Annotated in this window: 182 protein-coding genes, 1 tRNA gene, 1 riboswitch and 1 other annotated feature; of the genes, 49 read left to right on the forward strand and 134 right to left on the reverse strand. The window is 37.3% G+C overall.

Annotated elements, in window-relative coordinates:
- Nucleotides 1–315: 315 nt before the first annotated feature.
- The 4 genes from VXN63_RS07400 to VXN63_RS07415 form a co-directional block, all read right to left on the reverse strand.
- Entirely contained in the window at nucleotides 316–840 is a 525-nt protein-coding gene (locus VXN63_RS07400) for a GNAT family N-acetyltransferase (RefSeq protein WP_327757391.1), read from the reverse strand.
- A gap of 96 nt (nucleotides 841–936) precedes the next feature.
- On the reverse strand, nucleotides 937–2,286 hold the full coding sequence (locus VXN63_RS07405; RefSeq protein WP_327757392.1) for a glucose-6-phosphate isomerase: 1,350 nt from the start codon (nucleotides 2,284–2,286) through the stop codon (nucleotides 937–939).
- 108 nt (nucleotides 2,287–2,394) lie between these two features.
- Nucleotides 2,395–2,787 carry an NUDIX domain-containing protein gene (locus VXN63_RS07410; RefSeq protein WP_327757393.1) on the reverse strand — a complete coding sequence of 131 codons (393 nt, stop codon included), beginning with the start codon at nucleotides 2,785–2,787 and terminating at the stop codon, nucleotides 2,395–2,397.
- A 99-nt stretch (nucleotides 2,788–2,886) separates the two neighbouring features.
- The gene (locus tag VXN63_RS07415) at nucleotides 2,887–3,270 is read right to left on the reverse strand and encodes a CvfD/Ygs/GSP13 family RNA-binding post-transcriptional regulator (RefSeq protein ID WP_327757394.1); all 384 of its coding nucleotides are present in this window, start codon (nucleotides 3,268–3,270) and stop codon (nucleotides 2,887–2,889) included.
- Between the two features lie 190 nt (nucleotides 3,271–3,460).
- Here VXN63_RS07415 and VXN63_RS07420 point away from each other — a divergent pair, with 190 nt between their 5' ends.
- A complete protein-coding gene (locus tag VXN63_RS07420; protein WP_327757395.1) occupies nucleotides 3,461–4,639 on the forward strand; it encodes a MalY/PatB family protein in 1,179 nt (392 codons plus the stop codon).
- 82 nt (nucleotides 4,640–4,721) lie between these two features.
- Here the strand turns inward: VXN63_RS07420 and VXN63_RS07425 are convergent, their stop codons facing one another.
- Nucleotides 4,722–5,582 carry an ROK family protein gene (locus VXN63_RS07425; protein WP_327757396.1) on the reverse strand — a complete coding sequence of 287 codons (861 nt, stop codon included), beginning with the start codon at nucleotides 5,580–5,582 and terminating at the stop codon, nucleotides 4,722–4,724.
- Nucleotides 5,583–5,660: 78 nt separating this feature from the next.
- Complete coding sequence (locus VXN63_RS07430; RefSeq protein ID WP_327757397.1) at nucleotides 5,661–6,251, reverse strand: peptidylprolyl isomerase; 591 nt, start codon at nucleotides 6,249–6,251, stop codon at nucleotides 5,661–5,663.
- A gap of 280 nt (nucleotides 6,252–6,531) precedes the next feature.
- Between VXN63_RS07430 and VXN63_RS07435 the strand changes: the two genes are divergently transcribed.
- From VXN63_RS07435 to VXN63_RS07445, 3 genes are read left to right on the forward strand one after another with little or no spacing between them, the layout of a single operon-like run.
- Entirely contained in the window at nucleotides 6,532–7,023 is a 492-nt protein-coding gene (locus VXN63_RS07435; RefSeq protein WP_327757398.1) for a divergent PAP2 family protein, read from the forward strand.
- A 54-nt stretch (nucleotides 7,024–7,077) separates the two neighbouring features.
- A complete protein-coding gene (locus VXN63_RS07440; RefSeq protein WP_327757399.1) occupies nucleotides 7,078–8,079 on the forward strand; it encodes an NAD(P)/FAD-dependent oxidoreductase in 1,002 nt (333 codons plus the stop codon).
- A gap of 32 nt (nucleotides 8,080–8,111) precedes the next feature.
- On the forward strand, nucleotides 8,112–8,621 hold the full coding sequence (locus tag VXN63_RS07445) for a phosphatidylglycerophosphatase A family protein (RefSeq protein ID WP_327757400.1): 510 nt from the start codon (nucleotides 8,112–8,114) through the stop codon (nucleotides 8,619–8,621).
- A 38-nt stretch (nucleotides 8,622–8,659) separates the two neighbouring features.
- Here VXN63_RS07445 and VXN63_RS07450 read toward each other — a convergent pair whose 3' ends face one another.
- From VXN63_RS07450 to cls, 5 genes are all read right to left on the reverse strand, one after another.
- The gene (locus VXN63_RS07450) at nucleotides 8,660–9,289 is read right to left on the reverse strand and encodes a TIGR01906 family membrane protein (RefSeq protein WP_327757401.1); all 630 of its coding nucleotides are present in this window, start codon (nucleotides 9,287–9,289) and stop codon (nucleotides 8,660–8,662) included.
- A complete protein-coding gene (locus VXN63_RS07455) occupies nucleotides 9,286–10,068 on the reverse strand; it encodes a TIGR01457 family HAD-type hydrolase (RefSeq protein ID WP_327757402.1) in 783 nt (260 codons plus the stop codon). Before VXN63_RS07455 ends, VXN63_RS07450 begins: the two co-directional genes overlap by 4 nt.
- Before the next feature lie 43 nt (nucleotides 10,069–10,111).
- A complete protein-coding gene (locus VXN63_RS07460) occupies nucleotides 10,112–10,828 on the reverse strand; it encodes a YutD family protein (protein ID WP_327757403.1) in 717 nt (238 codons plus the stop codon).
- Nucleotides 10,825–12,225 carry a bifunctional metallophosphatase/5'-nucleotidase gene (locus tag VXN63_RS07465; RefSeq protein ID WP_327757404.1) on the reverse strand — a complete coding sequence of 467 codons (1,401 nt, stop codon included), beginning with the start codon at nucleotides 12,223–12,225 and terminating at the stop codon, nucleotides 10,825–10,827. The genes VXN63_RS07460 and VXN63_RS07465 overlap by 4 nt, the downstream gene beginning before the upstream one ends.
- 129 nt (nucleotides 12,226–12,354) lie before the next feature.
- On the reverse strand, nucleotides 12,355–13,896 hold the full coding sequence (gene cls / locus VXN63_RS07470) for a cardiolipin synthase (protein WP_327757405.1): 1,542 nt from the start codon (nucleotides 13,894–13,896) through the stop codon (nucleotides 12,355–12,357).
- A gap of 129 nt (nucleotides 13,897–14,025) precedes the next feature.
- Here cls and VXN63_RS07475 point away from each other — a divergent pair, with 129 nt between their 5' ends.
- A complete protein-coding gene (locus tag VXN63_RS07475; protein ID WP_327757406.1) occupies nucleotides 14,026–14,166 on the forward strand; it encodes a hypothetical protein in 141 nt (46 codons plus the stop codon).
- Between the two features lie 198 nt (nucleotides 14,167–14,364).
- On the opposite strand, the gene VXN63_RS07480 is transcribed toward VXN63_RS07475, so the two are convergent.
- Nucleotides 14,365–14,997, reverse strand: a complete 633-nt coding sequence (locus VXN63_RS07480) for a copper homeostasis protein CutC (protein WP_327757407.1) — start codon at nucleotides 14,995–14,997, stop codon at nucleotides 14,365–14,367.
- A gap of 41 nt (nucleotides 14,998–15,038) precedes the next feature.
- A complete protein-coding gene (locus VXN63_RS07485; RefSeq protein WP_327757408.1) occupies nucleotides 15,039–16,166 on the reverse strand; it encodes a 5-methyltetrahydropteroyltriglutamate--homocysteine S-methyltransferase in 1,128 nt (375 codons plus the stop codon).
- Between the two features lie 62 nt (nucleotides 16,167–16,228).
- Nucleotides 16,229–16,496 (reverse strand) — a binding site (T-box leader).
- Nucleotides 16,497–16,640: 144 nt separating this feature from the next.
- On the opposite strand from VXN63_RS07485, the gene VXN63_RS07490 reads away from it, so the two are divergent.
- From VXN63_RS07490 to VXN63_RS07500, 3 genes are all read left to right on the forward strand, one after another.
- Nucleotides 16,641–17,234: a ribonuclease H family protein gene (locus VXN63_RS07490; RefSeq protein ID WP_327757409.1), complete on the forward strand. Its 594-nt coding sequence runs from the start codon at nucleotides 16,641–16,643 to the stop codon at nucleotides 17,232–17,234.
- 139 nt (nucleotides 17,235–17,373) lie between these two features.
- Nucleotides 17,374–18,051, forward strand: coding sequence for a GNAT family N-acetyltransferase (locus VXN63_RS07495; RefSeq protein ID WP_327757410.1), 678 nt, complete (start codon nucleotides 17,374–17,376; stop codon nucleotides 18,049–18,051).
- 31 nt (nucleotides 18,052–18,082) lie between these two features.
- Complete coding sequence (locus VXN63_RS07500; protein WP_327757412.1) at nucleotides 18,083–18,838, forward strand: GNAT family N-acetyltransferase; 756 nt, start codon at nucleotides 18,083–18,085, stop codon at nucleotides 18,836–18,838.
- 51 nt (nucleotides 18,839–18,889) lie between these two features.
- Here VXN63_RS07500 and VXN63_RS07505 read toward each other — a convergent pair whose 3' ends face one another.
- The 3 genes from VXN63_RS07505 to hisJ all read right to left on the reverse strand — a co-directional run bounded on the left by VXN63_RS07505 (nucleotide 18,890) and on the right by hisJ (nucleotide 20,636).
- Complete coding sequence (locus VXN63_RS07505; protein ID WP_225743504.1) at nucleotides 18,890–19,486, reverse strand: nitroreductase family protein; 597 nt, start codon at nucleotides 19,484–19,486, stop codon at nucleotides 18,890–18,892.
- A 147-nt stretch (nucleotides 19,487–19,633) separates the two neighbouring features.
- Nucleotides 19,634–19,855: a YdbC family protein gene (locus tag VXN63_RS07510; protein ID WP_225743503.1), complete on the reverse strand. Its 222-nt coding sequence runs from the start codon at nucleotides 19,853–19,855 to the stop codon at nucleotides 19,634–19,636.
- Nucleotides 19,842–20,636 (reverse strand): histidinol-phosphatase HisJ, encoded by a 795-nt coding sequence (gene hisJ, locus VXN63_RS07515; protein WP_327757413.1) that lies wholly within the window; start codon nucleotides 20,634–20,636, stop codon nucleotides 19,842–19,844. The genes VXN63_RS07510 and hisJ overlap by 14 nt, the downstream gene beginning before the upstream one ends.
- Nucleotides 20,637–20,817: 181 nt before the next feature.
- Between hisJ and VXN63_RS07520 the strand changes: the two genes are divergently transcribed.
- The 13 genes from VXN63_RS07520 (at nucleotide 20,818) to VXN63_RS07580 (ending at nucleotide 32,556) form a co-directional block, all read left to right on the forward strand.
- Nucleotides 20,818–21,648: an ATP phosphoribosyltransferase regulatory subunit gene (locus VXN63_RS07520; RefSeq protein ID WP_327757414.1), complete on the forward strand. Its 831-nt coding sequence runs from the start codon at nucleotides 20,818–20,820 to the stop codon at nucleotides 21,646–21,648.
- 38 nt (nucleotides 21,649–21,686) lie between these two features.
- Nucleotides 21,687–22,289 (forward strand): ATP phosphoribosyltransferase, encoded by a 603-nt coding sequence (gene hisG / locus VXN63_RS07525; protein WP_327757415.1) that lies wholly within the window; start codon nucleotides 21,687–21,689, stop codon nucleotides 22,287–22,289.
- Nucleotide 22,290: 1 nt separating this feature from the next.
- A complete protein-coding gene (gene hisD / locus VXN63_RS07530; RefSeq protein WP_327757416.1) occupies nucleotides 22,291–23,553 on the forward strand; it encodes a histidinol dehydrogenase in 1,263 nt (420 codons plus the stop codon).
- The gene (locus tag VXN63_RS07535) at nucleotides 23,540–24,559 is read left to right on the forward strand and encodes a pyridoxal phosphate-dependent aminotransferase (protein WP_327757417.1); all 1,020 of its coding nucleotides are present in this window, start codon (nucleotides 23,540–23,542) and stop codon (nucleotides 24,557–24,559) included. Before hisD ends, VXN63_RS07535 begins: the two co-directional genes overlap by 14 nt.
- Nucleotides 24,535–25,116 carry an imidazoleglycerol-phosphate dehydratase HisB gene (gene hisB, locus VXN63_RS07540; protein WP_327757418.1) on the forward strand — a complete coding sequence of 194 codons (582 nt, stop codon included), beginning with the start codon at nucleotides 24,535–24,537 and terminating at the stop codon, nucleotides 25,114–25,116. The genes VXN63_RS07535 and hisB overlap by 25 nt, the downstream gene beginning before the upstream one ends.
- Nucleotides 25,113–25,691, forward strand: coding sequence for an imidazole glycerol phosphate synthase subunit HisH (gene hisH / locus VXN63_RS07545; RefSeq protein ID WP_327757419.1), 579 nt, complete (start codon nucleotides 25,113–25,115; stop codon nucleotides 25,689–25,691). Before hisB ends, hisH begins: the two co-directional genes overlap by 4 nt.
- Nucleotides 25,688–26,395 carry a 1-(5-phosphoribosyl)-5-((5-phosphoribosylamino)methylideneamino)imidazole-4-carboxamide isomerase gene (hisA, locus tag VXN63_RS07550; protein WP_327757420.1) on the forward strand — a complete coding sequence of 236 codons (708 nt, stop codon included), beginning with the start codon at nucleotides 25,688–25,690 and terminating at the stop codon, nucleotides 26,393–26,395. Before hisH ends, hisA begins: the two co-directional genes overlap by 4 nt.
- The gene (gene hisF, locus VXN63_RS07555) at nucleotides 26,392–27,156 is read left to right on the forward strand and encodes an imidazole glycerol phosphate synthase subunit HisF (RefSeq protein WP_327757421.1); all 765 of its coding nucleotides are present in this window, start codon (nucleotides 26,392–26,394) and stop codon (nucleotides 27,154–27,156) included. Before hisA ends, hisF begins: the two co-directional genes overlap by 4 nt.
- The gene (hisIE, locus tag VXN63_RS07560) at nucleotides 27,149–27,790 is read left to right on the forward strand and encodes a bifunctional phosphoribosyl-AMP cyclohydrolase/phosphoribosyl-ATP diphosphatase HisIE (protein ID WP_327757422.1); all 642 of its coding nucleotides are present in this window, start codon (nucleotides 27,149–27,151) and stop codon (nucleotides 27,788–27,790) included. The genes hisF and hisIE overlap by 8 nt, the downstream gene beginning before the upstream one ends.
- 446 nt (nucleotides 27,791–28,236) lie before the next feature.
- Complete coding sequence (locus VXN63_RS07565) at nucleotides 28,237–29,214, forward strand: bile acid:sodium symporter family protein (protein ID WP_327757423.1); 978 nt, start codon at nucleotides 28,237–28,239, stop codon at nucleotides 29,212–29,214.
- A 24-nt stretch (nucleotides 29,215–29,238) separates the two neighbouring features.
- Nucleotides 29,239–30,324: an iron-containing alcohol dehydrogenase family protein gene (locus VXN63_RS07570; RefSeq protein ID WP_327757424.1), complete on the forward strand. Its 1,086-nt coding sequence runs from the start codon at nucleotides 29,239–29,241 to the stop codon at nucleotides 30,322–30,324.
- A gap of 149 nt (nucleotides 30,325–30,473) precedes the next feature.
- Entirely contained in the window at nucleotides 30,474–30,698 is a 225-nt protein-coding gene (locus VXN63_RS07575) for a DUF378 domain-containing protein (protein WP_327757426.1), read from the forward strand.
- A 961-nt stretch (nucleotides 30,699–31,659) separates the two neighbouring features.
- Nucleotides 31,660–32,556: a cation diffusion facilitator family transporter gene (locus VXN63_RS07580; RefSeq protein WP_327757427.1), complete on the forward strand. Its 897-nt coding sequence runs from the start codon at nucleotides 31,660–31,662 to the stop codon at nucleotides 32,554–32,556.
- Nucleotides 32,557–32,646: 90 nt separating this feature from the next.
- Here the strand turns inward: VXN63_RS07580 and VXN63_RS07585 are convergent, their stop codons facing one another.
- The 7 genes from VXN63_RS07585 to VXN63_RS07615 all read right to left on the reverse strand — a co-directional run bounded on the left by VXN63_RS07585 (nucleotide 32,647) and on the right by VXN63_RS07615 (nucleotide 41,426).
- A complete protein-coding gene (locus tag VXN63_RS07585) occupies nucleotides 32,647–34,008 on the reverse strand; it encodes a DUF6612 family protein (RefSeq protein WP_327757428.1) in 1,362 nt (453 codons plus the stop codon).
- A 180-nt stretch (nucleotides 34,009–34,188) separates the two neighbouring features.
- The gene (locus VXN63_RS07590; RefSeq protein WP_327757429.1) at nucleotides 34,189–35,745 is read right to left on the reverse strand and encodes a bifunctional metallophosphatase/5'-nucleotidase; all 1,557 of its coding nucleotides are present in this window, start codon (nucleotides 35,743–35,745) and stop codon (nucleotides 34,189–34,191) included.
- Nucleotides 35,746–35,792: 47 nt separating this feature from the next.
- Nucleotides 35,793–37,094, reverse strand: a complete 1,302-nt coding sequence (locus VXN63_RS07595) for an MBL fold metallo-hydrolase (protein WP_327757430.1) — start codon at nucleotides 37,092–37,094, stop codon at nucleotides 35,793–35,795.
- Between the two features lie 37 nt (nucleotides 37,095–37,131).
- On the reverse strand, nucleotides 37,132–38,475 hold the full coding sequence (locus VXN63_RS07600) for an ABC transporter substrate-binding protein (protein WP_327757431.1): 1,344 nt from the start codon (nucleotides 38,473–38,475) through the stop codon (nucleotides 37,132–37,134).
- A gap of 85 nt (nucleotides 38,476–38,560) precedes the next feature.
- Nucleotides 38,561–39,430, reverse strand: coding sequence for a carbohydrate ABC transporter permease (locus VXN63_RS07605; protein ID WP_442915303.1), 870 nt, complete (start codon nucleotides 39,428–39,430; stop codon nucleotides 38,561–38,563).
- A gap of 53 nt (nucleotides 39,431–39,483) precedes the next feature.
- Nucleotides 39,484–40,374: a carbohydrate ABC transporter permease gene (locus VXN63_RS07610; protein WP_327757432.1), complete on the reverse strand. Its 891-nt coding sequence runs from the start codon at nucleotides 40,372–40,374 to the stop codon at nucleotides 39,484–39,486.
- On the reverse strand, nucleotides 40,371–41,426 hold the full coding sequence (locus VXN63_RS07615) for an ABC transporter ATP-binding protein (RefSeq protein WP_327757433.1): 1,056 nt from the start codon (nucleotides 41,424–41,426) through the stop codon (nucleotides 40,371–40,373). The genes VXN63_RS07610 and VXN63_RS07615 overlap by 4 nt, the downstream gene beginning before the upstream one ends.
- Before the next feature lie 265 nt (nucleotides 41,427–41,691).
- Here VXN63_RS07615 and VXN63_RS07620 point away from each other — a divergent pair, with 265 nt between their 5' ends.
- On the forward strand, nucleotides 41,692–42,873 hold the full coding sequence (locus tag VXN63_RS07620; protein ID WP_327757434.1) for an amidohydrolase: 1,182 nt from the start codon (nucleotides 41,692–41,694) through the stop codon (nucleotides 42,871–42,873).
- Between the two features lie 48 nt (nucleotides 42,874–42,921).
- Here the strand turns inward: VXN63_RS07620 and VXN63_RS07625 are convergent, their stop codons facing one another.
- The 5 genes from VXN63_RS07625 to VXN63_RS07645 all read right to left on the reverse strand — a co-directional run bounded on the left by VXN63_RS07625 (nucleotide 42,922) and on the right by VXN63_RS07645 (nucleotide 47,958).
- Entirely contained in the window at nucleotides 42,922–43,848 is a 927-nt protein-coding gene (locus VXN63_RS07625; RefSeq protein WP_327757435.1) for a 2-dehydropantoate 2-reductase, read from the reverse strand.
- A 121-nt stretch (nucleotides 43,849–43,969) separates the two neighbouring features.
- Nucleotides 43,970–44,968, reverse strand: coding sequence for a YeiH family protein (locus VXN63_RS07630; RefSeq protein WP_327757436.1), 999 nt, complete (start codon nucleotides 44,966–44,968; stop codon nucleotides 43,970–43,972).
- 157 nt (nucleotides 44,969–45,125) lie between these two features.
- Entirely contained in the window at nucleotides 45,126–45,860 is a 735-nt protein-coding gene (locus VXN63_RS07635; RefSeq protein WP_327757437.1) for a TspO/MBR family protein, read from the reverse strand.
- Nucleotides 45,861–45,891: 31 nt separating this feature from the next.
- Nucleotides 45,892–47,151 carry a UV DNA damage repair endonuclease UvsE gene (uvsE, locus tag VXN63_RS07640; RefSeq protein ID WP_327757438.1) on the reverse strand — a complete coding sequence of 420 codons (1,260 nt, stop codon included), beginning with the start codon at nucleotides 47,149–47,151 and terminating at the stop codon, nucleotides 45,892–45,894.
- 198 nt (nucleotides 47,152–47,349) lie between these two features.
- Nucleotides 47,350–47,958 (reverse strand): hypothetical protein, encoded by a 609-nt coding sequence (locus tag VXN63_RS07645; protein ID WP_327757439.1) that lies wholly within the window; start codon nucleotides 47,956–47,958, stop codon nucleotides 47,350–47,352.
- A gap of 159 nt (nucleotides 47,959–48,117) precedes the next feature.
- Here VXN63_RS07645 and VXN63_RS07650 point away from each other — a divergent pair, with 159 nt between their 5' ends.
- Both VXN63_RS07650 and VXN63_RS07655 read left to right on the forward strand, forming a co-directional pair.
- On the forward strand, nucleotides 48,118–49,116 hold the full coding sequence (locus VXN63_RS07650) for an EAL domain-containing protein (RefSeq protein ID WP_327757440.1): 999 nt from the start codon (nucleotides 48,118–48,120) through the stop codon (nucleotides 49,114–49,116).
- A 92-nt stretch (nucleotides 49,117–49,208) separates the two neighbouring features.
- Nucleotides 49,209–49,361 carry a lmo0937 family membrane protein gene (locus VXN63_RS07655; RefSeq protein WP_225743480.1) on the forward strand — a complete coding sequence of 51 codons (153 nt, stop codon included), beginning with the start codon at nucleotides 49,209–49,211 and terminating at the stop codon, nucleotides 49,359–49,361.
- A 63-nt stretch (nucleotides 49,362–49,424) separates the two neighbouring features.
- Here the strand turns inward: VXN63_RS07655 and VXN63_RS07660 are convergent, their stop codons facing one another.
- The 23 genes from VXN63_RS07660 to VXN63_RS07770 all read right to left on the reverse strand — a co-directional run bounded on the left by VXN63_RS07660 (nucleotide 49,425) and on the right by VXN63_RS07770 (nucleotide 77,546).
- Nucleotides 49,425–50,159, reverse strand: coding sequence for an alpha/beta hydrolase (locus tag VXN63_RS07660; protein ID WP_327757441.1), 735 nt, complete (start codon nucleotides 50,157–50,159; stop codon nucleotides 49,425–49,427).
- Between the two features lie 147 nt (nucleotides 50,160–50,306).
- Nucleotides 50,307–50,966: a potassium channel family protein gene (locus VXN63_RS07665; protein WP_327757442.1), complete on the reverse strand. Its 660-nt coding sequence runs from the start codon at nucleotides 50,964–50,966 to the stop codon at nucleotides 50,307–50,309.
- Between the two features lie 15 nt (nucleotides 50,967–50,981).
- On the reverse strand, nucleotides 50,982–51,632 hold the full coding sequence (locus VXN63_RS07670) for a potassium channel family protein (RefSeq protein WP_225743477.1): 651 nt from the start codon (nucleotides 51,630–51,632) through the stop codon (nucleotides 50,982–50,984).
- Between the two features lies 1 nt (nucleotide 51,633).
- Nucleotides 51,634–54,444, reverse strand: coding sequence for a cation-translocating P-type ATPase (locus VXN63_RS07675; protein WP_327757443.1), 2,811 nt, complete (start codon nucleotides 54,442–54,444; stop codon nucleotides 51,634–51,636).
- Between the two features lie 339 nt (nucleotides 54,445–54,783).
- Nucleotides 54,784–55,458, reverse strand: coding sequence for a TIGR00266 family protein (locus VXN63_RS07680; RefSeq protein WP_327757444.1), 675 nt, complete (start codon nucleotides 55,456–55,458; stop codon nucleotides 54,784–54,786).
- A 254-nt stretch (nucleotides 55,459–55,712) separates the two neighbouring features.
- Nucleotides 55,713–56,543: an exodeoxyribonuclease III gene (locus tag VXN63_RS07685; RefSeq protein WP_327757445.1), complete on the reverse strand. Its 831-nt coding sequence runs from the start codon at nucleotides 56,541–56,543 to the stop codon at nucleotides 55,713–55,715.
- Between the two features lie 46 nt (nucleotides 56,544–56,589).
- Nucleotides 56,590–57,333, reverse strand: coding sequence for a hypothetical protein (locus tag VXN63_RS07690; RefSeq protein ID WP_327757446.1), 744 nt, complete (start codon nucleotides 57,331–57,333; stop codon nucleotides 56,590–56,592).
- 260 nt (nucleotides 57,334–57,593) lie between these two features.
- Nucleotides 57,594–58,973 carry a 23S rRNA (uracil(1939)-C(5))-methyltransferase RlmD gene (rlmD, locus tag VXN63_RS07695; protein WP_327757447.1) on the reverse strand — a complete coding sequence of 460 codons (1,380 nt, stop codon included), beginning with the start codon at nucleotides 58,971–58,973 and terminating at the stop codon, nucleotides 57,594–57,596.
- A gap of 79 nt (nucleotides 58,974–59,052) precedes the next feature.
- Nucleotides 59,053–60,066 carry a diacylglycerol kinase family lipid kinase gene (locus tag VXN63_RS07700; protein WP_327757448.1) on the reverse strand — a complete coding sequence of 338 codons (1,014 nt, stop codon included), beginning with the start codon at nucleotides 60,064–60,066 and terminating at the stop codon, nucleotides 59,053–59,055.
- 41 nt (nucleotides 60,067–60,107) lie between these two features.
- A complete protein-coding gene (gene gatB / locus VXN63_RS07705; RefSeq protein ID WP_327757449.1) occupies nucleotides 60,108–61,541 on the reverse strand; it encodes an Asp-tRNA(Asn)/Glu-tRNA(Gln) amidotransferase subunit GatB in 1,434 nt (477 codons plus the stop codon).
- A 2-nt stretch (nucleotides 61,542–61,543) separates the two neighbouring features.
- Nucleotides 61,544–63,013: an Asp-tRNA(Asn)/Glu-tRNA(Gln) amidotransferase subunit GatA gene (gene gatA / locus VXN63_RS07710; RefSeq protein ID WP_327757564.1), complete on the reverse strand. Its 1,470-nt coding sequence runs from the start codon at nucleotides 63,011–63,013 to the stop codon at nucleotides 61,544–61,546.
- Entirely contained in the window at nucleotides 63,010–63,315 is a 306-nt protein-coding gene (gatC, locus tag VXN63_RS07715; RefSeq protein ID WP_327757450.1) for an Asp-tRNA(Asn)/Glu-tRNA(Gln) amidotransferase subunit GatC, read from the reverse strand. The genes gatA and gatC overlap by 4 nt, the downstream gene beginning before the upstream one ends.
- A gap of 43 nt (nucleotides 63,316–63,358) precedes the next feature.
- Nucleotides 63,359–64,540 (reverse strand): CamS family sex pheromone protein, encoded by a 1,182-nt coding sequence (locus tag VXN63_RS07720; protein ID WP_327757451.1) that lies wholly within the window; start codon nucleotides 64,538–64,540, stop codon nucleotides 63,359–63,361.
- Between the two features lie 22 nt (nucleotides 64,541–64,562).
- Nucleotides 64,563–66,581: an NAD-dependent DNA ligase LigA gene (ligA, locus tag VXN63_RS07725; RefSeq protein ID WP_327757452.1), complete on the reverse strand. Its 2,019-nt coding sequence runs from the start codon at nucleotides 66,579–66,581 to the stop codon at nucleotides 64,563–64,565.
- 30 nt (nucleotides 66,582–66,611) lie between these two features.
- The gene (pcrA, locus tag VXN63_RS07730; RefSeq protein ID WP_327757453.1) at nucleotides 66,612–68,849 is read right to left on the reverse strand and encodes a DNA helicase PcrA; all 2,238 of its coding nucleotides are present in this window, start codon (nucleotides 68,847–68,849) and stop codon (nucleotides 66,612–66,614) included.
- A 304-nt stretch (nucleotides 68,850–69,153) separates the two neighbouring features.
- Nucleotides 69,154–69,801 carry a GntR family transcriptional regulator gene (locus VXN63_RS07735; protein WP_327757454.1) on the reverse strand — a complete coding sequence of 216 codons (648 nt, stop codon included), beginning with the start codon at nucleotides 69,799–69,801 and terminating at the stop codon, nucleotides 69,154–69,156.
- An 86-nt stretch (nucleotides 69,802–69,887) separates the two neighbouring features.
- Nucleotides 69,888–71,006: a 5-(carboxyamino)imidazole ribonucleotide synthase gene (locus VXN63_RS07740; protein WP_327757455.1), complete on the reverse strand. Its 1,119-nt coding sequence runs from the start codon at nucleotides 71,004–71,006 to the stop codon at nucleotides 69,888–69,890.
- 33 nt (nucleotides 71,007–71,039) lie between these two features.
- Nucleotides 71,040–71,591 (reverse strand): DUF2179 domain-containing protein, encoded by a 552-nt coding sequence (locus VXN63_RS07745; protein WP_327757565.1) that lies wholly within the window; start codon nucleotides 71,589–71,591, stop codon nucleotides 71,040–71,042.
- A gap of 167 nt (nucleotides 71,592–71,758) precedes the next feature.
- Nucleotides 71,759–73,108 (reverse strand): hemolysin family protein, encoded by a 1,350-nt coding sequence (locus VXN63_RS07750; RefSeq protein ID WP_327757456.1) that lies wholly within the window; start codon nucleotides 73,106–73,108, stop codon nucleotides 71,759–71,761.
- 119 nt (nucleotides 73,109–73,227) lie between these two features.
- Nucleotides 73,228–75,291, reverse strand: a complete 2,064-nt coding sequence (gene pbp4 / locus VXN63_RS07755; RefSeq protein ID WP_327757457.1) for a penicillin-binding protein PBP4(5) — start codon at nucleotides 75,289–75,291, stop codon at nucleotides 73,228–73,230.
- Nucleotides 75,292–75,362: 71 nt separating this feature from the next.
- The gene (locus tag VXN63_RS07760; protein ID WP_327757458.1) at nucleotides 75,363–76,052 is read right to left on the reverse strand and encodes a hydrolase; all 690 of its coding nucleotides are present in this window, start codon (nucleotides 76,050–76,052) and stop codon (nucleotides 75,363–75,365) included.
- The gene (locus VXN63_RS07765) at nucleotides 76,042–76,695 is read right to left on the reverse strand and encodes a glycoside hydrolase family 73 protein (protein WP_327757459.1); all 654 of its coding nucleotides are present in this window, start codon (nucleotides 76,693–76,695) and stop codon (nucleotides 76,042–76,044) included. The genes VXN63_RS07760 and VXN63_RS07765 overlap by 11 nt, the downstream gene beginning before the upstream one ends.
- A 41-nt stretch (nucleotides 76,696–76,736) precedes the next feature.
- Nucleotides 76,737–77,546 (reverse strand): M15 family metallopeptidase, encoded by an 810-nt coding sequence (locus tag VXN63_RS07770; RefSeq protein WP_327757460.1) that lies wholly within the window; start codon nucleotides 77,544–77,546, stop codon nucleotides 76,737–76,739.
- 223 nt (nucleotides 77,547–77,769) lie between these two features.
- On the opposite strand from VXN63_RS07770, the gene VXN63_RS07775 reads away from it, so the two are divergent.
- Nucleotides 77,770–78,735: a Gfo/Idh/MocA family protein gene (locus VXN63_RS07775; protein ID WP_327757461.1), complete on the forward strand. Its 966-nt coding sequence runs from the start codon at nucleotides 77,770–77,772 to the stop codon at nucleotides 78,733–78,735.
- A gap of 64 nt (nucleotides 78,736–78,799) precedes the next feature.
- Here VXN63_RS07775 and VXN63_RS07780 read toward each other — a convergent pair whose 3' ends face one another.
- From VXN63_RS07780 to VXN63_RS07855, 16 genes are all read right to left on the reverse strand, one after another.
- On the reverse strand, nucleotides 78,800–82,108 hold the full coding sequence (locus VXN63_RS07780) for an FtsX-like permease family protein (RefSeq protein WP_327757462.1): 3,309 nt from the start codon (nucleotides 82,106–82,108) through the stop codon (nucleotides 78,800–78,802).
- Between the two features lie 53 nt (nucleotides 82,109–82,161).
- Complete coding sequence (locus VXN63_RS07785; protein ID WP_327757463.1) at nucleotides 82,162–82,866, reverse strand: ABC transporter ATP-binding protein; 705 nt, start codon at nucleotides 82,864–82,866, stop codon at nucleotides 82,162–82,164.
- A gap of 233 nt (nucleotides 82,867–83,099) precedes the next feature.
- The gene (locus VXN63_RS07790) at nucleotides 83,100–84,278 is read right to left on the reverse strand and encodes a class I SAM-dependent rRNA methyltransferase (RefSeq protein WP_327757464.1); all 1,179 of its coding nucleotides are present in this window, start codon (nucleotides 84,276–84,278) and stop codon (nucleotides 83,100–83,102) included.
- A 171-nt stretch (nucleotides 84,279–84,449) separates the two neighbouring features.
- Nucleotides 84,450–86,627 carry an LTA synthase family protein gene (locus tag VXN63_RS07795; RefSeq protein ID WP_327757465.1) on the reverse strand — a complete coding sequence of 726 codons (2,178 nt, stop codon included), beginning with the start codon at nucleotides 86,625–86,627 and terminating at the stop codon, nucleotides 84,450–84,452.
- 235 nt (nucleotides 86,628–86,862) lie between these two features.
- Nucleotides 86,863–88,278 (reverse strand): HAMP domain-containing sensor histidine kinase, encoded by a 1,416-nt coding sequence (locus VXN63_RS07800; protein ID WP_327757466.1) that lies wholly within the window; start codon nucleotides 88,276–88,278, stop codon nucleotides 86,863–86,865.
- A complete protein-coding gene (locus VXN63_RS07805) occupies nucleotides 88,278–88,994 on the reverse strand; it encodes a response regulator transcription factor (protein WP_327757467.1) in 717 nt (238 codons plus the stop codon). Before VXN63_RS07805 ends, VXN63_RS07800 begins: the two co-directional genes overlap by 1 nt.
- Before the next feature lie 194 nt (nucleotides 88,995–89,188).
- Complete coding sequence (locus VXN63_RS07810) at nucleotides 89,189–89,527, reverse strand: single-stranded DNA-binding protein (RefSeq protein ID WP_327757468.1); 339 nt, start codon at nucleotides 89,525–89,527, stop codon at nucleotides 89,189–89,191.
- Nucleotides 89,528–89,663: 136 nt separating this feature from the next.
- Nucleotides 89,664–89,852, reverse strand: coding sequence for a DNA-directed RNA polymerase subunit beta (locus tag VXN63_RS07815; protein ID WP_225743450.1), 189 nt, complete (start codon nucleotides 89,850–89,852; stop codon nucleotides 89,664–89,666).
- Between the two features lie 59 nt (nucleotides 89,853–89,911).
- The gene (gene mreB / locus VXN63_RS07820) at nucleotides 89,912–90,895 is read right to left on the reverse strand and encodes a rod shape-determining protein MreB (protein WP_225743449.1); all 984 of its coding nucleotides are present in this window, start codon (nucleotides 90,893–90,895) and stop codon (nucleotides 89,912–89,914) included.
- 261 nt (nucleotides 90,896–91,156) lie between these two features.
- Nucleotides 91,157–92,461, reverse strand: coding sequence for a UDP-N-acetylglucosamine 1-carboxyvinyltransferase (murA, locus tag VXN63_RS07825; RefSeq protein WP_327757469.1), 1,305 nt, complete (start codon nucleotides 92,459–92,461; stop codon nucleotides 91,157–91,159).
- 321 nt (nucleotides 92,462–92,782) lie between these two features.
- Nucleotides 92,783–93,019, reverse strand: coding sequence for a DUF1146 family protein (locus tag VXN63_RS07830; protein ID WP_327757470.1), 237 nt, complete (start codon nucleotides 93,017–93,019; stop codon nucleotides 92,783–92,785).
- 134 nt (nucleotides 93,020–93,153) lie between these two features.
- Entirely contained in the window at nucleotides 93,154–93,783 is a 630-nt protein-coding gene (upp, locus tag VXN63_RS07835) for a uracil phosphoribosyltransferase (RefSeq protein ID WP_225743447.1), read from the reverse strand.
- Between the two features lie 201 nt (nucleotides 93,784–93,984).
- Nucleotides 93,985–94,998, reverse strand: a complete 1,014-nt coding sequence (locus VXN63_RS07840) for an L-threonylcarbamoyladenylate synthase (protein ID WP_327757471.1) — start codon at nucleotides 94,996–94,998, stop codon at nucleotides 93,985–93,987.
- 22 nt (nucleotides 94,999–95,020) lie between these two features.
- Nucleotides 95,021–95,878 (reverse strand): peptide chain release factor N(5)-glutamine methyltransferase, encoded by an 858-nt coding sequence (gene prmC / locus VXN63_RS07845; RefSeq protein WP_327757472.1) that lies wholly within the window; start codon nucleotides 95,876–95,878, stop codon nucleotides 95,021–95,023.
- Nucleotides 95,868–96,944, reverse strand: coding sequence for a peptide chain release factor 1 (gene prfA, locus VXN63_RS07850; protein WP_327757566.1), 1,077 nt, complete (start codon nucleotides 96,942–96,944; stop codon nucleotides 95,868–95,870). Before prfA ends, prmC begins: the two co-directional genes overlap by 11 nt.
- Before the next feature lie 2 nt (nucleotides 96,945–96,946).
- Nucleotides 96,947–97,543 carry a thymidine kinase gene (locus VXN63_RS07855; RefSeq protein WP_327757473.1) on the reverse strand — a complete coding sequence of 199 codons (597 nt, stop codon included), beginning with the start codon at nucleotides 97,541–97,543 and terminating at the stop codon, nucleotides 96,947–96,949.
- Nucleotides 97,544–97,770: 227 nt separating this feature from the next.
- On the opposite strand from VXN63_RS07855, the gene manA reads away from it, so the two are divergent.
- On the forward strand, nucleotides 97,771–98,727 hold the full coding sequence (gene manA / locus VXN63_RS07860) for a mannose-6-phosphate isomerase, class I (protein ID WP_327757474.1): 957 nt from the start codon (nucleotides 97,771–97,773) through the stop codon (nucleotides 98,725–98,727).
- Nucleotides 98,728–98,790: 63 nt separating this feature from the next.
- On the opposite strand, the gene VXN63_RS07865 is transcribed toward manA, so the two are convergent.
- From VXN63_RS07865 to VXN63_RS07885, 5 genes are all read right to left on the reverse strand, one after another.
- Nucleotides 98,791–100,041: an ammonium transporter gene (locus VXN63_RS07865; RefSeq protein WP_327757475.1), complete on the reverse strand. Its 1,251-nt coding sequence runs from the start codon at nucleotides 100,039–100,041 to the stop codon at nucleotides 98,791–98,793.
- Nucleotides 100,042–100,288: 247 nt separating this feature from the next.
- Complete coding sequence (locus tag VXN63_RS07870) at nucleotides 100,289–102,163, reverse strand: ABC transporter ATP-binding protein (RefSeq protein ID WP_327757476.1); 1,875 nt, start codon at nucleotides 102,161–102,163, stop codon at nucleotides 100,289–100,291.
- Nucleotides 102,163–103,881: an ABC transporter ATP-binding protein gene (locus tag VXN63_RS07875; protein ID WP_327757477.1), complete on the reverse strand. Its 1,719-nt coding sequence runs from the start codon at nucleotides 103,879–103,881 to the stop codon at nucleotides 102,163–102,165. The genes VXN63_RS07870 and VXN63_RS07875 overlap by 1 nt, the downstream gene beginning before the upstream one ends.
- A complete protein-coding gene (locus VXN63_RS07880; protein ID WP_327757478.1) occupies nucleotides 103,878–104,537 on the reverse strand; it encodes a TetR/AcrR family transcriptional regulator in 660 nt (219 codons plus the stop codon). The genes VXN63_RS07875 and VXN63_RS07880 overlap by 4 nt, the downstream gene beginning before the upstream one ends.
- A gap of 180 nt (nucleotides 104,538–104,717) precedes the next feature.
- On the reverse strand, nucleotides 104,718–105,908 hold the full coding sequence (locus VXN63_RS07885; RefSeq protein WP_327757479.1) for an AI-2E family transporter: 1,191 nt from the start codon (nucleotides 105,906–105,908) through the stop codon (nucleotides 104,718–104,720).
- 211 nt (nucleotides 105,909–106,119) lie between these two features.
- Here VXN63_RS07885 and VXN63_RS07890 point away from each other — a divergent pair, with 211 nt between their 5' ends.
- From VXN63_RS07890 to VXN63_RS07905, 4 genes are all read left to right on the forward strand, one after another.
- Nucleotides 106,120–107,154 (forward strand): lactonase family protein, encoded by a 1,035-nt coding sequence (locus VXN63_RS07890; protein WP_327757480.1) that lies wholly within the window; start codon nucleotides 106,120–106,122, stop codon nucleotides 107,152–107,154.
- A gap of 153 nt (nucleotides 107,155–107,307) precedes the next feature.
- Nucleotides 107,308–108,168 (forward strand): VOC family protein, encoded by an 861-nt coding sequence (locus VXN63_RS07895; RefSeq protein ID WP_327757481.1) that lies wholly within the window; start codon nucleotides 107,308–107,310, stop codon nucleotides 108,166–108,168.
- 2 nt (nucleotides 108,169–108,170) lie between these two features.
- A complete protein-coding gene (locus VXN63_RS07900) occupies nucleotides 108,171–109,178 on the forward strand; it encodes a ring-cleaving dioxygenase (RefSeq protein ID WP_327757482.1) in 1,008 nt (335 codons plus the stop codon).
- Nucleotides 109,179–109,181: 3 nt separating this feature from the next.
- Nucleotides 109,182–109,805: a flavin reductase family protein gene (locus tag VXN63_RS07905; protein ID WP_327757483.1), complete on the forward strand. Its 624-nt coding sequence runs from the start codon at nucleotides 109,182–109,184 to the stop codon at nucleotides 109,803–109,805.
- A gap of 57 nt (nucleotides 109,806–109,862) precedes the next feature.
- Here VXN63_RS07905 and VXN63_RS07910 read toward each other — a convergent pair whose 3' ends face one another.
- Nucleotides 109,863–110,369 (reverse strand): PTS sugar transporter subunit IIA, encoded by a 507-nt coding sequence (locus VXN63_RS07910; protein WP_327757484.1) that lies wholly within the window; start codon nucleotides 110,367–110,369, stop codon nucleotides 109,863–109,865.
- Between the two features lie 245 nt (nucleotides 110,370–110,614).
- Here VXN63_RS07910 and VXN63_RS07915 point away from each other — a divergent pair, with 245 nt between their 5' ends.
- Nucleotides 110,615–111,436 (forward strand): undecaprenyl-diphosphate phosphatase, encoded by an 822-nt coding sequence (locus tag VXN63_RS07915; protein WP_327757485.1) that lies wholly within the window; start codon nucleotides 110,615–110,617, stop codon nucleotides 111,434–111,436.
- Nucleotides 111,437–111,769: 333 nt separating this feature from the next.
- On the forward strand, nucleotides 111,770–112,111 hold the full coding sequence (locus VXN63_RS07920; protein WP_327757486.1) for a DUF4828 domain-containing protein: 342 nt from the start codon (nucleotides 111,770–111,772) through the stop codon (nucleotides 112,109–112,111).
- Nucleotides 112,112–112,187: 76 nt separating this feature from the next.
- On the opposite strand, the gene VXN63_RS07925 is transcribed toward VXN63_RS07920, so the two are convergent.
- From VXN63_RS07925 to glgB, 6 genes are all read right to left on the reverse strand, one after another.
- Nucleotides 112,188–113,438 (reverse strand): NCS2 family permease, encoded by a 1,251-nt coding sequence (locus tag VXN63_RS07925; RefSeq protein WP_327757487.1) that lies wholly within the window; start codon nucleotides 113,436–113,438, stop codon nucleotides 112,188–112,190.
- 132 nt (nucleotides 113,439–113,570) lie between these two features.
- Nucleotides 113,571–116,009: a glycogen/starch/alpha-glucan phosphorylase gene (locus tag VXN63_RS07930; protein ID WP_327757488.1), complete on the reverse strand. Its 2,439-nt coding sequence runs from the start codon at nucleotides 116,007–116,009 to the stop codon at nucleotides 113,571–113,573.
- A 102-nt stretch (nucleotides 116,010–116,111) separates the two neighbouring features.
- Nucleotides 116,112–117,551, reverse strand: coding sequence for a glycogen synthase GlgA (glgA, locus tag VXN63_RS07935; RefSeq protein WP_327757489.1), 1,440 nt, complete (start codon nucleotides 117,549–117,551; stop codon nucleotides 116,112–116,114).
- Nucleotides 117,552–117,569: 18 nt separating this feature from the next.
- Nucleotides 117,570–118,730 carry a glucose-1-phosphate adenylyltransferase subunit GlgD gene (gene glgD / locus VXN63_RS07940; protein ID WP_327757490.1) on the reverse strand — a complete coding sequence of 387 codons (1,161 nt, stop codon included), beginning with the start codon at nucleotides 118,728–118,730 and terminating at the stop codon, nucleotides 117,570–117,572.
- Nucleotides 118,720–119,865, reverse strand: a complete 1,146-nt coding sequence (locus tag VXN63_RS07945; protein WP_327757491.1) for a glucose-1-phosphate adenylyltransferase — start codon at nucleotides 119,863–119,865, stop codon at nucleotides 118,720–118,722. Before VXN63_RS07945 ends, glgD begins: the two co-directional genes overlap by 11 nt.
- An 85-nt stretch (nucleotides 119,866–119,950) precedes the next feature.
- On the reverse strand, nucleotides 119,951–121,867 hold the full coding sequence (glgB, locus tag VXN63_RS07950) for a 1,4-alpha-glucan branching protein GlgB (protein ID WP_327757492.1): 1,917 nt from the start codon (nucleotides 121,865–121,867) through the stop codon (nucleotides 119,951–119,953).
- Nucleotides 121,868–122,463: 596 nt separating this feature from the next.
- Between glgB and VXN63_RS07955 the strand changes: the two genes are divergently transcribed.
- From VXN63_RS07955 to VXN63_RS07965, 3 genes are read left to right on the forward strand one after another with little or no spacing between them, the layout of a single operon-like run.
- Entirely contained in the window at nucleotides 122,464–123,072 is a 609-nt protein-coding gene (locus tag VXN63_RS07955; protein ID WP_327757494.1) for an NfeD family protein, read from the forward strand.
- 17 nt (nucleotides 123,073–123,089) lie between these two features.
- Nucleotides 123,090–124,088 (forward strand): flotillin-like protein FloA, encoded by a 999-nt coding sequence (floA, locus tag VXN63_RS07960; RefSeq protein ID WP_327757495.1) that lies wholly within the window; start codon nucleotides 123,090–123,092, stop codon nucleotides 124,086–124,088.
- A 6-nt stretch (nucleotides 124,089–124,094) separates the two neighbouring features.
- Complete coding sequence (locus VXN63_RS07965) at nucleotides 124,095–124,628, forward strand: hypothetical protein (RefSeq protein WP_327757496.1); 534 nt, start codon at nucleotides 124,095–124,097, stop codon at nucleotides 124,626–124,628.
- Between the two features lie 41 nt (nucleotides 124,629–124,669).
- Here the strand turns inward: VXN63_RS07965 and VXN63_RS07970 are convergent, their stop codons facing one another.
- The 6 genes from VXN63_RS07970 to VXN63_RS07995 all read right to left on the reverse strand — a co-directional run bounded on the left by VXN63_RS07970 (nucleotide 124,670) and on the right by VXN63_RS07995 (nucleotide 129,699).
- The gene (locus tag VXN63_RS07970; protein WP_327757497.1) at nucleotides 124,670–125,218 is read right to left on the reverse strand and encodes an ECF transporter S component; all 549 of its coding nucleotides are present in this window, start codon (nucleotides 125,216–125,218) and stop codon (nucleotides 124,670–124,672) included.
- Nucleotides 125,208–125,630 carry a DUF4430 domain-containing protein gene (locus VXN63_RS07975; protein WP_327757498.1) on the reverse strand — a complete coding sequence of 141 codons (423 nt, stop codon included), beginning with the start codon at nucleotides 125,628–125,630 and terminating at the stop codon, nucleotides 125,208–125,210. The genes VXN63_RS07970 and VXN63_RS07975 overlap by 11 nt, the downstream gene beginning before the upstream one ends.
- An 18-nt stretch (nucleotides 125,631–125,648) precedes the next feature.
- A complete protein-coding gene (locus VXN63_RS07980) occupies nucleotides 125,649–126,626 on the reverse strand; it encodes an aromatic acid exporter family protein (protein ID WP_327757499.1) in 978 nt (325 codons plus the stop codon).
- Between the two features lie 70 nt (nucleotides 126,627–126,696).
- On the reverse strand, nucleotides 126,697–128,295 hold the full coding sequence (locus VXN63_RS07985) for an ABC1 kinase family protein (RefSeq protein ID WP_327757500.1): 1,599 nt from the start codon (nucleotides 128,293–128,295) through the stop codon (nucleotides 126,697–126,699).
- 61 nt (nucleotides 128,296–128,356) lie between these two features.
- A complete protein-coding gene (locus tag VXN63_RS07990) occupies nucleotides 128,357–128,665 on the reverse strand; it encodes a phasin family protein (RefSeq protein WP_327757501.1) in 309 nt (102 codons plus the stop codon).
- Nucleotides 128,666–128,787: 122 nt separating this feature from the next.
- The gene (locus VXN63_RS07995) at nucleotides 128,788–129,699 is read right to left on the reverse strand and encodes an aldo/keto reductase (protein ID WP_327757502.1); all 912 of its coding nucleotides are present in this window, start codon (nucleotides 129,697–129,699) and stop codon (nucleotides 128,788–128,790) included.
- A gap of 308 nt (nucleotides 129,700–130,007) precedes the next feature.
- Between VXN63_RS07995 and spx the strand changes: the two genes are divergently transcribed.
- On the forward strand, nucleotides 130,008–130,427 hold the full coding sequence (gene spx, locus VXN63_RS08000) for a transcriptional regulator Spx (protein WP_327757503.1): 420 nt from the start codon (nucleotides 130,008–130,010) through the stop codon (nucleotides 130,425–130,427).
- A 52-nt stretch (nucleotides 130,428–130,479) separates the two neighbouring features.
- Here the strand turns inward: spx and VXN63_RS08005 are convergent, their stop codons facing one another.
- Nucleotides 130,480–131,013, reverse strand: coding sequence for a YrhK family protein (locus VXN63_RS08005; protein ID WP_327757504.1), 534 nt, complete (start codon nucleotides 131,011–131,013; stop codon nucleotides 130,480–130,482).
- Nucleotides 131,014–131,579: 566 nt separating this feature from the next.
- Between VXN63_RS08005 and VXN63_RS08010 the strand changes: the two genes are divergently transcribed.
- Complete coding sequence (locus VXN63_RS08010; protein WP_327757505.1) at nucleotides 131,580–132,731, forward strand: NAD(P)-dependent malic enzyme; 1,152 nt, start codon at nucleotides 131,580–131,582, stop codon at nucleotides 132,729–132,731.
- A 312-nt stretch (nucleotides 132,732–133,043) separates the two neighbouring features.
- On the opposite strand, the gene VXN63_RS08015 is transcribed toward VXN63_RS08010, so the two are convergent.
- The 5 genes from VXN63_RS08015 to gloA2 all read right to left on the reverse strand — a co-directional run bounded on the left by VXN63_RS08015 (nucleotide 133,044) and on the right by gloA2 (nucleotide 137,327).
- Nucleotides 133,044–133,679, reverse strand: coding sequence for an SGNH/GDSL hydrolase family protein (locus tag VXN63_RS08015; RefSeq protein ID WP_327757506.1), 636 nt, complete (start codon nucleotides 133,677–133,679; stop codon nucleotides 133,044–133,046).
- Nucleotides 133,680–133,761: 82 nt separating this feature from the next.
- Nucleotides 133,762–134,655, reverse strand: coding sequence for an ROK family protein (locus tag VXN63_RS08020; RefSeq protein WP_327757507.1), 894 nt, complete (start codon nucleotides 134,653–134,655; stop codon nucleotides 133,762–133,764).
- 102 nt (nucleotides 134,656–134,757) lie between these two features.
- Nucleotides 134,758–136,377 carry a gamma-glutamyltransferase gene (ggt, locus tag VXN63_RS08025; RefSeq protein WP_327757508.1) on the reverse strand — a complete coding sequence of 540 codons (1,620 nt, stop codon included), beginning with the start codon at nucleotides 136,375–136,377 and terminating at the stop codon, nucleotides 134,758–134,760.
- 81 nt (nucleotides 136,378–136,458) lie between these two features.
- Nucleotides 136,459–136,842 (reverse strand): lactoylglutathione lyase, encoded by a 384-nt coding sequence (gene gloA / locus VXN63_RS08030; protein ID WP_327757509.1) that lies wholly within the window; start codon nucleotides 136,840–136,842, stop codon nucleotides 136,459–136,461.
- Between the two features lie 104 nt (nucleotides 136,843–136,946).
- Entirely contained in the window at nucleotides 136,947–137,327 is a 381-nt protein-coding gene (gene gloA2, locus VXN63_RS08035; protein ID WP_327757510.1) for an SMU1112c/YaeR family gloxylase I-like metalloprotein, read from the reverse strand.
- 121 nt (nucleotides 137,328–137,448) lie between these two features.
- On the opposite strand from gloA2, the gene VXN63_RS08040 reads away from it, so the two are divergent.
- From VXN63_RS08040 to VXN63_RS08050, 3 genes are read left to right on the forward strand one after another with little or no spacing between them, the layout of a single operon-like run.
- The gene (locus VXN63_RS08040) at nucleotides 137,449–137,610 is read left to right on the forward strand and encodes a hypothetical protein (protein WP_327757511.1); all 162 of its coding nucleotides are present in this window, start codon (nucleotides 137,449–137,451) and stop codon (nucleotides 137,608–137,610) included.
- Between the two features lie 35 nt (nucleotides 137,611–137,645).
- On the forward strand, nucleotides 137,646–138,623 hold the full coding sequence (locus tag VXN63_RS08045; RefSeq protein ID WP_327757512.1) for an AEC family transporter: 978 nt from the start codon (nucleotides 137,646–137,648) through the stop codon (nucleotides 138,621–138,623).
- A 42-nt stretch (nucleotides 138,624–138,665) separates the two neighbouring features.
- Nucleotides 138,666–139,037 carry an iron chaperone gene (locus VXN63_RS08050; protein WP_327757513.1) on the forward strand — a complete coding sequence of 124 codons (372 nt, stop codon included), beginning with the start codon at nucleotides 138,666–138,668 and terminating at the stop codon, nucleotides 139,035–139,037.
- A gap of 58 nt (nucleotides 139,038–139,095) precedes the next feature.
- Here VXN63_RS08050 and VXN63_RS08055 read toward each other — a convergent pair.
- From VXN63_RS08055 to VXN63_RS08075, 5 genes are all read right to left on the reverse strand, one after another.
- Nucleotides 139,096–139,179, reverse strand: a tRNA-Leu gene (locus VXN63_RS08055).
- A 60-nt stretch (nucleotides 139,180–139,239) separates the two neighbouring features.
- Nucleotides 139,240–139,713, reverse strand: a complete 474-nt coding sequence (locus VXN63_RS08060; RefSeq protein ID WP_327757514.1) for a SprT family protein — start codon at nucleotides 139,711–139,713, stop codon at nucleotides 139,240–139,242.
- Between the two features lie 66 nt (nucleotides 139,714–139,779).
- Nucleotides 139,780–141,957: a Tex family protein gene (locus tag VXN63_RS08065; RefSeq protein WP_327757515.1), complete on the reverse strand. Its 2,178-nt coding sequence runs from the start codon at nucleotides 141,955–141,957 to the stop codon at nucleotides 139,780–139,782.
- A 152-nt stretch (nucleotides 141,958–142,109) separates the two neighbouring features.
- On the reverse strand, nucleotides 142,110–142,934 hold the full coding sequence (locus VXN63_RS08070; RefSeq protein ID WP_327757516.1) for a metallophosphoesterase: 825 nt from the start codon (nucleotides 142,932–142,934) through the stop codon (nucleotides 142,110–142,112).
- Nucleotides 142,935–142,942: 8 nt separating this feature from the next.
- A complete protein-coding gene (locus tag VXN63_RS08075) occupies nucleotides 142,943–143,686 on the reverse strand; it encodes a metallophosphoesterase family protein (RefSeq protein WP_327757517.1) in 744 nt (247 codons plus the stop codon).
- A 251-nt stretch (nucleotides 143,687–143,937) separates the two neighbouring features.
- Here VXN63_RS08075 and VXN63_RS08080 point away from each other — a divergent pair, with 251 nt between their 5' ends.
- Genes VXN63_RS08080 through VXN63_RS08090 form a run of 3 tightly spaced genes read left to right on the forward strand, consistent with a single transcriptional unit; the run spans nucleotide 143,938 to nucleotide 146,745 of the window.
- Nucleotides 143,938–144,801, forward strand: coding sequence for an efflux RND transporter periplasmic adaptor subunit (locus tag VXN63_RS08080; RefSeq protein WP_327757518.1), 864 nt, complete (start codon nucleotides 143,938–143,940; stop codon nucleotides 144,799–144,801).
- A gap of 14 nt (nucleotides 144,802–144,815) precedes the next feature.
- On the forward strand, nucleotides 144,816–145,535 hold the full coding sequence (locus tag VXN63_RS08085; protein ID WP_327757519.1) for an ABC transporter ATP-binding protein: 720 nt from the start codon (nucleotides 144,816–144,818) through the stop codon (nucleotides 145,533–145,535).
- Entirely contained in the window at nucleotides 145,525–146,745 is a 1,221-nt protein-coding gene (locus tag VXN63_RS08090) for an ABC transporter permease (protein WP_327757520.1), read from the forward strand. Before VXN63_RS08085 ends, VXN63_RS08090 begins: the two co-directional genes overlap by 11 nt.
- Before the next feature lie 66 nt (nucleotides 146,746–146,811).
- Here the strand turns inward: VXN63_RS08090 and VXN63_RS08095 are convergent, their stop codons facing one another.
- The 4 genes from VXN63_RS08095 to rsxC form a co-directional block, all read right to left on the reverse strand.
- Nucleotides 146,812–148,278 (reverse strand): NCS2 family permease, encoded by a 1,467-nt coding sequence (locus tag VXN63_RS08095; RefSeq protein ID WP_327757521.1) that lies wholly within the window; start codon nucleotides 148,276–148,278, stop codon nucleotides 146,812–146,814.
- Nucleotides 148,279–148,465: 187 nt separating this feature from the next.
- Nucleotides 148,466–148,563: riboswitch (purine riboswitch) on the reverse strand.
- Nucleotides 148,564–148,756: 193 nt separating this feature from the next.
- Nucleotides 148,757–150,127 carry a glutathione-disulfide reductase gene (gene gor, locus VXN63_RS08100; protein WP_327757522.1) on the reverse strand — a complete coding sequence of 457 codons (1,371 nt, stop codon included), beginning with the start codon at nucleotides 150,125–150,127 and terminating at the stop codon, nucleotides 148,757–148,759.
- Nucleotides 150,128–150,326: 199 nt separating this feature from the next.
- Nucleotides 150,327–151,343 carry an RnfABCDGE type electron transport complex subunit D gene (locus VXN63_RS08105; RefSeq protein ID WP_327757523.1) on the reverse strand — a complete coding sequence of 339 codons (1,017 nt, stop codon included), beginning with the start codon at nucleotides 151,341–151,343 and terminating at the stop codon, nucleotides 150,327–150,329.
- A 6-nt stretch (nucleotides 151,344–151,349) separates the two neighbouring features.
- Entirely contained in the window at nucleotides 151,350–152,675 is a 1,326-nt protein-coding gene (rsxC, locus tag VXN63_RS08110; RefSeq protein WP_327757524.1) for an electron transport complex subunit RsxC, read from the reverse strand.
- A gap of 276 nt (nucleotides 152,676–152,951) precedes the next feature.
- Here rsxC and VXN63_RS08115 point away from each other — a divergent pair, with 276 nt between their 5' ends.
- Nucleotides 152,952–153,665 carry an MgtC/SapB family protein gene (locus tag VXN63_RS08115; protein ID WP_327757525.1) on the forward strand — a complete coding sequence of 238 codons (714 nt, stop codon included), beginning with the start codon at nucleotides 152,952–152,954 and terminating at the stop codon, nucleotides 153,663–153,665.
- Nucleotides 153,666–153,739: 74 nt separating this feature from the next.
- Here VXN63_RS08115 and VXN63_RS08120 read toward each other — a convergent pair whose 3' ends face one another.
- The 3 genes from VXN63_RS08120 to VXN63_RS08130 form a co-directional block, all read right to left on the reverse strand.
- Nucleotides 153,740–155,491 carry an ABC transporter ATP-binding protein gene (locus VXN63_RS08120; RefSeq protein WP_327757526.1) on the reverse strand — a complete coding sequence of 584 codons (1,752 nt, stop codon included), beginning with the start codon at nucleotides 155,489–155,491 and terminating at the stop codon, nucleotides 153,740–153,742.
- Nucleotides 155,488–157,245, reverse strand: a complete 1,758-nt coding sequence (locus VXN63_RS08125) for an ABC transporter ATP-binding protein (RefSeq protein ID WP_327757527.1) — start codon at nucleotides 157,243–157,245, stop codon at nucleotides 155,488–155,490. The genes VXN63_RS08120 and VXN63_RS08125 overlap by 4 nt, the downstream gene beginning before the upstream one ends.
- Nucleotides 157,246–157,379: 134 nt before the next feature.
- On the reverse strand, nucleotides 157,380–158,261 hold the full coding sequence (locus VXN63_RS08130; RefSeq protein ID WP_327757528.1) for a LysR family transcriptional regulator: 882 nt from the start codon (nucleotides 158,259–158,261) through the stop codon (nucleotides 157,380–157,382).
- Nucleotides 158,262–158,468: 207 nt separating this feature from the next.
- Here VXN63_RS08130 and VXN63_RS08135 point away from each other — a divergent pair, with 207 nt between their 5' ends.
- Complete coding sequence (locus tag VXN63_RS08135) at nucleotides 158,469–158,723, forward strand: hypothetical protein (protein WP_327757529.1); 255 nt, start codon at nucleotides 158,469–158,471, stop codon at nucleotides 158,721–158,723.
- 170 nt (nucleotides 158,724–158,893) lie between these two features.
- Complete coding sequence (locus VXN63_RS08140; RefSeq protein WP_327757530.1) at nucleotides 158,894–159,619, forward strand: potassium channel family protein; 726 nt, start codon at nucleotides 158,894–158,896, stop codon at nucleotides 159,617–159,619.
- Between the two features lie 112 nt (nucleotides 159,620–159,731).
- On the opposite strand, the gene VXN63_RS08145 is transcribed toward VXN63_RS08140, so the two are convergent.
- From VXN63_RS08145 to VXN63_RS08170, 6 genes are all read right to left on the reverse strand, one after another.
- Nucleotides 159,732–160,706, reverse strand: coding sequence for a Gfo/Idh/MocA family protein (locus tag VXN63_RS08145; RefSeq protein ID WP_327757531.1), 975 nt, complete (start codon nucleotides 160,704–160,706; stop codon nucleotides 159,732–159,734).
- A gap of 443 nt (nucleotides 160,707–161,149) precedes the next feature.
- A complete protein-coding gene (whiA, locus tag VXN63_RS08150) occupies nucleotides 161,150–162,085 on the reverse strand; it encodes a DNA-binding protein WhiA (protein ID WP_225743329.1) in 936 nt (311 codons plus the stop codon).
- Between the two features lie 38 nt (nucleotides 162,086–162,123).
- Nucleotides 162,124–163,134, reverse strand: a complete 1,011-nt coding sequence (locus VXN63_RS08155) for a gluconeogenesis factor YvcK family protein (protein ID WP_327757567.1) — start codon at nucleotides 163,132–163,134, stop codon at nucleotides 162,124–162,126.
- A complete protein-coding gene (gene rapZ / locus VXN63_RS08160) occupies nucleotides 163,134–164,021 on the reverse strand; it encodes an RNase adapter RapZ (RefSeq protein WP_327757532.1) in 888 nt (295 codons plus the stop codon). The genes VXN63_RS08155 and rapZ overlap by 1 nt, the downstream gene beginning before the upstream one ends.
- Before the next feature lie 176 nt (nucleotides 164,022–164,197).
- Nucleotides 164,198–165,031, reverse strand: coding sequence for an S-formylglutathione hydrolase (gene fghA, locus VXN63_RS08165; protein WP_327757533.1), 834 nt, complete (start codon nucleotides 165,029–165,031; stop codon nucleotides 164,198–164,200).
- Between the two features lie 4 nt (nucleotides 165,032–165,035).
- A complete protein-coding gene (locus VXN63_RS08170; RefSeq protein WP_327757534.1) occupies nucleotides 165,036–166,151 on the reverse strand; it encodes an S-(hydroxymethyl)glutathione dehydrogenase/class III alcohol dehydrogenase in 1,116 nt (371 codons plus the stop codon).
- Nucleotides 166,152–166,275: 124 nt separating this feature from the next.
- Here VXN63_RS08170 and VXN63_RS08175 point away from each other — a divergent pair, with 124 nt between their 5' ends.
- Nucleotides 166,276–166,644, forward strand: coding sequence for a winged helix-turn-helix transcriptional regulator (locus tag VXN63_RS08175; RefSeq protein WP_327757535.1), 369 nt, complete (start codon nucleotides 166,276–166,278; stop codon nucleotides 166,642–166,644).
- 65 nt (nucleotides 166,645–166,709) lie between these two features.
- Here VXN63_RS08175 and VXN63_RS08180 read toward each other — a convergent pair whose 3' ends face one another.
- The 17 genes from VXN63_RS08180 to VXN63_RS08260 form a co-directional block, all read right to left on the reverse strand.
- A complete protein-coding gene (locus VXN63_RS08180) occupies nucleotides 166,710–166,904 on the reverse strand; it encodes a YgaP family membrane protein (RefSeq protein WP_327757536.1) in 195 nt (64 codons plus the stop codon).
- 197 nt (nucleotides 166,905–167,101) lie between these two features.
- Nucleotides 167,102–168,835 (reverse strand): phospho-sugar mutase, encoded by a 1,734-nt coding sequence (locus VXN63_RS08185; RefSeq protein WP_327757537.1) that lies wholly within the window; start codon nucleotides 168,833–168,835, stop codon nucleotides 167,102–167,104.
- A gap of 234 nt (nucleotides 168,836–169,069) precedes the next feature.
- A complete protein-coding gene (trxB, locus tag VXN63_RS08190) occupies nucleotides 169,070–170,023 on the reverse strand; it encodes a thioredoxin-disulfide reductase (RefSeq protein ID WP_327757538.1) in 954 nt (317 codons plus the stop codon).
- Nucleotides 170,024–170,111: 88 nt separating this feature from the next.
- Entirely contained in the window at nucleotides 170,112–170,549 is a 438-nt protein-coding gene (locus VXN63_RS08195) for a hypothetical protein (protein WP_327757539.1), read from the reverse strand.
- Between the two features lie 210 nt (nucleotides 170,550–170,759).
- Nucleotides 170,760–171,698 (reverse strand): UTP--glucose-1-phosphate uridylyltransferase GalU, encoded by a 939-nt coding sequence (gene galU / locus VXN63_RS08200; protein ID WP_327757541.1) that lies wholly within the window; start codon nucleotides 171,696–171,698, stop codon nucleotides 170,760–170,762.
- 151 nt (nucleotides 171,699–171,849) lie between these two features.
- Nucleotides 171,850–172,851: an NAD(P)H-dependent glycerol-3-phosphate dehydrogenase gene (locus VXN63_RS08205; RefSeq protein WP_327757542.1), complete on the reverse strand. Its 1,002-nt coding sequence runs from the start codon at nucleotides 172,849–172,851 to the stop codon at nucleotides 171,850–171,852.
- Nucleotides 172,848–173,540, reverse strand: coding sequence for an HAD-IA family hydrolase (locus VXN63_RS08210; protein WP_327757543.1), 693 nt, complete (start codon nucleotides 173,538–173,540; stop codon nucleotides 172,848–172,850). Before VXN63_RS08210 ends, VXN63_RS08205 begins: the two co-directional genes overlap by 4 nt.
- Nucleotides 173,541–173,569: 29 nt before the next feature.
- Nucleotides 173,570–174,442, reverse strand: coding sequence for a prolipoprotein diacylglyceryl transferase (gene lgt / locus VXN63_RS08215; RefSeq protein WP_327757544.1), 873 nt, complete (start codon nucleotides 174,440–174,442; stop codon nucleotides 173,570–173,572).
- A gap of 18 nt (nucleotides 174,443–174,460) precedes the next feature.
- Nucleotides 174,461–175,399, reverse strand: a complete 939-nt coding sequence (gene hprK / locus VXN63_RS08220) for an HPr(Ser) kinase/phosphatase (RefSeq protein WP_327757545.1) — start codon at nucleotides 175,397–175,399, stop codon at nucleotides 174,461–174,463.
- Nucleotides 175,400–175,668: 269 nt separating this feature from the next.
- The gene (locus VXN63_RS08225) at nucleotides 175,669–176,004 is read right to left on the reverse strand and encodes a phage holin family protein (protein WP_327757546.1); all 336 of its coding nucleotides are present in this window, start codon (nucleotides 176,002–176,004) and stop codon (nucleotides 175,669–175,671) included.
- A gap of 2 nt (nucleotides 176,005–176,006) precedes the next feature.
- Complete coding sequence (locus tag VXN63_RS08230; protein ID WP_327757547.1) at nucleotides 176,007–176,312, reverse strand: PspC domain-containing protein; 306 nt, start codon at nucleotides 176,310–176,312, stop codon at nucleotides 176,007–176,009.
- Nucleotides 176,313–176,342: 30 nt separating this feature from the next.
- Nucleotides 176,343–178,091 (reverse strand): daptomycin-sensing surface protein LiaX, encoded by a 1,749-nt coding sequence (gene liaX / locus VXN63_RS08235; protein ID WP_327757548.1) that lies wholly within the window; start codon nucleotides 178,089–178,091, stop codon nucleotides 176,343–176,345.
- 242 nt (nucleotides 178,092–178,333) lie between these two features.
- A complete protein-coding gene (uvrA, locus tag VXN63_RS08240; protein ID WP_327757549.1) occupies nucleotides 178,334–181,192 on the reverse strand; it encodes an excinuclease ABC subunit UvrA in 2,859 nt (952 codons plus the stop codon).
- 156 nt (nucleotides 181,193–181,348) lie between these two features.
- Nucleotides 181,349–182,008, reverse strand: coding sequence for an HD domain-containing protein (locus VXN63_RS08245; RefSeq protein WP_327757550.1), 660 nt, complete (start codon nucleotides 182,006–182,008; stop codon nucleotides 181,349–181,351).
- 171 nt (nucleotides 182,009–182,179) lie between these two features.
- Nucleotides 182,180–183,976 (reverse strand): two-component system histidine kinase PnpS, encoded by a 1,797-nt coding sequence (gene pnpS, locus VXN63_RS08250; protein WP_327757551.1) that lies wholly within the window; start codon nucleotides 183,974–183,976, stop codon nucleotides 182,180–182,182.
- Complete coding sequence (locus VXN63_RS08255; RefSeq protein WP_327757552.1) at nucleotides 183,973–184,683, reverse strand: response regulator transcription factor; 711 nt, start codon at nucleotides 184,681–184,683, stop codon at nucleotides 183,973–183,975. Before VXN63_RS08255 ends, pnpS begins: the two co-directional genes overlap by 4 nt.
- Nucleotides 184,684–184,755: 72 nt before the next feature.
- Nucleotides 184,756–185,958, reverse strand: a complete 1,203-nt coding sequence (locus VXN63_RS08260; RefSeq protein ID WP_327757553.1) for a PDZ domain-containing protein — start codon at nucleotides 185,956–185,958, stop codon at nucleotides 184,756–184,758.
- A 187-nt stretch (nucleotides 185,959–186,145) separates the two neighbouring features.
- On the opposite strand from VXN63_RS08260, the gene VXN63_RS08265 reads away from it, so the two are divergent.
- Both VXN63_RS08265 and VXN63_RS08270 read left to right on the forward strand, forming a co-directional pair.
- Nucleotides 186,146–186,523 (forward strand): CidA/LrgA family protein, encoded by a 378-nt coding sequence (locus tag VXN63_RS08265; RefSeq protein WP_327757554.1) that lies wholly within the window; start codon nucleotides 186,146–186,148, stop codon nucleotides 186,521–186,523.
- The gene (locus tag VXN63_RS08270) at nucleotides 186,523–187,227 is read left to right on the forward strand and encodes an LrgB family protein (protein WP_327757555.1); all 705 of its coding nucleotides are present in this window, start codon (nucleotides 186,523–186,525) and stop codon (nucleotides 187,225–187,227) included. Before VXN63_RS08265 ends, VXN63_RS08270 begins: the two co-directional genes overlap by 1 nt.
- Before the next feature lie 130 nt (nucleotides 187,228–187,357).
- Here VXN63_RS08270 and VXN63_RS08275 read toward each other — a convergent pair whose 3' ends face one another.
- The 8 genes from VXN63_RS08275 to VXN63_RS08310 all read right to left on the reverse strand — a co-directional run bounded on the left by VXN63_RS08275 (nucleotide 187,358) and on the right by VXN63_RS08310 (nucleotide 197,451).
- Entirely contained in the window at nucleotides 187,358–188,593 is a 1,236-nt protein-coding gene (locus tag VXN63_RS08275; protein WP_327757556.1) for a C40 family peptidase, read from the reverse strand.
- Between the two features lie 86 nt (nucleotides 188,594–188,679).
- On the reverse strand, nucleotides 188,680–189,567 hold the full coding sequence (gene ftsX / locus VXN63_RS08280) for a permease-like cell division protein FtsX (protein WP_327757557.1): 888 nt from the start codon (nucleotides 189,565–189,567) through the stop codon (nucleotides 188,680–188,682).
- Nucleotides 189,557–190,243, reverse strand: coding sequence for a cell division ATP-binding protein FtsE (gene ftsE, locus VXN63_RS08285; RefSeq protein WP_225743303.1), 687 nt, complete (start codon nucleotides 190,241–190,243; stop codon nucleotides 189,557–189,559). Before ftsE ends, ftsX begins: the two co-directional genes overlap by 11 nt.
- 432 nt (nucleotides 190,244–190,675) lie before the next feature.
- A protein-coding gene (gene prfB / locus VXN63_RS08290) for a peptide chain release factor 2 (protein WP_327757558.1) occupies nucleotides 190,676–191,786 on the reverse strand; the annotation gives its coding sequence in 2 pieces (ribosomal slippage) (nucleotides 190,676–191,713 and nucleotides 191,715–191,786; 1,110 coding nt in all).
- 176 nt (nucleotides 191,787–191,962) lie between these two features.
- The gene (gene secA, locus VXN63_RS08295; RefSeq protein ID WP_327757559.1) at nucleotides 191,963–194,419 is read right to left on the reverse strand and encodes a preprotein translocase subunit SecA; all 2,457 of its coding nucleotides are present in this window, start codon (nucleotides 194,417–194,419) and stop codon (nucleotides 191,963–191,965) included.
- Nucleotides 194,420–194,668: 249 nt separating this feature from the next.
- Nucleotides 194,669–195,244, reverse strand: coding sequence for a ribosome hibernation-promoting factor, HPF/YfiA family (gene hpf / locus VXN63_RS08300; RefSeq protein WP_327757560.1), 576 nt, complete (start codon nucleotides 195,242–195,244; stop codon nucleotides 194,669–194,671).
- 162 nt (nucleotides 195,245–195,406) lie between these two features.
- Entirely contained in the window at nucleotides 195,407–196,102 is a 696-nt protein-coding gene (locus tag VXN63_RS08305) for a ComF family protein (protein WP_327757561.1), read from the reverse strand.
- Nucleotides 196,099–197,451, reverse strand: coding sequence for a DEAD/DEAH box helicase (locus VXN63_RS08310; RefSeq protein ID WP_327757562.1), 1,353 nt, complete (start codon nucleotides 197,449–197,451; stop codon nucleotides 196,099–196,101). The genes VXN63_RS08305 and VXN63_RS08310 overlap by 4 nt, the downstream gene beginning before the upstream one ends.
- Nucleotides 197,452–197,570 lie beyond the last annotated feature (119 nt).

The following is a 197,570-nucleotide window of genomic DNA, read 5'->3' on the forward strand; positions in this document are numbered from 1 at the left end:
GTCGTTGTTGTTTTAACAGCAACTCATATATCATACCATGTTGTCGTTACGATGTCAACAACTTTTAAAAATTGTTTTTTTCGTTAACCCTTGATAACATTACGTTGGAAGCGTTAACTCGCTCGACTTATAGTAGTATATCATCTTGTGACATTCGGTGTCAAGAACAAATTTGAATTTGTTTTTTCGACTCGATCGTCTCTCACAAGCGACAAGATATACTTTATCATGATATGGAATTCTGGTCAATAGAAAAGTATCATAAACTTCTATTTATATTTTTGATAGTGCTCCTTTTCGCTCGATAAGCTTTATTTAAAAGGCTTTTTCATATAAATTAAATTTCGACTGACTATTGGATCTAACTTCCTTGTCAGTTTCGACTAAAACGAATCCTGCATTTTTATAAAATTGATTCAAATAGTGGTTGTCCGCTATGCAGTCAAGTCTGATTACTCGGTTATCGTTTTTAACAGCTCTATTCATCGCTACTCTTAATAGTAATTCTCCGTTTCCACTTCCATGAGCTTCCTCTGCTAAGGCTACTCTATGTAAGTAAGTTATATGGATTCCAGAGTCTTTTCCCCATAACTCAGCGTCCCAGGAACTTTGAGTTTCAAGTAATATGAAAACACCTAAGTAGTTTTCTTTTGAATATGCCATATAGACGTTTTGATTTTGAATAGCTCTATCTGTTCTATGGACGTCCTTTCCTAAGAGTAAATCTCCCCACTGGTCTGAACCTTTTTTATTCAGCCATTTTGCTGTATCCAAAAGTGTGTTGAATACTTTTTCATAATCTGAACTAGTTGCTACTACACTTTTTAACTGTTTCTCCATACCCGTTCTCCTCCAGTTTATCTATTTGAATAGATAAAAACCCCCTGCAGATATGAATCCGCAGGAGATTTCTCTAAATGATTTTGTGAATCACTCTTATAGACGGTTATTCAATTCATTTGCTAAATCTTCAAAACCAGGTTTACCTAAAAGAGCAAACATGTTTTTCTTATACGCTTCTACACCTGGCTGATCAAATGGATTGACGCTATTTAGATAGCCCGAAATCGCAACAGCTATTTCAAAGTAATAGAATAGATACCCTAAAGTATACGCACTATTGTCTGGAATGGTTACTACAAAGTTCGGTACATCTCCATCTGTATGTGCTAATAGTGTTCCCTGGAAAGCTTTAGTGTTAACAAAGTCAACATCTTTTCCTTCTAGGTACCCTAATCCGTCAAGGTCTTCTGACTCTGATGGAATATCGATCGTTTTGGCAGGGTTATCCACTTTGATGACTGTTTCAAACAAATTACGTCTACCTTCTTGAATATACTGTCCAAGAGAGTGTAAATCAGTTGAGAAGTTTGCGCTTGAAGGATAAATACCACGTTGGTCTTTCCCTTCAGATTCTCCAAATAACTGTTTCCACCACTCTGAGAAGTACTGTAAGTTTGGCTCATAATTGATCAACAATTCTGTAGAGTACCCTTTGCGGTAAAGAACGTTTCTTAACGCAGCGTATTGGTAAGCTTCATTATTGGATAAGTCCGTATCTGTATACAAGCTCGCAGCGTCTGCAGCACCATTCATTAGTTCATCTAGGTTACCACCGCTTACAGCAATAGGTAATAGACCAACCGCAGTCAACACTGAGAAACGTCCACCAACATCGTCAGGAATAACAAAAGTTTCGTAACCTTCGGTATCCGCAAGTGATTTAAGTGCACCTTTTTCTTTGTCCGTTGTTGCAAAAATACGAGATTTAGCTTCTTCCTTACCGTATTTTTCGATAAGTAAATTCTTGAATACTCTAAATGCTAATGCAGGTTCAGTTGTCGTCCCTGATTTAGAGATAACATTAACTGAAAAGTCTTTATCTCCAATTAATTCAATTAAGTCAGAAAGATAGGTTGAACTGATACTGTTCCCAGCAAAAAAGATTTGTGGAGTATCTCTTTTATCTGCACTTAATTCATTGTAAAAAGAATGACTTAAGAAATCAATCGCAGCTTTAGCGCCTAAATACGAGCCGCCAATCCCAATTACAATCAAGATTTCTGAATTAGATTTGATTTTTTCAGCTGCTTTTTGAATACGAGCAAATTCGTCTTTGTCATATTCAGTAGGTAAATTAACCCAGCCTAGAAAGTCGCTTCCTGCTCCTGTACCGTTTCTTACTGTATCGTGAGCTGTTGTTACTTGTGCTTGCATATTATCTAATTCTTCTTTACCTATGAAACGATTTAATACTTTTGAATAATCAAATGAAATATGACCCATTCGAGTTCCAACCTCCATATTTATGATATCGTTCAGTTTATATTTTAAAGGATTTACCATACAAAAAACAAGAGGAACGTGAAAGAACCTCTTGTTGGTTTAATCTGATCAAATTAGTAGAAATTGTGGAACACCTGAAATTTCCCAATCTTCGAGTGTCTTCGTTATTTTCTCTGAATGTTCCCAGGTTAATTCATTATCGTCTGTTAGTAGTTCTAGCGGACTCTTCACTGATTCATCTTCATACGTGAATACAAATAAGGGTACACGGTTATCTTGAACGATCGCATTCGTCAATTCGTTCAATTCTAATTTTTCTACATCAATAGAAAGTACTTCTTTCATTCTTTCTATAATACAAGCAAGCGCCGTTTTCTTAGGCTTGACTTCTGTTGCTGGAAACGAAAAACCTTCCGATTCCTTTTTAACCAAGAATACATACCTATCATCTTCATCTTTAACCAAAACCGTACATGCTACATAATGATTTTTTGCTATCAATTTTACACCTCACGTGATCTGACCAGATATCCTGGTTCAACTTCTTATAACCGATTCACTCAACCACTTAACTCTATTGATACAATTTATTTACTTAGATTAGTCTAGGTGTTCGCCTTCTTCAATTTCTCGAAGTGCTTCATCAATCCAGTTGGGGAATTTTCTTCGAATAGACTCAAACTCTGTCCCTGATCGCCGCCCATATCTTGGGTTCTTTTTTTTGTTCGAAAAAGGATGATATTTTGGTGTATTCAGTCCCCGCATGGATAAACTGATTTTTTTACTGTATTCGTCAATGTCCATTACGACAACCTCTACAGCATCTCCGATCGTCACGATATCTTCGATTTCTTTTATAAAACCATGCTTAAGTTCGGAAATATGCACGAGTCCTTGTGTTTCATCATCTAATGCAACAAATACTCCATACGGTTGTATACCTGTGACATTCCCTCGCACACGGTCTCCAATTTTGTATCCCATGAATTCACCTCTCAATCTTTCATGGAGTATTTTCTAATTTATCTTAAATAGTATATCATGAATGAATTAGTTAGGGAAACTATGGTGTTATCTGTTATTCCTATTACATTTAAGAGACCGTATCAATCGTCAGTAGAATTCACTAGTAAACCACGTTATACTATAAAAAAGGCGTAAAAGATGATTAAAAATGGAAAACGATTTCGACAAAATAATCAATAGAGAAGGAACCAACAGTGTGAAATGGGATGCTCGCAAAGCGTTCTTTGGATCGGAAACAGCTTTACCAATGTGGGTAGCGGATATGGACTTTGATCATCCTAATTCAATCAAGCAAGCTTTGCACGAACTCATTGACCACTCAATATTAGGTTATTCACTTCCTTCTAAACACTTAGTAAAATCGATTGCTGAGTGGCAGAAAAGTAGACATCAGATGAAGATTTCAGAAGAAAATCTATTGTTCGCTCCAGGAGTTGTCGGTGCTTTAGGGGTTTGTGTTCAAGCATTGACTTTTCCTAAAGAAGGTGTGATGATCCACGATCCTGTTTATACGCCTTTTTCATCTATCGTTGAACATAATGGTAGAACACTCTATCGTTCTCCCCTTCTCATTGAAGACGGACAATACAAGATGGATTTACAAAATATAGAAGAAACATTTAAAGCGCACTCTATAAAATTGTTTTTATTAAGTAATCCCCATAACCCTGGCGGTAGAGTTTGGTCAAAAGAAGAACTTCTTGAATTAACGGCATTATGCGTAAAATATCAAGTAGTCTTAGTTAGTGACGAGATACACAGCGATTTGGTGTATTCTGACTCAACCGTATATTCTCCGGTTACCTTAGATGATCAGTACAAAGAGTGGGTCGTTACGCTTCATTCTGCTACAAAGACATTTAATCTTGCCGGTACTAAATTGGCTTTTTATATTGTATATAATGAAGAAATAAAAAATAAATTACAATTTGTTCAGTCCCAGACAGAGCAAGGTGGCGTTTCTACCTTTGGTATGACGGCTACGGATGCTGCGTTTTCAAAAAGCGAAGACTGGCAAAAAGCTCTACTAACTTATCTTGAAGAAAATCGACAAATCGTGATGGACTTTTTTGACAAAGAACTTCCAGATGTATTTTATATGAAACCCGAATCTACTTATTTATTTTGGTTTGATGCTTCTATTTTAAATATCGATAGCATGCGACTGAAACAAACTTTTGTAGATATTGGAGATATTGCTTTAAACGATGGACAAGCTTACGGAGAATCTAGCGGACAATTTATGCGCCTGAATTTTGCCTGTCCAAAATCCGTTCTCTTGGATGGACTGAATAGAATTAAAGCTGTTTTTGAATCGGTTCGTTAATTGTAAATCATTTCAAAAAAGTGCCGCTGGTCGTATGTATACTACATACTAGGCCAGCGGCACTTTCATCAAGATTGTTTTCTTATTTTTCTAGTTCTTTAAGCGCTAATAGTAGACTTCCTGTTATCCCGGCATCATCCCCTAATTCTGGAGAGATAATGTACGTGTCTAAGTCAGGGGTTTCAACATAACCATTTAGTAACGTCTGAAATTCATTTCGAATAAGAGGAAAGAGCTGCTTCTGCTTCATAACCCCTCCGCCTAGAATAATTTTTTCAGGACTCAAAATCAATGTGTAATTCATAAGTGCTTGAGCAAGATAAAAGGCTTCGATTTCCCAAACCTCTTTACGATCCGTTAACTCTTGCGCTTTTTTTCCATAACGCTTTTCAATAGCTGGTCCTGCTGCCAATCCTTCAAGACAGTTTTTATGATAAGGGCATACCCCTTCGAATGTATCATCGGGATGCATTTTAACAAGTACGTGGCCCATCTCTGGATGACCAAACCCTTCTAGAGGCTTACCATCAACTACAGCTCCTCCGCCAATACCTGTGCCCACCGTCAAATAAATACAAGATGACTTTCCTTTTGCTGCGCCTCTTTCTAGCTCACCTAATGCTGCAGCATTAACGTCCGTCGTCCAGCCCACTGGAATATTGTACCGTTCTTTAACTTTCCCCAGAAAATCTGTATGTTTCCAGGCCGTTTTTGGGGTCGTTGTAACGTAACCGTATGACTCAGTATCTTTGTTTACACCTATAGGACCAAAAGAACCAATCCCCATCGAGTCTAATTCGAATTGATCGAAAAACTCAAAGACTTTTCCCAATGTTTCCTCTGGCGTAGTTGTTGGAATCGTTATACGTTCTTTAATCGTCAACGCTTCATCACTGATAGCGCATACAAATTTAGTTCCTCCAGCTTCGATAGCTCCTAACATTTCTAACACTCCTATGCTTTAATATGTAAAATTAGAGGCAAAGCACTTTGGCTCTACCTCCGATTTTTCATCTGTTTATTATCTATTAATTTCGATAGATTGAATCGTTACATCTTGAGTAGGTTTGTCCATAGCATTACGATCTACACTTTGAATCTCTTCTGCTACATCTAATCCTTTAACAACGTGTCCAAAAACAGTGTGTTTTTGATCAAGCCATGGTGTTCCACCCTTTTCTTTATAAGCTTCGATCACTTCTTCAGGGAATCCAGCTTGCTCAAGTTGAGGTATCATTTGTTCTGGTAAATCAGACATCGTTACAATAAAGAATTGACTCGAATTCGTTCCAGGTCCAGCGTTTGCCATAGACAAAGCACCTTTAAGGTTGAAGAGATCCGATGAAAACTCATCTTCAAAATTACCGCCCCATAGACTTTCTCCGCCCATACCGCTTCCTGTTGGGTCTCCGCCTTGAATCATAAAATTCGGGATAACTCTGTGGAAAATAACACCATCGTAATATCCTTTTTCAGCTAATCCAGTAAAATTCTCTACTGTTTTAGGTGCATGTTCAGGAAATAATTGTACAACAATGTCTCCTTTGTTCGTTTTCAAAGTTGCTGTTACCGCATCTTCTTTAAGTTCTGATAATTGTGGATATTGGCTCATGTTTAAATTCCTCCTTCATAAGATCATTATTAGTTTACAATAGATCAAAGATTTTTCCAATACCTTTTACTTTATTACGCTTTTTTAAAGACAGATATCCTTAAAAACTTCGGCTGCTTTTAAGGATTTTATAGAGTTTAATGGTGAACCCGGTATATAGATGACACTTTTTCCCTCTTAATAATTATGCTTTTCAAAAGGTAAACTTTTCTACAAATAAGTACATTATTCATGTTATGATAAATACTAGATTTGTATCTATAGTAAAGGAAGATTTCTTATGACACTGTTTGACAACTACCCATTGATTGCTGCTTTATGTGCAATCTTTATTACTCAAATCATTAAAATCCCAGTAGCTTTTTTACTAGGACGTCCTACATCTTTTGCACTTGCAACGTCTACAGGAGGTATGCCTAGCTCACATTCTGCTGGAGTTACCGCATTGATTACAGGATTAATCATTGAACAGGGTTATGGATCTCCACTAGTTGCGATTGCTGCCACTTTTGGTGTTATCGTTATTTTTGATTCGATGGGCGTTCGTAGACAAAGCGGAGAACACGGTATATTAATAAACGAATTGATTGCTGACTTTGAGAATCTTAGAAAGACAATTATTGCCATCAGTCAAGATGGTACTAAGAGCGTCAAGGAAATGATCGATGAAAATAGACAGTCAAAAGAATTTTTGGGACATAAACCTATTGAAGTGTTTTTTGGTATTCTGTCTGGTATTCTTATTGCAATACTAATCAGCTTTCTTTATTGATTGAATACGCGCAAAATAAATGAATGAATTGTTTACTTTATTGGAGGATTTTAAGTGGCAAGTGAAAATGAATTATATGATGTTACAATCATAGGTGGTGGTCCCATCGGTATGTTCTCGGCATTCTATGCTGGAATGAGAAATGTGAAAACAAAAGTCATTGAGACATTACCAGTGCTCGGGGGACAAGTTTCCTTACTTTACCCCGACAAAACGATATATGATATTGGTGGTTACGCAGCTGTTACAGGTAAAGAACTAATCAAGCAACTAACCGCTCAAATGCAGTTGTTTGATCAGGCTCTATGTATGGAAGAACAAGTACAAACCATTCAAAAAAATGATGAAGGCGTGTTTGAGCTTACAACAAATAAAGGCGTTCATTACTCTCGAACTATTATTATCACAACTGGACAAGGTGCTTTCAAACCTAGAAAGTTGATGCTTGAAAACGCAGAGAGCTTTGAAGACAAGTCATTACACTATATTGTAAATCATCTTGAGCAGTATAAAGATAAAACTGTCGCGATATGTGGTGGTGGCGACTCAGCAGTAGACTGGGCATTAACGCTTGAGCCTATAGCTAAGAAAGTTTACCTTATTCACAGAAGAAACAAGTTCAGAGCACATGAAGCAACTGTAGAACAAGTGAAACAATCTTCAATAGAATTATTAACGCCCTATGTTCCGCACAAATTAATTGGACAAGACGGAAACCTTTCATCTGTTGTATTTAAAGAAGCTAAAGGTGAAGGATTAACAGAAATTAATTTAGATTATTTCGTGGTGAATTACGGATTCAGCTCTTCTATTGGTCCTTTGAAAAACTGGAATATAGCCTTAGATAAAAATGAAATTATCGTGAACCCGAAAATGGAAACTTCTATCGAAGGCATTTATGCTGCGGGCGATATCAGTACGTATGACGGTAAAATCAAACTGATTGCTACAGGTTTTGGAGAAGCACCCACTGCAGTAAACCACGCTGTCCACTTTCTTCATCCAAAAGAACATGCTCAACCTTATCAAAGTACGAACTTATCATTTGACGAATAACTAATTTATTCATTCTGAGGAGGATATTTATTATGGTACAACCCAGTTCAAAATTACACAAAGTCGCTTTACAGCGTTTAGAAGAACGAGGCGTTACATTAGAGGAAATTGCTGAACTCGTTTATGACTTACAAAAGCCTTATATCTCAGATATTTCAATGGAACTATGTGAGGAGAATGTACGATCCGTCATCAAGAAACGAGAAGTCCAAAATACTATTCTAACTGGAATCGAATTAGACGTTTTATGCGAGCAAGGTAAACTGTCTAGTCCTCTTCAAGAAATCATTCAAGAAGATGAAGGACTTTACGGGATTGATGAAATTCTAGCTCTTTCTATCGTCAATGTCTATGGGTCGATTGGTTTCACAAACTATGGTTATTTAGATAAAACAAAACCAAATCTGATTGGTAAATTAGATGATCATGAAAATTCAGGAGAAACGCATACTTTCTTAGACGATATTGTTGGAGCGATTGCTGCTGCTGCAGCCAGTCGTTTAGCACATGCAAATCCTGGCATTTCAGATATCATGAAATAAGCAAAATCCCCGATGACTATAGTCATCAGGGATTTTTTTTAATCTTTGAACGCTTTTCTTTTACTCATTTGATATCCTATAATGAAGGATCCTTCAATCAATAAGAAAAATAAAATAAAACAATACATAAAAAATGCTTCAGGTAAAGCGTTAATAATCGGATCCGTTACCGGATTGAACAGCCAGGCATCATTATCGAAAAAGAGTTGATGGAATAATACAAACATTTGATCAAATGCAACTACTAAGAACATCAACAATACAGGGGGTAACAAACTCGCTATAAAAAACGGTTTAATTAATACCCAGTAACGTTTCGTCTTTCTTAAGAAGCGAACATAAAAATAGGTTGCAATCCCTGAAATGAAAAGAACGCCATAATTGACATAAAACAGTCGTTTGACCTCGTAAAAGTGGAATAGCCCATCTTCTGAACTGATAAAATCTGGAAAGTTCAATTCAGTGATCCATGGAAAATGCAAGTATCTCAACAATACATAATAGTTGTTCATCAATTGGTCATAAGTTAGTCCTAAACGTTCCGGCAAATCATAATTATGAATGGCAAGCTGATATAACGGAATAAACCATATTGTGATCGCAATGGCTGTTGATACAATCAGTAATATCAAACTCATTATGCCGATACTCTCTTTAAATCGACTCATTTAGTGATGTCCCATTCATCCAATGTTTGAACGGTATAGGTTGGTTGTTTTTTCACATTCGCTAGATCTGCCTCTTTTGTAAAACCTGTATAGACTAGCAACGTATCGATAGCATTATTGATGCCCGCTAAGATATCTGTTTCGTAATTATCCCCTACCATAAGCACTTCACTTTTCGTTAAACCGATTCTTTTCAGTGCTTCGTCCATAATGATTGATTCTGGTTTACCAACAAATGTAGGCGTTACTCTAGTGGCCTTTTCAATCAAAGCTACAAGTGAACCAGCACCTGGAACCATCCCTCTTTCAGTGGGAAGATTTGTATCTTTATTTGTAGCTACAAAATTGGCACCTTTTTGAATCGCTAGTGTTGCTTTCTCACATTTTTCGTAAGTCAATGCTCGATCTAATCCAACAACGACATGGTCAGGTTTATCTTCATCCACCACAAAGCCTGCTTGTTCTAGTGCTTGTTGCAGTCCTTTTTCACCGACTACATACACTGAGTTTCCTCCAAGCGTCTTCAAGTAATCAGCTGTTGCAAGAGAACTTGTATAAATTTCGTTTTCGTACGCTTCTATATCAAACCGATTCTTAAGCTTGATCGCTACGTCTTCAGGGCTACTTGTAGAATTATTCGTTACAAAAAGAAACTGTTTCCCAGCTGATCTTAGACGTTCAATAAATGCCGGGGCTTCAACAATTGGTTCATCCCCCTTATACATTGTGCCATCCAAATCAATCAAATAGCCTTTATATTCTTTTACAGTTTCATCCATTATATAATCGTACCTCTTTTTTTAAATTTTCGTATATTGAATACTACTGAGCATCTATTTTATTCTTTTGGCGTATTTTAAATTTAGTTTCGCCTTTTTGATTTTTAACTGTTTTCACTTTGTTTTCTTCCGTTTTCGGTTGTGCATTTGTGGTGTTACTTGTTTGTTGTCTATCCTTTTTGGTAAAAGCTTTTTTATTCTGATCTTTTTTGAATGGCTCTCGTTTTTTCGGATTTGCTTTTCCTTCTTGTTTTTTAGCTTGATCGACTTTCTTAGGGTGTGTCTGTTTAGTACTCTGATTTATTTTTTTACTTGTACTTGGTTTACCTTTGCGTTTAGGTTGAGATTTTTGTTTCCTTTTCGGTTCCATTCTTTCAAGAACAAAGTACGCACAACCAAAGTTACAATACTCTGTTAGATAGTCCTTTAAACTAGAAATTCTCATATCAATTGGAACTTTCTTGTTCTTGGAATAATAAAACCCTCTTAATCTGAGTTTTTCATAAGAAATATCACCGACGATATAGTCATACTTTTCTAAAAAATCACTATACCTCGCTTCTAGCATTTCAAGATCTAGACCCTCTCGGTAATTCTCTACAATTTTATAGGCATCTCCATTAAGTGATAATGTTTCGTGATCAACTTTCTTCACAAGTTTATCGTCTTCTTTTAGGTAGAGCTCTACACTGTTTTCAACTTCAGGTTGTTCTTCAATCACATCTTTGATTTCTTCTTCATTGCTTATCGTATCTTTCATATGACCCCTTCTTGTTCTTTGTTTATCGGATAACGTTTTTTTAAATAATTCCCTATTATTTTACGTAGAAAGTGCGGGAAAAGGACTTCGTATTCTGACTCTTTGGAAATTTCTGGAAAAAAAGGGACAAATAAATAATGATCAACGGACGCGACTGTATACCTTTTTTCTTCATCTACTTCTTTTCCGTTGATTAGGATTTTAGATCCTTCAATTATATCAATTCCTTTGTAACATAATTGACCAAAAACTTCTCCTCTGAAACCGAGTCCTTTGATTGGAAGTGTCTGTAATCTTTCTTTCTCACTTTCCATAGATAAGAGAAGCTTTTTGAATACTTTCCCACTCATCTTGTATTTTAGCACACGCATAGGATGCGGCAAGGCGCGATGTAAATCATCATTGGTAACACTACCTTCAATGAGTGGCTGCAAGAAAAGACCCGCGTTTAATATAGCGGTCTCTGTCTCTGCATAATCACTAATTGCATCCATTCCTATTTTCACAAAATTTGTGCATGATTTCCAGTCTACCAGAAAATTTTCCGGAATTTCTGCAATTTTCTGTTCCTGCAATAGTTCATGACCGAATTGAATGTATTCTTTAACTAAGCCTTTTTCGTTTTTAACAGGTTCTATATCAGTCAGAAGATTGATAACCTTTGCCTCTGCTAGTTTAACGGTATGGTGTTCAAAGTACAAATCGATTTGGCCAATATGTTCTCCAAATTTTCCTGCTCCAGTCAACAGAGTATGATTGATCCGTTCTCCATTTGGTAATAGATGATGGGTATGCGCTCCTATTATAACATCTAATGAAGGAAATGTTTCTGCAATTTTTCGGTCGTAATCTATCCCCAAGTGACTGAGCAAGATCCAATTATCAATCATATCATCATATTGAGTCAACTTTTCTCTAATGCTATCAAATGGATCTTCTACATCCCATCCAAGTGGCCCATAACTGACCCTTAATGGAATCGTACAGGCAATGACACCGATGCGTGTCTGTTCCTTTGTACGATAAATTTTAATTGGCTTTGCCCATTCTGGTGCTTTTCCAGTTACTTTGTCTTTTAAGTTCGATAATAAGATTTGAAAATTAGCTTGATCATATAAATGATCTAATTGATCTTTCGTACTACCGATCCCTTCGTTGTTTCCAATTGTAACAGCATCATATTCAGCTTCATTTAACAATCTGGTCATAGAACGACCTTCTGTTGCTTCAGTTAACGGGTGAACTCTGTCACAGGCATCTCCAATATCAAAGATAAAGCAATCTTCAGAGCGACCCATATGCAAAGAACGCTGGCTTCTAAGAAACTCTGCAGTTCTTGGCCACGTATCTAAATGAGAGTGTATATCATTCGTATGGTATATCGTGATTTTTTCCAAGTTCGTACCCTCCATCAATCCTTTAGATTCGTTGAAAATGTTAATAATACCTTCAACATTGATCGACTTTTCACTCTGTTTTAAAAGTAACATTTGTTCATTTAATCTACTATCCCTATTTTAATGAAATCACATGAGCGGAGCAAATAATCTTAAAGTTCTTTGAGCAAGTCTTGTAGCTAAAGATTGAGAAAGTTCACTCAATAAGATTTTTTCGCTGAACGTTATTGTTTGTTCAAAATCTTTTAGCATTGCATCGATTTCTGGAACACCATATAAAACCACAGCGTTTTCGAAGTGCAAGTAGAGACTTCTATAATCAAAATTGATTGTACCAATAACTGCCGTTTCATCATCTACAATAATTGATTTGGCGTGCATAAAGCCTTTTGTGTATTCGTAAACTTCCACACCGGCTTCTATAAGATCTCTGTAATAAGATCGACTCGTCATGTGAACAAGATACTTATCCCACTTTTTAGGCATGATGATTTGAACTTTCAGACCGCTTTGGGCAGCTAATGTAAGAGCCATTTCCAAGTTTTCATCTAAAATGAGATATGGTGTATAAATCAAAATACTTTTTTTAGCTTGATGGATCATCTTAACGAAAACATGCTCCCCCACATTTTGTGTGTCAGTTGGACTATCTGCGTAAGGTTGTACAAATCCAAGCTTTGGTAAAGTTGCAGCAGTTTCAAATTCTGGTAGAAGGTGCTTCATATCTTTTGCGGATAACTCCTGATCCATCGTCTGCCAGAGTTGTAAGAAAATCAACGTCTGGCCCCACGCAGCTGGTCCGGTCATTTTAATACCAGTATCTTTCCAGTGTCCGAATCTTTCGATTTCATTAATATACTCATCCGCAATATTCACTCCACCAGTAAAAGCAATCGTTCCATCTATAGAGAGGATTTTCCTATGATCTCTATTGTTCTGCGCTGAGGTAATCACAGGGTGAAAAGGGTTGTACACTCTACACTGAATTCCATAATTTTCAAGTTCTGCTTTAGTATCTCTAGGTAAAGTGACAAAGCTACCAATATCGTCAAACATCACTCTAACTTCAACACCCTCTGCAGCTTTTTGAATCAGAATCCCCTTTATTTCTCTCCACATTTTCCCTTCAGAGACGATAAAAAACTCAAAGAAGATATACTTTTTCGCCTCTGAAAGGGTTTGGAGTATAGCTTGGAAATAGTCTTCCCCAATAGAATAATACTCAACGTTTGTCTGAGTATACACGGGGAACCCCATCGTTTCTTGTAGATAATACATTTGAGCCGCATATTCAGGGTATATTTTTGAAGCTTGAGCTAGATTATCTGGTTCGGTCAATAAATATGGTCTATGAAATTGATACACTTGTTTGAGTTTTTTTTGAAGTTTCTTTGTTTTTGTCTGTCGATTGAACATAAGGTAAAAAAGTGCTCCAAATACAGGGAAAATCAACACTTGCAAGATCCAAGTGATTTTATACGCTTCTTTTCCTTTTTTTCCAACTACATGTAAGGCAATGATAATAGATAAAAGTGTAAACAAAGACTCTATGACAATGGAATAGGCAACTGATTGATTGACCATATAGGCAAATATGCTAAACTGTACAATAATTAAAATCGCTAATAGAACTCTTCTTCTAAAAATTTGAACCATCCATTTATGTATCATAGCTGTCATTCCTTTGTGTGATCTTTACCTATCAGTATGCTCTTTTCAAGCTCTTTTGTCACGAATGTTTTTAAACTCTATTATTCGATGAATCCTCATAAACATAGTAAATTATTAGCGCTCTTATCCATGATTAGTGTTTTGGATTATACCGCTTTAATGATGTTTGGTCTTTTATTTTCTATGAAACTGATCAGCAAATTCAATCATAAACCGTTAGCCATGTTCTTTTTCAATGGACCAGTGACTGTAGGGACTGTACTTGTTTAATGGCATATTGCTTCAATAGATATTGTAAGAGAATCTATTTTATTCTTTGTACCTTTTTCTCTTCTACGTTTAGTAACGATCGGTCAATTTTTGTTCCGTGCCGCAACACTTAAGCCATTGTGGTCAGACCATTTTGCATAACAGATTCAAAAAAGTCATCTTCCTTCTATTTTTCAGAAGGAAGATGACTTTTTATAGTCAATAATCAACGATTTTTGTACCATGAAATTGATCTGTGTTAATTTTTTGTGCAAGTTCGGTCACATTCTCATGCGTCACTCCACCACCGGGAAGAATTTCTATTCTACCTTTCGCGTGGCTAATCAGTTCGTTTAACCTGTCCTGATTATGGAAGATATCTCCTGCCGATCCCCCATGTGTTAAAATACGTGTCACATGATGATGAATCAACCACTCCATTTCATCAAACTGATCTTCTTTTGCAATTTCATCAAAGGCCATATGAAAGGTTACCTCTACATGCTTACATTTTTTCAATAACGTTTCCATTAATACACGATCGATTTTGTTCTCAGATGTTAGACATCCTAAAACGACTCCATCTGTTCCGAGTTCAATCGCTTGTTCAATATCATTTTCCATAATAATGCCTTCTTGTATCGAATACTCAAAGTCGCCTCCTCTTGGGCGGATCATTGTCATGATTGGAACAGAATAGTCCTTGCAATACTCTATTGTATTTTTAATTACACCATAAGAAGGCGTTGTTCCCCCAACTGATAAGTTATCACAAAGTTCGATTCGATTAGCCCCATTCTCAATCGCTAATGGAATTTGAGTGAAGTTTTCTGCACAGAATTCTTTTATCATATTAATCTCCTTAATCTTGCTCGCTAGAATGCATGAAATGATTATACAAGTTTATTCGAGAATATCTCATCGATATGATTGATCAAGTGTGATAACTTTGCCCATTGCTGTTCTTCTGTAAGTAGATTTCCTTCTTCAGTAGAAGCAAAACCACACTGCGGGCTAATACAAATTTTTTCTTTAGGTACATACTGAGCGGCTTCATTAATTCGATTTTTCAGTACCTCAATATCTTCTAGTTCTGGAAACTTAGAGGTCATTAATCCCAATACAACTTTACCTTCTCCTGAGAAATGTTCAAGTGGACCAAAATCGCCGGAACGGTCATCGTCGTATTCTAAAAAGTAACCATCATAAGAAATGTCATCGAAGAGTTCCTTAGCCACTGGATAATAAGGACCTGCAGCAGCATATGAGGATTTGTAGTTTCCACGACAAACATGTGTCGTTAGTATAAGATCTTTTGGTTTATGCTCAATAATGGCTTGAATCATTTCTTTAGATAGTCGTTTCAGCTGAAGCCATTCTTCTTCTGGAACAACTCCCCCTCTAATGCCATCAGCCGCTAAAAACCCCCAAAATACATCGTCTAGTTGAAGGTATCGACACCCAAGATCATAAAAAGCTTGTACTGCATCGATATAGACTTTTTTGAGATCCTCTGCAAATAACTCTGCGCTTTCGTAATGCTCTTCTCTTCTAATGCCCTCATGTAAAAATTGATTTGGACTTGGGATTGATAATTTAGCGATAGCATCGGCTCCTACTACTTGTTCCAAAAACTTATAATGTTTCAGAAAATCATGATTTGTATTCCAACTGATTTTGCCAGTCGTTCGAACATCAAGTGGTTCACTTTCGATACCATCAGCGAATTGATACCCGTGGTCTTTTTTATATTGCTCTATTCCATTTAACCCCCACATGAAATCAAGGTGCCACCAACCTCTACGGAATTCTCCGTCCGTTACAGCTTTTAATCCAATGTCTATTTGTTTTTTGACAATTCTACTGATTTCCTGGTCTTCTACTTCTTTTAACTGATCTTTACTAACTTCCCCTTTTTCGTAAGCTAATCTTGCTTTCTTCAATCTTTCCGGTCTCAATAAACTCCCTACATGATCAACTTTAAATGGTCCTTTTTGATTCCAAATGTTTGCTTCTTGCACCTACTTCATCCTCCTATTTGTTTAGCTATAAAAAAAGTCCTTGAATAAGAATCTTCTTCTTACTCAAGGACGTTAATTGATATTAGCGTGGTACCACCTTTATTTATCTATATCACTATAGATCTTACTCAGTATGAGTCCATACTTTAAAAGCTAGACTCTCTCACTGATGCATCAATAACGGGTGCTCCCGGAAAAGTCTGATGGCATTGAACCATTCGACTGTTCTGCTCAAAGGTCATTTTTCTATCAATTTCTTGGCTCCTTTTCAGCTTCACAGAGCTCTCTTTGCAAGATAACTGATCATACTATCCTTTTCAATGCAGATAGACTATTCAATTCTAAGATAGTTTTAATGTACTGAACTCTATTGGGCTTGTCAATAGTAATAACCGAATTCACCTGCACTTTCAATATTGACTTTTAACCTGTTCTTCCATAAAGTATAAAGTGCTTGAAAAAATGGAGGTACCTATGGCTCAAAAATATTATGCAGTTAAAAAAGGTAGAAAACCTGGAATTTATATGACATGGCCTGAAGCTCAGAAACAGATTTCTGGATTTTCTGGGGCAGAATTTAAATCATTTACAACAAAAACTGAAGCAGAACAATTTATTAATCCCGCAACGGTCATTTCAACTGTTTCTGATGATGATACTGTCTTTGCTTATGTGGACGGTTCTTTTGATAAAATCAGCAATCGTTACAGTTATGGTGTTGTGATGCTTAAAGACGACAAAGTCATTGCCACTATGAGTAACGCAGATAACGATCCTAGATATGTGGAAAGCTTTCAAATTGCGGGTGAATGTTTTGGTAGCTTGAACGCTATCAAGTGGGCAAAAGAAAATGGCTTCAAAAAGGTCATTGTTCATTACGATTATTTAGGAATAGAAATGTGGGCGACTGGCCGTTGGCGCGCAAACAAACAAGTATCAAAAGACTATATCACCTTTTACCAACAAGTCTCTCAAGGAATAGAAGTTGTATTCAAAAAAGTTAAAGCGCACTCTGGTGTTGAGTTCAACGAACTAGTGGACCAACTTGCAAAAGACGCATTGAAATAACGTTTACCGAATAGAGGCTTCTGATCATTCAGAATTCCTATTCGGGTTTTTTATATCTACCTTAAAATTTACATACAACTGGACACTTTCCTGTGCTAAGATAAAAAGAACAGATTCAAAAAGAAAGGAGTTTTCTGTATTGCAGCAGAATTCAGAGTTCACCATTCTACCTTACCAGCCAATTTTTGAAACTAGCTGGGTCAGGTGTAAAGCACTTGCTTATTTACATAGTCAATTCATAGATCAAATGTCTCAAGAAAAAGATGTCTATTCCGAAGAAAACGATGGATATAAAGAAACCATCGAACTAGTCGCAGTACTTGGAGATAAAGTTGTTGGTCTAATGGATATCGGTATATATTCACAAGCGAGAACCAGAAATGATATATATGTAAAAGACGCTTACCAAGGTTCTTATATGGACGCTGTTGCTATACATCCAGATTATCAAAAACTGGGTATTGCACAATCTCTATTGGACCAAAGCATTCAGATTCTAAAAAGTAAAGATGTACACTATTTAACGATTTTTACTAGAGATGATTTTGCAGCCAATCAATTCTATAAGAAAAATGGCGCGAAATTACTGACAAAGCACTACCGTGTAAACGGACAATTAAAGAAATCCCCCTACCCATCTGGTAAATTTATGGTCGATCCTTTTACTCAAAGTATTGGCGAAGTAGATCCGCAAGGAAATCTACTTCCATATTCTCCAGATTATCCCCATACTTTCTGGGTTTATAAAAAAGAAGATTTAAAATTATTTGACTCAGTTTCTTCTTATACTGAACGTTCTTATGTCTTATATTTGTGAGTATCTACTAAAAAGTAAAGGAAGTACCCTCATGGAAAAATTAACAATTGATCAGTTGATACTAAAACAGTTTTCAATTGATCTGAATTGTACGCAAGAAGAGCTAGAAGGCTCTGAACATATTTTCAAAACATCCCCTCCTTCAGAGACTAGCCGTTACTGGGCTCGTAACGATGGAGATTTAATTTTTTACAAAGATCGAATCTTTTGTAGAACAGGGAATCATGCTCTTACTCAAAAACTTCAAGAAACTTACAAAAATCGTGCAGGAGAATGGTTCGGTGAAATTGATAGCCTTATCGAACTAAACGAATTATTAAAACCGTTTAAGTATAAACTGAATCACTACTCTCCCTTTTTTGTTCCCAAAAACTGGACTTTACCCGAAGTAGATCCATTAAATCTTAGAATATACGAAGAAAAAGAAATCGTATCGTTCAAAGAAGATGAACGGTTTGAAGAGTCTTTCTTATATGATAAAACAGATCCTGATAAGTTGGGAATTGCTCACGTAATTAAAGACGAGATCGTTGCCATGATTGGAACTAATCATAATGGTAAATATACTTGGGAGATCGGCGTGGAAATTGTAGAAGACCATCACTCAAAAGGCATCGCAACAAATTTAGTCAAAGCGATGACTCGTGAAATCATATTACGAAACAAGCAAGCGGTTCTTCCTGTATACAGTACACAATTTACTCATACAAAATCAATAAACTTAGCAATCAGAGCTGGATTTAAACTCGGTTGGACTGAGCTGGTGCTTGAAAAAATAGAAGATTAAAAAAACGATCTCTCCGTTTTCAGGAGAGATCGTTTTTTTTAGATTATTGTATTAGTTACCGAATACTTTGAAACGATCTTCGTCGTTCATGTATTCTTTGTCTCCAGCTGGAGCTTTTGGTGAACCAAATACTAATTGTCCTCTTAGTTTCCAGTTTTCTGGAGTACCCCATTCTTGAGCAACTCTTTCATCGATTACTGGGTTATAGTGTTGTAGGTTAGCGCCAATGTTTAATTGTGCTAATGCAGTCCACACGTTTACTTGAGCAATTCCGCTTGCTTGGTCAGACCAGATTGGGAAGTTTTCAGCGTAAAGTGCAAATTGTTCTTGCAAGTTTTTAACAACGTCTTGATCTTCGAAGAATAATACAGTTCCCTTAGCTTGAGCAAAACCTTGTAGTTTAGCTTGAGTATTTGGGAATGCTGCTTCTGGAGTTAATGGTTTAAGTAACTCTTCAGTAATTGACCATAATTTTTTATGTTCATCATTAAAAAGAATAACTGCTCTAGATGTTTGAGAGTTAAATGATGTTGGTGATTCTTTTACAACATCTTTAATCAAAGTGATTAGTTCTTCTTCTGATGTTGAAACATCACTTCCTAAGCTATAGATCGAACGACGTGTTTTTAATTCATCTAAAAATTGCATGTTTAATTCTCTCCCTCTCTTAAATCTTACTTTTTGTAACTAAACTTATTATACTCTTTATCTTATCAAATGCAATAAAAAACTACAAATTCGTAATAAATATCCTCGTAGTAATCTATTTTGATCAAAATCTTATTCATTCAGTTCTTATAGCTCCATTTTATCTAGAACTTTTTTCAAAGAGGTCAAATCTTCAGCAGATAACGTTAGACCTTTCCCCATCTTAGAATAATCAGGACTCCAATCTCTAATATCAAATTTTGGATCATTTCCATTCCAACTAACCAAGTTGAGTTCTTTTTTCCACCCACTTTTGCCTTCACTGATGGTGCCAATATGTTCCATAATTTCAAATTCAATTCCTGCCATGTCCATTCTCTCCTTCCGTAAAGTATCGACCCACTTCTTCTGGTCGGTGTGCATCAGACCCTGTTTCAAGAACAAGCTCAAGTTGTTTAGCCTCTTTTAAAATATCCCCATCTGGATAAGTTCTGCCGTAATAGACTTTATCCATACCAGCAAAATTATAATCTAACTTATATTGATTTTTTTTGGCCAGTGTTAGTAATTTTTTCCAATTAATTGGATCCGTATAATCATATCCTTTACTAAATTTATGAATCAGATTGATATGACCGATTTTTTTAGGTGTCAATTCTCCGTATGGATTTGATAAAGCCTTGCGGACTGTGCTTTCGTAAAGTTTATATAATGTATCAAATCCTACTTCTTCAGCTTTTTCAATAAATGATTCTTTACTGTAATCAATGCAGTAATAAGAACCGTCTGGCAATTTTAAAAAATGTACGCTTAATATAGAATGAGGAATGGCTTCAGGATATTGCTCAAGAAATAGCTGCGTTTCTTGTTCTTTTCCTTCAATATAATCAATCTCAAATCCTGCATTGATGTGAATTTTATGACCATATTTTGCTTGGAGTCCTTTTGCTTCTTTCAAATATTCATAGACTGTATTTTTGGCCATTGCGCTGTCTTTTGTAGGCACCGTATCTTCTATTGGCAAAGGTGCGTGTTCCGTGAAGGTAATCGCATGGATTCCTTTATCAATGGCGACCTTCACATAAGCTTCCATTTTATGATCGGATCCATGAGGACAATATTGCGTATGTACGTGTCCATCTATCATCATTATCCTACCTGCTTTCTAAATAGTATTATCTGGTACTCAACTAGTGTACCGCATTAATTTCATTGAATCTATTCATATAAATCCAAGTTTATGGTACTATTTTTGTTATTGGTAAAACTTACTAATAACAAGTCTGATTGTATCAGAACTTGAAAAAAATAGAAACGAGGAAGGAATTATTATGAACTCTATTAGCCTTAACAAATCCATACTCCATCAAAAAAGACAAGAACTGGACTTCCTCCATCATTTCCATGGATTGGGCTACGATTTGATCGATTTATCCGCTATCGAACAATTCGATTGGACAAAATTGTCAGATGACGATTTAGGATTAATGAATAACCGCCATAAATGGCAACACGAGGGCTCTTTGTATGCTCTTAGAAGTGACTGGACAAACGCAATTGTACGTTATCGTCAAAAATATCAATTGCATTCTGAGACCATCGCTTATTCTGGACCAGTTTACACTCAGACTTCTGAAAAACACCAATATGGACTTGAGACCTTTACGGGAGATATTCAAAAACAGATGGCCGTTTTGAAACAAATGGTTGCTTATATCAAGGAATCGTTAGCTTTACCTTTATCTGTAGCCGTTATCAGCCATAATACATTATTAAAAAACCTATTATCTGAAGAAGATTTATCTGATGAACTCACTCGCAAATATATTAAAGAACGCAATAGAGATGCACTAAAAGCAAAATTGGGCGCAGAGCATCCAATCATCGCCTTAATGGCTCAACCGGCTGCCAAACAATCAAGCTATGTCAAAGAACATATGCCGCATCTAAAACGTCATATTGAAGAAATGACTCAATGGGAAGCCATACTGAATGAAGAACAGGTTACTTATGTATACGGAGACATGCTAGCTTTGCCTTCGCAGTCTTACTATAAAGGTATTTCGATTCAATTGTATGCAGAAGATACCGTTGAGCCAATCGCATCAGGCGGACAATACTCAAGTCCTTCAAAAGCTTTTGGAATCGGTTTAAATATCTAATTAATTTCTTTAAAACTAGAGACGGAGGAATAAGATCTATGATTACAATTGCGTTATCTAAAGGAAGACAATTAAAAGATTTTATACAGTATCTTGATGAAAAAAAATTAACAAGCTGGAGTACAGCCTTAAAGTCCATTTCAAGAGAACTCGTTATTGAATTGGAAGACGTGAGATTTTTACTGGTTAAAGGTGAAGATGTTCCAGTTTATGTAGAAGAAGGCGTTGCAGACCTTGGGATCACCGGTAGTGACGTTTTATATGAACAAGACCGTCAGATTAATAACTTGATGGACTTGCCTTTTGGATATTGTCATTTTGCAGTAGCTGCAAAAGAACCGAAAGACACGTATCCAGTAGTTGCTACAAAATATGTCAATTTTACAAAGAAATATTTTGATTCTATCATGCAACCCGTCAAAATCATTCAATTAAAAGGTTCTGTGGAACTTGCTGCTACGATTGATATGGCTGATGCGATCATGGATATTGTACAAACAGGAACAACGCTTAAAGAAAATGGTCTTTACGAACAGATTCAACTAGATGAGATTAATGCTCGTCTGATTTCAAATAAACATGCGTATTTTGCTAAAAATGATGAGATTCAGACTGTAATGAATCAATTAAGGATGAACTGATATGTATACGACAAATACCTTTAAAGACATTTATGCAACAAAAAATGATATTGATTGGACTTTACTAGAAAGTGTACAGTCTATCATCAAGACTGTACAACAAGAAGGCGATCAGGCCTTATTTGACTATTCAAAACAGTTTGACTCTGTTGAATTGACTGATCTAGTAGTTCCTTCTTCCACTTTAAAAGAAGCTTATGAATCAATCGATGCGGATCTGAGAAAGGCGCTCGAAGAGGCTAAGACGAATATCGAAACGTATCAGAATTCTATTAAATGGAAACAAGGACCTTCTTCTGAGCTATATCAAAAAATTCACCCTTTAAATCGTGTAGGTATTTACGTACCCGGCGGTACAGCTCCACTCGTCTCTACTGTCTTAATGACGACTGTGTTGGCTAATGTTGCTGGCGTCAAGGAAACGATTATTGTAACGCCACCGCAAGCAGATGGCATTCAAAAAGCCATACTAGCAGCATGCCATATCGTAGAAGCAGACCATGTTTATCAAGTTGGTGGTGCTCAAGCAGTGGCTGCACTTGCTTATGGAACTGAAACGATTCAAAAAGTAGATAAAATCGTAGGTCCTGGGAATCAGTTTGTCGCAATGGCTAAAAAACTGGTTTACGGAGACGTCGGAATTGATTCCATAGCAGGTCCTAGTGAAATTGTTGTGGTCGTGGATGAATCGACTAGAGCAGATTGGGTTGCTTATGACATACTTGCTCAGGCTGAACACGACATTCAAGCACGCACATTCTTGATCAGTGAATCCCAAGAGAAGATAGAAGAAATCTTAGCTGAAGTTGAGAAAAAAGCACCCCTTCAATCACGTGCTGCGATTATTGCAGAAAGTCTGAAACAACATCACTATTCTGTTCACACAGCATCAAAAGAAGAAACGATTGAAGTTGTAAACCTAATTGCAGGTGAACATATCTCCATCCAAACCAACGATGCTGAAAGTTACGTTGACTTGATCACAACTGCCGGTGCTATTTTTATTGGAGACCGTTCTCCTGAAGCAATTGGTGATTATGTTGCGGGTCCTAGCCATGTGCTTCCTACTGGAGGAAATGCCCGTTTTTCAAATGGGCTATCTGTGAATGACTTTTTAAGAACAAATTCTGTTATTCATTTATCTCAAGCAACATTTGAAGAAATGGCGCCTTCTGGGGTACGCCTTGCAGAAGAAGAAGCTTTACAGGCACACCGTGATTCCCTTTATTATCGACTGGAGGATAACTTGAATGATCAGAATTGATAAAAATGAAAGTCCTTATAGAGCATTAACTGAAGAAGAAATTGCAAAAATAGCGATTGATACTCAGTTCAATCAGTACTCGGAAAATGAATACCAAGATCTACAAGAAAGCTATGCTGCATTCAATCAATTAGATCCGGAACTCGTTTCATTTGCCAACGGTTCAGATGAATGGATTCAAAAAGCCGTTATCGTATTAGGCGAAGGTCCTATACTGACTTTTGATCCTGACTTTGTTATGTATGATGTCTATGCAAAACAATTTGGACGTGAAATCATCAAACTTCCTGCAAATAAAGATTTTACATTTGACTACGAAGAAGTTTACAAGCAGATCAAAGCTTTGCGCCCTTCTGTATTTATTTTTTCACAACCGAATAATCCATTCGGTACGCTGCACCCTCAAGACTTCATTATAAAAGCCGCTGAGTTGATGAAAGAAGTTGACGGGTACTTTATTTTAGACGAAGCTTATGGAGAATTTGTAGAAAACACTGTGGCACCTCCTGAAGGAGATCACATCATCCGTTTACGTACACTTTCTAAAGTCTACGGTCTAGCAGGATTAAGAATAGGCGTTGCTACGTCTACACGTAAAACAATGGATCTTCTAGATTCCATTGCACATCCCTATCCATTAAACACATTTTCACTAAATGTAGCGGTCCACTTATTGAACCAACCAGAAAGACTAGAGAAATTTATTGAACTAAATCGTTCTCTTTCCAAACAGTTACACAGTGTGTTCAAGGAAGAAGTCGGAGATATCATTTTAATGCTAGACAGTAGCACAAATTTCTTATTCACTTATGGTGAAGAGGCTATGGATTTAGGTCGTTATATCGTTGAAAATGGCTTTCTTCCCCGGATGTATCCTGAAGAAACTTCTCCTTCTCTTAAGAATGCTGTACGTTACTCCATTGCAAAGGAAGATCAATTAGAAGAAATCAGAAAAATCATTCAAAATTGGAGAGATGAAAAATGGCCATCAAGAAAGAACGGATAACAAAAGAAACGACTATTCACTTGTCAGTCGAACGCGGCTTATCGGCTTCTACAATTGATACTGGTGTAGGTTTTTTGAATCATATGTTAGACTTGCTGGCATTTCATGGTCATTTTGTCTTTGATATTAAAGTAGATGGTGACTTGGATGTCGATGATCACCACACAACGGAAGATGTTGGGATTTTATTAGGTCAAGCAATTGCTGAACTGAATGTTGATAAATCTAGTATCCAGCGTTACGGAACAGCTTATGTCCCAATGGATGAAACGCTCGCTCGTTCTGTTGTCGATGTCAGTGGACGTCCTTTCCTTCACTTTGAACCACAATTTTCTGCTCAAACAGTTGGAACATTCGATGTTGAACTTGTGAAAGAATTTTTCTATGCATTGTCAATCAATGCTCGTTTAACAACTCATTTAGACTTGATTCGAGGCGGCAATACGCATCATGAAATCGAAGCTTTATTCAAAGCTTTTGCTCAAAGTCTGAGAATCGCTTTAAGCAACTCAGAAATCGATAGAATTCCTTCCTCTAAAGGAGTGATTGAAGAATGATCGCCATAGTAGACTATGGGCTAGGTAACATTGCGAATCTTACCAATGCTCTAGAATATTTAGGATATGAAGTAGAAATCACACACGACGAAGAACGACTCAAGCAAGCTGACCGCATCATTTTACCAGGTGTAGGACATTTTAAAGATGCTATGAATAGAATTCAGCAACTTGGTCTTCTACCTGTTCTAGAAGAATTAAAAGAAACCAAACCTTTTGTGGGGATTTGCTTAGGGATGCAGTTGCTTTTTGACTCTTCTGAAGAAGGCAATGTCAATGGACTTGGTTACCTTCCTGGTGATGTTAAAAAAATCACTGGAAACGTAACAGTTCCTCACTTAGGCTGGAATAAACTGTCTTCTGAAGTGCCTTCATTAAACGATGACGTTTATTTTATCCACTCTTTCAAAGTACACACAAATGAAAATGTCGTTGCTACTGCAGAATACGAAGAAGACGTTGTCGCAATCGTACAAAAAGATCACATCATTGGGATTCAGTTCCATCCAGAAAAAAGTGGTGAAAAAGGTCTTAAAATTCTAGATCAAGCATTAAAAGGTGGGTTTATATTATGATAGAATTATGGCCGGCAATCGACTTGATTGATCAGCAAAGCGTACGGTTAACTGAAGGAAAATATGAATCAAAAGAAGTAATGCGTCGAACGGCTGAAGAAGCCATTGCCTTTTATAACCAGTTTGAGCAAGTTGCTCGTATTCATATCGTTGACTTGATGGGTGCTCTTCACCAAAAGCCCGCTGAAAAAGCCTTTATTACTAAATTAATGCAAACCAGCCGTGTGCCTATTGAAATTGGTGGCGGCATCCGTTCTGAAGAATCTATTCAATATTACCTTGATAATGGTGCTTCTTATATTATCGTTGGTACACGTGGCTTGAAAGATTTACCTTGGCTTAAAGAAATGACTGTTAAATATCCAGGTAAAATTTACCTAGGACTGGATGCGATGAAAGATCAAGTTGCTGTAAATGGTTGGACTGAAACTGAAGAACGTACAATTTACGATATCGCTAAAGAAACGGCTACTTACGATTTAGGTGGTATTATCTATACAGATATCTCTAAAGACGGTAAAATGGGTGGTCCAAATGTTGAATTAACGGCTCGACTCGTTGAATTATCCCCTCATCCGATTACAGCTTCAGGTGGCATTCGCAGTCTTCAAGATATGAAAGAATTAGAAGCTGTTGGTGTTAAGGCAGCAATTGTCGGTAAAGCTGCGAATACATCTGAATTCTGGGAGGGCATTAACGAATGATCAAGAAACGTATTATTCCCTGTCTAGATGTTAAAGATGGTTCGGTAGTCAAAGGGATTCAATTCAAAGGACTAAGAAAAATCGGAAATCCTGTTGATCTTGCTAAACGCTATAATGCCTTAGGTGCAGATGAGTTAGTCTTTCTAGATATTTCCGCAACAGAAACGGGACATGCTTTAATGCTTGACGTTATTAGACAGACCGCTAGAGAACTGTTTATACCTATGACGATAGGTGGCGGTATTCAATCAGTAGAAGACATTTCGACTCTACTTGGTGCCGGTGCAGATAAAGTCAGTCTGAACTCTTCAGCACTCAGGAATCCTCAGCTTATAAAAGAAGCAAGTGAAAAATTCGGTTCCCAATGTATCTGTATCGCACTTGATGCCAAATGGGATGAAGAACAGCAAGACTGGTTTTGTTATACGCACGGTGGAAAAAAGGCAACCGATATTAGAGCTCTCGACTGGGTCAAACAAGTTGAAGCACTTGGAGCTGGAGAATTGCTTGTGACGAGTATGGACTTTGACGGTATGCAACAAGGCTTTGATCACAAGCTTTTGCGTCTAATTCAAGAATCTGTGAATATACCCGTGATTGCATCTGGTGGAGCTGGAACAGCTGCACACTTCTCTGAATTGTTCTCTGAAACAGATGTATCTGCTGGATTAGCGGCTTCTATCTTCCATGACGAAGACGTGTCGATCCAAGAAGTAAAAGATCTTTGCATAAAAAAAGGAGTGCCAATGAGAAATGTCTAAATATGATGATTTAAAACCTGACTTTTCTAAGGGTCTACTGACAGTAGTTTTGCAGCATTATACGAATAAAGAAGTTCGTATGGTTGGATACATGAACGAAGAAGCTTTTGAACTGACTAAGAATGAAGAAGTTGCGTGGTTTTACTCTAGATCCAAAGAAAGACTTTGGAAAAAAGGAGAATCTAGTGGTAACGTTCAATATGTGAAAGATATGTATCTGGATTGTGATCAGGATGCTCTACTTTTAATGATTGATCCAGTTGGCCCAACTTGTCACACTGGTACAGACAGCTGCTTTAATTTGGACTCTACTTTTACATTAAAAGACATTGAAGCAACCATTCAAAATCGAGCAGAAGCAACTGACGATGACTCTTATACAAATTATTTACTTTCAAAAGGAATAGATAAAATTGCCAAGAAATTTGGAGAAGAAGCTTTTGAGGTTGTCATCGGTGCTAAAAACGAGGATAAAAAGGAAGTTATAGACGAAGCTGCAGATGTTTTGTATCACTTAGGGGTTTTACTGCATAAATCTGATGTAAAGATTTCAGACGTAGAAGCAGTTCTAGCTGAACGTCATCACAAAAAGAATAATTTCAAAGGTGAACGCCAAGATATCGAAAAATGGTGATGATTCATTTTAAGACTGAGATCTTCTATTTAGAAGGTCTCTTTTTTATTTGCTTAATTTAATAAATGAATTTATAGCATAAAACGCTATCAGCAGTTCTGTTTCCTTATTATTTTTTTAAAAAATCTGATTTCTTTCTAAAGGTTGCATCCTCTACTTCAAATCTGTATTCTAATAAATAACTAATAAAAAGTGATAACTTATCTGAAAAAGGAAGTAGGCATCCTCATGAATACTCAACCATTGAATTTAGTCATTTTAATTATTATGCTCAGGGCTTAACACTGTAGAAAAATTTACAGTTGTTTAGTCCTATTCATGGTTTAGTGTGAATGGGACTTAGACCTCTCATTCTATCAAAGAGTGAGAGGTCTTTTCTGTTTCCACAGATCCTTTTAAAGATAGATAACGATTCACTAAAAAATAGATCAGTGGAGGAACATTTTATGCTCATATTTTTAAAACAACTAAATCAATCTTTTACTAAGTATTTATCATGGATTGTTATTGCAACAGCGGTATTGGCGTTACTATTACCTAATCTATTTCTATGGGCAGCAGGGATTACGACGTACACCTTACAATTCATTATGTTCACAATGGGACTGACAATGAAACCAGCGGATTTCAGCGAAGTTCTGAGACGGCCTTGGCAAGTCTTTTTAGTCGTCATCGCCCAATATGTCTTTATGCCGCTATCTGCCCTAGCACTCTCAACTTTGTTCGATTTACCCACTGAAATTGCCTTAGGCCTTTTATTGGTCGGCTCTGTACCCGGAGGAACATCTTCAAACGTGATTGCTTATCTAGCCAACGGAAACTTGCCATTGTCTATTGGCTCAACGTCTGTTTCTACGCTGTTGTCTCCACTACTAACGCCACTCATTCTTTCACTTTATGGCGGAGCTTATCTGGATATTAACTTCTGGACGATGTTCCAATCCATTATTCAAGTTGTCCTATTACCTGTCCTACTTGGTCTAGTCATCAGTCACTTCCTTGGCAGACACACTGAAAAAGCTGAAAGAATTTTACCTTCTTTCTCTTCTATCGCTGTACTTTTAGTACTCGCTGGTACTGTATCCGTTAATCAACAAAACTTACTCAGCACTGGCTTAGTGATTTTCTTTGTTGTTTGGCTTCACAACTTGAGCGGATACGGAATCAGTTATCTAATCTGCAAATTATTAAAGCGAGACATTCCGACCACTCGCACCATTGCCATAGAAGTGGGTCTCCAAAACACAGGCTTGGCTGCAAATCTTGGTTTAGCACACTTCACACCAGCAACGGCACTCGCTGCCGCAGCTGGAACAATCGTGCATACATTATTTGGAACAGTCTACGCTAACCTATGCCGAAGACGCGATCAAAAAGATTCCTCCCAACACTCTACTGTTCGTCCTGTAAAAGTCCAATCATAATCTAGAAGAAGGTAGTGAATTTATATGAAACTGAGTCAAACCGTAAGAAGTGGTCCCGATCAATATATTTGCCAAGAAGCTGCTTTAGTCTACTTTGATGAAAAAATGAAACGGTATACGTCTCCTGTAATCATCACTGGAGAGCTATCGTTTAAAGCTTTCGAAAAACATTATCCTGGTCATAATGTTTTCCCTGTTTTGAGGTATAACCATACTGCATCAATTGAAGATATGAACAGACTAGCCAAAGAATGCTCAGGAGCCGATTGCATCGTTGGAATCGGTGGCGGAAAAGTACTCGATACCGCTAAAGGAACTGCTGATCTGTTAGGAATTGAATACGTAACGATTCCAACTGTTTTAGGAACTTGCGCTGCCTATACCCCTCTCTCTGCTGTATATCACCCAGATGGTACGTTTAGAAGCGTTGACTACTATAATCGATCTGCTTCCTTTTGTTTTATGGATCTCTCTTTACTAGTAGAGTCCCCAAAAAAATACTTTGCCGGCGGTATTGGAGACACACTAGCTAAATGGTATGAAGCTGAAGGTATCACGAATCATATTCAAGGTGCTTTACCAGCTATGGTTTCTGTCGGACTTCAAACTGCAAAAGTTACCCAAGAGATTTTACTTCAGGATAGCGAAGAAGCCTTAAAAAGTATGGAGGCACATGAAGTCACACCAGCGTTTCAAAAAGTTGCAGAAGCTGTTGTAGCTATAGCCGGAACAGTCGGAGGTTTCGCTGGTGAATATGGTAGAATGGCCGGCGCGCATGCTGTGCACAACGGTATGTCATTGATTCCAGAAACACATAATTACGAGCATGGCGTAAAGGTCGCTTATGGGGTTTTAGTTCAACTTGCTGCTTGTAAAAGATATGATGAAGTCGATAGATTGCAGAGCTTTTACAAAGAAAATGCCTTCCCGCATTCTCTGAAAGATTTCGGCATAACAGAAGACATTGAACAGGCAATGGAACAAATCGCTATCTTTTCTGCTTCAGATAAAGAAACCTTTAACCTAGTCATTCCGGATATTACGCCTAATGATGTTTATCAAGCTATGCAGTACCTTGAAGTTCTTGTACCTTCAAAAATCAGTGTATAATGAAGGTTTTTACCTATAAATCACTAAATCAATAGTCTATTACTGATCATTGAAAGGACCTTCTAGGATTCTTTCAGTAAAGGCTTTAAATTAGACTTTTTTCTTTTTATCTTTATACTTTAAATTATATTAAAGAAGGAGGTGTTCGTATGAAAACATTAGACAATATTGCTTTAGCTCTTTTAATTGTTGGCGGTTTGAACTGGCTCTTAGTAGGTCTGTTTGAATTTGATTTAGTAGCTACAATATTTGGTGGAGAAACAGCACTCTTATCTAAAATAGTTTACATTGTTGTTGGGCTATGTGCTCTTTATTCATTAAAGTTCTTCCCTCTAATCAATTCTCAAACAACTTCTTCACATAAAGATCATTAATTTTCTAAACAAAAAAAAAAGAGTAGAATAATGCTCTTTTTTTTGTGTTTTTTTATATTTCAAGAGCCAATGATCATAATCAGATAAACAGATGGTTTGGTTTTTACCCGTCGGTAAAAACCAAACCTTTACTTAGTACTCGTATAAAGTTATTTCTAATGATTTTTTCTAATTTCATCTTGATACAATTCTAAAAATTGATTTCCATAGTCAGCATTTGAAATAGATATACTTGTCATAGTTGAATTTGTTGATAGATTAAATTCGAATACGTCCGAATATTCTTTTTTTCCTGATAGATAAGTTATTTCAAATTTAGAAGCATAATCATAGTCATGCTCGCTTTTCTGTGCCTAAACGAGACAGGTAATTGACTGACCAGGTACCGCATGATTTATTTATCCTACTAAATTAGTCTTTATCTCCCAGTTTTATTATTTTTTTGTTTTATCATCAACTGTAATCTTTTGTACAACAGCATTAGTATTTCCAAAGTTTTTTGCAATAATATAGAAACGATTTTTATTAGCAATCAAAGTTTCAGTATAAGTACTAATATAAGCCCTAGAATTTTCTTCTAAAATTCTATTAATGTCTCTAGACGTTTTAACCTCTGCAATTACACTAACGGTAATTGCTGATACTGATAAAAATTTGAAAAGCATATGTAAAAAAGAGTGAACTCAATATACTCACTCTTTTTTACTCGGTTAAAACTCTAGATAGTAAAAGTTGCTATTTATTTTACTTGATTCATTTTGTTTTAGTGGCGCATCTTTTTGTTGCTCCTAAACTTGATTTTTCGAATTGTTATAAACTAAAGATATTCTTAGACTAAGGCACTTTTTATTGAAATCTTTCATCATTAACAGTACGATGATAGTCATGCTAAAAACATTGGCTTTACTTAACTAAGACCATTATCTTAAATAAAACAAATTGAAAACGAAGAGGGATTTGTATGGAAAATCGTTTTGAGCGCATCCGTTCTGCCGAACGTGGTGCTAGAGTCAGTATTGTAGTTTATATTTTTATGGCTACTTTAAAATTATTTATTGGATTCACATTCAGGTCTTCTGCTTTGAGCGCAGATGGGTTCAATAATTTAACCGACGTCATTTCTTCTGTCACGATTTTAATCGGGCTAAAAGCAGCTAGGAAGCCAGCCGACTCTAATCATCCTTACGGTCATTGGAAAGCTGAACCCATTGCAAGCCTTATCACCTCCTTTGCAATGTTGTTTGTCGGCTTTCAAGTACTTCAATCTACGGTTACTCGCTTGCTATCGGGTGAAGTGGTTCCACCAAATGGACTAGCAGCTATTGCCTCTGTGATTGGTACAGTTGTCATGTTTTTTGTATACAAGTATAATCTGAACTTGTCAAAGAAAGTGAGATCAAGTGGACTTGCTGCTGTGGCTAAAGATAATCTCGCTGATTCGTTAACCAGTTTGGCTACAGCCGTCGCTATTCTTGCCTCTGCTTTAGGATTGGTTTGGATCGATGGTATAATGGCATTGATTGTATCCCTGATCATTCTTAAAACAGGTGTAGAGGTTTTCAGAGAAAGCACCTTTTCACTATCAGATGGTTTTCATGAAGATGAACTAGACAATTACGAAAAAGCTGTTAAACAACTTCCTGAAATTCATAGTATTGAATCGCTGAAGGCCCGTAATTATGGTACGAACATCTATGTAGACATCACGATTCTTGTCGATGCCAATATGTCTGTTCAAGAAGGACATGATGTAACGGAAAAAATAGAAGAACTATTATTTAATGACTTCGATGTTATGCATGTAGACGTTCATGTTGAGCCGGATACAATCAAATATATGGATCAGTTAAATCAATAACACTATAAAAAGCGTCTCTCTAAAGGAAACCTCCAATAGAGAGACGCTTTTTTACTATAAGACTACTAATCTTAATTCTTCTAAACGAATTTATTCCATGACCTCATACTCAAACGTATCAACAACTGGCCATGCATGAATATAAGTGAGTACATCCATAAAGTCTTCTTGAGATTCTTGAGGGATTATGACTTGAAATGGAACGATCGCGCCATTTTCTATAACCCCGTACTCTTCTTCGGATAACCGAATAGAATAATCTTCAACAAGTACTTCACCCATTTCGTTTTCAAATGAGAACGTAGTGTCAATGTTCTTGATGTCCATACCTAAACGGTTCACAACGACAAACCAAGCAATCCATTGTTCCTCTTCTTGAGTTGCCAAAGCTGACCAGATCATCATAGCTGATCCATCGGGTGTCATCGTATTAAATCCTGGTATACTATTTTCTAGACTGGACAGTGTGCCGGCATAAGGAGTATCTTGATAAATTGGCGGGATAGAAACATATAAGTCTTCCGCGCCTTCTTCAGATCCTTCCCCCGAAGCTAAAACTCCTGGTTGAGATGATAGATCTGCTTCAGTCCCCTCTTCCCCCAAATCAACAAATTCTTCGTCCTCTTCCGTCGCATCAGAGGTTGTCTCACCAGTTAATTCAGATAACTCAATAGCGTCTTGAGGAACTTCAATCGCTGTAACTTCATTGTATTGATCATAAGTCATTCGAATATCTTGAGTGAAGCCCATGACCATATCTGTAGACCCTTCAATATCACCTTGCATTTTTATGTTCTGATTTGAAAGGTACTTAGTTTCTTTGTTCATTTGTAACTCGATTTCTATACTTTGCGTTGTAAGTGTTAAATTTTCATCGGAGAAGAGTGTTTCAAGATCAACATTATTCTTCATAACTACGGAAGCTACCAAGTTGTTTGCATCCTCGCCTTCTAGTATCAAAGTCATATTATAGTGATCTGTTTCTTCTTCAAATTCAATATCATCTTCATATTCTTTCATTGTTTCCAGAAATGCTGTATCGAAAAAGATTTCTTCTGAGTCCTCTTGAACAATGCCTTCAATCAAATCGAATAACAGTTCTTCTCCTTCATCTCCCAATTCAATCCATCCACTTACCGGATCTTCTAGATAAAAAACATCGTTGACATATCTAATCGTCGTGTTTCCTTCTGTTGCCCCATCACTAATAACTTGTTCTAGTGCATATGGATTGGTTGTAAATGCTGAATTCATCTTAATGTTCATTTCTTCTGAATTTTCTTGGTTTTCGATTGCAACGGTTTGGTCAACAGACTGTGAATAGCTGTCTAGATTATTATAAGCGTCTATACTTTCATCCAAAACCTGACTTGCACTAGGCTCTCCACAGCCTCCAACAAATAAAGCGCCTACAAAAGACAAAATCATTACCCCTATCTTTTTACTTTTCAAACGGCTCACCCTCTTTCCTAAAGTAATGATACTACTTTGAGACCTATTATAACGTCTTTATCATACCGTTTCTTTTAAAGAATAAGCAATTGATAGACATTTGACTCTGTGTTTCAATTAACCTCTATCTTTAACATGCTAAAAAAAGCAGAGCTCTTTGAAGAGATCTGCTTTTTATCCTTATTTTATAATTTTAAAGTTGTGATTTGCAGTTGCTTCTACTGTACCCATTTCCTTGAAGTAGTTACCAATCAGTTCGTTCATTGGAATGGTTACTTCGCTAATAATTTTAGAAGCATCAAACATGGTATAATCTCCACCGCCTACTGCTCGGTATTGATTGATCACAACCCGAAGTTTATCTTCAGGTTGAATAGCGCGCCCTTTATACTTAAACTCTGTGACTCTTTCTCCAAAAGGTTTCGACACGTTCACCGTATACTCTATTCCTTCGTACATATCGTAATTGTACATTTGCGGCTTAGGTTCTACAAAGTCTGGATTCACATCGATTTCTCCCTGATCATTCAATACAAAATACTCTGCGGATTGCTCGATAGCTCTCTTCAAGTCATCTCCTGTTACTTCTAATACAGCTAATGTGTTAGGAAAGATATAATTCGTAACAACGTCTCTCATAGTTACTTGAGGATTAAAGCCACTACTTTCATTGTTAAATAAAGCTGTTCCAGAAATATCGCAATCTGCATAGTACATCTGTACTTTTTGGATGAATTCAACATAAGGGTGTTCTTCTCTACGTGCTTTCTCTACGTCCTTGATTGTCATATCTCCTTGAACCTTGCCAATTGGCTGATCTAGCCAATCTTCTACTTCTTGGTTCAATTCCTCGTGCTTACGCGCAAGCGTGCATTCAACGGGTGTTTCTTCAGTAACTTTAATCAGTTCTGGAAGGGAATCTTTTATGATCCACTTTCCATTTTCCTGGGCAAGATCCAATGTAACTTTTCCAAGAAAACTGCCTTTATGACCCGGCATCACAGTCGGTATACCGTTTTTCTTTTGAGCGATTACTCTATGCTGGTGTCCAGTAAGCAAGACGTCGATGCCTTCTACTTCAGTTAGTAGTCTGTACCCTTCATTTTCCCCCGTCTGAATTTCGGTTTCTGTTCCAGAATCAATATTTTTTTCAAAACCACCGTGATAACTCACGATAACGATATCCGCTAGTTTTCTAAGTTCTGGGACATATTCTTTTGCAGTTTCCAGTGCCGAGTGGAATGTTAACCCTGCATAATTTTCTGGATGCTCCCAGTGTGGGATATACTGAGTGGTCAACCCTAAAATGGCAATTTTCACGCCTTCTTTTTCTATCAGGATATACGGTTCTCCAAAAGCAGCTTTCTTGTCTTCATTTAATATATTGGCCGCTAAGACCGGGTGTTTTGCTGCTTTGACCGCCGAGTAAAGATAATCTAGGCCGTAATTAAATTCATGATTTCCTATGACACCAGCATCATATGGTAAGTCGTTAATCGACTCCATTAAAGAATTGGCATCTCCTTTTTCTTTAAGTACAAAAAAGCTAAGTGGAGATCCTTGAATAAAATCACCATTTTCTATCAAAACAGAAGGCCCTTCTGTAGATTCCATTTGCTGTTTCAAGACATTTGCTAATTTGAACAGCCCAAATCCTAATTCTTGCCCTCTTTTTTGATAATCTGTCGGGAACAAGTACCCGTGAATATCACTTGTTTCAAAAATGGTTAACTTCATCATACTGTCTCCAATCTATGTATAAAAAGCTCGTATTGAGCTTTCCTTTATTCTCTTTGGTAAATCGTTTCGTATTCTGGAACGATGGCATTCAACTCTTTTGACCTTAAGTCTTGGCAAAACAATTCAGGATTAAAAGTATGCCAAGGAATAGTCAAACGAGCATTGACGATTTTAGCTACTCTAAGCAAATCTTCTCTTGATGCATGACCACTGGCTCCTAAAGACAGAAACTCGAATTCTTTAATTTCTAGAAAGTTTTTAAGTTGCGAAAATCTCTCGTCATATTCTCCAAGAGGTTCTCCATTACTGTGGAGGTAGACAACTTTACTTACTAGTTCAAGTAAATGAATATTCTTGAAGCTGTTCTGTAATACATATAATCCAGGCTGCTGCGCAATAGTCTTGAGTGAAATTGCCGCTTGAATAGATTCAGTAGAGCTCGTTGTGTCTACTTCTTCAAGAATTGTCCATCGGTCTTGTGGATAGAACACATGTAAGATGTTAGCATAGGCCTGTTCCCAAACCATCGTTCGACCTTGTTCTTTAACGAGGTCATCAAATGTTTTTAATCTTTCCACATTTCTGATGTATGGATTGATCACAAACAAAGCTTCTGTATTCATCGCAATTAGATCTTCGAGTTCTTGCTTTAAAGTAAGCTCGTTTAAAAGCTTACGATCTTGTTTTTCACTATTTTCATCAAAGCTGTATGATGTTCCCTCAATTAATAAGACATCAGGCTGCCATTCTCTAGCATCTTCTGCCCATTTCAAAACTCTTTCAGGATTTATTCCAGAAAGTCTGAAATCTCCTGAGTGAATGATCTTCAGTTCTGGTGTTTCTATAAAGAAAGCACTACAGCCTACTGTATCATGGTCGCTATGTTTAGGCAATACAGTGATATCTCCTACTTCAACTTCTTGATCAAAGTCAAAAGGAATCAATTCACAGTCAACAGCTCGGTCTTCATTTATATTTATAAGTTCATTATATAGTTTATACGATTCATGTGAAAGATAAACTTTGGTTTGAGAAGGCAAAAAACGCAGTCCCCCCATATGGTCAAGATGTAAATGAGAGATAAAAATAGCCGTTTCAAGCGTTTCTTCAGTATACGATTTTAATGCAACTTCTTTAAATAATTCTGTATTATACAGTCCCTCAACAGCAGGCAAGCTGCCTGATTCTACGAACTGTTCTAATTCAGATTTTTCTCCATCTTTTTCAGGTGTCTGTCCGGCAACAGTTAAGCCAAAGTCACAAAGGACTCTGGCTTTATCTGTGCGGATTTCGACAATGTTTCCTCCAATGGTTTTTAGACCATTCCAAAACTGGTATGCTGTCATAATGAAATCCTTCCTATTCTGTTTTTAAGATTCTTTATTAATTGTTAGATTCGATAATGGATTCTGTTTCTGATTGTAAATGATCTAATACAGATTGCGGATCTTCATTACTGATCGAAATTGCTTCCATAGCGTCTGTTAATGCATTTCTGTATTCTCCGTAACCGGCAAATGTTGGAGAAGTGATTCCATAGCTCAACATACTTGCTGCTGCTTCATTACGCGGATCTTCTTCTAAAAATGAAGCATATTCCGGTACTTCTAATGCCGACTCAACAATTGGTACATAACCTGTTTCCATTGCCCACTGAGCAGTATTTTCTGGTTGTAATAAGAAGTTGATATAAGCGACATATCCAGCTTGTTCTTCGTCACTTGCAGAACTGTATAATCCAATATCGTTTCCTGCAAACATTGTTAAATTCTTATCATTGAAAGTCGGTACTTCCGCAGTGCCCCATTGAATACCATTTTCATCTGCTACAGGTGCTACGTGTGCTAGACCTGCTGAGGATCCAATGTAAAGAGCTGATTCTCCGCGTCCAAATGGTCCAGAGAAGTAACCATCTTCGCCAGCAGTGCGGGCATATCCTTCTTCAAGCATTTCACTCAAGAACGTTAAGGCTTCAACACTTTCAGTAGAATTGATTTCCACCTCAAGTGTATCCCCGTTGATAAAGTCTGTTCCATTTTGACGAGCCATTGTTTCGAACTCCATGTCAAAGCCATTTTCTAGCCCCATCGCTACACGGTCGTCTCCAGCATCTACCATCATTTCGCCTAAAGCACGGATGTCTTCCCAAGATTCAGGAACATCTACACCGAACTCTTCTAGAATATCTTCATTTATAAACATCAAACGCGTTGATTTAGAGAATGGCATTGCATATCTCTGTTCGTTGAAGATAGAAGAATCTTTGAAGCCTTCGTAAATATCACTTAACGTTTCTTCTTGAAATCCATTTTCAATTAGAAACTCATCGGATAATGGAAGTAATAATTCATTTGTTGCTAGTTCAGGAACATCTGTTGATGTAAGTTGAGACATTGTCGGTAGATTCCCTGCTACTCCAGCTCCAGTAATGGCTTGATTCAAGTCATCATATCCACCTTGGTTCTGCTCCACTACTCTATACTGATCTTGAGAATCGTTGAAAGCTTCTGTCAATGCAGTAACTGCCTCTTGGTGAGGACCGTTCATTGCATGCCAGAAAGTGATTTCTATAGTTTCTCCATTACTTGTTTCGCTAGTCGCATCGTCTGTAGTATCATTCGTCCCTGTGTTTTCACTTGCAGAATCAGTGCCGCAGGCTGTCATAAGTAATGTACTTGCTGCTAAAATTCCTGTACCTAATTTTAATAATTGCTTAGTGTTCGTCATCATTTGAATCTCCTTTTTTTCTTTTTTAAAATTTCTTGAACCTGTGATGGATACTTCTGTTTTCTTTGTAGAGTTGCAGAATATGCTACCCTTTGAGACCACTTTTGGATACACCCATAATGATGTATCGCTGTAAGAACAGATAAATAATAACCATAGGTGCTACCACTATCGCTGACGCTGCCATAAGTAACTCATATTGCGTTCCTGCTTCAGTTGTAAAAGCCTGTAATCCTACCGGTAACGGTCTGAGTAATCGATCATTGGTTACAATCAACGGCCACATAAAGGAATTCCAGCTACCAATAATTTTCAAAATCATTACAGCGACAATAGCAGACTTCGATAGCGGAACTAAAATCGTCCATAGAAACTTGAAGTCACTACTGCCATCTACTTTTGCTGCATAATAAAGTTCATTGGGTACAGATTCAAAATTCTGTTTCAGCATAAAGACAGAGAATACGCTTGCTACATAAGGTAGAATCATCGCTGCATAGGTGTTCATCAAGCCCAATCTTGAGATTGTTAGATAATTAGGAATAATCATTAGTTCACCAGGAACCATCATCGTTGCGATTAATATTGTAAATAAAATATTTTTCCCGTAAAAATTCATTTTGGAAAAAGCAAAGGCAGCTAAAATAGTTGTCAACAACTCTCCTAGAGTAGATATAGATGTAATCAAGACACTATTGAGGAAATATCTACCGAACGGTGCTACTTCAAAAGCTCTTCTGAAATTTTCTATACGAAAAACTTGAGGAATCCATACCGGTGGCATGGAAACTGCTTCTGCGGGAGATTTCAAGGAAGTGGATATCATCCATAAAAAAGGAATCAACATCGTAAAAGCTCCAATAGACAGTAAAATATACGCAACTATTCTACTTCCTTTTTCTCCGCTTGTAACGAATTCCGTTTCTTTTACATGTTTAGTTTTAGCCCACTTCATAAAAAAAAGACTATCTTTTTCTTTTAATTCTTCCATTAACTTTTCTCCTCTCTCTAGTAGTGTACAAATTTCTTATTGAAAGCCATTTGTAACAATGTGAATACTAGAATAATTAAGAATAGTACGATACCAGCTGCGGCTGCAATCCCATACTGACTTTCCTGATAAAACTTTTGGAAAATGTAATAGACTACTGTCAAAGCTGAGCCAGCTGGACCTGGTCTACTTTGAAATAGGGCGAACACTTCATCAAAGACTTTGAAGCTATTGATCACACCCATTACAGAGACCAAGAACATTGTTGGTCCTAAAAGCGGAAGAGTAATGTTCGTAAACCTCTGCCAACCTTTCGCTCCATCTATTTTAGCTGCAGAATAGTAGTTTTCATTGATAGCATTCAGTCCAACTAGAAACAAGATAATATTGAATCCTAAGCCTTTCCAAATTGCTAATATCACTAAAGCCAACATAGAGTAGTTTGGATCTGTGATAAAAGCTATTGGATCGACTCCTAAGAAGCTGAGTCCATAATTCATTAGTCCAAATCGACTATGATAAATCCAGTTCCATACAATTGAAATAGCTACCGTACTTGTTACAAAAGGCAAAAAATAAATAGATCGGAAAAAGCCTGATAAAAAGCTAACTTTTTTAAGTAAAATTGCAATGGTCAAAGAAAGAACAATCGACGTTGGAACGACTCCAAGTACAAAGATAAACGTATTTCTTATAGCCAGCCAGAAACTGGTATCATTGAAAATCGTAAAGAAATTATCCAAACCATATCCATTAACTGCTTGAGTAAAAATATTGAAATCCGTATAGAAACTCATTAAAAAAGAGCGCACAATCGGATATAAATTGAATGTAGCAATAACCAGCATCATCGGAAACAAATAAAGAATCGCTTTAAAGGAACTTTTAAAAGTCGGTTTGTCGATCATATCCTAGCGACCTCCTCTACAGGAACGATTCCTCCTTTTGAATCAAAGAAATGAACCTTGTTTATGTTAGCTGTTAGATAAAGAAGTTCCCCTTCTTCCGGAATGATATCCAAGTCTGTTGCGACCACTTCATCTTCCCCTTGTTTAACATGAACGGTTGTGTCTTTTCCGACTCGGGCAACATGGCGAACAATACCCGAAAACAGCATTTTGCGTTCATCACTTGTTGTTAAAATATCTTCTGCACGAATACCAATTCTTTTAGTTTGGTTGATTGCTTCATCAGAAATTGGCATCCATTCTAAAATCGACTTATCCTGTTCTACATCAATCATATTAATAATCGGTGTTCCAAGAAATTGAGCTACAAACTGATTGTTTGGTTTGTTGTAAAGGGTAATTGGATCACTATTTTGCTGAATGGCACCCTCATTCAATACCATAACTTCGTCTGAGATACTTAAAGCTTCTTCTTGATCATGGGTTACAAAGATAGTCGTAACGCCTGTCTCTTGCTGAATCCTGCGAATTTCTTCTCTCATCTCTATACGTAATCTTGCGTCCAAGTTGGATAAGGGTTCATCCATAAGCAAAATAGACGGTTCTTTAGCCAATGCTCTGGCAATCGCTACACGTTGCTGCTGACCACCTGAAAGTTGTTTTGGTTTTTTATGTACATGATCTTTTATTTGAACCAATTCTGCTAGTTCTAATGCTCTCTTTTCTCTTTTCTTTCTAGGCATTTTCTCCATTTTTAAAGGAAACATAATATTTTCTAATACGGTCAGATGCGGATACAAAGCATAATTCTGAAAAACCATTCCAACTTTTCTTTTTACTGCGTCTTGCTTTGTAACCTCTTTGTCTCCAAACATAATTTTCCCGCTGGAAGGAAAAGTTAAGCCGGATATCAGCATCAAGGTAGTCGATTTTCCACAACCGCTGGGACCTAATATAGAGACTAGTTTACCTTCAGGTATGGTGAAATTAATATTATTAAGTACATCTTTATCTCCGTAAGACATTTTAATGTTCTCAAAACTCACTTGCACGTTTTGTTCACTCCTATTCTAAAATTGACTATGTTAGGCTCCATAGCAATTAACCGTATCATTTTGACACAAATGCAGTCTATCACACGCTTGTAAATGACTCGTAAATAGAATGTATACATCTCGTCAATTTTAGGTTTTTGCTTTCCTCCTTAAAATATGCTATAAACGTTCCTGATCAACTCGTCTAACGATACTTGATTTTAAAAGAGGTTTATAAGACAATAGGCGGTAAGCTTTACTGAAAAGGAGAGAAATAGTCGTTATGAATCAGCTGATCAAAGAATATATTACGAGTCATGAACAAGAATTGATTGATTTCCGCAGAGAGCTACATATGTATCCGGAAATTGCTTTCGAAGAATTTGAAACGACGAAACGAGTAGCTGCTCGTTTGGATACACTTGGGATTCCTTACAAAAAAATGGATCCTACAGGTATTCTTGCAGAGATTAAAGGAGATTTACCTGGTAAAACGATTCTGCTAAGAGCAGATATGGATGCTCTACCGGTTGAAGAATTGAATACTCATCTGCCTTATACTTCAACTATTGAGTCGAAAATGCATGCTTGCGGCCACGATGCTCATACTGCAATGCTTTTGTCCGCTGCCTCAGCGTTAAACGAAATCAAAGAGAATATTCAAGGAACGATTCGTTTATTATTTCAACCAGCGGAAGAAATCGCTGAAGGGGCTCGCAAGATGGTTGAACAAGGGGTAACAGATGGCATTGATAATGTTTTTGGTATTCATATCTGGTCTGAGCTAGAATCAGGTAAAGTTTCTTGCCCTCCTGGCCCCTCTTTTGCTGCGGCTGATTTATTAACCGTTCATTTTAAAGGTAAAGGTGGTCATGCAGCAATGCCACACCAAACGGTAGATGCGGCTGTTATGGCGTCACAATTTGTATCAACCATCCAGTCGATTGTTTCAAGAGAAATCGACCCTCTGCATCCAGCTGTTGTGACCATTGGAAAAATGGAAGTTGGTAGTCGTTTCAATGTTATTGCAGAAAATGCTTTACTTGAAGGAACGGTACGCACTTTCGATTATGCTACTAGAAATAAAATTGAATCGGCATTGAAACAATACGCTGAACAGATTGCTCAATTATTTGGAGGAAGCGTAGAAGTAGCATACGATCGGAAAACGGAACCCGTCGTTAATGAAAGTCGTTCAGCAACCTTAGTTCAATCTACTGCTGCTGAAGCTTTCGGGAAAGACGTTATAAGGGAACAACCACCTACCATGGGTGCAGAAGATTTTGGTTACTACATGACGGATAGACCTGGAGCCTTTGCCTTAGTGGGTGCTGCAAATGAAGCTAAAGATACTTGCTGGGCACATCACCACGGTCGTTTCAATGTAGATGAAGAAGCTATGAAAGTTGGCGCAGAACTTTATGCCCAATATGCATTAGCTTACTTGAATCAATCTGACTTTTAATCATAAAAAGAACGTAGAGAATTTTTCTCTACGTTCTTTTTGTGGTTATTAATTTACGTTCAATACTTTTTCTTTTATATGAATGAAATCTGTAATCAAGGCATTGACAGGTGCATCTAAACCATATTCATTAGCTAATCTTGCAACTGCTCCGTTAATGAAGTCAATCTCTGTTCGTCTATTATGTTGAATCAAATCTTGATGCATGGATGGATAGTGGTGTCCCAATTCTTCTGCAGTTTTAACAATATAAGCGACTGTTTCATCAAAGTCTAAATGAACATCTTGTTTCTTAGCTACTTCAACAAATTCTTTCACAATTTTATTGGTGACTGAAAGAGCTTCTTCTGTCTCGAACATTTCACCAAGTGTTGTATCTAGAAGAGAGCAAGTCGCATTCAGTACGCCATTTACACAAGCTTTTCTCCATATTGAGAATTTAACATTTTCACTGTAGATACCATTCAACCCTGCTTCTTTTAAAACAGCCACAATTTCTTTTGCTTTTTCTTCTCCACCCGGCACGAAGTTCTGAATTTCAGTTGAACCCGTTCCTTCTAATTCGATTTTTCCTGGTCCCGTAAGCCCTGCAGTCCATATTGTTACACCAATCAGAATATTTTTTAGAGCAACATATTCTTTCATGACCATTTCGTGTCCGATACCATTCAATAAACAAACGACTTTTGTATCTTCTCCAATAATAGGCTGGATATCTTCAAGCATTTCTCCTAAAAACATCGCTTTTGTAAATAAGAAAACTACATCTACTTGATTGGTAACTTGGTCTGGATAGTAAATGGGTATATCAACGACTTCTTCTGTTCCATTGTAATTTACGGTCAATCCATTTTCTCTAATGGTTTCAATATGTTCTTTCCATTTGTCGATCAGTATAACGTCATTTCCCGCTTTGTGTAACATAAATCCAAAACGACTACCCATAGCGCCACTTCCGGCTATTGCCATTTTCATGATCATTCACTCCTAAACTTTCTAAAAAAACTACTTAACTATTATAGCACACACGAGAATAGGTATTCGTTGTACTGAAATAGGTTAAGTAGATTTTATAAATACTTTTTTATTGAATGTTTTACATTGTGCTTTGGATTAAAATCACTGTAATAGAAACCACTACTACAAGTAGAGATAAAACATTGGCGAAAATAAAAGGTTTAACACCTGTCTGTCTGATTGCTTTAATATCTGTTTTCAAACCAATTGCTGCTAATGATGCCACCATCAAGAAACGGCTAACGCCTTTTAATAAGTCTACTTGAGAAGGAGAAATCAGTCCCAAACTATTTAATGTAGCCATCCCTACAAAGAATATGATGAACCAAGGAAATAGCTGCGTCAGCTTAACCTTTTTTTTGACTGTTGAAGAAGACTGATTTTTTTTGAAATAAATATACGAAAATATGAGTACAGTAGGAATAATGGCCAGTGTTCTAGTCAATTTAACCATAGTCGCGATTTCTCCAGCTGCTTCTGAAAAGGCAAAACTCGTCGCCACTACACTAGAAGTATCATTTACAGAAGTCCCACTCCAGTAACCAAAAACCGTATCACTTAATGAAAGTACTCGCCCCATGATTGGATATAGAACAATCATGACCATATCGAATAAAAAGGTCGCAGAGATTGCGTAAGAAACATCCTTATCTTCTGCTTCAATGACTGGTGACATCGCTGCTATAGCTGAACCACCACAAATACCTGTCCCGGCTGCAATCATATTAGACAATTTCGAGTTGATTCCCATCCATTTTGCGAGTAAGGCACCCCCACCAAAAGCTGTTAATAGAGTGAAAAACAAAATAATTAGCGTCTGTCCTCCAACTTCTAAGACAATGTTTAAATTCAGTGAAGCACCTAGAAGTACAATCGCAAATTTCAGAATTTTCTTAGCTGTAAACTGAATACCCGGTTGGATTACTGCTGACTTTTGAGCATACGGTCTAATTAGAACACCTAAAAACATAGCTAGTACCGCTGAGCCAATAATATGCACAGGTAAAATGGCTTCCACCCACGTGGCTACTAGTGCAATGAGTAACGTTAATGCAAATCCTGGTAAAACTTTTTTCATTTTCTACACCTGATCCTATAAAATTTTCACTTATTCATTTTAACATATTTTTTTAAACTATATTTAAAAAGGATATTCAGTTCGTTTGTACTCTACTCTATTTAGCGATTCCGTAAAAAAAGACCTAAATCGGTCTTTTTTTTATGACTATTCTGATTTAGGCATGAACCCTTTCTGTTTTGTACGCTTTATAGGCTGTGTAGACTGCACTAAGGGCTTGAACAGCAATACAAACACTTGCAAGCAAGATAATCGTGGATTGCGTATTCTCAATAATGATGCCGGTAAATGACCAGACAAAGACTAATGGATACAACCAATCTGTATATTTTAGCGAAATGTATACACATAGTATCGTTGCAACAACTAGTAAAATCAACGTCCAATTCAATTCGCTTAAACCTAAGAATTCTTGAACATCAGATGATACTGCCCATGTAAAAATATTGACAATTGTTGCGACAGTGACCCATCCAAAATAAATAGAAAACGGGAATCGATCAAAAAAGTTATATCTAATTTTTGAAATCGCACGGTAAATCATCACTAGTGTTAAGAGTAATCCTACTATAACAACTGTAGATAATCCGATTTGATCTCCCGTAAACATAATGATCCATGCACCATTCAAAGCAAAGTTCAGCAACAACCAGACTTTAACTTTATCGTAGATCGTTCCTTCAAATTGCTTGATGAAAAATAATCTAACAATCCAAATCAATACACTCAAATAAATTAATCCCCAGATAGAAAAGGCAAATCCTGCTGGCTGAATTAGCGCTTGTTGATCGTCAGCGGTAGAACCTACATCGGTGGCTGACCAATAATTTAGAAATATCATTACTCCAAAGACAACTAGATAGAGTATTCCAAACTTTTTACTTTTTGACATAAAATCTCTCCTTTAATCATTTTTTATAAGATCAGAATTCAAAATAAAGAGAATCAAGAATATCCTGTTGATCGTATTTTTTGATCAATTGTTTTAGATAGGTTTTTAATTTTTTCAATGTATTCTCTTCATTCTTCACTTCTTGAAGCAGTTTCTGATATTTATCTTGTTCTTTTTCCGTTGCACTATTTTTTATATAATCCCACACCTGATCTGTAGCATTTACCCCTGTTGTATTTGACGGCTCCTCTTCAAGAGCGGCTTCTATCAATCGATAAAAAGGAATGACTGGGTAGGATGACTGATCTTGCAGTAAAGACTGTATACTTTCATATATTTCTTGAGAACGTTCAAGCACGACGTATTTGTATCGACTCCACTCATTTTCTAAATCTTTGATTTCACCGTTTTCGGTGGTAGCAAGAATACATTTGATGGCAGAGAGGTTTTTATCTTTTACTTCCAACATGATATCGATATCTAACTTTTCCACTTCATTGTAATACTTCATAAATTCATCTATTCCAATGGATTTAGAATGAGAACCTGTTCGATTATTCATTTGCTGTTGTGAATAATGGGTTTTCTGCCTACCATCCTTAGTCTTCCATGTTTCTTTAGCTTTTTTTATCCAATAAGTGTCTGATTTAGAATCATCACTCGAGTTGATAGCATTGTGTAAATTATCGTAAACAGCCGGTGCGCCTGTTCTTTCACAGATCTTTAAGACTTCTTCGATGGTGTATGAACGGTCATCATTTTCGATTACTAATCGATCTTTTACGTTCTCACTTAAAGTATTATAAACATCGACAAATCGGTCCATCGCAGAATCTTTATCTCCGTATACTCCTCCAACATGCAGAATCAACTTACTACTTGAATCTACTCCAAGGCTATTTAAAAATAACGTATGATATTCAAGATCAGCAATCGCTCTTTTGACAACATCTTCATCCGGCGAATTCAGCACAGTATACTGGCCAGGATGCATGGAAACTCTCATACTGTATTTTCTAATCAATTTTCCTAATTCCTGAAATTGTTCTGAAAACTGTTCTGACCAGTTCAATGTATTTACTTCTTTGTCAGAAGCAAACGGTATAATATCAGAGCTAATTCTAAAAAGACGAATCTGATGTTGTCCATTGAATTCGATAATGTGCTTAAGTGCTGTAAGGTTGTGCTCTATGAGAGAACTTAAGTGTTCTTCAGTAGCACTCGCTTTTCTACAAGTCTTTTGTTTAGTGTCTGCTACTCCGACTGCAATACAGGGGTATCCAATACTCAATTGAGGCTCTCTCCTTTGCTCGTTGATTGTATAAAAAAATAGTATCATCCAGACCTAGTGTCCTTCTAATACTATCCTACATTATTTTATTATTTTTCTAAACTTATTCGGTTTGAACTTTTTTCTGAGCGCCAATTAGGTTAAAAAGCCATTTATATTATATTCTGTTCATCGATTCTAACTTATACAGTTATTGATTTATACTCCACGTTCTAGTTCATCTGGATACTTTCTCAAAAATAGTCCGTTTTTTTCTACTATATTCTTAAAGCTTTCAATAGCTTTTTCTGATTCAAAAAAAACTTCCATGCTTCTATCAAAATGTCCGCGTAGCGAGAATCCAAGTTCCATGAAATGAATATTACAGAAGAAAACTTCTCTGGAGTTAATTTGATACATGAGTTTCAAATCTTCAAACGATTCAACTACGAAGAAATCAGAAGCTGTTTTTTCGTCCGTTTGTTTTAGTAATTTTATCCATTGAAACTGTTCAAAGCGGTCTACTTGGTTCAAAACGGCTAGATGCGTCTGCTCGCTAATTTCATTGTAGGGCATTTCAATAACTATCGATTGATTTGTAGATTGATTATATAGTTCTTCAAATAGTGAAAGATAATTGCCTTCATATTTTAAATACAGATCCTCAAAGGCAAATGAGAAACTACTCGCTTCATCAATGTCTAAGGTATGAGAAAAAGGATCTAAAAGTCTATGCAGCGTTTTATAATAGAAGTCATCGGAATCTGTTTGTATGTTTATCAACTGTTCTTTTAAAGATTCTACTTCCTCGTAATTGATCATTCGCAAAATTACTTCTCCTTTTATCATTAAACTGAGATAAATTCTTATGCTGTATGCTATTATACCAGTAAGATATAACGGTTGCTACTTAATTTATACTCTATTTTTAATATCATACATGTGATATGATAATTAAATCAATTAACTCGGTTTCGGAGGAAAAAAATGGTCTGTAAAAACTGCGCTACTTTTGGTCAAAAAATCACTTTTCATTTAGATGATTCACTTCTGGCTCTTGCGGACGAACACTTCTATCGGTCTGGTTACGACTACGAAGTTCAAAAATCGAATTTGATTACAGATGAAGCTGGTGCGATTGATTTATACGATTTTTTACATGAAATGGGACTCACAGAAGGCATCCAGTTTCAAATAAATCAGTTGAATTGGAAACCTATTGAACAGTTTCACGAATATGTGGATGCTGCATGGATCGATTCCATCATTAATGAACGTCATTTAAATATGCACTTCCAACCTATTATAAAAGGCAATGGAACGATTTATGGTTATGAGATGCTGGCTAGGTTTAAAGATGATGAAGGTCAGGCAATATATCCGAATCAAATCTTCCCTGCTGCTAAAGCTCGCGGACGAACATTTGCTTTAGATCGAATTTGTCGAATCAATGCGGTTAAACAAATCAATCGCCTTGATGATCATCTTAAAGTCTTTATCAATTTCATTCCTACGGCTATTTATGCACCTGAGCATTGCTTGAGAACGACTACGCTTATTACTAAACGTTTAAATGTGGATCCAAAGAGAATCGTATTTGAAGTTGTCGAAACTGAGAAAGTAGAAGATTTAGCGCATTTGAAGTCTATTTTAACTTATTACAGTAACCATGGATTTTCTTATGCACTCGATGATGTGGGTGCTGGATATAATACATTAGATGTTCTAGAAGAACTTTCTCCTCCTTACATGAAACTCGATATGGTTTATGCTCAAGGCGTAGCAACTGACATAGAGAAGCAGACGATTGCACGTTTATTTCTTGAAAAAGCGAATAAAATCGGCTCTATACCTCTAGCTGAAGGAATTGAAACATACGAGGATTTTGAGTGGTTGAAAACTCAAGGATATCAATTATTCCAAGGATATCTATTCGGAAAACCAGAACCCGAGCCTCTATTGGTAGACAAAATACCGATTATTTAAGCCATACAATTTTGAATACTATTCGTATCACTATTGATTTCACTTCTAACCTGTTATACTTAATATAATAAATCACAAAGGAGTTGTTATTCATGATTTGGACTTTAATTGGTTTGCTATTATTATTCTGGGTATTAGGTCTAGTATTTGAAATAGCCGGCGGACTCGTACATATTTTATTAGTCGTCGCACTACTTGTTTTCATCTACAATATGATTACTGGTCGTAAAAATAAAACCAGGTAGATTAACTATCTGAACAATATAAAAAGACATAGGTCCTAGGATCTATGTCTTTTTATATTGTTCTTATTCTGCTACTTCTTGAAAATAATCTACAACTTGATCCAACTGTTGTTCACGAGTATTCGTGCTTTCTCCATCTCCTTTTTGAAAACCATAATATCCAAAATTAGAGTGGTTTCCGCCTTCTATAACCTCGTACTCCGTTTGTTCTGGAAGAAGAGCTTTAGACTCTTCATATCGTTCCTGATTAATGACTTCATCATTCGTTGCGAAGAACGACACGACCGGTATATCAGCTTGTGACAAATCCGCTCCATCGCTAGGATAAGAAGCTAGTAGAAATGCGCCATCTATCTCATTTAGGTGATCAACCGCGTAAAGTAAAGCGCTAGTTCCTCCCAAAGAATGTCCGCCAATCCACCAAGGCAATTCAGAAGGATATGCTTCTACAATGTCTTCAAAACGATTAACGCCTAATATGGCAAGATTCAAAGGCATTTGCGGTATAAAAACACGGTATCCTTTTTCACTTAATGCTTTAGCTAATGGCAAGTAAGCTTCTTTCTCAACAAAACCTCCTTGATATAATACAACATTTCCGAGTGCTTCATCAGGTTCTATCACAATCGTATTTCCATCAGTCTGAACGGCTTCGTCTTCAAGTATAGCTACTGCTTCAGGCATGGCAGAATAAGTGGCGCTTTGAACATAAGTGAGGATTCCACCAATAATGAGTAAGATAATCAGTAGAAAAGAAACAATGATCTTCTTCCAATGATCTTTTATCCAATTTTTCATATAACGACTTCTTTCTATAGTAAATTCAACTCTTATATCATAACACCTATTTTTATTTTTGTCTTTTTAGATTTCACAAAAAAAAATGAACAAGCAGTAGGACTCTGCACTGTTCATTTTACGATTTATTTTTTTGATTTTCACTTGTTATCTCGTTAAATTATAAAGCGTCTGATCTTCTTCTGCATCTGTATAAGCAAAGATATGGTCTCCAGCTTGGAATACCGTTTCTCCTCGCACAATCATATTCTCATTGCCCCTTTGTACAGCAATCAGTACAATATTATCGGAAATAACAATATCTTTCACTGTGGCACCATCGGCTTTTGAACCCGTGTTTACTGTAACTTCAACAATAGAAGCATTTTTATCATTCAGCTTCATGAGTGTAATCATATTGTTCATATCAATTTGGTTTGAAATCACACGTGCAAGCAGATTAGCCTGACTAATAGGAATATCAACCCCCATATCTCGAGTGAATAGCCACTCATTTTTAGGATTGTTCACTCGTGCAATAACCTTTTCTATTCCGAATTCAAACTTTGCGATTGTAGAGGCTACTAAATTAATTTCATCTGCTCCTGTTACTGCCGCTACAACATCTGCTTCATAAATCCCAGCTCTTTCAAGAATTTTTGGATCAGCGCCATCGCCATAGATAATTTGTTCCTCTTTGAATTCTTGCTGATTGTATTGAATGACTTTTTCTCTATTATCAATAATGCAGACATCATTTTGTGCTTCAACCATAATTCTCGCTACGTAAGCACCCACTTGTCCGCCACCTATTACGATTACTTTCATATTCTCTGCACCCCCTTAATGTATGTCAAGTATTCTACTGACTTCTCCAAGTGATTTTGATAGTACCGAAAAATAAATAATATCTCCTTGTTCAATAACTGTATGATTTGAAGGTACAAACGATTCGTTATTTCGACTAATTGCAAATACTTTCAGTTCATTGATAGGAAAAGCATCTCTTAATGTTTTTCCATTTAAGAGCGCTGGTGCAGCAACTTTCACAATATCTACTGGTGTATTTCCTATACTCATTATGGTATCTATTTTGTTGAAAGTCAGTAGTTCTTTTGTTCGTGAAATCCCCCATTCTGTTGTTGCTATGACCTGTATTCCTAGGGCATTGTAAATGGCAACTTTCCGCTTATCATATAGTCGCGCAATAACTTTTGGAACCTTATAATGTATACGTGCAATTCTGGCAACTAATGCATTCGTCTCATCACTTTCAGTACAGGAAATCAAACTATCGGCTGTTTCAATTCCAGCCTCTTCTAAAATATCTTTATCAAATTCTTTCCCAAAAATAATCTTCCCAGAGAAGTCTCTATCGAATTTACTGATTTTTTCTTGTGAATCACTAATAACTGTTACATCTTCTCCATCATTCAATAACTCTAATGCTAAATTAGATCCTAACCTTCCTGCACCTACTATAATAATTTTCATTTTATGCCGCCTCCTTTTTATTTTTATGTCTTATATAATATTTACGCGCTTCTTCTAGGCCAACTACTGGAATTGGGCATAAAATCAAAAATATCCAGTCAAGCATAGCTAATGGTGCTGTATTAAATAGACCGTGGAATAAAGGAACATAAGCCAAGATAATCAGTAAAAAGACTTCAAAAATAATCCCGTTATTGATTAACTTATTGCTGAACAATCCTATGGAAAACACAGATTGCGTTTCAGTTCTACTATTAAATGCTGCGCCTATTTGACAAAAAATAATCGCTCCAAGCGTCATCGTAGTTGCTTGACGGTAGATCAATCCTGAATCTGCTAAGTTAGCAAAGGCATTTCCGTGAATAAGGTTTACATAGAAATATGCACCCATCGCAATAGCAGAAGCGATAATGCCATACCATAAAAATGCTTTGATTAAAATTTTACGATTTAATAGTGTTGCATGTTTTGGACGAGGTGGTCTTTGCATAACTGTTGGTTCTGGCAATTCTGTTCCTAATCCTAAAGCAGGGATTAAATCCGTTCCTAAATCGATCGCAAGAATTTGCATGATCGTTAACGGTAAAGGAATCATTCCTCTAGATAGTAGAAACGCTGCTGATGGAACAGCTTCAGACATATTACTATTGAAGATATAAAGTAAAAATTTTTGAATATTGTCGTAGACCGCTCTACCCTCTTCTACTGCTCGCACGATTGATGAAAAATTATCATCTGTTAAAATCATATCCGCAGATTCTTTCGCTACATCTGTTCCAGTAATTCCCATGGCCACACCAATATCTGCTTTTTTAAGTGCAGGTGCATCGTTTACACCATCTCCTGTAACAGCTACAACGTTTCCTAACTCTTGAAGATTGACTACGACACGATATTTCTGATCCGGTGCAACACGCGCAAAAATCACTTCATCGGATAATGCTTCCTTCAATGATTCATCTGTCATTTTCTCAAGTTCAGTTCCTGTAATGACCCGTGGATGTTCTCCTTTTACAATACCAATACGTTTTGCAATACTTTCAGCAGTCAGGCCATAATCCCCTGTGATCATGATGATTCGAATATCGGCTTCACGACATTTTTCTACCGCAGCCGCTACTTCTTCTCTGGGAGGGTCTGCCATGACGACAAGCCCGATAAATACCATATCTTGTTCAATAAGTTCTGGTGTATATTCACTCATTGCTCTAGGAAGATTTTCAGCTTTGGATAGATCGCGATAAGCAATAGCTAATACCCGCAAACCTTGTCTAGCATATTGGTCATTTGCTTCCATAATACTGATTCTCTGTTCTTCATCAAGTGGAATAACTTTCCCATCAACACGAATAGTTGTACACAAATCAACTGTTTCTTTAGGCGCACCTTTAGCATAAGCGATTTTTTTAGCCCCATCTAATGGTTTTGTCAATTGGTGAATCGTTGACATTCTTTTTCTTGTTGAATCAAATGGCAACTCTCGCAATCTCATTGCTTGGCTTTCAATTGCTTCAGGGACTAATCCAGCTTTTTCTGCCGCTACCCCTAAGCATGCCTCTGTAGGATCTCCTAATACTGTATATCTCGGATTTTCTTCATTTGGAGGTAAGATTCTAGCATTACTACATAACGCAGCAGCGGACAGAATCAACTTCAGATCTGCATGGTTATTAGCATCAATGCTTGTTCCATCTGCCTGGATTTCGCCTTCGGGAGCATATCCTAGTCCAGTCACTTCGAATTCTTGAGTAGGCAACCATACATGATTGACTGTCATTTCATTTTGAGTCAACGTACCTGTTTTGTCTGAACAAATGACAGATGTAGAGCCTAGTGCTTCAACGGAAGAAAGTTTTTTAACCAATGCATGTTCCTTCGCCATTCGCTGTACCGCCATAGCTAAAGATAGCGTAACTGTTGGAAGTAATCCTTCTGGTATGAAGGCTACGATCATCCCTAGCGAGAAAACAAATGCTTGAGCAACCGGTTGTTCAACGAATAAAATAGCTGCTAGGAAAAATAAAACTCCAACTGAAATGGCAATAATAGAAATCTGTTTGGTTAATTTATCTAAATCTTTTTGTAAAGGACTTTTTTCATCTCCAAGACTTTGTGTTAATTTGGCAATTTTACCAAATTCTGTATTCATAGCTGTTTTGGTAACCACTGCTGTACCACTACCACTGGAGACAGTCGTTCCTGCAAAAATCATATTTTTGTATTCGAAACTAGATAAATCTTCCGGACTAATAGGCAGTTCGTTTCGCCTAACGGGGTTAGACTCTCCCGTAAGTGCGGACTGGTTGACTTGCAAGTCGTTGGAAGAAATCAATCTAGCGTCTGCAGCTATTTTGTCTCCTTCTTCTACCATCAAGACATCTCCAGGAACTAATTCTTCAGTTAGAATTTGCTGTTCACTATTGTTTCTAACGACTCGTGCATAAGAAGATAACATTTTTTTGAGGGCATCTGTTGCTTTACTAGCTTTACTTTCTTGGAAAAAACTGAATAACCCATTAATGACATTGACTAACCAAATAGCGATTCCAAGTTGCGGAGTATCAGTGAAAAAGAAGGCTACTGTACCACCTACCCATAGTAAAACAGCCATTAAACTAATAAAATGTCTGATGAATTGAATGAAGACGGATTCTCCTTCTGGTTCGTCTATCTTGTTGAATCCAAACATTTCTCGTTTTTCTTGAATCTCTTCTGCACTCAATCCTCCTTTTCGGGTATCTAAAGCTTCAAAAACATCATCCGATTGTAATGACGCTAATGTACTTTGCTCACTATTTTTAGCATTATTCATGTTTATTTTCCTCTCTTGAATCAATTTAATATAAAATTAAATTAAGACCTTTAAATTCTATCATTATTATAGTCCTAAAAATGGTAAAAGCAACTTAATCTTACTATCCATAACAATTATAACAGCAACGTTGGTATCGCTATCAGAATCAATCCCCCTTCTTTTTAATCGCAATAATCTCTATCGTTCACTTTCTGGGTTTAAGCATCTTATTATGATGATCTTTTTGCATATTTAACGACAAAAAAATTTCTCCACTCCAATAATTTTTGGGATAGAGAAACTCATTGATTCATTCAATTTTTCACATTAAAATTATTATCTTCTTAAGTAAATCATTTAATTACTAGAAGGAACGTAAGGAATGATTTGTGAAGCAAGCGTACTAATGGGCATCGTCTGTAAGGTCACTTTACCGGGTCCAACAAGCTTGACCAGAAAGGCTCCTTCTCCTCCGAACATCAAGTTTTTTAAGCCTTTCACCGTTTCAATAGAATATGTAATACTTTCATCGAACATGAATACATGTCCCTGATCAACTAACAAAACTTCCCCATGCTTTAACTGATAGTCAATCAGAGAACCATCCGCTTCTAAAAATAAATCTCCTTTACCTGAGAATTTTTGCAAAACAAACCCTTCTCCGCCCATCAAACCAGCTGAAAACTTTTTAGTTAGTGCTACTTCAAAATTCACGTATTCAGTAGACGCCAAAAAGGCACTTTTCTGAGCCATAATAATCTGTCCGTTCATTTCAATATGAACAATTTCTCCCGGTAATGATGCCGAAAAAACAATTTCTTGTTGATCATTTACCGCTCTATAAATGTTTTGAAACATACCTTCTCCCGTTATTGCTCGAGTAAATCCTTTAAAAAGTCCTCCTCGGCTTGAAGTTTCGAGTTCAAATCCTTGTGTCATCCAAGACATATTGCCTGAACTCGTTATCATTGTCTCTCCACGATCTAGCGTACATCTGAGCGCTGGATAGTTCCCTTCAATCTTAAATTTCATTATTCTATTCTCCTTCTTTTAGTCGATTGAGGTCATTATAGCCTTTAGACTAACCCTTTACAATCTATATTTAAACGAATACAAATCTACGCTCATAAATATAATTTAACTATTGTTCGAGGAATAAAAAAATACAACAATCATAAGTTAACCAACCTACGACTGTTGTATTTAATAAACAGTATCTTTAACCCAATCTCTTTACTTAAATAGATTTCAAAGTAAACTTAGTCGTTCTAACCTTGTGTAGTTGATCAGTCTAACTCTATTTCAAGTAACAGTGGTGTGTGATCTTGACGTATTCCAGAATCAATAATATCAGATTTCTGAACTTTTTCAGCTAATCTATTACTAACTAACCAGTAGTCAATTCTCCAGCCTGAGTTGTTCACTTTACTTGTCTTTACACGCTGATTCCACCATGAGTACTGACCGATTACATCTCCATGTAAATAGCGGAAGGTGTCTGTGAATCCTTTATCTAAAAGCCTTGTAAAGCCCTCTCGCTCCTCATCTGTGAATCCAGCTGATCGACGGTTGTTGTTTGGATTTGCCAAATCGATTTCTTTATGTGCCACATTGAAGTCTCCTGTAGCGAGAACTGGTTTCTTTTCATCCAAACCAGCTAAGTATGCTGCGTATTGTTCGTCCCACATTTGACGCTCTTTCAGACGAACAAGTTCTGAGCCAGAATTTGGAGTGTAAACTTGAGTAACATAAAATGTATCAAATTCTAAAGTAATCATACGACCTTCTACATCCATTGTATCCGGTGCATCAATTTTGGGATACGTCACTATAGGATTTAAATAATCTTTATATAAAAACATAGTTCCAGCGTAACTTTTTCTCGCAGGTTCTTCTGAAATGCGCCAGACATAGTCGTAATTCGGGAAAAAACCCTTTAATATTTCTGCATGTTTTTTAGATGGTCCTGTTCTCGGTAATTTTGTTTCCTGTATCGCAATAACATCTGGTTCCTGTTCTATTATTGTATTTAAAACGACTCTTGATAATACGGCTCTTGCTGAATCACTCGTCAACGTCGCATTTAATGAATCCATATTCCATGTAATTAATTTCACTGTTATTCTCCTTTAAATCTTTTTATTCGTAACTTTTTACAGATATTCATTGCTGATAAATCGCCCACTTCTTATTCTTATGCTCAATATACCCTTTTATTTCTGCTATCTGCTTGTTTCGTTCAAGATCATGATACATATCATCCATATTCTGATAGTGACCAACCACATAATAGTGAAGACTGATTTCTTTATTATCCCTGTAAATGTTAGAAAAATCTATTAATAGTCCTTGATTCGTTAAGTCTAGAAGCTGACTTTTTATACTGTCATTCATTGGATAGATTTTTCTTCTCTTATTGGTAGAAAATTCAGCGACCATTTTATTAGCGATTATTTCTTTAAAGACCGCCATTTCTTTACAGTACAATTTGCAGAACCACCCGTCATCGTGGGCAAGATAAACGAATTGATTATTTAAACGGTCAAAAAATGGAGAATGCATCGGCTGTCCGAAATGAGATAAGTAAAGTATTTCTGCTTTTTCTTGAGGTGTACAATGATCTAGACGACCTTCACTATCATAATCAATCCAATGGAAATTTCCTAAACCATAAATATCCTCTTTTGAAAGCTCATCTATTCCTTTTTTACCCTTAGCTGTTTCTAAAAGCATATTCCTATTATAGTCATTTGTTGTGTATTTTCCATCTGTTACTAATATATTATCAAGCTCACTAGGGACGTGTCTAATAAATTCATGAAATTCCATGCCGTAATAGATATAATATTGCTTAATACTATTTGCACTAATATAAAAAATATCTCTCGTTCTTCTCGTTACTTCCACTCTCCTTACTTAATTCAGTACAAGCTTTTGAATGAATGAACTCGTAGTTACTCTATTTTAAAAACTGAAGCCATTATACCGTATCTATGGGTCTCTACACAATTTTGCTTTAACCTTTAATAAGAAAATTTGTCACTAAACAATTGGTTTTAATCTTTTAAAATGAATGGTTTCAACAAAAGGCTATTTACTTATTGAATACTAAAAAAACTACTGTGATTCGCTTAGTTACCGAATCACAGTAGTTTGACTTACTGAGTTTATTTTCTGCGCAATTGAACAACTGTCTCTATATGATGCGTTTGTGGGAATAAATCTACTGGTTGAGCTTGTACGATTTCGTATCCACCTTCATGCAGTAGTTTTAAGTCTCTTGCTAAGGTTGCAGGGTTACAACTGACATAAACCATTTTCTTAGGTTTCATAACAAGTACTGCATCCACAAATTCTTTAGCTAGACCTTTTCTTGGCGGATCTACAACAAGAACATCTACGCTGTCATTACGGTTATTCCATTCTACCATCAACTCTTCAGCAGCACCGACTTTGAAGGAAACATTCTCTACATCGTTTACTTGAACATTACGGTTGGCATTTTTGATAGCTGTATTAACGATTTCAAGTCCATAAACATGTTTCGCTTTTTTAGCTAAACCTAAAGTTAATGTTCCAATACCACAATAAGCATCGATTACCGTTTCTTCTCCAGTCAGTTCAGCGAAATCAATGGCTGTTTGGTAAAGAATCTGAGTTTGAACAGGATTAATTTGATAGAAAGATTCATGAGAAATAAAGTACGTATCTCCTAGCAATGTATCGTGATAACCATCTTCTCCATATAATACACGGTGATCTCTTCCCAAAATTACATTTGTTTTATCAGGATTAATATTTTGAATTAAACTAACTAGTTCTGGTAATTTTTCTTTGATTGCTTCAATAATTTCATTTTCTCTAGAAAGATCACTTGTACGAGTAACTAATACAACCATTACTTCTCCAGTATAGTGTCCTCTTCTTACAAGAATATGACGGATATCACCTTTATGGTTAATTTCATCATAAGGTTTAATATGGAATCTCTTCAAAATGTCGCGCACAATAACAACAGCTTCATCGATTTTAGGATCTTGAATCACAAAATCTTCTAATGGAATTAGATCGTGACTATTTTTTCTGAAAAATCCTGTTTCCATCTTCCCATCAATTTTACGAACTGGAATCTGCGCTTTATTTCTATAACCATAAGGTTCATCCATACCGATAACGTCTGCTATTGGAACTTCTGGTAATTTAGCAATTCGTTCAAATACGCGAACGACTTGATCTTTTTTGAATCTAAGTTGTGCATCATAAGATAAGTGTTGTAGTGGCATAGTGCCTGTCTGAGCATAAACTTTGTCCAAAATTTCAACGCGGTCTGGGCTAGAAGTCAAGACTTCCATTAATTTACCAAAGGCAAATTTCTTACCAATTTTTACGACTTTGAATGTCACTTCTTCTTCCGGCAAAGCGCCTTCTACAAACACAGGGAAATTATCGATTTTAACTACGCCAAATCCCTCGTGTGTCAGATCTTCAACCGTTGCTGTGTAATCTTTGTTCTTTAATACAGGTGCTGTAAATTTCTTTTTATTCAAAATGAATACTCCTTTTTAATTCTTACATATAGTATAAAAGCGTACAGATCTAAGATACTGTACGCTTCACATCATCATTTTACTGACTTTGCTCTTCCAGTTCAGACACTTGTTTGATAAAGTCAGTTTCCTTCTCTTCCATTGTAGCATCTCGTGTATCAATGTCCAGTTTCATTCCATCAATATCTCCAACCATTTCAATATGTTGTCGATAATTGATAAATGTAGCTGGCGCATCTCCACCATACTCACCATCAATATTGATCATAAGTTTACGGTCACCGATTGTTTCAGTAACCACTTTACTTGTTTTAGTATACACGATATTTGGACTATTAATATGTTTTCCATCATTCATCAGCAATGTAACCAATCTCATGATTTCAACAAGGTTTGTTGCTTTCACAATAATCAGTGTAAATTTGCCGTCTCCTAACGTTTTATCAGGAGCGATTTCTTCAAATCCACCTACAGAGTTCGTCAAAGCAACAAATACCATAGACGCTTGTCCTTCGTAAACTCCATCATCATATTCTACCCGAACAGGGACTTTACCTATTCTAGGAAGTAATTCTGCCCCTTTTGCAAAGTAAGCCAGTGAACCAAATAAAGATTTCATATTAGCAGGAACTTCATAAGATACTTCAGAAAGAAAGCCAGCTGCACCAATATTCATGAAAAAGCGTTCTTCTGAAGCTGTACTTACTTTACCAATATCCATAAATACAGACTGATCTTTTTCAATCACTTTTGCAGCAGCTACCAGATTACCTCTAGGAACGTGCAGCGCTCTCGCATAGTCGTTCGTCGTTCCAGCTGGAATGATGGCAACTTTAGGGCGTTTTTCAGCTACGGCAATCCCGTTAATGACTTCGTTGATTGTTCCATCTCCACCAGCGGCAATTACAAGATCGAATTGTTCGTCAGCGCATCGTTTGGCCTCTTTCTGAGCAGATAAAGGTTCAGTAGTTGTACAGTAAGCACTTGTGTCATAACCAAAATCTTCATAAACTTTGAGAATATCGGGAAGAGACCTTTTCACTTGTTCTCTTCCTGATGTTGGATTGTAGATAATCCTTGCTCTTTTTCTCATATCTAAGAGTTCCCCCTATAAACATTTTTAATACTCAATGTTTATCGTTTTTCAATTTCTTCTTTTAGCAGTTGGTTCACGACACCCGGATTAGCTTGACCACGTGTTTGTTTCATAATCTGTCCTACAAGGAATCCGATAGCACGATCTCTACCATTCTTATAATCTTCAATCGATTGTTCATTTTGATCTAAAATCTCATTGATAACTGGTAGTAGTTTACTTGGATCACTTAACTGCGCCCAACCTTTTTCTTCTACCAATGACTCTACGTTATCACTTCCGTTAACAATCAGCTCACGGAAGACTTTTTTAGCGATTTTCGAAGAGATTGTTCCATCTGCTATTAAATGGATCATTTCAGCCAACGCTTTTGGTGTTAAAGCAGTTTCATCGATTCCCAGTTTTTCACTATTCAAGTATGCAGAAACTTCTCCCATTAACCAGTTAGAAGCTTGCTTAGCATCTGCCTCAAAAGATAATGTCTGATCAAAGAAATCAGATAACTCTCTTGAAGAAGTCAGAACTTCCGCATCGTATTCTGGAATACTTAATTCACTTACGTAACGAGCTCTTCTTTCTTTTGGCATTTCTGGCAGAGCATTACGCACCGATTCCACCCATTCATCTTCAATGATTAATCTTGGAATATCTGGTTCTGGGAAATAACGATAATCACTTGAACCTTCTTTGACACGCATCAAAAGCGTGTTTCCAGTAGACTCATCATATCTTCTTGTCTCTTGTTGTAATTCACCGCCGGCCATCAAAACTTTTTCTTGACGTTCAACTTCGTAAACTAATCCTTTGCGAACATAGTTAAATGAGTTCAAGTTTTTCAGTTCCGCTTTTGTGCCAAACGCTTCTTGTCCAAATGGTCTTAAAGAAATATTTGCATCACAACGCATAGATCCTTCTTCCATTTTAACATCTGAAACACCAGTGAATTGTACAATTTGCTTCAAAGCTTCTAGATAAGCGTAAGCCTCTTCTGGAGAACGCATATCAGCTTCTGAAACAATCTCGATCAATGGAGTTCCTTGACGATTCAAATCAACGTATGAGTACCCATCTGTTCCATGCGTGTTTTTTCCGGCATCTTCTTCCAAGTGTACACGTTCGATTCGAATTCTTTTTGTTTTTCCGTTCACTTCAATATCAATCCAGCCATCGTGTCCAATAGGACGATCGAATTGAGAGATTTGGTAAGCTTTTGGATTATCTGGATAAAAGTAATTTTTACGGTCGAACTTCGTATCTTGCGTAATCGTACAATTCAATGCTAATGCTGCACGCATCCCAAATTCAATCGCTCGTTCATTTACTACTGGAAGTACTCCAGGGTAACCCCAGTCAATGACATTCGTATTTGTATTCGGTTCAGCACCAAAGTGCGCTGGTGAGGGAGAAAACATTTTAGAATCTGTTTTTAACTCTACATGTACTTCCAGTCCAATGATTGTTTCTAAATTCATAGTTATTTTCCTCCCTTGAAAAGTGGTTTTTGCTTATGAAAATCAGTTGATTGTTCAAAAGCATAAGCCGCTCTATAAAGTGTTTGTTCATCAAAATGTTTTCCGATCAGTTGCATTCCAACTGGCATTTCATTAGAAAAACCACAAGGGATCGAAACGGATGGCACGCCTGCTAAGTTAACTGGGACAGTCAGTATATCAGCCATATACATTGCTAAAGGATCTTCGATTTGACCACCAATATTGAAGGCAGTTGTTGTAGTCGTCGGTGCTACAAGGAAATCAACTTCTTCAAAGACTTTCTCAAAATCTTGACGGATCAGCGTTCTAGCTTGCGCTGCTTTTTTGAAATGGGCATCGTAGAAACCGGCACTTAATGAGAATGTGCCCAACATGATTCTTCTTTTAACTTCTAATCCGAAACCTTCTGAACGAGATTTCACATAAAGTTCTTCAAGATTTTGAACGTTTTCTGCACGATATCCATATCGAATACCATCAAATCGTTGTAAGTTACTTGATGCTTCTGAAGAAGCAATAATGTAATAAGCTGGTATTCCGTATTTTGAATGCGGCAAGCTGACTTCAACAATTTCAGCACCGAGTTCTTCATAGGTTTTCAGCGCAGCACGAACAGATTCAATCACGCCTTTTTCTTTTGCATCTTCGTTAAAGTATTCTTTAGGAACACCAATACGCATACCTTTGACACCCTGATCGATTCCTTGAGTGAAATCAGGTGTTTCTCCATCATAAGAAGTAGAATCACGCTGATCGTATCCACTAATGGCATTCAACACAAGTGCGTTGTCTTTAACTGTTCTAGTAAAAGGTCCAATTTGGTCAAGACTTGATCCAAAAGCAATCAAACCGTAACGTGAAACGCGTCCGTATGTAGGTTTCATTCCTACTATTCCTGTAAATGCAGCTGGTTCTCTGATAGAACCCCCAGTATCTGAACCTAGTGAAACAGGCACTTGGCCGGCTGCAACTGCTGCAGCTGAACCACCAGAAGATCCACCTGGCACTTTTGAAAGATCCCATGGATTAGCAGTAACTTTGAATGCAGAATTTTCTGTAGATCCACCCATGGCAAACTCATCCATGTTCAACTTACCAACTGAAATCATACCGATATCGTTTAACTTCTCAACAACTGTTGCATCGTATACAGGCACGAAGTCTTCTAACATTTTAGAAGCGGCTGTTGTGGTTACACCTTTTGTTACGATGTTGTCTTTGATTCCAATAGGCAAACCACTTAAGATATTATTCGGATCGATTCCGGCTTCATCCATAGCTCGTGCTTTAGCTAAAGCCTCTGTTTTACTTAACGCAAGAAAAGCACCTACGTTTGCTTCTGTTTCTTCAATTCTATCGTATACAGACTCCATGATCTGGAGCGATGTTAGCTCACCTTTGACGAGCAGTTCATGTAATTCTTCTAACGTATGATCTAGTATCGTCATTATGCTCCACTCTCCCCATTGTCCATAATTGCGGGTACTTTGATAAACCCATCTTGTTTGGTTTTAACATTTGTAAATAAGTCTTCTCTTGAGACTTCAAGCTTCGCTTTATCCTCACGCAAGACACTGTGATGAGTGATGCCGTGATACGTACCTTCTACACCTGTCGTATCCAGATCTTCTAATTGTTCTACCAAGTTGATTATTTTGTCCATGCCTTCAGTAAAGTCATGGATCTCTTCTTCTTTAAATTCAAGCTTTGCCAGTTTGGCAACGTGCTTAACTGTTTCTTCGTTTATAGACATATGGGTAATTCCCTCCAGATTGATAAAATACCGTTCAAGTTGATTAATTAAAGACGTGTGTGGTGAATTCGGTTTCTTCAGCATCTCGCTTCAGGAATGATTCGATACCGTTCAATGATTCTACTTTAATTTCAATTGGTAGATTTTCAGATAGGTATGAATTTGCAGCTTCGTTCAGATACTGAGTGAAAGCAATGATCTCACCTTTTCCGTAAAATTGCGTAACAATTTCGATTTGAAGACTAACCAAATTATCGTCAACGTAATGCGCGACTCCAGTGATACCACTTAAGTTAGGGAAGAAGTTTTCTACCTTGGATTTAAAATTGGCAAAACTGTTTCCTTCCGCACTTTGCATGCCTTCTACCGGAAATACGAGTCTACTTTCATTGACTTGGTTCCAGTTAGAGATAGAATCTGCTCCGTTCTCACTAAGACCTTCAGAAATATAAACCCCTCCGGCAAAATTATCTCTAGTCGATTGTTCATAAAGTCCAACCATAATCGGAACAGTTCCTACGCCTTCTAGTTGACGCATTCTCGAAACAATCTCACTTCCAATTCTTTGTCCTTCCCGTAATAGATCTTCTTTACTGATTTCTTGCTGTTGTTCTTGCTGCTGATCGTTACGGTAATAATCTACTGAATTTAGAGATAACCCTATACTGATTCCAGCAAGCTGTATCCCATCATCTGTTTGTATATAGAAATCTTGCTCTAAAATTGAACTTAGATAATTCGGTACTCTAGATTCAGGATCTTGATTCCCATTATCTTCTGGATTCAATCCGAGAATTGTTTCTCCCTCTTCTATCTGCTCTTCAGTAAGTGGTTCAGCACGGCGTAACCAGCTAGTAGCTAAATTCGCGGGAAGCAGTTGTCCTTCTTGAAAATAGTGATTATCTGTTGAAAAATACTTATGTGATAGTCTCATTAAGTCCTCTTCAAACGTTTTAATGTTCACATTTGAATTTAGAGATCTAGTTATTCCGCGATTTTGGCTTGGTTCATAAGTGCCTTCTTCAGTAATTAGCGGGCGATAATAATTATCATCGATTCTAGTTTCAACGACAACTGAATCATTATTTTCCGCTACTTCCCCATCAGTTTCATCAGTTTGTTCAACTGGCTGCTCCTCTGTCCCTGCCGGGTCAGGGAGCATATTGCAGGAAGCTAGAAATAAAGTTAGTCCAGATAGGCTTGCCAGTATCCATTTTTTATTCATAGATGTTACCTCGCTTTCAAAATCACTGACCGATCTCATTTATTAACGCTTCTTCGTCCCAGACAGGCACTTCTAATTCTTGGGCTTTAATCAATTTGCTACCCGCATCCGCACCTGCAATCAGTATATCTGTTTTTTTAGAAATACTGCCTGTAACATTTGCACCTAATCTTGTCAGTGTTTCTTTTAACTCATTTCGATTAAAGTGCTCTAATTTACCTGTTATGACAATTGTCTTATCATAGAAAACGGATGTCTTATCAGCCGTTTCTACTTTTTTTGGTCCAGTATAAGTCATATTGACACCATGTGCTTTAAGGTTATTGAGTAAATCAATGGCCGCTTCTAGTTCAAAAAAGGCCACGACACTTTCTGCAATGATTTCCCCAATACCTTCTATCACTTGTATATCTTCTTGACTGGCTTGTTTCAAAGCTTCAATCGTTTCATATTTTTCAGATAGTAGTCGTGCTGCCTTGGCTCCAACATGCTTAATGCCAAGCCCAAATAATAATCTTTCCATCGAATTCTTTTTAGATCCTTCTATGGCTTTCAACAAGTTGTCAGCAGACTTCTCGGCAATTTTATCTAACGTCATTAATTGATCTAAGTCTAAATCATACAAGTTTGACACATCTTCAACAAGATGACGTTCAAAGAGTTGAATCACAATTTTTTCGCCTAATCCATCAATATTCATGGCATTGCGAGAAACAAAATGAATCAATCTTTCTTTAGCCTGAGCAGGACACTTGGGATTCACGCATCTCAAAGCGACTTCGTCTTCCAAATGAACGAGTTCACTCTCACAAGCTGGACAGTTTACTGGTATCTCGCAAGGAACACTATTTTCAGGTCGCGAATCAAAGTCGACTCGTATAACTTCTGGAATAATATCGCCAGCTTTACGTACAAATACCAAATCATCCAAACGGATATCTCTTTCTTTGATCAAATCAACATTATGCAAACTCGCTCTTTTCACAGTCGTACCAGCCAACTGGACAGCATCCATGATCGCTGTAGGTGTTACCACACCTGTTCTTCCAACAGACCATTCGATTTCATTAATCCGCGTCTTCGCTTCCTCAGCTGGGAACTTATAAGCAATGGCCCATCTGGGTGCTTTAACTGTGTAGCCCGCTTGTTCCTGTTCATCAAAACGATTCACTTTAATTACGATACCGTCAATTTCATAAGGCAACTGAGATCTTTTCTCTTGGTACTCTTCGATATATGACCAGACACCTTCAATAGATTGAAAGACAGCGCGATCCTGATTTGTTCTTAAACCAAGTTCTTCAAGAGTTTCTAAAGCTTCACTTTGTGTCTCTATTTCCAATTCTCCATATTGTACCATGGAATATAAAAAGAGGTTTAAGTTTCTAGAGGCTGTTACTTTTGGGTCGAGATTTCTTAATGTTCCAGCTGCGGCATTTCTAGGATTGGCAAAAACAGCTTCTCCTTGTTCTTCTCTATCTGTATTTAACTTGATAAAAGAAGCTTTCGGCATATAGATTTCACCACGTGCTTCAATGGTAACCGGACGTCTCAACTTAAGCGGGACTGCTTTAATTGTTTTCACGTTACCTGTCACGTTTTCTCCAACACGTCCGTCTCCTCTAGTAACAGCCTGTGTCAGTTTGCCTTCTTCGTATTTAAGCGATACAGCTAATCCATCTATTTTCAGCTCACACTCGTATTCCATTTCTCCACCGACTAGTTGCTGAACGCGTTTATCAAATACTTGCAATCCTTCAAGATCAAATGCATTATCTAGACTTAACATCGGTAGATCATGCTCTACTTTCTCAAATCCCGGTAACAACGTCCCGCCGACTCTTTGAGTAGGTGAATCCTGCTGAACAAGAGCAGGATAGGTTTCTTCCAGATGTAAGAGTTCGTGATACAGTTTATCGTATTCGCTATCCTCGATTGACGGTCGGTCCAGAACATAATATTCATGACTATAACGATCTAAAAGAGTGATCAGTTCATCAACTCTTTCTTGAGCTTGTTTAAAATCATTATCTAGTACCATATTCCTGCTCCTTTCGGTCTTTTTCAATCCTTATACTTTTTCAATCGGTGCAAAAGTAGCTAATAGTGGTTTGATTCCAATTCCTGGAAAGGCGATATCCAATTGAAGATCTTGTCCAGAACCACTGATTTTGACAACCGTTCCAATCCCCCAAGCCTTATGGTTGGCTTTGTCGCCTACCGTCCATTCAAGACTTTCCGCACCACTATTACCTGTAGGATGTGTGTAGACAGTTTTAACTTTTTTATTTGTAGGGGTATGATCATTTGATCTGTTTCCAAAGCCTTTATTGATTCCGTTAGAAAATGGTCGTAAACTATTGGACTCTAGTCGTTCCAGCAAGTCTTCTTCAATCTCATCTAGGAACCTAGAAGGTCGATTCATCTGAGTTTTTCCGTAAAGGGTTCTATTCATAGCATTTGACAGATACAGTTTTTGTTCCGCTCGTGTAATTCCAACATATGCTAGACGTCTTTCTTCTTCCATCTCTTTCTCGTCCAGTTCTGCTCGTGATAACGGGAACAGTCCGTCTTCCATACCAATCAAGAAAACAACTGGAAACTCTAAACCTTTTGCAGCATGCAACGTCATTAAAGTGATTTCACTTGCTGGTTCATCTGATTCATCTCTATCTAAATCAGACAATAAGGCAAGATCAGTCAAGAAAGAAATCAAACTTTTGTCTTCTTGAGGATCTTCGTCAAATTGCTGTGTAACAGAAAGAAACTCATTAATATTTTCAATTCGTGCTTCTGATTCAAGAGTACGCTCTTTTTTTAACGTCGGTAGATAGTCACTCTTATCTAGGATTTCTTCTGTCAATTCTGTAACCGTCAAATACTCAGCCATTTTTCTGAAGTCATTCAACATAGTCGCAAAGACTTCCAGTTTGTTGGCTGCACGACCAGTCAGATTGGAGACTTGAGCGTTCAAAGCAGCTTCATATAAAGACCAGCCCATCTCTTCTGCTGATAGTCTTAATTTATCTACTGAACTTGCCCCAATACCTCTTTTAGGCACATTCACAACTCTACTGAAACTCAAGTTATCTGATGGATTCGCAATCAATGTAAGATAAGCGAGAATATCTTTGATTTCTTTTCTATCATAGAATTTGTGTCCCCCTACCATTCGGTAAGGAATATTGGTTTTGATCAGAGTTTCTTCCATGACCCTTGATTGAGCGTTTGTTCTATAAAGAACAGCAAAATCATCGTATTTCTTCTTGGAATCATTTTCCATCTCTTCTTTGATTTGCTGAATGATGTATCTTGATTCTTCATGCTCATTTCCAGCACGATAATAAACAATCTTATGACCATCATGGTTATCAGTCCATAATTTTTTATCTTTTCGATTGATATTATTAGAGATTACATGGTTGGCAGCTGCAAGAATATTTTTTGTTGAACGATAATTTTGTTCGAGGAAAATCACTTTAGCTTCCGGATAATCTTTTTCAAAGTTCATAATATTTTCCATATCAGCTCCACGCCAACCATAGATACTTTGATCCGCATCTCCAACGACACAGATGTTACGCAAACGGTCTGCAAGTAGTTGTACCAATCGGTATTGAGCATGGTTTGTATCCTGATACTCATCTACGTGAATATATTGAAACTTTGTCTGATACACTTTCAATGTCTCAGGATGTTCTTCAAATAATCGTACAGTCAGCATAATCAAATCATCAAAATCAACTGCTTGAGCTGTTCTAAGCTCTCGCTGATAATCATCGTAACAATCCGCAACGATTTTTCCGAAATAATCACTCGCTTGCGCACGAAATTCAGCTTCATTTTGCAACTTGTTTTTAGCGTTACTAATTTCAGACAAAATAGCTCTTGGATTGTATTTTTTAGGATCTATGTTTTGTCTTTTTAGTATTCTTTTCATTAACGTTTGTTGTTCGCCAGGATCACTAATTGTAAAAGAACGATTATAGCCAATTTGATCAGCTTCTCTTCTTAAAATACGTACACACATCGAGTGAAAAGTAGAAACCCATACGTCGCTTCCACCATCTTTAACAAGCTTTGAGACACGCGCTTTCATTTCTGACGCGGCTTTATTTGTGAAGGTTATGGCTAATATATTCCAGGGATTTACGTCTTTTTCTTCAATCAAGTAAGAAATACGGTGAGTCAGTACCCTTGTTTTACCTGAACCGGCTCCTGCCATAATCAAAAGTGGCCCTTCAGTATATGCGGCTGCTTCTTTTTGCTTAGGATTCATTCCATTTAAAATATCTTTACGCAGTACCAATATTGTCATCCTCTCGGGTAGTCATACATTCCTATATTATACAGAAAACGAGTGCTTCTTTCCATAGAACAAAGCATTCCATCATTTAAATCTTAGATTGTTTCTGATCCTTGTCATCGGATTAAACTTCGTAGAGTCTTACAGCTATTTTATTGGTTATTCAATGAAAATGGCATACAAAAAGCATATTGTTTTATAGCTTCAACATCCTATATGAAGAGCACTTACTTTTCATATAGGTTAAATCGGCTATACTCCAATATGCTTTCTTAAACTCAACTTAGTTTATTTCTTCCAGTATCTTTTAATCTATACCCTGAATAACATTCAATCTGATTTGATTCAATAATATTCTTATCTCTCTTCTAGCATAAGGATAGTTAGCTTCTGATAAAAAAGCCACTAATTGCTGATACTGTTTTATTTTAGTCTGGCGACTTCGATACAGCACTTTATTTATACTACCTTCTTCTGGAAACAATTCTTTGAAACACGTCATGATCAACGAATAATGGTATTGATTGTGTTCCATGGTTAAAATGTACTGCCAGAACTCCAACTCCAACTTCTCAAATTCTGGCTGAGCTGATTGACTACAACGCTGCATACTTTGTAATTTCTCAGCTGGTGCTTTTGTATCGATACTTTTTTCTTCTTTTTCAAGCTTTAGAAAATAGTGTATGATCATTAGTTCAATAAATTTTATTCTATCTTGAAAAGCTTTGATATCAACTTCTTTTGAAAGAACCTTTGCCCCTTTATAGGGTTCAATCACAATGAGTCCATCTTTCTCCAGTTGAAGAAACGCATTGCGTACTGGTGTGCGACTCATTTTTAGTTCTGAAGTCAATTCCTGCTCCTTAAGCTGCTTTTGTGGCAACCATTCTCTATTATCAATTTTGGCTTTCATATATTGATAAGCTTCTATCTCTCTTCTTTTCTGCTTTGACATATCTTCAGTCCTTGAATTCTAATCAATCTTCTAATCTATCTATTGACTATATTTTCTCAATTAGAATCTCCTCGATTTTAATCTAGTTACATACCGATATCTGATAATAAGGTCACTGTTTGATTGATATTATTTGTCTGAACGGTCAAATGCCCTTTTTCAGTATAAATATCTTCTGGATCACCTTGATAAAAAGTGAATTTCCAGTCTTGTTGTATTCTAGCTTGCGTATAAGCTTCTTCTAACTGATTTTGATTAAACAGTCTCATAACACTCGTTGAGGGTGTCTTGATTTCTTCAGGTAAAGCCCATCCACAAACCGCTCTTATATGAGCTTCGTACTGTGAAAGCTCAGCCCAATCCGTTGTGTAATGATAGGCTTGATGAGGATGTCCTACAATCTCATTAACATAAAGAGATCCTGTAGATGTGGTCAGTATTTCTAAAGCAATGACCCCTTGAAAATCGATATTCTCAGCAACAATACGAGCAATACGCGTAACTTCTTGCTGCACCTCATAGTCAATTCTTGCAGGAACAATACTCTGAAAAAATTTGTCTTGACGATACATCATTTCTGCGACCGGATATGTCAATATTTTTCCAGACGAGTCTTTTACGATTGCAATACAAAGTTCTCTTTCAAATGGTATCCATGCTTCTAACACGCTTGCTCCTGAATTCAATAAGTCTTCTGTTTTCTTAATATCGCTATCGTCATACAATACGGTATGTTGACGGTAACGTTCATCCGTGCGGTTAGCTTTTAGCACACAAGGATATCCTATACTTCCTACAGATTCGTGGACATCATCCATCGAGACTATCGTCGCGAACGGAGCAATGTTGATACTGTGTGATTCGAGAAAAGCTTTCTGTAAAACTCTATCTTGAGAAATCGCCAGTAAATCTTCTCCTTGTGGTACCGGAAGTGAGCGTTTCATCATTCTTAAATAATCTGTATGAAAGGCTTCAGTTTCATAAATGACCATATCACTTTTAAGGGCTAAATCTCTGAAAGCTTTCTCGTTTGTAAGATCTGCTCTAAGATGCCAATCAGCAATGTTGCTCGCAGAACAGATAGGGTCAGGATCTAATAGTCCAATCTTATAGCCCATTTTTTTTGCAGAAAATGCAAGCAGTCTAGCTACGCTCCCTCCCCCTACAATTCCAATGGTCTTTCCAGGTTGAATCCACTCATTCATCATATTCGCTCCTTATTCCTGTTAACTCTTTTTTCAGCTTTTTGGACTATTTCCAGCTTTTTTAGATTTTGCTAATTTGTTTTTCTTGATTTTTTTTGTCCAAAAACCGCCATTTATATACCTTGGTTCATACGAGATGATGAAAGCCTTTGATTCGATTTGATGAATCATTTTATAAAGATCACGTTCATTTGACCTAGGTGTCAATATTTCAAGTACGTATCGATTACCTTCTCTACCATATGCTTGAGTAGTAGTAACCCCATATCCTTGATCTCTGAGCTTTTCCGCAATTTCCCATCCATCTTCCGGAACAATTGTTGTAACTAATATATGACCTAACGCCAAGTAGTTCTCAATCTTCATACCTGCAAAAATCCCTACTCCAAATCCTAGAGCATACACGAAGATATTAATCACATTATCCAAATTATCTAGTACCAATCCTAATCCGACAACGTAAATAGAGATTTCAACCATTGCGATAAAAGGTGCAATCGATTGATATCCCTTCATGGTCAACATCATTCTAAGGGTGTTTAACGTAACGTAAACGACGTTTATTAAGAAAATCGTTAATAACATTGTCCAATCTAAATCCACAAAATTCTCCTATCTTTTTTTTACCTACTTTAAGTTTTACATACTATAATAGCTGAGACAAGTATGACCTATCCCAGCCTTTTTGTTATATGACTATTTCCCTTATTAAAAAGCGTATTTATTTCTTCTAAATCAGCAATAGATCTTGTTTAGCCTTGATCTTCCACTAATTCTCCCAAAGTGTCTTCAAACTGAATTTTTTCAACGCGTAAAGTTAATATTCGAGAGCCTTCAAGTGAATCTACTTTCATCAACAAATCTTCTAACTTCAAAAATGCATCGTCGTTTTTGCTTGGAACACTACCAAACTCTGTTATGAAGTATCCGGCAATCGTATCAACATCTTCAGATTCTATCTTGGTACCAAAATAATCATTAAACTTCTCTATCGGGGCTGATCCATCCACGACATATTTCTGATCAGTAACTTCTTCAAATAGACTATTTGTTTGATCATATTCGTCATCGATTTCTCCAACGATTTCTTCAAGAAGATCTTCTAGTGTAACAATACCAACCACTCCACCGTATTCATCATTCAAGACAGCCATTTGGTTTTGAGTTCGTTTCATTTGAAAAATCAAATCATCAATGTAGATGGTTTCTGGTACAAATAATGCTTCATTACTGATTTCTTTTAAATCAATATCATAGAGAGCTTGATCTTTCGAAGCTTTCAACAAGTTCTTTACGTGAACGATCCCTAATATATTATCTTTATCTTCGAAATATAGCGGCACTCTAGAGTGCGGGGTGTTCAGCATAGCATCAATATTTTCTTTATTAGAATCTTCGTAGTCCAGCATAAATGAATCGGTTCTTGGAACCATCACTTCTCTGGCAATTTTATTGTCCAGAGATAAGACCCCTTTTAACATTGAGAATTCTTCCAGATCGATGACTTCATGATGATGACTCTGCTCTATAAACGTACGGAATTCATCTCTTGTCATCGTGTCCTCGTGAGCATCAAAATTAATCGGAATAATTTTTTTCATCAGTTTTGTGATCATTTTCAATGTCCAAACAATCGGGATAAATAGTTTGCGAACAATAAGAACGATCCCTACGAGCAACATTGCAGTTTGGTCGGGGTCTTGAGCAGCAATCGCTTTAGGCAGCTGCTCTCCAAATACAAGAAACACAGATGAGACAATCAGTGTAATGATGATCATACTCAGAATTCTGGCAGAAGCAAATTCTCCCATCATACCAGCCAGGTAGTCAGTATAGTAAAACGATGCTAGCGCACTACTGAAGAGCGCAGCGAGTGTCAGAATAATACGAACTGCAATCAGATAATCATCCGACTTTTCCAACAACAGTAACACCTTTTTGGCTTTCTTGTTTCCTTCAATTGATAACTCGATAATTTTGGTTTGATTCAGTGAAATCAATGACATTTCGACTGCTGCAAAAATGCCATAGACAACCGTCAGCAAAACAATAAGTGCTACATGCCCAATTAAGGGCTGCAGACTCCCGGGATCAGAATTCATTATATATTTTCTCCTTTTTTTACGTTCACTTTAATTCATTTATCAAAATCAAAGTCACTATATCACATATCGAGCACTGGAACAATAGCATTCAGTGCAGGCTTCTTAGCTTTTATTTATTATTCAGTATCTTTCAATTCTGGAAGAATGGGTAAGAACCGTTCAACTACATCCCCACTACTCTTTCCTTCAAGGAAACCAATAAACGTGAAATCATTATCCTCCGCATCCAGTGCGTAAACAAATCCATTCGTGACATTTTCGCCATCTTTTTCAATTTCAGCCGTTCCGGTTTTAGCACCTACTTGGAAAGGCAAAGATGCAAAAGGATGCGCTGTACCATTTGTATCTTCTACAGCTCTAATCAAATCTTCTCTGACAATTTCTGCAGACTCTAAAGATACTGGAGTGAGTTGGTTTGCACCTGATTCTTCATCCATGACGAGTGTAGGAAATGTCATCATACCATCATTTGCTACAGCAGAATAAAATGAAATCTGGTGAATCGGGCTCATCAATAATTCACCTTGACCATATGCAGTATCTGCCAGTAATGTTGGTCTACTCAATGCGCCATCATTAGATATTTGAGCTGGTTGCATACTGAACGGAAGATTCATGCTGGCACCGAACGGGAATTGACTCAGTTCTTTAACGAATGTATCTCCACCCATTTCGAGTGCTTCCATTGCGAAATAAATATTATCTGAATACGTAATGGCTGCTTGTAAGTCAACTTCTGTAACCGCGTCACTTACACGAGTAATTTGATGTCCTCCAAACGAATCATCATTTGGACTCCATTGTAGTCCCTCAATCGTATGGGTTTTCTCAGGTGTTGTGACCCCAGTATCCAAACCAATCATAGAAGTTAATATCTTGAAAGTAGAGCCGGGAGCATACCGCGCTGCATATCGAGCAACAAATGGCGTATTAGGATCATTGTTGTAATTCTGGTAATCCTCACTTGATATACCTCTTACAAAAAGTTGCGGATCATAAGAAGGTGAGCTTGCTGCTACTAGTAGCTCTCCTGTATCCGGATCCATAACCACCGCTGTTCCTGGTTCACCTTGTAACTGGTCGTAGAATGACTGTTGTAAATCGATGTCAATTGTAAGACGAATATTTTCTCCATCTTTAATTTCTGATTCAATCAATACGGATTTTTGCTCGCCTTCTTCTGATTCAATGAAAATTCTACCACCTTTCGTGCCACGAAGTCTCTGATCAAAAGCTGCTTCTAGACCTGATTTCCCTAATATGTCTCCAGTTTGCAAGGTAGGGTTAGCTTCTATATCTTCAGCAGTCGCTTGCCCAACATATCCTGTTAGATGAGCTGCTGCTTCAGACAGCGGGTAGACACGAGAAGCAGTCTGTTGATAGCGAACGCCTGAAAGTTCAGGTCTATTCCCTTCTTCTACCACTGTAAAAGGTACGAAGCTATCTTCATTAACCCATGATTGTTCGAGCAACCCTTCCAGTGTCGAAACCTCCTGATTCAAAGTTTCCGCAATTCGGTTAAAGTTCTCTGCTCTCGCACTTCCCTCCCCTAAAGATGAAGGAAAAAGCCCTGCTTGCCAAGCGTCACCGTTGCCAGCAAGTAGATTGCCATTGCGATCATTCAAACTTCCGCGATCCCCCTCTTCATAACTGATTCTAACAAGGTCTCCCTGTTCCAATTCTGGAAATATCAGTGTTGTATCCCAGTTGACTGACATCGTTTCCTCATCTTCGTAAAGAGTTGTTTTATATTCTAGGTCATTTATCGTCCCTAAAGAAGTGTCCATAGACAATGTATAGTCAAAGTGATAAGTATCTGTTTCTTCGTCTAATCTTAGCTCGGACATCGTTTCATTCAAGTTTGTTGCGCCAATAACTGAAAAAACATTTTGATATCTTTCAGTTATTTCTTCTTTTGAATAAGAGGACGTTGCAATTGAATCTTCTGATAGAAGATCAACCAAATCTACCATTTCTTCTGATCTAAGTGCTTCTAAGTACTGATCGGTAAGAGTCTCTGCTCTAGTCTGTCTCAGTTGAGCTTCTCGACTTTCTTGCCATCTAGTGTATCCAATATACCCCCCAACACATACCAAAACAATCAGAATGACAGCCGTGGGTATTAACCAAATTTTCTTACTTTTATCATTTTTTGTAAATCCTTTTGAAGATCGCTTCATATTCCTACCTGCTTTCTATTAATTCAACTATGGGTTGTCGATTCTCTGTTTAGTCTAGTCTGCGTTCTTGTTTATTGATCGAATATGTCTTTTTCTTTTTTTCTATATCTATCCATTTTTTTACTGAACAATTTTCCGTTAGAAGGTGGTGTATAAGTAATGGCGTTAGCACCTGCTTCAATGGTCTCTTTGATACTTTCCTCTGTCGGACCGCCAGTCGCAATGATGGGTAGTTTAGGATATTTACTTCTAATTTCTCTGACAAGTTCCGCAGTATTCGCAGCATTTGAAATATTCAAAATATCAATTCCCGCAGCCAGTCTATCATCTATATCTGTATATTCAGATACAATGGTCATAATAATTGGAATATCGATGACTTCATTAATCGCTTCAATGGTCTCAATAGGTGTTGGTGCATTCACTACGACCGCCAAGCAACCGTGTGCTTCGGCAAACAGTGCCATATTTGCTGATCTTGGACCTTGAGTCGTTCCACCACCTACTCCAGCAAGAACAGGAATTGTCGACACAGATGTAATTGCTTGAATGATTGCGGGATGTGGTGTGAACGGATAAACGGCCATAATGGCATCAGCATTATTGTTCATAATAATTGAAATATCTGTCGTAAACATCATGGCTTTAAACCTTTTTCCATTTATGTTGATACCACTAGCATTTCTTATGACATCTGGCACTGCAATATAATCTTTTCTTAAATTAGTCTCAACGACTGGCACTTCTTTTTTATTGGTCATTCGCTTGTCCCTCATTTTCATTAGTGTCATGATCAAACCTTTGAAGATCATAGGTTTCAATTAATGAGATCACTTTGTCAGGATAGTCGGGGTCAGTAGCATAGCCCGCTGTTTTAAGCGCTTTTGCAGCATCCCGATAGTTCGAAGATTCAATAACATCCGCATATAGACTATCATCCCACTCTGTTCCGTTCTTCAAAAGCTTCGCGTAATCCTCCATGGACTCTAGCAATGTATTATAACTTCTGAATTCGGCTCTGATCTCTACCCATTCGTCCTCTTCAAATTCCTTTGTAGTATAGTCTGTTTCATTTGTTCCTTTAATACCATAATAATTATTTTCACGTTGCGCTAGCTCACTTCTTCCCCAGTTTGACTCAAGGATTGCCTGAGCAATCGCGACGCTTGGACGAATGCCATAGGTTGCGTTCAAAATCACTGCATTCTCACCAACTTCATCAATAAACTCTTCCTCACGGGAAGAAGAAATGCCAACTGGATCGTCTAGTAATCTTTTACCGACAAAAGCGATGGAGAACACAAAAAACAGTAAAAAAACTAGCCCGATTTTAAATAGTAACATAAAAGGGCTCTGCTTGTTTCTTTTGCCCCTCTTACGTGCTTTCGTTTTTCTTTTAGCCAAAACCAACGACTCCTTTAAACTGATTCCACTACAGCTTATTCTTATAGATTTTCTCTTTCTTCAAGCAATTCTATAAATTCTTCCAATACAAGCTCGTGTTCCTCGATAAACTGGGCATTTTCTTTACCGACATATCTAAAGTGCCATGATTCATAATTAATATCTGTTAGTGCTTCTGCCCCTTCGGGATATCTTAGGATAAAGCCGTAGTCCGTCATTGTTTCCAGTAGCCAATGTTGCGATTCTTGAGTATCGTAATCTGGTGTCAGACTATTTCCATCAGCAATCCACTGTTGATCCACGATGTCTACCGCTAAACCGGTATGATGCTCACTTCTTTTCGGTATAGCGATATATTCTTCTGTTTTAGCGATGGCTTCTTCTTCAGTATAGCCTTCTTGTTTGAATTTACTGATACTATTATCATAGTTATTTTGCTGTCTTTCGACAGAACGGTAACCTGAAGCAAAAAACAGACGATGATCAGCTTCAAGACCAGCTGATATCCATTCTTCAAACGGTTCTACAATTCTTGCATCAATTTCCTTATCTGGCTCTACTTCAACAAGGTTGGGTTCAAAATCGTCTGGTAATGGCTTCCAGTTATTCACTAGTATAAGATTCCAGTCTTTGGAATTTGCATCTTCTGGTAATGATTCCAAGAGCTCGAGATGTGCGATTTCTTCTTTTGTAAGTGTGTCTGTTTTTTCCTCTTTTTGTTCGGATGTTTCAGAAGAAGTGTTTTGCTCATTGGCGCTTTTTGACGTTTCATCTATTGGTGTCCGATCTGCGGGCGTACATCCTGCAAGGACGATTAAACCAACAGGTAGAATGAACCATTTTTTATGCATTCTAACAATCTCCTACTCTAGTATATTCATGTTACTCATTTTACCACAACGCAAAGTCTCAAACCAAAATACTCATGATAATCTAAACATTTTTAAACGGTTACTTCATTTTTTTGATACAATTAAAGTAGGAAGTTTAAAAAATGATTAAGATAAAATAGATGTTCTGATATTTAAAGTCTTTTCATCTTTTTAAACAATTTTATAGAAAGAAGGAATGATGATGGCTACAATTAAATGGGGTATTATTGGACTTGGTGATATTGCTCAAAGCTTCGCAGATTCTTTTAACTCAGAACAAGCTGAATTAGCTGCTGTTGCTTCAAGAAGTTTACAGAAAGCTCAGGAATTTGCTGAAAGACATCATGTACCTAAAGCTTATGGTCATTATGAAGCGCTCTGCTTTGATCCAGAAATTGATATCATTTACCTAGCTACGCCTAACAGTCACCATGCAGAAAATATTAAAATGGTTCTGAATGCAGGTAAACATGTACTATGCGAAAAAGCGATGGTTATGAGTGCAGCAGAATTTAAAGAGGTTCACGAACTGGCTAAAGATAAAAACTTGATTATTGCTGAGGCGATGACAATTTATCACATGCCTTTATATAAGCAATTGAAATCAAGGATCAAATCTAGGGAATTTGGACAGCTCAAAATGGTCAATGCTATGTTTGGAAGTCTGAAAGAAGCAGACCCTAATAATCGATTTTTCAATAAAGAATTGGGTGGCGGGGCACTTCTGGATATTGGCGTCTATGCTTTGTCGTTCGTTCGTTTCTTCTTAAGTAGTCAGCCAACCGAACTTCAGACAATGGCTAAGCTTTATGAAACTGGTGTTGACGAAATGAGTACGATTCAGATGCGTAACGAACACAATGAATTGTCTAGTGTCTCTCTTTCCTTTAGAGGGAAAATGCCTAAGCAAGGTGTAATCGTCTGCGAGGAAGCTTATATTACGGTATTAGATTACCCTAGGGCCGATAAAGCAGTCATCACTTACGCTGATGGTCGGACTGAGATTGTTGAAGATGGGGATTCCGCCTCTGCTTTATCTTACGAAATAGATGCATTGACACAAACCTTACTTGAAGTAGAAAATCTCTCTTTTATAGATTTGACTCGTGATGTAACCAACCTTATGGATCAGTCAGAAAAACTATGGGGCATGGATTTAACGAAATAATAGAAATCATAGATAAAACAAAAAAGAGATAGCTGTCCGATTTTTGGACATCTATCTCTTTTGATTATTCTTGTGCTTTAAGTGCTTCTATCATATCAATATACTTCAACTTGAAGTGCATCAAAATCATGACAAGTCCTGAGAACAAGAATGTCAACAAACCTGAATACAGATAACTAGTAAAGTTGATGTGACGACTAAATCGCATCATATCTACTTCGGCTGTATTGATGACGAATCGGTGCATAATAACCCCTAGTCCCAGTCCGAAAATAATGCCCATTAATGTCAGTACAAGATTTTCTCTATAGACGTACATGGTCACTTCCTTGTCATAAAAACCAAGTACTTTAATCGTTGATAGTTCACGTTCTCTTTCTGATACATTAATGTTCGTTAAGTTATATAGAACAATAAAAGCCAGTGTCGCTGCTGAGATAATAATGACGAGTGTCACAACATCTAGACTATCTAAGGATCCTTGCATGCTGTCATAGACCACAGAGACAAAGGTTACACCCTGAACGGCTTCTTCTGCATTCAGTAGCTGTCCCACAGCTGTATCTTCTACTTCATCCGTATCATATTCCAATAAGCGTGTATTATAGACAGGTTCTTCTCCTGTCGCTCCTTCAAATGCCTCTGGAGAAAGATAGACAAAGTGTTGGAAGTAATGTTCCACGGTTCCTTTCACTTCAACATCGTATACTTCTTGGTCATTCCCATTGATTTGAATTCTATCGCCTACAGAAATATCTAAAAGATCTGCTAGTTTTTCTGTAATAATTGCCCCTTCATCAGGCAAGTCATAAACTTTTTCTGGATCCTGCTTGTCTTTTAGGACTACAAAGTCTTTTAGCTTTTCTGTATCTTCCGGAACAAATAAGTTGATATCCTGACGGTTGCCGTCGGCTTCAGCAGTGAAGGTGTTTTGTTCAACTCTAAGATTTTCGTCAATCTCACTCATTCCATTAAGTGTGCCTTCGTAGTTTTCTAAATCACTTTGTTCAGCTTCTGAATTCTCAGATACAATGGCTTGGTATAAATTAATTTCTCCATATTGGATACCGCCAATATTTGCAATGGAGTCTGATAAGCCAAACCCTGTAAGCAAGAGCGCTGTACATCCAGCTACACCAATAATGGTCATTAACATACGACCTTTATACCTAAATAAATTTCTTGAAGCAACTTTTTGAGTAAAGCTAAATCTATTCCATAAAAAAGGCATTCTTTCAATCAGAATTCTTTTTCCTTTTTTAGGTGCTTTTGGTCTCAATAAGTCGGAGGCATTACTTTTTAAAGAAATTCTCACAGAAACTAAGGTTGCCAATCCCGTTGCACAAAGTGAAGCCAAGATTGAAATAATAGAATAGCTCCAATAGAATTGCACACCGATATCTGGAAGATTATAGAGAGACCCATACGCATCCATAATGACCGATGGGAAAACCCAATAACCAATACCGAGCCCAATCACTGCACCCATAATCGTTGCAAGAAAAGCGTAGACAAAGTATTTTAAAGAGATATCTGAATTTTTGTATCCTAATGCTTTCATTGTCCCAATTTGACTTCTACCTTCATCGACCATACGTGTCATAGTCGTTAAAGAAATCAGTGCAGCTAACAAGAAGAAGAACACAGGGAATATTTGAGCAATTGCTCCAATTCTTTCTGCATTTTCACCGTACTCAGAGTATCCAGCGAAATAAGAACGATCATTAATCAGATACTCTGGATCATCCAAATTATCAAGATCATCTTGTGCTTCTTCTAATTCTACTCGAGCATCGGCTATTTCTATTTCTGCATCTTCGCGCTCATTCTCGAATGTTTCAAGACCTTCTTGGTACTCAGCCTCTCCATCTTCTAGTTCTACTCGAGCGTCTTCTAGCTCTGTTCGACCATTTGCAATTTCTGATTCCAAAGTAGCTTCTGCTTCATCTAGCTGCTGCGTTCCAGATGCAACTTCTGCTTCTTGGCTTTCAAGTTCAGCTAAACCATTTGTAACTTGTTGCTGTGCTTGATCAAGTTCAGCTGCTGCGTCCTGTAATTGCTGACGGCCTTGCACAATTGCTTGTTCACCTTGTTCAAGTTCTTGTTCTTGAGCAGCTATCTGTGCTCTATTATTCTCCAGCTCTTGTTGCGCTATAGCTAGTTGTTCTTCTGGTAACTGGCCAGCACTTGCCTGAAGTTGTTGTTCAGCAGCATCAAGTTCTTGACGCGCAGCTTCAATTTGCTGTCTACCATTTGCAATTTCTTGTTCTGAAGAAGCCAATTGAGCTTCGGATGCCTGACGTTCCTCTTCAAGTCGATATCTACCTGCATCGATTTCTGCTTGTGCATCCTGAAGTTCTGTACGAGCACTTTGAATCTGAGCTTCGCCTTGTTCAATTTCTGCTCTTCGCGATTCAATCTCAGCACGGGCATTCGACTCTTCTTGCTCTAATTCAGCAAGGCCATCTTCATAGGCTGCCCAGCCTTCATCTAGTTCTCTTCGAGCATCTTGTAATTCAATTCGAGCATCTTCTAGCTCTTTTTCTGCTGACTCTATTTCCTCATATCCATCGTCAATTTCTTCTTGGCCTTCTGCTCTTATTTCAGCCAGTCTTTCTTGAGGTCGATTTTCAACTAAGGTTTCGAGTTCTGCTGTTTTCTCGGTAACAAATGCATCATACTCATCACTATAAGCTTCATATTGAGACGATTCGTCAAAGCGAATAAAGGACTCTGTATAATACTCAACATCAAAATCTTCTTCCAAAATAACGGAAAATCCATCCAATGTTCCAGAACCAGCTTGTGTATTTCCACGTGTATCACTTTCTACATAAAGTGGACTTTTTACAAATCCAACAACTTCAAATTCTAGTTGTTTGAACGTATCTTCATAAGCATCATCTGTACCAGACTCAAGTTCGATCACGTCGCCAATAGCATAAGTATTCTGATAAGTTGAAGTAGAATCAAGTGAAATTTCACCAGACTTCTCTGGAAGGCGACCTTCTAGTATTGTAAAATCATTGATTTCTTTTTGGTCTTCTGGATTGTATCCATATATCTTAGACGTCATCCCAGTTTGGTTCATGACGACATCACTGGAATAAAGGGTTTCAACTGTACTGCCTTCTACCGATTCTAAAAGAGATTTGTCGTCATCATTCAGACCATAAGTAGATAGAATTTGAAAGTCCATCAAATCATGTTCTTGATAATAATCATCTGCCGTTTGTATCATAACCGGACCTGTTGCACTGATTCCCGCAAAAAAGGCTACACCCAGTAAGATTATGGCAAAAATAGATAGAAAACGTGTTTTGGTTTTCCATATTTCTCTAAATGTATCTTTCCATAAAGCTGTTTTTTTCACTACTATTCCTCTTTTAATTTAGATTCGTTTGCTTATAAACTCTTCAGTGGATTCTACCATTCGATATCCTGAACAGGTGTTGGATTTTCATTAACCGTCATACTTCTTACTTTTGCATTGTTAATATCAATCACTCGATCAGCCATTGGTGAGATTGCCCGATTATGAGTAATAACAACAACCGTTGCATTGTATTCTTCTTTTGATTTGTTTAATATCTCCAGAACTTTTTTTCCAGTTTCGTAATCTAGCGCACCTGTGGGCTCATCACAAAGAAGGAGTTTTGGCTGTTTAGCTAACGCTCTTGCAATTGCTACCCGTTGCTGCTCGCCACCTGATAATTGTGCCGGAAAATTATCCATTCGGTGTCCTAATCCAACACTTTTCAATACTTCCGCCGCATCCAATGCATCTGGTGAAATTTCGGCAGCAAGTTCTACATTTTCTTTTGCTGTCAGGTTTGGGATGAGGTTATAGTTTTGAAACACAAAACCTACATCATCTCGGCGATACTTAGTTAATTGTTTCTCACTGAACCCTACAATATTCGTGCCGTCTATAATAACGTCACCTTCGTCAGCAAAGTCCATTCCACCCAATATATTCAGTACAGTTGTTTTACCTGCTCCACTAGGGCCTACAATAACGGCGAATTCATTTTTTTCTATATCAAAAGTAATACCGTCGTTCGCAACAACGGTTGTTTCTCCTGAACTGTATCGTTTGTATTCATCTTTTACTGTTATATAAGCTGTCATTCTGTAGTTCCTCTCTTAAATTCTCTTACTCTATATTAGCATAGGCAATCCAATCTATGGGTTTTGTTTGCCTTTCATTACATATTCTTCACAAAATAGTCATGATTTTGTGATTAAAACTGGTGTATTTTTACAATTTACGATTCTAAAAATAGTGATAAACATGTTAAAGTCAGAAGACATGTAAAAAACCAGCAGAGTTATCTCACTCCACTGGCCTTCTCATATCCTGATTAGTTTGTTTTTTCTAAGACCATCACTTTAAGATAGTCACTTTCAGGATACTGTTCATTGATTTTGAAATCTTCTGGTAATTTGTATTCATCGAGTAGATAAGCATCAACATTTTTATTGTCAAACGCTTCGTTTACCATTTCATAGAAATCATCACGGTTTAGTTTCCAAGTATTGGACGAAGCAATTAACATACCTTTATCTGCCAACACTTCAAGAGCATCTTGAATCAATCCAACATAATCTTTTTCAACTGTAAATGTACGCTTTTTAGTACGGGCGAAAGTCGGTGGATCTAATATAATCATATCAAATTTCAAATCATGTTTTTTAGCATAGTCTAAATAATCAAAAACATCAATCACTCGGATTTCATGATCATCTGGATTTAAGCCATTTAACTCGAATTGTTCAATTGTTTTCGCTTTACTTCTGTTCGCAGCATCAATGTTAACAGTTTTTACTGCGCCACCCATAGCTGCTGCTACTGAAAAAGCTCCAGTGTAGCTAAACGTATTTAATATCGTTTTCCCAGTGCCCCAGTCTTCCATCAATTTTCCTCTGACATTTCTCTGATCAAGGAATATCCCTGTCATCCAGCCTTCATTGATGTAAGTTGCATATTGAATACCGTTTTCTTTGATAATCAATGGTTCTGGTGGCACTTCTCCGTCCACATGCTTGGAATCTAAAGTAGCATCGCTAAAGCGAACTTTTTCGACGATTCCTTTGAAATCAGGAATTGCTACTTTGAAAGCTTGATAAATCTCTTCTTTATGTGTATAAATACCTTTATTAAACCAAGAAAAGATATAAAAACCAGCATAGTAATCGACGGTTATTCCACCGATACCATCGCCATCTGCATTAAATAAACGGAAAGCAGTTGTTGAGTCATCTGCATAGAAAGCAGAACGAGCCTTATGCGCAATTCTGAATTGACGATCGTAAAAGACAGAATCAATCGTTTCGTCTTTATCCGTAGTTAGGATCCAGCCAACTGTACGATTTTCTTTACCCAAATATCCTTTACCAATAAATTTATTTTTTTCATCAACGATCTCAACAGCTTCACCTTCAGTATAATCACCTAGGCTTTTAAAATCATATTCTTCTAAAGCTTGATATCCGTTGCGTAATCGATTTGCTGCTAATGCTTTAACTTGTAATTTTCTCAATTTATTACTCCTTTATATCCGAATGGTTCTTTTTAGTATCAATTAAAGTTATTTTTTCTAAGTTGAGCTTGGATACTGATATTTTCTACAATGCATCCAGAAACTTTATTTTACCACACAAAAAGGTGAATGCCAGATATTTATATGACATCCACCTTTTTCACTATTTTATTATTCTTCGTCTTGTTCTTGTTCTGGCATGACAGGTTCTTCATTGTTCTGTTCCGTAGAATCTGTTTGTTCTTCTTGTTCCGAATCGAGGTCATTTTGCAACTCAGGTGCGTCTGTTTTGTATAAATCAGCTGTAGACTCTCCGCCATTTGTTTCAATCAGACTCGTACTTCTCAACGGATCACTTTCAAAGACGCTTAACTGATTTGAATAAACATAGTCATTTTTCTCAACGTCGCTGAATGAATCCGGCGTGTAAAAGCGTAACAAGTCCATCATCATCAAATCATCTGAGTAAGACAATTCTTGTCTAGCACTTTCACGTACTTCATTCAGTTCAGCAAGTTCTTCTTCAGATAATTCTCCTTGAACTTCTTCTCCAGTTTGAGAATCATAGATATTTTGACCTATAAATGAGTATTCTGGAGTCATAACATTTCCGTTTCGGAATGGTACTGTATTGTTATGTTCTTCAGATAGAATATCTTGGCCCATGAAAATATAGTCATCTGTTTGAATACCTAACAAGTGCATCAACGTCGGCAACATATCTACCTGGCCACTATATTTGTCAATGACTTCTCCATTACCTACACCTGGTGCATGAATAATTAATGGAACCTTTTGCATTTCTGCATTCTGGAAGTCTCCCCATTCATCTTGCTGATCTCCTAGGAGATCAGCAAGATGCGGATTTCTCATATTGGAGATACCATAATGGTCTCCGTAAAGTACAAATACTGAATTCTCGTACAATCCAGCTTCTTTCAAATAGTTAAAGAACTCTTCAATTGCTTGATCAGTATAGTTTGCTGTAGCAAAATATTGATTGATCGTTTCATCTCCCGTTTGAGCTGCTGGGAATCCAGAATTCTGCTCATCCAGCGGGTAAGGGAAATGGTTTGTTACAGTGATAAACTTGCTATAAAACGGTTGTGGTAATTGCTCTATATATTGTGCAGACTCTTGGAAAAACAACTTATCTTTAAGTCCGTATTCAAGTGAACGGTCTCCCGATACATCATAATAGGCAGAATCAAAGAAGTAATCATACCCAAATTGCTGGTAAGTATCGTTTCGATTCCAAAATGATCCAACGTTACCGTGAAACGCTGCCGATGTATACCCAGCTTCTTGCTTCAAAATATTTGGTGCTGCATGGAATGTATTTGTCGTTCCTAAAGTCTGGAACGCACTTCCTTGCGGCAATCCATATAACGAGTTTTCGCCAAGTATCTCCGCGTCAGAAGATTTACCTTGTCCAACTTGATGATAAAAATTCGAGAAGCTATAAGATGAATCATTATGATATAGACTATTTACGAAAGGCATTACCTCATGCATTTCACCATTCTCATCTTCTAAATCATAATCGATCACAAATTGTTGCACACTTTCCATAGCAATAACGAAAACGTTACGACCTTCAGCTTTACCGAAGTATTCTACATTTGGTGCAGCATTATTTTCTTTTGCAAATTCCATAATATCTACTAAATTCGACTCATCCGCGCTTGCTCGAACATGATTATTCTGAGCCGTTTGGAATGCATCGTAAGCTGTAAAGAAATTCAGGCCTAAATATTTCACGATGTAATTACGGTCAAAAGTACGCACAAGTAATTGAGGTCGGTTACTCTCAGCTAATGCCAAATTCCCTGCAAAAAGTGCAAATCCTAAAACCGTTGTCGCTACTGCGTAACGTTTCTTGAAAGGTCGTACGTCCATCGTTATATTGGACTTTCTCTTATAAAGAATAACACCAAGCAGTATGATGATATCCATCCAATATAATAAATCCCAAGGTCTCATCATCGCGATTGTTGAGGTAAATACAGCTCCTGAAACATTATTAGAACCTAATAATATGTTCATGGTTAGAAAATCTGAAAATTCTCTATAAAACATAATATTAAAATAAAGAATCATTGAAGCGATTGTCATAATGCTAAACAATGCAATGTAAGATCTTTTGGGCTTTTTAAAATAAAGCGCTATTGAGAAAAGGATAACCGTTACCGCGATTGGATTGATCAGCAGTATAAATTCTTGTATGGCTCCTGAAACTCCTAAATTGAATTCAAAGGTATATGCCAAGTATGTTTTTAACCAAAAAAGAACGCTTGCTAGACCGAAAAAACCGATCCTTGTATTTAAACTATTTTTTATCTTAGACATGAAGATGCCTCCTATACTTTCTGTGAATCTATTTCTTAAATCATTCTATATTCGATTTAAATCCGTTCTATCACTTACGACATTTTACATTAAATTTACATAGAAGGCAAATGACTCCTCCTTTATGTTTTATAATAAGATATTGTAAAGAAAAGACTACTACAGAAGAGAAAAAGACCGTTCACACTTAGTAAATCGTACCTAAGCGAGAACGGTCTTAAGGGTTATTTAAGGTTTAATTTTTTTCTGGGTCTGGAAAATCAATTGTAAAAATCGTTCCTTTTTCAGGTGTGCTATCTACACTAATGGAAGCTTCATGAAGTGCCACTAGCTGCTGCACAATGGATAAGCCTAGACCAGATTCTCCAAATTTTGTATTGGTTCTAGAAATGTCAGCTTTATAGTATCGATCCCATATGTTCTTCAGCTGATCTTCCGTCATACCGATTCCACTATCTTGAATTCTAATCTGCGTACCTTGGTGCGTTTTGATACCCGTGACAGTAATCAAACCATTATTAGTGAATTGTATGGCATTCTTTATTAAGTTTACTAATATCTGTTTGAACCGATCATAATCAGCAAAAACAGTTATCGGCTCTTCCACACTCAGTTGTAGCGTATTGTTTGAACTTTCAGCAAGAGATTTCATCTGTTCTTGAATTTCTTCAAAAATCTCGGTCAATGGCAAAGCATGTTTATTCAGCATAATTCGATTCGAACGAATATTTTCATAATCCAGATTCTCATTAACTAGTCTAATGAGTCGTTTCGTTTCTTTTCTCATCAACTTGATACTTCTTAAGCGTTGCGATTCCGGAATGACATCATATTCTAAGCCTTCAAGAAGTCCATTGATTGTGGTTAAAGGTGTGCGCATTTCATGCGCTGCATCTTGCATGAATGTTTTACGCCTGTCTTCTTGCCGCGCAACTTCTTGCCGAGACATATCGAGAGCTTGAATCATTTTATTAAAGTCCTGAGATAAGTTATCGATTTCATCTCTATCTTTGTGACTAAGCCTGACATCATAATCACCTTCAGCCACCATATGAGCAGCTTGTCTCAGTCTATTGACTCTTTTAACCTGGTACCTTGCAAATATGAAACTCATAATAATAGCAATAACAGTTGAAATCAGAAAAGCATTAAACAAGTTCCTTTTCAATTCGCTCATTTGTCGCTCAATCTGACTAACCGGAGCACTCACGGCAACAAAACCTGAATAGTCACTTGTACTTTTATTGAAATAAGGTAAATAAACGTAAGCTGTTTCTCTAGGGTTTCCGTAAAGATCGGCTTGTTCAGTTGTCAAAGAGACTCTTTCTCCGCTTTGCAAACGATCTTCTTCATCTGGTACGACTCTGGTTTCGATGTTATCTGGCAAGTCTGGAAAAATCAAATGCCCATCATTATCAAAAACAAAAAAAGTGACGCCTTGGTTTCCTAATAGTGATTGAAAATTCGACAACTGATCTGAACTCAAATTAACATCGACAATCGATTCAGCATACGAAAACAGTCTATTTTCTGTTCCTTTTATTGCAGTGTTACGTGCAAACAATACAATAGAAAAAACAGAAATCGTTAGTATCATTATAATGACTGAAAGAAACCCTAGCATCAACTGATAAAAATAAGGAAATTTCATTACGTTTCTACTGCTCCCGTATCATCAAATTTATATCCAACACCCCAGACAGTATGAATGACTTGTGGACCGTTTTGTACTAACTTTTGTCTTAACTTTTTAATATGTGCATCAACGGTTCTTTCGTCTCCAAAATACTCGTAGTCCCAAACAATTTGTAAGAGTTGCTCTCTTGAGAAGACTCTTCTTGGACTGTTCGCTAGTGTATAAAGTAAATCAAATTCTTTAGGTGTTAAGCCTTCAAGCACTTTATCGTAAAGTATAACTTCTCTAGTATTTCTATCTAACTTCAAGTGTTCTGTTTCAACTTCGTATTCTTCTTGAACTGCTTTTTCCGGATTATCTGTATGGTCTGCTCTTCTTTTAAGTGATTTGATTCGAGCAACCAATGTTAATGGACTAAAGGGTTTAGTGACATAATCGTCAGCACCGATTTCTAAACCGATGACTTCGTCACTCTCCGTATCTTTAGCTGTCAACATAATAATTGGTATGCGGGTAGAATGCTTTCTGATTTCCTTACAAATCATCATACCGTCCATTTCTGGTAACATAATATCTAAAACAATTAGGTCAAAATTTTCTTGATTATCCATATAGGTTTCAAGACCTTGTTTTCCGTTATGAATAAATGTTGCTTCCCATTCTTCTTTCAAAAAAAACATTTCAATCATTTCACAAACAGATTCATTATCTTCAATCATTAAAATATTCATGTATATCCCTCTTTCACTTAAGGTTTTCCTAGGGTTTATTCTACATTATACATTGAATATTTGAAAATTTAACGTGAATCTGGATATTTCTTCTTTTAAATTAGATAAAATAGTGAAAATAGTTCGAATAAATTACTGCGTATTTTTATTTTTCAGTTAAAAAAAGCTCGCCCCAGGCGAGCTTTTTGAACCTATTATATTGCGAGTGTGCTTTCTTGTTTTTTAGGTTGTAAAAATTGTACGTCATTAACTAGTAATTCAACTACATAAATCGTTTCCTTGTCTGTATTCTGGTAACTTCTAGATTGCATTTTGCCATTCAGACCGATTAAATCTCCTTTATTACAATATTCTTCAATCAATTCTGCCCGTTTCCCCCAAGCTACTACAGGTATAAAATCGGCTTCTGCATTCCCTTCTGATTTGTAATGTCTTTGGACAGCAATAACATTGTTCATAACGATTTTTCCTTCCCCTACATCTCTCAGCTCTATATCACGAACGATTCTTCCTACAAATGATACTTGGTTCATCTCTTTTCCTCCTGAAACAGTAATTTTTGAGTAATCTTTCCTACTCTCTTTAAATACTGTTCACTTAACTAGAAAAATGACGAAAAAAAACAAGCAGAATGTATCTGCTTGTTTTCAAACTGTTTTGTAGTTGTGATTATAATATAAACTCCAAAATATGCTGCCAAAGTTCCGGTTCGAAAACATCCATTGGACTGTTTCCATCCCCAATGACACCATATCCGATCATAACGCCTCCAATGAACGCTGCCGCGATCAATATAAGTACGATGATGATTTTCAGCAAATATAGGCCAGTTTTCTTCAAAGCGGATTGCCATGTCATATAATTACACCTCTAAACCAGTTTATTTTGTATCTTTTACTTGAGTTATGCGCAGTAGCTTATTTACGTTTTTTCAAACTTTCTAGTAAGATTCCGGTTCCTAGCGCTACTGAATCTAACGGATTTTCAGCCTTGAATACGGGAACTTTCAATTCCTCCGCAAATAATAGGTCAATACCATCTATTAATGCGCCCCCACCTGTAAGAATGACTCCACGATCAATGATATCCGCAGATAATTCTGGTGGCGTTTTTTCCAAAACTTCTTTAGCTTGCTCCACTACTACCACCATAGACTCTCGAGTTGCTTCCATCACTTCAAGTGAAGTAATCGAAATTGTACGCGGAAGACCTGAAACAACGTCTCTACCTCTTACGTCCATCGAATCATTACGTCCATGATCAAATATGACACCAATTTCCTTTTTAACGGCTTCAGCTGTTCGAACACCAATTAATAGATTGTGCTTTTTCTTGATATAAACAATAATATCGTTATCCAATGTATCTCCAGCGACTTTCACAGAACGACTCGTTACGATACCACCCATAGATAAAACAGCAATATCGCTTGTTCCACCACCGATATCAATAACCATATTTCCACTCGGTTGGAAAATATCCATTCCTGCTCCAATAGCTGCTACCTTTGGCTCTTCTTCCAGATAAACGTTTTTGCCGCCACTTTTTTCAGCAACTTCAATGATTGCTTTCTGCTCAATAGCTGTAATATTTGTCGGACAGCAAATTAAAATATTCGGTTTAGATAAAAAGCCTTTTACATTTAATTTATTTATAAAGTAAGTTAACATCGCTTCTGTAATATCGAAATCTGCAATAACACCACCTTGTAGAGGTCTGATTGCCTGAATATTCCCTGGAGTTCTACCAACCATTAAATACGCTTCTTCACCTACTGCCAGTACTTCTTTTGTTTTTGTATCAAGCGCTACAACAGAAGGCTCATTTAATACGATACCTTTACCTTTAACGTGTACTAGTACATTCGCAGTTCCTAAATCGATTCCAATATCTCTTGCCATGATTGTTCTCCTCTCAAGCTTTTTACACTTATCGTTAAAAGGTAAAAAGTCATATCGTAGATCTTTTCTCATTTTAGATTTTTATTTTGATATTTAAGAATTTCTCACTCTTTCTATCATACTCAAGATTGTAAAAAAGAGCAAGATTAAAAAAAGTTCTCATCAATATTCATCTGTTATGTACAAAAAAAGCTGAACCGAGTAGATAAAGGTATTTTACCTATTCGGTCCAGCTCATTATGAATCTTTAACCTATTCGAATTATTCTGAAACGACTGTGTCTTTTGATTTAATCACAGATTCGTCTGCATTGATTCTTTCGACGTCTGCTCCTAGACCAATTAGTTTCTCGTGGAAGTTATAGTATCCACGGTCTAAGTGATTCAAGTTCGTTACTTGAGTGTAGCCAGCTGAGACTAATCCTGCTAGAATTAAGGCTGCTGATGCTCGTAAGTCACTCGATGCAACTTCAGCTCCTTGTAATGCCTTTCCACCAACGATAACAAGACTCTGTCCATCAATTTTGAATTCAGCATTCATACGACGAAGCTCTTCCATGTGCATGAAGCGATTTTCAAATACTGTTTCTCTCATAACGCTCGTACCCTCAGCTTGTAGCTGAGCAATCGTCATTTGAGCTTGCATATCCGTTGGGAATCCTGGATGAGGCATTGTTTTAACGTCTGTTGCCATTAATTTTTTCGGTCCGATAACACGTAACCCTTGTTGTTCTTCTTCAAAGATTACACCCATTTCTTTTAGTTTAGAAATCAATGGTTTATTGTGTTCAGATACGGCATCTTTAATTAAAATGTTTCCTTGAGTGATTGCTGCAGCCACCATGAACGTTCCGCTTTCTATACGGTCAGGAATGATCATATGGTTCGTTCCAGTCAGTTTCTCTACTCCTTCAATACGAATCGTTTCTGTTCCAGCGCCGACAACTTTAGCACCCATACGATTTAGGAAGTTAGCCAAGTCTACGATTTCAGGTTCTCTTGCAACGTTTTCGATTACAGTTGTCCCTTCAGCTAGTGTAGCTGCCATCATAATGTTCTGAGTTGCACCAACACTAGGGAAGTCTAGATAGATATGAGCACCTTTAAGCTTCTCTGCTGAAGCTTCGATGTACCCTTTTTTGATATGTACCTCTACTCCCATTGCTTCGAACCCTTTTAAATGTAAATCTATCGGACGGGTACCAATCGCACAGCCACCTGGTAACGCTACTTTTGCGTAGCCTGTTCTAGCTAATAATGGTCCCATAACAACGATAGATGCACGCATTTTACTCATGAAGTCAAACGGTGTTTCATCGTTTAATTCTTTTGTAGCGTCAAAAGTCATTTGTTTATTTTCTTCGTCAAATGAAACTTCAACGTTCAAGTATTTTAAAACAGCTTCCATTGTATAGATATCTGATAATAATGGCACATTAGATAGTGTATTCATGCCATTTTCTGCTAATATAGTTGCTGCTAATATAGGTAATGCAGCATTTTTTGCGCCTTCTAATTCGACGGTACCTGATAATTTACGTCCGCCACTTACAACGATTTTTTCCATGCTTTGCCCTCCAAGGTGATACTCTTCCTAGATCATTCTACTTCGGTATACAATTATATCGACAGGTTAGTTAAAATTAAAAATTATTTTGGAACCTATTCTCACGATGATTCCTTACATATCTTGTTTATTTACTGTAACAAAACAAATTAAAAACAGCATTGATAAGATAAAACTATTGCAGTTATTACAAATCACAATAATCTGTTATATTATATCAGAAAGCATCCTGTTAATAAACTGTTTCGAACGCGTTGTATATGACTTTTATGTGAACAATTAATCGAAACGTTTCCATGATCTACAGCTCTTATTTAAGGATTAGTTGAATAGTTGGACAAGATTCTGAGATGAAAGTACGAATTCGATAAAAAAGCTACTTACGGTATAACCAAGCGCTATCGAAATCAGAACATATAAGATCCTAGCTTGTCGAATATGATATTTTTTAATCCAATAGTCTGTTTTCAGTCCCTGTAGCGCCCAAAACGCTAGTAGTACAAAAACAGTATGCGAAATTAATGTAACGAGTGATTGCAATCCAATATAAGTCATCATTTGATTCCTTCCGAAGTTAGTCTATCATACCTATTAAGAAGATTTCACCTATTCTGCTTATAGGCTCTATTTTACCTTTTTATAAACGAGAAACCTCCAATCCACATACCGGATTGAAGGTTTCTTCGTCTTAATTATAATGTTCCGAATAGTCTATCTCCTGCATCACCAAGACCAGGTAAGATGTAACCTTTCTCATCTAATCTTTCATCTAGTGAAGCTGTGTAGATGTCAACATCAGGGTGAGCGTCTTGCAATACTTTTACGCCTTCTGGTGCGGCTACTAGACATACGAATTTAATATTTGTAGCGCCTCTTTTTTTAAGGGCATCGATTGCAGCAACAGCTGATCCGCCTGTTGCAAGCATAGGATCAACAACTAGCAATTGACGATCTGGTAAGTCAGAAGGTAATTTCACGAAATACTCTACTGGTTCCATTGTTTCGTGGTCACGATACATTCCAACATGTCCAACTTTAGCCGCTGGTATAAGATCTAGCATACCATCGACCATTCCTAGTCCTGCTCGAAGGATTGGAACGATCACGACTTTTTTACCGGATAATTGTTTTTGTGTTGATGTTACTAAAGGTGTTTCAATTTCTACATCTTCTAGTGGCATTTCACGAGAAACTTCATAGGCTAAGAGTCTTGCGATTTCATTTACAACTTCTCTAAAATATTTTGTACCTGTACGTTTGTCTCTGATAATTGTCAGCTTATGTTGAATCAGTGGATGGTTGATAACTTGAAGTTTCCCCATTGAAATTGCTCCTTTATGATTAGATTATGTTTCTTTTCAAATTCACTTGTGTGATAACCTCTAATCATTGTACATAAAGGTCAAACATTTTTCCATTATATTTATCAATTCAAATCAATTTGTCATCTAGCATTCCATCCGCAACGGTTACAGTCACATAAATTCCTTAGAGAGAAGCTCTTATTTCTTTAGTACCTAGTCTTAAATAACCGAATAGGCAGCAGCTTTTTCGAGTCGATTCATATAAGCTTCCCCAATTCCTGACCTATTGAAAGGTTCAGCTAGTATAATTGTCGCTTTCGTTTCTTCAAAGAAGCGTAATCCTTTAAACAATCGTCTAGATGCTGAAATAACATCTGATTTTTCCCCTAACGAGAACATAACGGTTTCTTTTGTCCCAAATTGTTTAATGGTTTCTTCAGATGCCAGTATACCGACAACTTCCCCTTCAATTTGATATTTTTTTATGGCTTTTTCCCATCCTATACCTTTTTCGGAAATGATGATTACAGGTTCAGTCGGCGAGTAATGAGTATACTTCATCCCAGGAGCCACTGGTGTATCAGAGTGGTTGGCTAGGTCAGGATTGAATCTTACTGGACCAATAACAGCTTCTATTTCATTTCTTGAGATACCACCTGGTCTTAAAATCGTCGGAAGTTCTGGATTAGAAAGGTCTAAAACGGTTGATTCAAGTCCAACCCCTGTTTCTCCGCCTTCTACAATGCCTGCTATCTTGCCATTCAGATCGCGGTAAACGTGTTGTGCAGAAGTAGGGCTTGGTTTCCCAGAGGAGTTTGCACTAGGCGCGGCTAATGGTTTGCCGGTATCTTTAATCAGTTGCAATGCAATCGGATGATCTGGCATTCGAATCCCAACTGTCTCCAGCCCAGCTGTGACAGTTGGTGCAATTGGTCCTTTTTTCTTCAGAACGATTGTACATGGTCCTGGCCAAAAAGCTTCCATGATTTTTTGAGCTGCTTCTGGAATTTCTTCAGCGTACTCATATGCTTGCTCAATACTAGATACATGAATAATTAAAGGATTGTCTGCCGGTCTTCCTTTAGCTTCATATATTTTTTTGACAGCCTCTTCATTGGTTGCATCTGCACCGAGTCCATATACTGTCTCAGTTGGAAAAGTGACAACTTCACCTTCTAGGAGTAATTGTGCAGCTTTTTCTAGCTCCTGTTCTTTTATCCATATCGTTTCCACTAAACCACTCCTCCCTTTTCATTTATATAGCAATATAAACGACTCTGTCTTGTCCAGCCATATCTTTCCAGATTTCTACATCTGCATTCGGTAACGCATCTTGGAATATGTTTTGAACACGTTGCCCTTGAAGATATCCAATTTCAAGAATCACTCTAGCTTCTGGATTCAGTATTGACGGCAACTCCTTTGCTAATCTTTTATAAATGTCTAGTCCATCTTCTGCCGCAAACAAAGCAAGTGAAGGCTCATGATCCAGCACGGACTGATCCATTTCCCCATGCTCAGACGTTGAGATATAAGGAGGATTGGACAGGATTAAATCATAATGCTGCTCTCTTACAGCATTTGTTAGATCACTTAAATAGAATTTAACCTCAGCTTTCAGTGAGGCTGCATTTTGTTTAGCAATTTCTAATGCTTCTGAACTGATATCCACTGCAGTGACTCTATCATTCGGTCTTTCTAATTTGTGAGAAATAGCTAATACGCCTGTCCCGGTCCCAATATCCAGCACGTCTAATGACTTGGATGATAAAGTCTTTAAATATCGATCAAACCATTCTTCAGTTTCAGGCCTGGGAATAAGCGTATCGGTTGTCACTTTAAATTTTCTATCGTAAAACCATTCGTGTCCGACAATATGCTGTACAGGTCTTCCCTCTGAATATTGATGTAAATCTTTTAGGAATTGTTCTTTCATATTTTCGGGCATGACTTTTGAACCCATTCTAACTAAATCTGTCTTTGTTAAATCAAATCGCTCTTTTAACAACCATTCAGCTGCATATCCTTCAAGTTCTGCTTTTTTTAAAAAAGAAGAAGCCCCAAAAAGGACTTCTCTGATGGTTTCTTTATGGTATAAATCATTAATACTCATTTTGAAGTTGCTCCATTTTTTGAGCTTGTTCCCAGAAAACCAATGCATCAATGATTTCATCCATTTTACCCGCTAATATTTGGTCCAATTTTTGAAGAGTCAGGTTGATACGGTGATCCGTAACCCGACTTTGAGGATAATTATACGTACGGATTCTTTCGGAACGGTCTCCTGTTCCTACAGCTGTTTTACGTTCTGCATCCACTTCTGCTTGTGCTTCTTGAGTGATCTTATCATAAATACGCGATCTTAAAACTTTCATCGCTTTTTCTCTGTTTTTAAGTTGCGAACGCTCATCTTGCATAGCAACAACAATTCCGGTAGGCTCGTGAGTCAATCTAACGGCTGAGGCTGTTTTATTAACGTGCTGCCCGCCAGCGCCACTTGCATGATAAATATCTACACGAATATCATTTTCTGCGATATCAATCTCAACGTCTTCAGCTTCAGGCATGACGACAACTGTCGCAGTTGAGGTATGAATTCTACCTTGTGATTCGGTCTGAGGGATACGTTGTACTCGATGTGCACCGTTCTCGAATTTAAGCTTAGAGTAAACATTCTGTCCAGAAATCAGTAAGGTTACTTCTTTGTACCCACCAATCCCATTTGAATTTGCATCCAACACTTCTGTTTTCCATCTTTGTGATTCTGCATAACGCTGGTACATATCCAGAAGATCCGCAGCAAACAGTTGTGCTTCGTCTCCTCCAGCAGCTCCTCTAATTTCCATGATGATATTTCGCTTGTCGTTCTCATCTCTAGGAAGTAATAAGATTTTCAATTCATCTTCTAAAGCAGCTTTTTGTTCAAGCAATTCTGCTCTTTCTTCTCTAGCCATTTCTTCCATATCATTATCCAGAGACTCTTCAAGCATTTCTTCTGTTTCAGAAATCCCTTCAACTACTGCTTTATATTTTCTATAGCACGTGACAGTTTCTCTCAAGTCACCTTCTTCTCGACTAAGTTTCAAGAATCGGTCAGTATCTGTAATGACTTCGGGGTCACTTAGTAATTCATTTAATTCATCGTATCTATTATCCACTTGCTCAAGTCTGTCGTACATACTCATTTTTCTTCGCCTCTTTCTAGACTACTTTCCATCGATTCGTAATAATGTTTACGGCATACAGGATAATATGCTTCGTTTCCTCCAACCATAATCTGGCTGCCGGTTGAAACAGGTTTACCTTCCTGCATTCTCATATTCATAATTGCTTTCTTATGACAAAACCAGCATATGGTTTTCATTTCTTCTATTTTATCAGCTAATAACAATAAATATTTCGAGCCTTCAAACAATTCGTTTCGAAAATCATTTTTTAATCCGAACGTCATAACCGGTATATTTAGCTGATCTACAATATATGCGAGTTGTAATACATGTTCTTTTTTTAAGAATTGCGCTTCATCAACCAAGACGCAAGCTAGACCTTTTGATTGCTGTTTGACAACTTCAAACAAATCTGTCTGATCTTCGATAGGTATCGCCTCACGCTTCAATCCAATTCGACTAGTGATATATCCAACAGAATCTCGGTCGTCAATCGCACTCGTAAACAGAAGAACTCTCTTATTCTGTTCTTCATAATTATAAGCTACTTTTAAAATCTCGATAGACTTCCCACTATTCATTGCACCATATCTAAAATATAGTTGAGCCATGATTTGCCCTACTTTCAATTTATTCTCAACCAGTTCTTCTAAAACAAAAACTAGCTAATCCTTATAAATTATATGATAACCCTAAGGAAAGTACAAGAGTTGTATCCATTGAATCCTCGATTATCTGTCACTAACCAATAACATTGTCAAAAGCTAACTTGTAAAAACGATTTCAAATTTAGTGAAATATGGTACACTAAACGTACAAAATATCGAGGAGACTGATTATGATTCAACCATTATTTTTTACAGGTGTCATGCAAGAAAAGATCTGGGGAGGTACAAATCTTCGAGACCTTTTCGGCTACGATATCCCAAGTGAGCATACTGGAGAACTTTGGGCAATCAGTGCACACAAGAATGGACCTGCTACTGTTTCTCAAGGAGAGTACAAAGGACAGACTTTAACGGAACTCTGGAATCAGCACCGCGAATTGTTCGGAGACCAACCAGGTGATGTTTTTCCACTTTTAACAAAAATTCTAGATGCTCAGACTGCACTATCTGTTCAAGTCCATCCAGACGATGCATACGGATTAGAGCACGAAGGTGAACTCGGTAAAACAGAATGCTGGTATGTGATTGATGCAGAAGACCAAGCTGAGATTGTTTTCGGACATCACGCAAAGACGAAAGAAGACTTTGCTGAAATGATTCATTCTGGAGAATGGGACCAATTATTACGTTACGTGAAAGTGAAAGCCGGTGATTTCTTTTATGTACCAAGCGGAACCGTCCATGCAATCGGTGGCGGCATTACGATTCTTGAAACGCAACAATCCAGTGATACCACTTACCGCGTTTATGACTATGATCGAAAAGATGATACCGGTCAAACTAGACCTATACACATCCAGCAGTCAATTGATGTCACAACGATTCCGCATGTAGACCCTGAACCTATGCAAAATACGATTAAACAAGGTGACGCTGAGATTAAAACATTCGTTGATAACGAGTTCTTCAAGGTAGAAGAATGGGTCGTTGACGGAGAAGCGCATTTAAAAGCAAGTGGCTTATATACTCTTGTGAGTGTGCTGAAAGGCGAAGGTAGCATCACTGTCGAATCTACTAGCTATCCACTAACTAAAGGCACTCATTTTATCTTACCGCATGGCATTCATGAGTGGACACTTAAAGGTCATCTTCAAATCATTGCTTCCACACCGGGTGAAAACATTTAACCACTAAAATTTGATCTAAAAAATAAGAACCAGGAAGATTTTACCTTCCTGGTTCTTGTTTTTTTAGAGTGTTTCCGAATGAATTGGTGTAGTCGTTGCTTTGAAATCTGCATAACTGCTAGCCAGTCCGTGTTCGCTGACGTCCATTCCTGCTTCCTCTTCAGCTGGAGATACTCTTAAACCAATAGTAGAATCAATCACTTTAAACGTTACCGTCATTGTAATCCCTACCCACAGCATCACTGCAGCGACCCCTAACAACTGAATGAATAACAGTCCGCCATTTCCCCCATAGAGTAATCCTCCTTCTGTAGAGAAAACACCGATTAGAACAGTTCCAAGAGCACCCGCAATTCCATGTACGCCAAAAGCGCCGACTGGATCATCAATCTTTAATTTATTTTCAACAAATTCCATACCATAAATCATCGCAACGGAGGATAAAATCCCTATTCCAAAAGCACCTGCTGGTTGAACAACGGCACAACCGGCTGTAATACCGACTAGTCCTGCCAATGCACCGTTTAACGTCAAACTAACATCTGGCTTCCCGAATTTGATCCAAGACAAACTCATTGCAACGAGCGTTCCAGAAGCTGCTGATAAATTTGTATTTAACAATATAAGACCAATCAGACTCAATGACTCTTCCCCAGAAGCTTCCAAAGTAGATGCTCCATTGAACCCAAACCAAGCAAACCATAAGATAAATACTCCTAAAGCAGCTAATAACACATTGTGACCAGGTATCGACTGTGCGCGACCTTTTTTATCAAATTTCCCAATACGTGGTCCAACGATCTTTGCACCGATAATCGCTGTTACACCACCTACCATATGCACTGCTGTAGAACCGGCAAAATCCTGAAAACCTAAACTAGATAACCACCCGCCTCCCCAGATCCAGTGGCCAGAAATTGGATAAACGATACCAGAAATGATAATGGTGTAAAGTAAATATGAACTGAATTTCGTTCTTTCTGCCATTGCTCCGGAAACAATTGTAGCTGCCGTTGCGCAAAACACTGTTTGAAACATTAAGAATACGTACCCTGGTATATTTGTATCATAGTTTCCTGTCACAAAAAAATCAGGCGTTCCAATCAATCCGGCTATACTTGGTCCAAACATAATTCCAAAACCAATTACCCAATACAGTAAAGATCCCAGTACAAAATCCATGATATTCTTCATAATAATATTGCCTGCGTTCTTAGCTCTCGTAAATCCTGACTCTAAAATAGCAAATCCTGCTTGCATAAAAAACACGAGTACAATTCCTAATAAAACCCAAATCGTATCTGTAGCTGACATGTATTGATTCCCCCTTTGATAAGTTAGGACTACTATACTTTTAAAGTGGTCTACTTATCAATAGAGCTTAGCCTTCTTCGTTTAATCTAAAGCATATCCTTAAAATACTATTCAAATATCATCATGATAACCCTTACCACTTCATATAATAATCTCATTATTCAAATTGGTCTATACAAAAAAACAAGACCTTATCCAGAAGGTCTTGTTTTGTGAGTCATTATTCAATTATTTTGACGGTAAAGGATTAAGCATAATCTTCGTTCTCTTCATAAGAAGCAAACTGACTATTATAAAGGTCTGCATAAAATCCATCTTGTTCCATTAATTCATCATGATTTCCTGTTTCAATGACGTCACCTTGATTCATAACAATAATTTTATCTGCATCACGAATTGTTGACAATCTATGTGCAACAACAAAACTTGTTCTGTTTTCAAGTAAATTCGTCATGGCTTTTTGAATCAGAATTTCCGTCCTAGTATCTACAGAAGACGTTGCTTCATCAAGGATCAATACTTCTGGGTCTGCTAAAAATGCACGGGCAATCGTAATCAGTTGACGCTGCCCTTGGGAAATGTTTGTTCCCTCTTCGTTCAAGATCGTATTATACCCTTCTGGTAGTCTTCTGACAAAGTCATCTACGTGAGCTGCTTTAGCAGCTGCATAAATACGGTCTCGGTCATGTCCATGTTCTTCACTACCATAGGCAATGTTATCCCAGATTGTACCATTAAAGGACCAAGTATCTTGAAGAACCATAGAAAACTTTGTTCTAAGCTCAGGTTTAGGAATATCTCTCGTGTCTACTCCTTCAAAGCGTATGCTTCCTCCTTTAACGTCATAGAAGCGTTCCAAAAGGTTGATTAGCGTTGATTTACCTGCACCAGTTGGTCCAACTACAGCAATCATATCACCTGGGTTAACGGTTAGATTGAAATCGTTCATCAACAATGCATCGTCGGCTTCGTCTCCGTAACCAAACTGAACATGTTCAAATTCAACTTTATAAGGTGTGTTGCGCTTAGGTTCCAATCCAGAAGCTTCCTCTGTCATCTCTTCCTCATCCAACACTTCAAAGACTCGCTCACAAGCAGCAATCGTCACTTGAATCGTATTGGCTAAGTTAGCAATTTGACGTACAGGTTGCGAGAATTGATTTACGTACTGGATAAAAGCTTGTACATTACCAAGCGACATTGTCCCGTTAGCGACACCCATTCCTCCGACAATCGCTACACCAAAGTAACCTAAATCTCTTGAAAAACTGACTAAGGGCATCATAATTCCAGATAAGAATTGAGCTTTCAAAGAAGCATCGTTTAAGCGATCACTTCTATCATCGAATTTTTTAATCTCATCTTCTTCACGGTTATATGTTTTAACTACTGTATGTCCTGAGAATGTCTCCTCTACATGATCATTTACATTTCCTAACTCACGCTGCTGATTCGCAAATTGCTTTTGTGATTTTGGTGCTACAAAAGCAATAAGAATCAAACTGATTGGTACAGTCGCAATCGTCACAAAGGTGAGTCGTAAATCAATCAAGCTCATTACGATCAAAACCGTTACAAACTGCACGACACTGATAATAAACTGAGTCAGTGACTGTTGCAAAGTATTGGCAATCTGATCCATATCGTTAACTGCACGGGAGAGAATATCTCCTGTTGAGTGCGTATCATAATACTTAATCGGTAATCTAGAAATTTTTTCTTTTAATTCTTTACGCATATCATAAACAGTTTTTTGAGCAATTCTAGCAGTAATGAATTGTTGAAAAAACTGAAAAACAGCTTGAGTAACGTATACGATGGCTACTGTAAGAATGACATTTTGAATGATCCCAAAATCAATTGGGAATTGATCAATCGTCTCGCCAGCTTCTTGCAGACTTCTTCCTTCTTGAAGGCCTCTGTAAATCTCAGTTGTTGCTCGACCTAAAATATGGGGGGCTTGAGCAGACATGATTGTGGCTGCAATTGCTAGGAATAATGTTGCAACAAGCGCCCAAAATCGAGTAGACATATATTTTATGAGTCTCAATACCGTTCCCCAGAAATTATTCGCTTTTTTCGCACGCAAGTGGGCTGCGTTACTTGTTCCACCTTTTGCCATTAAATGTCCTCTCCTTTCAACTGAGATTCCATGATTTCCTGATAGACAGGGTTGTTCGCTTTCAATTCTTCATGTGTTCCTTTACCAACGACTGTTCCTTGATCTAATACAATAATTTGATCTGCATCAATAACTGTACTAATCCGTTGCGCAATAATAATCACAGCAGCATCTCTAGTGTCAGGTTTCAAGGCTTCTCTTAGTTTTGCATCAGTCTTGAAGTCAAGTGCAGAGAATGAATCATCAAATACTAAAATATCTGCATTGGTAACGAGTGCTCTTGCAATACTGAGTCTTTGTCGTTGTCCACCGGAGAAGTTTCCACCACCTTGTTCTACTCTTGAATCTAATTGTTTTGGTAAGCCCGAAACGAAATCTTTACCTTGAGCTACGTCTAGCGCGTGCCAGATTTCTTCATCTGTCGCTTCAGGTCGACCGTATTTCATATTTTCACGAATCGTCCCACTGAAAAGCAAGGCTTTTTGGGGCGCAAATCCAATCAGTCGTCTTAATTCACCTTGTTTTACATCTCTAATATCAATACCGTTCACTTTAATCTGACCACTTTCAACTTCATAAAGGCGTGAAATCAGATTAGCTAAAGTTGTCTTACCAGATCCGGTACCTCCGATAATAGCTAGTCGTTCTCCTTTATTTAAAGTGAAATTAATATCTTCTAAAGCTGTCGCTTCTGCCCCATGGTACCTGAAACTAACGTTATCAAACTGAACAGAGACATCTGTATCCGTCAATTTCTTAGGAGTTGCTGGGTCTTCGATTAAATTAGGTGTTTCCAATACTTCCATTACCCGTTCTGCTGCAACTTGACCACGAGGCAGAAAGAACAGTACCATCGAAACCATCATAACGCCGATAAGAATTTGCATAGCATAAGTCATGAAGGCAACCATATTCCCAACTTGCATATCTCCCGTACTAATGAATTGTGCACCAAACCAGGTAATCAAAATATTTGTTACACTAACTGCTAAGACCATTGAGGGCATCATAAACGCCATAATCGTATTCGCTTTGATAGAAGTCAGAGCAAAATCCCAGTTTGCTTCATCAAACCGTTCACGTTCATAAGCATCTTTATTGAAGGCACGGATCACTCGAATCCCAGTTAACCCTTCACGGAATATCCTATTCAAATTATCTGTTTTTCGTTGCATGGACTTAAATAAAGGACTAGAAAATTTGAGTATAAACCAAATCAATGCACCTAAAACAGGCATTGTAATGAAAAATACAAAAGCCAGTTTTGGTTCTCTAGAATAAGCCATTGCACCTGCACCAATCATTAAAAACGGTGCTAATATCATAGTACGTAAGACCATCATCATAACAAACTGTAATTGCATGATGTCATTCGTAGCTCTAGTAATCAATGTGGACGTCCCAAATCTGTCCAGTTCCTCATTTGTAAAATAAATAACCATACGATATATTTTCTTTCTCAACGTATGACCAAGTCCTTGAGACTCTTTCGCCGCAAAAAGTACATTTAAAAGCGCTGAAACAATTGTCAAGAGTGTGAATCCCAACATGAAAAATCCGTTTCTTACGATATAATCGATATTTCCTTCTGAAACACCAAAGTCTATGATATTTGCAGTAATGGTTGGCATTGCCAACATCCCAGCAACTTGAACTGCCATAAAGAAGACAGTAATGAGCACATTCCAGGGATTCATAAATTTTGCTACTTTTCTCATAATTTATCCTCCGTTTTCTCACTAGTTAAATCTTTTAAAACACCTTTCGTCATCCATTCTAAGCGCGTTGCAAATAATCTCTGTGTCTCTTCAATGGTCAACTCTTTCCAAAAGCCTTCCATGATCGTGTCATTTAAAATATTGAGTATATATCTTAGAATTGAAATAAATTCCTGATCTGTGCATGCTTTAACTTGCTCTCTTTTAACGACATCTATTACTCGTTCATCTATAGGATGTTCTGTCTTGTTGTTAGAAGGTGTAGCAATAATCGTTGCTCCAGATTCCTGATTGATTTGATAATTCATGTGTAGATACATATTTTCAAAAAAACCGAATTTCTCTGAATCCATAATGTATTTGATATACTTTTCGCCAAAAATTTTATAACCTTCATAGAAGTCACCTTCTACTTCTTTAAAACTTATGACCATCAATCGATTATAGTTATACTTGAATTTTCCTAATAAGTAAAAATATAAGTCCTTCTTGTCTTCAAAATACTGGTAAAAACTCCCACGCGAGATACCTGCATTTTTTACAATATTGGAAATCGAAGCTTCATTGAGCGATTTTTCAGTAAATTCTTTCATTGCTCCTGCGATCAATCTTTCTCTTTTTGATTCTGGTAAATTGAAAAATGTCTGTGTTGGCATATTTTCCCTCCTGTTCCTCCCGATTTCTTTGTAACTTATCTAATATGACAGCGTGTCATGAAACATACTTTTGCTATTATATGTGACAGCGTGTCATAAATCAAGTACAAAGTTTCAGTTTTTATTGAAATTTATATGAAAAAACCTCTTAGCAAGTAAGAGGCTTTTCGTCTAAACGATTTATTCTTCTATTGTATCTACTGCCGTTTGAGACGACGGTTGCTTCTCTTCATACAATTCTGAATGTCTTTGATACCATTCAAACGTTCTGACCACAACGATTTTTAATACAGCGTAACCGGGAATCCCCAAAACAACACCCATTACTCCAAAAAGACGACCAGCAATCAATAGTAAGAAGATAATATTAATTGGATGGATTTTCAGTGAATTCCCCAGTATTTGAGGAGAAATCACTCTGCCTTCAAGAAGTTGCTCGATGGCTATAACAATCAGTACTTTAGCGAGCATGACAGGAGAATCTACTACCGCAATAATCACTGTCGGAATATATGCAATAAAAGAACCCAGGTATGGGATTAAATTCATAAACCCAGCAAAGATTCCTAAAGTCAATGCAAAGTCAAGACCGACAATTGAAAATCCGATCCAAAACATCAGACCAACACACATCGCGACGAGCAATTGACCCCTTACATAATAACTGACTTGCCTATTGATATCTGCTAGAATTTCTCTCATACTATTTCGTGCTCGGGTAGGAACAATTTTCAGTAATTGATCTGGGACTTTTTTCCCGTCTTTTAATAGATAATAAACAATAAAAGGTGTCGTGAATAAAGTAATGCCCACTCTTGTTAGTGTTCCAATAAAACTACCGATACCACCTACTGTCACATTCAAGAAGCTAGATGCTTGCCCACTAAAGCTACCTATTAAAGATGTATCACCCATTTGTTCCATAAAGTCTGTAAAGATTTCAGTGCCTAATAATCCGTCTAACTGTAACATCAAGCTATCCCAATAACTTGGCCAATTGTCTATAAGAGACTCCAACTGATTTTGAATAATAGGTACAATAAAATTTACTCCTACAATGATGAAAACAATGATCAGAGCAAAAACGAATGCGATCGCTAAATTTCTAGTAAACTTTTTCTTTTCTAGCCAATCTACAACTGGATTAAGTAGATAATAAAAAATCGTTGAAAATACTAATGGTGGACCCACTATACTTAATATAATTTCGATCGGTTTAAAAATGTCAGATATTTGCTTGATCATATATATATTAATAAAAACGAGTAAACTAACCAATAAAATAGAAACCACTTTATTATCAATGATTTTTTTCCAAAACCATGAGTGACTAAATCCCTTTTTCTGAGTTGTTTGCTGTTCTTGCTTCATATGCATTTCTTCCCCTCTAACACTTAACTTTCATAGACTATTCTATCACATCCCTTTATTAATCCTAGTTAAGAAACACCTCTGTTATAAATTCTCTTCCTTTCTCTTTAGTAGAATATATTGTGACGCCATAATGAATTCCGTTTCATAATTTATCTAAGTTTTGGTATACTGACCCTAACAACCTCAAAATAAAAGGAGGAGTCTTTTTATGACTCAGAAAATTTTGTTAGGAACTTATACTAAAAAAGACAGTAAAGGTGTTTATAGCATCGAGCTGGATCAAGAAAAAAAACAATTGAGCGATCTTGAACTTGTCGCTGAGGTTGGCAACCCAACCTACCTTGATATTTCAAATGATGGCAAAACATTGTATACGGTTATGAAAGATAACGGTCAAGGCGGTATTGTTTCTTTTAAAAAGAATGAAGAAGGTACATTCACAGAAGCAAGCGTCAACGCCTCAGAAGGCTCTTCTCCTTGTTATGTTGCTTATGATGAAACAAGACAATTTGTTTATACTGCAAATTATCATGATGGTGAAGTTGCTGTTTACAAAACAGATAGTGAAGGTTCACTTGAACTAACTGATAAAATCAAACACTCAGGTAAATCTGTTCACGAAAATCAGAAGTCAGCGCACGCGCATTATTTCAATCTAACTCCTGATAATCAATATCTTATTGCCTGCGATCTTGGTACTGACGAAGTCATTACTTATGAAGTGGATGACGAAGGTAAATTATCAGAAGTTGATGTTATTTCAGTAGCTCCTGGAACTGGTCCTCGTCATATCGTATTTCATCCAAATGAAACACATGCTTACGTTTTTGGTGAATTAAGTAGCGATATTCTAACTTATGCTTATAACAGCGAGAGTGGTACGCTTTCACTTCTACAGACGATCTCTTCTATTCCTGAAGAACACACTGAGTTCAACGGTGGAGCTGCTATTCGTATCAGCAACGATGGCCGTTTTGTTTATGCTTCAAACCGAGGCCATGATTCGATTGTGGTTTATGCTGTTCAAGAAGATGGCACATTGGTACTTGTCGAATACGTTCCAACTGAAGGAGAAATTCCTCGTGATTTCAACCTTGACCCATCAAACCAATTCGTAGTTGTTGGCCATCAAGATACAGATAATCTGACTTTATTCGAGAGAGATTCAGTTTCTGGTAAATTAACTTTACTGCAAAAAGACGTTTATGCACCTGAAGTTGTTTGTGTAGCTTTCGTTAAATAAATCCAATTCATTTAGAGATGCTTTTGAATAAGCATCTCTTTTTTTGTTTGCATTTACTTTTAATTAGTGTAAAATAAAAATATAACGAATTCGAGATAAACGAATTAGTTGTATTATCAATCTTATTCGATGCTGTTTAAAATAGAAAGCGTGATGACTATATCAGAAATACAAGGATTTCACCATATTACAGCTTTTGCAAAATCCCTTAAAGAAAATCAGCAGTTCTATATTCAGATACTAGGACTACGTTTGGTCAAACAGACTGTTCATCAAGAAAACTTTAAAACTATTCATCTCTTTTATGGTGATTATTCTGGGACTACTGGAACACTTCTCAGTTTCTTTATCTATCCCAAAATGGGACGCAGTTATCTAAATGATCCTTACTATAAATCGGTCACACTGGCTATTCCAGAAGGAAGTGTTTTATACTGGAAAAAAAGATTGAACGATTTTAATATTTCTTACAAAAGTCATGAACATTCACCTATGATTTTTATAGAGGATCCTGACGGGCTATCACTCATTCTGTCTGAAGTAGCGGAACATACAACAAAAGAACAAGTAAACCAAGCTTCTTCTATTCCACAAAGTAAACAGATTGTTAGAATTCTTCAAGTAGACTTATCCGTTCCAAATGTAAATAAGGAAATCGAATTTTACCGTAATTTCCTAGGTTTAAAAGAACTTTCTCAAAATCTGTTAACGTTTCATTCCACTGAAACCACCGAGCGCTCCAGAATCGGCAGAGGCTCGATAGACCATATTGCTTTTGGTGTCAAAAATGAATCTGAATTGATTCATTACAAGACTCGGGCAGAAACATTGGGCTATACTGTAGAGAAATTAGCAGACAGACATTATTTCAAAAGTCTCTATGTCCTGAGTCCTTCAGGATTGAGAGTTGAACTAGCGACTCTTCAACCTGGATTTACCTTGGACGAAACAGTAGAACAATTAGGCAACAGCCTGATCACACTCAAACCATTACCAAACAAATTGGAGGAATAAATATGACAACTCAAGAAATCACAGGTATACATCACGTAACGGCTATGACAAGTAGTGCAGAAAAAAATTATGAATGGTTCACAAACATTATTGGATTACGCCTAGTCAAAAAAACCGTTAACCAAGATGATATACAGACTTATCATTTATTTTTCGCTGACGACGAAGGAAATCCAGGGACAGATATGACCTTTTTCGACTTCCCAAATAACCCTAAAGGTTCTAAAGGAACAAACGATATCTCAAGATCTTCTTTTCGAGTTCCGAGTGACCGCGCATTAGACTACTGGTTGAAACGCTTTGAGCATTTTAATGTGAAACATTCTGAAATTAAAGAACAATTTGGAGTAAAAGTTATTCAGTTTGAAGACTTTGATGAACAACAATATCAACTTGTCTCAGACGAAAACCTCGATGGTGTCGCACCTGGTAAACCATGGAAAGATGGACCAGTCCCATTAGAATTTGCTGTTTATGGTCTAGGCCCCGTTATCGTCAGAGTAGATAATTTTGATCAAATGGCTTCTGTACTTGAAGACACTTTGAAATTTAGAAAAGTTAGTAAAGAAAATCAATATACGCTTTACGAAATGGGTAAAGGCGGTAATGGTGGTCGACTTATTATTGAAGAAAGCACCATTCTTCCTGCTGCACGTCAAGGATACGGAAACGTTCACCACGTTGCTTTCCGAGTTGATGACAGAGCTGCATTGAATCATTGGACAGATCAATTAAGTAATCTTGGGTATGCAAACTCGGGATATGTAGATCGCTTCTACTTTGAGTCTCTTTATGCACGTATGTATCCTGGCGTTCTCTTTGAATTTGCTACCGACGGTCCTGGATTTATCGATCACCAAGAAAATTACGAAACACTCGGAGAAAAATTAGCTTTACCACCTGCTTACGAAGCACACCGTGAGCAGATTGAAGGTTTAGTCCGTCCGATAGATACTGTAAGAAGCACCAAAGTATTTGAAAAAGAATACTTTGGATTTGAAGAGGTATAAACCATGCATCATTTTAAAGCAGAAAACTTATCGTCAAAACAACAATATAAATTCATTTCTGGTAGCGTGATTCCTAGGCCAATAGCCTGGGTTACTTCTTTGAATGAAAAAGATGGCGTTGTAAACGCAGCACCTTATAGCTTTTTCAGCGCTGCTTCAAACCAGCTGCCTTTGCTGACAGTGGCGGTTTTACGTGCCGGAGATAAAATCAAAGATACGACCCGCAATATTTTAGAGCAGAAAGAAGCCGTTGTTCATATCGTCAACGTCGAATTGACTAAAGACATGAACGAGACTTCAGCTCCACTCGCTCCAAATCAAACTGAACTAGATCGCACTAGCCTAAGCTTAGTGAATAGTCAAACAGTCAAAGTACCAGGAATTAAAGAAGCAAGAATTCGTTTTGAGACAAAACTGCATCAACATATTCCTGTAGAAGATGAGTATGGGAAGATTGTTACTGATTTATTTCTCTTAAAGGTAACCGACTTTTATTTCGATGAAACGGTATTCGATGCGGAAAAGGAATACATTTTACCTGAAGCTTTGAATCCAACGGCTAGATTGTCAGGAAATCAGTATGCTGAAATGGGTAGCCTGTTTTCTTATGAGCGACCAACTGAATAACCATCACAAAAAAGCACCGACCTCTTTTAAGGGTCGGTGCTTTTCAGTTGTTCTCTTTTATTTTTTAGAAGAAATTGTTCCAATTTCCGTACCTCTGGCAGTTTCACCAGTTGTAGATAATTCGAATTTATCTACTTGGTCCATATTACTGAATACGATAATTACAGTGTTTTCTTTACCTGCCGAAGCCAGTTCTTCTAGATTAACTGTGGAGACTTTAGTTTCAGGCGTTACCTTATCGCCTTCTTTTACTAAAGTATCAAAAGGGGCACCTTCTAGTTCAACTGTATCGATACCAATGTGAATCAACACTTCTACGCCATTATCTAGTAAAAGTCCAACAGCATGTTGTGTAGGGAAGACACTGACAACTTTACCATTTCCTGGAGAGTAAATATCCCCATCGCTAGGTACGATGCCAAATCCGTCTCCCATCATTTTTTGAGAAAATACTGGATCTTGTACATCCTCGATTGCGATTACTTTACCATTTACTGGGTTCATCAGCGTTTGAGCTGAATTTCCGTCACCGCTCTTGCCTTTCAAGAAATCAAACATTCCCATTTTTAACCCTACTTTCTTAGATTTGTATTCTCGTACCCGACTACTTTGAACTCGTCGAGTACTCGATTTAGTTCATCTTACCATAGTTTCACTGAATAGATGAACCAATACGTATAAAACAAGTGATGGTAAGCAGGTGATACCTTAATAAACCTTTAAACTTTCATCAAGTAGTTGGAAAATACGAAAAATTTCGGTATGATAGACGAGGTTAAAATTTTACATAAAATGAATAGGAGTTTATTATGCTAATAGAAATTATCAAAGCCATTATTCTAGGAGTCGTGCAAGGTATTACTGAATGGTTGCCAATCAGTAGTACGGGTCATATGATCTTGTTCGATGAATTCCTTGTATTAGATGCCAGTACTCAATTCAAAGAAATGTTTTTCGTTGTGATCCAACTTGCTTCCATATTTGCTGTTATTTTGCTGTTCTTTAATAAATTAAATCCCTTTGCACCATCAAAAACGCCTGCGCAGCAAAAGGAAACTTGGAACATCTGGTACAAAGTACTCGTAGGTATTATACCAGCAGGAATTATCGGTTTTTTATTCGAAGATGTCATCAACCAGTACTTTTATAATTGGGTAACCGTCTCAGTTGTTCTGATTATTTATGGTATAGCTTTTATCATCATTGAAAAAAGAAATAAAGGTAAGCAGCCAACCATATCTACTTGGGAAGAATTAACCTATAAGACTGCTTTCCTCATTGGAATCTTCCAAGTGCTGGCTTTGATTCCAGGAACTTCGAGATCTGGTGCAACCATCATCGGTGCTATCTTGATTGGAGCGGCTCGCCCTATTGCTGCAGAATATTCTTTCTTCTTATCGATTCCTGTAATGGTTGGAGCAAGTGCACTTAAACTGTTGAAATTTGGATTTAACTTTACGACCGCTGAAATCACTATTTTACTAGTAGGCTGTATCGTTTCCTTTGTCGTTTCCGTTTTTGCTATTCGTTTCTTAATGGGATACATCCGCAGAAACGACTTCAGTGCTTTCGGCTGGTATCGAATTATTGCCGGGGTGGTCGTCATTGGTTACTTCTGGCTTATCGGTTAAATGAACTCTTTAACGTTCTTCTATTATTTAAGCTACTCTGCCTAAACAGCGAGTGGCTTTTTTATACTCACAAATTAACCATCGCCAGTTAACACTAAACAATAAGTCTCCTCCAATCAGCAATCTCAACGTTCTAAATTAGCGATTTCTTAACAAGCGGCTTACAAAACACCTCATTTAAGACAATCATTAAAATATTTGTAATATAATGAAACGATTTCTTATAATTTAAACGAACAACTGTAATCATTCTGATAACCTATTTGTGCTCATTAAAGGTATACTAGTATTAGACAAACAAAAGCTACGCGTTGTCAAAGGAGTATTTTCATAATGAAGCAGTTAACTTTTTTACAGAAACTGATGAACTGGATTAAACCAAGTCGCGTGCAAGCCAAGTCCAATGAAGATTCTTTTTATGAATCAGATTTGATCGGGAATTGGTCAGTCAATGCACCAAAAACTTCAAAACATGTTTCTCTGGAAATTTCTTCTGAAGGTACGGGTAAATACCATACCCAATCATTAAAGTCGATATTGCCTCAAGAAACACCAGGTCGTCTTGTACTCAGAGACAATTTTGGCTATCAACTAGTTGTTGAAAAAAAAGCCAATGAGCAATATGTGCTATTTGATGAGTTAGACGATGCAACCTACCCTATCGAAAAAAAGTAACCAGCATTTATAGACTATTAAAAGCTCGCTAGATAAGATGTCAAGCATCCTATCTAGCGAGCTTATTTTATCGAATTCAATTGATCAGGAATGTCGATATCAAGGTGAGTAAGAAAAGCAGGCTTATTATCCATAGCACTTTATTTGTATCTTGTTTTTTCCCAGTAACAATTTTCACGACCGGAAAAGCAATGAATCCATAAGCCATTCCTTCTACAATACTTCCTGTTATTGGAATCAAAAGTATGATTAGCAATAAAGGAATCCATTCAACGATTGACTTCACTTTGATACTTAAATTACCAATAATCATAGATCCTCCCGTTACGACGATGACCGGTCCTACAGCTTCTGAAGGAATATAAGATAGAAATGGTGTAATAACGATAGAAAGTAAAAATAATACGCTAGCCGTAACAGCAGTCAGCCCTGTTTTACCACCTTCTGCTATCCCTGCACCACTTTCGGCAACAGGAATCGCAGGACTAGTACCCAGTAAGCCTGATAATAATCCTGATATTGCTCCTACTTTGTATCCTTGATTTGTACGTTTCTGATCAGGAATAAAAGCTTCAAGCATTCCTATTGTTTCAAAGATCAGAAGCATTAAAAGAGAAAATACACCTAGCCAAAATTCAAAATCCAAAAACCGACTATAATCTGGTGCACTTAAAAGCTCAGGATATCCTGCCAGAGCAGTTAGATCGAAACTGATTGGTTCAAAACTTTGACTGTTCACAAGCCAGTATAAAATCGTGGTTAAAAGGATCGCGATCAAGAATCCCCCTTTAACATTTAATTTCTTCAAAATAGCCACTAGAATCAATCCAGCTAAACCGATCCAATTAAGATATAATTGGCGATCAATTAAGATTCCCATGTTTTCTAAACCAATCAGGATTAGAAACAGCCCAATTCCTATTGTGATCGCCTGTTTTAGTTCTTTAGGTATCGATTCACTGAACAGCCTCATAACACCTAAGAAAGCAACGAGCATGAATAGCACTCCTGTCACCACAACTGCAGCTAGTCCTTCCTGCCATGTCAGACCTAGACCTGCCACTAGAGTAAAGGCGAAAAAGGCGTTTTCTCCCATTCCAGGTGCCATAACCAGGGGTGCGTTTGCCATACCCCCCATCAAAAATGTTCCAATCGCTGCAACAAATATTGTTGAAAACACACTATATTCAACAGGAACCCCTACTTGAGCCAAGATACTCGGGTTCACAAATAGAATGTAAGATATTGAAAAGAATGATACTATGCCTGCTAACACTTCTTGTTTAACGGTTGTTCCAAATTGAGCCAACTCGAATTTATCGAACATTTTATCTCGTCCTTTTGCATTAATTGAAATACAATACAGCAGAATTTAGTGTATCAAGTAACTTCTCAAATTGAAAGCAAAATATTACACTGGACAAGAAGTATTATAAGTTATTTCACTTTTAGCACACTCTTAAACTGGTTCATTTAATGGATGCACGCCTTCTTTTCCCGTACATTGTGGTTTGGCTTTCCAAATTTCATCTGCATAACGCTTAATAGTATAATCAGCCGAAAATGGCGCAGATGCCGCAATATTCAGTAAAGATTTACGATTCCATTCTCGCTTGTCTGCGTACAAAGCGTCGATCTTGTCTTGAGCATTTACATAATCATCAAAATCTTTTAACACAAAATATTCATCATTGTAGTGTACCAGAGCGTCAAACACCGCTTCTCCTTCTTTTTGGGCATCAGGGATTGTTCCATCAACCAAAGCATTAAGGACTCTATTTAATCGTTTATTTGAATCGTAAATACCTCTTGAATCATAACTATGTGCCTGCTCATAAGCTTTAACTTCATCACTTGATAGACCAAAAGTAAAGAGATTGTCTTCTCCCGCATACTCCATGATTTCTATATTTGCACCGTCAAGAGTCGCTAATGTCAACGCACCATTGGCCATTAGTTTCATGTTACTTGTTCCAGAAGCTTCTTTACCGGCTAATGAAATTTGCTCACTGATTTCAGCTGCTGGAATGATTTTCTCAGCCAAAGATACACCATAGTTTTCGAAGAAGACGACTTTCAATTGATCTCCTACATCAGGATCATTATTGACTAGTTTTGCAATCGAATTGATCAGTTTGATAATTTGTTTGGCATAAAGGTAACTTGGTGCTGCTTTTGCTCCAAAGATAAATACTCTTGGCTGTAGTCTGATGGAAGGATCGTCTTTGATTCTTAAATAACGGTCCAGAATGTGTAAAGCATTTAAATGCTGTCTCTTATAAGCATGCAGGCGTTTAATTTGAACATCGAATAGCGCCTCCGGATTAATCTGGAGAGATTGTACTTTTTCTATATAATCTGCAAGTCTAACTTTATTCTGATATTTAATTTCTGCTAACTGGTCTAATGTTGGCTCATCTTTTTCCAACGCTTTGAGTAGTTTCAGTTCTGCTGGGTTCTGTTTCCATTCTTCACCAATTTTAGAATCGATTAGTTCTGTCAAAGTAGGATTAGCTAAGTGCATCCAGCGTCTTTGAGTGATTCCATTCGTTTTATTATTAAATTTCCCAGGATATAGTGTAAAGAAATCTTTCAATACATCATTCATCAAAATATCGGTGTGCAATCGGGCTACTCCATTCACACTGTAACTCCCAATAATCGCAAGGTGAGCCATATTTACCATGCCATCTTGAAGAATGGCTGTTTTCCAAGTTAGAGACTCTCCATATAGTGGTAAGGTTTCTTCTACGAACCTGCGATTAATCTCATTAATAATCATGTAAATTCTTGGTAAGAGTGATTCCATCATTTCAATAGGCCATTTTTCAAGTGCTTCTTTAAGCACTGTGTGATTTGTATAACTACAAGTTTTACTCGTGATTTCCCAAGCTTGTTCCCAACTCAAGTGTTCTTCATCAACCAAGATTCGCATGAGCTCAGGTACTACAAGCGCCGGATGCGTATCATTAATGTGAATCGCAATTTTTTCCGGAAAATATTTTCTAGGTAAGTTGTATTTTCTAAATTGTCTTACAATAGACTGTACGCCCGCTGATACCATAAAGTATTCTTGCTTTAACCTTAGTAATCTACCTTCATAGTTGGAATCGTCCGGATAAAGTACTTGAGTGATCTCTTTGATTGGCTCTATTGCTTGAAGTGAATGATAGTTTTCTTCCTCTTCTAAAGGAATTTCAGCAGACCACAACCTCAAGTTATTAATCTTATTCGTCTTATATCCAACCATAGGTGTATCGTAAGGAACTGCTAATACATTCTGTGTATCTTCGTATTGCGGAGTCAGATGGCCTTGCTGATCTGATTCTAGCCATACATTGCCTCCAAAGCGAATAATATATGAAGACTGATCATTTCTTGTCTCCCAAACATTCTGGTTACGTAACCAATACTCGGGCAATTCAACTTGATGTCCATCTACAAATTTTTGGCGAAATAAGCCGTACTGATATCGAATACCATTTCCATTCCCTGGAATACCTAAAGAAGCCAGAGAATCCATGAAGCAAGACGCTAATCTCCCCAGCCCACCATTTCCGAGCGCTGGATCAGCTTCCGCTTCGACTAAATGATCGAAATCAAGACCTAGCGCCTGAACCCCCTCTTCGATTACAGGTAAGATGTCCATATTATAGGCATTACTTTTCAGCTGGCGTCCTGGTAAGAATTCCATCGAAAAATAATAGACTTGTTTGACTTTATCCTCTAAGTATTGTTCCCGTGTAGCTTTCCAGTTTTTTGAAAGTTTATTTTTGATCAGCGTACCTAGTGCAGTATATTGTTGCTCATTCGTGCCTTGGTCGTATGTGAAAGCATATAAATTTTGAAATTGTTGCTTGTATTCTTGAGTGAATGTATCTACTGAATTAAACATCATTTCCTCCAATTCTATATTCCGGACATCTTTCATGGGCTATACAAATATCCCTTGAAACTTTCTACTCATAACTGAAAAAGAAAATCTCAAGGGATGCTTATTTTAATAACTCAAATATTTGTATTGGTTTAGATATTTTCCTGCTGATTTTTCCCAGCTATTATCCTTTTCCATGCCTCTGATCATCATGCCTCTCCAGTGCTCTGGATGGTCATAATACACAGACAGCGCGCGATCAATGGTTTCAAGCAACATAGAGGCAGAGAAGCCATAAAAACTAAATCCAGTTCCTTCACCATTACTGCTATCATACGCTTGAACAGTATCTACAAGACCACCCACTTCATGAACGATCGGCAGTGTACCATAACGCAAGGAATTCAATTGCGATAAGCCACACGGTTCAAATTGTGATGGCATTAAGAAAGCGTCTGTACCTGCATAAATCAGTTGAGCAAGATCGCTGTCAAATTCGATTCTCGCACTAAATTTTTCCGGGTACTGCGAGGTAAAGTAACGGAATGAATCTTCAAAGTATTCTTTACCTGTTCCTAAAAGCACAACTTGGACATGGCGATGCGTTAATAATTCATCCATTGCCTCTGTAATAAGCTGAACACCTTTTTGTTCATCAAGTCGAGTCACTATACCTAAAAGTGCTACATCTTTGTCTTCTGGTAGACCGAAAGCTTTTTGCAAAGCTAGTTTATTTTCATATTTACCTGATAAATCTTCTGTAGAAAATTGAGCGGGAATTACTTTGTCCTCAAGAGGATTGTAGACATCATAATCAATTCCATTCAATATACCAACCAATTTATAAGAAACATTTTGCAAATCACAATCAAGACCATAACCATTTTCAGGCGTCTGGATTTCTTCTGCATATGTCGGACTAACAGTTGTGACAAGGTCTGCGTAATATATACCACCTTTAAGCCAATTTACCTGATCGCCTTCTTTTAAACCGTGATCGTGAAAAGCGCTATAACCCATATCAAAATAATCTGACAAAACATACTGGTCATATCTTCCTTGGTACAAAATATTGTGAATGGTCAAAACTGTTTTAACATCTTTTAAGGCATTTACCCAATGATATTTATCTTTTAGTAACACAGGAATGACTGCTGTTTGCCAATCATTCGCGTGTAGTATGTCTGGTACGAAATCAATCTTTTCAATCATTTCTATGACTGCCATACTGAAGAAAGCAAAACGTTCGCCATCATCACCATAATCATAAAGAGTTTCGCGATCAAAGTAGAACAAGTTGTCGACAAAGTAATACGTCACTCCATTTTGTACTAGTTCTTTAATGCCGCAATACTGATTACGCCAACCCACGCGCACGTTGAAGCTAGCTACGTCTTTGAGTTGGTCTAAATACTTATCCGCCATCTTTTGCTTGAAAAAAGGCAGAACGACACGTACGTCGTTCCCACCCTTTGCAAGTTCTTTCGGTAACGCACCTAGAACGTCACCTAACCCACCCGTTTTGAAGAAAGGCGCGCATTCAGATGCTGTAAAAAGAATATTCATACTGATGCCTCCCTCTTCTTATTTTTCGTCTCCAGATACAATGGCATTCTTACTGATAACGATAGGGTTTTCAGGCGTACCTTCTAAACGCGCACCTTTTTTAACATACACATGTTTATCTAAAATAACATAGTTCAGATACGCTCCTTCTTCGATGTAGCAATCTTGCATGATGATTGAATTTTCAACTTGCGCATTTTTTGCAACATTTGCTTTTCTGAAAATCAATGAATTTTTAACAGATCCGTATATTTCACAGTCATTCGCAACTTGAGAATTGTGAATCACTGCATTTTCACCATAGAAAGTAGGTGCAGAATTTTTTGAACGCGTTAATACAGGATCCGCTCTGTAGAATAATGCATTGAAGTTGTCTTCGTTTAGCATTTCCATATTCGCTTCGAAATAACTCTTAATATCTTCAATAGCTTTTAGATAGCCTGTATACTCGAATCCATAAACCTTATCATTATCTTCTAGTGCTAGCTCCGATAAGCTCTTAACGCTTACGCAAAGATTACGTTCTCTTGCTTTTTGTAAATAGTCTAAAAAAGTCTTTTTGTTGATGACCATAACTTCAATACCAACAGCAAGTTCTTCTTCATCCATACCCACTTCGGTAAGCGGCGTAATATTGTTGATCCGGCCTTGGCGCTCTTCGTCGAATTCGTATGCACTGTATGAAGAGTCTTCTCTAAATATACTACGATCTAGTTTTTTATAGGCAATGGTTACATCACTATTTTTATCATTGTGATAATTTACAATCGATTTAATTTGAATATTTGAAAGCATACTAGATCCCATCAATAAAATGTATTCCGCTTTTGCTCGCGTTACATATTTATAATGATCATCATAGTAGGAAGCCGTAAAGTTCTCTTCTGCATTAGAAGTCTTCAATCGAATTTGAGAATGCGTGAAGACACCTCCACCGGCAATAGAATCCAATCCCCAAGTCGCTCCAGAGCGAATATGGTCGTATAAAGAATGTCCAGATTCAGAAATAAACAACGCTGCTGAACTTGCTTCAGCATTGTAAAGACTTGAGAAAGGGAAATCAATTAATCTGTAACGACAAGCAAATGGTAAAGAAGCAATCGGTCTTCTATTCGTTAAAGGTCTTAACTTATCTTCGTTTTCTACTAAATTAAATATTGCTGCAATTTCATTCCGCATCTTTGTATCCTCCTACTTCTTCTCCATAACCTACTACTGAAATCTCACCATTATCGCCAATGATTTCTGCACCGTCGTAAATATAAGCATTTTCTCCAATAATCGCTTTGGTTATGGTAACATTTTCTCCAATTACGGCTCCTGACATAATCACACTATCTTTTACGACCGAATTCTTACCGATTTTAACATTATGCGAAAGAACAGAGTGATTAACTTCCCCTGCGATGTAACAACCATCCGTAATCATGGAATCTTTTACTTTAGCTGTATCCGTTAAGAACTGTGCAGTTGTATTCGGATTTTGTGAATATACTTTCCAGTTTTTGTCGCGAATATTTAATTCATGGTCAGGATTCAAAAATTCCATATTTGCTGCCCATAGACTTTCAACTGTTCCAACATCTTTCCAGTATCCTTTAAATGAATAAGCATAAACAGACTCACTGTTTCTCAAGTAGGCTGGAATAACGTGGTGGCCAAAATCATCCATTTGTCTATTTTTCGCTTGATTATCTACAAGGTATTGCTTCAGTCTTGGCCAGTTGAAGATATAAATACCCATTGAAGCAAGATTAGATTTTGGTTCCGCCGGTTTTTCTTGGAATTCAGTGATCCGTTCTGTACGGTCTGTATTCATAACCCCAAAACGAGATGCTTCTTCCCATTCAACAGGCATAACACCAACTGTTAAAGAAGCTGCCTTTTCTTTATGGAAATCCAGCATTTTCTCGTAATCCATTTTATAGATATGGTCTCCTGAAAGGATCACAACATAATCCGGATTTTGTGCGTCAATAAAACTGATATTTTGGTAAACAGCGTGGGATGTTCCTCTAAAGAATTTTTCTCCATCCACACTTGAATAAGGCTGTAAGATTGTAGCGCCTCCGTTGTGACGGTTTAGCCCCCAACTTGCTCCATTGCCAACGTGCTGATTCAAGACTAGTGGTTGATACTGTGTTACTACACCTACATTATTGATTCCTGAATTTGCACAATTCGATAATGCGAAGTCTATGATACGATAATTACCGCCAAATGGTACAGCTGGTTTAGCAATTTGTTTTGTCAGTTTTCCTAATCTGGATCCCTGTCCACCAGCTAATATCATTGCTACTGTTTCTGTTTTCATCTATATTCGGAAGTCTCTATAAGAGCTTCCATCCCTCCTTTTTCTTGGTGAGTCTGTTTGCGATTACCTGACGATACTTTTAAAATCATTGTGATTTTGGAACGCCGTAAATTCTTTTAGGTTTGAGAACGATGATACTTAATGCAGGTAACATCAATTCAACAGACTGTTCATAGCCGTTAGCAGAAATTGCATCTGTTTTTAAGATGCCTTGTCCTTTTGTCCATGTCCCGCCTAAACTGTCAGATTCTGTATTCCACACTTCTTCATATTGCCCTTTAAACGGTACGCCAACTCGAACATTATGGCGTTCTACCGGAACAAAGTTACAAAGGATGATTAGGAAGTCTCTCGTTTTTTTACCTTTTCTAATAAAAAATAACGTTGTCTGTTCATTGTTTGAAGCATCTAGAATTTCTAATCCGTCTTTTTGATGGTCAATTTCCCACAATGCTTTTTCATTTTTATAAAAATTATTTAATTGTTTTGTAAACTCAAGATGGCTTTGGTTGTATGGATCTTCTAAATTAGTCCACTCCAAACCTTCAGCAAACCGCCACTCTAAAAATTGTCCGAATTCCGAACCCATAAACTGCAACTTTTTCCCGGGATGCATCATTTTGTACGTTTCAAGTGTTCTAAGTCCTGCAAACTGGTTATACCGGTCTCCAAACATTTTATCCATCAACGACTTTTTCCCGTGAACCACTTCGTCATGAGAGATAGGAAGAACAAAGTTCTCATTGAATGTATACATGAAAGAGAATGTAATCAGATCAAAATGATTTTTTCTTTCAATTGGATCCATTTCAAAAAATTTCAATGTATCGTTCATCCAACCCATATTCCATTTATAGTTGAAACCTAATCCATTCTCATGGACTGGGTGTGTAACTTTACTCCAAGCTGTACTTTCCTCTGCCATGACTAACAAGTCAGGGTGTCGCTCAAATAACACTCGATTCAATTTCTGTATAAAAGCAACACCGTCTCGATTGTGGTTAGATCCGTCTTCATTCAGCGTGTGTTCACCGATGTCATAATCCAGATAAAGCATATTACTTACGGCATCGACCCTCAATCCATCAAGGTGAAACTGTTCAATCCAGAATAAGGCGTTAGATATCAAAAAACTGTGAATTTCAGATTTTGATAAATCGAAATTCAACGTACCCCACCTATTATTGACTGCACGATTTTCATCTTGATATTCAAATTGTGGCGTTCCATCAAAATAAGCTAATGCATAAGCATTTCTATTGAAATGACCTGGAACCCAGTCCATTATGACTCCAAGGTTTGCCTTGTGTGCGGCTTCAACAAAATCTTGAAAATCTTCCATTGTGCCGTATTTTGAAGATAAGGCATAAAATCCAGTGGTTTGATATCCCCAACTAGCGTCTAACGGATGTTCCATCAAAGGTAGGAATTCAATATGTGTATATCCCATCTCTTTAACATATGGAATGAGCTCTTCTTGAAGTTGTTTGATTGAATACCAAGATCCATCTTCATTATGTTTCCAAGAACTCAAATGCACTTCATAAATATTCAAAGGACGCTCATAGACTGGCTTGCGTTTCCTATTCGCTATCCATAGTCCATCAGACCATTTCTTTTCAGGTAGTCCTTTAACAATCGAAGCATCTTTAGGCCTAACTTCAAATTCTTTTGCATAGGGGTCGATTTTGTAAGTAATCGTTCCATCTTGCTGTACAATTTTGTATTTGTAGTGGTCACCTGCCCTAGCTTCTGGTACAACCATTGACCAGGTTCCTGTTTCAGATATTCTTTCCATCATGGCTTCCTCTTGCCATTGATTGAAGTCACCGACTACATATACTTCAGCTGCATGAGGTGCCCATACAGTAAAACGAAACCCATTATTCAATTCGGTGGTTCCTAAAAGAAGGTAACTATCAAAGTTTTCTCCTTTATTGAATAGGTAAAGTGACTTTTCCATTTCTGAATCAGTCATCTTGGATGAAAATTCATTATCCATTCAAGAAGACCTCCTTTCACTTATTAATATGAGATGAGAAGCTTCTTAAGAAACTACACACATATGCTGATAAAAATATACAAATATTCTATACGTTACAAAGCTCATTTTATTCTCTTATACCGATATTGTATCCTAACTTCATTATAACACCAAACAATTTCACTTATTCTATCCTATATGTATAGAGTGTGCTAAAGTATTGTAAAGTTTATATTATCCGAGTAAAGATCCATTTTGTTAGAATGTTCAGCACTTAGTTTGAATGAATCATAAAAGTACAATTCAAATAATTACTTATACTTATTTATAATTATTCATTTATATTATGTAAGGTATCTATTAAGATATAATCTGCATTATTTCAGATTCGAACCTTCTTTTCTGTTAAAAATTAAGGCATAATTAACATCACAAAAAAAACATTATTATTTTATACTCAAGATTCATTTAGTTATATAAAATGTTAAACAACGATAAGTAAAATCAATTGAGTTATCCGCCTCTAGACCGATGACTTTATAACAATAAAATGCTATCATTAGGATTGTAAGGTGATCGAAGGAGGTTACATACCGAGTAAAGGAGGCTAAAAAATGGAAGGATTACTACTCGCTATTGGTTTTATTGGAGTGGCTATTGCGATTTTGACACCACTATCAAAAACTGGTTTTTCAATCACAATGCTAAGCTTTATTGCTTACTTTAGTATCATTGGTGTTGATACTTGGTTACCATTAGTTCTATTCACAGCTGGTTTACTATTGATTATCTTTGAGATATTTGTTCCAGAGTTCGGCGTTGCTGGAATACTAGGTGCACTCTTTTTGATATCCGGTCTCTACCTAACCCTTGGAGATATTGTCATGACGATCAGAGATTTAAGTATGGCAATTGTGATTACGTCTGGTGTTGTATTCTATCTCGTAAGAACTGGTTATTCTCTTACGAATGTTAATAAGTTGATATTGCATACGAACTTAAAAGGCAACCAGAAAACAACTACAAAAAAATCTACTGTACAAGTCGAACCAGGTCTTGAAGGCGTCACACAAACACCTTTACGTCCATCCGGTAAAGTCTCATTTGGAACCACAGATGGAATATTAGTAGATGTATTAAGTGACGAAGGATACATCTCAAAAGATGTTACCGTCGTTATTGAAAAAGTCTTAGGTACAAAAGTCATTGTTAGAAAAAAATAGAATAGGAGACAAACTATATGAATGAATTTATGTTAGATGGTTTTTATGGCATCATCATTTTCGCTGTCATTGCAATTGTTTTAATTAGTATTTTCCTGAGATTTGTTCCAGTTGGATTATGGGTTACGGCCTACTTCTCTGGTGTTAAAGTAGGCATTGGTACTTTGATTGGTATGAGATTGCGTCAAGTTAGTCCTCACGCGATTATTCGTCCTCTGATCAAAGCGACCAAAGCAGGTATTACCCTTTCTACAAACGAGTTAGAAGCACATCACCTTGCTGGTGGGAATGTGAATGCAGTTATTGATGCATTGATTGCTTCTTACCGTGCAGATATTGATCTTGAATTTGAAAAAGCTGCGGCAATCGACTTAGCTGGTCGTAACGTATTTGAAGCCGTTCAATTTTCAGTTAACCCTAAAGTTATTGTTACTCCAGATATCGCTGCAGTTGCCAAAGATGGTATTGAAATTGTAGCGAAAGCGAAAGTAACTGTTCGTGCAAACATCGAGAGATTAGTCGGTGGTGCTGGTGAAGATACCATTATCGCCCGTGTTGGTGAGGGTGTTGTAACAACTGTTGGTTCTGCAGACAAACATTCAGACGTACTTGAAAATCCTGATATGATTTCTAAAACTGTATTAAGTAAAGGATTGGACTCTGGTACTGCCTTTGAGATTCTATCTATTGATATTGCGGATATCGATGTCGGACGTAATATCGGAGCGAAACTACAAACAGAGCAGGCTGAAGCAGATAAAAATATTGCTCAAGCTAAAGCTGAAGAAAGACGTTCTATGGCGATTGCACAAGAACAAGAAATGCGTGCTGAAACTCAAAAAATGCGTGCTAAAGTTGTTGAGTCTGAGGCAAAAGTTCCACTTGCTATGGCTGAGGCATTGCGTAATGGTACGATTGGCGTAATGGATTACTATAAAATGCAGAATATAAATGCTGATACTGATATGAGAAGTTCTATATCAAATCAAGCCGGACCTACTGACGAAGAAGAGTGATAAGATATGGATATCCTGATCTGGTTAGTCCAATTAGTGATTTTCTTTAGTATTGTATCAGGTGTGCTGAACTCTCTAAGTAAAAAAGCAAATAAGAATCAGTCTTCTAATAGAAGAAACGTTTTTAACGAACCGACTCAGACTCCTACTCGTCAATCTACTACTCAAGCTGCGCCTAAGCAAAATAGGCAAGCAACGCCTCAGAGATCTACTCAGCAGCAGACAGTAACTCAAAGGCGTTCAGCTAGAGATAAAACTGTTCGAGATGCTAGTACTGCTAGAGGTGCTGCAAGAGATATTACAACTGAGCGAGAAAGACGTAGAAAAGATAGAGAAAAGCTTGATCAGGCTCGACAAGAACGTACAAATAAACTTAGAAATCAGTCCTCAAATACAATGACTGAAGTTAAATCTTTAAAAACAAAAAGTATTTCTAAATCTAATGAAACAGCTGAATTTGGATTTACAGAAGATAACATTGTTAGAGCTTTTGCTTATAAAGAAATTTTAGATAAGCCTGTTGCTTTAAGAGACGAATAAAAAAGACCCGCCATGATGCATACTGAACGATCAGTATAGTTTCATGACGGGCTTTTTTTAATTTTTTGATTAATTTTATTAAACATTGGAATCAAAGGTGTATAAAGTAAAACCATAAACACGCTATTCCCAATTGCATGATAGACATCGAACCAGATACCGGCGATCCAGTATCCGATAAAAGCAGGAAAAACCATCTGATACATCATGGCCTGGATGATAGAAACAATGAAACCATATAAGATACCCATTACTCCAGAAAAGATCACCCAATAGATAAAGGCACCTTTCAATTTTTTAAGAAATAAGGAAAAAACATAACTGACTAGAATAATGACGGTATATGCAATAATCTGAGAGATTGTCCATGGTCCCATTCCTAAAGATAAATTAGAGACGATAATTGAACCACTCCCCACAATTATGGCATCCACAACGCCAAACGTGATGGTCATTAAAATAAGAATCGTCGTAACCGGTTGAACATTTGGAAGAAAGCTAAAGACCAACCGGCTAGTCTGTACGAGCGCAATCATCAGTGCCAGAACAGTTATTCTGTGAACAGATAATCGGTTCTTACTATTCTTCATCTTGACCCGTTTCAAGGTTCCAGGTAATCTCGTCACCCTCTTCTAACTGATAATCACCAGCTCCTACCTGAGAAAATTCTCCGTTTACATCAAATAACCAATAAGCTTTTTTACTCTCATTTTGTTCTATGTCATCAATAGCCGTAATAAAGCCGTTGCTATCTACTGCATCAAACTCTTGTTGCATGATTTCAAGTAGCGTTGTATCTTTTGGACTAGTCAATTCTTGATTCATTTCCTCTTCATCGACACTGTAGAGCTCATCATCGATAGAAAACTCAATCGTATACGTAACCTCTTCATTTTGATCCTGTATATTTTCAGAAGTTTCTGATTCAGTCGATGTTGTCTCCTGATTTCCACATCCTACTAGTAAAAAACTAAACGTAAAAAGTCCTAATATTTTTTTCATTCTAATTTTACTCCTCTTTCAATCATCATTTTGGTTTGAATATTCTTTTTCAGTGAGAAAGAATTCTCTTTTGATTTTGATGAATCGGGTAAAATCATTCAAAATCTGAAATAAAATTGCCCTACTCTCAAATTCCTTTCTTGTTTGAGGTAGTTCAGACGCTTTGAACGTCTGATAGAGATCTGAAATGTCCTGCAACAAATCTAAGCCTGTATTCTTTTCATGCAATTGCTCTGCGGTTCCTTTAAAAAGATCTGCGAGTATGTCGTTTTGACTTGTCGCTAGTTTAACCGCCGGAAGATTCTCACACATTTTCTGCAAGACAACGGACTGCTCTTTTCTCATTTGGGCATAGCGAACATAGTAACTGGTTTTCTTGAAAACCTGATTCGCATATTCATTTAAGGCAACATGATTCATTTCTTGTATTCTATTATCTAATTGTTTGAGTTGTTCAAATAATTCTCTGTAATTCTGATCTCCTACTAATTGATCATGAAAAATCAAAAGCGCCTTACTCATTTCACTTTCAATTTCTTCAACGAACTTCTCTAATGTATTTTGCTGTTTAGGCATCCATAAATTTACTAACAAAGCAGTGAATACTCCAATTAACATTAATGCTGTACCATTGATTTGCCAATCCCAAGAGACACTTTCAGCTGTAATGAAATGTGTCACTAGAACTGTTGTCGGCGCAATCCCTGACTCCATCTTACCTTTGCAAGCTAAAGGGATAAAGATGGCTAAATATAATCCAAAAGCAAAAAGAGAGAATCCTAAACTTACAAACAAGATAGATGCAATACAAAAACCGAGTATCATTGAACCGATTCTTGCTAATGCGATTTTTATTGATTCCTGCTTTGTGTCTAAGACACTTAAAATCGCGATGACTCCGGCTGCTAGTGTATAATCCAGCTCGAATAACTGAGCTATCCATACCGCTAGAACCGTAGCTACCACGATTTTGATGGTCCTTTGAGTTGTATTCATTTTATAACTCCTACAGAAAATCAAACTGATCTCCGTCTATCAGCTTAATTCCCATTATTTGTAAAGGGTGTCACAACGTTCCTGAGCGTATAATTGAAATCAATAGCCAGAGTCCCATTATTCCGGCTCCCAAGAAAATGATGATGGCCAGAATGGATACGCTTGTCCCCTCTGCAACAGCTAAGATAACAGCTGATGCCAAAATGAGCGCAGCTATAATCACGGCAAAAACGATACGGTTAACCATTTTATTTAATCCGGTCCATTTTTTATCACCATCTACTAAATCCAGATGCACTTTGAATCTACCATTATTGATGGTATCAAGAGATTTTGTGATCTTTGCAGGAAGAGACGCTGAATTTTGTGCAATTTGATAAAGACCAATCATCACTTTATCTTTTGTAATGGTTTCGAAGAAGGATACGTCATCGTTTGTTTTAATATAAGCAGAAGCAATTTTTAAAACGTTAATATCTGGATGAAGTTCAGTTATAACACCTTCAAGAATCGTCATTGACTTTGCTAATAACAGAAAATCATTGGGCATAATCATTTTGTATTTATTTGTAATATAGAGTACATCAGAAAAGAATGCACTCAAATCTATATTTTTAAAACTCCTCGAAGCGTAGATATGATAAAAATCTGCAAGGTCTTCATTTAACGCAAAACGATTAACCTTTGATTTCACAATAGCCATTTGTAAGAGTATATTCATCATACCCTCAATATCTTCCAATACGAGTGCTTTGATCAGCCGAATCAAGCTCTCTCTTACATCTGAAGAGAGCTCTCCAGTTATACCAAAATCTAAAAAGACAATTTGCTTTCCTTTAATAATCAAATTTCCTTGATGAGGATCTCCATGAAAAAAGCCATCATTGAATACTTGAGATAAAAAAGAATACATCAATTTTTCAGCGATATCTTTCTTGTCATATCCCGCTGTTGTCAATTTAACGGCGTTTAACCCCTTGATTCCATCAATATATTCTTCAACTAGTACTCTCTTCGATGTGTATTTCAAAAAAGGTTTTGGCGCCGTCACAGCTTTGGTCTCGTTATTTAATTCTCTAAATCTAACGAGATATTTTGCTTCATTACGAAAATCGAGTTCGATTTTTGTAGTTGCTAAAATTTCATCGAACGCGGAGTCGGCATCTACCAACATATCTTTAACGGTGTTCGGCGCCATAGAAAGTATTTTAGAGAACAGTCTAATATCTCTTAAAAGATTTTCTTCTATTTCTGGTCTCTGGACTTTAATAATGACGCTTTCTCCAGTGTGTAACTTCGCTTTATGTACTTGAGCAACAGACGCACTCGCAAGAGGTTTTTCTTCAACGAATTCAAACACCTCTTCAAGTGTTTGATCAAATTCCTCACTAAAGATTTTTTTGATTTCAGAATAAGGAAAGTGAGGTGCATTATCTCTTAATTTCGATAGCTCTTCAATATAATTATCCGGCAGCAAGTCACGTCTTGTAGAAATAATTTGACCGATTTTAATAAAACTAGGACCTAATTCTTCAAAAGCTTGTCTGAGTCTTTGTGCATCTTGCTCATCATCTTTCGATCTTATACGCGTATTATAGATATGACCAAATCCATATGAAGCAAGCACTGTTCCGATTTCTTTCAATCTATCTCTATTCGTTTTTGACATAGTGCACCCTCCTTTCATAAAAAAAGTGCTGGTTAGAATGAACTAACCAGCACCATTCCAATTATCTATCGATAGAACTGTTTTCAAGTTTCTTTTCTAATTCTTGAACTTTTGCTTCAAGATCGTCGATATCTTTTCTCTGAGCAACGTTCATACTTAATAATAAAGCTTCTAATCTCTCTTTTTCTTCTGAGTCTGTTGTATCTTGATTTTTCTTTTGAATCAGCTCAGAAGTCAGCGTTTTACCTTCTTCAACTGAAAGCTTACCTTTTGCAACAAGTCGATCAATTTGTTCCATTGATTTTTCGACAGCCAGAGCAGTTCCACCGACTCCGATCAGTAAAGCTTTTTTAATATCATCTACTAACATAAGCATACTCCTTTCAATGAACCTTATTTTGCAATTAACCTTACGTATACAGTATAGCACTCAAAAAAGAAATTGTCAGAGATTATCATTAATGCATTTCTACTAATTTAAGCTTCCTTTGATTAAGGTACAATGTTTCCAGCAGCTCTATAAATTTCATACCATTCATCACGACTTATGACTTTACCCGAAGCTGATGCGTACGTCTTGATTCTTTCAGGATTCATTGTTCCTAAAATCACTTGCATCTTCGCTGGATGTCTCAATAACCATGCAATAGCAGTCGCTTCATTATTCATTCCATAGTTTTCTCCAACTTTACTTAATACTTCATTGATTTCCGGATAGTCAGGATTATTTAAGAATACCCCTTTTTCACCTTGAACTGGTGACCATGGTTGGATTGTAATATCATTTAGGCGACAATAATCTAAAATAGCACGGTCATGATCAACAGAATTCGCGTCTTTTGTATTCACATGAATACCGGCATCGATCATTCCAGTATGTGTCACACTTAATTGAAGTTGGTTAGCTACAATGTCTTGTTCAATATATTTTTCGAGCAATTGAATTTGATAAGGACTGTGGTTACTTACACCGAAATGTTTCACTTTCCCAGCCTTTTGCAGACTTGTAAAAACTTCCGCTACTTCTTCTGGTTCAACTAGCGCGTCCGGTCTGTGTAGTAAAAGTACATCCAAATAGTCTGTTTCAAGTCTTTTTAAAATGCCCTCAACAGAAGAAGTTAAATGTTCTTTAGAAAAATCATATTTTCCAAATCGAATACCCGCTTTAGATTGAATCAGAAAATTTTCTCTTTTAAGCGAACTTTGTTTTAAAGCAGCAGCAAACCGTTCTTCTGACTCTCCTTTTCCATAAATATCTGCATGGTCATAAAAGTTAATTCCGCTATCATTTGCTGCTTCTAAAACAGCTGTTGCTTCTTTAACATCTAACGCGTTCATTCTCATGCAACCTAAAGCAACTTCAGATACGTCTAATTGACTTTTTCCTAATTTAATCGTTTTCATTATTACGCTCCTCGATACGAATTTGCTTACATACAACATTGTATAAGTAAAAATGGAAATAATCGAGAAATACAAATCAGTTTTTCAATATTATTTAGCGAAAACTTTGTGACAAACTTGTGACAAACTAGTAACTTTTATTAAATTGTGTATTTGTGACAATTTTTTGTCAAAAACTATTGATTTTTATCTGAGTTACTCCTAAAATAAGTCTTGTAACAAATTGTTCACAAATTACACTTAAAACTAATCAAAAATCATTTTACATAAAATGATTAAGCACACTTTTGAAAAGGGGCAAACCAATCATGATCAAATTATACGTATCACCAAGTTGCACATCTTGTCGAAAAGCGAAAGCTTGGTTAGAAGATCAAAATTTAGAGTTCGAAGAAAAAAATATTTTCCACGAACCTTTATCTATAGACGAAATCAAAAACATTCTGAGCTTAACTGAAGAAGGTACTGAAGAAATCATTTCATATCGTTCTCAAGCTTACCAGGCCTTAGATGTAGACATTGAAGACCTTTCTATGAACGAGTTACTTAATTTATTTAAAACACAACCAAGTCTTATTAGACGTCCTATCATCATGGATGATCGTCGCTTACAGATCGGATATAACGAAGAAGAAATCCGTTGTTTCCTTCCAAGAAAAGTTCGTGAGTTAGAACTTGCAGAAATTCACCGTAAACTTGCTAGTGAAGAATCAATTGAAATAGCTTAAACTTAATTGTAAAAAGCCTGAAGCTGATCATTAGATCGGTTCCAGGCTTTTTTTAAGATTCTTCTTTTGTTTGATTTTCTTGGTCGTCAGTATTTTCGTTATCGTTTGGCATAATATCAATTTCTTTGTCAGCTTCTTCTCGTTCTTCTTTTTCTTCTGGGGTATCTTCTTCTTTTTTCACTTTACCTTCTTGTTCAGCTTTTTCTTCTCTTTTCTCTTTATCCTCCTGATCGATTCCATTCTCTTCTGAATCATCATAATAACCATCATCCATCTTTTCTCCCAATACATCTCTTCTATACTGGTTTTCGCTATAAAGATAAACGTTATGAACAATCCTAATAATAGGTCTCATCAGAAGAAAGAAACTAGCGAATATATATAAATACATTCCTACTCTTTCCAAATCAGTAAAGGCTTGTGTTAAACTTCCTGCAAAATATAAACCACCTGTAGCAATATCATTTCCAAGAGAGATAATCGTATAATAATTTTGAAAGTATAATCTAAAATTACCCATTTTGATAATCATGTCTTCATCTTTACGAGGATTGACATCGTGTTCTTTCTTTTCAATTTGTGGCATGCTATTGATGCTCCTTTACCATTTAATAATATCTACTATATTATCATAATCGTAACTTGGTGTCTTTTACTTGGACTCTTAATTTAGATTATTCTGATGCACTTCAACCATATCACAATTAAATGACAAATGTTAAACACCTGTTATTTTATACTATCATCTGTGTGATTGTTACTATTGTCTTAAACTTTTCATAGAAAGCTTTCATTTCGCATATCTTATGTCTTTACTTACTTTATAATTTTTAGTAATTACTGTGCCGACGTAATCAACTGGTTTAAGCTACGGCCAGTAATTCTACTCAACTATTCTTATGTATATAAAATTAATGCAACAGGATTTTTTTAACCAACTATGTTATTCTTTATCTTATATGTTTTACTAATAATTAGTACGCAGTATGCTAAATTTACAATTGTTTCAATTACCACATTTTGATTAGCTAGCTGATGTTCAGTATAAGCAGATATTTAATCCAGCAAAATTATATCTAGGATAAAATGATACTTTCTGAATAGATTTTTTCATATAAAATAAAAAATACTTTCAAAAAAGGAGAACCAAAAATGATGGACGTTAGAGAAGAAGCTTTAAAAATCAGCAAAGAAAAAGGTGGAAAGATTGAAGTAAATTCAAAAGTTTCCATCGAATCAATGGAAGATCTAGCCATTGCCTACACACCCGGTGTAGCGGCTGTGAGTTCTGCTATCGCCGAAAATAAAGAAGCTGTTTACACCTATACGTCTAAAAAGAATCTGGTGGCTGTTGTCACTGACGGATCCGCTGTTTTGGGGCTAGGAAATATTGGTCCGGAAGCCGCTATTCCAGTTATGGAAGGAAAAGCTGCTTTATTCAAGCGTTTTGCCAATGTTGATGCTGTTCCTATCTCTCTTGACACTCAAGATGTCGAGGAAATTATTTCTCACGTGCAAGCTATTGCACCTTCATTCGGTGGTATTAATTTGGAAGACATCAGCGCACCACGTTGCTTTGAAATCGAGCGTCGTTTGAAAGAATCACTAAACATTCCAGTATTCCATGATGACCAACACGGTACAGCGATTGTTGTTTTAGCTGCAGTATATAACGCTTTGAAATTAACAGAAAAAAACATTGACGACGTTAGAGTCGTAGTTAATGGTGGTGGTGCTGCAGGAATTGCTATTTCAAAACGTCTTCTCTCTGCTGGTGTAACAGATGTCTTATTAGTAGACAAAACAGGCATCATCTCTTCAAAAGATTCAACTCTTGAAGATCGCCATAAGGAAATTGCTGAGGTAACAAATAAAACAAATATCCATGGTGATTTGCACACTGCATTGAAAGGTGCGGATATTTTCGTTGGTGTTTCTGCTCCTAACGTTTTGAAAAAAGAATGGATCGCTGATATGAACGACAAACCGGTTATCTTCGCAATGGCTAATCCAGAGCCAGAAATTAATCCTCAAGATGCAAAAGATGGTGGAGCTTTTATTGTAGGTACGGGCCGAAGTGACTATCCTAACCAAATCAACAACGTATTAGCGTTCCCGGGAATATTCCGTGGTGCCTTGGATGCTCGCGCAACAGATATCACAGATGATATGCAAATTGCCGCTGCCCAAGGGATTGCCAGTGTTATTCCTGATAATGAATTAACAGTAGACAATATCCTTCCCAACGTTTTTTCTGAAGGTATCTCAGATATCGTTGCAAACAGTGTAAAAAATGCAAAATAGTCCATTCTATTTTATTGTTTAACTTATATTAGAATACTTTTAGGAGTGGGACGAATCGTGATTCGTTCCGCTTTTTTTTCTAAAAACAACTTATTACGCACAAAAAAAGCTAGGATTCTCATCCTAGCTTTTTTCAGCAACTTTAGCAAAGCTAAAGTGAAGTATGATGTTCACAGCACCAGGGACTTCCGATACGCAACTTCCTGTTGTGTGCAATGCACATGTATCGTGCTTGACAGTCCACAAATGTGGACTAATCGACTCATCGCATGGACTAACTATATCACATCAAAGTAAATAGTACAATACTTTTTAAAATTCAAGTTGATTTATCCAGGCTTCTTTGATTAAACCATGACCCGCAACAGTAGGATGTATTCCGTCCTCTCCTGTATAGTACGGGTAACCGTATTTGACTCCTTGCGCACTGAACAACCCATCTAATGGAATTAAATCTGTAAGATATTCACGAGCCATCTTTCTGACAATATGAATTCTTTGATCCAAATCTTCTCTTACCTGAATTCTTTCTTTAGGATAGGGTAGGACAAACGGTTCCATCAGTACAATTCTGGCATCTGTTCTCTGGATAAGCGATTTTAGCAAGAACCTATAGTCCTCTTCAAACTGCTCAATCGCACTAGCGTCCATACGTTTATCTATATTTAACTGGTGAGAGGAATCATTGATTCCTACAAGAATAGACACGATGTCTGGGTTAAGATCAAGACAATCCTCTTCCCATCTCGCTTTCAAATCAACCACTTTATCTCCAGAAATTCCCCTGTTATAAAATGTCAGTTGGTCCTCTGGGAATGCAGCTTGCAACTCAGCAGCTACCATAAGCGGGTACCCTTTTCCTAAATCATTCGGATTAGAACGATCTCTGTCTACATCCGTAATGCTGTCTCCGATAAATAAGATTTTATCTTGTTGTTTGATTTTCATCTATTTGTCCTCGTTTCTCATCTATAGTCACATATTCACTGCAATCAGTCAAAACTAAAGAAACTTAAAGCATACGTCTAATTCAGCTATATCCTTCTAACGATTCATGCTTTTGCATAAAATTATAGATAGCACCAATCAGGTTCGCATCATTTTTAAAGTGACACAATTCTACTACTGGTCTATATGGTGGAACTCTTAACCTTGAGAATAGAGCATCCATTTCTTCATTGATTTTTTCAATAAGATCTGGTTTATTGGATACGCCACCGCCTAGTAATAGAACTTCTGGATCAAATGAATAAGCTAGATTATAGAGTCCTCTAACTAAGTAATGAAAAAAAGTCTGCACTTCTTCTTTTGCGATATCATCTCCTTTTTCTGCTAATTGGAATACTTCTTCCCCGCTTACTTTGTTTGTAGGAATATTCATCCGCTTAGCATATCTTCTAGCCATAGCAACCGCTGTACCAAGCTCACTGAACGTTCTTTCTCCATCTAATAACATGAATCCGAACTCTCCACCTAGTTGATGATGTCCGTGCTGTATTTCTCCATCTACTATGATTGCTCCACCTATACCGGTTCCGAGCACTACAAAGAGTACGTTACTTTTATCTATCGCCGCACCTCTCCAGATTTCTGCTAGGCCTGCGCTATTAGCGTCATTTTCAAAAGATACTGGTAGCCCAAAGACTTTCTCTAATTCATCATAAATTGGAAAAAAATGGATATAAGGCACTTCACTGACACCTTCAATCTGTCTTTCAATCTGGTTTATTGCACCAGGTGCGGAAAACGCAACTCCCGAAAGAAAAAATTGCTTTTCAAAGGTTTCTTTTACATGAAGTAACTGATTCTTTAATTCTTCCCAACTCTCAGGGGTCAAAAAGCTCCCTTTCTCCTTTAGACGATCCTCGTCCCAAATAGCATACTTAACTGAGGTTCCGCCTATGTCGAAAGCCAGTAAACTCATATTACCCCTCCTAAAAAAACCACACTTAAATGAAAGTGCTTTCTTGATTATATCATGCTTGAGTATTTTTCGGAATATCTGTTTTCAAAGATTGAATACATTTTACCATGTAGCAATGTGTCCGTCAGCTCTCGGCTCTGTACCACCAATTAGCACACCATTTGATTCTCTAAGAATAATTTGTCCTCTACCAAATAGTCCTTTCCCAGGTACAATCGTGACTTCATGTCCTCGTTTTATCAAATCTTCAATGATACTTAACGGCATTTCTGGTTCAATGGATACTTTCTTGCCTTCATCCCAGTGCCATCTTGGAGCATCAAGTGCATTTTGTGGATTCAAATGAAAGTCAATTATGGAACTAACAACCTGTAGATGTGCTTGTGGCTGCATTTGTCCTCCCATTATTCCAAATGGCCCAACTGGCTGGTTTCCTTTAGTAATAAATCCAGGAATGATTGTATGAAAAGGTTTTTTATTTGGACCGACAACATTTGGATGGCCTTCTTCCATTGTAAACCCGCACCCTCTATTCTGCAGGCTTACCCCATATTCTGGTACCACAACACCGGAACCAAATCCCATATAATTGCTTTGAATGTAAGAAATCATATTACCTTCTTCATCCGCAGCAGCTAGATAAACGGTCCCCGAATAATCTCGAATACCGGGTTTTGGATCTAGTGCTTCTTCTTGTACCAGAGCCGCTCGTGTCTTGGCGTAGTCTTTTGAAAGCAGTCTATCAACGGTTTCGTTCATATGCTTTAAGTCTGTTATGGTTGCTTGACCGTCACTGAATGCCAATTTTACAGCTTCAATTTGCTTGTGAATCGTCTCTGGATCGTCTTTTCCTTTTAATTCAAGATTTTCTAGTATGGATAAGGCCATTAATGCGATGATACCTTGTCCGTTTGGTGGCATTTCCCAAATATCGTAGCCTTTATAGTTCGTCGAAATTGGCACTATCCATTCAGGTTTGTACTCTTTTAAATCTTCTTTTCTAATAAAACCTTGATAGTTTTTTGAAGTACGGTCGATTGCTTCTGCTATTTCCCCTTTATAGAAAGCTTCTCCATCCGTTTCTCCAATCAATCGAAGTGTTCTAGCGTGGCCTTTGGAAGACCATATTTCTCCAGGTTCAATCGGGTGCCCCTCTGGAGCGAACGTACTAAACCAAGTTTCTAATTCTGGAAATTGCTCCAGTTTTTTCTTCAGTATCTTAAACGTTCTTTTCCATGCATTTGATACAACATTTGAAACAGGAAACCCATCTTCTGCAATCTTAGCTGCTGGTTCCAATACCTCTTTTAAGGGCAACTTTCCATGTTTCTTATTTAATTCTACCCACCCCGCTGGTACGCCTGGTACAGTAATTGGATCGATTCCGTGTGTAGGAATCTCTTCATGTCCTTTTTTTAATAAATTCTCTCTTGTTAGTTGCTCTGGAGCATGTCCGCTGGCATTGAGTCCGTACAATTCTCCATCTTTCCAAAGAATAGAAAAGCTATCTCCCCCTATGCCATTCGATCCTGGTTCTACAACTGTCAAAGTTGCGGCCGCTGCGATTGCCGCATCAATTGCGTTTCCTCCTTTTTTCAAGATTTCTAATCCTGCTTGGGAAGCTAATGGGTGCGAACTAGCAACCATCCCTTTTTTCCCATATACAAGTTCTCTTCTAGACGCATAATGGAATACCCCTGCATCAAATTCTGGAATCGTCATGTCTTTCTCCCCTATTCTAAGTATGAAAGTAAGCTCGAGAAAAATTTCTCGAGCTTACTTTGTAAAACTATTTAACTTTACTTATTTATCTTGAATAACTTCGATTTTGTAACCGTCTGGATCTTTGATAAAGAAGTAGTTAGCTGCTCCGTCGGATAATCCTTTTAATCCAGTTACTTCGTATTCCGTTTTGCTGTATTCTTCATGTGTAGCTTGCAGATCATCAACACTGATCGCCACGTGACCATAACCGTTACCAATTTCATAAGGTTCTTCTTGGTCATAGTTATACGTTAATTCTACTTCATAGGTATCTCCTGGTAATGCAAGATACACTAAAGTGAATTGATCATCTGGATAATCCAATTTTTTTGTAATTTCCATACCTAATACGTTTGTATAAAAATCGACTGATTTATCAAGATCTTTAACTCTAATACACGTGTGTAATGCTTTTTTAGCCATACTGATTCCTCCTGTAAATTAAGTGATATATTTATTCTGCCTTATATTTCAAGATGGGTCAAGTAAATGAAAAGACGTCAGTTCATCACTCTTATCTGATCCCATTATCTCTCGTATAATTCTAGTGGTAACTGGTCAGGATCTTTGAAAAAAGTAAATCGTTTATTTGTAACAGGATCTACTCTAATCGGTTCAACTTCTACACCTTTATTTTCAAGCCAGTTAACAGCTTTCTCAATATCCTCAACCTCAAAACATAGGTGTCTCAAACCTTGTGCCTCTGGTGTACTCGGTCTTTTAGGAGGATCAGGAAACGAAAAGAGTTCTATTTGAGCATCTCCAATCGCAAGATCTAATTTATAGGAGTCTCGTTCTTCTCGGTAAAGCTCGTGGATAATTTCAAGTTCAAGAACTTCTGTGTAAAACTTCTTTGATTCTTCATAATTAGAAGCGATAATTGCGGTATGATGAATACGTTCTAACATCGTAAGCTCCTTTCAGTTTTAATTATAGTATACAATAAATAATGCGTTAAATGGTCCATTTGAATTGAATAAATTATCTATTTGAAGCATACTATGGATGTACAATTGGAGCGTTATTAGTATGGGACTTGGAAGGATGATCATAATGAATACAATCATTTTAATGACTTTGACAGGATTAATGACTCTTATACCGACTGCGTTATTCGTATCTTTTTTTAACACTAATCAACCAGAAAAAGTTCGCGTTCGTGTGGATGAAGATCAAGATTTTTATAGATAGAAAGAAGCGACTCCCATATGGGGGTCGTTTTTTGTTTGAAAACAAATCTACTTCGGTGTATATTAAGTAAACTTAGTATAGAAAGGGTGTTTGCGATCTCACTAGTCATTTTAGAACAATTAGCAACGATGTTTTTTATTATGCTTTTCGGTTTCATGCTCGTACGTATAAAGATTCTAGATATGGTTGGTAGCCAGCAAATTGCCAATATGACTACTAAATTTGTTATTCCAATCGTTTTGATGATGTCCTTTCAACAACCCTACGATCCAGCACAGCTCTCTTTATTACTTTTTACTTTTATAGGCGCACTATTACTTATGATTTCCAGAATCATCTCTGCCAGGTTACTAATGAGAAAAGGAACCAAGATTGATCAATTCGCAGTTGTATTTTCTAATACTGCATTTGTAGGTATCCCCATCATTTTTCCGTTATTAGGATATCAGGGCATCTTTTATCTTTCAATGTACATCGTCGTTTCAAGCGTTCTTCAGTTTACATATGGTATCTGGATTTTATCTGAAGGAAAACAAGCTATGACGATTCGCCAAGCATTTTTAAATCCTGCTTCAATTGGTGCATTTATCGGTTTCGTTTTATATATGCTTCAAATCGAGTTGCCAAACGTTTTATATAATGGTTTAGATAAAATTGCGGATACGAGCTCTCCTTTGGGCATGATTTTACTTGGCGGTTACCTTGCTAGAAGCCGCTTAAAAGAAATTTTTATGGTTAAAAATAATTACTGGACTGTAATGGTTCGTTTACTCATTACGCCCTTAATAGGACTAGTCATTATTTGGCTCTTACCCATTCAGAATCAATCTGTTCTACTCGTATTGTCTATCGCAAACTGTACACCTACAGCAGTAAACACCGCTCTATTTTCTCAATTGTATGGTGGGGATTACGAATATGGGGCTCGACTAGTTGTTCTTGCCAGTCTCCTTGCCATGGTCACTATGCCAATCATGATTACCTTATCTAACTTGTTATTATCTATCAATTAGTGTGTATAATATAATAAAATCGTTTAAAAAGGAGAGAACAGTATGAAAGAATTTGAAGATTATCTTGAATCTATTGACGATATAGAACAAAGAGATAGAATGACAGAAATCTTAAATAGAATAGCTCTCACATTTCCTAATTTAGTTCCACGCATTGCTTGGAATCAGCCGAATTTCACGGACCATGGGACATTTATTATCGGATTCAGTATAGCAAAGCATCACATTTCTATCGCTCCAGAAAAGAAAGCTCTCCAGCAGTTTGTAATAGAAATCAGTGAAGACGGTTATACAACCACAAAAGAACTCATTAAGATCAAAGACACCCAAGAAATCAATTTCGATTTACTCGAAAAAATCATTCAGTTCAATATTGAAGACAAAAAAGATTGTCAAACTTACTGGAGAAAGTAAAAGAACAGGAGAGTAGCTGAAAATAGCCACTCTCCTGTTCTTTTATTCCATTCATTTATGCACACGAGAAGACTCGAACTTCCACGGGGCTACGCCCCACCAGCCCCTCAAGCTGGCGCGTCTACCATTCCGCCACGTATGCTAACCGATACAATCACTATCATAACAACGTTTCTCGAATGTGTCAATCCTCTTTTTTGTGTCAGCTTCTATTTTGAATGGCTTCTTTTCCTAACAGTTTGAGTCTTCCTCTACAATTAGAACAGACATATTTTTCTGTATTCACTCTTCTTTTACGATGATATAGTTGTCCACAATCAGAGCACTGATATTTCCATAACTGCTCGACAGGTTTTCTTTCCTTTAAGGCAGGTGTGAATCTTAATCCACCCACTTCTTTTAATAAAGCTTTGAAATCTGCATCTTGATGTCGGTGACCTTTTCCTTCTAAGTGCAAGTGGTAGTGACACAGTTCATGCTTGACGACCCCTTCAAAAATATCCATTCCTAACACTTCCAAAACAAGTGGATTAAAGTCTAAGTTATGCGTGTTGAGAAAGTATCTTCCTCCAGTAGTCTTCAGACGTTTATTGAATGTCGCTTTGTGTCTAAAAGGTTTAGAGAAAACACTGAGTGATTGTTCTTCAACGAATGCCTGTAGCTTAATCTGATCCATAGCTTACTCCCCTTATAATAAAGAACGAGATGCAAGCAAGCACCTCGTTTCAATCATTCAGTTCTTTTATTCTTTTCCAAGCATGGTCAAGGCAATACGGCCTTTTTTCAGATCTACTGAATCGATCCATACAGTCACAATGTCCCCAACAGCTACAACTGCGCTAGGATGCTTGATAAATTTTTTGCTCAGTTTTGAAATATGAACGAGCCCATCTTGTTTCACGCCGATGTCAACAAATGCACCAAAGTCCACTACGTTACGAACAGTTCCTTCAAGTGCCATTCCTTGCTGCAAGTCTTCCATTGTTAAGACATCTGTTCTGAGTAGCGGCGCTGGCATATCATCACGCATATCTCTTCCTGGAGCAACAAGGGCTTTCACTACGTCTTTCAGTGTTTCCGAACCTAGTCCTGTTGCTTCCAGCACTTTTTCTTCATCTAATAATTTCACGCGCATACTCAACTCTTCTGACCCAATATCTGATTTCTTCAACCCAGCCATCTCAATAATCATTTTAGCTTCTTTATACGTTTCTGGGTGAATCCCTGTATGATCAAGTGGTTCTTTCCCATCTGGAATTCTAAGGAATCCAACTGCTTGCTCATAAGCTTTTGGTCCGAGTCGTTTAACTTTTTTAAGTTGTGCTCGACTTGTGAATTTACCATTTTCTTCTCTGAATGTTATGACATTTTCAGCAGTAGTTTTTGTCAAACCAGCAATATGTTTCAGTAAAGCCGCACTCGCAGTATTGACGTTCACCCCTACTTGGTTAACCACTGTTTCAATGATAAAGTCCAACTGTTCGGTTAGTTTTTTCTGAGATACATCATGCTGATATTGACCAATACCAATGGATTTTGGATCAATTTTCACTAGTTCTGCTAAAGGATCTTGAAGTCTTCTAGCAATACTGACGGCACTTCTTTCTTCAACTTGCAAATCAGGAAACTCTCTTCTCGCTTCATCACTTGCAGAATAAACGGAAGCACCCGCTTCATTTACAATGACATAGGCCACTTTATGTCCTGATTCTTTCAGGTTTTCCGCAACAAAGGTTTCTGATTCTCTACTTGCCGTTCCATTCCCAATCGCGACTGTATCTATATTGAATTCTTCAATGATTTGTTTGAAACGATTTGCCGCTTCTGTTCTTTTTTGTTGAGAAGCCGGTTTGTGTGGATAAATCACTTCAATCGCTAATACTTTTCCTGTCGCATCAATCACTGCTAATTTACACCCTGTACGGTATGCAGGATCTAACCCTAGTATCGTCTGATCTTTTAAAGGAGCTTGAAGTAAAAGGTTTCTCAAATTTTCTCCAAATACTTCAATCGCTTGTTCTTCAGCTTTTTCGGAAAGTCCGTTGCGGATCTCTCTTTCAATTGACGGTCCGATGAAACGTTTATACGCATCAGTGATTGCCTCTTTCACTTTTTTGACAGCCGGCGTTAAGTGAACGCTCTTGATTTCTTGCTTGATCATATAGTGTTCTATACGGTCTTCGTCCACTTCGATATTAACAGATAATACGCCTTCTTTTTCTCCCCTGTTTAAAGCGAGTGTTCGGTGGGCAACTAGTGACTGAATGGTTTCAGAATACTCATAGTACATTTCGTAAACAGATTTTTCATCTGCAGACTTATCTTTCACAGAAGAAACGACCGTTCCATGCTTACTTGTATATTCTCGAATCCATTCACGGTATTTAGGATTATCTGAAATATATTCAGCAATAATTTCATGTGCACCCGTCAAAACATCTTCAATTGTCAGAACTTCTTTTTCTTCATTGAGGTAGTTCTCGGCTTCCTTTTCAAGATCGGCCTCTGGAAAAGATAAGATCCAATCCGCAAACGGCTGAAGTCCCTGCTCTTTTGCAATAGTCGCTTTTGTACGGCGTTTTTGTTTAAACGGTCGATATAAATCTTCTACTTTTTGCATTTGTGTCGCTTTTTGAATGGCTTGTTCTAATTCAGGTGTTAATTTTCCTTGCTCTTCAATAGAAGCTAAGACATCTGTTTTTCTTTTTTCTATATTTTTTATATAAGTATGGCGCTCTTCAATTTCTCTGATCTGGACTTCATCTAGTGAACCCGTTACTTCTTTTCGGTAACGCGCAATAAACGGAACTGTATTTCCATCATCCAGTAAATCTAGAACGGCATTGATTTGCTTTTTTGAATAATCTGTTAATTCTTTGATCAATAAGTCCATTACTTGTTTATTTTCTATTTCTACCAAAATATCCATCTCCAATGCATGTATTCAACTTTTCTATTTTATCACAAATCCGCTTGATCAAATACCCGAATTCGGTTCTCTCTCATTATGACTAGAAGATTATCGGCACAAAAAAAGGTAGAAAACGAGTAGCCTCGACTTCTACCTTTCTCTTATAGATCGATTACGACCAGTGTTTTTTCTAGTTGTGCTTTGAAGTTCTTGTTACTCCAATGTCTCTTGTTTCCTAAGCAAGCAGCAATGTAAGTCCGCTCAGTATCTCGATAAGTTTTTCTAAAATGAACGTGCCCCATCAAGCTATATTCAATACGGGGATACTTTTTATAAAGCGTTTCGTATGATTTAGCTCCTAAGAATCCATTCGCATAGTCATATATTCGACTGGGTAATGGTACAACAAATTCTGGATGTGTCGCTACATGTGTCATCAAAATAATCTTTCGGTTACCAACGGATTCCATATCGCTTGTTAGTTGATCCAGCATTCTCTTGCTAACACTTTGATCGTCCATACCCCAGTCTACATAATGCCGATCATTCCAGGATGCAAATTTATATTTTTTCTTGTCAAATTGTTCGATTGAATACTTTTGATGATCTCCGTAGCCATAATCATACCATCCTGGTGAACCTACAATAGCCCACTCATCGTTAAGAATTTTAGGGTTTCCCACCAGGGACTCTTTTTTTGAAGTGAAAAAAGCATCAATTTGATTCGTATCTTTTATTTCATGTTCTTTTGACCAGTAATCGTGATTTCCTGGTGTGAAAAACACTTGAACGTTAGTGGTTTTTTGTATATCTTCTAGAAATTTCTGGCTCTTTTCATAGTGATTGGAAATATCTCCCGCAATCAGTAAAATATCCAATTCCTGATCTAAAATCATTTGTGTGACTAGTGATTCTGCAGTTTCATCTAGTTTTAGTGCTTTTTCATTGATATCTATATGCAGATCCGATATCATACCGATTTTCATACAATCTTTTATTCCTTTCGCAAATGGTTGCTATACGCATATCCTTTGTTTTCAATACTATATTGATCAATTATACCTTCTTTGTCAATGACAACGCCATGAAGGCTACCCCCATATACAGCTCCTCCGTCAATACCGATTTTTCCATCTTCTGTTTTCCATATTGAGGTATCTGTTGGATCTTCGTTTAACATGGCTGTAACGGTATGCCCAAATATAATTGTCTTTCCCGTCCTATTTGACTGATCATAAAAGCCTTCTCGTATCCATACCATATCTCGATTACTCGTATTTCTCCAGTTACGAATCGTCAAATTAACCCCCGCGTGTACAATGAGAAAGTTTCCCCATTCAAATTTAAGTGGCAAGTTTTCAATAAACGGTCTCAACCATGGCGCCTTCTCTTGAAGACTACTCGCCAATTCAATAGGCTCTTTTCCCTTTAATTCTGTCTGTAAAAAAGAAGCAACGGTTACCATTCCACCATTCATCGCATAGTTAGAACTGAACTCATTGGGTTTTTTCATAAAATTCAGAAGCATCTCTTCATGATTTCCTCTTAAACAAATGGCTTGCTCTTTTTCTATCAATTCTCTGACTTTTTCAAAACAAGCTTTTGGATTCTCGCCACGGTCCCCCAAGTCTCCAACTAGTACGAGCTGTTCCTCTTCTTTGTTCCAGTACTCTAGAAGTTGATTGAACATGGTGATCTGACCATGGATATCCCCAATTATAAATAATTTGTCTTTCATATGACAATCCCCCTATAACTCTCATCCTAATGTCTGTATAGCTATCTTACCATACACATGAAATGGACTTAACCATTTAGGCATTTCCCCCTATGACATGACTAACCTTAGTGAATACTATTGTGGTTAGTTATCATAAATTGAATCAATATTCATACATCTTCAAGTTTTCTTCATAGAATTCGTTCATATCGAACGGTATAATCATTTTATGAATAAAAATGTACGAATGAAGAGAGGAAGCAGTGTAAATGAATTGGAAAAAATGGTTAGGTGCTATCTTGTTGATAGCTGTTTTAGGGTTTATTGGATTTAGTATTTGGAATAGCTCACAAGATGAGCAATCACCTACTGTGAGAACTGCTGAAGTCGTAGAAGACTCAGTCACAGAAGTTGTCGTATCTAATGGTACGATTGCTCCTTCTGAAACTCAAGAAGTTTTAGGTCAAGGAATCGTTTCTGAATTAAACGTAGCTGTTGGAGATACTGTTGAAGAAGAGGATACGTTACTCACTTATCTCGATGGTACTGCTTATACTGCAAATTTCAACGGAACAATTACTGAAGTGAATGTTTCTGAAGAAGAACCAGATAATAACGCACAACAAGGACAAGCTTCTATCGTTTTAGCTGACTTGAACAATCTTGAAGTCATGATTCAGTTATCTCGTTCAGATGCTAATTTAGTAGAAATCGATCAACCTGTATTGCTGACTTATTCTAATGAAGAATATCAAGGGACGGTTTCCCAAATCAACCCTGTAGCAACGCAAGAACAATCTCAAGTCGGTTCTACCACTTCACTTGGCGCAGTGGTAACATTTGATGACCAGCCTGAAGGATTAATTGCTGGATTTGAAATTGATGCTGATATAACGGTTGCTTCTGCTGATCAAGCTTTAATTGTTCCAATTGAGGCTTTGAACTATGATGAAAACAATCAACCTTACGTCTATACGGTTGTTGATCAGACAGCTCAAAGAGTCGAAATTGAGACGGGTATTCAATCTAATACCACTATTGAAGTAACGAATGGTTTATCTGAAGGAGACCAAGTTATATTATCTCCAGGAGACGACGTTACTCAGGATACGCAAGTAGAACTAGAAGATTAATAGGAGGTATTCTCGTGATCGAGATCAAAGATATCGAAAAGATTTACCGGATGGGTGGAGAGACTTTGAAAGCATTAGACAAAGTTTCTTTATCCATTCAAGAAGGAGAATTCACCTCTATAATGGGTCCTAGTGGCTCTGGAAAATCTACCTTAATGAATATACTCGGATTATTAGATCAATTTGACAGCGGCACCTATCTTTTGAATGGGACAGATGTATCTGGAATTTCAGATAACGAACGGGCACATATTCGAAACAAAGAAATCGGATTTGTCTTTCAGTCATTTAATTTGATGACTCGAATGAGCGTGCTTGAAAACGTTATGCTCCCTCTTGTCTACGCGAAGGTTCCCAGAAAAGAACGAAGAGAACGAGCGATTGAAGCTTTAGAAAAAGTTGGTTTAGGTAATCGTATCAACCATCTCACAAATGAGATATCCGGGGGCCAAAAGCAGCGTGTAGCGATTGCTAGAGCTATCGTAAACAATCCCTCAGTATTGATGGCAGATGAACCTACAGGAAATTTGGATTCTAAAACTACAGAAGATATTATGAAAATCTTTCAGGACCTTAATGATGAAGGTACAACGATTGTCATGGTTACGCACGAGCCTGAAATGGCTGAGTATACTAAACGGACTATTCATTTCAGAGACGGTGTACTTCAAAAAGATGAATACTTGACGCCTAAACGTTTGAAACAAACGGAGGTGGACGAACATGTTCTTTAAAGAAAATCTAAAAATGGCACTAGATAGTATTTTCGCTAATAAAATGCGTTCTTTTCTGACCATGCTTGGAATTATTATCGGAATAGCCTCTGTTATTGCCATACTCGCAGTAGGAAATGGAGCTGCTAGTGAAATCACTGGTACATTCAGTGATCTAGGTGCTACAACGATCCAACTAAGCGCAAGTGATTCTGACCAAAGTGGTGAAGCTTTATCCAACGAGGATTTATCGGTACTAAAGGAGTCTATAGAAGATATCCGCTATATTTCTCCAAACGAACAGACTCAAGGAACCCTATCCTCTGATGATGAATCCAGACAGGCGGTTATCTCATATGGTACTCCTGATCTGCAATATGTTAGCCAGACGATGAGCTCTGATCTGGTTGATGGACGCTACTTTAATCAAAACGATTATGATGAATCAGCAGACGTTGTTGTGATTGATGAAGACGCGGCAGAAGCTTTATTTGGACGTAAGAATGTCGTTGGAGAAACTTTGCGCGTAACGGCTGCTCAAGTCCCACTTAATTTAAGAATCGTTGGGATTGTAGAAGGAAGATTCGGAGATATGCAAGGCGCATTCGATACAAGTGAACTGCCATTGTTTATCGCGATGCCAAACTCTACAATCGGAAACGCCATTCCGCAGTTTGCTGGTATTAGTTCTGCTATTATCGAAGTTGGAGCAACTGAACAGATTGAGCCTGTTTCTAACCAGATCGTCCGCTTGCTTGAACTAAGAAACAATGCCGTAGGAGAAAATACGTATAACGCGACCAACTTCTTACAAGCACTAGATCAAGTGGATAATGTCCTTGGATTATTCATCAACTTTATTGCGGCAGTTGCCGGGATCGCCTTACTAGTAGGAGGTATCGGAGTCATGAATATCATGCTCGTGTCTGTTACTGAAAGAACACGAGAAATTGGTACTCGAAAAGCGCTCGGTGCAACAACCAATACGATTCTAACTCAGTTCCTGATGGAATCCATTATTTTAAGTTTAATTGGTGGATTAATTGGATTAACTTTAGGTATCCTGTTATCCAACCTCATTGCTGGATTTCTTGACATTGTACCAAATATAACACTTGGAAGTGTCGTGCTTGTACTAGTCTTTTCTACAGCGGTTGGGGTTTTCTTTGGTATTTACCCTGCAAGAAAAGCGGCAAAACTAGATCCAATCGAAGCATTGCGTTACGAATAGAAGTTATCAAAAAGCCTACGCTAACAATCAAAAGATTGATTAGCGTAGGCTTTTATGTTTATATTTTTAAATATTTGCCATTACAATAAAGTTAATGATAAACAAGGCTGCTGTGACCCAGATAACTGGATGAACGACTTTTGCTTTTCCTTTAACTACTTTAGTAATGATATAGAAAACAAATCCTGCCGCAATTCCGTAAGAAATACTATAAGAGAATCCCATAAAGATGGATGCGAAAAATGCGGGTACTGCTTCTTCTAAATCATTCCAATTAATTTCTCCAAATGCTGACATCATCATGATCCCTACTACAATCAATGCAGGTGCAGTTGCTGCTCCAGGTACGATTGCAATCACAGGAGAAAATACTGCTGCTAGCAAGAACATGATCCCTGTAGCTACACTTGTCAAACCAGTACGTCCACCGGCTCCGATGCCTGCTGTACTTTCTACGAATGTTGTTACATTTGAAGTACCAAAGATTGAACCAGCAGTTGTTGCGATAGCATCTGCAAACAATGCTTTTTCTAGCTTTGTATTGATCCCTTTACCTTCATCCATTGCTTTTTCATCATCTAAAGTGAAGATACCTGTTTTACGACCTGTGCCGATAAACGTTCCAATCGTGTCAAAAATATCCGTCAATGTAAAAGCAAATACGGTAATAAATACAAGTGCATAACGAGATGGATCAGCTAAAAGTGAGCCAAAACCTTCCGAGCCAAATGCCGCTCCAAATGTGATTCCAAGATCAGAAAAAGCTGCTCCTATTGAGTTTGCAGGATTTGTCAGACCAGATAGATCAGTGACTCCCATTGGAATACCGATTAAAGTTGTTCCAACAATCCCTATTAAGATAGCGCCTTTAACATTTGCAATCAATAAAATAACTGTCAGAATCAAACCAACAAGTCCCAGTAATACATGCGGTGTCGCAAAAGCTGTAAGATCGGGAATAATACCCCCACCCGTTACGACTGTATTCAATCCACCTTGATACGTCTCTTTTGCTGCATCAAAAGCTTCGTTATTAGCAGAGATAATATTTGGAGCTTCAGATGTGAATTCCAGAAAATCCGCATTTTTTAAGCCAATATAAGCAATGAATACACCGATTCCGCCACCAATTGCATGTTGAAGGGTTTCTGGAATAGAGTGAATAATCATTTTACGAATACTCGTCATGGTGATTACGATATTCACGATACCACAGATGAAGACCATCGCCAGCGCTTCTTGCCATGAGAATCCTAATGCGAATACGACTGTGTAAGTAAAGAAGGCATTCAGCCCCATACCTGGTGCTTGTGCATAAGGTACTTTAGCGTAAAGCCCCATGATCAATGTCCCAATTGCTGAAGAGATAATCGTTGCAAGAAAGACAGCCTGAGATGGCATTCCTGTTAAAGATAGAATCTGCGGATTTACAAAAACGATATAAGACATTGCGAAGAAAGTTGTAACCCCCGCTGCAATTTCACGTCCTACGTTTGTATTATTTTCTTTCAGTTGAAAGTATTCTTCTAACACTGATATGACCCTCTTTCAAGATAGATACTTCGATTCTCGAAGCTCTTGTATAACCTCTCGTCATTGTCAGCTGTCTACGGACTGATCCGCTCTACTTTTTCAGTATGATTAAGTAAAATAAGAGCATATAAAAAAGGATGAGTATACTCATCCTTAAAAACTAAATGATCTTTGAGAAATGAACGAACCCATTTTCTCTAGATCTAATAGTCAATCCTTTAAGGTGATTGGTAGAAACGTTAGCCCGTATCGCTAAACTATATTAGATGATTTATACAAATTCATTTCCAATTATAATGGGCATTCATCAAAAAAGCAACCTCACAATAGAACATTACTTCTTTTATTCTTGTTAAAGTTCGTGTTTAGGGATGTTTCAATGTTTATTCATCCATTAACGTTCAATTAAACGGCTTGAAACTGAACATGTAAAAGCTTTCAAAAAAAAGAGAACCTCTTATAAAGGCTCTCTTAAGAATTATCTCATCGTAACAAATTCTTCAGCTGCTGTTGGATGTATCGCTACTGTATCATCAAAATCAGCTTTTGTTGCACCCATCTTAATCGCTACCGCAAATCCTTGTAGCAGCTCATCCATTCCTCGGCCAATACCGTGGAGACCAATGACTTGTTCATCTTCACCTAGACAAACCAATTTCATATAAGATTTCTGTTTATTTTTGGTAATTGAACTATGCATTGAAGTAAATTTAGATGTGTATACTTTTATAGCATTGTCCCCATATTCATCTTTTGCTTGTTCTTCTGTCATTCCTACCGTTCCAATTGGAGGATGCGTGAAAAATACTGTTGGAATGGTATTATAGTCCAGATATAAATCTTTTTTCCCGTTAAATACTCTTTCTGAGAGTCGTCTTCCAGCTGCGATGGCTACAGGTGTCAACTCTACTCTCCCCGTTACATCTCCTATTGCATAGATGTTTTCAGCTGTCGTATTTTGATACTGATCCGTTTCAATATACCCGCCAGGATAAAGATTAACCTTTGTCACTTCAAGGTTCAAATTTTCAGTATTTGGTGTTCTTCCTGTTGCCCAAAGAATAAGATCCGTTTCGTGTGTGGATCCATCTTCAAAATACATTGTATAAGAACCATCTTGGTTTTCTTTAACTTCTTTAACCGATTTATTGGTATGAACATGTTTACCTTCTGCTTCTGCTAGTTCAGTAAAGCCTTCACAAATAATAGAATCAAATCCATAAAGCGGCATAGGCTTGCGGATAAATAAGTGCGTATCTGCTTTAAACCCGTGGAAAATTCCACTCATTTCCACTCCGATGTACCCACCGCCAACGACAGCTACTCTTTTAGGTAGTTCATTCAAGTCAAACACGCCATCTGAAACAATACCAAATTCACTACCAGGAATGTCGGGACGCTTCGGTTTTCCTCCTGTTGCCAATAAAATATGATCTGCCGTATACTGTTTTCCATTTACTTCTACGGTAGACTCATCAACAAATGTTGCATATCCTTTAATCAGTTCAACACTATTGCTGTCTAATCCTTTTTTATAAGCTGTATGCAAGTACTCGATAAAGGTTCTTCTATTTTCAGCCATCCGTTTAAAATCCAGTTTTGGAGCTTCACTTAACTCCACTCCGTAGTCCGCGGCATATAAGTCTAGTTCTTCCATCATCTCAGATACGTGCCACATAATTTTTTTAGGTACGCAACCAAGATTCACACAAGTTCCGCCAAGATCATTGGCTTCAATTAAGGCTACTTTTGCTCCATGCATTCCTGCACGGTTAGCAGATGCAATCCCTCCGCTACCACCACCGATTACTAAATAGTCATAGTGATTTTCTTTGATTGTCTTTGTCATTTTTTCTCATCCTAACTTATACAGTCTTCACTTACTTATTGTACAATGAATCTCTGCTCTTACCTAGTATCTTTTCCCTAAAGAATTTTATTCTAATGATTTTTAGCTATTTATTTTTCTTTAATACTTGGCTCAATAATGGCATAAAAGCACCTCTTTTTCAGCTAATTGCTGCAAAGAGATGCTTTTTGGTTTCAGATTATCTATTTAACTCGCCTTGACGATCATATTTAGTTGCCGGACGTGTTTTGTGTCCATAAATTCTTGGCATTAATTTGCCATCGATAAAAGGAGCGAGGAAGTTCATAATTAAAATTGCAAACCCTACTCCCCCGGGATAATTGAAGACAATCCTGAAGAATGCTGTTAGCACCCCACACCCAATTGCAAAAACTGTTTTTCCCGCTGGGGTCAATGAGCCTGAGCTATAATCTGTAGCCATATATGTCGCTGCGAAAAAAAGCGTTCCAGTAAGTGCATGTGTCATCATAAAGTCAAAATTAAACGCACTCCAGAATCCCATAATCACTACAGTGGTCAATATATATAATATCGGAATTTTCGGATGAATCACTCTTCTAAATATTAAGTATAGCATACCAATCAGTATAGCTAATTTAGATGTTTCTCCGACGTTTCCTCCAAGATTGATACCTAAAAATAAATCCCATAGTTCAGGTACCTGTTCTGAAACCGTCTGAGCACGATTTCCAATAAATTCAAGAGGGGTCGCACCAGCGACAGCATCTACTCCCCAAGCACTTGGTAAAACCCAGTTTGTTATCCATGGAGAGAAAAATGCTTTCAGCATAACTCGAGCTGCAACAGCTGGATTAAAGTAGTTTTTACCAATTCCGCCGTTAAGTTGTTTTACAATCACAATGGCAAATACTGATCCCAGTACAACGGTCCAAAGTGGCGCTGTCACTGGCAAACTCAATCCTATCAGCATACCCGTAACGCCGGCACTCAAGTCATTTATTTTAACTTGCTGGTACCGGATTCTTTGATAGGCGTATTCACTTAATACCGCCGATCCAATACCCACAGCTACCATTAAAAGAACTTGCAGTCCAAAGAAGAAAGTAGCAGCAATCATAGGTGGTATAAGTGCAATCATCACTTGCCCCATTATCCACGCTGAAGTGCGTTTGGAACGAACATGTGGTGAAGGCCCTACTTGAAGTTTCCCTTTAATGTCCATTGTTTGCGCCATAAATTTCTACCCCGCTTCCTGTTCTTTGATTGCAGCTTTAGCAGCACGAATATTATCTAAAAGTGGAATTTTTGATGGACAAATAAATGAGCAGTTACCACATTCAATACAGTCCATAGCACCTAGTTCTTTCGCTTTCTGCAGATTTCCTCGATCAAATGCATCACTAATTAGGATAGGCTGTAAGCTGACCGGACAAACATTTAGACATTCTGAACACATAATACAATCTTTTTCTTCACCTTCATCTGCTTCTGCCGGAGTCAGGACTGTGATTGCTGTTGTTCCTTTAATGATTGAGATCCCTAAGTCAGATACAGGTTTCCCCATCATTGGTCCTCCAGATAAGACTTTTCCTGGTACTTCAGAAAAACCTCCGCAGTCTTCAATCAAAGAATCCATCGGTGTACCGATTTTCACAAGTAGATTCTTTGGTTCTTTGATTGGAGTACCTGAAACGGAAACGATTCTCTCAGTCAGTGGTTCCCCATATTCGCACGCTCGGTAACAAGCACGCAGTGTGGAGGTATTCATGACCACACAACGCACTTCCGCTGGTAATCCACCTGGAGGTACTTCCCTACCTGTCATCGTTTGTATCAAGTTCTTTTCTGACCCTTGTGGATACATGGTTTTTAAAGGCTGAACGATTACATCACGGTAATTTTTTGTCGCTTCTTCCAATGCTTTCAGTGCATTTGGTTTATTATCTTCTATCCCTATGTAAACTTTTTTAAGTTTAGGGAATAATTTTCTGATCACGTTGATTCCATTCACAATTTCTTCAGAATATTCAATCATCACACGATTATCTGATGTTGAATAAGGTTCACATTCAGCACCGTTAATAATCAACGTATCAATCGTCATTCCCGGCGGTGGACTCAATTTTACTGCAGTTGGGAAGGTTGCTCCACCCATCCCTACGATTCCTGCTTTACGAACCGTTTCAATAATTTCATCATCTGTCATATCCATTGATCTACCTGGTTCCACAATCGGTTCATCTTTTGTGTACTCGAAGTCATTTTTAATAATCACTGAATCGATGTCCCCACCTGTTGAAGGTCTTTTTTCAACTGCAATCACTTCTCCTGATACAGAAGAATAAATGTTAGCAGAAATGAATCCTCCGGCTTCAGCAATCATTTGTCCTACTTTAACTTGATCGCCAACTTCTACAATCGGTTTAGCAGGTGCTCCGATATGCATGGATACTGGAAAAATCAATACTTTAGGAACGGTCGCGTCTACAATTGGAAGTTTCCTTGTTCTATCTTTATTCTCTTCAGGATGTGATCCACCCTGTTTTCTCATAAAAGAAAACTGCATTTCGATCTTCCTCTCTTTATGATGATTTTCAAGTTGATGTCGTCTTAGTTTAGTATAACTTTTTGATACAAAAGAATCTTTTCTAGAATATTATTATTATTACATTTTAATTATTATAAATTAGATAGTCTTAATCTAATTATACAGAATCCTTTATAAATATAAAAGCATTTTCATTTGTCATTTTTAAACGTCTGTAATAGTTAACTTTACACGCAATATTTAGTATGATAGAGCTATTATAAAAGGATCAATAGGTAGAGGAGGTTAGTCGTTATGGTATTTACAAATGTGGAATTACTACTGAGACTCTTGATCGCTGCTTCTCTAGGTGGCATTATTGGTTACGAGCGAGAATTAAAAGGACGCGATGCGGGGATACGTACCCATACGCTCGTTAGTTTAGGCGCTGCTATTATTACACTCACTCAATTAGAAGCTAGTCAGTGGGTTATTGAATTTGCCAGTGATAACACTGATTTAGCACCAATCGTTACAACCGACATCACTCGACTAACAGCACAAATTGTTAACGGAATTGGCTTTTTAGGTGCTGGGACAATTATCGTAAGTAAACGAAGTGTCACTGGTTTAACAACAGCTGCTTCTATCTGGGCGGTAGCTAGTTTAGGGATTTCCGCGGGTATGGGCTATTATTTTATGGCCATTTCCAGCACACTGATTATGTTACTCGTTTTAAGAAGCGTCAAAAGCATCTTTAAGATTGAACGGACAAAGCAATTAGAAATTCGCTATGTAAATAGAGAGCAAACCTTAAATTACTTGGAGAAATGCTTCAAAGAAAATCATATCAGTGTTGTTTCGACTGATCACTCCATAACCTACCGTGATGATGGTACATCTGTTTGTCGAGATCTGTATACACTTCATCTTCCAGTGAAATTCAATATGATGAAATTCATTGCCTTCCTTGGAGAAAGTAAGAATATCTTTGAGATCAATACAATTAAAACAACACTAGACAATTAGTCCAGGATAATCCGACTTATTTATTTAAAATATTAACTAAAAAAAGAGCGAAACCTCGAGGTTTCGCTCTTTTTTTATTTGAATTGTGATTCATGCAGTCTATAGTAAAAGCCTTTTTCTTTCATTAGTTCGTCGTGATTTCCAACTTCTACTACGCTACCTTTATCCATTACTAAGATAACATCGGCTTCTCGAATAGTCGAAAGTCTATGCGCTATGACAAAGCTTGTTCTTCCATCCATCATTTTCAAGAAGGCTGTCTGGATTCTGATTTCAGTCAGTGTATCTACAGAACTTGTCGCTTCATCCAAAATCAGCATCGGAGGATCTGCCAGCATGACTCTTGCAATCGTCAGTAATTGTTGCTGACCAGTTGAAAGAGAAATCCCTTTGTTCCCTAATTTCGTATCATAGCCTTTAGGGAGACGTTCGATAAATGAATGTGCGTAAGCTGATTTTGCCGCTTTGATCACTTCTTCATCTGTCGCATCCGGTTTACCATAGCGAATATTTTCTTTTACAGTTCCGTTGAACAACCAGGTATCTTGAAGAACCATACCAAAGCTCGTTCTCAAACTGTCACGAGTATACTCCGTACTATCTATACCATCAATTTCAATCGTTCCTTTATCCAATTCGTAAAAACGCATTAGGAGGTTGATCAAGGTCGATTTCCCTGCTCCAGTTTGTCCTACAATTGCGACGGTCTCTCCAGGTTCAACCGAAATTGTTAAGTCTTCAATCAAAGTTGTCTTAGGATCGTATGAAAATGAAACATCTTTGAAGTCTACTTTACCCTGAGGTTTATCCAAGACAATCGCATCTGGTTCATCTTGTTTTTCAACAGGTGTATCAATAATTTTGAAAATTCTACTTAGTCCCGCTACGGCTGTTTGAACTTGCGTCATGATACCTGAAATTTCAATAAAAGGTTTTGAAAATTGGGAAGAATAAATCACAAAACTTGAAATTGTACCGATTGTCACAGATCCAGTTCCATTAATAACCAGTATTCCACCAACAACGCCAATCAACAAGTACGCAACATGATCGATAAATCGACTTGCAGGGTTGGTTACAGAAGAAGTGAATTGAGCTTTTTGTCCCCAGTTATATAGGTCCAAATTCATTCCGTGAAAAGTTTTTTCCATCTCTGCTTCATAACCGAAAGCTTTAACAACTTTTTGCCCCGTAATCATTTCTGAAGCATACCCAGATAAGTTCCCTAAGATATTTTGCTGTTTCGTGAAATATTTCTGAGAATATTTCGCTACTAACCATCCTACTAAGAAAAATAGCGGCGTAATGAGTACAATGACTAAGGTTAAGATTGGGCTTAGATATAACATAAAGCCTAACGAAGCAAAAATGATAATGACACCAGTAAACAGGTTACTCAAAATCAGCACCAATGCTTCTGATAAACTTTCCAAGTCATTTGTGAAACGACTAACCACATTCCCGTGACTTGTGCGGTCAAAAAAGCTTAAAGGAAGTTGGTTTAGTTTGTAGAATGTATCTACACGTAAATCTCTAACAATTTTAAATGAAACTTGATTAGATAATACTCTTACCAACCATTGAGACAATACGGTCACTAGATAAGCGACACCTAACCAGATTAATACACGGTATAAAGCAGTGAAGTCAACTTCTCCTGCACCGACAAGCGTATCGATACTAAGACCAATCAAGTAGGTGGACGCTACTGTTCCAACTCCTGAAACAATCCCAAAGATTAAAGCAACCACCGCAATGATCTTATAATTCTTTAAATATCCTGTTAATCTCTTTAAGTCTGAAGGATGAATTTTTTTCTTTTTCATATTTTTTCTTCCTCCTCCAATATTGTCGATGACGGATCAGTTTGTGATTGATAAATTTCTTTATATGTTTCAGAGCTTTCAAGTAGGGCTTCGTGGGTACCACTGCCTACTAATTGTCCATTGTCCATTACAAGAATCTGATCAGCTGATTGAATCGAACTGATTCTTTGAGACACAATAATGACCGTTGCGTCTTTAATACCTTTCAGACTTTCACGTAAGTTGTAATCTGTTTCGTAATCCAATGCACTTAATGAATCATCCAAAATAACAATTTTCGGTTTAGAAACCAATGCTCTGGCAATGGTCAGTCTTTGCTGCTGCCCACCAGAAAAGTTTTTACCGTTTTCTGATACTGTTGATTCCAAGCCATTTGGCATTCCTCTAACGAACTCTTCCATTTGAGCAATACGCAATGCATCGTATAACTCTTCATCCGTTGCGTCTGCTTTCCCCCATCTAAGGTTTTCAGCGATGGTTCCACTAAATAAGGTATTTCTTTGAGGTACAAACCCTATCAGATTTCTCAATTCTTTTAACTGGAAGTGTGTAACATCCTCATCATAAACAGAAACTTTCCCTTTTGTTACATCGTAGAAACGAGGAATCAAATTGATTAGTGTACTCTTACCACTACCAGTAGGACCTGTAATTCCAAGTACCTTTCCAACGGGTACAGAGAAGTCAATATCTGAAAGTGCATCAGCTGCATCTGCATCATAGTCAAACGATACATGATCAAATCTGATGGCAGTTTGTGGTTTGTCTTGAACGTCTTCTAATGTATACGTACCAGTAGAATTTTCGATATTCACCGTTGCGTCCAACACTTCATTGATTCTTGAAGCAGACGCCTGTGATTTCGTAAAAATCACTACTAAGTTCGCTACAACAATCAACGCTAAAAGCATTTGATTCATGTAATTAATTAAAGCTAAAACTTCACCTTGAAACAAAGCACCATTATTTGTCTGAATCGCTCCGATATATAAAATAACCATAATCCCAATGTTCATAACAAACGTCGTTGCCGGTGTCATTAAAGCAGATAAATTATTTACAAGAATATTGGCTTTAGATAATTGCTCACTATTTTCAGTTGAGCGCTTTGCTTCATAACGTCTTCTAGCAAAAGAACGAATGACTCGTACACCACTCATATTTTCACTAACCGTTTGGGCCATCTGATCCAGCTTCAATTGCACTCTTTTATATAAGGGTACAGTGATCCACATGATAATGCCTAGTATGATAGCAAAAATTGGTAATAACACTGCGAATACAAGTGCCAATCGTGGACTAATATAGATCGCCATAATAATCGATCCTACACTTAAAAACGGTGCTCTGATGACTAGACGAATCAACATTGCTAGAGCTAGTTGAAGTTGGTTGACATCATTTGTCACTCGCGTGGTTAACGTTGAAGTACCAAAGTCATCAATTTCTTTGTGAGAGAATGTATTGATTTTTTTAATCAACACTTCTCTTAGTTCTGTACCAAAACTTTGTGAAGCAATCGATGAAGAGTATTGACAGACCATAGCAAAGGCAAATCCAACTACAGAAAGTATGAGCATCAACCCACCTGTCCTAATGACATAATCTGTATCTCCAGCATTAATTCCTTTATCAATCAGTCTTGCTAACAAAATTGGCAGGAATAATTCAAATACTGCTTCCAGTAGTTTAGCTATCGCGCCCAAGTATGCATACATCTGATTCTTTTTTGCGTATTTAAGTAATCTTATCAAGATAATTGAGCCCCTTTTTAGTTTCCATTCTTTCTCACTCTTTTGAGTGTAGACTAGTTCACTTATACGAACAAATACATAATAAATCTGTAAGTATACTCATGTTAGTATATTACTCTATATCCTATACTAATTTATATGGATTCGATAGATTTTGCAAATGATTCGATAAACTCCAGTACAAGTGGTATATGCTGACGGTCACTTTTCCAAACTACTGCCATTTGAGTATGAAGCTCTTTGACATTAATTTCTTTGTATGTCATTTCTACTTTGTCTTGAGCACTCAAAGCGGATAAGGGAACGATTCCGATACCAAAGCCCGATTTTGTCCAATTGAGTGTCGTTCTCGCATCATCATTTCTACATCTTATAGAAGGGGTGATTTGTTCTTTTTCAAATGCATCATGAATCAATTCTTCAAATCGTCTGTAGATGATTAATGGTTGATCGTACAATTCAATTAATTCGATTAATTCTTCCTGTTTACCGTAGTGCTTTCCTTCTGGAAAAACGGCTACAATCGGCTCAGATTTTGCATACCGGATTTCTAACCCGCTCTTTTTAAAAGGGGTTCTAACAATCCCAACATCAATCACACCTTTTTCAAGCATCTCGATTACTTCGTAACTATTACCTTCGTGAATATCAAATTGAATATTTGGATATCGACTAGCAAACGATAAGATTGACTGGTCCGGAATGACTGTACTGGATGAAGATATAGTCCCGATTGATAAGGTTCCTGTGTTTCCTTTTTTGAATAGTTCCATCTCTCGATTCGTAGCGGTCGTTATTGAAAATATTTGCTCAGCTCTTTGTTTCAATAATTCTCCTGCCGGCGTCAAGGTAATCTTTCTAGAACCTCTTTTCATTAATTGTACACCAAGGTCTTCTTCAAGTAAGCGAAGCTGATAACTTAATGGCGGTTGTGCTATGTGAAGTTTCTTGGCCGCTGCTGTGATCTGGCCTTCTTCTACGATCGTAAGAAAATACTCTAATTGTTTCAAATTCATGGACCCATCTCATTTCTTAATTGGTATTCAACTGATCTTTTAACTTATTTTTACATGTTCCAAATAAGCCTAAAAATTATTATAACGAAACTAATAGTAAGAGAACAACCTAATGCTTAAAACAAACAACGTAGAACCTTATTAGTTTATCTTTATACGCATTAGCTTTATGATTAAAGTAATTAAAATTGAGAGGAGAAATTTACTATGTCTACAAACAATGCACCTTTTCCATTAATCAATACCGTTCAATCTGGCTTAGGTACAACGGATATTGAAATTAAGAATGGTCCCACTGAATCTGTTCAAAAAATCGTTGTTGAAGAAGAAAATGTTGTATTTTATGTGCTACCTAATGATATTTTCCTTTATTCACATCCTTTATCTACTGGAAGAGAATGGCATTCAAATGGCGCTATCTCTTTAAACGAAGAAGATAAATTAGTTATTGAGCTCGTTTAACAGTCTACCTATGAGGCATTTTTAAAGCAGTCGAGATTTTTTCCATCTCGACTGCTTTTTTATATTGCTTGAAGACAATTCCAATGGTACATTGAATGCGTTAGAAAACATCTTAAATAGTCTGTTTTTGCATTTTACATTATTTCATTAAACTGAAAGGATCAACTAATTTGACTCTACTTAAGAAGTACTATGATCCTGTGATCATTTTTCTCGCACTATTTTCTGTTTGTATGGTCGTTTTGGATATCTTATCTGTACTTAATTTAACACAATCACCTTTCAAAGAAATGGATAGAATGATCCTTTTGGTATTTGCTTTAGATTATTCTGGTCGGTTCTTTGCTTCTGAAAACAAAGTCACTTTTTTCAAAGCTAATTTATTTGATTTAATCGCAATTATTCCATTAAATTCTGTTTTTGCTATGTTCAGACTAGCACGTTTATTTAGAGTAGTTCGTTTGACCAAACTTTCTCGTCTAGGTCGTCTTTCCAAAATGTTGAGATTGACCCGAATGATTGGATTGATTGGCAAAGCTACAAGACACTTGAAGCGATTCTTTAATACAAATGGCTTTTCTTACATGATTTACGCCGGTGGTATCATGCTTTTAATCGGTGCGTTGGTTTATTCTATTACGGAAAGTGTTCCTTTTATCGATGCATTATGGTGGGCTTTTGTGACTTCTACAACTGTAGGATATGGCGACATCTCTCCTACCACTCCTTTTGGCAGATTAGCCGCTATGATGTTGATGCTGACTGGTATCGGATTATTTGGTGCACTAACCAGCACCATTACTTCTTTTTTCATGAATACTGATGAAGAAGAAACTACAGATCAAAGCAAATCAATCCAAGATTTAAATGATAAAATCGATTTGTTGATTTATTAAAATAGATCAATTAGAAAATAAAAACCGTCCTTCTTAAATTCATGACTACTAAAAAAGTGCTGATCTCATTAACGAGATCAGCACTTTCTTACAATAGAGCATTTTCATCAGCTTAATCTTTGTCCATTTCTTGTGGATACACAAGCCCCATTTGGTTACGACATTCGTCTAGCAATCCCATGACTTCAATGGTGCTTTTAGCAGAGATATATTCTCCTTCTTTTCTTCCAGAGCGAATTTCTTGAGCAACATTTGAAAATTGCTTGCCATATAATAAATTTTCACTTGCCTCAAATGTTTTCTCTCCCTCATCTGTCGTCAATACAGCTTTTTTAGCCATATGGAACTGAGGAACGGCTATTGAACCTTTTGTCCCTTTTATATTGAAAAAGTGTCCGCCATCTTCTTTCATTGAAACCTTCATAGTTACATCAAAATTTGCATAATGGAATACGATGTCTTCTTTGTAGTCCACCTCATGCATTTCACCTTCACACTGAATTGATTCTGGTAATCCAAAAAGCTCGTAACTGTATCTGATATTGTATACACCTAAATCCATTAATGCCCCCCCCAGCATCGAAGGTGTTGTTAGCCTTGGATTATCTGTATATTTAAGTAAGGCGACTTCGAATGCACTATCAGCTGAGACAATTTCTCCTATCGCTCCAGAATTAATCCATTCTTTAACTTTTAAAGCAGTCTCATTGTGCCAAGTCCACATCGCTTCTGATACGTACACATTTTGTTCTGTAGCGTGATTAAAAACATCTTTAGCTTCTTGTTCATTGATTGTAAAGGGCTTCTCACAAAGAACAGCTTTTCCATTTTTGATAGCTAATTCTGTATAGTAGCCATGTTGATCTCCGTTCACATTGACGTAAACGCCTTCAACTTCTGGTGCACTAATGGCCTCTTCGGCTGTCGCATATACTGTCCCGCCAAATTCTTCTGCAAATGTATCAGCTTTAGATCTTGTTCTATTCCATACAGAAACAATCTGGTTATCTTCTGTTTGAACCAATTCTTTTGCTGTACCTTGAGCAATTCCGCCACAACCAATATAAGCCCATCCAAATTTCTTCATCTTAAGTATCCTCCGTTTTATCATCATTGGTCAATTCATGCAATCGTTCATCATAAACCTTCTCTTATAGTTTTGACGCAACCACATAGATTAGTCGATAATTTATTTAAATACATTCCCATAATAACATACAGACGACGTTCAAAGTAAACGTATTCATTTTACTTTGAACGAATTTGTCCCTAATCTCTTCTTGAGAATTTGTTCAAAGTATATCACAGTTTCTAAAATGAAGACAAAAAAGCAGAAACGCCATCGAACCAGCGTTTCTGCTCTATATGACCTCACCAGAGGGAATCGAACCCCCAGCTTGAGAACCGGAATCTCAGGTGTTATCCATTACACCATGGTGAGTGATGACTCAATTAACTAGTTTACTTTAAAGTTACGGTTAAAACAAGGTGGAATCCCGATAAATTCTTTTCAGGATCCCTCTTTTTAAATTAAGCCGGATATTCTTTTAGTTCTTCCGCCATTTTATTTAATTTTCTAAGACGATGATTGACACCAGATTTGGATACGCCACCGTTAGGCACCAGCTCTCCAAGCTCCTTCAGACTTACATCTGGATACTCTACTCTAAGCAAAGCAATTTCTTGAAGTTTATCAGGTATAGAATCCAGTCCGACCATTTTGTCGATCAGCTTGATATTCTCGATCTGCTTTCCTGCTGCATCAATCGTCTTGTTCATGTTCGCATTCTCACAGTTTACAAGTCGATTAACAGAATTTCTCATATCTCTGACGATTCGTACATCTTCAAACTTGAACATACTTCCTGTCGCGCCAATAAGAGAAAGGAAATTCGCGATTTTTTCTGACTCTTTCAAGTAAACGATATGGCCGTTTCTTCTTTCATGTGTACGACCGTTTAATTCAAATTCTTTCATCATATTACAGATATCTTCGTTGTGTTCTTCGTAGCTAGAATGGATTTCTAGATGATATCGACTGGTACCCGGACTATTCACAGATCCTCCTGCTAAAAAGGCACCTCTTAAATAAGATTTCGCTTTTTGTCTATTTTTCGTAATTTCTTCCGGAACGTGACCATGATAAAGCATTCCATCCATAATACCTAGTTCAGATAAAATCAATTTACTTCCACTTTTCAATCGAACAATATAAACATTATTTTTCTTTAACTTCATTTTCTTACGAACAAGCAATTCAGACTCTACATCAAAGTTATCTTTGATTAATGAATAAATGCGTCTAGCAATCGCTGCATTCTCTGTCTGCACGTTCAATAAGAATTCTTGATTCACTATACTTAATGTTCCGTTCATTCGAATCAATGCGGCAAGTTCTGCCTTAGCATGTTCCGGATGAACTTCAAGCATCGTTAATTCTTTTTTTACTTCAGCTGCAAATGACACGTTTTCTCTTCCTCTCTTGCCAACTCCATCATCTACGGTTAAAATTTCAGAAAAGCTCTTTGTGCGTTAAATGCTGTCCTAAAGATTTCTTCTGCTACTTTTTCACCGTTATGATAAACGCCTTTGTTTCTATACTCCAAAAAATCATCCGAAATAATAATCGGAACTTCTTTTTGCATACTCTTGAAATCATGCTCTACTTGGAGTAAATTTTCTGTGGATTGAATGTCTTCAACGTATTCATCGGGCACTTTGCCAATATTCGCTAGAGCAATATCCACAAATTTTTTCCCTAAGTGTTTGTGCAATACTTGAATATGTTCTGCATCAGAAAGATTTTCTGTTTCACCAAGCTGTGTCATAATATTACAGATATAAACCACTTTGGCTTCCGTATTCATAACAGCTTCTCCAAGATCAGGAATCATCAGATTGGGTAGGATACTCGTAAACAAGCTTCCTGGTCCTAAAACCACCATATCCGCATCCATGATGGCAGAGACCACTTTACGGCTCGCCATGATCGGGTGCGCTTCTCCTACACAAGAAAGTGCCACGTAGTCGATCATCTTACCTTCTTTAGCAATTTTGGATTCTCCTTTTTCAGTAGAACCGTCAACATATCTTGCATTCAGAATTAATGGTTCTTCTGCTGCTGGGTACACATGCCCTTTTACCTGCATCATTTTAGCAAGCAACTGAATGGCTTCATAGATATTACCCTTCATATCTGCTGTTGCAGAAATAATTAGATTCCCAATTGAATGACCTGCAAGTGTTTCGTCATCAGTTTTGAAACGGTACTGAAAAATTTCTTTAAACGTTTCTGGGATTTCAGATAATGCGATCAGGACGTTCCTCAAATCACCTGGTGGCACAGCATTGATGCTCTCACGTAATGCACCACTGCTCCCTCCATCGTCTGCGACAGTCACGACCGCTGTTACATCAGCATCTTTTTCTTTTAAACTTTTTAAAACGACTGGCAGCCCTGTTCCGCCACCAATCACGACAATCTTTGGTCGTCTTTTTTTCTGTTTTGAATTCATCATGATCGAACGGTAGACTCCTTTGTCTTATCTTTATCCCGGTGAGTGATATGGACCAGATATCCATCAGCCTGGATTTTATGTCCGAGCCTTTCAGCAAGTGCAACTGAACGGTGTTTCCCACCAGTACAGCCTATTGCAATCGTAACACTACTCTTTCCTTCTCTCTTATATCCAGGAAGCGAATAGTCTAACAATTCAGCAAATTTCTTATAGAAAGGTTCTGTCTCGGGTTGTTGCATCACATAATCATAGACTTTCTTGTCTAATCCCGTTTGTGGTCGTAATTCTTCGATATAGTGCGGGTTCGGTAGAAAACGGACGTCCATAACTACGTCAGCATCAATTGGAAGTCCATATTTGAAACCAAAAGATACCATTTCAACTCTAAACATTTCTTTTTCTTTTGTTTTAAAATTACTGATTAATTCTTCTCTTAATTGTCGCGGCGTCAAATTCGATGTATCAATGACAACTTGCGCTCGTGTTTTAATGTCTTCAAGTAATTGACGTTCTTTTCTAATGCCATCAATCGTTCGTCCACTTGTGGCTAAAGGATGTGATCGACGTGTTTCTTTGTAACGAGAAACCAGTTCTTTTTCTGTGGCTTCCAAATATAGAATCCGAGTCGTAATATGTGGACTATTTTCCACTTTGAGGATCATTTCTTTCATTTGATCAAAAAAGTCTCTCATTCTCAAATCCATAACTAGAGCGATTTTTGAAAACTGCCCAGACTCTCTGACTAAATCCCAGAATGTCGGAAGTAAATTTGGCGGCATATTATCTACACAGTAATAGCCCATATCTTCAAAACTTTGCATTGCTACAGTCTTACCTGCGCCACTCATACCTGTAATGACTACGAGTTCGATGTTTTCTGCCACTTGCCAGCACTCCCTTTAGTTTGTTCCTTTTTATCATCAAAATAAAGTGACTCATTCTATTTATTATAACATTCCGGGTGTGTCATGTATACAGTATAGCGAAACTATTCTAAAAAGTATAAAAAGCAGCTAACGTACTGACTCGTACGCTAGCTGCTTCTCTGGTAACTCATTTGTTATCTATTCAATTCATTTATATGAAATTGGATATGCTTTTTAATAAATGTCGCAATTGTAAAGTAACTATGATCATGACCGACTTCTGCTTGATACTGAACGTTTTTACCTTCCGCAGCTTTCAAGAAAGTGTCTTCCTTTAACTGCTCATCGTAAAACTGATCATTTGTTCCTTGAGTGATCAGTAGAGGCGGTGCTTGCTCTACTTGCTTGATTAGATAGGTTGCATCCCATTCTTTCCAAGATTCTTCATCTGTCCCAAGATACGCTGAGAAAGCCTGTTGGCCCCATGGCACCTCACTAGGTGTCATGATTGGCGCAAAGGCCGATATCGCTTTAAACCGCTGCGCTTGTTTCAATCCCAGTACCAATGCACCATGACCACCCATCGAATGTCCCATAATACTTTCTTTACCTGAAAAATCAGGAATCAGGTGATGAACGATTTCTGGTAATTCTTCTGTAAGATAAGAGTACATTTGATAATGTTTTGCCCATGGTTCTTGTATAGCATCAATATAAAATCCTGCACCTTTACCTAAATCGTATCGATTTTCATCTGGGACATCTTCCCCTCTCGGAGAAGTATCTGGAATAACCACTGCAACAGCTTGATCAGAAGCAGCTTTTTGAAAGCCACTTTTCTGACTGAAGTTGTCATCTGTACAGGTCAATCCTGAAAGCCACCAAATTAACGATGTCGGCTGTTTTTCAGAAGCTTCAGGCAAATACAAGCTGAATACCATATCACAGTTTAGAACTGTAGAATAATGACTGTATTTGCGCTGTTCTCCTTTAAATACTCTGTGCGTTTCAAGAAGTTTTATCGTCATTCTATCACTCTCCATATGTCAAAATCGTACGGATAGATTCTCCTTTGTGTAGTAACTCAAAGGCTTCATTGATTTCACTGAATTTCAAATGGTGGGTAATAAATGAATCCAAATCAATATCTCCATTCATATAGTCATCAACCATACCTGGTAACTCTGAACGTCCTTTGACACCACCAAAGGCAGAACCTTTCCAGACTCTTCCGGTTACAAGTTGGAATGGACGTGTATGAATTTCTTGTCCAGCACCGGCAACCCCAATAATGATGCTCTCGCCCCAGCCTTTGTGGCAAGCTTCTAGTGCAGATTTCATTACTTCTACATTTCCGATACATTCGAAACTATAGTCTACACCACCGTCAGTCATTTCAACGATGACTTCTTGAATCGGTCTATCGTAATCAGCTGGGTTGATAAAGTCTGTTGCGCCCATGTCTTTTGCTAGTGACCACTTATCTGGGTTCATATCAATAGCGATGATACGCTTAGCATTTGCTTTTTTCAGGCCTTGGATCACGGCTAGTCCAATAGCACCTAATCCAAATACAGCTGTTACTGCATCTTCTTCTACTTGAGCTGTTTTCTCTACAGCTCCAATACCCGTTGTAACTCCACAACCAAATAAACAAACTTTGTCTAACGGTGCTTGCTCATCTACTTTAACTAAATTAATTTCATTGACGACTGTGTATTCACTGAAGGTACTGGTTCCCATATAATGATAAACAGGTTCTCCATTGTATGAAAAACGTGTTGTACCATCTGGCATCAAACCTTTTCCTTGCGTTTCACGAACAGCTCCGCACAAATTTGTTTTACCTGAAAGACAGAATTTACATTCTCCACATTCAGGGGTATAAAGAGGAATAACATGGTCCCCCGGTTTAACAGAAGTGACATTTTCTCCTACAGAAACGACTTCTCCTGCACCTTCATGTCCAAGCACTGAAGGAAAAATTCCTTCCGGATCTTGTCCAGACAGTGTGAAAGCATCTGTATGACAAACGGACGTATAAAGAATCTTGACCATAACTTCATTTGCTTTTGGTTCTTCAACATCTAATTCTACGATTTTAAGTGGTTCTCCCGGACCGAACGCTACGGCTGCTTTACTTTTCATAGTGAATACCCTCTTTCTATTTCTTTTATATCGTTCTGTCTAATTGTATTGTATAATACAGTCAATGTGAATACTGACATTTTTGTCACTACACTAATTCCTCTAGTAGAAAGGATTCAATCACATGATAGAGTATAAACATAAATCATTTCCTACTAGCAAAGATCTCGCTTTGTCAGTTGTGGGCGGCAGATGGAAAATCAGTCTGATTTGGGCTCTTTTGAACCAACCTTCCTTAAGGTTAAGCGAACTCCAGAAAACATTTCCCGACATCAACCAACGAATGCTGATTCGCCAGTTACGGGAACTGGAAGAAGACCAGATTATTTACCGTACCATCTACCCTGTAGTTCCACCAAAAGTCGATTACACACTGACCGATATCGGACGTTCTCTAGAACCAGTGGTATCTGCCATCTGCTCTTGGGGAGATGATTATGCTGATTTTCTTGAAACAAATAAGCTGACAACTGAAAAACCAGGCAGACCCTAAATCAGCGGTTTCTGCCTGGTTTTTTTCGTAATCTTTGTCTTTATTAAAATAAACAGTTCAACTGATTATTTACCATCATAGGTACTTCTACCCATTGCTTGATACATACTACATTTTTGAGTTTTACCTGATGCAAGCAATCCAATACCGATGATTCCTAATACTTTCCCAATACCTTTTGCGAAAATTAAGTTAGGGACTAGTGCTGCTCCAAATACGATGCGGGCAATACTTTCCATTTCTCCAACATTCTTGTCCATAAGTTCACTTCCTTTCATTCTTATAAGGCTATACGTTGATTATAAAAGACTTGTGGATATTCCAAAAGAAATACCCCTCAAGACATCTTTATTTACTGGAAATTCTCGCTTATAATTTGAGTAAACTGATTTTGATTAACAAAACCCCTAGGATAATCTGATTTTCAACAGATTATCCTAGGGGTTAATTGGTGCATTTATTGACCATCTACAATTGATTGAATGGCTTTTTCAAATGATTCAATTTTCTCTTCCACAGCTACTCCTGAATCATCAAAGGCAGCGATATAGAATTTAATTTTAGGTTCTGTACCTGATGGACGTGCTGCAATCCAGCTAGAATCAACTAAGCGATATTTCAACACATCTGCTGAAGGCATATCGATTGTCTCTACTTCTCCATCACAGTTTGTACGTTTACTTGTTTTGAAATCTTCTATTTCTTGAATCTTGATTTCTCCGAAACTAGTTGGAGAATCATTTCTCAATGAATCCATCAAGTCATTGATTTTTTGAGCACCTTGAATGCCGTCCATTGTGATTGAAATGGTTTTTTCTTTGTAGTGTCCGTGCTCGTGGTAAAGATCTTGAAGTGCATCAAAACAGCTATATCCAAGTTCTTTATGGTATGCAGCCATTTCAGCACACAAAACAAGCGCCTGCATGGCATCTTTGTCGCGTACGAACGGTTGAACAAGATAGCCGTAACTTTCCTCAAAACCAAACATAAACGTATTAGACTGATCATTTTCAAAATGCTTGATCTTTTCAGCGATAAATTTGAATCCTGTTAGAACATCAATCGTTTTTACACCATTTTTTTCAGCAATGGCTTTAGGCAAATCACTTGATACGATTGATTTCAATATAACGCTATTTTGAGGCAAAATGCCCGTTTTACGATGCGCTTTTAATATATAATCCAGCATCAAACTTGCAATCTGGTTACCTGAAAGAACTTCGTATTGTCCTTTTGCTGTTCTAACGGCCAGTCCCAAACGGTCTGCATCCGGGTCAGTTGCGATTAGCAAGTCTGCATCTACTTCACAGCCTAATTCAATCGCCATTTCAAAAGCTGCCGGATCTTCAGGATTCGGTGATTTAACCGTTGAAAACTCAGGATCTGGTTCAGCTTGTGCTGGTACTAAATGCACATTACGGAATCCAGCTTGTTTCAACGCTTTTTCTCCAATCATCTTTCCTGTACCATGAAGCGGCGTGAAGACAATTGTTAAATCTTTCGCGACTCTTTCAATCAAATTAGGATCAATCGTTACGGTCTTCATAGCTTCTAAGTATGCTTTATCAACATTCTCTCCTATGATTTCCAGTAATCCTGAATTTGACATTTCTTTTTCATCTGCTACTTCAATAGACAACACATCTTCTACACTTCTAACAAGTGAAGTCAGTGCATCTGCTTCTTTAGGCGGTAATTGTCCACCGTCTTCTCCGTAAACTTTATATCCATTATATTCAGGAGGATTATGACTAGCAGTGATCATAATTCCAGCAGCAGCTTGAAGATGACGAACGGCAAATGAAAGCTCAGGTGTCGGACGAAGACTTTCGAATACATAAGCCTTGATTCCATGTGCACCTAGTGTTTTTGCTGATTCAAATGCGAATTCTCTGGACATATGACGTGAATCATAAGCAATCGCAACGCCACGTTTTTTAGCCTCTTCGCCTTGTTCTTTTTCAATAAACAATGCAAGACCTTCAGTCGCTTGACGAACAGTGTACACGTTCATTCGGTTGATCCCTGCGCCAATGATCCCTCTCATACCTGCTGTACCAAACTCCAGTGGTGCGTAGAAAGCATCCTCTAGTTTCGATTCGTCCTGTTCATTTTTTTCTAAATCTTTCAGTACGTCGGAATCTAAATCAGTATAGTTTTTCCAAGTAGTATAAGTATCCTGCCAGCTCATTTTTAAAACCTCTCTTTTTAGTCATTTTATTTTTTATATTGATATAATTGTACCATTTTTGTTTATATTATGCATGATATTGACATAAAAGGCTTTCATAACAACTTTCATTATACTAGTTTGTATCGTATTTAACAATAAAAAAAAGTACAAAAATAGCATGTGCGACTGTCGCCGACCACTATTTCTGTACTTTTAAATTGTTCTCTATTCACTTTTTTAAATGCATGTGATTTATGCGTGTATTTTTTCAAGCTGTTCTTTAAGTTCTTCAACATATTGGAATGCAGCATTTCCGGCAATTGATCCATCGCCAACGGCTGTAGCTACTTGACGCAAGACTGTTTTACGGACATCTCCAATAGCAAAAATACCCGATACTTTTGATTCCATGTTTTCATCCGTTTCGATCCATCCTTCTTCATCTGTAATACCTAAAGAACGGAATTGATCAGAATTAGGTAAAATTCCGATATAAATGAAGGTACCTTGTGCTTCGAGAGTTGAAACATCCCCTGTTTTAAGATTACGAATACGGACGCCACTAACTGCTTGGTCTCCTTCGATTTCTTCGATAACAGAATCCCATACAAAGTCGATTTTTTCATTTTTAAATGCTCTATCCTGAAGGATTTTTTGAGCACGAAGAGAATCTCTTCTATGAACAATGGTTACTTTGCTTGCAAATTGAGTCAGGTAAGTTCCTTCTTCAACAGCTGAATCGCCTCCACCGGCAACGACAACATGTTTACCTTTAAAGAATGCTCCATCACAGACCGCGCAGTATGATACGCCTCTACCGTTGAATTCTGCTTCTCCAGTTACACCAAGCTTTTTATGCTCAGCACCTGTAGCCAAAATGATCGAACGTGTGCGAAAAGTCTTGCTTGAAGTAACGATTTCTTTGTATTCTTTGCCATTGATAATTTCCTGAACATCTCCATAAGCATATTCAGCACCAAATTGTTGCGCGCCCTCATACATTTTAGTTGATAAGTCAGGTCCTAAAATACTACTAAAACCAGAATAATTCTCAATTTCAGCAGTATTGTTCATCTGTCCACCTGGCAGTCCACGGTCTAACATCAAAGTTGATAGATTAGAACGTGAAGCATAAAGTCCAGCAGTTAATCCTCCTGGACCAGCGCCGATAACAATAACATCATATATTTTTTCAATAATTTCCATTTAGAGAGCCCCTCTCACTTGTTCTTATACTTATTATAGTAGAAATCGAGTCTTTTATTCCACTACACTGACTTACTTTTAGTAAGTTTTAATCTTTGTGATGATTTTCTGTCATTTGTTGTTCAATCATTTTCTTCATCTCATCAGCTTCATCAGAATAGGTTCCATTCTGTCTGGAAGCTCTATACACATCCAGCATAGCTTCCGCTGTTTTATAATCATTAAGATGAATATAGTTCGTTGCTTGAAAGAAGTAAACGTCATAATACTTTTCGGATTCTTTTTCTAAGACTTCATTGAGTACGGCAATAGATTCTTCGAATCTGAAAGAATGCTGGTAAATCAAAGCTAACTGTACTTTCCCAAATATTCTTTCATCTTTATTTTCCGCAAGACTGAGTCCAGTTTTAAAATGTTGTTCCGCTTTTTTTAAGTCTTTTTTTTCGTAAGCAATCATTGCCCGTCCATAATAAGTTCTGGCGTTTGGAATGAGTGAAATAATCTGGTGTTCATTCGCTTGTCTCATACAAGACACTCCCCTCATCAACAATCAAAGCAACTCTATCAATGGTATAACTTTTGTACCTGATTGTAAATAGATGTATTTGAAAATATTATATTGACAGTTTTAAGATACATCTATTATATCAGATACACAGATATTTTAAATCTATCGATCTATTTTCGTATAAAAAACATTGCCCGCTTCATTAAGCAGGCAATGTTTCAATTAAGATTATTTTGATTTCTTGTCTTCTAATTCATGTGATTCAGCGTCCATTTTTGTTTCTCCGCCACCGTTTTCCAATTCTTTTGCTAGTTCAACAATATAGCTTCTCAAGTTATCTTTAACTTGTGGATGTGTCAAACCATATTGAATCGTTGTTTTCAAGAATCCGAATTTATCGCCGACATCAAAACGATCGCCTTTAAATTCTTTTGCAAAAACGCGTTGTGTCTTGTTTAACGCATCAATTGCGTCTGTCAATTGGATTTCTCCACCAACACCTGGCTCTTGTTTTTCAAGTAAATCAAAGATTTGTGGTGTTAATAAGTAACGACCAATAATCGCCAAATCACTTGGAGCATCTTCTGGTTGAGGTTTCTCTACAAATTTACGAACATTATAAAGACCTTCTTCAGCTTCTGCTTCAGGATCAATGATTCCGTAACTAGAAGTTTCTTCGTGTGGCACACGCATAACAGCAATATTAGATGCATGTGTTTTTTCATAACCTTCAATAAGCTGTTTAGTCAATGGCACTTCATCAGCCATGATATCGTCTCCAAGCATGACTACGAAAGGCTCATCGCCAACAAATGCTTTCGCTTGAAGAACTGCATGTCCTAGTCCTAGTGGATAAGATTGTCTAGCGAAGTACAAGTTCAAACCAGTTGTTTCTTCAACAAGTTTTAATAAGTCATGCTTCCCTTTAGCTTTAAGACTTTCTTCAAGTTCAGGGTTAGAATCGAAGTGATCTTCAATTGGACGTTTAAGCTTTCCGGTAATGATCAGAATATCTTCAATGCCTGAAGCAATGGCTTCTTCAACGATAAACTGAATCGTTGGTTTATCCACGATTGGAATCATTTCTTTTGGCATTGCTTTAGTAGCTGGAAGAAAACGTGTTCCATATCCTGCTGCAGGAATAATCGCTTTTCTAACTTTTTTCATTTCTTTCTTCTCCTTTTCCCTTTTCATACTGTTCTCCTTCATATAACAAAATTATGTAGAAAGGCTCTCGCCCTCCTCCTACATTTGAATCTTTTAAACACATTTAGATACTACACTCAATTACATTGTGGACATAATGGGATATCAGAGATTATTCTGATTTTCCTTCTCGCTGCATTAAATTTAGTATAACATATTTTACTTCTGCATCACTATAAACTACTTTATAGATAGCTTCTGTGATTGGCATGTCGATTTTATACTCTTGAGCAAGTTCGTAGGCAGCTTTTGTAGTAGAAATCCCTTCCACAACCATACCCATTTCTTTTAAAATTGTCTCTACTTGCTGTCCTTTTCCGAGTAAATTTCCAGCTCTCCAGTTTCTGGAGTGCGGACTTGTACAAGTTACGATCAAGTCACCGACACCGCTAAGTCCCATGAAGGTCAAAGGTTCAGCTCCCATAGCGACACCTAGTCTGGTGATTTCTGCAAGCCCTCTTGTGACCAATGCAGCCTTAGCATTATCTCCAAAGCCCATTCCGGCAATCGCTCCGGCTCCTACGGCTATGATGTTTTTTAGTGCCGCACCAATTTCAACACCTATTATATCTTGGTTTGTATACACTCTGAAATAGTCATTTAAAAATAAAGTTTGAACCGTTCTTGCGCTCTGTTCGTCTTCACATGCTGCTGTTATTGTCGTTAAATCTTCCGCCATGACTTCTTCAGCATGACTAGGTCCAGATAAAGCAACGACTGCTGTTCTATTCGCAAAAGAAATTTCTTCTTCCAGTATGGTAGAAATCCTTTTATGCGATACTTGTTCTAGTCCTTTTGATGCATGAATAATGAGCTTTGGACTAACGGTGACGTCGTTGACTTGTTTAGCCAAGTCTCTAATTGCCTTTGTTGGCACGACGAACACGATAACGTCTGCTGCTTCTACTACCAACTTAAGATCGGTTGTTGCTTTTAAGTTTTCAGGTAACGTTGAATTTGGAAGGTAGGACTGGTTCGTATGATGTTCGTTGATTTCATCAACTTGAGTTTGATTACGACTCCAAAGATTTACCTGGTGTCCATTTTCTAGAAGAACTTTAGATAAAGCAGTCCCCCATGATCCAGCTCCTAAAACAGCTACTTTTGTGTTCACTGTTTAGGTACCCCCTCTAACTCCCCAATCGCATCCAGTTGCTCTTTGGAGCTCCCTAAAATTAATTCTGTTAACTCTGACATATTCTTCACGCTGTAAGTAGGATTGTAAGGTGCAATTTCTGCAGTGGTCTTTTGAGACCATTCTACAAATACACTTGGGATTCCTGCATTTGTGGCAGCTTCAATGTCATGATTGTTATCGCCAATCATAATCGCTTGATTATGATCAACATTTAATGCTGCAAGAGCTCTATATACGGGCTCAGGATTTGGCTTAAAATACGTGTAGGAATCTGATCCAATAACGACATCAAACAATCCTTGTAGTCCCAGGACTTCAATACCTCTTTCAATCATATCATTACGTTTAGTTGATACAACTGCTAATTTCACACCGCTTTTTTTCAACTGTTTCAATTCCTCAGATACTCCATCGAATAAAGAAATCATACCATCGTGCAGATCAGAATTAAGCGCACGGTAACGCTGAATGATTTCTTCTGCTCGGTCGGGAATTAATGTTCCATAAACCTCTGTAAGAGACGGTCCATTGAATTGTCGAACCGAATCAAGTGTATATTCCCCTGGAAAAAGTTCTTCTAAAATCGTCAGGTGTGTACGGTTGATCAACTCGTTCGAGTTGGCAAGCGTGCCATCGAAATCAAATAATGCTGCTGTATATTCCAAAATAATGTCCTTTCTAAGCTACTATATCTTTATTTTTTAAGTTTAGATTTTTTCTTTTTTTCTGCAAAGGTTCTTTCAGGTAGCATACCTTCTGTGTAATAAGGCGGTGTTGGATAGGCATAAAATCTTCTGTAAAGAATCAGCGATACCGCAACGATCAGTAAGACACCAGAAAGCACTTGAGAAACACGTAAAGGTCCGATGTATAAACTATCTGTCCGCATCCCTTCTATCCAGATACGACCCAAACTATACCAGGCTACGTATCCTAGCGCCGTTTCTCCTCTTCTTAGAACGCCATCTTTACCACGGACGACCATTAAGATGATAAAGCCAACCAAGTTCCATAGAGATTCATATAGGAAGGTTGGATGGTAATACGTGCCTTGTATGTTCATTTGTTCAATAATGAAATTTGGTAACATCAATCGTTCTAAAAACGACCGTGCAACTTCTCCACCATGAGCTTCTTGATTCACAAAATTTCCCCAACGGCCAATTGCTTGAGCAATCATAACGTGAGGCGCAAGAACATCTAGTAAAAGCCAGACAGCTATATCTTTCTTTTTGGTATACCAGACGAGCGTTGCAAATCCTGCTAATAGCCCCCCATAGATTGCGATACCGCCTTCCCATATATAGAATATGCGGATAGGGTCCTGAAGGTAGACATCCAGCTCAAAGAGCACATAGTATAGCCGCGCACCGATTAGACCAGCTGGAATGATCCGAAAAGCCAAATCGACTATAAAGTCTTCTTCGATTCCTCTTTTCTCACCTTCTTTGATACTCAACCAGACGGCAACAAACATACCGAATACAATAATGATTCCATACCAGGCCACTCTTAATGGCCCAAATTGAAAAGCAATCGGATCAATCGCTCCTAAACTAACGTTCATAACATTGAATCCTCCATACTATATATCCTGCGAATTTTTCTTGATCAACTGTCCTAAATTACGTTCAAATGTTTCGGTAGCATCATATCCCATTTGTTTCGCTCGGATATTCATTGCAGCAATCTCAATAATAATTGATAGATTTCGACCGATACGAACTGGAATAGATAACTTAGGCACATCTACGTTAAAGAACCTCATATTTTCAAGATTGTTCCCCAGTCTATCGTACTGACGGTTACGATCCCAATGCTCTAAATTCATGACCAAATCGACTGTTTTGCTCGAACGAATTGATCCGACACCAAATAAATTCACTACATCAATGACTCCAATTCCTCGAATTTCAATTAGATTACGCAGGATTTCAGGTGGCTCACCGATAATACGGTTCTCATCCATCATGTAAAGTTCAACACGGTCATCAGCAACTAACCGATGCCCCCGCTGAACCAGTTCCAAAGCGGTCTCTGATTTCCCAATTCCAGAATCTCCAATAATTAATACACCCATACCGTAAATATCTACTAATACGCCGTGTTGAGAAATTCTTTCTGCCAGTCGTTCTTCCAAAAAGTTTGTAACATTAGAAGAAAGTCTAGTTGTTGGTCTAGTAGAGACTAGAACAGGAATTCCTTTTTCTGAAGCTGCCTTGATCAGTTCTTTTGGTGGCTCCTGATTTCTTGAAACTAAAAATGCCGGAGTATCTCCCTGGCACATTCTTTTCATGATAATATAGCGCTCATCACTTGTCATACGCTCAACAAAAGACAATTCTGTTCTACCTAATAACTGTATTCTGTTTTGAGGATAAAAACTAAAATATCCCGTAAGTTCCAATGCCGGTCTGGATAAATCACTGATGGTGATTTTTCGTTCAAGATGCTCTTCTCCGACGACGACATGAATATCATTCATTGCTTCAACTAATTGTTTTATTGTAACTGTGTTCGCCATGTTAAGCTCCTTTACTACGATTGAATGCTTATACTAAAACGTTTTGCATCGAACCATGATTTTATAAGATTTATATACTTTTAAAACGAATCAAATTTTACTTATAAAATGAATAAGCACTTACATCATATCACAATTGATGTACGGTTTATAGTGAATAAATCAAGAGAACGATACATAATCATGCAATAAAAAAACCTTCAGAATCAGCTAAAGAACTGACTCTGAAGGTTACACTTAATTTGTCTTGCCTCTTGAAGCTAGTCTTCTTACTCATATCCGCTGCTGAAAAATGCATTTAATGCAGACACGACCAAGGCAACAATCAGTGACATACCGAAAGAACTAAATTCGAATCCACTCACCAATGATGCAGTAAACCAAAGCATTAAGCCATTAATCACGAAGTAGAAAAGTCCTAGCGTCAAAAAAGTGATCGGAAGGGATAGAATCACTAGAACGGGTTTAACAAATAAATTCAATCCAGCAAAAACTACAGCTGCAATTAAAGCCGTTTCCCAAGTCGCAATTCTAAATCCATCCAGAAATCCAGCTAACGCTAGAAATATAATCGTGTTAGCAAGAATTTTTTGCCACCATTTCATAATTAAAAGTCACTCCAGTCATCCTCGTCCACTTTTTCAGCTTCTTTTCTTTGCGACGGTTTAGCGTCAGAAAACGGATTAGGACGATCTTTAAATGTATGGTAAGTTCCTGATTTTTTAGAGCTTTTACCATCAGGCATTAGCAAAGCAGCAAACAGATATAACGGAACAGTTAGACCTACTCCTGCAAAAGTTGCGACAACTACGATGACGCGTAAGAGTACTGGGTCAACATTAAAATATTCTCCTATGCCACCCAAGACTCCGAAAATAACCGAATTATCTTTAGATTTTCTTAAATTTCCCATTGTACTGAACCACCTTTAATTTGATTAAATTTATGCTTCGTCTGTATCTTTCAAAAGAATATTACCAGAAGTTGTCTGAGCTGTCAGTTGAAGTGCTTTTCCTTGTCTGATTCGATTGAATTTAAGCTTTGTGTCTTGTTTTGACTGTACATCAATATCAGATAATCTTGATTTCACTACTCCAAAGACTGTTTTTGCTTCGCCTTCGATATCCAGTTCTTTTGGAATAGCGATTTTGACGCTTCCGTTGACAGAATTTGCTTTGATACGTGTCATTTCTTTGTTGTTCAACGTCAATTTAACGTCTCCATTAGTAGTGGATACGTCTGCACTTAACGGTGCTCCATTAAATACGATTGAACCACTGACTGTGCTGACAAGAAAGTCTCTAATATCAGAGTCTTGAACTTGAACCGTTCCGTTTGTTCCTTTAACTTCTAACATCACCGCGTTTGTATCTTTGAACGTCATATTTCCATTCGTAGATTTTACGAACACGTCTTTACCTTTAAATGATTTGAATTGAACATCACCATTTAGCAGCTTGATAGATGTGTAATCATAAACACGCTTAGGTAAAGAGATTGTAACGATGGCTTCTATACGTTTATTCGGAACGTGGAAGACAAATTTATCTTCGTCCAGTTCAATTTGACTGCGTTCTTCAAAAGCTTCTAATGGTGTTTCTTCCTCTATTTTACCATAAAGTTTAACTTTTGCAGAAACCTTGATTGTGTCATCTGAGCTTGTTTTAAGTTTTAGTTTACCATTTGCTAATTTAAAGTCTAAAATACTTGCTGTAGTATTTTCAAATGTCCACTCATGTTCAAAGTTAGTAGACGCTAGTTTAGGTACTCTGATATTAATATCTTTCCAATCAAAATTCTCAAGAGCTGAATTGAATGAGCCTTTTACAGTCTTCGCAGTATCGCTCTTCATTGTTGAAGAAACAGATTCACGAATGAATTTACCCAATTCTTTCCCACTTACTTCAAGCTGCTTCCCTGCTTTATTAAGGGTTTCAGATGCTTCATCTTTCCAATTTTCTGGAATTTCAATTCTTTCAGAAACTTGTTTAGCCTTATTGGTCCACTGTTTCATTTTAGTTGCATGAAGTTGTTTCATAACCGAAATTTTTTGTTTCTGTACGTTCTCAAACGCTACTTCTAGTTCGCTGATTTCTTCTCTTAATGTCTGCATTCTTTCAGCTGTTTCCGGCTCTTGTCTTTCTTCTAATTCTGTTAGCGCACCTTGCTTAGATTGGATGTCCGCTTTTAATTCAGCGACGGCTTCTGTGTTATCTAGTTCATCAATTTTTTGAATCAATGATAGTTCTTTTTCTAAGTTTTTTAAGTCCGTTTCGATTTCTGAACGTTCTTGACTCTTTCTTTCTTTAGAACCTTCTTGTAAGTGATAAAGTTCTGCTTTTTTATTGTCTAACTTTCTTTTTGTTTCTGACAAAGTATTGTTTACTTGATCCAGTTCAACAGAATACTGATTGATTTCAGTCGCTAAGCTTTCTAACTCTTTTTCTAATTCAGCATTGCGCTCTGCTTTTTCAACTTCTTCCGAATCTTCTGTTTCTTGATCATCCGCAGAAACAAATTCTGTTTCTTCTTCCTCATCTATTGTTTCATTGAATGAATCATTTTGATCAAATTCTTTATACTCATTTTTCTTGTTTTCTTTTTTAACTAAAGACTCCAGTAAATCTAAACCTTCTTGAGTTGAGATGACACCACTTTTAACTAATTCTAAAATTCGTTCTCTCTCTTGCATGTTTTTTCCTCCCATTCGATTCTTCACTACGTTGTCGTCAATTGGTTATTACAGTATTTTTAACTTTCTGTTAACTACAATTAGAATAGAGGTTTTCTTCTACCCGTATCTATAGTATGCAACAGATCTGAAAAAAAGTCATAGGACTTACGACTGATATTTGAGGGTTATTTTATTTAATCAAATCATACCAAGCAGACTAAAAAACCTCCAAAGGATACCCTCTGAAGGTTTTAAACGAATTAGTTTTTACTTTTGAGCTTTTCTTTGCGTTTAGTTTCTTTATCAAGTACTTCTTTAAGATAATACCCTGTATAACTTTCTTTTACTTCTGCCAAATCTTCTGGTGTACCTGTTGCAAGAATCGTACCGCCACCTGCTCCACCTTCAGGGCCAAGATCAATGACGTAATCTGCTACTTTAATGACGTCCAGATTGTGTTCAATCACTAAAACAGTGTTACCCGCTTCTACAAGTCGATCTAGTACAACAATCAATCTGGAAATATCATCTGCATGAAGACCTGTTGTCGGCTCATCTAAAATATAGAAGTTATGTCCACTTTGTCTTTTGTGCAGCTCGCTAGCTAGTTTCATTCGTTGAGCTTCTCCACCAGACAATGTTGTTGCGGGCTGTCCAAGCGTCATATACCCTAAACCGACATCGATAATCGTTTGCATCTTTCTTGAGATCTTCGGTACGTTCTCGAAGAATTCTGCTGCTTCTTCAATATTCATCTCAAGGACTTCTGCAATACTCTTACCTTTATACTTAACTTCTAATGTCTCTGAGTTATATCTCGTTCCATGACAAACTTCACAAGGTACATACACATCAGGGAGGAAGTGCATCTCAATTTTCAAGATACCGTCACCTTTACATGCTTCACAGCGTCCACCTTTTACGTTAAAACTAAAGCGACCCTTTTTGTAACCACGCATCTTCGCTTCATTCGTTTTAGCAAATAAATCTCTGATGTCATCAAAAACACTTGTATACGTTGCCGGATTACTTCTAGGTGTCCGTCCAATTGGGCTCTGATCGATATTGATAATTTTTTCAATATCTTCATATCCACTGATACTTTTGTGCAAGCCAGGTTTGACTTTAGAACGTCCGATTTCTCTAGATAAAGCTTTTCTTAAAATACCATTTACAAGTGAACTTTTACCAGATCCTGATACTCCAGTCACTGCAGTAAATCGTCCAAGTGGAAAAGTAACGTCCACATTTTTCAGATTGTTTTCTTTAGCACCTTTAATCACGATCGCTCCTAAATCTTCTGAGCGACGAACTTCAGGAACAGCGATAAATTTCTCTCCTGACAAGTAAGCACCTGTTAATGAGTTTTTGTTATGCTCGATTTCTTCAGGTGTTCCACTTGCAACGATGTTTCCGCCATGTTCTCCAGCACCAGGGCCAATATCGATCAAATGATCTGCCGCACGCATCGTATCCTCATCGTGTTCAACGACAATCAGCGTATTTCCTAGGTCACGCATATTTTTAAGTGAATCAATCAGGCGATTATTGTCTCTTTGGTGTAATCCTATAGAAGGTTCATCAAGTATATATAATACTCCAGAAAGATTCGATCCAATTTGCGTTGCTAATCGTATACGCTGAGCTTCTCCACCAGATAAGGTTCCCGCTTTACGACTAAGTGTAAGGTAATCTAACCCAACATTCTTCAAAAATCTTAAGCGATCGAGAATTTCTTTCTGAATAGGCAAAGCAATCGTAGTATTACGAGAAGATAAATCCATTTTATCAAAGAAATTGTGTGCCTCTTCAATAGAGAATCCACTAACATCTCCAATATCTTTTCCAAGCACTTTTACAGACAAAGCTTCTCTATTCAGTCTTTTCCCTTTACAAACTGGACATTCCAGTTCGGTCATATATTGAAGCATCTGATTTCTAGTGAAATCACTATTCGTTTCTTTATATCTTCTGGCAACATTCGGTAAGATACCTTCAAAGGGAATCATCGTGTCTCTGACACTACCGAAATCGTTTTTGTAGTGGAAATGAAATTTCTTATCTTTAGATCCATTTAATACAATATCTCGGTCTGCTTCAGGCATTTCTTCGAACGGAATATCTGTTTTAATTCCAAAGTGCTCACAAGCTTGTGACAGCATCTGCGGGTAATAATTCGAGCTAATTGGATTCCAAGGTATAATCGCACCGTCATCTATAGATAAAGACTGATCCGGTATAACCAAATCCAAATCAACTTCTAAATTTGTTCCAAGTCCATCACAAGCAGAACAAGCTCCAAAAGGCGCGTTAAATGAGAAGAGTCTAGGCTCCACTTTTGGTAGTGTAAATCCACACTTCGGACAAGCATAATGTTCACTGAATAATTCTTCTCTATCTCCGATAAAATCTGCAACCACAAATCCTTCTGCTAATCCTAAAGCAGATTCTACGGACTCAAATAGTCGCGAACGTATACCTTCTTTGATCACTATTCTATCTACTACAACTTCAATTGTATGTTTTTTGTTTTTTTCAAGTTCGATATCGTCTCCAATATCCATCATTTCTCCATTAACTCTTAAACGAACAAACCCTTGAGATTTGATTTTGTCGAGCGCTTTTTTATGCTGACCTTTTTTTCCTTTGATGATAGGTGCCAGAATTTGAATTTTTGTTTTCTCTGGGCTTTCCATAATCTGATCAACCATTTGTTCTACTGATTGGCTTGAGATTTCCGTACCATCGTTTGGACAAAACGGTGTTCCAATACGCGCATACATCAATCTCATGTAATCGTTGATTTCTGTGGCTGTACCAACTGTCGATCGAGGATTATTACTCGTTGTCTTTTGATCAATAGAAATAGCTGGACTTAGTCCATCAATACTATCAACGTCTGGCTTATCCATTTGCCCAAGAAACTGTCTCGCATAGGCTGAAAGAGATTCTACGTATCTACGCTGACCCTCAGCATACAGCGTATCAAACGCCAGGGAACTTTTTCCCGAACCAGATAGACCTGTCATGACAACAAATTTATCGCGTGGTATCGTTACATCGATGTCTTTGAGATTATGTGAGCGTGCACCACGAACTACAATTTTATCGTTACTCATTTATCAAATCATTCCCTCTACTAAAGTCTAGCCTGCTTCAACGAATTTCTGAATGGGGCTTATACGGTTATTTATACTTTGATGATTCACAAAACGAAGAGGTAAGCGGATTGCTCCCCTACCTCTTCTTTCTAGTCTATTATAGCACATACGTTCTCAATTGGCGAATGTTTGTTCTGCATTTCGTTCTTTTAAGATCTTACTTGTTCTTCGTTCTAATTCTGACTGATTCGTGAACTCTCCACTGATTAGATCAGGTAAAATCTCCTTAAGCAAGTACTGTACACTATCCAATTCTTTGAATTCAAGAATAGTGACCAGAGATTCCTCATAAATTTCTGTAAATAAGGATTCTGGATTTCCTTTTTGGATTTCACCAAAAGACTCATATAATAAGTCGACTTTATCGGCTACAGACAAGATTTTGCCTTCTAAGGAATCATCTTTACCTTCTTTGAATCGATTGCGATAAACTTCTTGAAATTCTTCTGGAATCTCTTGATCTATAAAATGATGAGCCATTGTTTCTTCTACTGTCGCCAATCTTTCTCTTAAATCAGGATCAGCATATTTAACAGGTGTTTTAATATCTCCAATGAAAATTTCTGTATAGTCATGATTTAACGCTTTTTCATAAAGTGAGCGCCAGTCTACTTCTTTCCCAGCTTTCTCCTCTACTGTTCCCAAAAATTGCGCAATTTTTGTCACTTTGAACGAGTGTGCTGCAACAGAATGCTCTTCATATTTGAATTTTCCTGGACAACGATTGATTTTTTCTAGATCACTTAAGCTTTTAAAATACTCATGCATTCCCATTTGATCATCTCTCTTTCTCCATTTTATATTTCTCAGAATAAATTTTCATTATATTATCAGTTAAGTTTATAAAATGCAACTTCTTATTTATTGTAATATGCTTTAATCCTATAAAGCAATTATCACGATTCAACAAAAAACCAGCCATTAATGAATAGGCTGGTTTTCTTTCTAACATCTTTGACTTGATGGATTTTTGAATATAATCGGTAGATAGACTTCAAATGTTGTCCCTTTCCCTACCTCACTAACTAATTCTATATGTCCGTTCAAATTCTCAACAAGGTATTTTACGATTGATAGTCCAAGCCCAGTTCCACCAGCATTCCGGCTTCGGGCTTTATCGACTCTGTAAAATCTCTCGAAGATTCTTGATTGTTCTTGCTGCGGAATACCAATACCATTGTCTCGAATTTTAATGACCGCTTCCTGATTCAGGTAAGTCATTTCTACTTCTACTTTTCCTTTTTCAGGTGTATAAGACACTGCATTCCCTACAAGATTCAATATAATTTGTTTTAACTGATCATGATCTACTTCTAAAGAAACTTTTTCATGATCTATTATAGAAAGTTCCATTTCTTTTAATTCTGCTTTTTGCTGCAAGATTTGGAAGACTTCTTTTACGACTGATTTAGCTTCGATAGGTTCAACATTCATTCTTACTTGTTTTTGTTCCAGTTTTGATAACTGTAAAATATCTTGCACCATTAAATCTAATCTACTACTCTCTTTCAACATGATTTCCAGGAACTCAACAAGGACTTCTCGATCTTCTAGCGCTCCATCAAGTAAAGTTTCACTAAATCCTTTTAAAGCCGTTATCGGTGTTCTTAATTCATGAGAAGCATTTGCTACAAAGTCGGTTCGCACTTTTTCGAGTCTTCTGATTTCTGTTATGTCATATAATAGTACGATAAAATTAGTCGTCCCCTGAATTCTTCCAGGTATTGGTACGATATTAGTATCCACAATTCTTTCGTCTTGCAGGAACAGAGAAATCTCTCGATTTTGAAGTTCGTTTTTTTCAAAAGCCGCTTCAATCAATTGATTTAGTCCGTAACTTTTAAAGACTTCTAGGTAACTATGTCCTATTTTTCCGTAAAGATTTTCGCCCAATATCTCATTCATAATCGGATTGACCATGGTGATTTCTCTATTTTCATTCAAGACCATGACGCCGATGACAAGATGATTAATCAATTCGCGCATCCGTTTGTCATTCTGCTTGATTTCCTGCATTTGTGACTCCAGATTTCCGGCAAGATCATTGATTGTTTCTCCAAGATCATCAATTTCATGATAAGAAGTCGATCGGTAACGCGTACTATATTTCTGGTGAGACAACTTATTGGTTATCTGTTTGATTTCTTCAATAGGATCGCCGATTCTTCTAGTCCAGTAGTAAGTGAACAGTACTGTAAGTAAAAGTGAAATCCCTATAAAAACCAGTAAGAATCGAATCAACTCATCTGTAACACCCGTCATTTCTTCTACTCGTTTTGATAACCTCAAGATCCCTACAGTTTCCCCGTCCGTACTCAACAAAGGGGCTGCAGTATAATATCTTAAGTCTTCTGTGCTCGTACTGACACGGTCATACGTACTTATACCGTCACCATTTAAAATCGATTGAATTTCTGGTCGATCCAAATGATTTTCGACTGTGTCCTGATTGGCATGCGAATCGTAGATTACACTTCCCGAAAGATCTATAAGTGTAATTCTTTCAGAAACAGCTTCTGCTGCTTTTTCGAGTCCTGTCATCAACTCATCTAAATCCTGTTCTGAATCGATTGTATCGTTTAACTGACTTTGCAGCGTAACAAGTTGTGCCTTTAGATCTTCACCTTGTTGTTCCAGACCTTGTTGTACAAATACATTCGAAGAAATGTAGAAGAAAATAATGGAAAACAAACCAAATACCGCAAGGAAAAAGAGAAGAATTCTTCCTCTTAACTGTTTCATTTGGGTTCCTCAAGTTTATAACCAAAGCCTCTGGCTGTCTTAATATATTGAGGATTCTTTGTATCTTCTTCTATCTTTTCTCTTAAATGACTAATATGAACATCTACGATTCTGGTTTCACCTGCAAAATCATAATCCCAAATCGCATTCAACAACTGCTCTCTACTCAAGATTCGATTTTGACGTCTTGCCATATAAAGAAGTAAATCAAATTCTTTAGGTGTGCATTCAATGGCTTCTCCCTTTAAACGAACTTCATACTGTTCAGGGAAGATTTCGACATCTTTAAGAACAATGGATTTTTCAGGCTCACTTTGAGACTCTGTTTCAACTTCACTGATTTTCTCATATCTTCTGAAAATGGCCTTCATACGTGCAAGGACTTCTCTAGGACTGAAAGGTTTTGTCATGTAATCGTCTGCTCCAATTTCAAGACCAATAATTTTATCGATCTCAGAATCTTTTGCAGTCAACATGATAATCGGTGTATCTACTTTTTCTTGTCTAAGCCCCTTACAAATATCAATTCCGTCTTTAGATGGTAACATTAAATCTAGAATAATCAGATCATATGAACCTGTACTCGCCATTTCATATCCTTCTTCTCCATCTAAAGATGCTGTAACTTGGTAACCTTCTTTTTCTAAATTATACGATAACAATTTGACGATCGACTGTTCATCTTCGACAATTAAAACTCTTTTCATAGTTTACAATCCCAATCCTTTCGTATAAAACTAGTTTGATCAATAGAATGTTTACCTTCTATTCTGAACTGATTATTTAACAAGTTTAATTTCTTCAAGCGTAATTAACCCAAGATCATGTGGATCATCTTCATAAATAGCTGTTTCTGACAAGACGATTTCATTATCGATTCTGTTTACCTTCAAATGGCAGTAGGCGCGATTTGAGAATAACGCTTCGTTTAAATCTTCTATTGTATGAAGCTGTCTCTCGTTACATTCTAAAAGCGCATCTCCAATGCCCACACCCATTTTTTCAGCAGGGCTACCCGGTCTAATGGCGATGACTCTCAAACCTTGTTCAGCTGGACCAAAGCGGAAACTCCACTTCTGCTCACGCTTACGGTGACGGTACAGTACGAATACTCCACCTATCATAAGTACAAGCAATCCAAAAATCGCAAATTCTTTCAACCAAAATGTTAAAGCGAATAAAACCATTCCCGCTACTGACAAACCTAGAAAATCTTTTAGCAAACGTTCTTTGGCTTCTTTAGGTATTTGAGCCTGAACTGTATATCTCAATCCCATTAAAACTGGCAGTAAGAAAAAGGAATAGGTCTGGTTACCTACAGAAAAAACTGGCCACCAGTCAAAGAAAGGTCTAAATCCTTCTCCTGGAATAACGAGTAATAAGGGTACGAGCCAAAAAGGCGTCATACGATATTTCGCAACTAGTTTCCCTCGTTTTGTTGCTAAAAATCTAGGGATAAATTTAGACAGATTTCCTGTCTGGAGAACCAGTACAGTGCTTAATAATAATAATAACGCAATAATAAAGCTCACTTGAGTCAATTCGTACGCTACTGGCAATCCTTGATTCAGCGGGCTGTACCAGTTCTCAGGCATTGAGAAAAATTGATTTGTAGTGACTTCAAAATAAGTCAAGGCAAGTAGGACCAAGCTAGTGACTGAGAAAGTGAATATAGGATGAATAAATCGGTAACCCAATCCCAAGGATAAGATCGTAACGATCTGGTAAAGTATGATCCAGTCAAGTGTAACAGGCATCCCTGCAAACACCGTCAGCGCCGATAATAGGAGCCCAGGAAGAAGTCCCCATACTAAAAATCGTTTGATTTCAAAGTTGTCTTTATAGATTGTCGCTCGTAGTTGCTTACGGTCGTAACTAATTCTTCTACTTTTTGCTAACAGAACTAATGCTACACCAACTAAAAATAGTGGCTGAATAAAAAATAGTCCGAAAGCGAGTAGTAAACTTTGCAGTATATTCATTTAATTTACACCTTTCTTATTTTCTTTCATTATTATTTTAACACATCTTATGAAAAAGTTATGCAATGGATTGAATTTATCAGGTGATATCATCTTCAGTCTGTAAAGGACTTTTTGATCAAATCACTCTATGCTATACTGTTTAGAATAGGTCCAATTCAGTTAGTATATTAAAGGAGTGAACTAAATGAAACTATTACAGCAATTTGGTTGGATTTTATTTTATTCTGTGCTTGGTGAACTCCTCTCATACCTTATGCCTTTTGCCGTTCCAGGAAGTGTGATTGGTATGATTTTATTGTTTTTATCTCTACATTTCGGCTTACTGAAAATGGAAAAAGTAGAAGCTGTAGGCACCTGGTTAACGCAAAATATGGCGATTCTATTTGTGCCGGCTGCAGTGGGTTTAATGATTCACTTTGAACTGATCGCTTCTATTTGGTGGCAGATTGCAATCATTTCATTGGTTTCAACTTCAGCTGTCATGATTATTGTTGGAAAAACAATTGAGATTTCAAAAAAACGAAGACACCCTAGTAGTCCAAAAGAAACTGAGGAAGCTTAATGAAAGAAATACTTACGAATACGCCTATGTTCGGTCTATTACTGACCATTGTGGCTTACACTATAGGGCATCATTTACACAATCGTTGGCCTTACCCTATTTTTACTCCGTTGATATTTTCTGTTATTACAATTATTAGTCTACTGATTCTGTTTGATATAGAATATGAAACGTTTTTACTCGGCGGAGAATTTATTCATACGTTGATTACGCCTGCTACAGTTTCATTAGCGATTATACTAGAAAAAAATTTCCGCTATCTGAAGAAGCATTATCCTTCTATCTTGTTAGGTGTCGGCATCGGTACGATCGCGCATACACTTGTCATCTTATTCTTTATGATTTTATTCAAATTTGATCAACAAGTTTTTGCTTCTTTTTTCTCGAAAAGCATTACCACTGCTATTGCGATTAGTGTTTCAGACTCTCTTGGTGGGATAGAATCCTTAACCATTACGTTGGTTATTGTAACTGGAACTTTAGGTTCGGTGCTCGGACCGCTACTTTTCAAGCTGACTCATATTACAGATCCAATCGCTCAGGGAGTTGCGCTTGGAAGCGGTGCACACGCTATGGGTACATCTAAAGCTATTGAACTGGGAGATGTTCATGGCGCAATGTCTGGACTTTCCATCATCCTGACAGGTATTGCTTACGTCTTACTAGCACCTTTAACCAATTTTATGTATTATCTTTCGTTTTGATTTTTAGACAAGCTTTCGGCAACCGTGAGTCAATTAAAAGAAAAAGGTTAGTCCGAATACAGTTTTATAACTGTATCTGGACTAACCTTTTTTATGTTTTAAATTATTGCTGTCGTAAATTTCTGTTTAATTAAGGACGTCCAAATCCAGCTACATAGTTAGACCAGTATCCTGAAGTAAAGGAAGCAACTGCTACACCAGTAGATGTTTGCGCTCCGATAAAGCTTCCGCCACCTAAATAAATACCAACGTGATCAATAGATCCACCCTGATTAAAGAAGATCAAATCGCCTGGTTGTGCTTGAGATTGAGAAATTCTTGTAGTTGCACCGTATTGTCCAGCAGCTGTTCTTGTAATACTACGTCCTGCTTGACGGAAAACATACTGTACAAATCCTGAACAATCAAATCCTGCTGGCGTACCGCCACCAAATGAATAACGTACACCTTTAAGTCCGTGAGCAATCCCAGTGATAGATCCGCCGTTTGAAGGAGCCGGTACACTTGCTTCAGGCGCTTTTGCCGGTTCTGGAGTTGTTTCAGACGCTTGATTTGAATCACTTGAAGAAGTACTGACGACTTCTTCTTCAGCGTCAGCTGTTTCATTTGCAGTTTCTGTTGTGTTAGAAACAGCAATCGTTGTTGTTTCAGCAGCAGCAGCTCTAGCAGCTTGTAATTCTTGTACTAATGCTTCAGCAGCTTTCTGCTCAGCAAGGAAAGATTCTTTTTCTTCTGCAACATCAGACTTTTCAGCTGCAATAGAAGCAACTAAACGTTCTTGATTTGCTTTTTCTTCTTCAAGCTCAGCTTTTTGGCTTTCCATCTTTGCTGCTCTCATTGTTTGCTCTTCTTGTTGTGCTAAGGTTTCTTTTTCTTTAGAAACCACTACTTCTTTATCATTCACTTGTTGCTGGATCAAGTTTTGGTTTGCTGAAACGATTGTATTTACAACGTCCAGTCTTCCAATAACATCTCCTAATGATTCAGATTCCATTAAAAAGTTCAAGACCGATTTAGAATCTCCTGTTACCTGAACAGCTCTTGCTTGCTCTTCTAATTTCACTTCACGATCAGCAATAACGGTGTTCAATGTATCGATTTCTTCTTTTAATTGAGTCAAAGTCGTATTTGTTTCTTCCATTTCGCCCATAAGAGTATTTAGAGAGGCTTCTTGCTCAGAAATTTTAGAAGCGACAGCTTCTAATTCTTTTTCAGCTTCGTTTTGGTCTTTAGAAAGGTTTTCTAATTTTTGATTAAACTCAGATTCATTTTCTGGTGCTGCGAATACTGGCATAGCTGGTGTTGCAAGATAAGTAAATCCTAAAGACGCTGCTAAAGTTAATTTCAAGATTGATTTCTTATTCAAGTTATTTTCCTCTTTCTATTATGTTTTTTTTAACACTATGTAGTACGAGTGAACGAGAAAAATATCATTCTCGTTCACTATGATTTTTAAACTTTTAAGAATTTTCTAATAGATAAAGCTGATCCTAAACTTCCGATGACGACTCCAATTCCCAGTAGTAAAGCTACAAGTAAAATCAGGAATGGATTAGGTTCTAACAAGGAATAATAGGTTCCTTGCAATGCATTCATCAAAGTATCATACCCTTGAAGATATACATACGATATAATACCTACTGGAATCAGTGATCCAAGTAATCCAATCAATGCTCCTTCAATTAAGAAAGGCCATCTGATAAACCAATTTGAAGCACCTACTAGTTTCATAATCTCGATTTCTGTTCTTCTTGAGAAAATGGTAATTCTGATCGTATTCGCAATAAGGAATACCGCTGTAAAGATCAATGCGATAATCACAACAGCTCCAATATTTCTCACAACACTCGTTACTTCAAACAATCGATCTGCATCTGATCCTCCGTAGTTTACGTCGGCAACATAATCAAGTGTTTCTGCTTCCTGTGCAACTTCTGAAGTTTGTTCTGGCGTATTTGTATTAACTACAAACACATCATACAATGGATTGTTGTCCCCATCGAATAGTCCAAAGGCATCCCCATAACTTCCGATAACATTGTTTAATTCAGTATCTCTACTAGAGAATTCTACGGATTCAACATTATTCAATCCTTCAAGACTCGCTTGTAAATTGTCTCGATCTGCTTCTTCAGCTGCAAGGTCGACATGGACTCTTATGCTCACATCATTTTCAATGTCTGAAACGATTTTGTTTACATTCATCAACATTGCAATAAAGCTTCCTACTAGGAGTAAAGTTACCGCTACTGCACTGACCGCGGCTAAGGTCATCCAGCCATTACGTACAATGCTTCTTAGTGATTCTAAAATATGACGCTTGATTGTTCTAAATTTCATATCCGTATTCCCCTTCCTCTTGATCTCGGGCAATACGTCCGTTTTCAACTGCTAAAACCCTATGTCTCACTCGGTTCACAATCTCACTATTGTGAGTTGCCATGATGACAGTTGTACCTTGATTATTGATTTCTTCAAGTAATTCCATGATTCCCCAAGCTGTTTCAGGATCTAAGTTTCCTGTAGGCTCATCTGCAATCAGTACACGCGGCATATTCGCAATTGCTCTAGCAATCGCAATTCTCTGCTGCTCACCACCGGATAGTTCATTCGGGAACATCCTAACTTTATGTTTCAATCCAACTAAATCAAGAACTTCTAGTACGCGTTTTTGAATTTGTTTAGGATTTTTTTCTAGTACTTGCATTGCGTATGCAACATTCTCATATACTGTCAATCTTGGTAATAGTTTGAAATCTTGGAAAACTACACCAACGTGTCTTCTCAAATGTGGGATTTTTTTGGGCTTCAAAGTAGCAAGATCAAATTCTCCTACTTTAACAGTTCCTTTGGTCGGAACTTCTTCTCTATAAATCATTTTGATGAAAGTAGATTTACCTGCTCCACTTGGACCAACAACGTAAACGAACTCACCTTGCTCAATACGAACATCCAACCCATTAATAGCTGTAATACCATTTGAGTATTTCTTGTAAACATTAGACATTTCTATCATTATATACTCACCTATCTATTTTGTTTTAAAGTCATCGAAACCTGGTAGGCATGTTGAGACCTCTTTGCGGAAAACTTAAGATTTCTCAAGCTTTTCCTAGTATATCACTGGATAGAAATAAGTCTGTTTTAATCCAATTACAAACATATTTCAAAAAGTCACACTTCTAGAGTTCATTACTCAAAAAAACTGCTAAGAACCAGTTAAAAGTGTCTAAAAAACCACTAAACGCCTAATTAGCACCTTATAGAAGTATTTATTCTCCACTTTTAAGCTTAAAAACCATTTTAAATGGTTTTTCTTCACAATTCTAATGTTACAGTTGTGTTAAAATACACCTCTCAAAAGTATGTCTAAAATTTGACACTTCTCGGTTTCGTAATAAATGTAAAGAGGCATTACAGCTTAAAACACACTGTAATGCCCATTAATTTATTCAGATGTATTAATTAGAGAACGTAAATAGGCTTCAATAAAACGGTCAAGGTCGCCATCCATTACAGCATCTATATTTCCAGTTTCCTCATTCGTTCTATGATCTTTTACCATAGAATACGGATGGAAAACATAAGAACGGATTTGAGATCCCCATCCAATTTCCTTTTGCTCGCCTCTTATAGCGGCCATTTCTTGTGCTTTTTCATCGAGCTCTTTTTGATACAACTTCGCTTTCAGCATCTTCATTGCGGTTTCTTTGTTTGCTAGTTGAGAACGCCCTGCTTGACTGGCTGCCACCAAGCCTGTTTCTTTATGGGTCAGTCTTACTGCTGATTCTGTTTTATTAATATGCTGTCCCCCCGCACCACTTGCTCGGTACGTGTCTACACGAATATCGTCTGGGTTAATTTCAATATCAATGTCATCATCTATTTCAGGTAATACTTCTATAGAAACAAAAGACGTGTGCCGACGACCACTTGAATCAAAAGGAGAAATACGAACTAAACGGTGCACACCTTTTTCTGCTTTCAAAAGCCCGTATGCATGCAATCCTTTTATGAGTATCGTAACACTTTTAATACCCGCTTCTTCTCCATCTTGATAATCCAGAATCTCATAAGAGAACCCTCTTTTATCAATCCATCTTGTATACATTCTGTAGAGCATCTCGCCCCAATCCTGAGACTCTGTACCACCAGCACCTGGGTGAATTTCCAAAATAGCATTATTGTTATCGTATGGTTCGCTGAGTAGCATTTCAAGTTCAAACTGTTCGATCTCTTTTTCAAGAGATTGCACACCTTGTTCAAGTTCAGCTCGCAGTCCTGCGTCGCTTTCTTCTTCAAGCATTTCCATCATCATTTTGTACTCTTCAACTTGTTCTTCCATAGAACGAAAAGCATTATAGGTACTTTTGACCGTATTCGCTTCATCGATAACTTTTTGAGCTGCTTGCTGGTTATTCCAAAATGATGGATCTGACATTTGTTCATCGTATTCTGCAATGTCGACTTCCATTGTCTCTAAGTCAAAGAGACCCCCTGAAGTCAGAGACTTTCTGACTTGCTGCTTGAATTGAATTTCTAATATCACTGATTTCCATTGTAATAGCCTCCTAGATTTATGGTAGAAAAATCCCTCTCGCAAAAAATAAGTCCTCAGGAAATCACAATAAATCCCTATAGAGATCTTTGCCTGAACGAGCATTTACTGAAATGTAAACTTTCGCTGACTCATTGAATTGTAAGAGGGCTGTTTCTATTTTACGAAAAGAAGAAATTAACCTAGTCTTGTATGTGTCTCTTCATCGTGAGAAAAAACGGCTTCTTTCGCCTTCCCACGATCTGCTTTCCCTTTAGCGCTCGTTTGTTCACGTTGCAAGTTTTGACGGATTTGAGATTTCATCAATAGACGAGTCACTTCATAGTCTATTTCACCAATCATATCTTCAAACAAAGTGAAACCTTCTTGCTGGTATTCAGTTAGTGGATTGAATTGCCCATATGAACGAAGTCCGATACCTTGTCGTAACTGATCCATTTGATCAATATGATCCGTCCACTTACGGTCCACCACTCTTAAAATAACCACTTTTTCAAACTCAAGAACTTGTTCTTTACCATTTAGTTGAGCCGTTTTCTCTTCGTAATTTTTACGAGAAAGTTCGATCAGTATCGTTTCAATTTCTTTTGCTGATTTCCCTTTTAAATCTTCTTCAGATAATTCTTCAGGGTGTACGAGTACGGTATGCGCAAATTCAATGATATGCGAAAGATTCCACTTAGTACGGTCTTCTTGTTGTGTATTCAATTGAACATAGCGCTCAATCGTACGGCGAATCATCGGTACTGTTACATAGTTCAATGTTTCGTTTTCTAGAATCACTTCAAGCCTTTGGTTGTAGATAACTTCACGTTGCTCACGCATAACATCATCGTATTTCAAGACATTTCTACGTGTATCGTAGTTATTCCCCTCAACACGTTTTTGTGCGGATTCAACTTGTCTACTGATCATGCGACTTTGAATGACTGCATCGTCTTCAGAAATTTTGAGTTGTTCTAGAACCATACGAATACGTTCTGAACCAAATCGTTTCATCAAATCATCTTCAAGTGATAGATAGAATTGAGAAACACCAGGATCTCCCTGACGACCAGCACGTCCACGTAATTGATTATCAATACGTCTTGATTCGTGACGTTCCGTACCAATAACAGCTAACCCACCCATTTCTTTGACTCCGGGTCCAAGTTTAATATCTGTACCACGACCAGCCATGTTGGTTGCGATTGTTACAGCACCAGGTTGTCCAGCATTTACAACGATTTCCGCTTCTCTGAAATGGTTTTTGGCATTCAATACTTCGTGTGGCACACCTTCTTTAGTCAATAAACGACTGATTCGCTCAGACGTTTCAACCGCTACAGTACCAACTAGAATCGGTTGTCCATTTTGGTGACGTTCTTTGATGTCTTGTGCAACAGCATTGAATTTACTTTCAAGTGTTGGATAAAGTAAATCATCGCGGTCATCACGAACAAGTTCGCGGTTAGTCGGTATAGCGATAACGTTCATATTGTAAATCTCGCGGAATTCTTCTTCTTCTGTTTTAGCCGTACCTGTCATACCAGATAATTTTTTGTACATACGGAAGTAGTTTTGGAAAGTAATGGTTGCCATAGTCTTGGATTCTTTTTGAATCTCAACGCCTTCTTTAGCTTCAATAGCTTGATGAAGACCGTCAGAATAGCGACGACCATCCATAATACGTCCAGTAAACTGATCTACAATCTTAATTTCTCCATCGTCAACAACATAATCAATATCAAGTAACATAATAAAGTTCGCTCTCAAAGCTTGATCCAAGTGATGAATTAAGGACTGATTCTCTAAATCGTATAAGTTTTTCACTCGGAATGTTTTTTCAGCTTTTTCTATACCATCCTCTGTAAGAGAAATAGATTTAGATTGAAGATCGATTGTATAATCTTCTTCCTCTTTCAGGCCTTTAACAAAAAAGTCCGTACGTGTATAAAAAGAAGTTGAGCGATTAGCTTGACCAGAAATGATCAAAGGTGTTCTCGCCTCATCCACTAAAATTGAATCGACCTCATCCAAAATAGCAAAATTCAATGGGCGCTGTGACATTTGGTCTTTGTAAACGACCATATTATCTCTCAGGTAGTCGAATCCAAGTTCATTGTTTGTAGAATACGTAATATCACATAGATAAGCTTCTCTTTTTTCATTGGGATTTTTTCCGTTCAGGTTTAATCCAACCGTTAGACCCATCCAACGATATAACTCGCCCATTTCTTCTGCATCACGTGTCGCAAGGTAATCATTTACTGTAACAACATGCACACCTTCACCTGAAATAGCATTCAGGTAAACCGGCATAGTAGCCGTTAATGTTTTACCCTCACCTGTTTTCATTTCAGAGATGTTTCCTTCGTGAAGGGCTATCCCTCCCATTAACTGAACACGGAAAGGAAATAGTCCAAGTACTCGTTTAGCTGCTTCTCGAATTGTTGCAAAAGCTTCTGGTAGCAAATCATCTAAAGTTTCTCCATTATTAAATCGTGTTTTAAATTCCTCAGTACGTGCTTTCAATGCTTCATCCGTTAAAGCAGCAATCTCGCTTTCCATACTTTCAATTTGGTCAGCAATTTTACCATAACGACGTAGCTCTTTTTTGTCATTATCGAATAAGTTTTTAAGTAAATGAGCCATTTTTAAAAATCTCCTCTTTGATCGTTTAATCTCTTTTTAGTTATATATCAAAAGCTATTCTTGTCGATTTTCATACTATACTATCATACCATTATTATATATTAAAAAAAAGTCCAGTTGTCATGCTTTATGGAGGTTTACAATTTTGTAATCTATGTACAGAAAACGGCTAAATGATTTCACTTTAAGTATGTGAATAAGCGCAAAAAAAGACAGGCATGAAACTGCCTGTCTTTCTCTTGAATAAAATTAATCTGTTTCAATTAATCCGTATTTACCATCTTTACGTTTATAAACGATGCTTGAACCATTTGTATCTGCATCTTCGAAAATAAAGAAGTTATGTCCTAACATGTCCATTTGAAGAATGGCTTCTTCAGCATTCATTGGTTTCAAGCTTAAACGTTTTGTTCTAACGATTGCTGCACCAATTTCTTCTTCTGTTGCTTCATCCTCTTCTGCCTCAAGATCTGCCCATAAATCAGAGTCTGTCGGTTGTGGTGCGTCTACGCCTTGAGATTTACGGTTCTTACGATTAATTTTTGTTTTGTATTTTCTCATTTGTCTTTCTAGTTTGCTTACAACTAAATCAACACTGCCATATAGATCTGGAGAAGTTTCTTCCGCACGTAAAACGATGTAAGGAAGTGGTACAGTCACTTCTACTTTCGCAGTTTTATCAGAGTAGGTTTTCAAATTCACATGTGCATTTGCTTCTGGCACATCCTTGAAATATTTTTCAATCTTACCTACCTTTTTCTCAACATAATCCCTAATTGCTTGGGTCACTTCTATGTTTTCTCCGCGAACATTGTATCTTAGCATATTCCTTCACCCTTCCAAATCTTATTTACTTTGAGCTATTCTAGCACAAATCACAGAATAACTCTCTAACAAACCATTGAAGATTGTTTGTTATCTTATATTCATTATACATGATAGCGGTTACTTTCTCAATGAATCTCTACTATTTAATGAATATTCCTTTTACCTGAATACCGATAAGGATTGAACTTGCCTTGCCCCTTCCGATAGAAGGCACTCCATAGCATAGATCATTGTCCTTCCTGTTGTGTAAACATCGTCTATAACGAGCACTTTTTTCCCTTTTATTGATTCCTTGTTATGTTCAGCCCTACGAAATGGTTGGATAGATTCTAACCTTTCTTGCCTATTTTTCTTTGATTGATTCTTTTCAGTTGTCGTATTCTCAAGTAAATTTGTATAAGGGATTTTTGCTATCTTAAGCATGATCTCCGTTTGATTGAATCCTCTATTTTGAAAACTTTTATTGGATACAGGGATGGGGACAACCATATCGATTGCTGACATACGCCCAACTGCTTTGATTAAATCTTCTGAAATCATTCTGGCTACTCTGATGTCACCTGTAAATTTGTACCGTTCCATCCATTCTTTGGCAAAAGCATTATAGCTATATAATGCTTTATGATTCAGCGATTCTATCTTACTAGCTTTTATCCATTTTTGGCAGTCTTGACATACCTCAGTTGTTTCTTGCAGGCGAGAACAACAAGGACAGCTAGGATTACCGCTTATTTTCTCTAACTTCGAATAACAAGATGCACAAGCTGATTTAGCATTCAGCTTTTTAAAGGTAAATAAATCACTTATAGTTAAAGAATAGGTCATCTGTTGACCACACCAGATACATATTGTCATGTTAGTAGAAGTCCTCTCTTTCTTGCAATAGTATTCATCTTCTTGATTTGACGAATGGCTCTTTTCATTTCTATCGTCATTCCGTCGTGGAAGTATAATACATCTCCTGTCGGGTACTCTGGAGAACGGCCAGCTCTTCCAGAAATTTGAACCAGAGATGCCTCTGTAAAGATTCGGTCATCAGCACCAATAACGAGCACATCAATATCTGGAAAGGTTACACCCCTTTCGAGGATCGTTGTCGTTATTAGAAAATCCAATTTCTTCTCCCTCATCAATAAGACTTTTTGTTTTCGTTGTTCATCTTGTGAATGGACAGCTTCAAATCTAGCTTCTTTGAATCTGCGCTGTAAAATAACTTTAAATGTTTCCATCCATTCTATATTAGGTAAAAATAAGAGAAACTTCTTCTGAAGGTCTAGTCGCTTTGTGATTTCTTTAAACACCTTTGTAGATTGCTTAGGTTTAAGCAGACGTTTTTGCCAATTTGGCTCCCTTATCATAATCGGCATTGGTAGCGGATGACCATGATATCTGGCAGGTAGTATGCTCGCTTTTAATTTTTTCTGACTAATTTTTTTCTGATCACTACGGTCAGGTGTCGCTGTTAGATAAATTAGTGCAGACTGCTGCTTTCTTGCTTTATCTACCGCGAAATGTAGTGCATCATCCAGTCTGAACGGAAAGGCGTCGATCTCATCGATGATCAACAAGTCAAAGGCTTCTTTGAATCGGTAGAGCTGGTGTGTTGTTGCTACAACTAATTGTGTGTATGTATACGCCTCTTCCATCCTTCCATATAAAACACTCATAGAAACATTAGGAAATGCTTCTTGGATCCTAGGAGCCAGTTCAAGACAGACGTCTACTCTTGGAGAAGCCAAACAGATTCTTTTATGTGCTTTGATCGCTTTTTCTATTCCGGGAAATAACATTTCTGTTTTCCCCGCACCCGCTACTGCCCAAAGTAACCGAACTTCACTAGAATCAATGGATTGAATAATTTCCTCGGAAGCTTCTCTTTGCTGGTTGGATAAAGTGCCTTTCCAATTTAAAACCGGATCCTTAGGAATCTCGAATCGATTCGGTTCCGGTATATGAAAAAATCTTGAACACCTTCTGATTTTTCCCATCTGCAAACAATTCGTGCAGTAAGTACACGGTTGCCCACAAAAGCAATCATTGAATTCAATCGGAGTGATTTTTGTATTGCATCTTCTACAATACTCTTGACCTTTCTTTGAAATAAATCCAGATGTTTCTATTCGGTCGCTTTCTACTAGTTTGTCAAAATCTAAGTTAACACATTCGGACTCCAAGACTTCTCTACCATATAATTGATCGACCATCCCTAGCTCCATTCATGTAGATACGTTTTCTTCCTATCTACATAAACTATTAAACGAATCATTTTCTGACGAAAAAAAGGGTTCTATAATAAATAACGTTGGTGAGAATTCACCAACGT

Source organism: Marinilactibacillus sp. XAAS-LB27 (assembly GCF_036039175.1).
Lineage (GTDB): Bacteria > Bacillota > Bacilli > Lactobacillales > Carnobacteriaceae_A > Marinilactibacillus.

Coding starts and splice junctions, on each gene's coding strand:
- VXN63_RS07400 (WP_327757391.1), bottom strand. CDS start 840: ATGGAGAAACAGTTAAAAAGTGTAGTAGCAACTAGTTCAGATTATGAA.
- VXN63_RS07405 (WP_327757392.1), bottom strand. CDS start 2,286: ATGGGTCATATTTCATTTGATTATTCAAAAGTATTAAATCGTTTCATA.
- VXN63_RS07415 (WP_327757394.1), bottom strand. CDS start 3,270: ATGGGATACAAAATTGGAGACCGTGTGCGAGGGAATGTCACAGGTATA.
- VXN63_RS07420 (WP_327757395.1), top strand. CDS start 3,461: ATGGAAAACGATTTCGACAAAATAATCAATAGAGAAGGAACCAACAGT.
- VXN63_RS07425 (WP_327757396.1), bottom strand. CDS start 5,582: ATGTTAGGAGCTATCGAAGCTGGAGGAACTAAATTTGTATGCGCTATC.
- VXN63_RS07430 (WP_327757397.1), bottom strand. CDS start 6,251: ATGAGCCAATATCCACAATTATCAGAACTTAAAGAAGATGCGGTAACA.
- VXN63_RS07435 (WP_327757398.1), top strand. CDS start 6,532: ATGACACTGTTTGACAACTACCCATTGATTGCTGCTTTATGTGCAATC.
- VXN63_RS07445 (WP_327757400.1), top strand. CDS start 8,112: ATGGTACAACCCAGTTCAAAATTACACAAAGTCGCTTTACAGCGTTTA.
- VXN63_RS07450 (WP_327757401.1), bottom strand. CDS start 9,289: ATGAGTCGATTTAAAGAGAGTATCGGCATAATGAGTTTGATATTACTG.
- VXN63_RS07455 (WP_327757402.1), bottom strand. CDS start 10,068: ATGGATGAAACTGTAAAAGAATATAAAGGCTATTTGATTGATTTGGAT.
- VXN63_RS07460 (WP_327757403.1), bottom strand. CDS start 10,828: ATGAAAGATACGATAAGCAATGAAGAAGAAATCAAAGATGTGATTGAA.
- cls (WP_327757405.1), bottom strand. CDS start 13,896: ATGATACATAAATGGATGGTTCAAATTTTTAGAAGAAGAGTTCTATTA.
- VXN63_RS07475 (WP_327757406.1), top strand. CDS start 14,026: ATGATTAGTGTTTTGGATTATACCGCTTTAATGATGTTTGGTCTTTTA.
- VXN63_RS07480 (WP_327757407.1), bottom strand. CDS start 14,997: ATGATAAAAGAATTCTGTGCAGAAAACTTCACTCAAATTCCATTAGCG.
- VXN63_RS07490 (WP_327757409.1), top strand. CDS start 16,641: ATGGCTCAAAAATATTATGCAGTTAAAAAAGGTAGAAAACCTGGAATT.
- VXN63_RS07500 (WP_327757412.1), top strand. CDS start 18,083: ATGGAAAAATTAACAATTGATCAGTTGATACTAAAACAGTTTTCAATT.
- VXN63_RS07505 (WP_225743504.1), bottom strand. CDS start 19,486: ATGCAATTTTTAGATGAATTAAAAACACGTCGTTCGATCTATAGCTTA.
- VXN63_RS07510 (WP_225743503.1), bottom strand. CDS start 19,855: ATGGCAGGAATTGAATTTGAAATTATGGAACATATTGGCACCATCAGT.
- hisJ (WP_327757413.1), bottom strand. CDS start 20,636: ATGATGATAGATGGACACGTACATACGCAATATTGTCCTCATGGATCC.
- VXN63_RS07520 (WP_327757414.1), top strand. CDS start 20,818: ATGAACTCTATTAGCCTTAACAAATCCATACTCCATCAAAAAAGACAA.
- hisG (WP_327757415.1), top strand. CDS start 21,687: ATGATTACAATTGCGTTATCTAAAGGAAGACAATTAAAAGATTTTATA.
- hisD (WP_327757416.1), top strand. CDS start 22,291: ATGTATACGACAAATACCTTTAAAGACATTTATGCAACAAAAAATGAT.
- VXN63_RS07535 (WP_327757417.1), top strand. CDS start 23,540: ATGATCAGAATTGATAAAAATGAAAGTCCTTATAGAGCATTAACTGAA.
- hisB (WP_327757418.1), top strand. CDS start 24,535: ATGGCCATCAAGAAAGAACGGATAACAAAAGAAACGACTATTCACTTG.
- hisH (WP_327757419.1), top strand. CDS start 25,113: ATGATCGCCATAGTAGACTATGGGCTAGGTAACATTGCGAATCTTACC.
- hisA (WP_327757420.1), top strand. CDS start 25,688: ATGATAGAATTATGGCCGGCAATCGACTTGATTGATCAGCAAAGCGTA.
- hisF (WP_327757421.1), top strand. CDS start 26,392: ATGATCAAGAAACGTATTATTCCCTGTCTAGATGTTAAAGATGGTTCG.
- hisIE (WP_327757422.1), top strand. CDS start 27,149: ATGTCTAAATATGATGATTTAAAACCTGACTTTTCTAAGGGTCTACTG.
- VXN63_RS07565 (WP_327757423.1), top strand. CDS start 28,237: ATGCTCATATTTTTAAAACAACTAAATCAATCTTTTACTAAGTATTTA.
- VXN63_RS07570 (WP_327757424.1), top strand. CDS start 29,239: ATGAAACTGAGTCAAACCGTAAGAAGTGGTCCCGATCAATATATTTGC.
- VXN63_RS07575 (WP_327757426.1), top strand. CDS start 30,474: ATGAAAACATTAGACAATATTGCTTTAGCTCTTTTAATTGTTGGCGGT.
- VXN63_RS07580 (WP_327757427.1), top strand. CDS start 31,660: ATGGAAAATCGTTTTGAGCGCATCCGTTCTGCCGAACGTGGTGCTAGA.
- VXN63_RS07590 (WP_327757429.1), bottom strand. CDS start 35,745: ATGAAGTTAACCATTTTTGAAACAAGTGATATTCACGGGTACTTGTTC.
- VXN63_RS07595 (WP_327757430.1), bottom strand. CDS start 37,094: ATGACAGCATACCAGTTTTGGAATGGTCTAAAAACCATTGGAGGAAAC.
- VXN63_RS07600 (WP_327757431.1), bottom strand. CDS start 38,475: ATGACGAACACTAAGCAATTATTAAAATTAGGTACAGGAATTTTAGCA.
- VXN63_RS07605 (WP_442915303.1), bottom strand. CDS start 39,430: ATGAAGTGGGCTAAAACTAAACATGTAAAAGAAACGGAATTCGTTACA.
- VXN63_RS07610 (WP_327757432.1), bottom strand. CDS start 40,374: ATGATCGACAAACCGACTTTTAAAAGTTCCTTTAAAGCGATTCTTTAT.
- VXN63_RS07620 (WP_327757434.1), top strand. CDS start 41,692: ATGAATCAGCTGATCAAAGAATATATTACGAGTCATGAACAAGAATTG.
- VXN63_RS07625 (WP_327757435.1), bottom strand. CDS start 43,848: ATGAAAATGGCAATAGCCGGAAGTGGCGCTATGGGTAGTCGTTTTGGA.
- VXN63_RS07630 (WP_327757436.1), bottom strand. CDS start 44,968: ATGAAAAAAGTTTTACCAGGATTTGCATTAACGTTACTCATTGCACTA.
- VXN63_RS07635 (WP_327757437.1), bottom strand. CDS start 45,860: ATGTCAAAAAGTAAAAAGTTTGGAATACTCTATCTAGTTGTCTTTGGA.
- VXN63_RS07650 (WP_327757440.1), top strand. CDS start 48,118: ATGGTCTGTAAAAACTGCGCTACTTTTGGTCAAAAAATCACTTTTCAT.
- VXN63_RS07655 (WP_225743480.1), top strand. CDS start 49,209: ATGATTTGGACTTTAATTGGTTTGCTATTATTATTCTGGGTATTAGGT.
- VXN63_RS07660 (WP_327757441.1), bottom strand. CDS start 50,159: ATGAAAAATTGGATAAAAGATCATTGGAAGAAGATCATTGTTTCTTTT.
- VXN63_RS07665 (WP_327757442.1), bottom strand. CDS start 50,966: ATGAAAGTAATCGTAATAGGTGGCGGACAAGTGGGTGCTTACGTAGCG.
- VXN63_RS07670 (WP_225743477.1), bottom strand. CDS start 51,632: ATGAAAATTATTATAGTAGGTGCAGGAAGGTTAGGATCTAATTTAGCA.
- VXN63_RS07675 (WP_327757443.1), bottom strand. CDS start 54,444: ATGAATAATGCTAAAAATAGTGAGCAAAGTACATTAGCGTCATTACAA.
- VXN63_RS07680 (WP_327757444.1), bottom strand. CDS start 55,458: ATGAAATTTAAGATTGAAGGGAACTATCCAGCGCTCAGATGTACGCTA.
- VXN63_RS07700 (WP_327757448.1), bottom strand. CDS start 60,066: ATGAGAAAAAGAGCAAGGATTATCTACAATCCAACATCAGGAAGAGAA.
- gatB (WP_327757449.1), bottom strand. CDS start 61,541: ATGAATTTAGAAACAATCATTGGACTGGAAGTACATGTAGAGTTAAAA.
- gatC (WP_327757450.1), bottom strand. CDS start 63,315: ATGTCTATAAACGAAGAAACAGTTAAGCACGTTGCCAAACTGGCAAAG.
- VXN63_RS07720 (WP_327757451.1), bottom strand. CDS start 64,540: ATGAATAAAAAATGGATACTGGCAAGCCTATCTGGACTAACTTTATTT.
- ligA (WP_327757452.1), bottom strand. CDS start 66,581: ATGGTACTAGATAATGATTTTAAACAAGCTCAAGAAAGAGTTGATGAA.
- VXN63_RS07735 (WP_327757454.1), bottom strand. CDS start 69,801: ATGTCAAAGCAGAAAAGAAGAGAGATAGAAGCTTATCAATATATGAAA.
- VXN63_RS07740 (WP_327757455.1), bottom strand. CDS start 71,006: ATGAATGAGTGGATTCAACCTGGAAAGACCATTGGAATTGTAGGGGGA.
- VXN63_RS07745 (WP_327757565.1), bottom strand. CDS start 71,591: ATGTTATTAACGATTTTCTTAATAAACGTCGTTTACGTTACGTTAAAC.
- VXN63_RS07750 (WP_327757456.1), bottom strand. CDS start 73,108: ATGAATTCTGATCCCGGGAGTCTGCAGCCCTTAATTGGGCATGTAGCA.
- pbp4 (WP_327757457.1), bottom strand. CDS start 75,291: ATGAAGCGATCTTCAAAAGGATTTACAAAAAATGATAAAAGTAAGAAA.
- VXN63_RS07760 (WP_327757458.1), bottom strand. CDS start 76,052: ATGACCAATAAAAAAGAAGTGCCAGTCGTTGAGACTAATTTAAGAAAA.
- VXN63_RS07770 (WP_327757460.1), bottom strand. CDS start 77,546: ATGCATAAAAAATGGTTCATTCTACCTGTTGGTTTAATCGTCCTTGCA.
- VXN63_RS07775 (WP_327757461.1), top strand. CDS start 77,770: ATGGCTACAATTAAATGGGGTATTATTGGACTTGGTGATATTGCTCAA.
- VXN63_RS07785 (WP_327757463.1), bottom strand. CDS start 82,866: ATGACAGCTTATATAACAGTAAAAGATGAATACAAACGATACAGTTCA.
- VXN63_RS07795 (WP_327757465.1), bottom strand. CDS start 86,627: ATGTCTAAGATAAAAAATAGTTTAAATACAAGGATCGGTTTTTTCGGT.
- VXN63_RS07800 (WP_327757466.1), bottom strand. CDS start 88,278: ATGAAATTTCCTTATTTTTATCAGTTGATGCTAGGGTTTCTTTCAGTC.
- VXN63_RS07805 (WP_327757467.1), bottom strand. CDS start 88,994: ATGAATATTTTAATGATTGAAGATAATGAATCTGTTTGTGAAATGATT.
- VXN63_RS07810 (WP_327757468.1), bottom strand. CDS start 89,527: ATGAACCAAGTATCATTTGTAGGAAGAATCGTTCGTGATATAGAGCTG.
- VXN63_RS07815 (WP_225743450.1), bottom strand. CDS start 89,852: ATGACATGGCAATCCGCTTTGAAGAAAACTGGCCTATATTTGCTGAAA.
- mreB (WP_225743449.1), bottom strand. CDS start 90,895: ATGGCAAGAGATATTGGAATCGATTTAGGAACTGCGAATGTACTAGTA.
- murA (WP_327757469.1), bottom strand. CDS start 92,461: ATGGAAAAAATCGTTGTAAGTGGCGGACGTAAATTATCAGGTACCGTC.
- VXN63_RS07830 (WP_327757470.1), bottom strand. CDS start 93,019: ATGATGACTTATATTGGATTGCAATCACTCGTTACATTAATTTCGCAT.
- upp (WP_225743447.1), bottom strand. CDS start 93,783: ATGGGGAAACTTCAAGTTATCAACCATCCACTGATTCAACATAAGCTG.
- prmC (WP_327757472.1), bottom strand. CDS start 95,878: ATGAGTATTAATGATTTATACCATAAAGAAACCATCAGAGAAGTCCTT.
- prfA (WP_327757566.1), bottom strand. CDS start 96,944: ATGTACGACAGACTTGAGCAAGTGGATAATAGATACGATGAATTAAAT.
- VXN63_RS07855 (WP_327757473.1), bottom strand. CDS start 97,543: ATGGCTCAACTATATTTTAGATATGGTGCAATGAATAGTGGGAAGTCT.
- manA (WP_327757474.1), top strand. CDS start 97,771: ATGATTCAACCATTATTTTTTACAGGTGTCATGCAAGAAAAGATCTGG.
- VXN63_RS07865 (WP_327757475.1), bottom strand. CDS start 100,041: ATGTCAGCTACAGATACGATTTGGGTTTTATTAGGAATTGTACTCGTG.
- VXN63_RS07870 (WP_327757476.1), bottom strand. CDS start 102,163: ATGGCAAAAGGTGGAACAAGTAACGCAGCCCACTTGCGTGCGAAAAAA.
- VXN63_RS07875 (WP_327757477.1), bottom strand. CDS start 103,881: ATGAGAAAAGTAGCAAAATTTATGAATCCCTGGAATGTGCTCATTACT.
- VXN63_RS07880 (WP_327757478.1), bottom strand. CDS start 104,537: ATGCCAACACAGACATTTTTCAATTTACCAGAATCAAAAAGAGAAAGA.
- VXN63_RS07885 (WP_327757479.1), bottom strand. CDS start 105,908: ATGAAGCAAGAACAGCAAACAACTCAGAAAAAGGGATTTAGTCACTCA.
- VXN63_RS07890 (WP_327757480.1), top strand. CDS start 106,120: ATGACTCAGAAAATTTTGTTAGGAACTTATACTAAAAAAGACAGTAAA.
- VXN63_RS07895 (WP_327757481.1), top strand. CDS start 107,308: ATGACTATATCAGAAATACAAGGATTTCACCATATTACAGCTTTTGCA.
- VXN63_RS07900 (WP_327757482.1), top strand. CDS start 108,171: ATGACAACTCAAGAAATCACAGGTATACATCACGTAACGGCTATGACA.
- VXN63_RS07905 (WP_327757483.1), top strand. CDS start 109,182: ATGCATCATTTTAAAGCAGAAAACTTATCGTCAAAACAACAATATAAA.
- VXN63_RS07910 (WP_327757484.1), bottom strand. CDS start 110,369: ATGGGAATGTTTGATTTCTTGAAAGGCAAGAGCGGTGACGGAAATTCA.
- VXN63_RS07915 (WP_327757485.1), top strand. CDS start 110,615: ATGCTAATAGAAATTATCAAAGCCATTATTCTAGGAGTCGTGCAAGGT.
- VXN63_RS07920 (WP_327757486.1), top strand. CDS start 111,770: ATGAAGCAGTTAACTTTTTTACAGAAACTGATGAACTGGATTAAACCA.
- VXN63_RS07925 (WP_327757487.1), bottom strand. CDS start 113,438: ATGTTCGATAAATTCGAGTTGGCTCAATTTGGAACAACCGTTAAACAA.
- VXN63_RS07930 (WP_327757488.1), bottom strand. CDS start 116,009: ATGATGTTTAATTCAGTAGATACATTCACTCAAGAATACAAGCAACAA.
- glgA (WP_327757489.1), bottom strand. CDS start 117,551: ATGAATATTCTTTTTACAGCATCTGAATGCGCGCCTTTCTTCAAAACG.
- glgD (WP_327757490.1), bottom strand. CDS start 118,730: ATGCGGAATGAAATTGCAGCAATATTTAATTTAGTAGAAAACGAAGAT.
- VXN63_RS07945 (WP_327757491.1), bottom strand. CDS start 119,865: ATGAAAACAGAAACAGTAGCAATGATATTAGCTGGTGGACAGGGATCC.
- glgB (WP_327757492.1), bottom strand. CDS start 121,867: ATGGATAATGAATTTTCATCCAAGATGACTGATTCAGAAATGGAAAAG.
- VXN63_RS07955 (WP_327757494.1), top strand. CDS start 122,464: ATGGAAGGATTACTACTCGCTATTGGTTTTATTGGAGTGGCTATTGCG.
- floA (WP_327757495.1), top strand. CDS start 123,090: ATGAATGAATTTATGTTAGATGGTTTTTATGGCATCATCATTTTCGCT.
- VXN63_RS07965 (WP_327757496.1), top strand. CDS start 124,095: ATGGATATCCTGATCTGGTTAGTCCAATTAGTGATTTTCTTTAGTATT.
- VXN63_RS07970 (WP_327757497.1), bottom strand. CDS start 125,218: ATGAAGAATAGTAAGAACCGATTATCTGTTCACAGAATAACTGTTCTG.
- VXN63_RS07975 (WP_327757498.1), bottom strand. CDS start 125,630: ATGAAAAAAATATTAGGACTTTTTACGTTTAGTTTTTTACTAGTAGGA.
- VXN63_RS07980 (WP_327757499.1), bottom strand. CDS start 126,626: ATGAATACAACTCAAAGGACCATCAAAATCGTGGTAGCTACGGTTCTA.
- VXN63_RS07985 (WP_327757500.1), bottom strand. CDS start 128,295: ATGTCAAAAACGAATAGAGATAGATTGAAAGAAATCGGAACAGTGCTT.
- VXN63_RS07990 (WP_327757501.1), bottom strand. CDS start 128,665: ATGTTAGTAGATGATATTAAAAAAGCTTTACTGATCGGAGTCGGTGGA.
- VXN63_RS07995 (WP_327757502.1), bottom strand. CDS start 129,699: ATGAAAACGATTAAATTAGGAAAAAGTCAATTAGACGTATCTGAAGTT.
- spx (WP_327757503.1), top strand. CDS start 130,008: ATGATCAAATTATACGTATCACCAAGTTGCACATCTTGTCGAAAAGCG.
- VXN63_RS08005 (WP_327757504.1), bottom strand. CDS start 131,013: ATGCCACAAATTGAAAAGAAAGAACACGATGTCAATCCTCGTAAAGAT.
- VXN63_RS08010 (WP_327757505.1), top strand. CDS start 131,580: ATGATGGACGTTAGAGAAGAAGCTTTAAAAATCAGCAAAGAAAAAGGT.
- VXN63_RS08015 (WP_327757506.1), bottom strand. CDS start 133,679: ATGAAAATCAAACAACAAGATAAAATCTTATTTATCGGAGACAGCATT.
- VXN63_RS08020 (WP_327757507.1), bottom strand. CDS start 134,655: ATGAGTTTACTGGCTTTCGACATAGGCGGAACCTCAGTTAAGTATGCT.
- ggt (WP_327757508.1), bottom strand. CDS start 136,377: ATGACGATTCCAGAATTTGATGCAGGGGTATTCCATTATGCGTCTAGA.
- gloA (WP_327757509.1), bottom strand. CDS start 136,842: ATGGCTAAAAAAGCATTACACACGTGTATTAGAGTTAAAGATCTTGAT.
- gloA2 (WP_327757510.1), bottom strand. CDS start 137,327: ATGTTAGAACGTATTCATCATACCGCAATTATCGCTTCTAATTATGAA.
- VXN63_RS08040 (WP_327757511.1), top strand. CDS start 137,449: ATGGGACTTGGAAGGATGATCATAATGAATACAATCATTTTAATGACT.
- VXN63_RS08050 (WP_327757513.1), top strand. CDS start 138,666: ATGAAAGAATTTGAAGATTATCTTGAATCTATTGACGATATAGAACAA.
- VXN63_RS08060 (WP_327757514.1), bottom strand. CDS start 139,713: ATGGATCAGATTAAGCTACAGGCATTCGTTGAAGAACAATCACTCAGT.
- VXN63_RS08070 (WP_327757516.1), bottom strand. CDS start 142,934: ATGAAAATCGGTATGATATCGGATCTGCATATAGATATCAATGAAAAA.
- VXN63_RS08075 (WP_327757517.1), bottom strand. CDS start 143,686: ATGAAAGACAAATTATTTATAATTGGGGATATCCATGGTCAGATCACC.
- VXN63_RS08080 (WP_327757518.1), top strand. CDS start 143,938: ATGAATTGGAAAAAATGGTTAGGTGCTATCTTGTTGATAGCTGTTTTA.
- VXN63_RS08090 (WP_327757520.1), top strand. CDS start 145,525: ATGTTCTTTAAAGAAAATCTAAAAATGGCACTAGATAGTATTTTCGCT.
- gor (WP_327757522.1), bottom strand. CDS start 150,127: ATGACAAAGACAATCAAAGAAAATCACTATGACTATTTAGTAATCGGT.
- VXN63_RS08105 (WP_327757523.1), bottom strand. CDS start 151,343: ATGGCGCAAACAATGGACATTAAAGGGAAACTTCAAGTAGGGCCTTCA.
- rsxC (WP_327757524.1), bottom strand. CDS start 152,675: ATGCAGTTTTCTTTTATGAGAAAACAGGGTGGATCACATCCTGAAGAG.
- VXN63_RS08115 (WP_327757525.1), top strand. CDS start 152,952: ATGGTATTTACAAATGTGGAATTACTACTGAGACTCTTGATCGCTGCT.
- VXN63_RS08120 (WP_327757526.1), bottom strand. CDS start 155,491: ATGAAAAAGAAAAAAATTCATCCTTCAGACTTAAAGAGATTAACAGGA.
- VXN63_RS08130 (WP_327757528.1), bottom strand. CDS start 158,261: ATGAATTTGAAACAATTAGAGTATTTTCTTACGATCGTAGAAGAAGGC.
- VXN63_RS08135 (WP_327757529.1), top strand. CDS start 158,469: ATGTCTACAAACAATGCACCTTTTCCATTAATCAATACCGTTCAATCT.
- VXN63_RS08145 (WP_327757531.1), bottom strand. CDS start 160,706: ATGAAGAAATTTGGATGGGCTTATATTGGTTGTGGCGGAATTGCTCAA.
- VXN63_RS08155 (WP_327757567.1), bottom strand. CDS start 163,134: ATGAATTCAAAACAGAAAAAAAGACGACCAAAGATTGTCGTGATTGGT.
- fghA (WP_327757533.1), bottom strand. CDS start 165,031: ATGACGATAAAACTTCTTGAAACGCACAGAGTATTTAAAGGAGAACAG.
- VXN63_RS08170 (WP_327757534.1), bottom strand. CDS start 166,151: ATGAAAAGTAAAGCAGCCGTAGCGTTCGGTCCGGGAGAACCACTTAAA.
- VXN63_RS08175 (WP_327757535.1), top strand. CDS start 166,276: ATGATAGAGTATAAACATAAATCATTTCCTACTAGCAAAGATCTCGCT.
- VXN63_RS08180 (WP_327757536.1), bottom strand. CDS start 166,904: ATGGACAAGAATGTTGGAGAAATGGAAAGTATTGCCCGCATCGTATTT.
- VXN63_RS08185 (WP_327757537.1), bottom strand. CDS start 168,835: ATGAGCTGGCAGGATACTTATACTACTTGGAAAAACTATACTGATTTA.
- trxB (WP_327757538.1), bottom strand. CDS start 170,023: ATGGAAATTATTGAAAAAATATATGATGTTATTGTTATCGGCGCTGGT.
- VXN63_RS08195 (WP_327757539.1), bottom strand. CDS start 170,549: ATGAGACAAGCGAATGAACACCAGATTATTTCACTCATTCCAAACGCC.
- galU (WP_327757541.1), bottom strand. CDS start 171,698: ATGAAAAAAGTTAGAAAAGCGATTATTCCTGCAGCAGGATATGGAACA.
- lgt (WP_327757544.1), bottom strand. CDS start 174,442: ATGAACGTTAGTTTAGGAGCGATTGATCCGATTGCTTTTCAATTTGGG.
- hprK (WP_327757545.1), bottom strand. CDS start 175,399: ATGGCGAACACAGTTACAATAAAACAATTAGTTGAAGCAATGAATGAT.
- VXN63_RS08225 (WP_327757546.1), bottom strand. CDS start 176,004: ATGAAATGGTGGCAAAAAATTCTTGCTAACACGATTATATTTCTAGCG.
- VXN63_RS08230 (WP_327757547.1), bottom strand. CDS start 176,312: ATGGGAAATTTAAGAAAATCTAAAGATAATTCGGTTATTTTCGGAGTC.
- liaX (WP_327757548.1), bottom strand. CDS start 178,091: ATGCAAGAGAGAGAACGAATTTTAGAATTAGTTAAAAGTGGTGTCATC.
- uvrA (WP_327757549.1), bottom strand. CDS start 181,192: ATGAGTAACGATAAAATTGTAGTTCGTGGTGCACGCTCACATAATCTC.
- VXN63_RS08245 (WP_327757550.1), bottom strand. CDS start 182,008: ATGGGAATGCATGAGTATTTTAAAAGCTTAAGTGATCTAGAAAAAATC.
- pnpS (WP_327757551.1), bottom strand. CDS start 183,976: ATGAAACAGTTAAGAGGAAGAATTCTTCTCTTTTTCCTTGCGGTATTT.
- VXN63_RS08255 (WP_327757552.1), bottom strand. CDS start 184,683: ATGAAAAGAGTTTTAATTGTCGAAGATGAACAGTCGATCGTCAAATTG.
- VXN63_RS08260 (WP_327757553.1), bottom strand. CDS start 185,958: ATGAATATACTGCAAAGTTTACTACTCGCTTTCGGACTATTTTTTATT.
- VXN63_RS08265 (WP_327757554.1), top strand. CDS start 186,146: ATGAAACTATTACAGCAATTTGGTTGGATTTTATTTTATTCTGTGCTT.
- VXN63_RS08270 (WP_327757555.1), top strand. CDS start 186,523: ATGAAAGAAATACTTACGAATACGCCTATGTTCGGTCTATTACTGACC.
- ftsX (WP_327757557.1), bottom strand. CDS start 189,567: ATGAAATTTAGAACAATCAAGCGTCATATTTTAGAATCACTAAGAAGC.
- ftsE (WP_225743303.1), bottom strand. CDS start 190,243: ATGATAGAAATGTCTAATGTTTACAAGAAATACTCAAATGGTATTACA.
- secA (WP_327757559.1), bottom strand. CDS start 194,419: ATGGCTCATTTACTTAAAAACTTATTCGATAATGACAAAAAAGAGCTA.
- hpf (WP_327757560.1), bottom strand. CDS start 195,244: ATGCTAAGATACAATGTTCGCGGAGAAAACATAGAAGTGACCCAAGCA.
- VXN63_RS08305 (WP_327757561.1), bottom strand. CDS start 196,102: ATGACAATATGTATCTGGTGTGGTCAACAGATGACCTATTCTTTAACT.
- VXN63_RS08310 (WP_327757562.1), bottom strand. CDS start 197,451: ATGGTCGATCAATTATATGGTAGAGAAGTCTTGGAGTCCGAATGTGTT.